Genomic DNA, 223,759 nt, shown 5'->3' on the forward strand with positions numbered 1-223,759 from the left:
CGCGCACGAAATTCTCGTACAGTGTCTTGCCATTTGGCGTGTGGTGCACTTCGGGATGGAACTGCACGGCATAAAAATGTCGGTCCATATCCGCCGTGATCGCGAAGGGGGCATTGGGGGAGGTGCCGTAGACCTCGAACCCCGGGGCAATCTGGCTGACATGATCGCCGTGACTCATCCAGACCTGTTCGCGCCCATCGATGAACCAGCCGTTCAGCAGGTCGATCCGGTCCTCTTGAGGGGTGACATAGGCGCGACCGAATTCGGCCGTTCCATGCCCGCGTTCTACTTTGCCGCCAAGCATCTGCATCATGACCTGCTGGCCATAGCAGATCCCGAGGATCGGAACCCCGAGGTCGAACACCGAGGCCGGCGGGCGCGGGGAGCCGTCGTCGATCACGCTGGCAGGTCCACCCGAAAAGATCACCGCCTTGGGCGCGAACGCCTCAAGAAAGGCATCCGTGACGTTCTGAAACGGGTGGATTTCGCAATAGACGTTCAGTTCCCGCAGGCGGCGCGCGATCAGCTGCGTTACCTGGCTGCCGAAGTCGATGATCAGAAGGCGTTCATGGTCGGGCATTGTCATAGCGCCCGTTTACGTTGCACCCCGGGCGCGCGCAAGAGCCGGGGCCGTCCGATCCGGTTGTTTGCGATCATGTCGTTTTCGCCCGCCAAGCGCCGCTATTCAGTGTCACCGGAACCGTGCGCGCAGTGTAGGTTTTTTCTCAACAGCGGAGGTGTGCGCATGCAGGATCAGGTCCGGACAGAACGGCGTCGCCGCTCAGGGGGCGGGGCCACCCGGCGTGCAACTCGCACAGCGTTCCAACTCAAGGCCTCTCCGGTGTTGCAACGCCACCTGCCCGAGATTCCGTTTCTGTCCGACGAGGCGCTTGAGATCATAGAGACGCAGGCAGAAACGGTGCTCGAAGAGATTGGCGTCACTTTCTCTGACAACCCCGCCGCGCTGGAACGGTGGCGGGATGCCGGGGCCGACGTACAGGGCGACCGGGTGCATATCCCGCGAGGCCTTGCGCGCAAGCTGTGTGCGACAGCGCCCGCCACCTTTACCCAGACCGCCCGCAATCCGGACCGCTCGGTCGAGATCGGCGGCAAGGGCACGGTCTTCGCCCCGGTGTATGGCCCGCCCTTCGTGCGGGATCTGGACGGGGAGCGGCGCTACGCGACAATGGCCGACTTCGAAGCGTTCGTGAAACTCACGTATCTCAGCCCGTGGCTGCACCATTCCGGTGGCACGGTGTGCGAACCCACCGACGTCCCGGTCAACAAGCGCCATCTCGACATGCTGTTTGCGCATATGCGGCTGAGCGACAAACCATTCATGGGGGCAGTCACCGAGCCGTCGCGCGCCCGCGACAGTGTCGAGATGTGCGAAATCCTGTTCGGGGCCGAAACCGTCGCCGCGGGCCCGGTGATGACGTCTCTGATCAACATCAATTCCCCGCTCACGTTCGACGCGGCCATGATGGGCGCACTGGAGGTCTACGCGGCTGCCAATCAGGCCTGCATCGTATCGCCATTCATTGTCGGGGGCGCGATGGCGCCGGTCACAGTGCCGGGTGTGCTGACACAGGTTCTGGCCGAAGTTCTGGCCGGCGTCGCCTATTCGCAATTGGTCCGGCCCGGTGCACCGGTGATCTTCGGGGCGTTCGTCACCTCGATCGACATGAATTCCGGTGCTCCGACCTTCGGCACGCCTGAAACCGCGCAGATTACCTGGGGCGCGGGACAACTCGCGCGGCGTCTCGGTCTGCCGTATCGTTCAGGCGGCGGGTTCTGCGGTGCCAAGCTGCCCGATGCACAGGCCGGGTACGAGGCCGCCAACTCGCTTAACGCCGGTCTGTTGGGCGGGGTCAATTTCATGCTGCATGCCTGCGGCTGGCTGGAGGGTGGGCTGGTCGCCAGCTTGGAGAAGTTCGTGCTGGATGCCGATCAACTCGGGGCGTTGCACAAACTGGCCGCCCCGGTGCCAATGGATGAAAACGCGCTTGGTCTGGATGCGATGCGCGAGGTGGGGCCGGGCGGGCACTATCTTGGGTGCGCGCACACGCAGGCCAACTACGAAACCGCATTCTGGAAGTCGGACGTTCTGGACTACCAGTCCTTCGAAAGCTGGCGTGATTCGGGGGCTCGGGACACCCAGATGCGGGCCGGGGACCGGGTCAGATACCTGTTGGAGCAGTACAAAGCGCCGGATTTGGACCCGGCAATTGCCGAGGAATTGAGAACGTATATAGAACGTAAAAAGGCGTCCCTTCCGGACGCCCTTGAGTAACACACTCAACTGTTCGCTAACTGTTCTTCAGGTCGTCTTGAACTCCGGCAGCAGACGCAACTCTCCCATGATCGCTGCCAGGACTTCTATGTGCCTTGCGACGGAGTATGTCCCGAAGCCTTCGGTCCGGTTTGTTTCAAGCGTTTCTTCAAGTGCGACCAGCGCAGCCAAAGCCCTTTGGGGCGTGGGGACTTTTGGGTGTTTTGTCAGTCGCTTAAGGTCTCGCTCGCGGTTGTATTCCTTCAACCCATGGCGGGCGGCACGCATAAGGGTCTGGGGGCGGCGAATGGTTTGCAGGGTGGAAAGAAGGCGGGTCATGTTGAGGCTCCGTGTGTCTGATATGCACACAAAAACACAACCTAGACGTGTGTTGCGTTGCGCCGGGAATGCGCGAACGGAGGTTAAAGCACTGGTTAGAAGTTCTAATAAATTATCTGTCGTCGGTGACAGTTTTAAGATTCGAGTAACCAACTCAACCCAAGGTTGCGCCCTGTAACTGGCTAGATGAGGACACCATGTCAAACCCCGTGACCCCGTTCTCTTTGTGTGACAACCCGCGTAACTTTCCCGATTGGGTTCCCGATGCGGCCCGACATTATGTCGTGCACACCCGCGATGGCTTGTCCATTCGTGGCGTGGCCAAAGAAGCGGGATGTGCGGCGTCCACGATTTTGCGTCAGATCCGCAAACTCGAGAACCGTCGCGATGATGTCTTGCTCGATGAAGCGCTCGAAGCGTTGACCGTCCCCGTTTCCGAAACCGACACACAGGACGTGATCGACATGAGCGCACACCCTCGGAGCCTCCAGAAGACCCAAACGGACCTGATCGAGCGGGAGGCGCGACGCATCCTGCGCCGATTGTGCGAGAGTGGCGCCATGCTTGCGGTATCGCCGCAGATGGAAAAGGCGGTGGTTCTGCGCAACGTGGACGATGTGCCGCGTCGGATCGCCGTGGTGGATCGCGCCATAGCGCAGGCCTTTGTCCTGAAGGAATGGATCCGTTGCTTCAAGGATGGCAAGATCGCCCAATACGAAATCACGCATACCGGGCGCGCCGCACTGAAACGGCTTCTGGCAGAGGATGCTGGGCGCAAGACGGGCGCGACCTCGGATGAGGTGGCCGGCTTTGCCGAGCAGCACCGGGAGTGGGGCCACCGTGAGGTTGCAGAGGACGGCCCGGGCGAGACCGCGCGGCGCCGTGTTCGCTATAACCTTGCTGAAAGCCCCTTGTCGCAACTTGCGCGACGTCGCGACAAGGACGGGCAACGGTTTCTTTCCGATGAGATGGTTCGCGCCGGAGAACGGCTGCGCGAGGATTTCGAACTTGCCCAGATGGGGCCGAAAGTGACGCAGAACTGGGAGAAGTTTCTGACCGCCGGGGCACATACAGGGTTGCAGAGCGACGGGGTTGGCGGGGGCTCGTCTAGCGCGCGGGACCGAGTTCACGCCGCGCTCGAAGTGCTCGGCGCTGGTCTGGGGGACGTTGCCCTGCGGTGCTGCTGCTTCCTCGAAGGGCTGGAGACCGCCGAAAAACGCATGGGGTGGTCTGCCCGATCCGGCAAAATCGTTTTAAGGATTGCGTTGGAACGTTTGGCACAGCATTACAAGCAGGTGCACGCCTTGGGCGGCGGTCGCATCGGGTGAGTTTACGTTTAAAGTAAGACTACGACAGGCGGGTGTGGTGGCTCGCCTCCGGTTGCGCGGGACTTCTGGTCAGTCGGTATCCCGTGCCTCCAGCTGGGCCGGAGTGAGAAATCGCTCCGGTCTTTGCTTGTCTCCGGGCGCGCGCGCACTTCCGACTGAGACACATCCGCGCGATACATGCCTGCCATGCAGTTTGCACAGTTACATTTTCCGCGGTTTCGGATTAGGTCTGTCCCGTTGAGGAGCAAGACCCATGCGTGATCTGAAAATTCCCGAAGAACGGCATCCCGAAAAGGCGCACCGCGAAGACAAACCCCAGCCGCGCAAGCCGAGCTGGATCCGCGTGAAGGCGCCGACCGGCAAGGGATATTCCGAAACACGCGATATCATGCGGACGCATAATCTCGTGACCGTATGCGAAGAGGCCGGGTGCCCGAATGTCGGCGAATGCTGGAGCCAGGGCCACGCCACGATGATGATCATGGGAGAAATCTGTACCCGTGGCTGTACGTTCTGCAATGTCGCAACAGGGCGTCCCGACGTGCTCGACGTGTTCGAGCCTGGGCGGGTCGCGGACGCGGTGCAGAAGCTGGGCTTGAACCATGTCGTGATCACATCGGTGGACCGCGATGATCTGGACGATGGCGGGGCCGAGCACTTTGCCATGACCATTCGCGCCGTGCGCCAGCGCGCGCCCGGGACCACGATCGAGATCCTGACCCCGGACTTTCTGAAATGCGGCCCCGACGCGCTTGAGACCGTGGTCGCGGCCGGACCGGATGTGTTCAACCACAACCTCGAAACCGTGCCGGGGCTCTATCCCGAAGTGCGCCCCGGGGCGCGGTATTTCCACAGCCTGCGTTTGCTGCAAAGGGTCAAGGAACTTGATCCGCGCATGTTCACCAAGTCCGGCATCATGGTGGGCCTCGGAGAGGACCGCCAGTCCGTCACGCAGGTCATGGATGACATGCGCGCCGCGGATGTCGATTTCCTGACCATCGGCCAATATCTGCAGCCGACGCCCAAGCACCATGCGGTCGACCGGTTCGTGACACCCGAAGAGTTCGCGGCCTACGAAAAGGCGGCCTACGGCAAGGGATTCCTGATGGTATCGGCCACGCCGCTGACGCGGTCCAGCTACCACGCGGGCGATGATTTCGCGCGCTTGAGAGAGGCGCGTCTGGCCCGCTTGGGCACGAACTAGGAACAATCTCAGTCGGATTGTAGGCGCTCGCCTTAGAAATGCCGGAATCGTGCTCCACCGTCGCCTTCCAAGATTGTGGTTGTGTGTCGGAGCGTCTTGATGAAGGCGATACTACTTTTGTTGAAATGGACCCTCTGGGCGGTCTATCGGGTCTTCGGTCTTGGGGCGTTCGTGCTGGCAGTGGCGTATGCCTACGTCATCTTGAAGCTGGAACTGGCCTTCGTGCCACGGTCTGAGCTCTTTCCGTATTTCGCAACCATTCTGGGCATGTTCTGCGGCACGCTGTTCCTGCTGCCTTCCACAACCCCGCACTGGGTACGTGTGGTTGATGATGCAACGTCTGCCACCATCGCAATCGCCGCAATCATCGGACTTGCGGTCGCCCTCGTGTCAGGGGCCGCCGACGTCGTGCCAGTCCTGGGGCTTGCGGATCTTGAACAAGCGGCTGCGCGTGTTTCGGGTGCTGTGGGGACACTGACGACGGTCGGTATTCTGTGCGCTGGCGGGTTGGGCATGTTCTCACCCCGCAAGTTGCGTCGCGTGCCTCTCATGGACCTCAAGGCCGCGCGGGCGATCGACCCACGGTCCCTGCGCAAGTCGCGTATCTAGGGCGCGTCAGAACCCAGTGGGCCGCGGCCTGACCTGGTTTGGGGTCAGCGCCTCCGGCCAGCCGAAGATCAGCTCAATCCCCCAGATCGCGCCGCAGATCGCAATAATCGCCAGAACGAACTTCACCCGTTGAGGCGATGGCGGATGGCGCACCCATTGCGACATGCGCATCAGCCAGTGAAAATTCACAGCACCCGTACCTTGCCGATGAAAGGCAGGTTTCGGTTGCGCTGCGCATAATCGATCCCATACCCCACGACGAACTCGTCCGGAATTTCGAACCCTGTCCAGGTGGCCTTGATGTCGACCTCGCGCCGCGAGGGTTTGTCGAGTAGGCAGATCGTCTCCAACCGTCGAGGTTCGCGTGACATCAGGAGCTTGGTCACATGGCTGAGCGTAAAGCCAGTGTCGACAAGGTCCTCCACCACCAGAACGTCACGCCCTGCAATCTCGGAGCGCAGGTCTTTCAGAATACGGACCTCGCGGGAGCTTTCCATCCCGTCGCCATAGGACGAAGCTTCGAGGAAATCGACTTCCAGTGGCAATGACAGCTCCCGCACAAGGTCGGCGATAAAGACGAAAGACCCGCGCAACAGGCCGACCACCATGAGTTTTTCAGTGCTTGTGAACGCGCTTTCTATCTCGCGGGCAAGGGCCTCGACACGCGCCGCAATGGCCTTGGCGGAGATCATCTTGTCGATGACATATTCGTCGTGCTTCATCGTGCCCCCTTGAATTCTGCGCGCCACTCTACGAAATCCGTTTGCACTGTCACGTTAAAACCGGAACCGATGCCGCAACATTCTGAAACAAAGACGCTGCCTTATACCGCGCAGCAAATGTACGACCTCGTCGCGGATGTGGCGGCGTATCCGAAGTTCCTGCCATGGTGCGCTGCTGCGCGCGTACGCTCAACCACGTCCACGGGACTGGGCCAGGAGATGCTGGCAGACCTTGTGATTTCGTTCAAAGTCTTTCGTGAGAAATTCGGCAGTCGGGTGGAATTGCAAACCGAAGACCGTGTGATCAAGACCGAGTACTTGGACGGTCCGTTCAAACACATGCATTCGGTCTGGCGGTTTACGGATCTCGATAGCGGCGGGTGCCGGGTGGAATTCGATACGGATTTCGAATTCAAGAACCGTGTGCTGCAAAGCGTGATCGGGGTTGTCTTCAACGAGGCGATGCAGCGTATCGTGCGCGCGTTCGAGAACCGGGCAGCGGATCTTTACGGGCACGAGGCCGTACATCTGGCGTGAACTACCCGCGCGCCGTCAAAGGCGTTCGGCCGCTTCGATCATCCGCCGCAAAGCGTGAGCGGTGGCGTTCTCGCGCACAGCGCTGCGCCCGATCGGGCCATACTCCACCGTTTCCACCTGTGTCGGATGCCCGCGGGACGCCAGGGCAAAGCAGACGCGCCCTTCGGGTTTGAATTCCGACCCTCCGGGTCCCGCGATGCCCGAGATCGCAACCGCGATATCCGCGCCTGCGCGCGCAAGGGCGCCATTGGCCATCTCGTAGACGGTCTTTTCCGACACTGCGCCGTAGTTTTGGATCGTATCGGCGCTGACACCCAGAATCTCGACCTTGGCCGCGTTGGAGTAGGTGACATAGCCCCGCTCGAAACTGTTTGATGCGCCGGGTATTTCGGTGATCGCCGCCGCGACCTTGCCGCCCGTGCAGCTTTCGGCCGCTGTGATGCGCAAGTCGCGCGCCGCACATAGGTCGAGCAATCGTTGTGCTGGCGAAGTCACATCAACACCGCATGTGCAAAGGCCGCGAGACCCGCCACGCAGGCCGCGGCCATCGCCCCCGCGATCACATCGTCGAGCATTACGCCCATTGCATCATGGCGTCGGTCGGCCCAGCCGACCGGACCGGGTTTCCAGATGTCGAACAGGCGAAAGAAGACGAACGCCGCAATCCAGCCGGGATAGAGCGCCAGAACATCCGCCCCTGCGACCTGCGCCCCGAAAGACACCGGCATCAGAGCGATCCATTGGCCAGCCACTTCGTCGATGACGATCTCCGATGGATCGTGGTCATCCTTTCCGGCTGTCTCGAGTTTCGTGACCCAGACGCCGAGGGCAAACACCGCGATCGTTGCCACGACCACGAGCCAGATCCCTCCAAGCGAGTGCAGGACCCAAAAGGCAGGCAGGGCGGCCAATGACCCCCACGTGCCGGGCGCGGGCTTGAGCAGGCCAGCTCCAAAGAACGTCGCAATCAGGCGGCTCATGCGCGCACCAGCGTTACTGTGGCGAGGGCGGCGATGCCTTCTTCCCGCCCTGTGAACCCCAGTCGTTCGGATGTGGTAGCCTTGACGCTGACCTGGTCTTCTTTCAAGCCCATCAAGTCTGCCATTTTGCCCTTCATTGCGGCATGGTGCGGCCCGATCTTGGGGCGCTCGCACACCAGGGTGCAGTCCATATGTGTGATGGTGTAGCCGCGACCGGTCGCAAGCTCTACCGCGTGTCGTAAGAATATCTCGGATGCAGCTCCTTTCCACTGCGGGTCGGAGGGCGGAAAATGCTGGCCGATGTCGCCATCCCCCAGTGCGCCATAAATCGCGTCCGTCACCGCGTGCATGCCGACATCTGCATCCGAGTGCCCTTGAAGCGTGCGGTCGTGGGGAATTTCCACTCCACACAGGATGACCGCCTCGCCGGGGCCGAAGCGGTGCACGTCGTAGCCGTTGCCGGTGCGGATATCCATGAATACGTCCTTTATCAGGGTCTCTGCCCGGGCGAAATCGTCCGGGTAGGTGATCTTGAGGTTGCGCGCCTCGCCCGGAACGATGGTCACGGCGTGTCCAGCGGCACGGGCCACTTCCACATCGTCGGCGGCCCCGCCGGGGTGGGCCGCATGGGCCGCAACGATCAGGTCGGGCCGAAACCCCTGCGGTGTCTGCGCGCGGTACAGGCCGGCCCGCTCCCGTGTTCCGGTAACGCGTCCGTCCGCTCCGGTCCAAAGGGCATCCGTGACGGGCAGGGCAGGCGCTGCGGCCCCCGTTTCAATCGTTGCGCGTATGACGGCGGCGATCAAATCAGCACTCACACAGGGTCGCGCCGCATCGTGGATCAGGACGGCAACAGCCGAAGGTGACAGCGCCTTGAGCGCAGACCGCACCGAGGCATCCCGCGTCGCTCCACCCGCCACATGCCGCAGCGGTGTCGTGGATGACAGCGTTTCTGCAAGCGCCATGTCATCGGGGTGCAGTACGACGATGATTTCAGCCACCTCCGGCTGCCGGTCGAATGCCGCAATGGTCCAGTCGAGGACCCGTCGGCCGGCCAGAGGGCTCCATTGCTTGGGCATCTCCCCGCCCGCGCGAAGACCGCGCCCGGCGGCAACGACGATCGCAGCGACGCAAGGGGCGGTGGGCACGGTCATGGAAAGGGCCTCGGGCAAACGGGAAGCTGATCAGGGTCCGTTCCTAAAAGGCGCCTGCAAAAGGTGCAATCGCCAAGCGTCTAAGGGGGCGGAAATGATTAAATTATGGGCAGTTTATGTTTTGCTCAACATACATAGTTTTCACGAGTTGCCGGGCGGCGCGAAACCCGATAGCGCATGAATATGCACAAGGATTAATCGTTTGACTGTAAACTTGGCAAACACCGCGCTGGATATGCGTGTTTTACTGGCGCCGCTGGCCGGTATCACGGATCGACCATTCCGCGATCTGGTGGCTGGGTTTGGCGCAGGGCTTGTTGTGTCCGAAATGGTGGCCAGCCAGGAGGTTGTCGAGGCAAAGCCCGCCACCCGCGCAAAAGCCGAGCTTGGTTTCGGGCGCGCGGCCACGGCCGTGCAACTCGCTGGACGTGACCCCTACTGGATGGCGGAAGCTGCGAAATACGTCGCGGGACAGGGCGCTCGGATCATCGACATCAACATGGGCTGCCCCGCAAAGAAAGTCGTCGGAGGCCTGAGCGGGTCGGCGCTGATGCGCGATCTCGACCATGCCCTGTCGCTTGTCGAGGCTGTGGTCGATGCGGTCGACGTTCCTGTGACGCTGAAGACAAGGCTGGGATGGGACGATGCCGGACGCAATGCGCCCGATCTCGCCCGCCGGGCTGAGGGCGCGGGCATTCAGATGGTGACGATCCACGGACGTACACGGTGCCAGTTCTACAAGGGCAAGGCAGACTGGTCCGCAATCCACGCCGTGACAGACGCCGTGTCCATCCCGGTGATTGCGAATGGCGATATTGTTGATCTTGCCTCCGCACGGGCCGCCCTTCGCGCCTCCGGCGCAGATGGCGTGATGATCGGGCGCGGAGCGCAGGGGCGGCCCTGGAAGCTCGCGCAGGTCGCAGCCGGGCTCTCGGGTCTGTGCGGGCCCGAGGTGCCGCAAGGCCGGGCGCTGTGCGATATGGTCGGGGCCCATTACGAGGCGATGCTGGCTTTCTACGGCACACCGCTTGGGCTGCGGGTCGCGCGAAAGCATCTGGGGTGGTATCTGGACGATCAGCCGGTCGCGGCCGGGTTGCGCCGCCGAATCCTGACAGCAACTGACCCGCGACAGGTCTTGCGCCTGCTCTCGGATGCGATCACCGACGCCCCGCTTGAGGTGGCCGCATGACAAACCGGACCCAAGCGCTCTGGGTGTCCTTGCCGATCCCGGCGATCATCGTGTCGAATGACGACAGCATCGTCGATCTGAACCCCGCGGCAGAGACATTCATGAACGGCTCTCTGCGGAGTCTCTTGAACGCGCCGCTTTGGGACAAGCTGATGGTCGATGCGCCGCTTGAGGATGCGGTGTTGCGGGTCCGCAAGAATTTTTCGCCGCTGTTCATCAATGACGTCGATGTCGGGACCGGGGAACGCCCGCCGTTTCTCTGTAATCTCCAGGTTGCGCCGCTGGTGGATAACCCGGACCTTGTGCTGATCCTGATCGAGCCGCGCGAGATTGCCGGGCGGCTGGGGCGGTCGATGCAATCAAAATCGGCTGCACGATCCGCCATCGGCATGGCGGAGATGCTCGCGCACGAGATCAAGAACCCGCTGGCCGGGATCACCGGGGCCGCGCAGCTTCTGTCGATGAACCTGACCAAGGACGATCTGGAACTGACCGACCTCATCGTCGCCGAAAGCCGCCGGATCGTGAAACTGCTGGAACAGGTGGAGCAGTTCGGCAACCTGCGGCCCCCTGCGCGCAAGGCAGTGAACATTCACGACGTGTTAGAACGTGCGCGCAAATCGGCGGCAGTCGGGTTCGGCGCGCACATGAACATCCGCGAAAGCTACGACCCCTCGCTGCCCAACACCTACGCCGACGCCGACCAGTTGCTTCAGGTGTTTCTGAACCTTCTCAAGAACGCGGCAGAGGCCAGCAACACGGGCGGCGACATCCAGATACGCACCTTCTACGAACTGTCTTTGCGCCTGCGCAAACAGGACGGATCGGGCACCTCCGTCCCCTTGCAGGTCGAGATCATCGACAACGGTCCGGGCTTGCCCGAAGAAATCTCCGGCGAGATTTTCGAGCCTTTCGTCTCCAGCAAGGAGAATGGCACCGGACTTGGTCTCGCCCTCGTATCCAAGATCATTTCCGAGCACGATGGCTGGATTGCCGTCGACAGCGTCCCGGGCCGCACCGTGTTTCGTATTTCCCTGCCCGTCGCCCCCCGCACTGAGGAGACCACCTGATGGACGGAACTGTCCTTGTCGCCGATGATGACCGCACGATCCGCACCGTACTGACCCAGGCCCTGACCCGCGCAGGGTGCAAGGTGCACGCCACCTCCAGCCTCATGACCCTGATGCGGTGGGTAGAGGAGGGCAAAGGCGATCTGGTGATCTCGGACGTGGTGATGCCGGACGGGAATGGCCTTGATACCTTGCCCAAGATCACCGAGGCGCGTCCGGGGCTGCCGGTGATCGTGATCTCGGCGCAAAACACCATCATGACGGCGATTCAGGCGGCAGAGGCCGAAGCCTATGACTACCTGCCCAAGCCCTTTGACCTGCCGGACCTGATGAAGCGCGCCGCCCGCGCGCTGGAGGTCAAGCGCCGCGCGCCCGCCCCGACGGAAGAGGGGGAGCGCGGGTCCGACGATCTGCCGCTGGTGGGGCGCACCCCGCAGATGCAGGCGCTATACCGCCTGGTGGCGCGCGTGATGAACACCGACCTGCCGGTGATGATCACGGGCGAGAGCGGAACCGGCAAAAGCCTGATCGCGCGGGCGATCCATGATTTTTCAGACCGGCGCTCGCTGCCATTCATCGTCGCCGGTGCAAGCGATCTGGCCGGGGCGGACGGCCCATCCAATCTTGTCGCGCGGGCCCGTGGCGGGTCGATCCTGTTCGACGAAGTGGGCGATTTCGACGACGACGCGCAGGGGCGCATCGTGCGGATGCTCGACAGTTTCAACGACAATTCCCCGCGCATCATGTCCTCCAGTCAGCGTGACCTGATGCAAAAGATGGAAGGCGGAGTGTTTCGGCAGGATCTTTTCTATCGCCTGGGTGGCGTGACGATCAACGTCCCGTCGCTGCGCGAAAGGGTGGATGACATTCCGCTTCTGGCCGAGCACTTTCTGGGCCGGTCCGAACGTGATGGGTCACAGCCCAGACGCCTGTCGGGCGAGGCAAGCGACATGATCCGCGCATATTCCTGGCCGGGCAATGTACGCCAGCTTGAGAATGCCATGAAACGGCTGGTCGTCACCGCGCAGGAAGAAGAAATCGGGCGCGGCGACGTGGAAATGGTGCTGGGCAGCCAACCGGCGATCGAGCCGCTGATGGGCGGTGGTCCTGCGGACAAACTGAGTGCCTCGGTGGAAAAGCACTTGCGTCGTTATTTCGACCTGCACGGAGGTGTTTTGCCGCCTCCCGGGCTCTATCAGCGGATTTTGCGCGAAGTTGAAGCGCCGTTGATCGAATTGGCGCTGGACGCAACTGGCGGAAATCAGGCGAAATGTGCCACTCTGCTCGGCATCAACCGCAATACTTTGCGCAAAAAGATAACCGACCTCGATATTCAGGTGACACGCCGGCGCAAATTGATGTAAAAGCGCAACAACAGTGTCAATTGAGGCACGACGCGGAGAAACCCGCGTCGCATGGGGCAAGTGCGAGCGCTGACAGAGACAAATTTTCTAGGGCGGATCGAGCGTTTTCTCGACGCGCGCCGGTTTCAGAATTGGCTGACGCTGAGCCTCGTTGCCCTTGGCCCCGTGCTCGCAATTGCAACCTTCCTCGTGCTCGGACCGCTCGATCAGGGGTCGGATTCCACGCTTCTACGCGCAGTGATCCTGACCGATCTTGTCTACGTGCTGATCGTTGCGGCACTGGTTCTGCAACGGGTCGCGCGCATGATCTCGGCCCGGCGCGCGCGTTCGGCCGGCTCGCGGCTGCACCTGCGTCTGACGGGCGTTTTCGCATTGGTCGCCCTCGTGCCGACGGTGCTCGTGGCCGTGTTTGCCATGATCACCGTGAACTTCGGGTTGGAGGGCTGGTTTTCGGACCGTGTTCAGCGGGTGATCGGCGCGTCCGTCGCCGCAGCGGAAGCTTATGAGGAAGAACAGCAACGCCAGTTGCAGATCGATGCGGTGGCCCTGTCGTCTTTTCTCGACCGCGCACAGCGCGCGCAGGGGTTTGCGATGTCCGAAGGGGACCTGCGGCAGGTTCTGGCACAGGGTCAGGGGCGGATACAGCGGGGTCTCAAGGAGGCCTATATCGTGGACGGTACGGGCCAGATCCGCGTCCGCGGAGAGCGGTCCTACCTGTTCGACTTCGAGGCGCCACCGGCGTCGGCTTTCGGAGGACAGGCAGGGGTGCCCGTGACCATAGAGGATTGGGCAAACAACGAGTTGCGCGCCCTCGTGCCGCTGCGCTCGCGGCTTGATCACTACCTATACATCAGCCGCGAGGTGGATGGCGAGATCCTGACATTGCTGGACGATACCCAGGAAACAGCGCAGCTGTACCGCCAGCTTGAGGATGAACGTGGGCGGCTTTTGTTCGAGTTTGGTCTGCTCTATCTGGGGTTCGCGGTGATCCTGATCACGGCGGCGATCTGGCTCGGGCTGTGGCTGGCGGAGCGGCTGTCGCGGCCTGTGGGGCGGCTGGCCGGGGCGGCGCAGCGCGTCGGGGCAGGGGACCTGGATGTAAAGGTTCCCGAGTTGCCCGGCGATGACGAGATCGCGATGCTGGGTCGGCTCTTCAACCAGATGACACGGCAATTGAAGGCGCAGCGTGATGCGCTCTTGGAAAACACCCGCCAGATCGAACGCCGCCGCAGGCTGTTCGACTCCGTTCTGGGGTCGGTAACCGCAGGGGTGATCGGCCTTGATCCCGAGGGCAAGGTCGATTTCATGAACCGCTCCGCTGCGGGGTTGCTCTCGCTTGAGGGTGCGTCCATTTCGGGCCGGACGTTGGCGCAGATCGCACCGGAGTTTCAGGCCCTGTTCGCCAAACTCCGTGCCAGTCCGCGCGAGGTCGCGCAGGCGGAGGTGGCGATGACGCGCCACGGCCGCGCCGAGAACCTGCTGGTTCGGATCGCGCGCAGAACAACGCAGGACAATCGGCTCGAGGGCTACGTGGTTGCCTTCGATGATGTGACCGACCTCGCCACCGCGCAGCGGATGGCGGCCTGGGGCGATGTGGCGCGCCGGATCGCGCACGAGATCAAGAACCCGCTAACCCCGATCCAATTGTCCGCGGAACGGATGAAGCGCAAGTTTGGCCCGCAACTCGGCGAAGACAGCGGGGCCTTGGTCGAACTGGCGGACGTGATCGTGCGCCAGACCAACGACCTGCGGCGCATCGTGGACGAGTTCTCGAAATTCGCGCGGATGCCGGAACCGGAAACCGCAACCAACGATCTGAACGAACTGGTGCGCGACGCGGTCCTGTTGCAGCGCTCGGGCCAACCGGGAACCGAGATCAAGATGACCCTGCCCGATGCTCCGGTGAACGGAGAGTTCGACCCGACACTGCTGTCACAAGCCCTGACAAACTTGCTGAAGAACGCAGGGGAAGCTATTGAAACAAGATCGGAAAATCAGCCTGAAGATACGCGTCCGGCAGAGATCCGCGTGTCCCTCACGCTGGACGGCGATGAAGCCGAGCTGATAATTGCAGACAATGGCACGGGCCTGCCATCGAACCCGGAAAAGCTGTTCGAGCCCTACGTGACGACGCGCGACAAGGGCACCGGGCTCGGCCTGCCGATCGTGCGCAAGATCATCGAAGAACACGGCGGAACGCTGTCTCTGCGGCCCGCCGACCCGTTCACGCCGGAGGCCGCGCCGGGTGCCGCGGCAGTCATTCGCCTGCCGGTGCATGATGCCGACGCCCGCACCAATGACGACCGTCTCTCCGATCCCTCCCTTCCACATTCAGAAAAGATGGCCTGATCCATGAACGACATTCTGATCATTGACGACGAACGCGACATCCGGGAACTTGTATCCGATATTCTGAAGGATGAGGGCTACGCGACCCGCGCTGTTGGCAACGCGGATGATTGCATGGCCGCAATCGAAGCTGATCCACCCGGCCTGATGATCCTCGATATCTGGCTCAAGGACAGCAATATGGACGGGATCGACATCCTGACCCAAGTGAAGCGTGAGCGGCCCGAGATTCCGATCGTGATCATTTCAGGCCACGGCAATATCGAAATCGCCGTCGCTGCGATCAAGCAGGGCGCCTATGACTTCATCGAAAAACCCTTCAATATCGATCAGTTGCTGGTTGTCGTTAAGCGCGCGATGGAGGCGTCGAGCCTGCGACGTGAAAATGCCGAACTGCGCCGCCAGGGGCCTGTCGCCACGGAAATGCTGGGCGCGTCGCCTGCGATGAAGGCGCTGCGCGGGCAGCTTGACAAAGTGACCAAGTCCAATGGTCGCGTCATGCTCACCGGCCCAGCCGGGAGCGGCAAGGAAATTGCGGCGCGTTACATTCACGCCAATTCCAACCGGGCCAATGCACCGTTCGTTTCCGTGAACTCGGCTGCGATTGAACCTGAGCGCATGGAAGACGTGTTGTTCGGACGTGAAGGGGCGGACCGCGCAATTGAAAAGGGTCTTCTGGAACAGGCCGATGGCGGGGTGATCTTCTTTGATGAGATTGCGGATATGCCGCTTGGCACGCAGTCCAAGATCCTGCGCGTGCTCGTTGATCAGCAATTTCAGCGCGTGGGCGGGTCCAGCAACATCCGGGTGGACCTGAGGGTCATCTCGTCTTCCACCAGCAACCTCGAACACGCCGTGGAGGCGGGCCGCCTGCGGCAGGAGCTTTACCATCGGCTCAACGTGGTGCCGATCGAAGTGCCGTCCCTGTCAGAGCGGCGGGAGGATATTCCCGAACTGGCACGCGCTTTCATCGGCCAGTTCAACGAAACCCAGGGGCTGCCGAACCGCGCACTCAGCGAAGAGGCCGAAGCGTTGCTGCAAACCATGGTGTGGCCGGGTAACGTGCGCCAGCTGCGCAACGTGATCGAACGCGTGCTGATCCTCGGCAACGACAGCGGCGAGATCGCTGCGAGCGAGCTTCCCAGCCTCGATGCCGCGCCCGAAGCCGACAGCGGTGTTCTGGTCAGCGGTGCGTTGGCAACACTGCCGCTGCGGGAGGCGCGGGAACTCTTTGAACGGGAATACCTGATGGCCCAGATCAATCGGTTCGGCGGGAATATCTCGCGCACCGCCGCGTTCGTCGGAATGGAACGCTCCGCTCTACACCGCAAGCTCAAGTCACTCAACGTGGTGACGACCTCCCGCGCGGGGGCTCGGGTGGCGCGCGTCGAGGATGCCTGACCACGCTCAGGGTGACAGGATCACCGGGCCAAGCCCCTGAAGTTGCGCGCCGCAGCTTTGCTGCGTGATCGCGGGTTGGCGATACTCGTTCAACACCACGGTCTGGCGCTGCACGTCCGTCGAACAGCCCGGTATCTGTTTCGGGGTGTAGCCCTTGCGGCTCATGCAGCTTTGCATCAGAGCCAATCGGCGCCCTTCGTTGATGTCAACGCGCCGGGTATCGACGCTCAGGCCAACGCCGGTGCCATTGCTGTACCAGCCGGATGACCAGCCCGTTCCGACGCCAACGGTCGCGCCATAGCTCGTCTGGTTCTGGATAATCACCGGCGCCTGGCTTTCGGCAGTGGCGAGGCATGCGGAATAGTCCGTGGAAAAACGCGTAACGCTGACATCTTGCTTGTCATAGACGATGATCGGGGCGGGGGCACAGGCCGCGAGTGCCAAACCGCATGCCAGAAGTCCGAACCAGCGCATCCGGGCTATCCTGCCACGCTGGCCGGGGCGACGATCACCGGGCCGATCCCGTCAATTTTCACCGCGCAGCTTTGATCGGAAAACGATGGTTGGCGATAGGCGCCATCAATGTCGACCGGCGTGCCGGAACATCGGGGCACTTCGCGCACCCGATAGCCGGCATCGATCATGCATTGCTGTAGCGCAACTGCGCGCCTTCCCTCATTCACATCGACAATGTCACGTTCCCGGTCCCATTCCCAACGTGGCGCGCGACCATACCCGCGACTGCGAAACTTGCGTTCATAGGTATAGATCACCTGCACGTCCTGCGGCGCTTCCGCCAGCGCGCGTGCCGAACAGGTTTGCAGGTCCGACGACAGGCGCGAGACGGACACCCCCGTCTTGTCGAACGCCACCACTGGACCGCAGGCTGCAAGAACAAGGGGGGCCAAAAGCAGTTTTCGTGTCATCTGGGGCTCCGGAACGCACAGTACTGTTTGACCTTAGCCCATCGCGGGCCTTTTCCTCAACGCAAGGCTGCGTTATCCCGGCATGACAGGTTCTCGCGAGGCGGGCATGAAGGTTATCATTTGCGGCGCAGGGCAGGTCGGCTGGCAGATCGCACGCCACCTGTCAGGGGAACGCAACGACGTCACCCTGATCGACAACAATCCCGATCTGATCCGGCGGGCGACAGACACGCTGGATGTGCAGGGAATCACCGGCTTTGCGTCCTATCCCGACATACTGCGTGCCGCGGGTGCGCAGGACGCCGATATGGTGATCGCGGCCACGTTCTCGGACGAGGTGAACATGGTCGTGTGCCAGATCGCGCATTCGATCTTCGAAGTGCCGCGCAAGATCGCCCGCCTGCGGGCGCGCAGCTATCTCAACGCGATCTATTCCGACCTTTACCGGCGCGATCACCTGCCGATCGATGTGGTGATCAGCCCGGAGCGTGAGGTGGCAGAGGCCGCCTTACAACGCCTCGCGGCCCCGGCGGCGTTTGACACTGAATATTTTCTGGGCGGGAAGGCGCAGCTTCTGGGCATCACGCTGGACGCGGATTGCCCGGTCCTCGCAACCCCGCTACGCCAACTGACCGACCTGTTCTCCACCCTGCAATCCATCGTTGTTGGCATCCGGCGCAAGGGAACGCTGTTTGCGCCCGAACCGGGCGACCAGTTGTTTGCCGGCGACCAGATATACCTGTTTACGGACGTGGCAGATATCGTGCGCACGCTGGAGGTGTTCGGCAAGCAAACCCGCAAACAGGAACGGATCATCATCGTCGGGGGCGGCAATGTGGGCCTGTCGGTCGCGCGCACGCTTGAAAAGCGAGAGCACCGGGTTCGCGTGAAGATGATCGAAAGAGACAGGGCGCGTGCAGAGTACGCCGCAGATGCGCTGGAGCGTACGATCGTCCTGAATGGCGACGGGCTTGATTCCGAACTGCTGCAAGAGGCCAATATCGACAAGGCCGATGCGGTGCTGACCGTGACCGATGACGACAAGACCAACCTTCTCGCCTCCGTGCGGGCCAAATCCGAGGGGTGCCCTGTCTCCATCGCGCTCGTCAACGACCCGACGCTGGTACCGCTGCTGAACCCGCTTGATATCGACGCCTACATCAACCCGCGGGCCACGACTGTCAGTTCGATCCTGCGCCACATCCGGCACGGGCGCGTGCGGGCGGTCTATTCCATCGGCGATGCCGAGGCGGAGGTGATCGAGGCGCAGGTCCTGTCCACCTCGCCCCTCGCGGGGCAGCTGGTGCGCGACGTGGGTTTCCCCGAAGGCGTGCTGGTGGCGGGCCTTCTGAAGAAGGGCAAGGTTTTGCGTGTGTCCGGCGGCACGCGGATCGAAGAGGGCGACGTGATCGTCATGTTCGCCCTGTCCGAGGATGTCCCGGAGGTGGAGCGGCTCTTGCAGGTCTCCATCGATTTCTTCTGATGTTGCTTGCCGCGCGATCCGTTCCACTGTTCGTGCAGGTGTGCGCGCTCGGGGCGGCTGCGATGTATGCACCGGCGATTTTCGGAGCCGCGACCCGCGACCTGGATGCGGGGCGGCCGTTCTTCTACGGTGCCACGCTTTTTCTGATCCTGCTGGTGCTGGTCGGACTTGCCACGTCGCGCAGAACACGGCGTATCGACGGGCGGGCCTATCTTGCGACGCTTCTGGCCATTTACACGCTCTTGCCGGTCATGCTCGCCCTGCCGCTGCGCGAGGCCGTACCGGCAAGCAGTTTCCTGAACGCCTATGTCGAGATGGTCTCGGCCCTGACAACCACCGGGGCCAGCGTGTTCGACCCGGACCGTCTGCCCATGACCGTGCACCTGTGGCGTGGGATCGTGGGCTGGTTCGGCGGGCTCCTGATCTGGATCACCGCCTTCGCCGTGCTTGCGCCGCTGACCCTCGGCGGGTTCGAGGTCACTTCCGAAACCGAGGTTGGGAGCGGCAATGCGCGGGTTTCCGGCGCCTATGCCGACCCGCACGACCGGGTCATGCGGTTCGCGGGCCGTCTGACCCCGATCTATGTTACCCTGACTGCGGCACTGTGGCTGTTTCTGGTCATCGCGGGCCAGCAACCTGCTTCGGCCTTGCTGCACGCCATGGCGACGCTGTCGACCTCCGGCATCTCGACGGGTCAAACCGTCGGGGAGGCGGGCGGCGGGTTCGGAGCCGAGCTTGCCGTTTTCGCGTTCTTCTTCTTTGCGGTGACCCGGCGCCTGTTCGAGGGGGGGCTTCATCCCGATTGGCACCTGATCCGCCGTGACCGGGAATTACGCATCGCATTGATCTTCATCTCCGCCGTTCCGGTGTTCCTGTTCTTTCGCCACTGGGTCGGTGCGTTCGAGGTGGATGGAACGCTGAACAGCGAGGCATTGCCGGCGCTCTGGGGTGGCATTTTCATGGTTTTGTCTTTTCTGACGACCACCGGGCTAGAGTCCGCCAGTTGGGACGAGGCGCAGAACTGGTCAGGGTTGCAAACGCCGGGCCTCCTGCTGGCGGGGATCGCGCTGTTCGGCGGCGGGGTTGCCACGACAGCGGGCGGGGTGAAGCTGCTGCGGGTCTATGCGCTTTACAAACACGGGGTCCGCGAGATGGAGCGATTGATCCATCCGTCGTCGATCGGGCGGGCCGGGTATGCCGGGCGGCGTCTGCGCCGCGAAGGGGCGGCGATCGCGTGGATCTTCTTCATGCTGTTTGCACTGTCGATCGCCGGGGTGATGGCGCTCCTGTCGCTGACCGGCATCGCTTTCGAAGAGTCGGCAATTCTGGCGATTGCATCGCTCGCCACCACCGGTCCTGTCGCCGTGATCGCCAGCGAAGCTCCCATTGTTTACAGTGCGCTGCCGGACATGGCCAAAGTCATCCTGTGCGGGGCAATGGTGCTGGGACGGATGGAAACCCTGGCCATCCTTGCGCTTCTCAATCCTGACTTCTGGCGAAACTGAGCCACCTGCCTGCTATGTCATTGTCATTGGGGGTGGAATCGGCCACAAAGTGGCTAGATATTCAAAGGCAAGCGCACGAAATTGCTTCAGGCTCTGCGCAAAACAAAGAAAAAAGGCACACAGAATGGCCAGCGACAAGCAGAATTTGCAGGATGCTTTTCTTAATCATGTTCGCAAGACAAAGGTCCCGGTGACCGTGTTTCTGATCAATGGAGTCAAGCTTCAGGGGGTGATCACGTGGTTCGACAATTTCTGCGTCCTGCTGCGCCGCGATGGTCAGAGCCAGCTGGTCTATAAACACGCGATTTCGACCGTCATGCCGACCCAACCCATCAGCCTTTACGAAGGTGAAGACTGACCGACCTGCAAGAGCATAAGGCTGCGCCGACCCGCGCGCTCGTCCTGCATCCCGAACTGACCTCGGACCGTGATCGCCGCAATGCGCCCGATGCGCTGTCGGAGGCGGTATCGCTTGCGGGTGCACTCCCCGACCTCGACGTTGTCGGCGGTGACATCGTTCGGCTGCCCAAACCTCAGCCCGGTTTGTTGTTTGGATCGGGCAAGCTCGATGAACTGGGCAGCCGGATCGAGACCGAGGAGGTGGGCCTCGTTCTGATTGACGGGCCTGTCACGCCGGTTCAGCAACGCAATTTGGAACGAGCGTGGAAGACCAAGATCCTCGACCGGACGGGCCTGATCCTTGAGATTTTTGCAGATCGCGCGCGCACCCGCGAGGGGGTGTTGCAGGTGGAGCTGGCTGCGCTGAGCTATCAGCGCACCCGGCTGGTACGGTCCTGGACCCACCTGGAGCGTCAGCGCGGTGGGCTCGGCTTCGTCGGGGGGCCGGGGGAGACACAGATCGAGGCGGACCGCCGTGCCATCGACGACGCGATGACCCGCATCCGGCGGCAACTGTCGAAGGTGGTGAAAACCCGCGAGTTGCACAGGGCCGCCCGGCGCAAGGTCCCGTTCCCCATCGTAGCGCTCGTGGGTTATACGAATGCGGGCAAGTCCACGTTGTTCAATCGTTTGACCGGCGCGGACGTGTTGGCGAAGGACATGCTGTTCGCCACACTTGACCCGACCATGCGGTCGCTGGAATTGCCCGACGGAACAGAGATCATCCTGTCGGACACGGTGGGGTTCATCTCTGATCTGCCCACGGAACTGGTCGCGGCCTTCCGTGCCACGCTCGAAGAGGTTCTGGAGGCGCACCTGATCGTCCATGTGCGCGATATCTCGCATCCCGAAACCGAAGCGCAGGCGCGCGATGTTCTGGCGATCATGGACCGTCTGGGCGTGGCCGAGGAAACGCCGGTTCTGGAGGTGTGGAACAAGATCGACCAACTGCCCGCCCCGGAAGAGGAGGCCATGATCACCGCCGCAGACCGGCACGAGAAGGTGTTTGCGATCTCGGCTCTGAATGGCACCGGGTTCGAGGCGCTCACACAAGGGATATCAGCGCATTTGTCAGAGCCGCGCGTGGCCGAGGATCTGCATCTGGCTTTTGCCGAAGGGCGGGCGCGGGCGTGGTTGTTCGAACAGGGTCTGGTGGAGCATGAAAACCTGAGCGAGACCGGTTACAACCTGCACGTTGTCTGGACAGCCCGGCAGAAAGCGGCGTTCGAGAAAGCGTTTCCGGGCTAGTTCGCGGCCGGGATCAGTTGCGTGATCCCGATGGCACCCGCGCGGGCCAGATCAGGATCAAGGGACATCGGAATATACTCGCCGCGCCGCCACAACTCGCCCAAATCATCATAATGCCGGGACAGGGGATGACCCGATTGCCCGGTCGCCGTTATGAATACCGAACTGTCGGGGTCGGCAAAGTCATAGACCCCTCTGTAACTGCTGCCATCTCCGCTTTGCCATGGGTTCGGGCCCGTGCCAGCGCTCAGGCCGCGATTGAGCGTGAAATCCCCGCCGGAGGTCGACTGGCGTATATTCACGATCGCGCCGAGGAACGCGATATCGCCGAGGACCGGATGATCATGCGCGGCTTCGTGCGCGTCGCCCCAGCGCCATGCCGTGATGCCACCGCCATTGCGCTCCCGAAGGGTCAATAGCGCTTCGTCCAGCGCGGCGCGTGCCTGATCCTGACAGGTTTCCTGCGCGACCGACTGGATGACATCACACCAGACCGCAGCGCCCTCCACGTCGCGGAACACACGTTCGAGGAACAGCGGTTCCACATGGGTGAAGGCTCCGGCGAGCGGGCCTAACTCGTCACGGATCAACCGATCCTGAAGCGTTTTCATCCACTGTGCATAGATCAGCGGTTCCGGCAGGTGCTCGGACATCTCGCCATTCCATTCGGCCAGCAGATCAAGCGCGGTCTTGCGGGCGCGTTCCACCGTGCCTTGCGGGGCAGCCTCTGAAGTGAACCACAGATCCCGCGCAACCAGCGGCAGAAGCGTGCGTGCGGCGGGGCTGACGGTGTCGAGTTGTGCCTCCACAAAGCTTTCACGGGTGTGAACCGGACGCGCCGACATCAGCCGCTGCCAGCGCTGGATGCGTTGCGTGTCGCCCCAGTCGAACGAGATGTGTAGCGGGAACGGGCGGTCGATGATCTTGTTGTTCGTGTTGCCCAGCAAGCCGCTTTCGGGATTGCGGGTTTCGGGGTTGGCCGCATAGCCCATGGCGCCTTGCCAGCGGTTCTCCGGGCGCCAGCCCGGTGTGGGCAGCCGGCCGAGGCTTTGGTGGCGCACCGACCGTCGGGGCAGGGCGCCCACCAACTTGTGGGCAATCCCGTCCTCTCCGGCGATCATCAGGTTTTGCGACGGCGCCACGAACCGCTCTGCAATCCTGAGCGCATCGTCAAGTGTTCCCGCGCGCATCAAACCGATGGCCGCATCCATGGAGGTGTCCGCCGGGCTGAGCGCGGTCCAGCTCAGCGCCGCGACATGCCCTGGCGGAGTGATGGTGGCCAGATCGTACTGTTCGCCCGTCAGGATCGGTCCGTTGTCGCTCCAGCGCCGGGTGATCGTCACGGGTGGCGCGTCCTTCACCCGGATGACGGTGCGACGCGTTTCGAACGGCTTGTATCCGTCCGGGGTCTGGTACTCTTCGGGATTGTCGGGGTTCAGGCGTTCCAGCAAGACATCCTGATCGTCCGCATAGGACGACGTCAGCCCCCAACCGAGCCGATCCGAACGCCCCGTCAGAATCGCCGGAATGCCCGGGATGGTGCCTCCGATCACGCCGCCAGAAGAAAGCTCCAGCCGGGCCAGATACCAAAGGGACGGTGCGGTGAATTGCAAGTGCGGGTCATTGGCCAGAAGGGCACCGCCCGCGGTCGATCTGCTGGCATCCGCGGCCCAGACATTCGATGCGCCCGCTGTCACCCTGTTCTGCACCGGCGACATGGGAGGGGGCTGTGTCACCGGACCCATCGCCTGGCGCGCATCGAGCGTCGGGAAAAGCTGCGCGAAGTCTTCCAGAGCGACGATGCCATCTCCGGGCGCATCCGGCATCAGATCGGCCACCCGCTCCGGTCCCACGGTCAGCGAGAGGCGGGCGCGGAGGACCTCTGTCGGCAGGTGCGTGCTCAGTTGCAGCGCCATCAGCTTTATCAGAACGACGGAATCCGCCGGTTGCCATGGCGCGATTTCAGGCGTGAATAGCCAGAACTCCGGCGCACCGCGGCCCAAGGCGCGCGTGTTGACCTCCTCTACCCGGGCGTTCACACCGCGCGCGTATGCCTCAAGCGCGGCTCGGGTATCGGGCTGCAAGGCTGCAACGGAGCTTTGCGCGAGTGTATAGAAATCGAACCGGCGCAGCAGGTCGTCGATTGGCAAGGTGCGTGTCCCGAACACTTCCGACAAGCGGCCTTGCGCGGTTCGGCGCAGCATCAAAAGCTGCCACAGTCGGTCCTGGGCATGGGCATAGCCAAGGCCAAAGAACACGTCATCGTCGGAGTCAGCGAAAATATGGGGCACATTGTGCGTGTCCCGAACTATTTCCACCGGGGCATCAAGGCCGCGCGCGGTGTGGCGTGCGTCGTAGTCCGGGAGTGACCGGCTGGCAAAGTAATAGGCCCCCATGCCCGCGAACCCGAGCAAGGCCAGAGCGGTGATCAAACCGCGAAAAAGCCAGCGAAACAAGCGCGCCATTCAGGTCATGCCCCCTGTCGCGCCCCGGTGTCTGCCGAGGCGGCTGTTCTCACTGGCTGCGCGCTATCAAGGGATAATGCGGTTGTAAACGGTCCCGTCGATCGAGGCCCCGCCGATCAGACCGGCCTGCCCGAAAACCACGCCGATTACCGGGTCGACCGCAGTCAGGGTCTCGGCGCTGATCTGTTGGGCATTGTCCGCCATCGTCAGCTTCAGGTCGCCGCCTGCGGTCAGGCCCAGCCCGTTGCGGAAGTTCTGAAGCGCCTCTTCGGTCATGAAATAGATCGCATGGGCATATTGCTGTGCGCCGATCTGAACACCGAAGCTGGCCTGCGTGGCCTGATAGTAGTCAATCGTCGCGCCGCCAACCCGCAGCGCGCCGCGTCCATAGGCACCGCCGAACCCGAACGACGCTTCGGTCTGCAGCGGCATGACCAGAACACCGGCAGCTTTCTCGCCCAGTTCCCGCGCCCCGGGCACATCGCTGTCGAGAAAGGCCAGTGCGGCGTCAACACGTGTGTCTATTGTTGCCGCGCGCTGCGCGCTGCCGGACACGGAATTACAGCCCGCAAGGGCTAGTGCGGATGCGCCCATGGCGACCATCGCCGCCCGACGCGAAAACAGGGGAGAAGTCATATGCTCGAACTCTCAATTGTGTGGCAGGGCACTCCGGCCCCTTTATACGGTACTGTAAACCACCCGTGGGGGGCTGTCACCCGTTCACGCGGTCACAGAACCCCATCACGCAATTTTTGCGCAACTTCCGGCGCAAAATACGTGAGAATTCCGTCGCAGCCGGCGCGTTTGAACCCCAGCAGCGACTCAGCCATCACCTTGTCGCCATCGATCCAGCCGTTTTGTGCGGCTGCCTTGATCATCGCGTATTCGCCGGAGACCTGATAGGCATAGGTCGGAACACCAAACGCGTCTTTTACCCGGCGGCAGATATCCAGATACGGCATGCCCGGTTTGACCATGACCATATCCGCCCCTTCGAGAAGGTCGCGTTCGATTAGGCGCAGTGCTTCGTTCGTGTTGCCCGGGTCCATCTGGTAAGTCTTCTTGTCGCCCTTCAATGCGCCCGACGCGCCAACCGCATCGCGAAATGGGCCGTAGAAGGCCGACGCGTACTTGGCCGCATAGCTCATGATCGTCACATCCCGGTGGCCGTTGGCCTCCAGCACCGCGCGCATCGCGCCGATGCGCCCGTCCATCATGTCCGACGGGCCGAGAATGTCCGCACCGGCCTCGGCCTGCGCCAGCGCCATCTTGGCCAGTGCCTGCACCGTTTCATCGTTCAGGATCACGCCATCGCGGACAAATCCGTCATGCCCGTTGATGTTGTACGGATCCAGCGCAACGTCCGTCATCACCGCAATCTCAGGCACCGCCGCCTTGATCGCCCGGATTGCCCGGTTGGACAGGTTGTTTTCGTCCCACGCCTCGGCGCAGTCCTCCGTCTTGAGCGCAGAGTCGATATAGGGAAAGATACAGATTGCCGGGATGCCGAGCGCTGCGGCGCGTTCTGCGGCCTTCACCGCGCCATCGACCGTTACGCGGTCCACTCCGGGCATGGAGGCCACCGGACCTGCACCTTCGGCTTCCGAAACGAAGATCGGCCAGATCAGGTCCTCTACCGTGAGGGTGTGTTCGCGCGCCAACCCGCGCAGGGCCGCGTTCTTGCGCATGCGACGAAAGCGGGCATGAGGGAAGGGGGCTTGGGTCGGGCGCATGGTTTTGCCTTGATCGCTATTGTTTTTCACTGGGTGACACGGTTTTAACCCTATCTCAAGGCTGGAACTCTCCGAAGCGCGGTCCTAATGTCTGCGCGGCAAACCAGACCGGACGTGCTCGTGGACCTGACAATCGCTGCAACTGAAATCATCGACATGCGGTCGTTCTCCAGCATGTGGTTCTGGATCACGCTGGCGGTGTTCTGGTCGGCGATGAGCCACTACGCGGTGGGCGTGCCTTACGACATGGTTCAGCGCGCCTTTCGCCGAAATGACGAACAGGCGTGGCGCGATCTGGAGGCGCTGGCGCGGATCAACGCTCGGCGTCTGCTGGTTATCGGGTCAAGCGCGGGTGTGTTCGTGGCCGGGTTTGCGGGGTTTTTGTTAACCACGCTGCTGGTGCTTGGGTTCTTCTACCGGGTGGAGTTCTTTCAGGCCGCGTTCATGATCGCGTTTCCCTTCGCGCTGGTCGGGCTCTTGTCCCAACGTACGGCCCGCCTGATCCTAGAGGTGCAGCCCGAAGGCCCGGACCTTGCGCGAGGACTGCGCAGGCACCGGTTTTACGTGCAACTGATCGGGATGGTCTCGATCCTCGTGACCGCGTTCTGGGGCGTGTTCCATGTGCTCAGCACGGGCGTTCTGGGCAATTAGGCCCGCAGCCGGTTGACACGAGGACTGTTCCGCGTAGGTCACGGCGCATGACTGTTCCGCCCCCCGATCATGTGACCGTTTCCGGCGTTCCCGAAGGCTATGACGCGCAGGTTCTTGCGCGGGAACTTTCCCGCGCCGAAGCCCCGGTGTTGTTTGTTGCGCGCGATGACAAGCGGCTTGCAGCTATGGAGCAGGCCTTGGACGTGACGCGTCCCGACTTGCCACGCCTGATCTTTCCCGCATGGGATTGTCTGCCCTACGATCGCTCGTCGCCAAATCCGGACCTGTCAGCAGCGCGCATGGCGACACTGGCGGCGCTGGCGCAAGGCGCAGTGCCGGGTCCGTTTGTTGTCCTAACCACCCTGAACGCGCTCTTGCAGAAGATTCCCGCCCGCGCGGTGCTGCAGGAGGCCAGCTTTGTCGCTGATGTCGGCGGGCAGATCAACGAGGGCGCGTTGCGGAATTTTCTGGTCCGCATGGGGTTTGTGCAGGCACCCACCGTCACCGAACCGGGCGACTACGCGATCCGGGGTGGCATCATCGATGTCTATTCCCCGGGGGAGGCCGGGCCCGTGCGGCTCGATCTCTTTGGCGACGTGCTGGATGGCGCGCGGCGGTTTGATCCGATCAGCCAGCGCACCACCGAAACGCTGGACCGCGTGGAACTGGCCCCTGTGTCGGAGGTCATTCTGGACGAGGCCGCGATCCGGAGGTTTCGCCAGAATTACCGGATCGAGTTCGGCGCGGCGGGCACGGATGACCCGCTTTACGAGGCGGTCAGCGCCGGGCGCAAGCACGCAGGCATGGAACACTGGTTGCCCTATTTCCACGACACGCTCGAAACCCTGCTGGACTATCTGCCGGATGCGGCGGTGGTGTTTGACGATCAGTCCCAAGCGGCCGAAGACGCGCGCTGGGAAGGCATCAAGGATCAATACGAAACGCGGCGTCACGCGCTGACCCAAAAGGGCCGCATCGACACCGTCTACAAACCGGTGCCGCCCGAGGCATTGTACCTGTCGCCCGATGCGACTGAGGCCACGCTACGAGACCGGCGGGTCCTGCGCCTGTCAGTGCTGCCGCAGGCCACCGGCCCCGGCGTGACGGATGCGGGCGCGCGGATCGGGCGATCCTTCGCGCCTGAGCGCCAAAGCGGGGACATAAACCTGTTCGAAGCCCTGGCCGACCACGTTCGGGCCAAACGCAAGGAGGCGCAGGTTGTCGTCGCCAGCTGGTCGGAGGGCGCGCGCGAGCGTCTGTCGGGGCTGCTGGAGGATCAGGAGATCGCGGACACGAAACCGATCGCCCGGCTTTCAGATGTGCCTGAGGGAACTGGGGGCGTCTTCCTGCTGGTCTGGCCGCTCGATCAGGGGTTCGAGGGGCGCGATGCGCGGGGCACACCGCTGGTCGTGATCTCGGAACAGGATGTTCTCGGCGACCGGCTGATCCGCAAGACCAAGCGCAAGCGCCGGGCGGAGAACTTCCTGCAGGAGGCCACAAGCCTCAGCGCGGGCGATCTGGTCGTGCATGTCGATCACGGTGTGGGTCTGTTCAAGGGCATGGAAACCGTTACCGCGATGGGCGCACCCCATGAATGCCTGTTGCTGGAATATGCGGGCGGTGACCGATTGTTCCTGCCGGTGGAAAACATCGAACTGCTCAGTCGTTTCGGACAGGAAACCGGACTGCTCGACAAGCTGGGTGGCGGCGCATGGCAGGCCAAGAAGGCCAGGCTTAAGGAACGCATCCGCGAGATGGCGGACAAGCTGATCCGCATTGCTGCCGAACGCGCCCTGCGCCGTGCTCCGATGCTGGAGCCGCCCCCCGACATGTGGGAGGCGTTCTCCGCCCGCTTCCCCTATCAGGAGACCGACGATCAGCTGAACGCCATCGAAGACGTGCTGCGCGACCTGGGTGCCGGCACCCCGATGGATCGGCTGATCTGTGGCGATGTTGGCTTCGGCAAGACCGAAGTCGCGATGCGCGCGGCCTTTGTCGCGGCCCTGTCGGGCGTGCAGGTGGCGGTAATTGCGCCAACAACGTTGCTGGCGCGCCAGCATTTCAAGTCTTTCTCCGAACGCTTCCGGGGGTTTCCGCTGGAGGTGCGCGCGTTGTCCCGGTTTGTGTCGGCGAAAGAGGCTGCGGACACACGCAAGGGGATCGCCGCAGGCACGGTCGATATTGTCGTGGGCACCCACGCGTTGCTGGCCAAGCAGGTGCGGTTTCACAACCTCGGCCTGCTTGTCATTGACGAGGAGCAGAAATTCGGCGTCACCCACAAGGAGCGGCTGAAGGAATTGCGCTCTGACGTGCATGTGTTGACGCTTACGGCCACTCCGATCCCGCGCACGTTGCAACTCAGCCTGTCTGGCGTGCGCGACCTGTCAATCATCGGCACACCGCCCGTCGACCGCTTGTCGATCCGAACTTATGTGCAGGAGTTTGACGGGGTCACGATCCGCGAGGCGCTGTTGCGCGAACACTATCGCGGCGGGCAGTCGTTCTTTGTCGTCCCGCGCATCAAGGACATTCCGGAGATCGAGGATTTCCTGCGCGATCAGGTGCCCGAAGTCAGTTTCATGGTGGCCCACGGCCGGATGGCGGCAGGCGAGCTCGATGACCGGATGAACGCGTTCTACGACGGCAAATACGACGTGCTGCTGGCCACGACGATCGTCGAATCCGGCCTCGATATCCCGACCGCGAACACGATGATCATTCACCGGGCCGATATGTTCGGACTGAGCCAGCTCTATCAGATCCGGGGCAGGGTGGGGCGCGCCAAGACCCGCGCCTATGCCTATCTGACCACCAAGCCGCGCAGCCCGCTGACCCCGCAGGCCGAAAAACGCCTGCGCGTGCTCGGCAGCCTCGACAGCCTCGGGGCGGGGTTCACGCTGGCCAGCCAGGACCTGGATATTCGCGGCGCGGGGAACCTGCTGGGCGAGGAGCAGTCCGGCCAGTTCCGCGATGTGGGGTTTGAGCTTTATCAATCCATGCTTGAGGAAGCGATCGGCAAGATCAAGGCCGGTCAGATGGAAGGTCTGACTGACGAGGATGGTCAATGGGCGCCGCAGATCAATCTGGGCGTGCCCGTTCTTATCCCCGAGGTCTATGTCCCGGATCTGGACGTCCGTCTCGGCCTCTATCGCCGTCTTTCGCAGCTGACCACCAAGGTGGAGCTCGAAGGGTTCGCCGCCGAACTGATCGACCGCTTCGGCAAGCTCCCGCGGGAGGTCAACACGCTGCTTCTGATCGTGCGCATCAAGGCGGAGTGCAAGAAGGCCGGGATCGCGAAACTGGATGGCGGCCCGAAGGGCGCGACCGTGCAGTTCCACAATGACAAGTTTGCCAATCCGGCGGGCCTCGTGAGCTTCATCCAGGACCAGCGCGGACAGGCGAAGGTCAAGGACAACAAGATCATCGTGCGCCGCGACTGGGCGAAGGAGAGCGACCGTATAAAGGGGGCGTTTTCGATCGCGCGTGATCTGGCGAAGCAGGCGCGCGTTGCCGAGAAAGCCTAGGCCGGAACCTCGTCCCGGCTGCCCAGTACCCGCATCACCCCGTAGCCGATCACGGCGAGAACACAAATTCCAAGTGCAATGGGCACCGGTGTTCCGTCAAACTGCAACCCAAGCGGAACCGCCAGCAGAACCGACCCCACGGTGGCAATAGCGCCCACGACGGAGGCCGCCGTTCCGGCGATGTGGCCCATCGGTTCGAGGGCAATCGCATTCAGATTGCCGATTGTGAGGCCGACCATGAAAAACACGCTGGTGTTCCAGGCCACATAGGCCGCGAAATATACAGGTTGCGGCAGGGCGAGTTGCGATATGGCGAGGAACGCGAGGACGCTGACGATCTGGAAGACAAGAGCACCGCGCACCATCTTGCGCATGCCCAATCGCACCACGACCCGGGCGTTCACAAGGCTGGACAGCGCGGCGATGATCGCAATCAGCGCGAACCACAGGGGAAACTCATTGCCACGTCCGAATGTCTGGTCGAAGGTCTGCTGTGTGGAGGACAGGATCGAAAACAGGCATCCCATGGCCAGTGTCTGCACGACGATCGTCAGCCGCAGGACGCGGTTTTCGAGAACCTCGCGCACGCTGCTTAGAAGACTGCGCGCCTGAAACGGGCGTCGGGCGGCCGGGGGCAAGGTCTCTGGCTGACGAAGCCAGAGCCAGAAGGCCGACAGAACCGAGAATGTGATGAAGGCTCCGAATATCCCGCGCCAGCCGGTCAGCGCCATGATCCCGGCGCCAATGCTGGGTGCGATGGCGGGGATCAGCGAAAACACCAGGAAAACGAACGACATGATCCGCGCCATCTGCCGCCCGGCATACAGATCCCGGACAATGGCCACTGCAACAACCCGTGGCCCGGCCCCGCCAAGGCCTTGTATCACCCGCCCCGCCAGCGCCAGTTCCAGACTGGGGGCCGCCCAAGCCAGCGCCGCCCCCGCACAGTAAAGTACCGCTCCGCCAAGAATAACCGGTCGCCGCCCCAGTGCATCCGACAGCGGGCCTGCGAAAAGTGTGCCGATCCCCATGCCCAGAACGAAGCTCGTGATGATTAGAGCGGCGCGATTGGGGGCCTCGGGTGTCAGGGCCAATGCGATCTCTGGCATCGCGGGCAGCATCGCATCGATCGAGAACGCGATGGTCGAAAACAACGCCGCGATCAGCGCGATGAATTCCGGCGGGGACAAGCGAGTGCGGGGCATTTGTGGCGCTTACGCCTCGGGATGCGTGTGGTCAATGCGCGCAGTTCGAAAAGCTGGCCTGCTATTTACCGACTAAAATAGTCAGATAATATTCTTAAACAGAAGGAACCTCCGTTATGCCTCGGTTTACTACCCTTTTCACTGCCCTGGTTCTTCCCTGTTCGGCACTGGCCTCCGGTGCGGGCGATGTCGAACACGGCGGCACCAATTACCTGGCCAATGCCGTTTTCACCTACGAGCTTTTCGAGGCAACGGTCGACCACGTCGATCTTGTGAACTGCCCTGTCGAGTTCGACCCTGACGCGGTATTCTGCCGGATGACTTTGGCCAGCGAGATGGCGAACGTTTTTGTATTCTCGTTCGATGACGCGCAGCCACCGCTGGCGGTAAAGAGCTACGATCTTGAAGGGGATTTTATGCCCTTCTAGGGTGCGGGGTCCGCGACTGCCTCGATCTGTTCTGCCAACTCGTCAATAACTTGCAACCAAAGATCGGTTCCCTGCGCGCCTGACAAGGCGTGCTGGTTGGCGATGATAAAACACGGAACGCCCGTGACGCCTTTGTCGCGGGCGTTCTGGTCCCGCGCGCGGATGTCATTCCGATCGCTGGGGGAAGCCAGAAGCCGGTCGACCATCTCCCGGTCCATACCGATCTCGCCTGCCAAGCGCGACAGAACTGCGGCATGGCCAATATCGCGCCCCTCGTTGAAATAGGCTTTGAACAGGCGGGATACCATTGCGGTTTGTCGTCCTTCCAGTCCCGCCCAATGGATCAGGCGGTGCGCATCAAGTGTGTTCGGCGTCCGTTCAATCGCAGCGAAATCGATGCCCAGCTTAAGTTGCTCTGCGCGTTCGACAATCGGCGCGTAGGCCTGCGCAGCGCCGCTTTGCCCGCCGAACTTGCGCTCCAGATAGTCGACACGGTCCATCCCGTCGGCAGGCATGTCCGGGTTGAGTTGAAAAGGGTGCCATTCAATTTCGAAGGCGTGGTTCGGGCGGGCCTCCAGCGCACGGTCAAGATAGGTCTTGCCGATGTAGCACCATGGGCAAATCGGATCGGAGATGATGTCGAGTTTGATCATAGGGGGGCCTCAAATCCTGCGCGCAGCGCTTTTCGGTTAAGTTTGCCGTTCGCATTTCGCGGCAGGTTGGTCTGATATAAGTAGAGCCGGGGCTGTTTGTAGCGCGCCAGGTGCGTTTCGGCGTGAGCCTTCAGGTCCGCCTCGGGGATTGGCGCTGCCGCAGTATAGAAGAGTGCAATGACTTTGGCGTCTGCCTTGATGGCCACCTCCGTCGCGGCACATTCCGACATCGCGGGCAGGCGGGCAAAGGCCGCCTCGACCTCGAGCGGGGCCACCCGGTACCCGCCTGCGTTCATCATGTCGTCATCGCGCCCGAGATACCGCACCGTCCCATCCGCCGCCAGTGTGGCGCGGTCGCCAGTGTCGAACCAGTCGCCTTTCATGCGCGCCCGTGTTGCGGCCTCGTCACCGAGATAGCCGAGCATCAGTCCGGGATCGCGTCGGTGAATGCCAAGCGTGCCCGGTGTTCCGAAGGGTTGTGGTTGTCCATTACTGTCCAGAACCGCCAGGCGTCGCCCGGCCTGAGCAAACCCGGCCACGCCAGGTGGGGCCTGACGCCGGGGGTGCGCGGAAATATACGTCGAACACTCTGACATGCCCAATGCCTCGTAGATTTCCGTGCCGGTGCGGGCATGCCACGCGGCACGCACCGAAGCGGGCAGGGCCTCGCCGGCGCTGAGGGCGTGACGCAAATGCGGAAGATCGATTTTCGCGTCGGACTTGAGAATCTGCCGGTAAACACCCGGAGCGGCGGCAAAAACACTTGCATTTGACCGCGCCAAGACGTCCGGGAGCTCGGCATTTGCAACCCCTTCGGCACGGATCAGGGCAGTGGCGCCAAGCGCCCACGGGTCCATCAGGCCAACCCCAAGGGTGTAGGTCCAGTTGAACGCACCGGCGTGAAACACGCGGTCTATGCCGGTCAATCCGTACCATCCCTGATACATCATGCGCCGCGCCCAGATCGCGCGATGCGCATGGGCCACGGCGCGGGGCGTGCCCGACGAACCGGATGTGTAAATGACGTAGCCCAGTCGGTTCGCATCTCCCAGATGCGGCGCGTCCATTTGGCCGCCAGTGTGCAGGTCTTCGGGGCGCAGGCAGGGGACGCCTCCGGGCAAGGCCAAGGGGGCGTGACCGATGCACAGGCGTGGGGCCAGGCCCCGTGCGATCCAATCCGTCTCTGCCTGCGTGAGCGCCGCAGACGTCGGCACTGGCACGTATCCGGCCCAGAGGGCGGCCAAAAACACCAGCGGAAACTCAACCGTGTTTCCAAGGCGCATCAGAACGATGTCACCGGGGGTCAGCCCGGTGTCCCGCAAGCCCGCTGCAACTTCTTGAACAGACGCAAGAATTTCGGAGAAGCTCCACGTTTTCGGTGTATCAGCTCCGTGCAGTTCGAGCGCCGGAGCCGGGCCGCGTTCGGTTGCGCGCTGCAACACGTAAGCCGCCATGTTGAACGGCTCGGGAACAGGCTCCGGCAGACCGATATCGTAAATGCCGTCCATCGTGTCGTGCTAGGCGGCGGGCGTACCTAATGCAAGTCTCCCCATTGCAAGGCCCTGTGAATTACCCATAAATGCAGGCCATGTCAGAGAGCGACAAAGAACCGAGCCTGATCCGACTTGCCCGTGAAAACGGAGACACGTCGCCAGTGGAACCCCTGAACCTTGGTCAACGCGTCCGGGATCTTCGCAAGGCGCGCAACTGGACGCTGGAGCAGGCTGCGGGGCAGGCGGGCCTTGCGCGATCCACCTTGTCGAAGATCGAGAACGGTCAGATGTCGCCGACCTATGAGGCGCTCAAGAAACTCGCCGAAGGGCTGGAGATTACAATTCCGCAACTGTTTACCGCGCCACGCAAGGCCCAGGTCAACGGTCGGATGGTCGTGACCAAAGCCGACGAAGGCGAACCGCATCCGACCGCGACGTACGAGCATGAGCTTCTGGCTGCAACCCTGACCAAAAAGACGATGCTGCCGTATCGCGCCCGCGTCAGGGCTCGCGGGTTTGACGAGTTCAACGGGTGGGTGCGCCACGACGGAGAGGAATTCCTTTATGTTCTGACTGGCGCCATCAAACTGATCACCGAGTTCTACGAACCGGTTGAGATGCGTCGCGGTGACAGCGCGTATTATGACGCGTCTATGGGGCATAACGTGGTCTCGGTCAGTCAGGAAGACGCGACGATCCTCTGGGTCACGTCGTTGGCCGGGACCTGACAAATCAAGGATGGTGGATGTTCTTGTGCAAAACGGACCGGACTGCTCGCCACCTAGTAATCCTATAATCTGTATTATGTAATTTTTGACTTTTGATGCATTGTGCACAAATCTAGCGTGCCAAAGTGCGGAGCCCCTTGTGATTATTGATGTTTTAAATGGTCCGAACCTCAATCTGCTTGGGACCCGCCAACCTGAGGTCTACGGCACCACCACGCTCTCGGACATTAAGCGGCTCTGTACCGACAAGGCTGAGGCTTTGGGTGTCGATCTGAGGTTCTCTCAAACCAACCACGAAGGTGCGCTGGTCGATCAGATCCATGCCGCAGGCCAAACCGCCAGCGGCATCGTGATCAACGCGGGTGCCTACACGCACACATCCGTCGCCCTGCACGATGCTCTAGCGTCCGTCGCGCTGCCTGTTTTCGAGGTGCATCTCTCCAACATCCACGCGCGCGAACCCTTTCGCCATCGCTCCTACATCAGTCCGGTCGCTACAGGCCTGATCTGTGGGTTCGGCCCGATCGGTTACGTTTACGCGCTGGACGCATTGGTGGAGATGTTGCGGTCAACCTCATGATTTCCGGGCACCTTAGTGCGCTGATCGCCAAGTCTTCCATCGAGGAGGTCTGGGCATTGCATTGTGCCCAGATGGCCCAGTATGGCTTCGACCGGCTGCTTTACGGGTTTACACGGTTTCGGACAGCCAGTTCCTACGGGGACCGCAAGGATGCACTGATTCTCAGCAACCACGATCCGGAGTACCTGGAACAGTTCTTTGCAGAGGACCTGGTGCGCAACGCGCCGATGGTTCAATGGTCAGAGCAGAACTCCGGCGCGTGTTGCTGGTCCTATATAGATGACCTCGAGCGTTCCGGATTGCTGTCAAAAGGTGCCTTGAAGGTTCTGGAATTAAACCGGAAATTCGATGTGACCGCTGGTGTGACCATCAGTTTCAAGGATATCGCGGTCGGCGGATTCGGGGCGATTGGAATGGCCGCTGTCAAGGGCACGACACAGGCGCAGGTGCAGGCGATCTGGGACAAGCATGGCCGCGATTTGCTGCTCAGCAACAATATCGTCCACCTTCGCGCGCTCACCCTGCCCTCGCCAAATCGGAATCGACTGACCGAAAGACAGCGCGAAGTTCTCCAATGGGTTGCAAACGGGAAGACAATCCACGAGGTCAGCGAAGTCATTGGTCGCAAACCGGCAACAGTTGAGAAACATCTGCGCCTTGCGCGTGAGGCGATGAATGCCGAGACGACTGCACAAGCGGTGCTAAAGGCCTCAGTTCAAAATCAAATTTTCCTCGATACGTTGCGATAATGCGGCCTGTCCTGCGCTGGTAAGGAAATCCACACTTTCTTTACGGTGGGGAAGGTGGCAAGGTTTGGCGGTTCCGTGAGTGGTGGCTTTGGCCATGGAACCGGTCGTAGGTGGGGCCTTAGTGTATTTCGTGAGGGACCGCCGAAGACACGCCGGCTGCATGCGGTATTGTTCTCCGTGTGCAGTCGGCACTTCGAACATACGGGTATTCATCCCCAAGGTGCCCGTTCGGTTCGTGAACGGCGGCGCGTCTGTAAAGGTTGTCGCCGTTTAACGCAGGTAGCCAAACGTCAGATTTTGCACATAAAAAAGCCCCCGCGCATGCGAGGGCTTCTGCTTGAAATGCTGACGCGGGTCAGGCGTTCATGGTCTTGGCGACTTCGGCGGCGAAATCCTCTTCGACCTTTTCGATCCCCTCGCCCACTTCCATGCGGACAAAGCCGGTGACTTCGACACCGGCCTCTTTGGCGGCGTCTGCCACGGTCAGATCCGGGTTCACGACAAAGGCCTGACCCAGCAGCGTCACCTCAGAGAGGAACTTCTTCATCCGGCCGATGATCATCTTCTCGATCACCTGCTCGGGCTTGCCGGATTCGCGGGCGATGTCGATCTGAACCTGACGCTCCTTCTCGACCACGGCCGGATCCAGGTCTGCCTCGGACAGCGACGCCGGGTTGGCCGCTGCAATGTGCATCGCGATCTGCTTGCCGATGCCGTTATCGGCGCCGTTCAGCGCGACCAGAACGCCGATCTTGCCCATGTCGGGGGCGGCTGCGTTGTGGATGTAGCTGACCACCGTGTCCCCGGACAGCTTCGTCATCCGCCGCAAGGTCATGTTCTCGCCAATGGTCGCGATCTTGTCGGTCAGCGTGGCTTCGATGGTTTTACCATCGACCTCGGCTCCTTTCAGCGCCTCGACGTCCGATACGCCAAGCGCTGCCGTCGCAAAGGATTTCACCATCGCCTGAAACTCGGCGTTCTTGGCGACGAAGTCGGTTTCGGAATTCACCTCGACAGCAACGGCGTTACCGCCATCCACCGCGACGGACACAAGGCCCTCGGCAGCTGTGCGCCCGGACTTCTTGGCCGCTTTCGACAGGCCCTTGGTGCGCAGCCAGTCAACTGCGGCTTCCATGTCGCCCGCCGTTTCCGTCAGCGCTTTTTTCGCGTCCATCATGCCTGCGCCGGTTTTGTCGCGCAGTTCCTTCACCAATGCAGCGGTAATCGCCATGTTGGTATCTCCTGAAAATGTGTGGTCGGTCGGACCGGGGTGTAGCCCGGTCCGTATGTCAGATTGGTGACGGGCGCGGAATCAGCCCTCGGCGGCAGCCGGTTCGACCGACTCTTCCGCCAGAGCTTCTTCGACGTTGCCTTCTTCGAGCGCGCCAAGGTCTACACCGGCCGCACCGAGTTGCGCAGACATGCCGTCCAGAGCCGCGCGGGCCACTAGGTCGCAGTAGAGCGCGATTGCGCGGGCTGCGTCATCATTGCCCGGGATCACGTAGTCCACGCCATCGGGCGAGCAGTTCGTGTCCACCACGGCGACGACGGGAATACCCAGCTTGTTGGCCTCGGCGATGGCAAGGTCCTCTTTCTTGACGTCGATCACGAAGATCAGGTCCGGCACGCCGCCCATTTCGCGGATCCCACCAAGGGAGGCCTGCAACTTCGCCTGGTCGCGCTCCATGCCCAGACGCTCTTTCTTGGTCAGGCCTTCGGCCCCGTCTGCCATCGCCTCGTCGATCTGCTTGAGACGGTTGATGGAGTTGGACACGGTCTGCCAGTTCGTCAGCGTGCCGCCCAGCCAGCGGTGGTTCATGTAGTACTGCGCGCAGCGCTCTGCGGCGTCGGCGATGGGCTTTTGTGCCTGCCGCTTCGTGCCAACGAACAGAACCCGGCCACCCTTGGCCACGGTATCGCGCACAGCCTGCAGCGCCTGGTCGAGCATCGGAACGGTCTGCGTCAGATCCATGATGTGAATCCCGTTGCGGGAGCCGTAAATGTACGGGCCCATGCGCGGGTTCCAGCGTTGGGTCTGGTGACCGAAGTGCACGCCAGCTTCGAGCAGCTGGCGGATATTGAAATCAGGAAGCGCCATCCAATGGTTCCTTTCCGGTTTGCGCCTGAGAGGGGCCACAGAGCGTGTGCTCAACCGGCGGACGTCTTGAGGATGTCTCCCCCAAGGGCCCAAGCCCCTCCTGTGAAGTGCGCGCGGGATACGCCGGGTCGCGAGGGATTGCAACCCCCTACCCCCTTGCGCGATGGTCAGCGGGTGCGAAACATGCAGAACGGAGCCCGCATATGCCATTGCCCACCTTTTTTGACGCTTTTCCAAGCCTTGATATGCCGATGGGTGATGATGTCGTGACCACGCGCGTGGTGCGCTCGGATACGGCGCTCGCGGTTTTCTTTCATATCCACAAGGACCTTGATCTGCCACCGCACAGCCACAAGGGGCAGTGGGGCACGGTGATCGAAGGGGCCATTCGCCTGACCATGAATGGCGAGACCCGCACATATACCCCGGGCGAAAGTTATGAGATCCCGTCAGGGGTCGAACACGCGGCCTTCGTTCCGGCAGGCACCATCGTCTTCGACGTGTTCGAGGAACCCGATCGCTATCCGCTGCGGGGCTGAGCAGTCTGGACCCGCTTGGCGGGCTATGACACACCGGACGCATGGCACCTGATATCCTCTGCATCGGATCGGTCCTGTGGGACATTATCGGCAAGGCCGACCAGCCGATGAAGGCCGGCTACGACGTGCCGGGCCGCATCACGCGCCTGCCCGGTGGTGTTGCCATGAATGTCGCCATGACCTTGCGCCGGATCGGGCTGAGCCCGGGGCTTCTGACTGCGATCGGCACTGACCCGGATGGGGACGAGTTGCTGGATCGTGCGCGGGCCCTCGGCCTGATCACAGATCACATACACCGGATTGATGGCCCGACGGACCGCTATATGGCGGTCGAAGGCACCAATGGCCTTGTTGCTGCCATCGCCGACGCCCACACGTTGGAAGCCGCTGGGGATGCCATCCTTGCGCCGCTCGCGGATGGGCGGCTTGGCACAGCTGCGGCCCCGTGGACCGGCCCGGTGGCCCTGGATGGAAATCTGACCGACACTCTCCTGTCCGAGATCGCGACAAGCCCCCTTTTCGCACGCGCGTCACTCAGTGTGGTTCCAGCCTCCCCGGGCAAGGCGCGGCGCTTGCTGCCATTCCTGAAGGCCTCTCGCGCGACGCTCTACGTCAATCTGATCGAAGCGAACCTGATCGCGGACAAACCCAGCCAGACGACGCAAGCCGCGGCCCATATGCTGCTGGGGATGGGCGCGACGCGGGTGGTGATCACGGATGGCGCCAACCCGGCCACCGACGCCAGCGCGGATCACGATCACACGCTGTCACCGCCGCCCGTGCATGTCCGGCGCGTAACAGGTGCGGGCGACACGTTCATGGCGGCCCATATCGCAGCAACCACCCGCAACGCCGATCCGCGCGCCGCCCTGGAGGCTGCGGTGCAGGCCGCCGCTGCGCATATTTCAAGCTGAGGGGGCCACGATGAAGATTTGCTACAGTGCCGAAGTGGCCGCCGCGCGCGCCGACGGGCATCCGCTCGTTGCCCTTGAGTCGACGATCATCACCCATGGCATGCCGTGGCCGCACAACTTCGAAACCGCAACCGAGGTTGAGGAAACAGTGCGCGACAATGGTGCGATACCGGCGACGATTGCGGTTCTGGACGGCGCGCTCCACGTCGGGCTGGAGGGGGGCGAACTTGAAGCGCTGGCACAGGCTCAAGACGTCGCCAAGCTGAGCCGCGCGGACCTTGCCTTTGCCATGGCAACGGGCAGGACCGGCGCTACCACGGTCGCGGCCACGATGATCGCTGCCCATGCGGCTGGCATCTCGGTGTTTGCGACCGGTGGGATCGGCGGCGTGCATCGCGATGCGGCGGAAAGTTTTGATATCTCCGCGGACCTGAACGAATTGTCCCGCACACCTGTTGCCGTTGTTGCTGCCGGGGCGAAGGCCATTCTCGACTTGCCAAAAACGCTCGAAGTGCTGGAGACGCACGGTGTGCCCGTGATCGCCTACGGCACAGACGCCTTCCCCGCGTTCTGGATGCGTGACAGCGGCCTTTCAGCCCCGTTGCGTGCGGACAGCGCGGACGAGATCGCGCGCGCCATTCGCGTCCGGCTGGACATGGGCCTGTCCGGGGGGCATCTGATTGCCAACCCTATTCCGCCTGAGGCCGAGATCCCTGGGCCCGACATTGTCCCGGTGATAGAGGCCGCGCTCGTGGAGGCACGTAAGCAAAACGTGAGCGCGAAAGACGTGACCCCGTTTCTGCTCGACCGGATATTTCACCAGACCGGCGGCCGGTCGCTGGAGGCGAATATTGCCCTCGTTTTGAACAACGCACGCCTGGGAGCGGAGCTTGCCGTCGCGTTGACGCGACTTTAGGGCGCGAGACATGCGCTGGCGGCCCATGCATGCTTGTGCAGCCCCGCCCTGCCCCCTAGATACAACACGACGTCGCCCTTGGACTTAGACTTCTTGTGAACCTCGAACCCAAACTTTCGGACACGCCTCGACGCGGACCGCTTGGTACTCTGCGCGCGAATTTTCTGACCGGGCTGGTCGTCATTGCGCCGATCGCGGTGACCCTCTGGCTGATCTGGACGGTCGTCGGCGTGATCGACGGCTGGGTCCTGCCGTTCATTCCGAACGCCTATAATCCCGCGGTACTGCTCAAACAGAAATTCGACGTCGATGTTGATATTCGCGGCGTCGGAGTCGTGTTCTTTCTGATATTCACCGTGATCATCGGCTGGCTGGCAAAGGGCCTGCTTGGACGGTCGTTCATTCGCTGGACCGAAGGCATCGTGACCCAGATGCCGGTGGTCCGATCGGTTTACGGCGGGCTCAAGCAGATCGTGGAAACGGTCGTGTCGTCGTCCGATACGACGTTTGAACGCGCCTGCATGGTCGAATATCCGCGCCGTGGTATCTGGGCGATCGCGTTCATCTCCACCAACGCGAAGGGTGAGATTGCGCAAAAGGGCGATGAAGAAATGCTGTCGGTTTTCCTGCCGACCACGCCGAACCCGACCTCCGGCTTCTTGCTGTTCGTACCCCGCGGCGACGTCCGCGTTCTGGACATGTCGGTGGAGGATGCGGCGAAACTCGTGATCTCGGCTGGCTTGGTCTATCCAAACAGCGAGGGCAAGCCCAAGAAAATCCGCAACGTCAAGCTGATGGACTAGCGCGCCCAACCGCAGGTGCCATCAGTCTTCGGGAAAGTGCACGGGGATGTCCGACCCGTCATCCTGCGCCGTCGGGCTGTCCCGCAGAAATGACGGGATCCGTTCACCACGCGTTGAAAGCCGCATCCCGGCATAGTGCTTGAGGTCCTTGCGCAGCACATCCGCGTCCCCGGTGTCCGGCCCCAGCGCCTGGCACAACTGCATGTACAAGACCCGCAAGCTGGAACTGCGGCGCAACCAGGCTTCGATCTCGGCATGTTTGCGCGGCGGCTCGTGCCCGAACCACAGAAAGGTTGCTTGCGGGCGGGTATAGACATCCTGTGCGCGCCAGTAGGCCAGTTTCGCGCGGCGCAGCGGTCGGGCGCGGTTGCGAAAGGACGCGTCAGACAGGGGCCAGATCACACCGACCCCAACGACGAACAGCACCGCCACCACGACCCAGATCCATTGCTCGGACAGCCAGTCCTGCGCTGCGAAAAACACGACCCGCTCCTACCCTGCCCCGTCCTCGAACCACCAGACGTCCGGATGAAACCCGATGAAATCGCCATAGATCGGCAACGTCTCAGGATATTTCAGACGGGCATCGTGGGCGATCCGGGCAATGGGGGCATGCCAGATCGGGATGACATACCGCCCTGCGGTCAGCACCCGGTCCAGCGCGCGCACTGCGGACACGAACCCGTCGTGGTCCTGCGCTGTCAGCATGGCGTCGATCATCGCCTCCACCGCAGGCTGATTTATGCCCGGCAGGTTGCGCGACCCGGGCTCGGTCACACCTTCCCTGCCCCAGTACAGGTACTGTTCGTTCCCCGGGCTCAGCGACAGACCGCGCGTATACCAGGTCATGTCAAAGTCGTACGCATCCGTGCGCTCTCGGTACTGCGCGCTGTCCACAGTGGCAAAGCTTGCGTTGATCCCGAGCCGCTCCAGAGCCTGAAGGTACATGTTCACAATCGATTGCACCTCTGAAGAGCCCTGCGGCAACAAGATCTCGAACGTGAACGGCGTGCCATCCGGGCGCATCATCTGCCCGTCCACAACCGTGAAGCCCGCCTCTTCCATCAGCTTCAGCGCGGTGCGGATGTTGCGCCGGTTGGATGCCCGGCCGTCCGAGCTAGGCAGGGCGTAGCCCTCCAGCGTACCGGGCAGCAGGTCGTCGGAGAAAGGCGCTAGCAACTCGGCCACCTGTCCGGTGGCTGGCCCGTCCTGCATCGCCAGCGGCGAGTTCGAGAAATACGAGGTGATACGGGGTTGCGAGCCGCCATTCAGCGTCTCGTTGACGAACTCGAAGTTGAACGCATGGATCAATGCATCCCGCACCCGCCAGTCGGCAAAGTCCGCGCGCCGCGTGTTCATCGCAAGCCCGGTGATACCCGACGGACGCTTGTGCGGGATGACAGATTTCACCACCCGTCCGTCCCGCACTGCGGGCCAGTCGTATTGCGTGTCCCATTTGGTGGCATTGGTCTCGCGCATCGATGTCAGAATGCCGCTCTTGAAGGCTTCGAACATCACGCCGCCATCGGCAAAGAATTCCATCCGGATCTCGTCAAGATTGTTCGTGCCCCGGCGAAACGGCAAATCCGCGCCCCAGTAGTCGGGGTTGCGGGTCAGGGTGACGAAACGCCCGGCCTCGAAATCGGAAATCACATAGGGCGCGGTGGATATCGGAATGACATCCAACCCCGATTGCGCGAAGTCACGGCCCTCCCATTGCTTTTTCTGCAAGATGGGCCGCATTCCCATGATCAACGCCAGTTCGCGGTTGGGTTCGGCAAACGTGAACCGTACGCCGCGGTCGCCGATCTGTTCGGCAGAGGTCACTTGCGTCCAGCTGCCGCGATACCGCGGGTGGCCCTGCGTCCCGAGGGTCTCGTACGTCCATAGCACGTCTTCCGCCGTCACAGGACTCCCGTCCGAGAATCGCGCCTCCGGGCGAAGCGTGAACTCCACCCAAAGCGCCTCGGGATCCACCTCCACCGATTCGGCGAGCAACCCGTAGAGCGTGAACGGCTCATCATAGGACCGGCCCATGAGGCTCTCGTAGGCCAGGAACCGAAGCTGCCAAGGAACCCGGCCTTTCAGGATGTGCGGATTGAGGCTGTCGAACCCGCCCACCTCGCCCAGAACCAACCGCCCCCCCTTGGGCGCATCGGGGTTGGCATAGGGCAATGACACAAAATCCGGTGGTAAGGCGGGCGTGCCATACATAGCAATGCCATGGGCAGGCTCGGCGCCCGCCTCAGAACCGGCTAACAACGCCACCGCTGCCAAGCCGATCAGGCCACCCTTCATACCTTGCCATGCCGCCAGGATTGGTTTCATTTCCGCTCTTATCCTCGGCTCTGTTTCTTGTTTGTTTACCAGACTATCGCTCCGCGTGCGGGGCGGCAAACTTTTCCCTTGGAAGGCGGAGAATGATTGCTTATAAAGGACTTACTGCTCGATAGGTTTCTTGCCTGTATGAAACCTGCCTCAATGACTTAACCCCGGCTTCGGCCGGGGTTTTTTTTGGTCACGGTATGTTTCAGCTCAGTGGCGTGGTCTTTGGCGTCGCGGCGGGCTCTCGCCATTGTGAGCGCGCCTGCTCCCCGTCACGCATACTGCCCTGCTTTCCTCTGGCTTTCGCGCGCGCGGCATATATTCTGCGCCACAGCAATAGAGGGAAAGGCGCAGATCATGTCGCTCAAAGGGAAAACCGCCATCATCACCGGATCGAACTCCGGCATTGGACTGGGCGTGGCCTGGGAAATGGCCCGCGCAGGCGCGGACGTGGTGCTCAACAGCTTCACGGACCGGGACGAAGACCATGCCATCGCCGCGGAAATCGCGGCCGAGACAGGCACAGGCGCACGATACATCAAGGCCGACATGTCCAAGGGCGACGAATGCCGCGCGCTGATTGAGACCGCGGGGGCATGTGATATCCTGATCAACAATGCCGGCGTCCAGCACGTCAGCCCGATCGACGAGTTTCCGGCCGAGAAATGGGACGCGATCATCGCGATCAATCTCAGTTCCGCCTATCACACCACCGCCGCCGCCCTGCCGGTGATGCGCAAGGCCGGGTGGGGTCGCGTGGTCAACATCGCCTCTGCCCACGGCCTGACAGCCTCGCCTTACAAATCGGCCTATGTGGCGGCCAAGCACGGCGTTGTCGGCCTGACCAAGACCGTCGCGCTGGAGACTGCGCAGGAGCCTATCACCTGCAACGCTGTCTGCCCCGGCTACGTTCTGACCCCGCTGGTCGAAGCCCAGATCCCGGACACGATGGAAAAATACGGGATGGGCCGTGACGAGGTGATCAAGAAAGTCATGCTCGAACGCCAACCCTCCAAGGAGTTCGCGACGGTCGAACAGATGGGCGGCACCTGCGTGTTCCTGTGCTCGGACGCCGCCGCGCAGATCACCGGCACCACGATCAGCGTGGATGGCGGCTGGACAGCGCTTTGAGCCCCGCACCCGCATTCTCGGATCAAGACCTGTCGGGCGCGGCATTTTCAGACGTGCGCATGACAGGCGCTACGTTCGATGACGTGGCTCTGGCCGGAGCTGGATTCCGCAACGTCGATCTCAGCGGGGCGACCTTGTCGAACGTAAACCTGTCCGGTGTGACGGTCGTGGATGCTAATCTGGACGGGATGATCCTGAATGGGATTTTGGTGACAGACCTGCTCGCCTGCTGGCGCGCGCACCAGGCAAAAGGCTGACCGCAGCAATGGCAAAACGACGGATCAATCTGGCCCTGCAGGGGGGCGGCGCGCACGGCGCATACACCTGGGGCGTCCTGGATCGCCTGCTTGAAGAGCCGGAGATCGAAATCGCTGCGATTTCAGGGACTTCTGCCGGAGCTTTGAATGGCGCCGCGGTGAAATCGGGCCTCTCGCATGGCGGCAGCCCGACGAAGGCGCGGGATCATCTTCAGGCGCTGTGGGAGGATATCGGCGCGCTGACAGATCCGCGTCTGGAGCCATGGCTCAGCCTTTTCCCCCTGCAGGCCATCGCCAAAACCATCGAGGCGTCCCCGGCTTACGTGGTCGGCGAACGTGTCAGCCAGGTGCTAAGCCCCTATGACAGTCCGCTGTCGCAGACCAACCCGCTGGAACGGATCGTCGGCAAGTTCACCTTCGATGATATCTGCTGCGAGAGTGGCCCTGCGTTTCACATCTGTGCCACCAATGTGCGCTCGGGCAAGATACGGGTCTTCACCCGGGATGAGATTTCGGTCGATGCAATCATGGCCTCTGCGTGTCTGCCGACCCTGTTCCGCGCGGTGGAGATCCATGACCCCGCAACAGGCCGGCTGGAGGCGTATTGGGATGGCGGCTACACCGGAAACCCCGCGCTCTTTCCGTTCTTTCAGCCGGACTTGCCAAACGATGTGGTGATCATCAACATCAACCCCCTCCACCGCGAAGATGTGCCGCGCACGGGCCGAGAAATTCAAAATAGAATCAACGAGATAAGCTTTAATACGTCGTTGTTGCGTGAATTGCGCGCGATTGATTTCGTCAAGCGCCTGCTGGAGGATGGCAAGGTCAGCCCCGGTACGATGAAGGAAGTCTACGTGCACATGATCGCAGACGATGCGCTGATGACCCAGCTGTCGGTCGCGACCAAGACCGTGCCGAACCCGGCGGTGCTATCACAGTTGAAAACTGCCGGGCGGGCCGCGGCAGAGCGGTTCCTCGATGCGCATCTCGGCGATATCAACGTGTGCGGAACAGTCGACTTGCGCGCGATGTTTGGCTGATCCACGCCCCGATGTTCTGGATCGGGCTTTCAGGCTCCAAGGTGCCTGGGCCCCCCGCATGACCTGCATGTCTGTCCGGGCCATGTACGCATTCGGCGCGCCGACCGGAACGACACCATTCCGACCGGATGGATAAAGTGCGCTGCATCGAGGAAGGACGCGAGCGCAACCTTTGATAAGCGTTTGACCTAGGCCACCCTACCCCAGCGAGTAGCCTGCTCCGCGCACGGTGCGCACAGGATCTTCGCCGCCATGCTGGCACAGCGCCTTGCGCAAGCGCCCGATATGGACGTCAACGGTGCGGGTATCGACATAGATGTCCCGCCCCCAGACCCGGTCGAGCAACTGTTCGCGTGACCACACGCGGCCCGGTTTTTCCATGAACGTGGCCAGCAGGCGAAACTCGGTCGGACCCAGCTTCAGCGATTGCTCGTCTCGGAATACCCGGTGGCTTTCGGCATCCAGCATGATGTCGTCATAGGTCAGCTGCTGACCCACGGTCGAGGGGCGCACACGGCGCAACTGCGCGCGCACCCGCGCCATCAGTTCGATCACCGAATACGGCTTGACCACGTAGTCATCCGCGCCCGTCTCAAGCCCGCGTACGCGATCCACTTCCTCGGACCGGGCCGAGAGCATGATGATCGGGATCGTGCGCGTCTCGGGCTTGGTTTTCAGCCGGCGGCACACCTCGATCCCCGAGACGGCAGGCAGCATCCAGTCCAGCACGATGATGTCGGGCGTTTCCTCTTCCACCAGCACCAGCGCTTCGTCACCGTTTTCCGCCTGCGCCACCCGAAACCCTTCGGCTTCGAGGTTATATGACAGCACTTCGCGCTGCGCAGGTTCGTCTTCGACCAGAAGCACCGAGGGTTGTTCTGTCCGGGTCATGTCTTCACTCTCCGATGGCGACGCTCGTCCGATCGCCCTTGGGCCGGTCTTCTTCGGGCATCTCGCCCGAGACCATGTAGATGACCTGCTCGGAAATGGAGGTCACATGGTCGCCCATACGCTCTATGTTCTTGGCAATGAAATGCAGGTGCATACACGCCGTGATGTTGCGCGGGTCTTCCATCATGTGGGTCAGGAACTCGCGGAACAAGGCGTTATACATCTGATCGACTTCCTTGTCGCGCAGGATGACCGCCTCCGACATTTCCACGTCGAGGCGCATATAGGCATCAAGGGCGTCTTTCAGCATCGCCTCCACATCGCGCGACATGCGGCGCAGGGACGCGAAGGCGTTGCCAACCTCCTGCAATTGCAGCAGGACCGAGGACCGCTTGGCCATGTTCTTGGCATAGTCGCCGATGCGTTCAAGGTTGGCGCTCATCTTCATCACGGTCAGCACGACGCGCAGGTCCGACGCGGTCGGCGCGCGCAGGGCGATCAGCCGGGCGGCCTCCTCGTTGATCTTCTGCTCCAGATCGTCAATCTGCCGGTCGCGCAGCCGCACGGTTTCCGCCAATTCCTCGTCCCGGTTCTCCAGCGCGCGCGCCGCGTCGGTGATCTGTTCCTCGACCATGCCGCCCATCTTCATGATGAGCGCCTGGATCGCCTCGAGATCCCGGTCGAAAGCCGAGGCGATATGTGCGTTGTCAATAACCATTAGCCGATGCGTCCTGTAATATAGCTTTCGGTCCGCGGGTCTTCGGGGTTGGTGAAAATCTGCCCCGTCTCGCCGTACTCCACGAGATTGCCCAGATGGAAAAATGCGGTGCGCTGGCTGACCCGGGCCGCCTGCTGCATGGAGTGGGTGACGATGACGACGGAAAAGCGCTCGCGCAACTCGTCGATGAGTTCCTCGACCTGCGCCGTGGCAATCGGGTCAAGCGCGGAACACGGCTCATCCATCAACAGCACCTCAGGGCTTGTGGCCACAGCGCGCGCGATGCACAGGCGCTGCTGCTGCCCGCCAGACAGGCCGGTGCCCGGCTGGTCCAGACGATCCTTGGCCTCGTCCCATAGTGCGGCACGGCGCAACGACTTCTCGACGATCTCGTCCAGCTCGGCCTTATTGCGGGCCATGCCGTGAATGCGCGGCCCGTAGGCCACGTTGTCATAAATCGATTTCGGAAACGGGTTCGGCTTCTGGAACACCATCCCGACCTTGGCGCGCAACTGAACCGGATCGACCTTGGGGTCGTAGATGTCCTCGCCATCGATCAGGATGTCACCCTCCACTCGCGCAACATCTATCGTGTCATTCATCCGGTTGATGCAGCGCAAGAAGGTGGACTTGCCACAGCCCGAGGGTCCGATAAACGCCGTCACCGTCTTGTCGAGGATATCGACATCCACATCCTTGATGGCGTGCGTGTCGCCGTAATAAACCTGCACAGCCTTGGCGGCGATCTTTGTTTCTTCTGCCACTGCTCTCTCCGTCAGACGCATATCGTTCATAATCTCACTCCCTACCCCGGTTACCAGCGGCGCTCAAACTTGCGGCGTAGCATGATGGCGATAAAGTTCATGACCAGAAGGAAGGCCAGAAGCACGATGATGGCCCCGGACGCCCGTTCCACGAAGGCCGGGTCGGATCGCTGGGTCCAGTTGTAGATCTGCACTGGCAGGGCCGAGGCCGGATCGAAGAAACCTTCGGGCGGACCCGCCGGATACTCGCGCACGAAGGCAACCATCCCGATCAGCAGCAGCGGCGCCGTTTCGCCAAGCGCCTGCGCCAGCCCGATGATCGTGCCGGTCAGGATGCCGGGGGCGGCCAACGGAAGCACGTGGTGGAAGACAGACTGCATTTTCGATGCGCCAATCCCCAAAGCCGCGTCGCGGATCGATGGGGGCACCGATTTCAGCGAGGCGCGTGTCGAGATGATGATCGTCGGCAGCGTCATCAGGGTCAGCACCAATCCACCCACGATCGGGGCCGACTGGGGCAGACCGGCAAAGTTGATGAAGATCGCCAGACCCAGAATACCAAACACGATGGACGGCACAGCCGCGAGGTTCGAGATGTTGACCTCGATCAGATCCGTCAGCCGGTTCTTTGGCGCGAACTCTTCGAGATAGATCGAGGCTGCTACGCCAATCGGCAGCGCGAGACAAAGCACGACGATCATCATGTAGAGCGACCCAATAATCGCCACGCCCAGTCCGGCGGCCTCGGGGCGCTGGCCGGAAGCGTCGGGATTGGTGAAAAAGCTCCAGTTGAACCGCGTCTCCAGCGTGCCGGCTTCCAACAGCGTGTCGGCGAGGATCAGTTGCTCCGGCGTCACGTTCTTGTCAAGGGCGGCGGTTTCCGCAGTCACGCGACCCTTGTAGTAGCCATCGATCCGACCGTTTGCGAGGAACTCGAAGGTCTGAGTCGTGCCGACAACCTGCGGGTTTGCCAGAACGAAGTCACGCAACTGGGCCGGCGCATCCTTGGAAATGATCGCACCCGCGTCCTTGGCGCTCAGCCCCTCGATCACGATGCCGCGCTCCGCCATCTTGCGTTCCATCGCGTCCGCGATCAGGGGCGAATACCCGAAGGTGGACACTTTACGCATCACCTCCAGGTCACGCGTGCCGGACTTGTCCAGCTTGTCTTCGGGCAACTCGATCTCCAGCACGACAAAGGTCTGCTGGAACGAGCTCAGGCCGTTCGACAGGATCGAGGTCAGAAGCAGAACCAGCGCCAAGATCCCGGTGATGACCGCAGCCATGCCGTACATCTTGAACCGAGCCTCGGCCGCATTGCGCTTCTTCGTGCGCTCGTCCTGCACAAGGAGCGAGTTTTTCTTGGGCTGCGGGGCGATCTCCCCGATGCTTGCGTCGGTCATTCGTACTGCTCCCGGTATTTCCGGACAATGTAGAGGGCCAGAACATTCAGCCCCAGCGTGATGACAAAGAGGGTCAGACCCAGCGCAAAGGCGACAAGCGTTTCCGGGCTGGCGAAATCAGTGTCGCCGGTCAGCTGGCTGACAATCTTGACGGTTACGGTCGTCATGGCCTCAAACGGGTTGAGGTCCAGCTTGGCCGCCGCCCCTGCCCCGAGTACGACGATCATGGTCTCACCGATCGCGCGCGAGGCCGCCAGCAGGATCGCCCCCACGATGCCCGGCAACGCGGCAGGGATGATCACCTGCTTGATCGTCTCGGAATGGGTTGCGCCCAGCCCCAACGACCCGTCGCGCATCGATTGCGGCACCGCGTTGATGATGTCATCCGAAAGGGAGCTGACGAACGGGATCAGCATGATCCCCATCACGATGCCGGCCGTCATGACCGAGGATGCGCTTTCACCGAACCCCATGGGTTGTGCGAAGTAATCCCGAAGCAGCGGTCCGACCGTGATCAGGGCAAACAGACCGTACACGATCGTCGGAATACCGGCGAGGATCTCGATCAGCGGCTTGGCGGTCGCGCGCACTTTTGGTCCGGCATATTCGGACATGTAGATCGCTGCGAACAACCCGATGGGCACCGCGACAAGCAGCGCGATGAAGCTGATATACAGGGTGCCCCACAGAAGCGGCACGATGCCAAGCTGCGATGCCCCGCCACGTCCCGAAAAACTCGGTGACCACGTGATGCCGAAGAAGAAGTCGTGCCACGGATACTGCTGAAAGAAGTTCCGCGTTTCGAACAGCATCGACAGGATGATGCCGAGTGTCGTCAGGATGGCGATGGACGACGCGACGATCAGCAAAGACAGGATCGCGGCCTCGACAACGTTGCGCGCCCGAAACGTCTTGTTGGTGCGCGCCAGCGCAAACCCGCACCCCGCGATGGCCAACCCTCCGACCAGAACGGCCATCCACGTGCTCAGCGACGCGCTCAGCGCGCGGTAACTCTGGGCGGCGCGCAGCACGAAAGGTTCGACGTTCGAGCCGAGTGCGATACCTACTTCGCCCAGACGCTGGCGGACATCGGTGAATTCCACCCGGACGCGTTGCGCGTCCTCCTGGCTCATCACGCCCTGCTCAACGGCCAGGTCGAGCCCCTCTGCGACCCGGCGCACGTCAGACATGACCAGACTGCGGGTTGTATCTTCGGAAATGGCGGTGTCTGGGATCAGATCACTGATGCGGTTCTCGATCACAAGGGGTTGGACCAGCAGCCAGACCAGCATGACAAGAAACGCCGGTACGACGGTCATGATGAAGACGTGGCTGCCGTAGTAGGATGGAAGAGAATGCAGATGACGGGCGTCTCTGTCAGCAGAGATCAGCGCTTTCTGGCGCCCCACGATATAGCCCGCGCTCGCCAGAAGCAGGACTGCGATGACAAGCCAAAGAAGCGGCATAGGACCCCCGTCGAAAAAAGCCGTGTGGGAAAGGGCCGGTCAGCCCTTTCCCGTAAGGTCGTCTGCGATTACATCGCTTCGCCGGAAGACACCTTGGACTGCGTGTCGGCCAGCGCCGGGTCGGACACGAGGCCATAGGCGGCCAGCGGGCCATCGGGGCCAGCGATTTCGTCGGACACGAAGAACTCAGCGTATTCCTGAAGACCCGGGATCACGCCGATATGCGCCTTCTTGATGTAGAAGTAGAGCGGACGCGATACGGGGTATTCCCCGGTGGAGATCGCTTCGGTCGTCGGAACCACACCGTTCATGGTTGCGACCTGCAACTTGTCGGTGTTGTTCTCGTAGAACGCCAGACCGAACACGCCGATGCCGTCAGCGTCGGCGTCGATGCGGGCCAGTGTCTCGGTATAGTCGCCATCGATGTCGACGGAGCGGCCATCGGTGCGCAGCGCCATGCACTTCTCTTCTGCGGTGTCCTCGTCAACGCCGGTGTCCAGCATCGCCTGGAAGAACCCACCGTCTTCACACCCCTGCAGGATCACCTTCTCTTCGAAGACTTCGCGTGTGCCGTGCTTGGTGCCGGGAACGAACGCCTGGATTTCCTGTGCGGGGAAGGCAGGGTTTACCTGGTCCCATGTCTCGAAAGTGTTCGCCACGAGCGCACCGTCGATGAAGTGCTCGGCTGCCAGCGCCTTGTACCAGTCCTCGGGAGTGAACTCGAAGGACGGGCCGTTGATGTCGGATGCGAACACGATGCCATCATAGCCGATGCGCACTTCAACGATGTCGGTCACGCCGGCTTCGGCGCAGGCTGCGATCTCGCGGTCACGGATCTTGCGTGATGCGTTCGCGATGTCGATCGTGTTCTCGCCAACACCTTCGCAGAAACGCTTCAGGCCTGCGGAGGACCCACCGGATTCAACGACGGGTGTCGGGAATTCAAAGTTTTCGCCAAACGCTTCGGCCACGATGGCGGCATAAGGCAGAACGGTCGAAGATCCAGCAACCTGAACCTGGTCACGCGCCGACGCGGCGGTCGCGGACACAACGGCGATAGCGGCCGCGGATGCAGCGAGCTTTGCAAAAGACATAAGAGGTCTCTCCTGAGTGTTCGTTAAACGGCGCTGTTTTCAGCGCTCCACGGCTTCCTAGTTGGACCGTGCGATGCTTTTGCTACGTTTTTGTAACTGTTTTGTGACGCCATCTGCTGACCTTGCGTCAGCTTGAATCGGCCCCGGGAATGCCGGTTCAGAGTTTGCGTAAAATAACTGAAAACCGCGATCCGACGCCCTTTGTGCTTGTGACATCCAGACGACCGCGATGGCGGTGAATGATGTGTTTGACAATGGCCAGACCCAGTCCCGTGCCGCCAAGCTCGCGCGACCGGTGATCATCGACCCGATAAAATCGCTCGGTCAGGCGCGGGATGTGGTGCTGAGCGATTCCCTCGCCCTCGTCTTGCACCGACACCTGATAAAACGGGCAGCGCAGATAGATGTCGCTGTCACCTTCTGACAGACTCACCGTGACTTTGCTGCCGGCGCGCCCGTACTTCAGTGCGTTCTCCAGAAGGTTGTTGAAGACCTGGCGCAGTTGGTCTGCGTCCCCGGTCACGTCCGCCTCGGGAAACGTGGGCGGGTCGAACACGATCCGGTCGCGGTCAGGCTGTTCGGCGATGGAGCTGCGCGCGGCCGCAAGCACCTCCGACAGGCGCACGCGCGCATGGGGCACTTGCCGCTCGGAAAATTCTACCCGGCTCAGCGACAGGAGGTCGCCGACAAGCCGGTTCATGCGTTGTGCCTCGCGCGCCATCATCCCCAAAAATCGCTCGATCGCGACCGAATCATTTCGCGCTGGTCCCCGCAACGTGTCGATGAATCCGAGCAAGGCGGTCAGGGGGGTGCGCAATTCATGGCTGACATTGGCAACGAAGTCGCGCCGCATCATCCCGGCCTCGTGCATGGGCGTCTTGTCCTCAAGGCACACCAGAACCGCCCGCCCAAGTTCCAATCGCGATACGGTCGCCTCGTAAATCCGATCCGTTCCCTGTCCCGAAAGCGTGTATTTCGTCACCACGCGGGTGCCGTCGCGGGCGCAGGTTTCGATGGCCGAGACAAGCGCAGGCTGGCGCAACCGCGTGATATAATTGCGATCTATGAAGTCATCACCGAACAGCGTCCGCGCGGGCGCGTTGGCGAGTTTGATCCGTGCCGACACATCCACCACGAAACTCGGGATGGGCAAGGCCGCAACTATTTCATCAAGTCCTTCAAACAACATTCACAGCGCTTTCAATGCCGACCCCATCTGGGACACGTTTAAATTGAGTATCAATTTCGCTTTTTCGTTCTTAACGGGTGGACAATTTGAAATTGGCATACGAAAACATCAAAGGTGCGACCACTCACACGCTGCCAATGGGCGATAGATCCAACGCGGCAAGGGATAGTATACAGAATGCGTCCTCTCGAAGGCCACGCCGTGGCAGATTTTGCGCAAAGACTCCGCCAAGACAATGCGGACAACAGACACAAGCTTCTTGTCGTCGATGCGTGCGCGAACGCCGCTGATGATGCGATTTGTGTAACGCAAATCGATCCGGATTTTCTCGATACGCGGCGTCCGGAGGTTGTTCTCACGCCCCTCGTTTCGGCGACCTTTGATGCCGTCGAGGTCGCCGAAGCGCTTTGGTGTGCCGGCTTCACCGGCGAATTGATAGTCATGGCGGGCCCCCTGCCGCGCCCCAAGCTGGTCGAAAGCGAGTTGCGGGCCGTTGCCCCTGGCGTGACACTGACGCTCAACGTTCCCAGCAAAGCCGCCGCCGCCCATTGATCTAGACTTGCGCAAGCCCGGCGCGGAACCGGCGCATGTTCGCCTGGTAGCCCGCTGCGGATTTGAGCAATCCCTCTCGGGCGGCGGCATCCAGCGTGCGCACCACCTTGCCCGGTGTGCCAATTACAAGGCTGCCATCGGGGATCTCCTTGCCTTCCGTCACCAGCGCTCCGGCACCGATCAAGCACCCCTTGCCGATCTTCGCTCCGTTCAGGATCGTCGCCCCCATCCCGATCAGGGACCCGTCGCCGATCAAACAGCCATGCAGCATCGCCTTGTGCCCAATCGTGCAATTGGCCCCGATGCGCAGCGGATAGCCCATATCGGTATGCAGAACACAGTTTTCCTGAATGTTGCTGCCCGCACCGACACGTATTTCCTCGTTGTCGCCGCGCAGTGTGCTGCCGAACCAGACAGAGGCCGCGTCTTCCAAAACGATCCGACCGATCAGGTTGGCGTCAGGCGCCACCCAGTAATCGCCGCTTTCGGGAAACTCCGGCGCAATGCCGTCCAGTGCGTAGATCATTCCTGTCCCTCCTCGAATTCCATCTGAAGTTTGCGCACATGCGCCTGAAGGCCCGGTTGTTGCGCGCGGCGCATCCGCTCGGCGCTCACGATGGTCTTCAGTTGCGCTTCGGTCGCATCCAGATCGGTGTTCACAAGCACGTAGTCATACCCGTCCCAATGACTGATCTCGTCCCAGCTTTTCAGCATCCGCTTGCCAATCGTTTCTTCCGTATCCTGGCCGCGCGACACCAGCCGCCGTTTCAATTCGGCAATCGATGGCGGCAGGATGAAGACCGACAGCGTGTGCTTACCCAAATCCGAGTTGCGGATCTGCTGGGCGCCCTGCCAGTCAATGTCGAACAGCACGTCCCGCCCACTTTCGATGGCGTCTTTCACCGGGGCCAACGGGCTGCCGTAGAAATTCCCGAACACGTGGGCGTGCTCCAGCATCCCGTTCTCGCTGACAAGCTGCTTGAAAGCAGGGGCGCTGATGAAGTGATAATGCACGCCGTCCTCCTCACCCGGACGGGGCGCGCGCGTGGTGGCCGATACCGAGAAAGACAGGCTCTCATCCCAGTCCATCAACCGCCGGGCCAGCGTCGATTTTCCCGCCCCCGAGGGTGATGACAGGATGATCAGAAGCCCGCGCCGGGGCGTTGTGGTCTCGGTCACGTGTCGCGTCCTCCTCGCTGCGCGACAGGCTTAGGCGCTGGCGCGCCAAAGGGCAACCGTCAGCCCTTCAGGCAAGGGGGCATTACTCGAGGTTCTGCACCTGCTCGCGCATCTGATCGATCACGACCTTGATCTCCATCCCCGTGGCCGTCAGGTCGGTGTCCTGCGATTTCGAACACAGCGTGTTGGCCTCCCGGTTGAACTCCTGGCACAGGAAATCCAGACGACGCCCGACCGGCCCGCCCTTGGCCAGCAGGTCGCGGGCAGCGGCCACATGGGCGCGCAGGCGGTCGATCTCTTCGGTGACATCGCCCTTGACCGCCAGCACCGCCAGTTCCTGTGCGATGCGCTGCGGGTCGGGCGCGTCCTGCCCGGCGGCCTCCAGCAGTGTCGCGACTTGCGTTTTCAACCGCGCTGCCCCCGTTTCAGCCCGTGCGTCCGCCTGCCTCATCGCCGTGTCCGTCAGGGCCGCGATCCGAGTGATCTGATCGTTCAGGATCGTACCCAGAGCCGCGCCCTCTTCTGCGCGGCTTTCGATGAACGCCTCCAGCGTTAAGGCCAGATCGACCAGGAGCGCCTCGCGCAGCTCCGTGATCTCTGACACGCTCGCCTGATCGCCATCGTTGATGCCCTTCACCGCCATCAGGTCCAGCGCCGACGGAGGCGCCAGGGTCATCCCCTCCGCCAGGGCTGCGTTTGTAACATGGCCTACTGTTCGCAACAGCGCTTCGAGGGCGACTTCGTTAACCACGCCAGCTGCTTCTCCGGCCCGCGCGAGCCGTAACCCGCCGGTCACATTTCCGCGTTCAAGATCTGCGGAAAGTGTCTTTCGCGCCGCCGGTTCCAGCCCCGTCACCCAATCTGGAACACGCAATTTTATGTCGAGACCACGGGCATTTACAGATCGAAGTTCCCATGTCCAGCCCCAGGTTTCGGTCCCCCCTGTTCGGGTTGCATAGCCGGTCATCGAGTGCAGGGAGAGGTTAACCATTGGTAATATTTCCCAATGCAATTTTCACTAAGTCTGGCATGTTAACGTCCAAGTAAGGAATTCACGCCCCAAGCGTTAACATCGTTTGACCGCAGCGTGAACTCGAAGGCTCCCGTTGGTGCGGGGCATGGTGCAAGGGAAGCTGAGTGATGAACGGTATGGATCGCAACGGGGCCAACAGGGACGAGGCAATCGTGTCTCTGGACAAGCGCAAGGCGACGCTGCGCAGCAAGGTCATGGTGGATATGCTCGACTATTGGCAGGGGTTGCGGCCTGACGGCGGCCTGCCGGCGCGCGGCGATATCGACCCGCGCCGGATCGAGGGGGCGCTGCCCTACGCCTTCGTTCTGGAACGTCTTGCACCCGGTGTGGCGCGACTGCGCGTGGCGGGCGGACACCTGACCGACCTCATGGGGATGGAGGTGCGCGGCATGCCGTTGTCGGCGCTGTTCCAGCATCCGGACCGAAACAAGCTGATGGGTCTGATGGACAAGATGTTCACCACCCCCCGCGCGCTCGAACTGGAACTTTCTGCCCGGGCTGACCGGGACCGTCAGGTCGTCCACGCCGAGATGATGATCCTGCCGCTGCTGGACGATCAGGGCATGGTGACCCGGGCGCTCGGGTGTCTCGTGGGCCGGGGCGCGTTCCCGAACCCGCCTTACCGGTTCCATATCGATGCAGCGCGCGAAACCGATATTGAGATCAACCGCGATAATGTCAGCTTTGCGCCCGCGCGCCTGCCCTCGCCCAAGGTGTCCCGGACCGAGGGTCTTTCAGGCACCGGCGCGGCGAAGCCGGTCGGCTTTGCCGATGTCGCCAAGACCTACGCGCAGCCCGTTGGCCAGCCTGCTCTGACAGGGGCGGATACAGAAACGGCGCAAACCCGCCCGTCCGGGAAAGCGCCGTTCCTGCGTATCGTGAAGTAAGCGCCGCCTACGACCCGGTTGCCGTTTTCGCGGCGTCGGTGGCGCGGTAGCTTTCGATCTCTTCGGAGACAAGAAACGCCAGTTCCAGCGCCTGACTTGCGTTCAGGCGCGGATCGCATGCGGTGTGGTAGCGGCTCGACAGGTCTTCATCCGTCACCGCCCGGACACCGCCAGTGCACTCGGTCACGTCCTTGCCTGTCATCTCGAAATGCACGCCACCCGGGTGGCTGCCCTCGGCTGCGTGAACGGCAAAGAACTCCTGCACCTCGCGCAGGACCGACTCGAACGGGCGCGTCTTGTAACCACTCGCCGACTTGATCGTATTGCCGTGCATCGGGTCGCAGGACCACACCACGTTTGCGCCCATCTCCTGGACCACGCGCACCAGCCGCGGAAGGTGGTCACCAACCTTGCCGGCCCCGAACCGCGCGATCAGGGTCAGGCGCCCTGCCTCGTTCTCGGGGTTCAGCTTGTCGATCAACACCTTCAGATCGTCGTCGCTGATCGAGGGGCCGCATTTCAGACCAATCGGGTTCTGTACTCCGGCACAGAAATTCACATGCGCGCCGTCAGGTTGCCGCGTACGGTCGCCGATCCAGATCATGTGACCGGAGCCCGCCAGCCACTTGCCCGACGTGGTGTCGAGACGGCACAGCGCCTCTTCATACTCCAGCAGCAACGCCTCATGGCTGGTGAAGAAGTCCACCGTGCTCAGCTTGCTGTCAATTTCCGAACTCAGACCGGCCGCCCGCATGAAGTCGAGCGCGTCCGAAATCCGCGACGCCATCTCCCGGTACCGCTCCGACCCGTCGCGATCGGCAAAACCGAGCGTCCAGGCGTGAACCTGGTGGATATCCGCATAGCCGCCCTTGGAAAACGCGCGCAGCAGGTTCAGCGTCGCCGCCGACTGGGTGTAGGCCTGCAACATCTTCTGCGGGTTCGGGATGCGACTTTCCGGTGTGAAATCCAGATCGTTGATGATGTCCCCGCGGTAGCTGGGCAATTCCTGCCCGTCCTTGACCTCTGTCGGGGCGCTGCGGGGTTTGGCAAACTGGCCTGCCATGCGGCCCACTTTCACCACCGGCATCTTCGCGCCATAGGTCAGCACAACCGCCATCTGCAGCATCACCTTGAAGGTGTCGCGGATCAGGTCGGCGCTGAACTCGCCAAAGCTCTCGGCACAGTCGCCCCCCTGAAGCAGAAACGCCTCGCCGCGCGAGACATCGGCAAGCTTGGCCTTCAGTGACCGGGCCTCGCCTGCGAAAACCAGCGGCGGATACTGCTGAAGCTGCGCCTCTGCTGCGGCAAGGGCCGCTGCGTCGGTATAGTCAGGCATCTGGATCCGGGGCTTCGTGCGCCAGTCAGATTTGCTCCAAGGCCGCGTCATGGGGGTTCTCCAAGCGTTGTGGTAGCGTAAACATCGGCCTTCTACGCGACCCGGCGCGGCTTGCCAATGCGCTTTACGTCGGAGGTGCGATCTACGATTGCGCAATCGCGCACGATAGGGGAAGCTGCCCGGCACGGGTGACATCCCGCGCTCATACACCGCGCCGAAAGACACAATGGACGACGTACAGATCATCGCGCTCGACCCGATCCCGGGGCACAAACCCCGCAGGTTCGTCTTTGCGCTGATGCACAATTTCACGATGCTGTGCTTCTCGTCCGCGGTCGAGGCGCTGCGCATCGCCAATCGCATGTCTGGACAGGAGCTTTATTCCTGGGCGCTGGCGGGCGAAGGTGGCGAGATCGCCTACTGCTCCGCCGGGGTGGGCTACAAGCTGGACATGGGGTTGACCGAGCTGACCCGCGACGACACGCTGATGCTCTGCGGCGGCCTCAACATCGCCGAGGCGACGACCAAGCCCCTGCTGAACTGGCTCCGGCGGGAGGCGCGGCGCGGGATCGTGACGGCGGGTTTGTGTACCGCAAGCTACACGATGGCGCAGGCCGGGTTGCTCGACGGCAAGCGGGCCACGATCCATTGGGAAAACCAGGACAGTTTCCTTGAGGCGTTCGACGAGGTCGATCTGACCAAATCGGTCTTCGTGATGGACGGCAATCGCTATACCACGGCGGGCGGCACCTCCTCCATCGACCTGATGCTGGCGATCATCGCCAACGACCACGGGGAGGAGCTGGCGAACGCCGTGGCCGACCAGCTGATCTACACCACCATCCGTACCGATCAGGACACGCAGCGTCTGTCAGTACCCACACGCATCGGGGTCCGTCACCCCAAGCTTGCACAGGTCATCCAGACGATGGAAGCGAACCTGGAGGAGCCGATCAGCCCCTCGATCCTGGCCATGGATATCGGGATGAGCACGCGGCAGCTTGAACGCCTCTTCCGCCGCTACCTAAACCGCAGCCCCAAGCGGTACTACATGGAACTGCGCCTGCAAAAGGCGCGCAACCTGCTGATGCAGACGGATATGAGCATCATCAACGTCGCGCTGGCCTGCGGCTTCACCTCGCCGTCGCATTTCTCCAAATGCTACCGCGCGCAATACCAGATCACCCCCTACCGCGAACGCGGCAGCCACGTGACGCGGTTGAGCGTCTAACCTCGCGCCTCGGGCGTCATCCGATACAGCGCGCCGTTACCGACGCTCAGAAACCAGATCGCGCCGTTCGGGCCCTCGCGCACGTCGCGGGTTCTGGCAGTGGCGTCGCCTTCGATCTCTTCCTCGGTAAAGCTGCTGCCATCCAGCCGCGACAGGTAGCCAAACTTCAGGCTGCCGATGAACATGTCGCCCCGCCATTCGGGCCAGAGCGCGCCGGAATAGATCATCATCCCCGACGGCGCCATCGACGGATCCCAATAATGCGCGGGCTGTTCCATCCCCGGCTTTTCCGTGCCCTCGCCGATACGCAGGCCGGAATACTGCCGCCCGTAGGCGATCACCGGCCAGCCGTAGTTCGCGCCCGGTTCCACGCGGTTCACTTCATCCCCGCCGCGCGCGCCATGCTCGACCACCCATAGGTTGCCGTCCAGATCAAGGGCGGCGCCTTGCGCATTGCGGTGCCCATAGGACCAGATTTCGGACTGCGCGCCCGCCTGCCCCACGAACGGATTGTCCGCGGGGACCGTCCCATCGCGGTTCAGCCGCACCACGGTGCCGTTTTCATTGCCCAGATCCTGCGCACTGTCATCGTCGCCCCGGTCACCGATGGTCAGATAGATCTTGCCATCCACGCCTTCGACGATGCGAGAGCCGAAATGCCGCCCGCCCCGACTGCCGGGTTCGGACTGGAACAGGATCCGCGTTCCTTCCAGCGCGGTGCCGTCGGTGCTCAAACGCCCCACGGCCAGCCCGGTGCCCGCACCACGCCCCTGTGGGATCGAAAAACTCAGAAACACCTCGCGGCTCCCGGCGAAGTCGCGCGGGATCATCACGTCCAGCAAGCCACCCTGCCCGCCAGTCTCGACCTCCGGCACGCCGCGCACCGGTGTTGAGGTGCCGTCCGCCACATGCAGCAGCCGCCCGCCCCGCTCGGTAATCAGCAGGCCACCGCCGGGCAAAAAACCAAATCCCCACGGCTCGTTCAGTCCGCTGACGACCTGGTCGACCTCCACCGGGCCGGCAGAGGTTTGCAGGGTTTCCGCCGACGCAGGCGCACTTGTCAGAACAGCGGCTGCAATCAGGCTTAAAACTGTGGGACGGGTCATTGGCTGCCTCCGGATTTGCATGGTGCAGATGTAGGTGTCCCCCCGTCCAAACCCAGCACAGACCACGCGGACGTGAGCAAAGCGGCGCGCAGAGCGCCCGCATGGCGTCCGATAACGCAGGGGCACCCACGCACGCCCCCTTTTCTTTCTGCACACGGCGAACTAGCGTCTGCGCAGGACGTTAGATCCACTTAGGGAGTTAAATGAATGAAAAAGCTGTTACTGGCTTCCGTTGCTGTTCTGGCCGTCGCCTCGGCTGCAGGCGCAAATGAAGTGAAACTGGGCATCGCCCTCGGCTTCTCCGGCCCGCTCGACAGCCTCGCGCCGCCGATGGAAGCGGGCGCGAAATTCGCGATCGAGAAGATCAACGAAAGCGGTTTGTTCCTTGACGGGGCGACCATCACTTCCGTTTCCGGTGACAGCACCTGCGTTGATGCGGGCGCGGCCACTGCGACTGCGGAACGCCTGATCACGGCCGAAGGCATCAATGGCCTGATCGGTGCCATGTGCTCCGGGGCGACCGGCGCAATCGTGTCGAATGTGTCCGTTCCCAACGGCATGGTCCAGATTTCGCCTTCCGCCACCTCGCCCGCGCTCTCGACGATCGAGGATAACGGCCTGTTCTTCCGCATGGCTCCCTCGGACGCGCGCCAGGGCGAAGTCATGACCCAGATCATCATGGAACAGGGCATCAACTCCGTTGCGCTGACCTACACGAACAACGATTACGGCAAGGGCCTGGCCGACAGCTTCGCCGCCGCGTTCGAGGCCGCCGGTGGCGAGATTACCACCAGCATCCCGCATGATGAGGCCAAGGGCGACTACGCCTCCGAGGTCGGCTCTCTCGACGCCGCAGGCGGTGAGGCGCTGGTCGTGGCCGGATACGCAGATGGCGGCGGCGCAGGCATTATTCAGGCCGCGCTGGATGCTGGGTCCTTCGAACAGTTCATTCTGCCGGACGGCATGATCTCCGACACGCTGACAGACGCGTTCGGCTCTGATCTCGATGGCGCGTTCGGTCAGATTCCGGCCCCGGCTGGCGACGGTGCAGGTGTCTTTGCCGACATGGTGGGCGACGCGTTTGACCCGACCTCCGCCTATGCAGGCGAAAGCTTCGACGCGGCAGCCGTGATGCTGCTTGCGATGCAGGCTGCGGGCTCATCGGCGCCTGCCGATTACCTGCCCAAGATCCTCGAAGTGGCCAACGCTCCGGGGGAGCCGATTGGCCCGGGCGATCTGGCCAAGGCGCTTGAAATCCTCAAGAGCGGCGGTGACATCGACTATACCGGAGCCACGGGCGTCGAACTGATCGGCCCCGGCGAATCCGGCGGCACGTATCGTCAGGTTGTGGTCGAAGGCGGAGCGTTCAAGACAGTGCAGATGCGCTGAGCCGAACCTGTGCGACATCAAGCAGCCCCGGCAGCGCCCGGGGCTGTTTTGCGAGGAACGATATGATCAGGGTCGAAAATCTCCACAAGCATTTCGGCGGCTTTCGCGCCGTGGATGGCGCGACGCTAACGATCGAGACCGGCTCGATCACCGGGCTCGTCGGGCCGAATGGCGCGGGAAAAACAACGCTTTTCAATGTGATCGCCGGCAATCTTAAACCGACCTCCGGCAAGGTCTTCATGGATGATGAGGACATCACCGGGCTGGAACCGCATGATCTGTTCGCCAAGGGCTTGCTGCGCACGTTTCAGATCGCGCATGAGTTTTCCACGATGACGGTCCGTGAGAACCTGATGATGGTCCCCGGCGGCCAATCGGGAGAGACGCTCTGGAACACCTGGTTCGGGCGTGGACGCATCGCGCAAGAAGAAGCGGCGCTTCTGAAGAAAGCCGACGAAGTGCTTGAATTCCTGACGATAGATCACCTCAAGGATGAGCTTGCGGGCAACTTGTCGGGCGGGCAGAAGAAGTTGCTTGAGCTTGGCCGTACAATGATGGTTGACGCCAAGGTCGTGTTCCTCGACGAGGTCGGTGCGGGCGTGAACCGCACGCTGCTGATGACGATCGCCGACGCGATCCTCCGGCTGAACAAGGAGCGCGGCTACACGTTCTGCGTCATCGAACATGACATGGATTTCATCGGCAAGCTCTGCGACCCCGTGATCGTCATGGCCGAGGGCAGAAAGCTCGCCGAGGGCACGATGGCCGACATCAAGGCCAACGAACAGGTGATCGAGGCGTATCTGGGCACGGGGCTGAAGAACAAGGAGAAGCTGGAGGGCGCGTCTTGAGGGCGCTTTGCCCGGTCCTGCCGGTGCTGGAACACTCCGCGTTCGGCGCGGCCGCGCACGGCGACATTGTCACCGGGCGGGATCTGATCCCCAAGCAACACCTTGGAACCTGCCTGCCAACATGATCAGAGCCCCAAAAACAAGAAAAAGAGGGACGCGATGAGCGATTATTCCGACCGGGGCAACAAGGACGCCTCGATCACCAATCCCCGCCCCGGCGGCACGTTCGCGGCGGTCGCGTCCGAAGGCGACCACCGCCTGGCCATTCCCGGAGAACCGTTCCTGATCGGCGATGGCATGACCGGCGGCTATGGGGGCGCGGATATCCTGCACGACTGCACGATTTCGGTCGATCGGGGCGAGATTGCCGTGATTGTCGGCCCCAACGGCGCGGGCAAATCCACCGCGATGAAGGCGGTGTTCGGGATGTTGAACATCCATACCGGCACTGTCCGGCTGGGGGGCGAGGATATCACCGCGCTCAGCCCGCAAGCGCGGGTGGCCAAGGGCATGGGCTTCGTGCCGCAGACCAACAATATCTTCACGTCCATGACGGTGCAGGAGAACCTCGAAATGGGGGCCTTTATCCGGCGCGACGACATCTCCGAAACGATGGATCAGGTCTATGAATTGTTCCCGATCCTGCACGACAAACGCCGTCAGGCCGCCGGAGAGCTGTCGGGCGGCCAGCGCCAGCAGGTCGCCGTGGGCCGCGCGCTCATGACCCAGCCGCAGGTCCTGATGCTGGACGAGCCCACAGCCGGGGTCAGCCCCATCGTGATGGACGAGCTTTTCGACCGTATAATCGAGGTCGCCCGCACCGGCATCTCCATCCTCATGGTGGAACAAAACGCCCGCCAAGCCCTTGAGATCGCGGACAAAGGCTATGTCCTTGTGCAAGGCGCCAACCGCTACACCGACACCGGCAAAGCCCTTCTGGCCGACCCCGAAGTCCGCAAATCGTTCTTGGGGGGCTGACTAGTGCGCTACGTGACAGCCGCTCTTTGCATTCTGGTTTTGCCAGCGCAGCTTCAGCGAAGCCCACTCTCGTTTGCAATATCGAACTCGTATGTGGCCATACAGAACCTTGCAGCGACCATGGACGTGAATCCTCCCCTCCAGTTCGTATCTCCGGCGGTGAAAATAACGTCCTCACGGCGGACTTTGGGCACAGGAGCGCCAAGTTTGATCGCTTTGTCGAGCTGGAGAACAACGCCATTTTTGCTCAGTCATTCGACGAGAAAACCGGGAGGCAGGAGATGCTTACCTTGATGCCAACCGGAAACCTTATTCTGACGGTCCATAACAACATGGATATCGGGATTGCCATAACGGCTTTCGGCAAGTGCGAAAGGGCCGACTAATGGACTTCCTCAACGCCCTTATTGCCCTTCTGAACTTCGTCATCATCCCTGCGACCGCCTATGGCAGCCAGCTGGCGCTTGGTGCGCTCGGGGTGACGCTGATCTACGGTATCCTGCGCTTCTCGAACTTCGCCCATGGCGATACGATGGCGCTGGGGACCATGTTCGTGATCCTGATCACCTGGGGGTTTCAGGCCGCCGGGATCGGGTTCGGCCCCCTGCCCACCGCGCTGCTGGCCTTGCCCTTCGGCATCATGCTGACGGCCGTGCTCCTCATCGGCACCGACCGCGCGGTCTACAAATTCTACCGAAAACAGAAGGCCGCCCCGGTGATTTACGTGATCGCCTCTCTGGGGGTGATGTTCGTCTACAACGCGCTGACGCGGTTCATCATCGGCCCGGACAATCAACGGTTCTCTGATGGCGAGCGGTTCATCATCTCCGCCCGCGAGTTTCGCGACATGACCGGCCTGTCAGAGGGGCTGGCGTTCCGCACGTCCCAAGGGATCACCATCGTCACCGCTGTCATTGTCGTTGCGATCCTCTTCTGGTTCCTCAACAAGACCCGCACCGGCAAATCCATGCGCGCGTTCTCTGACAACGAGGATCTGGCGCTGCTGTCGGGCATCAACCCCGAACGCGTGGTGATGGTCACCTGGATCATTGTCGCCGCCCTCGCCGTCACGGCAGGCACGCTTTACGGGCTCGACAAATCCTACCGCCCGTTCACCTACTTCCAGCTTCTGCTGCCGATCTTTGCCGCCGCCATCGTCGGGGGCCTCGGCAGTCCGCTCGGGGCCATTGCAGGCGGGTTCATCATCGCGTTTTCCGAGGTCGCCGTTACCTACGCCTGGAAAAAGGTCGCAACCTACATCCTGCCCGAGGCACTGGCGCCCGAGGGCCTCGTCCAGCTTCTGGGCACGGAATACAAATTCGCCGTCAGTTTCGTCATTCTGATCATCGTTCTGCTGATCCGACCGACAGGCATCTTCAGGGGGAAAGCGGTATGAACAACGCTGTCCGGACACCGCTTCTCTTTGCCTGCATGGCCGGGCTGATCGCCCTGACGGGTGTGCTGCAAAGCTGGGATTCCGCGCTTGGCTTGCTGAATTTCGGCCTGATCGCCGCGATCATGGCGCTGGGTGTAAACATGCAATGGGGCTACGCGGGCCTGTTCAACGTCGGAATCATGGGCTTTGTGGCTCTGGGTGGCGTTGCGGCTGTTCTCGTGTCCATGCCACCGGTGAACGAGGCGTGGGCGCAGGGCGGCTTGCAGATGCTGTTTGCGCTGACCGTCGGGATCGCGACCATCATCGGCGCCATCTTTGCTTGGCGCAGGCTGGCGGGTGCGAAGTATCGCGCCTTGGCGGTTCTGGCCATTCTCATCGTCGGCGCGGTGATCTTCCGCGCCCTGTTCGGCCCCGCACGCGACGCGATCGAGGCTGTAAACCCCGCAGGCGAAGGCTACCTTGGCGGGCTCGGCCTGCCGATCCTGATCGCGTGGCCGGTGGGCGCGCTGTTCGCCGCCGGGGCCGCGTGGATCGTGGGCAAGACGGCACTCGGCCTGCGTTCGGACTACCTCGCCATCGCCACGCTCGGGATCTCCGAAATCATCCTTGCGGTCATCCGCAACGAGGATTGGCTGACGCGCGGCGTAAAGAACGTCAATGGCCTGCCGCGTCCATGGCCCGTTCCCTACGAGATCGAGTTGCAGGAAGACCCCGGTTTTCTGGCGCGCGCCGAAGCCTGGGGTGTTGATCCGGTCGGGCTCAGCACTCTGACAGTGAAGCTGGCCTATGCCGGGCTGTTCCTGACCGTTCTTCTGATCCTGATGTGGCTCGCGCAAAAGGCGCTGAGTTCGCCCTGGGGGCGCATGATGCGCGCGATCCGTGACAATGAAACCGCTGCCGAGGCGATGGGCAAGGACGTCAAGCGCCGCCATCTGCAGATTTTCGTCATCGGCTCCGCGGTCTGTGGCCTCGCCGGCGCGATGATGACCACGATGGACGGACTGCTGAACCCCGGGGCGTACCAGCCCTTGCGCTACACGTTCCTAATCTGGGTGATGGTGATCGTCGGCGGGTCGGGCAACAACTGGGGTGCCGTGCTGGGCGGGATGCTGGTGTGGTTCCTGTATGTGCAGGTGGAACCGATGGGCACATGGCTGATGGGCGTTCTGACGGCCGGGCTGGAGGATGGAAGTTTCCTCAAGGACCACCTGATCGCCAACGCAGTCTACATGCGGTTCCTGGTGATGGGGATCGTGCTGCTGCTGGTGCTGCGGTTCAGCCCGCGGGGGCTTATTCCGGAGCGGTGAGCCAGTGCGACGGTCGTAGCGAGAGGCCAGCGCCTCGCGCTCCCCGGATATCTTCAGACCCGAATGAGGCTCAAGCGCATTTGGCCGATTCGGCCTCCTGCATCGCTGCGGCGGTCGCCTCCAGGGCAAGCAGGATCGAGGCATGGCGGTTCTTGTAGTCCTTGGCCGGGATCAGCACTTCCAGCCCGTCAAACGGCGCGTCGGGAACAGGTCCGTCGGTCTTGAGCATCGCCTTGAGTTGGTCGCGCGCGGTTTCCACCTCCGCGCGGGTGCGCCCGATCACCGCCTGCCCCAGCACGGAAGCCGCCGCCTGCCCCAAGGCGCAGGCTTTGACGTCCTGTCCGAACTCCGCGACCTTGCCGTCGGCAAGCTTCACATCCACCGTCACGGTCGATCCGCACAACGGTGAGCGTTTCTTGGCGGTTGCGTCGGGCGCCTCCAGACGCTCAGTATGCGGAATCTCTGCCGCCAGCGCCAGAATGCGCTGCGAATAGAGTTTGATCAGGTCCGTGTCAGACATGGCGTTTCCTCCGGTCCTGCCTTAGATAGGCCGCGCTGTCGCATGTCCATAGGAGTTCCACATGGCGTTTGATCCTGCAACCCTTCGGTTCAACGACCAAGGTCTGATCCCCGTCATCGCGCAGGAGGCAGAGACGGGCGAGGTGCTGATGATGGCGTGGATGAACGCGCAGGCCGTGGTCAAGACGCTTGAGACCGGGCGCGTCACCTACTGGTCCCGCTCGCGGCAGGCCTTCTGGATCAAGGGGGAAACGTCAGGCCATGTACAGGAGCTCGTCGATCTGCGCGTGGATTGTGACCGCGATTGCCTGCTGGCGCTCGTACGTCAAACCGGGGCGGCCTGCCACACCAACCGCCGTGTGTGCTTCTATACATCCGTGAAGGACGGGGACGAGGTCGAGTTGATGGCGCCGATGACCTAGTCGAGCACGGCGACTAGCGCGTTCAGTGCCGCAACCGGATCATCGCCTGTCCAAATCTCGTCCCCGATGCCGAAAAAATCGGTCTTGTCGGCCAGGGCCGCAACCATATCGGGGGTCAGGCGCCCCTCGGCCACCACGGGCACCTCGATCACTTCGGACCACCACGCAAACGTGTCCAGCGAAACCACCTCGCCGCTGCCGGTCAGCCCCTCGGTTACAGGCCCGAAGGCGATGTAATCGGCGCCCGCCTCCCCGGCGCTCATGCCGTCGTGACGTGACACCCCGCAAAACGCCCCCACGACCGCATCCGCTCCCAGTTCGGCGCGGATCTTGCGGACAGAGCGCGCGCCGTCGCCCAGATGCACCCCGTCAAGCCCGTGGCGTTCCACCATCATCCAATGGCTGTCGATCACCAGGGGCACATCGCGGGCATGGGCCACTTCGCGGCAGGCATCAGCCGCGCGCCCGATCCTGTCCTCATCCCGCGTGGCCAGCGCCAGCCGTACACAGGCAATCGCGCGCGCGTCCAGCACACGTGCCAACTGGCCCGGGAAATCCAGCAGGTCGAACTCCGGCGGCGTGATCAGATAAAGCTGTGGCTGCTCTGGGGCGGTCTCGGACGTGTCGGCCATTTTCGGGGCTCCGTTCTTATCCCGCCTGCTATACCCCCCTGCCGCGGCGATGAAAATGCCCGATCCACGCGGGGGCGCGGCGGCTTGCGGCCCTTGCGCGCGCCGCGTATCAGACGGGGCATGAGCGTCTCGCCCCCAGATCAGCCGGCCTTCGTGCTTGTCCGCCCGCAAATGGGCGAAAACATCGGTGCTGCCGCGCGCGCCATGTTCAATTTCGGCCTGACGCAGATGCGTGTCACCGCCCCCCGTGATGGCTGGCCGAACGAACGCGCCGTGGCCCTTGCGTCGGGCGCAGGCCGGATTCTCGACAATGCGGGGATCTTCAACACCACACGGGCCGCCCTGCGCGAGGCGGACTACATCTATGCCACCACGGCCCGCCCGCGTGAGTTGACAAAACCGGTGCTGACCCCGGAACGCGCGATGGCACAGGCCCGCGCCCTGATCGACAGTGGCCAGCGGGTCGCGGTCCTGTTCGGGCCAGAGCGCGCAGGACTGGAAAACGACGACATTGCCCCCGCAGATGCGATCATATCCGTGCCGGTGAACCCCGACTTTCCGTCGCTCAACCTTGCCCAATGCGTGCTTCTGGTTGCCTATGAATGGCGCCGGCAAGGCGACACCACCCCGCCCGAGATCATCGAGTTCGCCAAAACCCGCTTCGCCAGCGGGCTTGAGACCGAAAAGCTCGGCGACCACTTCGAAGAACGGCTGACACAGGCCGGGTTCTTCCACCCGCCAGACAAGATCCCGCACATGAAAACCAACCTGCGCAACATGCTGGGCCGCCTGCCGCTGACCTTGTCGGATGTGCAGACATTCCACGGCATGCTGCGGCAGTTCGCCCGCTGGCAAAGCAAATCCGCGAGCGCATCTTCTGCGCCAGAGACCGACAACGACTGAGCCGACACATGAGCAAGAAACGCAGCATTTTCGAGGAGGTGGGCAGCGATGCCCCCCAAACCGCAACGCCGTCCCCCGGCGTGATCGACCGGGCCAAGCGCACCGGCGCGCGCGGGGCGGTGCGCGTCTGGCTGATGATCCTCTTTGCGCTGGTGGTGATCATGATTGCGGTGGGCGGACTGACCCGGCTCACGGATTCGGGGCTCTCGATCACGGTCTGGGCGCCGCTCTCGGGGGCAATCCCGCCGCTGACCGAGGCGGACTGGCAAGCCGAGTTCGAGCTTTACCGTCAGATCCCCGAATACCAGTTGCAGAACAAGGGCATGACCCTGTCGGAGTTCAAGTTCATCTACTGGTGGGAATGGGGGCACAGGCAGCTTGGTCGCGTCATCGGTCTTGTGTGGGCGCTTGGGTTCTTTGGCTTTCTCGTGACGCGCAAGATCCCGCCGGGCTGGACCGGGCGGCTGGCATTGCTGGGGGCACTCGGCGGCCTTCAGGGCGCAATCGGCTGGTGGATGGTCTCATCCGGTCTGACCGGAACGATGCTCGATGTCGCCTCGTACCGCCTCGCCGTTCACCTTGGCCTCGCGTTCTTCATCCTGGCGCTGATCGCGTGGTATATCCTGCACCTTGGCCGAACAGAGGCTGATCTTCTGCAAGCCCGCCGGTCCGGCGAGAAAAAACTTTTCGGCATGACCACTGGCCTTCTGCATCTCAGCTTCGTGCAGATCCTGATCGGCGCGCTGGTCGCCGGGATTGATGCGGGCCGCACCTTCACCGACTGGCCGTTGATGGCCGGGGGCTTTCTGCCGCTTGACATGTGGGATCTGGACCCTGTCTGGCGGAACCTCTTTGAAAACCCGGGCACGGTGCAGTTCATCCACCGTATTGTCGGCTATGTGCTGATCCTCCTCGCCATCGGGGTCTGGGTCGTGGCGCGCAAGTCCCCGAATGTGCTGACCAAACGCGCCTATGACTGGGTGGCGGTGATGCTCTTTGGTCAGATCGTTCTGGGAATCGTCACCGTGCTGAATGCGGCCCCGTGGTACTGGGCCATTGCGCACCAGTTCGGGGCGGTCGTGCTGATCGCGCTGATCCTGCGCGCCCGGTTCCTGGCGCGCTATCCCAAGTCCATCTCCATCCGGGGGGCCGCCGCATGAGCGCATTGACCGATCTGCTGGCGTTCCAGCGGGAAACAGAGGCGCTGGGGCAGATCATGGGCCGGCTGGGCTGGGATCAGGAAACCATGATGCCGCGAGGGGCTGCCGATCAACGGGCCGAGGAGATGGCCGCGCTGGAGGCTGTGCTTCATTCCCGCCGTACCGATCCGCGCCTCGGCGATTGGCTTGCCGCAGCCGAAACAGAGACCGAGGCGGAGGAGGCGCAACTGCGTGAAATCGCGCGGTCCTACGCCCGCAACGCGCGCATCCCGGCCCGTCTTGCGACGGACCTGGCGGCGCTGACCTCCCGCGCGCAGGGCATCTGGGCCGAAGCGCGCGCGGCGGATGACTTTGCAGCCTTCGCTCCGACGCTGGATCAGGTGATCGCGCTCAAACGCGAAGAAGCCGCTCTGCTGGCCGAGGATGACGGCACGCTCTACGACGCGCTCTTGCAGGATTATGAACCCGGCGCAACGGCGGCCGGGATGGCGGCCATGTTCGATGCAATGCGGCCCCGCCTTGTTACGCTGCGCGACGCGGCCCTCGCCGCAGATCCTGCCCCGACCCTGTCCGGTACATTCGATGATGCGGGCCAATTGGCCCTGTCGGAAAAGCTCGCCACCGCGTTCGGTTATGACCAGTCCATGGGGCGCATCGATCTGGCCGTGCACCCGTTCAGCTCCGGCTCCGGCGCGGATGTGCGGATCACGACGCGGGTTGCACCGACCGATCCCTTCAACTGTTTCTACTCCACGATTCACGAGGTCGGGCACGCCACGTATGAACAGGCCGTCGATCCCGCGTACCGCCTGACAGCCATCGGGCGCGGGGCCTCGATGGGCGTGCATGAAAGCCAGAGCCGGATCTACGAAAACCAGCTTGGGCGCTCGCGTGCGTTCACCGGCTGGCTCTACGATCAGATGGTCGCGCAGTTCGGGGATTTTGGCCTCGACGGGCCGGACGCGTTCTATCGCGCTGTCAACAGGCTGACCCAAGGCTATATCCGGACAGAGGCGGACGAGGTGCAATACAACCTTCACGTCATGCTGCGCTTCGATTTGGAACGCGCGCTGGTGTCGGGCGACCTGTCAGTGGCCGATCTGCCAGGGGCGTGGAATGACCGGTTCGCGTCGGATTTCGGCGTCGCGGTCGACAAGCCGTCGAACGGCGTCTTGCAGGACGTGCATTGGTCGGTCGGCCTCTTTGGCTATTTCCCGACCTATGCGCTTGGCAACCTGTACGCCGGGTGCCTGTTCGATGCGATGAAATCCGCCGTGCCCGGATGGGAGGATGCGCTGGCGGAGGGCGACGCGACCCCCGCGACCGACTGGCTGCGGCAGGCGTTGCAGCAACATGGCGCCCTGCGCCTGCCATCGGACACGATCGAGGCCGCAACCGGGTCCAAACCCAGCGCCGAGCCGCTGCTCGATTACCTCGAAACCAAGTTCTCCGATCTGTACAATTTGTAAAAACGCCTTTTTCTGGTTGCTACAAAACGTACAAAACAAAAAAATCCGCCGCACCAGCGGGCAGCCGGGCGGCGGACAGGAGGCGGATCGATGGGGAACGAGCGCGGGAGGCTGGGGGGCCTCTGACAGTCGGGCGCCGGGCAAGCGCGGACTGCTCACGCAATATCGATTACCGCAGGCAGAAACTCAAAGGATACCAGGCAGTTGCAGGACCACTGCAAAGGCCAGAACGATCGCCAGAGCGCCCGTTGCATCGAGGGCCAGTGTTCCGGGGGACCGGGTAACGATTGTTTTAATGCGAACCAACATCAGGCGTCTCCTCGGGATCGTTGTTGACCCTTTGTTCTCATTTCAGTCGCCAGAAGTAAAGAACTTTTTAAGAACAAACGTGAACAAAATGTGTTCTGAAGGTTCAACCCACTGAAATTAAACGAATGGCCTCGTCCTGGCTGAGCAACCACAGCAACTTGCGGATCGCCTCGCCGCGCGGGGTCTCAAGTTTGGGATCCTTTTCGAGCGCCGCGCGTGCATCCCGCTGCGCCAGCGCCATCAATCCGGCCTGCCGTTCAGGGTCTGCAATACGGAACCGGGGCAACCCGGATTGTGCTGTTCCGATCAGGTCCCCCGCCCCGCGAATGGCCAGATCGGCCTCGGCGAGCTTGAATCCATCTTCCGTCTCTCGCAGCAAAGTCAGTCGCTTACGTGCGGTTTCACCCAAAGGTGGCCGGTACATCAGCAAACAGGTCGATTGCGCCGCCCCCCGCCCGACGCGCCCGCGCAGCTGGTGCAACTGTGCCAGACCGAAGTTTTCCGCCCCTTCGATCACCATGATCGAGGCATTGGGCACATTCACGCCCACCTCGATCACAGTGGTCGCCACAAGAAGCCGCGCCTCCCCCGCCACAAACCGCGCCATCGCGGCATCTTTTTCCGCCGGTGGCATCTGGCCGTGAACCAATGCGACCTGATCCTCTCCGAATTTTGCGCGCAGGGTCTTGAACCGCTCCGTCGCGGCAGTGGCTTCCAGTGTCTCGCTCTCCTCGACCAATGGGCAAACCCAATACGCCTGCCGCCCCTCATCCAGGGCGCGCTGAAGGTGGTCTGTCACATCTTCAAGCCGGTTCGCGGCGGCCAGCGCTGTTTTAACCGGCGTGCGCCCGGGTGGTTTTTCATCAAGGATCGAAACATCCATATCGCCGTACTGTGCGAGGGCGAGGCTCCTTGGAATGGGCGTCGCGGTCATCACCAGGACGTCCACGCTGGCGCCCTTGGATCCCAACTCCATGCGCTCACGCACTCCAAACCGATGCTGCTCATCAATCACGGCAAGTGCAAGATCCTGAAACTCAACGTCTTTTTGGAAAAGAGCATGGGTGCCAAGCAGGATCTGGATGTTGCCATCCCTGAGGGCTTGCAGTTTTGCCAACCGGTCCTTCCCGGTGTCGCGCCCAGTCAGAACCTCGACCATCGCACCGGCGCTTTCTGCAAGCGGCCTGAGGCTTTCAAGATGCTGACGAGCCAGGATTTCGGTCGGAGCCATCATGGCGGCCTGCGCTCCGGCCTCCACGGCAAGCAACATAGCGACCAGTGCGACCAATGTCTTTCCCGACCCGACATCTCCCTGCAACAGTCGGTTCATACGGTGCGCAGCGGCCATATCCTCGGTGATTTCGGCAATCACACGCTGCTGCGCACCGGTCGGTAAATACGGCAAGGAATCGAGCATGGGCCGTACCATCAAACCGGTCCCACGCAAAGATCTGCCCGGGGCGCGACGACGATTGGCGCGTGCCAGCGCAAGCGTCACCTGATGGGCGAAGAATTCGTCATAGGCCAGTCGCTGTCGCGCTTTCGTCTCCGGAGCAAGATCATTTGCGCTGGTTGGCGCATGCGCTGCGTTCAAGGCTGTCCGGAACGTCGGCCATCCCTCTCGCGCAACCAGCGCAGGGTCTGCCCATTCCGCAAACTCCTCCACATGTGCCAAAGCACCTGCCACAGCTTTCTGCATGGTTTTCTGCGTCACGCCGGCGGTCAGCGGGTAGACCGGTTCAAACGCGGGCAGCTTGTCCGCGTCTTCCGGAGGGACGATGTGATCCGGATGCGCGAGTTGCGCGACCCCATCGTAGACTTCGACCTTGCCGGAGACTGTTCGCAGCTCTCCCACTGGAAGAACTTTTTCAAGAAAGTCCTTGCGTGCATGAAAAAAAACAAGATGAAACACTGTTTCAGCGTCGCGAACTTCGACCCTGTAGGGGCGGCCTTTGCTGCGCGGCGCCAAGTGGCGCAACACTTCGACCTCCACCGTCATGACTGACGGGAAAGGACCGTCGCGGACCGTCGCGACGCGCTGGCGGGCAACCCCGGTATGCGGCAAGGTCAGAGCCAGATCGCGTGGGCGCTCAAGTCCGCTGGCCGCAAGACTCTGTGCGGTCTTGGGTCCGATTCCCGGTAGCGTTTCCAGCCCGGCAAAGAGAGGGAACAAGTCCGCCGGGCGGCCTGTCATGACGGGTCCAGCCCGGCAAGGGCGCGCCACCCCGCTTCATCCACCGTTTCGATGCCGAGGTCTGCCGCTTTCGCCGCCTTGGACCCGGCTCCGGGTCCTGCAATCACGAGATCGGTCTTCTTGGAGACCGACCCCGCGACCTTCGCACCGAGCGCTTCGGCGGTCGCCTTGGCTTCGGCACGCGACATCGTTTCAAGCGTGCCGGTGAACACCAGTGTTTTGCCGGCAACCGCGCTGTCCACAACTTCAGGGGCCTCGGCCGGGGCTGGCGCCACCTCCTCCAGCAAACGCGCGATCGAAGCACGCTCGGCATCCTGCGTCAGCGTCGTGACGAGTGCGCGCGCCATCACCTCCCCCACGCCATTTATGTTGAGCAGATCGTCCCATGCGTCGCCTTCAAACGAGACCGCCGAATCCGCCGCCTCCAGCACGGCCTCGATCGTGCCGAAATGCGTCGCGATGAGGCTCGATGCGCTTTCTCCGACATGGCGAATGCCGAGGCCGAACAGAAATCTCGACAAAGCCACGTTGCGCTTGTCGTCAATCGCCTGAAAGAGGTTCAAAGCGCTTTTCTCGCCCCAGCCCTCCCGATTCCTGAGTTGTTGCAGGCCGCTTCCGTAGCGCGCTTTCAGCTTGAAGATATCCGCAGGTTCGCGGATCCACCCATCATTGTAAAACTGTTCGACCTGCTTTGCGCCTAGTCCCTCGATATCAAAGGCTGCGCGAGAGACGAAATGCTTGAGTTTTTCAACCGCCTGGGCCGGGCAGATCAGTCCACCTGTGCAACGTCTCACGGCGTCGCCCTCTTCGCGCATGGCAACCGATCCGCATTCCGGGCATGTAACGGGGAATTCGTAGGGCACACTGCCACCCGCCCGCTTGTCCAGATCAACATCCTTGATCTTGGGGATCACATCGCCTGCACGATAGACCTGAACCCAATCGCCAACCCGAATGTCACGCCCGTCGCGGATGTCCGCGCCCTTGCTGTCGCGCCCGGCGATATAGTCTTCGTTGTGGAGTGTCGCGTTGGATACGACAACTCCGCCGACCGTTACCGGCGTCAGCCGCGCAACAGGGCTGAGCGCGCCTGTGCGTCCCACCTGGATGTCAATCGCTTCGAGGCGCGTCCAGGCAAGCTCGGCAGGGAACTTGTGCGCAATGGCCCATCGTGGGGTGGTGGAGCGGAAACCAAGACGACGCTGGAGGTCAAGCGCATCGACTTTGTAGACGACCCCGTCGATATCATACCCCAAGGTCGCCCGTTGCGCTTCGATCGCGCGGTACTGAGCGATCAGTTCTGCGGGCCCGTCGCAGCGCTTCGTCAACGGGTTGGTCTGGAACCCCAGGGCGGTCAGGCGTGCGATCGCGTCGGCCTGCGTCTCGGCCAGCGGGGCGGAGGTTTCACCCCACGCATAGGCAAAAAACCGCAGCGGGCGTGATCTGGTGATTTCCGCGTCGAGTTGGCGCAAGGACCCGGCTGCGGCATTGCGCGGGTTGGCAAAGGTTTTCGCGCCCTTCGCTTTCTGGGCGGTGTTCAACGCTTCGAAATCCGCATGGCTCATGTAGACTTCGCCGCGCACTTCGAGGATTTCGGGCGCGTCTTCTAGGGTTTCGGGAATATCGGAGATTGTGCACGCATTTGGGGTCACGTTTTCGCCGGTGGTGCCATCGCCCCGTGTGGCCGCTTGCACCAATGTGCCATGCTCGTACCTGAGGGAAAGCGAAAGCCCGTCAATTTTGGGTTCGGCCGTATAGGCAAGCTCCGCGGTGTCATCCAGTGACAGAAAGCGCCGCAATCCGACATCAAAGTCCACGACCTCGGCCTCTTCGAATGCATTCGCAAGCGACATCATGCGTTGTGCATGCGTGACCTTGGCGAATGTCTCGGACACAGGTGCGCCGATTTGCTCGGTTGGGCTGTCGGCGCGTTTGAGGTGGGGGAACGCGGACTCCAGCGCCGCATTGCGCTGTCTCAGCACATCATATTCGGCGTCCGAAATTACTGGCGCGTCATCGGTATGGTAGGCTGCATTCGCCTCGGCAAGACGCTTCGCCAGAGCCTCAAGCTCCTGCCTCGCTTCTGCTTCGCTGACTTTGCCCGGGTCCAACGCCTGGTCTCGTGCTGCCGCAGTGTCTGTCATGCCCTGCCCCACCCTGTCTTGCACCAAGGTTTAGCAGTCCCGCTCCGGACGTCCACAACCGTTTGGTCTGAAACGCTTCGGGCTCCGATAGACGGAGCCCGGCAGGGGATGGACGATCGGAATGTCGCCGTAGGGGAAAGGTGCGCTACCCGGCTGCGCTCTGGATCGTGGGAAGGCTGGAGGTTTCAGGGTCGCGCAGCACATAGCCGCGTCCCCAGACCGTTTCGATGTAGTTCTCACCACCCGTTGCCTGGCTAAGCTTCTTCCGCAGCTTGCAGATGAACACGTCGATGATCTTGAGTTCCGGTTCGTCCATGCCGCCATAAAGGTGGTTCAGAAACATCTCTTTCGTAAGGGTGGTGCCCTTGCGAAGCGAGAGCAGTTCGAGGATCTGATACTCCTTGCCGGTCAGATGCACCTGCGCCCCCTCCGCCTCGACCGTCTTGGCATCGAGGTTGACCGCAATCTGGCCGGTCTGGATGATCGATTGTGAGTGTCCTTTGGATCGCCGAATGATCGCGTGGATCCGAGCAATCAGTTCCTCTCGGTGGAACGGTTTCGTAAGATAGTCATCCGCCCCGAAGCCAAAGCCCTTGATCTTGCTTTCGGTATTGTCCGCGCCCGACAGGATCAGGATCGGTGTTTCGATCCGTGCAAGCCTGATCTGGCGCAGCACTTCGTGCCCGGTCATGTCCGGCAGGCCGAGATCGAGGAGGATCAGATCGTAGTCGTACAGCTTCGCAAGATCGATCCCCTCCTCCCCCATGGCCGTCACGTAGACGTTCAGGTTCGCATGGGTCAGCATCATTTCAATGCTCTTGGCGGTCGTCGGGTCGTCCTCAATCAAAAGGATGCGCATCAATCTGTCTCCGCTAGGCGATGGTGTTAACCGTTACTGTGAACAACAATGGTTAACTGTCGGTTACCTTGAGACAGGTTAATACTAACAACCTAAGGTTGTCTATACTCCTGTAGCCGCGTCGCTTTGAGCGCTTTAAGCCCATGCTTTTCTACAGCTTTCGCCCATGAGGAGAGTTCCTCATCAGACAGGCCGTACAACTCACACGCGTCCTTGCTGGAAATAAGGCCGCTTGCGACTCCCTTTACAACCGCTGCCTTTCGGCTGGCTACCCACCGGGTTGTGGTCGGTTCCGGCAAATCGGACCGCGTCATCATTGACCCGTCCGGCAGTTTGACGGATACCGGGCCTCGCTCTCGTTTCACATACATAGTCCACCCCTCGCTTCCTTCGCATGGCGCCAGTGTCGTCAATGCCCCTTAATCAACGGTGAAATCGCGGGGTTGAGAACGAAGCGGATTTTCCTATATTTCGAACGACTTTCAGGAGATCCGAAATGGCTGTGCCAGCTTCCACAGAGGCACCCTCAGGGGACGTGCCGCTTAACTCGCTTGGCTTTGCCAAGGCGCCCGCGGACACGCGCGTGGTCGTTGCGATGTCCGGGGGGGTCGACAGCTCCGTCGTGGCCGCCCAACTCGCATCCGAAGGCTATGACGTGGTGGGCGTGACGTTACAGCTTTATGATCACGGCGCGGCGCTGGCCAAAAAAGGCGCGTGTTGTGCAGGACGCGATATTCACGACGCGCGGCGCGTTGCCGAGGAAATGGGGTTTCCGCATTACGTGCTGGACTATGAAAACACGTTCCGTGAGGCCGTGATCGACGAGTTTGCCGACAGCTACCTTGCCGGGGCGACACCTGTCCCCTGCATCCGCTGTAACGAGCGGGTAAAGTTCAAGGACCTGCTTGAGACCGCGCGCGATCTGGACGCCGACTGCATGGCGACGGGTCACTACATCCAGCGCAAAGTTGGTGCCACCAAGGCCGAACTGCATTCCGCCGCGGATGCCACGCGCGACCAATCGTATTTCCTGTTCTCGACCACGCAAGAGCAACTCGACTACCTGCGTTTCCCCTTGGGGCACCTGACGTCCAAGGCAGAGACCCGTGCGCTTGCAGCGAAATACGGGCTGGGCGTGGCCGACAAGCCCGACAGCCAGGACATCTGTTTTGTCCCGAACGGCGACTACGCGGCGGTGATCGAAAAGCTGCGTCCCGGAGCCGCCGATCCGGGAGAGATCGTGGACATGGACGGAACTGTGCTGGCCCGGCATGACGGGGTCATCCACTACACGATCGGACAACGCCGTGGACTGGGCATCGGAGGGCTGTCCACGCCGCTCTATGTTGTCAAGCTCGACCCGGACACCCGGCGTGTGATCGTCGGACCGAAAGAGGCGCTTTCGACGCGCGTCATACCCGTGCGCGAGATCAACTGGCTGGGAGACACACCTCTGACAAGCCAGCCGGAGTGGCATGTCGGGGTCAAGGTTCGCTCAACCCGCCCGCCGCGTGACGCGGTCATCCGGCCCATCTCGGACACAGAGGCCGAGGTCGAACTGATCAGTCCCGAAGAAGGTATTTCGCCCGGGCAGGCCTGCGTCTTCTACGATACCGACAGCAGCCGCATATTTGGGGGTGGCTGGATCTGGCGCGGTTACTGAGCGCCGCTCAGCACGGCGCGCGCCGCACGCAGACCCGGTGCCTCCCCACCCTGCCCCAGCAGGACCATCGTCCGCCGCATCGCGTTCATTTGCGTCTCGCGCGCGGGGGCATCCGTCAGCAGTTTCAGCAGCGCCGGTGCGATGGCGCTTGCGGTGCAGTTCTTGCCAAGAAACTCGGGGATGGCGCGGGTGTCCGACACCAGATTTACCAGCGTCACGGTGTCGACTTTCAACAACGCGCCGATCAGCCATCGTGACAGGATATTCATGTCATAGGCGATGACCATTGGCGTCGCGCTGGCCGCAAGTTCCAGCGACACGGTGCCTGATGCGGCAAGCGCAACATTGGCAGCGGCAAACCCTGCGGCCTTGTCAGCTGAAGCATCTGACGGGATGAGGATCGGCGCACCGGGCCATTCGGATGTCAGGTCTGCAACAAGGTCATGCGTATGCTGAACGGTCGGAACGATCACGCGCATCGCGGGCTTGTCACGCACGACGGCCGCCAGCACCTCGCCGAAGATCGGCGCGAGACGGGAAATCTCGCCCCGGCGCGAGCCAGGTAAGGCGAGGATCAAGGGCGTGTCTGCGGGAATGCTCTGGGCGTTGCGGAATGCCGCCGCCTCTGCATCGCTCGCCGTTCTTTCAGCGACCACGGGATGCCCGACGAAATGTGCCTTCATACCAGCGGCCTCCATGTACGGAGGCTCGAACGGGAACAGACACAGCACTTCGTCGATCATCTTTGCCATCTTGGCCGCGCGTTTGGGGCGCCATGCCCAAACGGTGGGCGCGACGTAGTGCACGGTGCGGATGTCAGCTGCGGCCTTGACCCGCCTTGCGACCCGCAGGCAGAAATCCGGGCTGTCGATGGTGATCAAAACATCCGGTTTCTCGGCCACGATTGTGGTGGCGGTTTCATCAATTCGGCTCATCAGGTGGCGATACTTCGGCAGTACCTCTGCAATGCCCATCACCGACAGTTCAGACATCTCGAAGCGGCTTGTCAGTCCCTCGGAGATCATGTCCGGTCCACCGATGCCTGCAAACTCGACCTCCGGAACCAGTGTTTTCAGACCGCGCATCAAAGCGCCGCCAAGCCGGTCGCCAGACGGCTCTCCGGCAACGACAAAAACGCGCATCAGGGCATGCTCCAGAGCGACAGACCCGCATTCCTTGCGGCCGTGATGACCTCGGACTTGTCCAGTATCAGAACATGCCCCGCCTGCACGGAAATCCCGGACAAGCCCGCCGCTTTTGCCGCGCTGACGGTTTCTGGTCCGATTGCAGGCATATCGATCCGCAAGTCCTGATCCGGCTTTGCGCGTTTGATGAACACGCCTCCGGGCGGCGGCGACACTGCCGCGCGGCTTTGTGCGACGAAGCCGAGCATGGCATCCGTGCCCTGCAGCGTCTCGACCCCGAGGCACTGACCTCCGGCAACAACACAGCCCTGTCCGATATCGAGCGTCCCAAGGGTTGCCAGGATTTCCTTTCCACGTGCCGCATCCGTGAGGTCGGTATCGGTCGGTGACCCGCAAACCACTCCTTCTGCCACGACCAGATCAGGGGCAAGGTCATGTGCGCCGCGCACTTTCAGCCCCGCCTCTTCGAAAATCGCGATGACTTCCCGCAGCAGGCGATCGTCGCCGTGTTGCAAGACCGCCATCAAGCGGGGAACCAACGGAAGGCTCAAAGGGTGCAACTTGGCCACATCGATGGGGGGCCGGTGCATGGCCCCGGCAAAACATACCTCTGTGACGCCCGCCTCTGCGAGATCCGATAGAACCTTGCCCAAGGCTTCAACCCGAAAACTGATGACGTCAGGCAGGTCAGGCTCGTACCCCTCAAGGGACAGCACGCGGAAGGGTGTCCCGGCGGTGGTCAGCGCGTCGGCGAGGGTGACGGGCAGTGCGCCCTTGCCTGCGATCAAGGCCAGCATCAGCGCGGTGTCAGGAAAGAGCGGTCGGTTTCCGCGACGATAAAGGATACGATTTCGCGCACGTATTCGCTTTCGGTTTCGTCACCAAGGCGCTTGGCTCGGTCCACGAAGGCGCCCTCGCCCTGCGCAAGCATCTGAAAGGCAGCGCGCAGCGCTGTTATGTCCGCGCGCGTGACCCCGCGGCGCTTCAGACCAACGAGATTCAGCCCGTGCAACTCGCCACGCGGGGCCTGTACGAGGCCGTAGGGGATCACGTCATTTGTCACCATGGTCACCGCACCAATGATCGCGCCCTTGCCGATGCGGACCCATTGGTGGATGCCCGACTGGCCGCCGACGATCACATCATCGCCCAGCACACAGTGTCCGGCGACAGCGGCGTTGTTCACGAGGATCACACGGTTGCCGATCTGCGCGTCATGGGCGACGTGGCACCCTGCCATGAAGAGCCCGTCATCACCGACGCGCGTTACGCCGCCGCCACCTTCGGTCCCGGTGTTCATGGTCACGTATTCGCGGATCCTATTGCGCGCGCCGATTTCAAGTTTCGATCGCTCGCCCGCGAACTTCAGATCCTGCGGAATCTCCCCGATGGAGGCGAACGGAAAGATCACCGTCTCGTCCCCCACATCCGTCCATCCGGTCACCACCACATGGCTCTTGAGGACAACATCTCGACCAAGCGTCACTTCGGAGCCCACGATGCAGAACGGACCGATGCGGCAACCGGCTCCGATCCTGGCGCCATCCTCCACGACAGCGCTGGCATGCACCGTGGCGGTAGGATCGACCCCGCTCATGCGTCTTCCTTGGGCAAATCCATCATCGCTGTGAACTCTGCCTCGGCAGCCATTTCACCGTCTACGCTGGCAACCCCGCGGAACTTCCAGACCTTACCGCCGGGCTTGCCCCGGGTGGCGTTGACCTGAAGCTCCAGAACATCGCCGGGTCCTACCTTGCGGCGGAATTTGCAGCCGTCGATGGCCATGAAGTAGACGAGCAACTCCTTGTCCGCCATGTCCGCCGACACGCCGACCATCACGGCTGCGGTCTGGGCCAGTGCCTCGATGATCAGCACTCCAGGCATGATCGGTTCACTGGGGAAATGCCCGGTGAAGTGTGGCTCGTTCATGGTCACGTTCTTGATGCCCTTGGCGGCTGAAAACCGTTCGATATCAACCACCTTGTCAACAAGCAGAAAAGGATAGCGATGCGGTATGATCCTTTGGATCAGTCCGATATCGGCAACGACAGGCAGGGCGGTATCAACAGTATCGGACATTGTCTTCCTTAATTCGGCGCGTTTCGTGTAGCCTATCTCTGTGGCTAACAAGCGACTTTCTCGCTGGCAAGTTCTCAAGCTGGTCCTATTGCGGGGTCGGAAGCTGGACGTCCGGCGCAGGTGTCTCGGGATCCGCGTTGAAATCCGGCGGCATCCCGACGGGAGACTGGTCAGTCGGCCGGTTCGGTCGGGGCTGAGGAGAGACGCGCGCACCCAACGCGTCATCGATCCTGCGAATGGCTTCGTCCGTGACATTCACCCGGTCGTCCGACAGAAAAATCTGGCGCTGGTCCAGAATGACGTAAGCCCCGTAATCCGCCATCAAACCACCCAGGATCGGCAGCGCCGCGTCCAGAAACGATCGCCGCTCCGCATCCCGCCGCTCTGCAATGATACGGGCCTTTCGGTCCTGCTCAGTCCGCAATTCGGTGACCCGCGCGTCAAACGCGTTGGCGGCGTCGCGAAACACGTCGGGCGTCATTTCGGGGCGCTGCTCGGTCAAAAGGCGTTCTTCATCGGTGAGCATCTGTTCGATCTGGCGATTTTCTTCCGCAAGCGCTCTGGAGGCCGCTTCCAACTCCTCGCTCAGACGCAGGCCAAACACGGTCTCTGAGAGGAGCCGCTCCTGATCGATGATGACAACGCTGCTGCGCGGACGCTCCTGCGCGTGCAACGCATGGGCCGCCAGGCCAAGTCCGAGGGCGAGCAAGGTGCGGCGGAGCATGCAACGCATCCGTCAGAACTGGGTCGACAGGGTCAGGTCGAATGAGTTCGTGATATCGAAGTCTTCTTTCCGGATCGCCTCGCTGAAATTGAACCGCAGCGGTCCAAGCGCAGTTGTCCAGAACACCGAAATCCCGACCGAGGATCGCAGGATCAGGCTGTCATCCACCGGCACACCGTTGAAGCCATCCGTATCGTTCAAATCCCAGACAGACGCAGTATCCCAGAACACCCCGAAATCGATGCCGTACTCCTCTGGCAGGCCGAGCGGGAAGCGTGTTTCAAGACGCAAGGAGACGTACTTGTTGCCGCCGAGCGCATCTTCGTTCGGCGCCGCCAGATCTCGCGGACCTACGCCGAAGGACGAAAAGCCACGCAAGCGGTTTGATCCCAGGAAGAACCGTGATGGGGTTCTGGGGCCATCCCCGCTGACACTGCTTAGCACACCGCCTTCGAGGATTCCGCGCAAGATAATATCCTCGCTCAGGAAGCTCCGCTCCCCGAGAATACTGGCCTCGGTCCGCACAAACGTGTTGTCGCCCCCGATACCTTCAAGGCTTTGGCCGAACCGCAGGCGCACCCCGGCTGTGGGATCAAGACCGCGTCCGCGGGTGTTGTAGGTGTAGGTATACCCGAGTTCGAAGCCCTCATCCGTCCCCTGCTCGCGCAGCAGGATCGGGGAGGACTGGACCGGGTCGAGGTCCGAAAGTTCCGTGCTCGAATACCCGAATGTCGTGGCCAGGCGTCCGTTCTCGCTGACCGGGAACGACAGACCGAAATCAAGCCCCGCATCGCGGACATCGAAGTCACGGTTGGAACTGTCGGACTCGGTCACACCGAGGCTGGCGCTGAACGCGAGGTCGCGCTCCAGAAACGAGGGCTCGATGAACCGGGCGGTCAGGGTCTGGTCGCCATCCGTGCCGTTCCAGTTCAAGGCCACCGTTTGGCCACGCCCGAGGAAGTTCCGTTCCACTAGGCTGATGAGCAGGCCGATGCCATCATCGACGGAGTAGCTGCCACCGAAATTCAGCGATCCCGTCGAACCTTCTTCGACATCCACATCGACGATCACGGTGTCATCTGTCGGACCCTGCCGGGTATCCACGTCGACGCTCTCGAAAAAACCAAGCGCTCGAATGCGGTCTGCCGACCTTTGAATTTCGCGCGGGTTGAACGGGTCACCTTCGACCGTGTCGAACTGGCGGCGGATGACACGGTCAAGCGTCGTAGCATTGCCTTCGATGTCGATGCGCTCGACGAACACGCGCGGGCTACGTTCAACGACAAATTCGACATCCAGCGTGCCTGCCCGATCATTCCGGGTCACACGCGGGGTAACACGGATGAAGTTCTCGCCATTCTCAAGCGCCACGCGCTCCATCCGCTCGATGTTGCGGTCCACGAGTTCCGGCGAATAGACCTCCCCGGCGTCGATATCGATCGCAGCGGCGTATTCCGCCACATCAATCGCCGCGAGTTCGGATGTGCCCGTGACCTCTCCGAACCGGAACTGCTGACCCTCGCGCACGTTGAACGTCAAGAATACCGCGTCACGTTCCTGGCTGAGTTGTGGCGCGACCGAGAGGACCTGAAAATCAACATACCCGCGCGAGCGGTAGAAATCCGTCAGCAACTGGCGGTCGAACTCCACCCGGTCTTCAATGAACGTATCCGAGCGCACGAATTGCCGCAGAAACCCTGCTTGCTTGGTTGCCAGAACGCGGCGCAGACGTCGGTCTGAATACACTTGGTTGCCAACGAAGCTGATCCGTTCGTTTTCCACGACACGCGCTTCCGTGACCTCGAACACGAGGTCCACGCGATTGTCGCTCTGCCGGATGATCCGCGGCGTGACGGTCGCGGACATGCGCCCGGCCTGGCGGTAGGCGTCCGTGATGCTCTCGGCATCGGCGACGGCCTGTTCCGGGGTATAGACCTCACGCGATCCGCTTTCGACCAATTGCAACAGCAACTCGTCGTCAAGGCTGCGGTTCCCTTCGATGTTTACCCGGTTGATTGTCGGGAACTCGCGCACGTTGATTTGCAACGTATTGCCACGCGGCAGCACCTCAACCTCTTCGAACAGACCGGAGGCCTGGATCCGCTGAAACGCGTCATTGAGCTGGCCGGCCGAAACCGGCTGATCGCGCGGGATCTGCGCAAAACTCAACACTGTCGCGGCATCGATCCGCAGGTTGCCGTTCACTTCCACCTGGGAAAAGCGGAAATCCTGCGCCAGCGCCATATCTGGCTGGCTCGCAAGCATCAAACCGCTAAGTATTGTGACACTGACGATGTGCGCCGCTTTGCGCCAACCGTAATAAGCCCGCCTGCCCATAGAATCTGCCCCGGTATTTTGCCTGTGATTTTCCCTACCGAGAATGGGGTCGGTTGTCAAAAAACTGATGGTCCGCGCGGACAAAAACGGCGGGCTGGAATTGATGCAGGTTTCTTGAATAAGTGCCGGTACGACCGCGCTGCGCTACCCGGCCTGAAGAAGAATGGTTGCCACTGCGACGGCAGCGCTCACGGCACCACTGATTGCGACAGCCACAAGAAAGCTATCGCCAAAGACGCCAAGAAACGTCCGCAAGCCTCTCCAGCTGTTCTGTACCAGTTCCATCGTGACCTCCGTAACTTCTCCGGTGGTCTAGACAGAAATTGAGGCACGAATTGGGCAGCATTGCGGTCGTTTGCGACACAAAGCTCAGATCCGCTGCCCTTTGATCCCGCATCGACTGGTTCAGGGGCAGAAAATGTCGTTGGTCAGCGCAAAAACCATCAGGCTCAGGAGCAGGGTCAGGCCGGCTGTCATCATCACCCGCAAGGCGCGATCACTTGGTGGACGCCCGGCAACGGCTTCGTAGGCGTGAAAGACAAGATGCCCGCCGTCGAGCACCGGGATGGGAAACAGGTTCAACAGCCCTACAGCTGTGGACAGCACCGCAATGAACCAGATGAACTGATCCAGTCCTTGCGACGCGACCGCGCCCGAGGTTTCGGCGATCCCGATCGGGCCAGAGATATTGCAGGTGCTGATCGCGCCGGTGATCATGTGCCACAGGCCCGACAGCGAGGACTGGATGATGAACCCGGTCTGCTCCACGCCCTGGCCGATTGCGGCCAGCGGACCGGGGGTGACAGTTTCGGGCTCAAAGAACATCCCGCCCGTTATCCCGATCAGCCAGCGCGTTTCGAACCCACCCTCGGGCAACGGCAGATCAACCCTGCGCGGGGCAAGCGTGATCGGCAATTCCGCCCCATCCCGCCAGACGGTCAGATCGAGTGATGCGCCCTCCGACGCGGTCACCGCATCGCGCAATTCCTCGAACGCAGCAATCGGCGTGCCGTCTATAGCGGTGATGACATCGCCGATCTCGAAGCCCGCATCCATCGCAGCCGAGCGCGGCTGCACGCCTGCAACCAGCGGCGGCATCAGGAAGGGACCGTCAACAACGGTTTCCTGCCCCGCCCTGTCCACCGTGTAGCTCAGCATCGCCACACGCGGCAGAGTTTCGCGCGCGGCATTGATCGCTTCGTAATCCGGGGTTGGCGTGCCTTCGATAGCGAGGATGACATCACCGGTTTGAAGCTCGTTCACCTCTGCGGGCAGGTCAGCCAGCGCCCCGACCGTCGGGCGTTCGGTCGCGGTGCCCTGCACAAGGATCATCGCGCCGAACACGACGATCGACAGGATAAAGTTGAACACGGGGCCGGCGGCTACAGTTGCGGCTCGTTTCCACAGCTTTGCGCCGTGCATCGTACGTGCGCGATCTGCCTCGGACATCGCAGACATGCCTTCGCCATCCTTGCCGCTCGCGGCATCCGCATCGCCGAGAAACTTGACGAATCCGCCGAACGGCAAGGCCGCGATCTGCCACTGCGTGCCGCGTTTGTCCGTCCGCTTGTACAGGATCGGACCGAAGCCGAGGGAGAAGACCTCAGCGTGGATGCCGCACCAGCGCCCGACGATGTAATGCCCGTATTCATGGATCGCGACGATCACGCTCAATGCGACAACGAAGGCAATAAGCGTCCAGAGAAGACCGCCAAATGTCGGGATCAGGCCGAATAGTTCCAAAGCATACCCTCTCGCCCGCTCGGGCGCGTTACCTCAACCGGCGCGGTCCATCGCGTGCGCGCGCGCCATGTTCCTTGCGAGATGGTCCACATTTGCGACGCAATCAAGGCTTTCAGGCGGAATTGACAAGGACATCTCGCGATCCACGCCCTCAAGTGTCGCCTCAACCACATCGGCCATGTCCAGAAACCCGATCTGGCCGGCAATGAAGGCATCCAACGCAGCCTCCTTGGCGGCATTGAACACCGCGCCTGCCCGCCCCCCGGTGGCCATGACCTCGCGCGCGAGGCGCAGCGCCGGGAAGCGCGCCTCGTCCGGGTGCTCGAAACTCAGTGTGCCAATGGCGGCAAGGTCCAGCCGTGCGACCGGCAGATCCCGCCGTTCGGGCCAATGCAGCGCATAGCCGATGGCGTGGCGCATGTCCGGCGCGCCCAGATGCGCCATCAACGCGCCGTCCTTGAACCCCACCAACGCATGAACGATCGACCCCGGGTGAACCACAGCCTCGATCCGATCCGGCTCAATCCCGAAGAATTCTCGTGTTTCAATCAGTTCCAACGCCTTGTTGAACATGGATGCGCTGTCGATCGAGATACGCTGCCCCATATCCCAGTTCGGATGCGCCACGGCTTCTGCGAGCGTCGCCTTTGCGATCGCCTCCAACGGCCAATCCCGGAACGGCCCGCCCGACGCAGTGATCACGATGCGCTCAACCGCGCTGATGTCTTCACCCGCAAGTGCTTGAAAAACAGCAGAATGTTCGCTGTCGACCGGCAGTATTCGCGCGGCATTGCGTGCCGCTTCGGCCATCAGCAAGGGACCGGCTGTCACCAGGCTTTCCTTGTTGGCGAGCGCGAGGGTGCCGCCGTGGCGCAGCGTGGCAAAGCCGGGATACAGCCCCGCAGCACCGACAATCGCACTCATCACCCAGTCGGCGGGCCGGTCGGCGGCATCACAAAGCGCCTGCGCGCCTGCGGCCGTCTCGGTCCGTGTGCCGGTCAACGCGGCACGTAAGTCTTCCAGCCGGTCCTCATAGGCAGTGATCGCAACGTCGGCGTCCAATGCGCGGGCCTGTTCCGACAGCAGCGCGATGTTCGCACCACCGGTCAGAGCAACAACATCGTACGCCTCCGGATCGCGCGCGATCAGGTCCACCGTATTTTGCCCGATGGACCCTGTTGAGCCGAAAATGGAGATGCGCCGCGTCATGAGAGCCGTTGTGACAGAACCAGTGTCACAGGGGAAGCGGCGGAAAGTCGATGATCTGCTCCACCAGCAGCAAAAGCACTGATGCGCCGAGCATGCCGTCAAATCGGTCCAACAGGCCCCCGTGGCCGGGGATCAGGCTGGAACTGTCCTTGACCCCTGCCCTTCGTTTCACCGCGCTCTCGGACACGTCGCCCATCTGGGACGCCATCGACAACGCGATGGAAATACCGATCAATTCCGATCCGGCAACCGTGTTGGCCATGAAAATCCAGCCCACGATGGCGGCAGCGATCCAGCCCGCAACCGTTCCGGACCATGTCTTCTTGGGGCTGACCTTGGGCCAGAACTTCGGCCCTCCGATCACGCGGCCCGCGAAGTAGCCGAAAACATCTGTCGCCACGACCACAAGCGCGAGCCAGAGCATCCAGACGAAACCGAAATCCTCGCGCAGCACCCAAAGTCCCAGCCCGGCGACCCCTATCAGGGCCGAGTAGACTGCGAAGACGCGTCTTTGCTGATCAAATCGACCCAAACCAATCATGCCCGGCATGAGGAGCAGTGGCAGCGCAAACCCGATGGGAATCACGCAAGACGCTGCGACCGCCCCGCCAGCGATCGCCGCAAGCATCAGGGCCCCTTGCGCGTCCTCGGGTGCGCACATTCGGGCCAGTTCCCACACCATCAGAGCTACAATCACCGCAATCAGGGCAAGGAACGGATAGCCCCCCAACCAAACGCCGCCCAGACCGACCACCAACATCGCCAGCCCCGAACCCAGACGGGTTGCAAGGTCTTCGAAGCTGCCGGATTTGGTCATCGTGGTCCTGTGTCCGGCTTACGACACGGCGCCGTAGCGCCGCTCTCGCACGCCGTAGCGTCCGACGACATCCGCGAAAATCTCGGGTGTGAAGTCCGGCCACAGCGTGTCGATGAACTCGTATTCCGAGTACGCCGATTGCCAGAGAAGGAAGTTGGAAATCCGGGCCTCGCCACTGGTGCGGATGACCAGATCGGGGTCAGGCAGCACGCAGGTGTCAAGAAACCCTGCCAATGTGGTCTCGTCCACCGTTTCGGGGTCGATCCGGCCAGCCGAGACGTCCTGCGCCAAGCGCTTCGTGGCGCGCGCCACCTCGTCGCGACCGCCATAGTTCAGCGCAATGGTCAGGTTCACGCGCGTGTTCTGGTCGGTCATCTTCTCGACATCGTCCATCAACTCGCGCAATTTCTCATCAAGACGCAGCCGGTCACCGATAAACCGCACCCGAACGCCTTCGCGCATGAAATTCTGCATCTCCTTGGAGATGTAGCGCCGGAAGAGCCCCATAAGTCCGGCGACTTCCGTCTGGGTGCGTTTCCAGTTCTCTGTTGAGAACGCAAAGATCGTCAGGTACTCGACACCGAGGGTTGGGCAAGCTTCTACGATCGCACGCACACGGCGTGCGCCTGCCTGGTGGCCAATCAAACGCGGTTTGCCACGCATCTGCGCCCACCTGCCGTTGCCGTCCATTATGATGGCGACATGCCGGGGGCTCCCGCCCGGCACCGAGGTTTTAATGTCTTTTGCCTGATCCATGGCTCTGTCTCGCTTCTCGCCCCCCACAGGTGAAAATTCCTCCAGTGAACGTCTTTGTCAGACCTGCATGATTTCCTCTTGCTTGGTCTCAAGCGCTGCATCGACCTTGGCAATATAAGCGTCGGTCAGTTGCTGTACCTCTTCGGTCCAGAGCTTGTGGTCGTCCTCGCTCATGCCTTCGGCCTTGAGCTTCTTCAGTTGGTCCATGCCATCCCTGCGTACGTTTCGCACAGCGACGCGCGCGCCCTCGGCATAAGTGCCCGCCACTTTCGTCAATTCGCGGCGGCGTTCCTCGTTCAGTTCCGGGATCGGCAGCATGATAATGGTGCCGTTCAGTTGAGGGTTAATCCCCAAGCCACTTTCACGAATGGCCTTTTCGACTTTGCCGACAAGCGATTTATCCCACACGTTGATCGTCACCATCCGTGGTTCCGGCACGTTCACCGTGCCCACCTGATTGATCGGCGTCATCGTGCCGTAAGCGTCCACATTGATCGGTTCCAGCATCGACGCTGATGCCCGACCTGTCCGCAGTGACGCAAATTCCGTCCGTAGAGAGGATAGCGCACCGTCCATGCGGCGCTCAAGGTCATCGGTGTCGATCTCGAACTCGTCAGCCATATCTTGCTCGCTTCGTCTTTATTGTCGTCCCAAGGCTGCGTGCCCCGGTCTTTGGCGCTAGTTACACCCATTACCTGCGCATTGTATAGGTTTCGATAACGGCAGGTTTAAGGCTGTGCACGGACGTTGCTGTCAGGTCTCGGTCACGGTCGTGTAGGTCCCGTCGCCTGCCAGAATGCCCCGGAATCCCCCTGGCTCATCAAGCGAAAAGACGATGATCGGCAGGTTGTTGTCGCGCGCCAGCGCGATGGCAGAGGCATCCATCACCCCAAGATGCTGCGCGAGGCACTCGTCATAGGAAATCGTCTCATACCGCTTGGCGTCGTCGTGCTTGACCGGGTCCTTGTCATAGACGCCATCGACCTTTGTTCCCTTGAAAATAGCCTGACAGGACATCTCAGACGCGCGCAAGGTCGCCGCTGTATCCGTGGTGAAATACGGGTTTCCCGTGCCGGCCGCAAAGATGCAGACGCGGCCCTTTTCAAGGTGCCGAACGGCGCGGCGCCGGATGTAGGGTTCGCATACCTGATCCATCGGGATTGCGCTGACCACACGTGTATGCACACCCAGGCCCTCCAGCGCGGCCTGCATTCCGAGAGCATTCATCACGGTGGCGAGCATGCCCATGTAATCGGCGGTTGTCCGCTCCATCCCCTGCGCGGAGCCTTGCAAGCCCCGAAAAATGTTGCCGCCGCCGATCACCATGCAAATCTGGACCCCCAGATCGTGCACTGATTTTACCTCGCGCGCGATCCGTTCCACCGTGGGAGGATGCAATCCGAAGCCTTGCGGCCCCATCAACGCCTCGCCCGAGATCTTCAAAAGAACGCGGTTGTACTTGACCGGAGCATCATCGCCGGTTGGGGTGCCTGCATCGCTCATCTCGGTGACCTTCCGTCTTGTCCCTGTCTCTTGCCGGGCGCAAAGTGCGCCGAACACGCGCCGGGATCAACGGCCAATGCATTCTCGCCCCCCGAACCAACGGCATGGGCCCGCTCTGAAACGCCACACCCATGTTTGACCCGTTCAAAATTCCACCCAACCAGACGGTTCTGATTGCCGGGCCGACAGCCTCCGGGAAATCTGCGCTCGCGCTGAGGATCGCAGAAGCTTGCGGGGGCGTGATCGTGAACGCGGATGCGCTTCAGGTCTACGCGTGCTGGAACATCCTGAGCGCGCGTCCCGACACTGATGAGCTCAGCCGCGCGCCACACGCGCTCTATGGGCATGCCCCGTGCACGCCGGCGTACTCCGTCGGCGACTGGCTGCGCGACGTCAAGGCACTAACAGAGCTAGGTGACAGGCTGATTATCGTCGGTGGAACAGGGCTTTATCTGTCCAGCCTCACCGAAGGTCTGAGCGATGTTCCCGAGATACCGCGCACGATCCGCGCGCGCGCGGATACGCTGCGAGAACAGGATTTCCCCGGTATGCGGGCCCAACTGAAGAGCCGCGACCCGGTGCTGGCGAACCGGATCGACCTGGAAAATCCGATGAGGGTTCAGCGCGGATGGGAAGTGTTCGAGGCCACGGGGCGTCCCCTCTCGGACTGGCAGGCCACAAAACCTGCACCCCTTGTTGCACTCGGATCTGCGGCGGCGATTGTTCTTGAGGCCCCCAAGGACTGGTTGACCCCACGGATCGATCGCCGTTTCGAAGCCATGATGACCAAGGGCGCTTTGGAAGAAGTGCGCGCCAATGCGGCCCATTGGCAGGACGGAGCACCGTGGACTCGCGCCATTGGAGCCGTGGAACTGCTGTCGCATCTGCGTGGGGAGGTGCCGCTTGAGCAGGCTGTCTTACGGGCCCAGATTGCGACGCGTCAGTTCGCCAAACGTCAGAGGACATGGTTTAAGGCGCGCATGAGCAACTGGACGCGTATCTTTGCGCAGGACCTCTAGGCGCGGGTCCGTGCAGGCGTTAACCTTTCTGCATGGCTATGGGGCACCGATTCCGCGTGAGTTCTCTCGCGGCGATACAATCGACTGGAAACTGGCGACTTGCGTCTCTGCATGCAGAGGACGTACCGGTACTGTTTTCGCTGACGCGCGGACAAGGCCGGGTCATCCTGTCCGGGCGCACCCGGGGTCTTACGCCGCCGAGTTACTTGTTCGTGCCCGCACACCATGCAATGCGGTTCGAGTTTTCCGGACCGGTCTTTGGCACGAAGCTGCGGCTTGACCCCGCGTCCGTGCCGGAACTGCCATCCGAGCCGCGCCTGCTGCGCAGCTTGGCGGCGCAGGATCAACGGACGCTGACGCATCACCTGAACCAGATCGAGGAAGAACGCACCGCCGCTCGTAAGGGCGCTGATCGCGCTGTTGCTGCGCATGCCAACCTTTTGTGCATCGCGCTGGATCGCGCGTACGAGGCGAGCGGGGCGCCTTCGTGGACCGAGACGAAATCCCAACAGCTGTCGGCGAGGTTCATGGCGCTGGTCGAAGAGGATATCGCAAACGGTACGTTGGATGGCCCGTCCGTTGGCGACTATGCGGATCGGCTTGGCATTACCGCGACGCATCTGACGAGGGTTTGCCAGGCAGAAACGGGTCAAGGCGCGTCCAGCTACCTGCAGGATCGCCTGCTTTCAGAGGCGCGACGCCGCCTGAAAGAGACACGCCAACCCGTCAACAGCATAGCGCGGCAACTTGGCTACCGGTCGGCCGCCTACTTCACCCGGGCGTTCGGGGCACGAATGGGCGAAACACCGAGCGCCGCACGGAATGCAACGACCGATCCCGCAGCGCCCAACACCGGCACCAAGGCGCTTCGTCCGCACTGACGCTAGGTCAAGCGCGGCCAAACCGCTTGCAAATCAACCGAACGTCTGTTTGCGACACCCATGTGTCGAAAAATTACCATTATTCGTCGGGTCTGGCTGTTGACGCTTGCCGGAATATCCGTTGAGTTAAAGGCAACACGAAAAAGTTCCTTCAGGCGGCAGCCTCGGGTTGCGTGCATATCTGCGCGCAAACAAAGGGGTTTAGGCCAAATGATCGACATAATTGTCCTAAGGGAGGACCAGATGACATCGACGACCATCAACAGAAAACCGCTGCACCCGCAAATCGCGACCTACGCACGCGATTGCCAAGACGGCAAACTGAGCCGCCGCGAGTTTCTGTCCTATGCAACCGCTTTGGGAGCCACAGCAGCGACCGCGCACCTGATGATCGGGGCAAAACCTGCGGCGGCCGCCGGACACGGCGCGACCCCGGCCATGGGGGGGACATTGCGGATCCAGCATCTGGTCAAGGCGATGAAGGAACCCCGGACATATGATTGGTCGGAACTCGGCAATCACTCGCGCGGATTCCTTGAGTATCTCGTGGAATACAACGCGGACGGGACCTTCCGGGGCATGCTTCTGGAAAGTTGGGAAGTGAACGAGGATGCGACCGTCTATACGCTGAACGTGCGTCCGGGCGTAACGTGGAACAACGGCGAGCCTTTCACGGCCGAGGACGTGGCGCGGAACGTGGCGGGGTGGTGTGACACGTCGCTGGAGGGCAACTCCATGGCAGCGCGTTTCTCGGGCCTGATTGATGCCGACACCGGGCAGGCGCGTGAGGGCGCGATCGAAATTGTCGACGACCTGACCGTGAGGCTCACCTTGTCCGCTCCGGACATCACCGTGGTTGCAAACATGGCGGACTATCCGGCTGCTATCACCGACGCCACCTACACCGGCGGCAATCCGTTCGACCATGGTATCGGGACTGGCCCCTACCGGCCCGTCAGCTTCGAGGCGAACGTGAAGGCCGTTATCGAAAAGAACCCGGACCATACATGGTGGGGCACCGAAGTTTACGGCGGCCCCTACCTTGACCGGATCGAGTTTATCGATTTTGGCGCGGATCCCGCCACGTGGATGGCAGGTGCCGAGGCCGAGGAATTCGATCTGACCTATGAAACCACCGGCGAATTCGTGGATCTTTTCACAGCCATTGGCTGGACCGGAACCGAGGCTGTGACTGGAGCGACAGTTGTTTTGCGCCCCAACCAGCTTGCCGAAGTGGACGGTGTGACACCCTACGCCGACGCGCGCGTGCGTCAGGGCCTTGCAATGGCGGTGGACAACAAGGTTCTGCTGGAGCTTGGTTACAACAATCAGGGCACAACGGCGGCCAACCACCATGTCTGTCCGATCCACCCCGAATACGCCGATATTGGCCCGGCACCCTACGATCCGGCAGCAGGGGTCGCGATGATCGAGGAAGCGGGTCTTGGCGATTACGTGCACGAGATCATCACGCCCGACGAGGAATGGCTGTCCAGCACCGGAGATGCCCTTGCGGCACAGCTGCGTGATGCCGGTCTGTCTGTGGAGCGCAAGATCCTGCCCGGTGCAACGTTCTGGGGCGACTGGACGAAGTATCCGTTCTCGTCCACGTCGTGGAACCACCGCCCTCTTGGCGTGCAGATCCTCGCGCTGGCCTATCGCTCCGGAGAGGCGTGGAACGAAACCGCGTTCTCCAACCCGGATTTTGACGCCGCACTGGCCGAAGCCCTGTCGATCGCGGATGCTGATGCCCGCCGCGCGGTCATGACCCGCGTGCAGCAGATCCTGCGCGACGAAGGTGTCATCATTCAGCCCTACTGGCGCTCGCTCTACAATCACCACCGGGGCGATGTGGTTAACGCTGAAAAACACCCAAGCCACGAGATCCACGTCTACAAGCTCGGCTTCGCCGCTTGATCTCTCGCGCACGCGCAAACCAGAGAGGCCGCCTGGCGGGGTGGCCTCTTTTCGCACGTCCTCATCGCAGGAACTGATCCATGTTGCTCTTCATCCTGCGCCGCAGTGGCGTGATGCTGCTGACGGCGTTGTGCGTCACATTCATCGTCTTCTTTCTGACCAATCTGGGCCCGAACCTCGAAAAGCTCGCCAAATCCGAAGGATCGGTGCGGATGACCGATGCCGAGGTGACAAGCTGGCTGGACCGCAACGGTTTCGCGCGGCCGATGATCCTACGCTATGGCGAGTGGCTGGGCGTTGTACCCGGCTGGACGCGGGAGGCAGAGGATGGTGGCCTGCGCGGGCGCTGCATCGATGGTCTGTTGCCCGCAGGCAGCCCGCCGCCTGCAACTTTCTGCGGCGTGCTCCAGGGGGATTTCGGTGAAAGCACGGTGTTCAAGGCGCCTGTCGGTGATGTGATCTCGGAACGGCTCGCGCTGACGGGCAAACTCATGTTCTGGGTGATGGTGGTCATGGTGCCGTCTGCCCTGCTCGTCGGGGTGCTTGCCGGCATGCGGGAGGGGTCGCGCACGGACCGGACGCTTTCGACCTTTTCCATCGCGACCACGGCGACGCCTGAATACGTCTCTGGCGTGGTTCTTGTCGTGCTTTTTGCCTCGTCCACAGCCGGCTTATCCCCGCTGTTCAAGGAATGGGGCCTGATCGAGGGGCGCACCATCCTGAAAGGATCGGCTGCGTCGGCGGCGGAAAACGCAACCTTCGAGAATTTTGCCCTGCCGGTGTTGACCATGGCCTTGTACGGCATGGGATACATCGCGCGGATGACGCGGGCCTCCATGGCCGAGGTCATGACCGCGCAGTATATTCGAACAGCGCGCCTCAAGGGCGTCAGTTTCAAGAACATCGTCATCAAGCACGCCTTGCGAAACGCGCTGATCGCCCCGTTCACGGTGATCATGCTGCAATTTCCGTGGCTGCTGACCGGCGTGGTGATCGTCGAGACGCTGTTCAACTACAAGGGCTTCGGCTGGACGCTTGTCCAAGCGGCCTCGAACAATGATATCGAGTTGCTGCTGTCATGTTCGGTGGTGGCTGTCGCGGTCGTTCTCGTGACACAGCTGATCTCGGATATCGGCTACGTCTTCCTCAACCCCCGTATCCGGATCGCATGAGGAGAGACCGATGGAACCGATGACCTCCCTTGAAATCTGGACCCAGGTGTTTCTGCAGTTCATGCCGGTCTGGGTGTCGCTGATTGCAACCTTCATGCTGTCGATCGTCTACAAGCGTCGGCTTGGTCTGTATGGCAAGCTGTTTGACAGCCCGATCGGAATGACCGGCTTCGCGCTGGTGATGTTCTGGATCTATACCGCCATCTTTGCCGATATCATCATCACCCATGACCCGATCCAGGTTCTGTCGGGCATGAAGAACAAGGTACCCGGCACGCCGGTGCCGGAGGGGGCCGAGGGGTTCACCCACTATCTGTTCGGCGGAGACAATCTGGCCCGCGACGTGTTCAGCCGCATGGTGATGGGGGCGCGAGAGGTGCTCAAGATCGCCCCTGCCGCCACGTTGTTCGCGTTCATGGTCGGCATCGTACTGGGCCTGCCGGCGGGTTACTTTGGAGGCAAGCTGGACGTGGTGCTGAGCTTTATTGCCAATATGGTCCTCGCCTTTCCGGTGATCCTTCTGTTCTACCTGTTGGTCACACCCGAGATCGTGGCGACCGGCATCCCGGTCTACATGGCCGCGGTGCTCTTCCTGTTCCCGATCCTGTTCCTGATCGTGCTGTGGAACTCGCGGTACTTCACGCAACCGGCCAAGCGCAACCTGTTCGTGGCGATCACGGTTGTTCTGGGCGGCTGGCTCTATCTGGGTCTGGCGTTCAACGCGGACCCGCTCGGCATCATTTCCATGCCGCCGAACGTCCTGATCGTGTTCGTTTCGGTGGTGTTTGTGAACTCGCCGACCGTTTTCCGGATCGTGCGCGGCATCGTTCTGGACATCCAGACAAGGGATTACGTTGCGGCCGCCCAGACCCGTGGCGAGGGCCCCTGGTACATCATGCTGTGGGAAATCCTGCCCAATGCACGGGGCCCGCTGATCGTCGATTTCTGCCTGCGCATCGGCTACACGACGATCCTTCTGGGTACGCTTGGGTTCTTCGGTCTGGGCGTCAGCCCGGAAAGCCCGGATTGGGGGTCGACCATCAACGAAGGTCGGCGGCTCTTGTCCGTCTATATCCATCCCGCCCTGCCGCCTGCACTGGCCTTGATGAGTCTGGTGCTGGGCTTGAACCTGCTGGCTGATGGCTTGCGCGAAGAAAGCATGAAGGATTGACCCTGCGCGCGCGACCGGGGGCCAGCCCCCGGACCCCCGAGGTATTTCCGCACAAAAGAAACGAGAGGATCCCAAATGACCGAGACCTATGACGGCCCGATCCTCGAGATCGAAAACCTCTCGATCTCGTTCTTCACACGACTGCGCGAGATTCCGGCCGTGATGGATTTTTCCTGCACCGTGCAACCTGGAGAGGCCATGGGCCTCGTGGGAGAGTCGGGCTGTGGAAAATCCACCGTGGCGCTGGGTGTCATGCAGGACCTGGGCGTGAACGGGCGGATTGTCGGGGGGTCCATCAAGTTCAAGGGGCGCGATCTGAACACGATGTCCCCCGAGGAGTTGCGCAAGATCCGCGGGCGCGAGATTGCGATGATTTATCAGGAGCCCATGGCGTCCTTGAACCCGGCGATGAAGATCGGCAAGCAGTTGATGGAAGTGCCGATGATCCACGAGGGGCTGTCGGAATCCGACGCTTATCAGCGCGCGCTTGAGGTGGTCACGGATGTGCGCCTGCCGGATCCCGAGCGGATGCTGAAATCCTTTCCGCACCAGCTGTCCGGCGGTCAGCAGCAGCGGATCGTGATCGCAATGGCGTTGATGGCCAACCCCGCTTTGCTGATCCTCGACGAGCCGACCACCGCCTTGGATGTCACTGTCGAGGCCGCTGTGGTCGATTTGGTGAAGGATCTGGGCAAGAAATACGGCACCTCGATGCTGTTTATTTCGCACAACCTGGGACTTGTGCTCGAAACCTGCGACCGGTTGTGCGTGATGTATTCCGGCGAAGCGGTGGAAACAGGGTCCATCAACGATGTGTTCGACAAGATGCGGCATCCATATACACAGGCGCTCTTCCGGTCGATCCCGTTGCCGGGGGCGGACAAGACCGCGCGCCCGCTGGTGGCCATTCCGGGCAACTTTCCCCTGCCCCATGAACGCCCGCCCGGGTGCAATTTCGGGCCGCGTTGCGGCTATTTCGAAGAGGGGCGATGCGATCAGGGTGAGATCGGAATGGCCGAGATTGCAGGCGACGACCGGCATGCCTCACGCTGTCTGAGGTTCCAGGAAATTGACTGGACCGCTCCGCCGAAGGCGGCGGGCGGTCAGATCAATTCCGAGCCCGGCAAAGTCGTTCTGAAGATCGACAACCTGAAGAAATACTACGAGGTCGCAGCCAGTGCGCTGTTCGGCGGCGACAAGAAGGTCGTGAAGGCGAACGAGACCCTGAGCTTCGAGGCGCGGGAAAGTGAAACCCTTGCAATCGTTGGAGAATCCGGCTGCGGGAAGTCGACCCTCGCCAAGGTCCTGATGGGGCTGGAAACCGCCACCGACGGCACAATCCTGATCGACAACAGGGAGGTGCAGAGCACCGAGATCCAGGACCGCGAAACCAGCACGGTTTCGAACGTTCAGATGGTATTCCAGAACCCGTTCGACACATTGAACCCATCGATGACAGTCGGACGGCAAATCATTCGCGCGCTCGAGATTTTTGGCGTTGGGGACTCCGAGGACGAACGGCATGAGCGCATGCTGAAACTTCTGGACCTCGTAAAGTTGCCACGGGCGTTCGCGGACCGGATGCCCCGGCAGTTGTCAGGTGGCCAGAAGCAGCGCGTGGGGATCGCGCGCGCGTTTGCCGGAGAGGCCAAGATCGTGGTCGCGGATGAACCTGTCAGCGCACTCGATGTGTCGGTTCAGGCGGCTGTGACGGACCTGCTGATGGAGATCCAGCGGGAGAACAAGACGACACTTCTCTTTATTTCTCATGACCTTAGCATTGTGCGGTACCTCAGCGACAGGGTCATGGTGATGTATCTGGGCCATGTCGTGGAACTGGGCACAACGGACGAGGTGTTCGCCCCCCCGTACCATCCCTACACCGAAGCCCTGTTGTCGGCCGTGCCGATTGCGGACACCTCTGTCGAGAAGAAAAACATTGTCCTTGAAGGGGATATCCCGTCCGCCATGAGCCCACCGACCGGCTGCCCGTTCCAGACCCGGTGCGGTTGGAAACATCGGGTGCCGGGGGATCTGTGCGAGCGTGAGGTGCCCCCGATCCAGACGTCCGAGACCGGGCACCAGATCAAGTGCCACCTGAGCACAGAGGTCTTCGACGAGATGACGCCGGTGATCAAGGTCACCGCCGAATAACCGCGTTGGGCCGGTTTTGTACGTTTTGTAGCGCTCGAAAATCGCCTGTTTTACATTTTGTAGCAAAACTGCGCGCGCGTTCACCGCGCACGTTCGAGAGCGTTCTGAAGCGGCGAACAGCGTCGTTCCGAATTGCTGTTGTCCGTGGTGATTGCAGGCGGTTCCCTCCGTCGCGACCCGGCATGGAATCAGCACCCATGTCGCAAACAGACAAAATCGTGTCGCACCAGTTATCCGGGCGGACTGGGTGAAAACGGCGTTTTAAAGCCCTTTGACGTCCGTTTTCGCGGCAATTGGGTCGGTTTCAACCTTGACCGAGCAGGTCGAATTCAGGACGCTGGACCCCTGAGCGCCCCTGCCCCGAGACAAATCAATAATGGCGCATCATTTTGCGGAAGGCTTCAGACTTGCCTTCCGAGGGAGAGAGAAAAAATGCCTGTCAAACCACCTGTCACCGACCTTCCTATCAAGGTCGCGGAGAGCGGTTTTTACCGCGGGTTTACGAAGGACGTGGCGATTACCGGGAAGCTGCTTGTGGGCGGCCTGATCCTGTGGGCGATCGCATTTCCCGACCAAGCCGCAAGCGTGCTGGGATCGCTGAACACGATCATCCTGGCCACATTCAATTACTGGTACGTCTATGTGATGGCGTTCTTCGTCATCCTGTGTTTCGCGCTGGCGCTTTGGCCCACGGCGGGCAAACTGCGGCTCGGGCACGATGACGACCGCCCGGAATTCTCGAACTTCTCATGGTTCTCGATGATGTTCGGGGCCGGGATCGGGATCGGGATGCTAACGTTCGCCACCGCCGAGCCGATGTATCACTGGGGGGCAAACCCCGCCACCATCACCGGTGAGCTAGAAGGATCGACCGCAGGAAACGTGCGGGAGGCCTATATCTGGTCGTTCACCCACTGGGGGCTGGCGGCTTGGGCGTCCTATGCAATCGTCGGGCTGGCCCTGGGGTTCTTTGCCTATCGGCGCGGCCTGCCGCTTACCATCCGGTCGGCCCTGACGCCTCTGTTTGGTGAAAAGCTGTCAGGTCCGATCGGGCATGTTGTCGATATCGTTGCGGTTGTGGCGACGGTGCTGGGTGTGTCGCAAACGCTTGGCTTCGGGGTGGAGCAGTTCCTATCCGGCCTGTCGCGCATCGGGTTTGGCGACTGGCTGTTCACGACCACGGCAGACGGATCACAGACGTCGTCCACACTCGGGATCATCTTTGCGCTCGCCGTGATCATGGGGGCCTCGACCCTGTCGGCCCTGTCCGGCGTGGGCAAGGGGATCAAGTGGCTGTCGAACATCAACATGGGGCTCAGCTTCTTCGTGCTGATCTTCTTCCTGATCTTCGGCTCGACCTTCTTCGGATTGCAGGCGCTGTTTGTCGGCATGTGGGATTACCTCGTGTCGATCCCCGGCAATATCTTCACCGTTTGGGTGGGCAGTTCGACCGAAGCGATTGTCGCCAGCCTGCCGGCTACGGTGCAGTCCCTGCCCGCTGAGGATCTGACCGCGATGGTGGAGGCCGCCAAGAGCCCCTGGGGCACGCTGGCCTCCTTCACCGAGGGGCTGCCTGCTTCCGCTGCTGCCCTGCCCGCGGGCGACATTGCCGCGACCTATGCGGCGGCGACCGAGAACCGGTTGTCGGGCTGGCAAGGGGCCTGGACGATCTTCTACTGGGCGTGGTGGATCGCGTTTGCGCCCTTCGTCGGCGTGTTCCTTGCGCGTATCTCCAAGGGGCGGACGATCCGGGAATACGTGCTGGGTGCGCTGATCATTCCCGCGATCATGTGCTTTGTCTGGTTCGCCATGGTGGGCGGTACGGCCATCGATCTGGAACTGAGCGGCGTTGCCGATGGTGCCATTCAGGGCGCGGGCCAGTCGGATCAGTTGTTCGCCATGCTGGCGGTGATCCTGTCCGAAGGTCTGGCCTATGTGATGTCGATCCTGATCGTCATCCTGCTGCTGACCTATCTGGTCACCTCTGCCGACAGTGCGGTTCTGATCATCAACACGATCAATGCCGCGGGTGACGAAGGCCCCAAGGCGCGTCCGCACATCCTGTTCTGGGGGGCGGCGCTGGCCTTCGTGGTGGGCGGTCTGATCATCGCGGGCGGTCTGGGCGCGATCCAGACGGCGATGGTGATCGGGGCACTGCCCTTCAGCCTTGTGATGGTCCTGATGGGGCTGTCGCTGATCAAGGCGATCTGGAAGGACGGTCAGCGGCTGAAGCACGGGTTGGAAACGACCCATGTGGAGCCGACCAGCGCGCCGGACGCCACACCGGCCGAGTAAGCCGCGCGCACAAGTTCGAGATCGGGCGGGGTGTTCCCCGCCCTTTTTCGTTTGCGGGCATTCCGGCGCCCCGGCGCAAACCGACGCTGGCATGTCGGGAACGGGCTTGCCCAAAGGCACCCCCTGCCCCCAGCCTGAGACAAATGGCAGGAGGCGCATCATGAAAACCCACACACGCGTGTGCATCATCGGCGGCGGTGTCGTCGGCTGCTCGGTCGCGTATCACCTGACCAAGCTGGGCTGGTCGGATGTGGTTCTGCTGGAGCGGTCGGAGCTGACCTCGGGGTCAACGTGGCACGCGGCGGGCGGGTTTCACACGCTCAACGGCGATACCAACATGGCGGCGCTTCAGGGGTACACGATCGGGCTTTACAAGGAGTTGGAGGCGCTTACGGGGATGTCCTGCGGCTTGCATCACGTGGGCGGCATCACGCTGGCCGATACACAGGACCGGTTCGACATGCTGAAGGCCGAGCGTGCCAAGCACCGCTACATGGGACTGGAGACCGAAATCTTGTCGCCGGATGAGATCAAGGCACGTGCGGAGCTCGTGAATGTCGAGGGGATCGTTGGCGGGCTCTACGATCCGCTGGACGGGCATCTCGACCCCTCGGGCACAACCCACGCTTACGCAAAGGCCGCGCGCATGGGCGGGGCCGAGATCGAATTGCACACCAAGGTGGAACGCCTGACCCCCCATGCCGAGGGCTGGGAGGTCGTGACCGACAAGGGCGTTCTGATCGCCGAGCATGTGGTCAATGCGGCGGGCCTCTGGGCGCGGGAGGTGGCGGAAATGGTCGGCGTTTACCATCCGCTCCTGCCGATGGCGCACCAGTATATCGTGACCGATGACATCCGGCAGATTTACGAGCGCGAAGGCGAATTCCCGCATGTGATCGACCCGGGCGGGGAAAGCTATCTGCGACAGGAAGGACGCGGGCTGTGCATCGGGTTCTATGAGAAGAAATGCGAGCCCTGGGCCGTGGATGGCACGCCGTGGGATTTCGGGCACGAGTTGCTGAACGATGCGTTCGACAAGATCGAGGACAGCATCGCCTTTGCCTACAACCGGTTCCCGGTTCTGGAAACGGCGGGCGTGAAGTCGGTAATCCACGGGCCTTTCACCTTCGCGCCGGACGGCAACCCGCTGGTGGGTCCTGTGCCGGGGGTCCGCAATTACTGGGCGGCCTGCGCGGTGATGGCGGGCTTCAGCCAGGGTGGCGGCGTGGGCCTGACGCTGGCGCAATGGATGACCACCGGCGAGACGGAGCGCGATCCGCGCGCGCTGGACGTGGCGCGGTTCGGGCACTGGACGACCCCGGGCTATACCGTGCCCAAGGTGGTCGAGAACTACCAGAACCGGTTCTCTGTCTCCTACCCGAACGAGGAACTGCCTGCCGCGCGTCCCTTCCGCACCTCGCCGGTGCATGACCTGCTCGATGGGATGGGCGCGGTCTGGGGGCAGACCTATGGTTTGGAGGTGGCGAATTACTTCGCACGAAACGGCGACGCGCGGTATGAAACCCCGAGTTTCCGCCGGTCCAATGCGTTTGGGCCAACCGGCGCAGAGGTGGCAGCCGTACGCGGCGCGGTGGGGATCAACGAGCTGTCGAACTTCGGCAAGTATCGCGTCACGGGTCCGAACGCGCGCGCCTGGCTGGACCGGATCATGGCCGGGCGCATCCCGCAGCCCGGGCGTCTGTCGCTGACCCCGATGCTTGCGCCCTCGGGTCGGATCTATGGCGATTTCACGGTATCCTGCCTGTCGGAGACGGAGTTTCAGCTGATCGCCTCCTACGGCGCGCAGGCGTTCCACACACGGTGGTTCGACACCCATGCCGAGGACGGTGTCACGGTTGAAAACCTGTCGGACACGCGCCTCGGCTTTCAGATCGCGGGGCCGCGCGCGCGGGACCTGCTGGCCGCCTGCACCCGCGCGGACGTCAATGCCGACGCGCTGCGGTTCTTCGATGTTCGGCACATGACGGTGGGCATGGCCGACTGCATCGTCCAACGGGTCAGCTATACGGGCGATCTGGGGTATGAGATTTATTGCGACGCACCCGCGCAACGCCACCTGTTCCAAACGCTGTGGCAGGCCGGGGAGCCGATGGGGCTGCGTCCGTTTGGCATGCGCGCGATGATGAGCCTGCGGCTGGAAAAATTCTTTGGTGCGTGGAGCCGCGAATATTCCCCCGACTACACCGCTGCGGAAACCGGTCTCGATCGGTTCATCTCGTTCACCAAAAACAGCGATTTCATCGGCCGCGCCGCCGCGGAGGCGGAACGCACCACCCCGCCTGCGCGGCAGCTGCACGCGTTTGAGGTGGCGGCGGATGACGCGGATGTCGTGGCCTATGAGCCGATCTGGCTTGACGGCAAGGTGGCAGGGTTCTGCACCTCGGGCGGGTTCGCACATCATTCCGGCAGGTCGGTCGCGCTTGGGTTCGTGCCGCGTGAAGTCGCTCAGGACGGGCTGGAGGCAGAGATCGAGATCCTTGGTACACGACATGCGGCACGTCTTATCACCACGCCGCTTTTCGATGCCGACGGGGCGCGGATGCGCGGCTGATCTTCGTCAGGTGCGAAGGTATCCCAGCCGGAAACTGAAATTCCGATGGCGTGCCCGCGCCGAACTTGGCACCGTGCGTCCATGACAGATCGCATCGTCATCCTTGCCGCAGGCCAATCAACCCGGATGCGCGGGGCGGACAAGCTGCTTGAAGATGTCGCGGGTCAGCCTGTGTTGCGGCGTCTGGCGATCACGGCGCTCTCCCTTGGCTGGCCGGTGCATGTCGCCCTGCCCGCAGCGGATCACCCGCGTACGAAGGCGCTGGAAGGTTTGGAGGTAGAGGTCCACGCGGTTCCAGAAGCCGCCGAAGGCATGGGCGCGACCTTGCGCGAAATGGCGCGAAATTTGGGAGCGGATACGTCCGGCCTTCTGGTGATGCTCGGGGACATGCCCGATATCGATACGCAGGACCTGGCGCGCCTTGTTGCGGCGCGGGACGCGCAGCCAGACGCGGCGATCTGGAGAGCGGCGACGCGGGATGGCGCGCCGGGTCATCCGATCCTTTTTGCCGGAGAAACGCTGCCCGCGTTTGACCGGCTGTCTGGCGATGATGGCGGGCGCGCGGTGGTCAAGGCGTTTGCGGACCGGGTGCATCTGGTCCCCCTGCCCGGTGTCCGCGCGCGACTTGACCTCGACACGCCCGAAGACTGGGCGCGGTGGCGCGCCAGCCAGCAGCAGCAGTAGGATCACATCAGCGTCGGCGCGATCCGGTCCATGTCGCGCAGAGACAGTTGGCGCGGAACCTCAGAAGCAATTTGTGCTTGCAACATCTTGCGGCGCAGCGTGTCCGTTTCGTGCCAAAGCGCCTGAAGCAGGGTTTGGGTGGCGCGCGACGTCTGGTCCTGAAGCGTGTGCATGATATCCTCCTGTCTCTCTGACAGGAGTAACTTAAGCCATCACGCGTGAAAGCATTTGCGCAGCCCTGCCAAGAATAGTGGTCTGCGCGCCAAAGAGCAATTCGAGGAAGATGAGGCTGGTACCCGAGGTCGGACTCGAACCGACAAGATGTTGCCATCGGGGGATTTTGAATCCCCTGCGTCTACCAATTCCGCCACTCGGGCCTCTGTCGGGGGAATATCGCCCCGCAGCACGAGCGTCCAGATCGAAAACGCAAAGGTTTGCATCCGGCCGCCGGGTTTCTTATATCTAGAGGGTCCCTCGGGACTATGGACATAAACGCGCTCGTAATAAGCGGATCGGACCCGGGGGCGGTACCCGGCGGCTCCACCAACCATCCCTTCGTTTGGGGGCAGATGGGGCCGAAACAGGATCGACGAACGTCTAAAGGTGTTAGCTTTGTCTCGGTGAGGTACCACCGTTATCGGTCCGAAACGTACAGTTGCAAACGACAACCGTGCTCCGGTGGCAGTTGCTGCTTAAGCAGTAACCAAACCGAAATTTAAGCCCTTGCGCCTAGCCGCGTAAGGCGGGGTTCGCAGGCACCTGGCAACAGAAGCCTGCACTTTCCCGCGACCTCAACCCAAAGACGCAATTCGGCCTTGCCATTGGCGCGGCACCGATCAGACTGCGCGGAATGCGCGTGTTCTGTTTGGCCCTCACAGCTTGTCTCGTCCTGTCCAAACCGGCGGCGGCCTGCACGGTCGCGTTGTTGCTGTTGATGGATGTCTCGCAATCCGTGGATGCCGGGGAATACCGGCTTCAGACCGAAGGGCTCGCCCGCGCTCTGGAGGACGGCGAGATTCGCGACACCATGATCCGGGGCGAGATCGCGCTTGCCGTCATGCAATGGTCCGGTCGCGGAGCGCAAAGCCTGTCGATCCCGTGGCGGCAGATGCGGTCTGCCGCCGATCTGGACGCCTTTGCCGCGGATGTGCGCACCATGCAACGCGCGTTCCTGATGTCCAACACGGCGCTGGGCGATGCAATCACCGCCGGGCTGGCCCGGCTGCGGGACGCCCCGCGGTGCGGGCGGCAGGTGATCGACGTGTCCGGCGACGGGCCGGAGAATGCCGGGGGCGCCCCCTTGACCGCACGCCACCGGGCCGAGCGCGCCGGGGTCACGATCAACGGGCTGGCGGTGGAATCGCTCGGGCTGTCGATCACCAATTATTTCCGGTCAACCGTGGTCACGCGGGGGGGCTTCGTCGTCACGGCCCGGGGGTATCGCGACTACGCCCGCGCCATCCGCGAAAAAATCGCGCGCGAGACCGCGCAGATCATGTTCTGAGCGTCCGTGATGTGTGTTGCGCAACTGTCGTGTGCGGCCGCTAGGGAGGGGGCATGACGAGTACCCCGGCCCCTTCGTTGTCCGAGATTGCGCGCGTGTTCGGCAGGATCGGGCTGTTATCCTTCGGCGGCCCGGCTGCACAGATCGCCATGCTGCAAACCGAAACCGTGGATCGCAGGCCTTGGCTGACCGGCGAAAGCTTTGCCACGGGCCTGTCCTTTTGCATGCTGCTGCCCGGACCCGAGGCAATGCAACTGGCCACCTGGTGCGGGTGGCGGTTGCGGGGCCTTCCGGGGGGCGTGATCGCGGGCGGCCTGTTCGTGCTGCCCGGCGCGCTGGTGATTCTGATACTGGCGCTGGTCTACGCGTATCTGGGGGATGTGCCGCTGGTAAGAAGCCTGTTTCTGGGTGTTCAGGCCGCGGTGGTCGCTATCGTCGTGCAGGCGCTGATCCGCCTGTCGGCGCGCGCGCTGACCCGACGCTCCGACTGGGTGATCGCGGCGCTGAGCTTTGCGGCCCTGTTCGTGTTCGACCTGCCGTTTCCGCTGGTACTGGCGGTCGCCGCACTTTACGGCGCGACGCGCGTGACCTCCCACGGGCCGTCTGCTGCGACCCTGCCGCGTCCGAACCTGCCGCTGGTCGCCGGATTTATCGCGCTGTGGTGGGGGCCCATTCTGGCCCTGTGGCTGAGTGGCGCTGCCCTGCTGACGCAAATCGCGCTGTTCTTCTCGAAACTCGCGGTCGTCACCTTTGGCGGGGCCTATGCCGTGCTGGCCTACATGGCGCAGGAGGTGGTGGAGGAGCGCGCATGGCTCGACCCCGCAGAGATGATCGATGCGCTGGGTCTGGCCGAAACCACGCCCGGCCCGCTGATTCTGGTTACGGAGTTTGTGGGGTTTCTGGCCGGGTTCGGCGCAGGCGGGGCGGGGCTGGGCATCGCTGCGGCGGTGGTCACCTTGTGGGTGACATTTGTGCCGTGTTTTCTGTGGATTTTCGCCCTTGGCCCCTACATCGACTGGGTGTCCGGACAGCCCAGGCTCGCCGGGGCGCTGTCGGGAGTCATGGCGGCTGTCGTCGGGGTGATTGCCGCGCTGGCACTGTGGTTCGCGATGCAGGTGCTTTTTTCTGACCAGATCGCGTGGGTGCTGCCCGTGGGGCTTGGCACGCTCGGCCTGCCGGTTCTGTCCAGCGTGAACCTTGTCGCCTGTGCCCTGAGCGGTTTTGCGGCGGTGCTTTTGTGGGCGAACCGCCTTGGCGTGCCCGCAATTCTGGCGATCTGCGCGGGGGGGGCGTTGGCGGCCAGCGGCCTTTAGACGCGAAAGACCTGCGCCGGGGCATCCGCCCCCTTCCCTTCAACCGGCGGAGGTTCTAACCTGTCCTCAGGTCGCGAAAGGTCTCCGCAGATATGCCCAAGGGTCTTGATTACGGAAACATGATGCACGCTGCGATGCGCACCCTGATCCAGGATGTGCTGCATCAGGTGAGCGAGGATGGACTGCCCGGAGAGCACCATTTCTTCATCACCTTCGACACGACACATCCCGATGTGGAGCTGAGTGACTGGTTGCGCGAGCGCTATCCCGAAGAAATGACGATTGTCTTGCAGCACTGGTTCGACGGCTTGGATGTCCAGCCGGACGTATTTTCTGTCACGCTGAACTTCGGGGACCAGCCCGAAAGCCTGACCGTGCCGTTCGACGCGATCCGGACCTTTGTCGATCCGTCGGTAGAGTTCGGCCTGCGGTTCGAGACGCAGGAAACCGACTATGACGAGGATGAGGATCACGACGGCGAGGTGATCCTTGATACGCCTGCGCCCGAGATCACGCCGATTGCCCCGGAGCGGAAACCCGCCGGGCCGAAAGACGCGCCGTCCAAGGATGCCGAAGTCGTCAGCCTTGACAGTTTCCGGAAGTAGAACGACCCGGCCCCAGCGCCCGCATTAAAGTTAATTTCCACGCCTGTGCCGCCGCACGGCCCTGATCCTGCCCGTTTTGAGCCGCAGACCAGCATGATGACCGGGGCTTTTTCATATCTGCGCAAGGTATTGGCGGTGGGTTTGACGGCCGCGTTCTGCACGGATGCGGGGCAGGCAGATCCGATGCGGCCGTTCTCCATCTGGCTGGCACAACCCTATGACGTCGCGGTTCCGCTTACGGCTTCGATCTACATGCCCGAAATCTCGCGCGCCTTGCGGGCCACACCCCCGCCGCCGAGGTCTCGGTTCAACGTGCAGATCACGCACCGCAAGCTGAGCGGATCCGTGCCTCACCAGTTGCTGAACCGCGTGCGCGACCTGCCGGCCTATGGTGGCGAGGCCAGGGGCATCGCGGCCATTCACCTGACCGGCGGGAGCACCGATCTGCGCACGCTGGCAACTCAGCCATCCGTACGACCCTATCTCAGGTGTGCCGAGACCCGCTGCACGCTGACTGCGCCGCTGCTTGTGGCCGAAGGGGCTGCGCTGAGCATCGATGGAGTGCGCCTTGATCTTGTCCAGGACACTGGCGCGCTCTTGGGCAACCACGGGACGCTATATATCCGCAACAGTCATATCGAGGCAGTCCTGCCCCGCCTGACCGAGCTGCGCCCGGAAGAGCGTGATTTCCGCCCATTCATCGCCGGGCTGGAAGGATCGACAACGCAGCTGATCGGATCGACATTCGTCAATCTCGGGTTTTCCGGCTCCTCTGCCTATGGTGTCTCGATTTCTGCCCGCAAGGGCGAACGCGCCCCGACGGGGATGCTGATCGGGAACGTGTTCGAGGGGCTGTATTACGGATTCTATTCTCATCACGCGCATAACATCGCCATTGTCGACAACTTGTACCGCGACAACATCGTCTACGGGATCGATCCGCATGACTATTCGCATCATTTGTGGATTCTCGGGAACCGCGCCTACGGCACCCGGAAGAAGCACGGGATCATCATTTCGCGCGGGGTGACCGACAGTGTGATCGCGATGAACCGCAGCCACGACAATGCGCGGGCCGGGATCATGCTGGACCGGCATTCGTCGAACAATCTGGTCATCTACAACCACACCTGGCGCAATGCGTATGACGGCATCGCCATCTACGAAAGCTCCGGCAACCTGATCGCGCACAACACCGGTGCCGAGAACGGCAAGACCGGGCTGCGCATCCGCAACTCCGCAGACCTGATCGTTGCGCATAACTATTTCACGGGCAACCAGACCGGTATCAAGGCTTATACCGGGCGACCGAACGGGTTCCAGCGCAAGGATGAAGACATCTACACGATGGAGGTCACGGCCCGCATGGTTGGCAACACCGTGACCGGAAACCACCGCGAGGACATGTCGATCAAGGGGTGCATCAGTCGCATCGTGTTCGCCGAGGACTTCGGAAACCAGCCCGGGTTCACCACCCGCACCGTGACATTCGGCGGCGAGCAGCAATGGCGCGCCATGCTGGACCGCGTGGCCGAGATCACGCGTGGGCATTTGGACGTCAATTATACCTGCCCTGCCACCCTTGTGCGCCCGGCCGTTGAACGCGCCGCGCGCGAAGCCCGGCAGGCCGAACGACTGCGCGTGCTGGCGGCGGAACAGGCCACCCTGCGCCAATAAGCCCGCACACCCCCCGTTGCCCAGACCGGCGCACACCGCTACAGCGTATGCGAACGTATACCAGCCGGGAGCAGACCATGACCGACACTCGTACCGAGACCGACAGCTTCGGCCCGCTTGAGGTGCCCTCCGACAAGTATTGGGGCGCGCAGACGCAACGCTCGATCATGAACTTCCCCATCGGATGGGAGAAACAACCGGTTGCCATCGTGCGCGCACTGGGGGTGATCAAGAAGGCCTGCGCGATGGCCAACAAGGATAGCGGCAAGCTGGACCCGAAACTGGCCGATGCAATCATTCAGGCGGCCGGCGAGGTGATCGAGGGCAAGTTCGACGACAACTTCCCGCTGGTTGTCTGGCAGACCGGATCGGGCACGCAGTCCAACATGAACTCCAACGAGGTGATCGCGAACCGCGCGATCGAAATCCTTGGTGGCGTGATCGGATCGAAAGACCCGGTGCATCCGAACGATCATTGCAATATGGGCCAGTCCTCGAACGACACGTTCCCGACCGCGATGCACATCGCCGCCGCCACGACCGTGCGCGACGTGCTGCTGCCGGGGCTGGAGAAGCTTGCCGCGGCACTGGAGGCAAAATCGGACGAGTTCAAGGACATCATCAAGATCGGCCGCACGCACACGCAGGATGCCACACCGCTGACCCTCGGCCAGGAGTTCTCCGGCTACGCCAAGCAGGTCCGCAACGGGATCGAGCGGATCAAGCTTGCCCTGCCCGGCATCTACGAACTGGCACAAGGCGGCACGGCGGTTGGAACGGGGCTCAACACCTCGCCCGGCTGGTCCGAGACCGTGGCTGGACATATGGCGGACATCACCGGTCTGCCCTTTGTCACTGCGCCGAACAAGTTCGAAGCACTCGCCGCCCATGACGCAATGGTCTTCATGTCCGGCGCGATCAAGACAACGGCCATGGCGTGTTACAAGATCGCGAGCGACATGCGGTTCCTGGGTTCCGGCCCGCGGTCGGGTCTGGGGGAGTTGATCCTGCCCGAGAACGAACCCGGCTCGTCGATCATGCCCGGCAAGGTGAACCCGACGCAGGCCGAGGCGATGACGCAGGTCTGCGCGCATATTCTGGGCAATGACGCGGCGATTGCCTTTGCCGGCAGCCAGGGTCATTTCGAGTTGAACGTCTATAACCCGATGATGTCCTACAACCTCTTGCAATCCATGACGCTGCTGGGCGATGTCGCTGACAGTTTCACCGAGCGGATGCTGGTCGGGACCAAGGCCAACGAGGAACGGATCGACAAGCTGATGAAGGAATCGCTGATGCTGGTGACAGCGCTTGCGCCGACCATCGGGTATGACAATGCCACCAAGGTGGCCAAGACCGCCCACAAGAACGGCACCACCCTGAAGGAAGAAGCCATCGCGCTGGGATTTGTCGATGAAGAAACCTTCGACCGTGTCGTGCGGCCCGAGGACATGATCGGTCCGAAGTGATTTGGGACCGAGACTGACGTTCTGGTTCGAGCTCGCCTCGACCTACTCCTACCTCTCGGCCATGCGCATCGATGCGCTGGCCGAGGCGGCGGGCGTCGAGGTGGACTGGCGTCCGGTGCCGCTGGGACCGATCTTTGCACTGCAGGGGTGGAAAACGTCCCCCTTCAATATCTACGCCGCGAAGGGCGCCTATATGTGGCGGGACATGGAGCGGATTTGTGCAGCACGCGAGCTGCCGTTTCAACGCCCCGCGCCGTTTCCGCAAAACTCGATCCGCGCCGCGCGGGTTGCTTTGGCCGCGCTCGAAACCCCGCAGGGCCCCGAGTTCGTGCGCGCCCTTTATTCGGCGCAGTTCGCCTATGGCGCGGATATCGCCCTGCCCGAGGTGATCGTGACCGCGCTGGAAGAGGTCGGCCTGCCCGCCCTGCTGATGGAGGCCGCAGGCAGCCCGATGTACAAGGAGCGACTGAAAGACAACAGCGCGGAGGCGGTGTCGCTCGGCCTGTTCGGCGCACCCAGCTTCACCGTCGGGACGGAAGTGTTCTGGGGAGACGACCGGCTGGAAGACGCGCTGGACTGGGCGAAAGTCAACGTCTGAATTTCGCCTTTGACGTGCAAATGGGCTTGCAACGGCGCTGCGCGCGCAGCAAGCATTGGCCATGAGCAATATCACGAATCTCCGCACCGTTCGAAAGCAGAAAGCGCGTGAAGCACGCCGTGTAACTGCATCTAAAAATGTTGAAAAACATGGGATGAGCAAGGCTGCGCGCGTGCTCGCGGCGGCGCGGGAAGAGACGCGATTGCGCAAGCTGGATGCGCATCAGATCGAAGAAGAATGACCCGGGGGGCACTGCGACCGGTCAAACATTCCCTGACCTTGCAGGGGCACCGCACATCTGTGTCGCTGGAGCCGGAATTCTGGGAGGCGTTTCGCGAAATTGCCGCCGAGCGCGGACAGCCGATCAATGTGCTTGCGGCCGAAATTGATGCCGACCGCGGGACGGACCGGGGGTTGGCCAGCGCGATCCGCGTGTTCGTGCTGACCGAGACGCAGAGGCAGGCGGACTAGCTGCCAGGCTCGATCGACACCTCCCGGTTGATCATCGCAACATACTCGGAAATCGCCTCGGCGCTTTGCGGCTGATACAGCCGAATGACCTGTGTCCAGTCCGGCTGCACGTCGATGTTGTTGGGCTGACCCGGGCAATTGTAGCGGAAGGTGATCGAGCCATCTGCGTTGGCCTCTGCTGCGCGATCGTTGAGGGCAAAGTTCTCCTCCACGATCCAGCTTTCGTCGCTGTAGGTGGTCACCGAATAAAACGCGCCTTCGTCAAACTTCAGCGGCGGGCGTGGCAGGGTCATCTGCGAACACACCCCATCGGCTGCCGCGCCCGTCGGCACGATGGTCGAGATATAGACCGCGTCCGCATAGGGCAGCCCGCCCCACCCTTTCGCCGTGGCGATCAGGAACATGTCCGGGTCGACATCTTCGGGTCGCCCGAAAAACAGCTCGGGCTTGTCCGCCTCCCCTGCGCGCGCCACGAGTTGCGCGCGCACGGCATCAAGGCTTTCCGTGTCGAATCCTTTCGGTGTGTATGGCTCTGCCGAAGTTGCCTCGATCAAAAACCCATCCTGATGGGCGTGCGCCTCGGCAAGTCCTGCCGCATCGGTCGACTTGAGGCCGGTGCGCATGTTGAGAAAAAGGTAACGCCCCGTGGTCAGATCGTCGGGCGTGAGCGTAACGCTCTCGCCAGCGTAGAGCACATCCAATGTATAATGGCTTTCATCGATGATCTGAATCATCGACAGGTAATCCCACGCGGGATTGGTGATCGTCACCCCGCCCATCGTGTCGACCACGGCATGGCTGTAGAGCACATCCTTGTTCTCGGTAATGACGAACTGATTGTCGGGCCCTGACGGATCGCGCGCGTGTCGGATCGTGTTGATCGCATGCTCAGCGGAGTGTTCGGCCATGTAGCGGTCGGTTTCCGCAATGGGAAAGTTTTCAAGCGTTACTTCGGTTCCGCTGGCTCCGGCTTGTGTGGTGCAGATCAAGAGAGCATAGATCGGGCGCGCCAATCGGGTCATGAGGTGTCCCTCGGGTTTGCTGTCTAGGATGAATTCTCGGAAGTCTTGCACTGCAAAATTCACGGCGAAATACGACGTTGGTTGAAGAAGCTCAGAACATCACGCCCACGAGCCACAGCGACAGGCCGGGAAAGGCCACGAGCACAACCACACGGATCAGGTCGGAGGCCACGAACGGTGTCACCCCGCGATACGTCTTGCCGATGGGAATGTCGCGTGCCACCTGGTTTATGATGAAAAGGTTCATGCCCACAGGCGGTGTGATCAACCCCACCTCCACCACGATCAGCGCAAGGATGCCGAACCAGATCGCGGCCTCTTCTGGTGTCAGCCCGAAATCGAGCGCCTGCACGATGGGAAAGAAGATCGGGATGGTCAGCAGGATCATCGACAGGCTGTCCATCACGCAACCGAAGACCAGGTAGCACAGCAGCATCGCAGACAGCACCATGAGCGGCGCGAAGCCTTGCGTTGTGACCCACTCGGCCAGAAGCTGCGGCGCCTGCGTGAAGGCAAGGAACGAGTTGAACAGCTGCGCGCCAAGCACGATGAAGAAGATCATCGCCGTGGCTGACGCCGTGCCAAGGATCGAGTCCAGCAACCCGCGCCAGGTCAGACCGCCGGTCAAAGCCCCATAAAGCCCGGTGGCCACCGCGCCCACGGCAGCCCCTTCGGTCGGGGTGAAGAGCGCCTGTACCCCGTATTGCGCCCAGTTCCAGTCCCCGGCGATGCCGCCCATGACCAGCCCGAAGATCACCACGACCGGCCAGATCCGCACCAGCGTCCGCATGCGCCGCGCGATGGGCATCCGTTCTGCCGTGGTGGCGGCGTCCGGGCGGATGCGGACGTAGATCGCAACGGTCAGGATATACCCTAGCGCGGCGATGATGCCGGGGATCAGAGCGGCAATGAACATCTTGACGATGTTTTGCTGGGTCAGGATCGCGTAGATGACAAGGATCACGGAGGGCGGGATCAGGATGCCGAGCGTGCCGCCCGCTGCCAGCACCCCGGTGCTGAGCGCGTCGGAATAGCCGCGTTTGCGCATCTCGGGCAAGGCGACCTGCCCCATGGTGGAGGCCGTCGCGAGGGACGATCCGCACACTGCCCCGAACCCCGCGCAGGCGCCGACTGCGGCCATGGCCACCCCGCCCTTGCGGTGCCCGAGCCAGTCGCTTGCGGCCTCGAACAGGGCAGCCGACATGCCGGACCGGGTGGCGAACTGCCCCATCAGCAAGAACAGCGGCACAATCGACAGCGAGTAACTTGAGAATGTATCGAAGCTGAGGGTTTTCATCTGGCTCAGCGTTGCATTCGGATGGCCCAGCACGACCCATGTCCCGATGAACCCGGTCGCCCCCATCGCAACGGCAATCGGAACGCGCAGGAAGATTGCGCAGAGCATCAGCGCAAATGCGGCGAGGGCCAGTTCGATACCGGTCAAGGGCGGCCTTCCTGCCCTGCGAGGGTCCAGTTGAGGCTCCGCCAGACCGTGTAGGCGGACACGATCACGAAGATGACGGCTCCGATCAACGCAAGGCCGTACGGAATCCAGATCGGCAGTTCGAGCTCATACGTGGTTTCGGGAAAGAACGGCTTGAAGCCCATCGACAATGCAGCGCGCAGGCTGTCGGAACCGTAGGGAAACTTCTCGCCGAACCCGAGATAGAGCCGCCACGCGATCAGGGTGGCGGCAACCAGCACGCAGATATCGCCAACCAGCCCGAACCCCGCATGGCCGCGCCGCGGCAGGTGATCCACAAGGATGTCCACCGTCACATGCCCGCGCTTGAGCTGGCACCACGGCAGAAACAGGAACACCGCGATGGCGCAACCCAATTCCACAAGTTCGAAATCGCCGCGGATCGGCCCCAAACCGACCGAGATCAGCGCGCGTCCCGTGATCGACAGCACCGTCAGCACCGAGATCGCCACAAGCACCAGCCCGCCTGCATAGGCAAGCCCCCGTGCCAGCGTTTCCAGCGCGCGGCCCAGTCGGGCTTCGGCAACGGGTGCGATCATGCGGGCGCGTCCTCGGGTCTCAGGTGTCGGCGCGTTGGCCAAGGATGGGCGGGCGTGTGTTCAAGGTGGCAACGTCCATGCCCGCCAAGGCTTTATAGCTTGTGGCCTGCGATGCAAGCTCCTCGCGCGTGATCACATCTTCGATCCGCTCGAACCCGTCCGGAGCGCGTTCGGCAACAACGTCGAGGATCTTGTCCGGGCCATCGCCGCGATTGGCCAGTACGAGTGCGTTCACCGTTTCCCGCCGGTCGGCCTCATACCGGGCGAGCGCGGATTTGACATCGCTGCCCTCGATCAGGGCGCGGGCCAGATACCGTCCGTCAAGGATGGCCTGGCTCGCGCCGTTGGACCCGATGGGATACATCGGGTGCGCCGCATCCCCCAGCAGCGTCACCCGGCCGTGCGACCAGCGCGGCAGCGGATCGCGGTCGACCATGGGATATTCGTAGATCGTATCGGCCTTGCGGATGACCTGCGGAACATCGAGCCAGTCGAACACCATATCCTCGAACGCCGGCAGGAAGTCCTGCAGCCGGCCCTCGCGGTTCCAGTCCTGCGGGGCAAACCCGGCCCGCGCGGGGTCGTGAATGTCGGCGATCCAGTTGAGCAGGCTGCGCCCGTCCGGACGGTCCGCAATTGGATAGACCACGAATTTGCGCGCCTTGGACCCGATCATGCAGACCGTGCGGCCATCGCGTAGGCGGGGGGCTTCGGTCGTGCCGCGCCACATCATCGTCCCGCCCCAGCGCGCAGGGCCTTCATTCGGGAAGAGCCTGGCGCGCATCGCGGAATTGATCCCGTCTGCCCCGATCAGGACCGATCCGCGTTCGCGCCCGACCGTGTGGCCGGTTCGGCGATCCATGAAGGTGGCGGTGATGCCGTGGCTGTCCTCTTCCCAGGATTTCAGCGCGTAGCCTGCGAGGACGGAACCGCCCCGCTCCAGAAACGCCCAGTAGAGCGCCATTTGCAGTGCCCCGCGATGAATGGAGTATTGCGGCCAGTTATAGCCAGCCTGCATCCCGCGCGGCTCTTCCCAGACAAGGTTCCCTTGGGCCGTGAAATAGGCAAGCCCTGCGGTCCGGAGGCCAATCTCATCGAGCGCGTTCTCGAGGCCAAGTTCAAAAAGCTCGCGCGCGGCGTGGGGTTGAAGGTTGATGCCGACGCCAAGCGGGCGCACCTCCCGCACGGCCTCATAGACGGTGCAGTCTATCCCGGCCTGATGCAGGGACAACGCAAGGCTCAGCCCACCGATCCCGGCGCCTGCGATCATCACCGTCATGAACCCACCCCGTTTTAAGCACAGATCAGGCCCGCCCCCGGTCAGGGGCAGGTCCGGTCACGTCTTGCGGCTCAGCTGCCGGCGGAATGCTTGGCGACGAGCGCCTTGGCATCCTCGACCATGGCCGCGCCGGGCAGGCCCTTGCCGTCCATCTCGGCGGCCCATTCGGCGGTCAGCTCATCGCCCAGCTTGCGCAGTTCCGCGACGGTCGCATCATCCATCGTGTGGATCGTGTTGCCGCGGGCTGAAACGGCCTGTTCGCCCAGATCATCACCCTGATCCATCGCGCGCCCCGCCCAGGCGGAGGTCTCAAGCCCGGAATTGGCGTCGATCACGGCCTTCAGATCGTCGGGCAGGCGGTCATAGGCCGCCGGGTTCATGCCCCAGATGAAGAACGTGTTGTAGAGCGCGCGATCGCCACCGATCTGCGTGTGGCTGTCGGCCAGTTCATCGACCTTGAGCGGCGGCACGATTTCCCACGGGATGACGCCGCCATCGACAACGCCCTTGGACAGTGCCTCGGGAAAAGCCGGAACGGGCATGCCCACCGGGGTCGCCCCAAGGCGTTCGAGCAGCTTGTTGGCCTGCCGTGACGGGCCACGCAGCTTCAGCCCGTCGAAATCGGCCGTGGACATGACCGGATCACCCTTCTTGTGGATGACGCCGGGCCCATGCACATGGACGGCCAGCACCTTGATGTCGCCAAACCGTTCCATCAGGTACTTCTCGGTAAACTCCCACGCGGCCTTGCTGGACGCCTCCCCGGACATCGAGGTCATGAAGGGCAGCTCGAACGCCTCTGATTCAGGAAAACGCCCTGGCGTGTAGGCCGGCAGCGCCCAGCCACAGTCGATCACGCCGTCGCGGATCTGGTCATAAAGCGCGGGCGGTTTGCCCCCAAGCTGCATCGCCGGATAGATCTCGACCTTGATGCGGCCGTTCGAATCCGCCTCGACCTTTTCGGCCCAGGGTTCGATGAAGAATTTCGGTACGGATCCTTGCGGGCTGAGGAAATGCTGACACCGGAGTGTCACTTCCTGCGCGACAACGGCGCTGGCCGAGATGCCGACGAGAACAGCGCCCGCAAGCGCGGACTTCAAATAATGGTTCATGATTTCCTCCCAGTGAACCTATGCGGTCGTGTGGCCGAACATTCTTGTGGTCCAGTCCACGCTGCCTCCGATGGTAGCGACTCGCGCGCAAATGTCGATAACGCAGCACCTATTGCGCGGTACTGAAGGTATCGCAGGCGGCCACCTCCCCGTTCTGGTAACCGCGCGCAAACCAGCCCTCGCGCTGATCGGCGCTGCCATGGGTAAAGGTGTGCGGCCGCGGCACCCGGCCGGCATTGCGTTGCAGCGTATCATCGCCGATCTGGCGCGCGGCGTTCAGCGCTTCTTCCAGATCGCCGGTCTCCAGCGTGCCGAGCCGGGTTTCGGCAAAATGCGCCCAGACGCCTGACAGGCAATCGGCCTGTAACTCGATCAGGACCGAGAGCGCATTGCTCTGGGCTTCGCTGGCGCGGGCGCGCATGGCGTTCACCTGCCCCAGGATGCCAAGCTCGTTCTGCACGTGATGCGCAACCTCGTGCGCAATGACATACGCGGCGGCAAAATCTCCGCGTGCGCCAAGCTGACGCGACAGCGCATCGAAGAACGCGAGGTCGAGATATGCCTTGCGGTCAGCCGGGCAGTAAAACGGCCCCGTTGCCCCGGACGCCCCGCCACAGGGGCTTTGCGTGACCCCGTTGAACAGGACCAGCGTCGGCGGGTCATAGCGGCGATTGAGCTGGGTTTGAAACACCGACGCCCAGACCACCTCCGTATCGGCGAGGGTCACGGCCGCGAACTCGGCGCGTGCCTGCTGCTCGGGCGTGGGAGCGGATGTCTGCATCTGACCCGAGGGGGCGTTCAATCCCCCCTGCCCGGTCAGCATGGGTGTCAGGTCAAACCCGAGGAACCATGCCACCACGACGATCGCGAGGATGCCAAGGCCGCCCCCCATGCCCCCGCGCCGCCCGATAGACACCCGGCGTCCGCTGCGTTGGCCGCGCCGATCCTCGATCCGGCTACTTTGCTTGCGTCCGCGCCATTTCATGGGCGTTCTCCTGTTACTGAACCGACCCAGTTGCGATGTGCGATGCCTTTGCGTGTTGACCCGCCTCAGGCCCCGTGCTGCATGGGATCAAAGCTGACGGAGTATGCGATGATCCGCAAGTTATACGATTGGGTGCTCCGCCTGGCGGAATACCGTGGCATCCTGTCTGTCCGTGGCGAAGCCTGATCTCGTGTCGAGGGCGGGGTTGGATCAAGAAGCTGGAAACATGACGTCAGCGCCAGAGGAGTTCGCGATTTCGCAACGGCTCCACCAACTGGTGGAAGAGGCAGAGGGTCCATCTGTATCACTTGGCTGGGTCATGTCGCAGCTTCACGAGCGCGCGTTCGGGCTGTTCCTTCTGATCCTTGCTTTGCCGTGCTGTATTCCGTTTCTCTATGGCGTTCCACAGATCGTCGCGCTGCCATTGATGTTCGTGTCCGCCCAGATCCTTTTCGGGCGTCAGACGCCCTGGCTGCCAGACAGCCTGCGCGCACGGGAGGTGCAGACCGAGAGCCTGTCGCAACTTGCCTCCCGCGCGGAAGGCTGGCTGCGCCGGATCGAGGCGCTCAGCCGCCCCCGGCTCGCCGCCCTCACGCGCGCGCCTGTCGATCGCGTTGTTGGACTGGCGCTTGTCCTGTTCAGCGCGTCAATCCTCGTGCCGCTTCCGTCGACCAATACCGTCCCCGGCATTGCGGTGGTCGTCGTGGCCATGGGCCTGCTGCAGCGGGATGGGCTGCTCGTCATTCTAGGCGCCCTGATTGGCACGGCGTGGATTGGCACCCTGATCTTTGCCGGAGCGACCCTGATCAGCTTGCTTCGGTCATGGGTCGGTCTGTGATGGCGATTGGTGCACGCTGCTTCAACGCGCCAAGCCTGCTCAGGAGCGAAGAACCGGCAGTCCGCGACTTTATCCTTAGTCGCCTCGCCCTTATGTTCCGGTTATCCCCGCTCTGATCAGCAGCTTGTCAACGATACGGAATTCCGCATGACGCCCTACCTGACCCCGCGAAATATTGCCCTGCTGGCAGCCGCAGGATCAGCGGCGATGCTGTTGGCCGCGTGGGGTTTTCAGCACCTCGGCGGTCTTGCGCCCTGCGCGATGTGCATCTGGCAACGCTGGCCCCATGCGCTTGCGGTGCTGGCAGGGGGATTGTCTTTGATCTCGCCGCTGGCCGCCTGGCTCGGTCTGGGCGGCGCGCTGGCCACGGCGGGGATCGGCGGATTTCACACTGGGGTGGAGCGCGGCTGGTGGGAGGGTCCATCCACCTGCACCTCCGGCTCGATCGAAGGACTGAGCCCCGAAGAACTGCTCAATCAGATCCTCGCGGCCCCGGTGGTGCGGTGCGACGAGGTCCCGTGGGAAATGTTCGGCCTGAGCATGGCCAGCTGGAACATGCTGGTCAGCCTTGGGCTGGCTGGGGTCTGGGCACTTGCCATCCTGAGCGCACGACGCGGCGTCTAGTTCAGGCGCTTCCTGTGCTTTGCAGATTGTTCGGTGTTGATCCGCTGAACCTCGGACAGGCATTTTTCCACTTCGGCGGCAATTTCCGAGTAATCATGCGCCTGCGCAAAATCCCGCAGGTCCTCCAGCACGGTTGGTATCCAGGTATATCCCTTTACAGTACCTTCGGGAAATGACCGTTGCCCGGCATTTGGGCGAACGGCTACTTTACTATCAATTTTTTTCATACGAGCCTTCGAACGATCCGTGAGTGGTGAAGTTGGCTATCGCGTAGGTAGTTTTACCTACTAACTGCTCTCGAAATAACCCATAAAACTACCCGACCCATGAGGCGGTTTGTAAAAACCCATGAAAAAAATCGATGTATACGAGTTATCTGGTCGCCACCTGAAACTGTTCGTGGAGATTTACGACCTGGGCTCGGTCACGGAGGCCGCAAAGCGCATCGGGATCAGCCAGTCGGCGGCGAGCCACGCGTTGGACCGGATGCGCGTGCATCTGGGGGATCCGCTTTTCGTGCGCGTCGGACGCCAGATCGTGCCGACCGACAGGGCCAATGGCATCTATGCCACGGCGGTCGGGGTTCTGGCGGATATCGAAAGCATGGTGGCGGAGGATGGCCTGTCATTCCAGAGCTTTGGCAAGCCGATCACCATCGCCTCCAACACCACCGAGATGCTGTCCGTTCTCAGCCGCTTGAAAAACCTGATCCGGGCAGATGCCCCGGAGGTTTCGATCCGCTTCATCGATTCCGGCAACAGGTCCAACGTCCGCACCCTGCTGGAAAATGGAACAGCCGACCTTGTGCTGGCTGCTGCGCAGTCAAGCTATCCGCTTGCAATCAAGTGGACCCATCTCTTTTCGGATCGGATCGTCTGCTTTCATGATGCAGATGTCAGCGCACCTGCGCGGACGATGGAGGCATATGCCAACGCAACCCACGGGACGCTCGATTTTGGCGGGGACGACCAGAGCATCGTCAGCACCGCGGTGGAGAAATACGGGCTGCACCGGAAAATCGCGATCGCGGCCTCCAACTCCTACGTTCTTAGCCGCCTGATGCGGGGAACCGCGCATTACGCAACCCTTGGACAAGGCCTGTCGGAGATGGCCTTTGACGGGTTCGCGCAGTTCGACCCGCCTTTCGAACTGCCGCAGCTGAACTTTCATGCCGTCTGGCACCGCCGCAGCACGCATCTGGCACGCCACAGGTGGCTCCTGCGGCTGGTGGAGGAAGCCGCCGGCACCCTCGATCGGCATCCGCAGATCGGTTAAGGTCTAGTGGATCGGGAACTCGCCCACGACGTTGCGCCACTCCCCCGGGGAGATCATCTTGCGATGGGCAAACCGGACCGAGTGCAGGGGGCCTTCGATCTGGTCGTGCCAGAACTCGATAAACTTGAACAGTTGCGGATAGTCAGGCGCAAGGTCGTAGTCCTGCCAGATAAAGGTGTTCAGCACATGCGGATGATCCGGCATGTGGTAGTACATCTCTGCCGTGGTCAGACCGTATCCCTTGAGCATCAATTCCGTCTTGTCGGTATCCATTTCTTCCTCGTCAAATCACCCCGCGAGTCGATCGGGCCATAGATCTACTTATAAATCAATAAAAACAGCATGTTATCACTCGGTCGGGATGGCTGCTCATATCCTGAATGCGAAACTTGTGATCTAGATGCAGGTAGTGGTATACTGCTCGCACCTAAATATTGTGCACTCTGCAAAGGACGGCCGCTTACGTGACCGACACCCCTGAACCTCCTGAAAACATGGACGAAACCGCGCCAGAGCGCCCGGAATTCGGCGGACCGTCAATATCGATCGAGGAGGAAATGAAATCCTCCTATCTCGACTACGCGATGAGCGTGATCGTTTCGCGGGCAATTCCGGATTTGCGTGACGGACTGAAGCCGGTGCACCGCCGGATTCTTTACGCCATGCACGAGACCGGCAACAGCCACGACAAGCCCTATCGCAAGTCCGCGCGCCCCGTGGGCGACGTGATGGGCAAGTACCACCCGCATGGCGACAGCGCGATCTATGACGCGCTGGTACGGATGGCGCAGGACTTCTCCATGAGCCTGCCCTTGCTGGATGGTCAGGGCAATTTCGGGTCGATGGATGGCGATAACCCGGCGGCGATGCGCTATACCGAGGTGCGCATGGACAAGCCCGCAGCGTCGCTGCTGGCAGATATCGAAAAAGACACGGTCGACTTTCAGGACAACTATGACGGCAAGGACCAGGAGCCCACGGTTCTGCCGGCGCGTTTTCCCAATATGCTGGTCAACGGTGCGGGCGGGATTGCCGTCGGCATGGCGACGAACATCCCGCCACACAATCTGGGCGAAGTGGTCGATGCCACGCTCGCGCTGATCGAAGAGCCGGACCTGGGCACCGAAGACCTGATGCAATACGTGCCTGCCCCGGATTTTCCGACCGGCGGGATCATTCTGGGCCGTGGAGGCGCGCGCAAGGCGTATCTGGAGGGGCGCGGATCAGTGATCATCCGCGCCAAGACCCGGATCGAGGAGATCCGCAAGGACCGTTACGCCATCGTGCTGGATGAGATCCCGTATCAGGTCAACAAGGCCTCGATGATCGAGAAGATTGCCGAACTGGTCCGTGACAAGCGGATTGAGGGTATCGCCCATGTTCAGGACGAATCCGACCGGGTCGGCGTGCGCGTGGTGATCGAGTTGAAGCGAGACGCAACAGCCGAGGTGGTGTTGAACCAGCTCTATCGCTTCACACCGATGCAGACCTCTTTCGGGTGCAACATGCTGGCGCTGAACGGCGGGCGGCCAGAACAGCTGACTCTGCGGGATTTCCTAAAACATTTCATAACGTTCCGCGAAGAAGTCGTTGCGCGCCGGACGGCCTATGACTTGCGCAAGGCGCGCGAGCGCAGCCATGTCCTGTGCGGCCTTGCCGTCGCGGTGTCCAACGTGGACGAGGTTGTGGCGACCATCCGGGCCTCTGCCGATGCCGCCGAAGCCCGCGAGAAACTGATGGAACGGCGCTGGCCCGCACAAGAGATCGCGCCGTTTATCCAGTTGATCGACGATCCAACGCATACGATGAACGAAGACGGCACCTACAATCTGTCCGAGACGCAAGCACGCGCGATCCTTGATCTGCGCCTGCAACGCCTGACCCAGCTTGGCGTCAAGGAAGTGACGGACGAACTTCAGGATCTGGCCGCCAAGATCAAGGATTACCTCGATATCCTGCGCTCAAGGTCGCGGATCATGTCGATCATCTCGGACGAGCTGCGGGAGGTGCGTGAACAGTTCGCCGTGCCCCGCCGGACCGAGATTGTCGACTGGTCTGGTGATATGGAGGATGAAGACCTTATCGAGAAGGAAGATATGGTCGTCACCGTCACGTCCGGCGGCTATATCAAGCGCACCCCTTTGGTCGATTTCCGCGCGCAACGGCGGGGCGGCAAGGGACTGGCCGGGATGGCCACCAAGGAAGACGATGTCGTCACGACCCTGTTCGTGGCAAACACGCACACGCCGCTACTGGTCTTCACCACGGATGGGATGGTCTACAAGCTGAAGACGTGGCGGCTGCCCTCTGGCGGGCGCAACGCGCGGGGCAAGGCCCTCGTCAACGTGCTGCCCATCGATCCGGGCACCTCCATCGCGGCGATCATGCCGGTGGACCGGGAAGAAGAAGACTGGGCCGATTTGCAGATCGTCTTTGCAACCTCTGCCGGAGATGTGCGCCGTAACGCCTTGTCGGACTTCACGAATGTGATGCGCAATGGCAAGATCGCCATGAAGCTGCCCGAAGGGGTGAGCCTTGTGAAAGCGCGCATCTGCTCGGAAGACGATGACGTGATGCTGGTCACGGCCATGGGACGGGCGATCCGCTTCCGGTCCACGGATGTACGGGTGTTCAAGGGGCGCGATTCCACCGGCGTGCGGGGCGTTCGGCTCGGTGCGGAGGACAGCGTGGTATCGATGGCGGTGATCCGCCATTTCGAGGCCGATCCTCAGGAGCGCGCCGCTTACCTCAAGCAGCGGCGCCTGATGGCTGGCGTGACCGAAGACCCGGAAACGGATGAAGAGGATGCAACACCCGGCAATCTGAGCCCGGAGCGGTATGCGGAAATGTCGGCCGCCGAAGACCTGATCCTGACCATAACGACAGGCGGCACGGGCAAGATCAGTTCCAGTCACGACTACCCCGTACGCGGGCGTGGCGGCCAGGGGGTTGCCGCGATGGACAAGGGTCTGCGCGGCGGGCCGCTTGTTGCATGTTTCCCCGTGGATATGGATGACCAGATCATGCTTGTCACCTCCACCGGGCAATCGATCCGGTGCCCGATTGACGGGATCAGCTTCCGCTCGCGCAGCGCCGGCGGGGTGAAAGTGTTCGACACGGCAAAGGACGAGCACGTCGTCTCTGTCGCCTATATCGCAGATCAAGGCGATGACGGTGACGAGGATGCGCCGGAGGCCTGAGGTCTTCACCAATGCGAAACACCTGCGCACAAACAGTGCGCAGTTTGTGTCAGGACAGGTGCATTATTTTGGCAGCTTCATGCCTTAACTAACTGAGATAATTGCGCTTTCTTTGTTGGGGTGTATCTGCGAGAACTGCGGTGCTGCGGGGGGGAGACCCTGCAGACCTTTTTTCGCTGTTTCGGGATACACCGATGTTGACTTTTGTCCGCGCCATGAGCGTTGTCCTGGCCATGGCCCCCCAGCTTGTCGCGACCTCTGTACGCGCGCAGCCCGACCTCGGCGTGGCTGGGCTTGTCGTCGACGTCGGTCTTGACGATGACGCCGGCTTTGGCCTGGCGCAACTCGACACGGCCGTCACGCCGGTGCATGGGTTGCAACTTGACCTTGGCCTGATCGATTACAACGCCGGGGCGGTTGGTCAGATCGCGGCCCATGCCTACATGATGCCGACCGAGGGACAGAAATACGGGCTGTTCGCCGTTCTGGGTGATGCAGATGAACGCTCCCGCACGTATGGAACCATTGGGATCGAAGGGCTTTTTTCGATCATGCCGAACACGACGCTTGGCCTCGGTGGCGGGATTGGCCTCGCTGACCCGGGCAGCTGGGATTTCATCTACCTCGATGCCGGACTGAGCCATGCGATCGGGCCCGGCTTTCGCATCGACTACGGCCTGACCCTGACTGAGATCGATGAAGAGGCGATGGACACCATCGGAACAGAAGCCCGGATTGGCATCCGTTATGCCGCTCCCAAAGCGCCGTGGGGTGCCTTCGCGGAGGCCCGGTATGACGAGCTGGACGGCGATGACGACACCACGTTTCGCGCCGGGCTCAGTTTTACCTTCGGACGCGGCGGCGGGTTCGACCCTGAGGATCGGATGTTCCGTACCGCAGATCCGCTTGGGCCCCTGTTCCGGCGCGGGCAGCTCTAAGCCCCCTCTTTTCAACGCCCGGCCCGCGCGTTACATCGCGGGGCATGAAAGAGCGTATCCATATCATCGGCGGCGGCATGGCCGGGTCCGAGGCGGCGTGGCAGATCGCCCACGCAGGCGTGCCCGTGACCATCCATGAAATGCGCCCCAAGGTCGAAACCTTTGCGCACAAGACCGGCTATATGGCCGAGATGGTCTGTTCGAACTCGTTTCGCTCTGATGACGATGAACAGAACGCCGTCGGTCTTTTGCATTGGGAAATGCGGGCGGCCAACGGTCTGATCATGACCACGGCGGACAAGCACGCGCTGCCGGCTGGCGGCGCGCTGGCCGTGGACCGCGACGCGTTCGCAGCCGAAGTCACCGCACACCTGCAAGCGCACCCGCTGATCGAGATCGAGGAAGGTGAGATCACCGCCCTGCCCGATCAGGGTCGCTGGATCGTTGCCACCGGACCGTTGACCGGCAGTGGCCTGGCAGCGTCCATCGCAGACGCGGCGGGTCAGGCCAGTCTGGCGTTTTTCGATGCCATCGCCCCGATCGTCTATGCGGACAGTATCGACATGGACACCGCCTGGCGACAATCGCGCTATGACAAGGGCGACACGCTTGAGCAACAACAGGCCTATATCAACTGCCCGATGACGCGCGACCAGTACGAGGCGTTCATCGATGCGCTGCTGGCCGCCGAGAAGACCGAGTTCAAACCAGGTGAGACCGCGGGATATTTCGACGGATGCCTGCCGATCGAGGTCATGGCCGAGCGCGGGCGAGAGACGCTGCGACACGGGCCGATGAAACCCGTTGGCCTGACCAACCCGCACGATCCCGAAACCAAGGCGCATGCGGTCGTGCAACTGCGCCGGGACAATGCTCTGGGAACGCTCTACAACATCGTCGGATTCCAGACGAAAATGAAGTACGGCGCGCAGACCGAGGTGTTCCGGATGATCCCGGGCCTTCAAGACGCACGTTTTGCGCGGCTCGGCGGAATCCATCGCAACACGTTCATCAATTCGCCCACCTTGCTGGATGCGCAGATGCGCATGCGGTCGCGCCCCAACCTGCGGTTTGCCGGTCAGATCACCGGTGTCGAAGGTTATGTCGAATCCGCCGCCATGGGTCTTCTGGCCGGGCGCATGGCCGCGGCAGAGGCACTTGGGCACGATCTGCTGCCGCCGCCTGGAAGCACTGCGATGGGCGCGCTGATCCATCACATCACCGGCGGGGCCGAGGCCAAGACTTTTCAGCCGATGAACGTCAACTTCGGGCTGTTTCCGCCGATCGAGGCGCGCGGCGGGCGACGGGGTCGCAAGGAACGCTACAAGGCCTATACGGACCGCGCCAAAGCCGATTTCGCGGCATGGTTGTCGGCGCAACAATCGGGCGCTGACGCGGCCTGATCGGGGTGATTACCCGCTTTGCCCCCTCGCCCACCGGGCCGCTGCATCTGGGGCACGCGTTTTCCGCCCTGACGGCTTGGGCCATGGCACAGGCCTCAGGTGGGACGTTCCTGCTGCGGATCGAGGATATTGACCAGAGCCGAGCGCGCCCCGAGTGGGAAGCCCTGATTTACGAGGACTTGCACTGGCTTGGACTTGAATGGCCGGAACCGGTGCTGCGCCAGTCAGAGAGGCTTGCTGCCTATGACACAGCCCTCGACAAGCTCTGGGCGGACGGGATTTTGTACCCGTGCAGTTGCTCAAGACGCGACATCGAGGCGGCTGCGAGCGCCCCGCAGGAAGGCGCGCCACTGCTCGGCCCCGATGGCGTGGTCTATCCCGGCACGTGTCGCAACACGCAGCCGCGCACGGGCATGCGCCCGACAGACGCTGTGCTGCGCCTAGATACTGCTGCGGCCATGGCGCAACTGGAGGCTGTCACGTTCGACGAGACTGGCGCGGGCCCGAAAGGTGAGACAGGCGAAATCACGACCGACCGCGCGGCGATGGTCCAGACGATCGGCGACGTTGTTCTGGCCCGTCGAGAGATGGGCACATCCTACCATTTGTCGGTGGTTGTCGACGATGCCTTTCAGCAGGTCAGCCACGTAACGCGCGGCATGGACCTGTTCGAGGCAACGCCCATCCATGTCGTGCTGCAACGCCTGCTCGATTTGCCGACACCGGCGTATCATCATCACAGGCTGATCCGGGATGCGCAGGGCAAGAGACTGGCCAAACGTGACGATGCGCGGGCGATCAGGCTGTTTCGGCAGGAAGGCTGGACGCCAGATCAAGTGCGGCATGAAATCGGCGTTAAATCAGGTGGTTTCTCGCCATAGTTCATATGCACTGCGAACCGTATCCTCGCACTGTGCCGCAAGGGCCTTGCGATCATGGACATCCCGAAGGGCAATCGGCGGGTGAAATGTGATCTCTACACTGCCGTTGCGGCGCATCGCGAGCACGTGCAACAGGTGCCCGCCAAAATCCATATCGCCCCACCAGCCGTAAAACCGTGGGTCTTCGCCTTCGGGCGCGGTGTAGAGAACCGACATCGGCTGGATATGCAGGATATCCCTCAAATCCGGCGCGAAGAACGCCGCGAAAAGCGTTGGTTTGAAAGGTAAAACACGCTGTCCATCTGAGCTTGTTCCTTCGGGGAAGAACAGCAGCTTGTGCCCGGCGGTCAGGCGAGCCTCGAACAGGTCGGACTGGGCTTTGGCCTCGCGCCGGTCGCGGGTGATAAACACAGTGCCCGTTGCACGCGCGAGCCATCCAATCCCGGGCCACTTGGCGACCTCGGCCTTGGAGACGAAATAGATCCGCTGGAAGGCGTTCAGCGTAAAGATATCGAGCCAGCTTGAATGGTTGGCCACCACAGCCCCGCGCTGATCCATCGGGCGACCTGTGACGGTCACGGAAAACCCCATGAAAAACAAGGCACTCCGGCACACGCCTTGCGTGATCCACGGAGTGACCGGGCGGCGCAGACCGCAGAGGGGCCGCTCGACCAAGCGGATGAGCAACAGCAGGATCAAGCCCCCGTAGGTGATCAGCACAATTGGCAACCCGCGCAGCACAATGCGTATCCATCCCATCGCGGTGATGGACGGCATCCGGGGCACCGTGTCCGAGGTCCATGTGCTCACGCGCTCAGGCCCCGTGTGTAGAATCCGCGATGTTTTTCGGACATGCGGTGGACGTCCACGACCAGACAGACATCCGTGGTGTTGAACGCATGATCGACAAACGCCCCCTCGCCCACATACCCCCCGAGCCGCAGATATCCCTTGATCAGGGCCGGAATCGCCTTGACCGCGGCCACGCGGTCAATCTGGGTCGGCGGAAGGATATCCATCGCGCGGGCATGTTCCGTGCGGGCGGTTACGCGCAGTTCGGGAGGGGCAAGATGGCGGTCATGCAGGTGACTGAGCGGTTGCGCAAGCCGGCCCACATCGGTGCCGTGAAAACTCGCTACACCGAACAGAACCTCGATCTCGCGCTCCAGTACGTAGCGCGCAAGGGCCGACCACATTTCCGCCAGCGCGGTGCCGCCGCGATAGTCGCGGTGCAGGCAGGACCGCCCGAGTTCCAGCAGCGGGCGCCCGCCATCGCGCAAAGGTGTGATGTCGTACTCGCCCTCGGTATAAAACGCACCGATCTCGGCCACCCGTGTTCCGGGCATCAGGCGATACACACCCACAACGGGATGTGCATCGCGGGTCGTGTCCTCAAGCAGGAGGTGATCGTAGACCGGATCGAACGCGTCCGTTTCAAGGCGCTGATCATGATCCACACCGGTGCCGCCTCCGCCAAGCTCGGCCACGAACACCTCGTAACGCAGACGTTGCGCGGCCCGCAAATCCGCATCGGTCTCGGCAAGTCTGGTCTGAAACTGAGGTCTGGCGGGCGGCATGGGGCTCCGGTCTTTTGTGCCCGTCTTAGAAAGCCCCTGAACGGATTGCAACTGATCCCGGCTTGACACAACTTTTAGTTGATGCGCTATTGGTCACGTACACTCAAAGGCGCTCAATCCAGATCAAAAACGCGATCCAGAGCAACGCGCCGTCCATCGAGCACGACTTTCCCCTCGTGCTGAAAATTGACAGTGATGCGAGAGTTTATGTTCGATTGTACCTGCCCGATACCCCAGTCCGGCTGCGCAGGGTGGCGCACCAGCATTCCCGGTTCGAGGATGGAATTCAGCTCTGACATGAGGCTCATCTCCTTTTGGTCAGGGCCCCGCACACCGCGGGGGCGCCCCGATGCCTGATCGCAATTTGACGACGCTGGTCGGATCACGCATCTGCCATGATCTTATTAGCCCGCTCGGGGCGATCGGCAATGGTCTGGAGCTGTTGCAGATGTCAGGTCGCGCGGACAGCCCTGAGGTTGCCCTGATCGCCGACAGCCTGGAAAACGCGACGGCGCGCATCCGGTTCTTTCGTGTCGCTTACGGGGATGCGAAGCCCGACCAGCAAATCTCGGGACACGAGATCGCGAGCGCCCTGCGCAGCGGTCTGGGCAACACCCGGTTGGTGGTCGAATTTGACGCCGTCGACATGGAAAGGCAGACCGCCCGGCTGCTGTTTCTGGCCCTGCAATGCCTGGAAACGGCCATGCCCTACGGCGGCACGATCACGATCGACCTGTCCGGGCAGTCGCTGTCGCTCGTGGGACGCGCGGATCGGTTCGCGCGCGAAGAAGCCCTGTGGGAAAATCTGACAGCGACGGCAGGGAGTTACGAGCTTCGCCCAGCACAGGTCCAGTTCGCCCTTTTACGCAGTCTGTGCGACGATGAAAAGCGCACCCTCACGGTCGCGCAGGACGACACGACCATCTCGATCGCGTTGTAGCGATCACGCCCGGATCGTCCCGTCGCCTTCGACAAGGTATTTGAACGAGGTCAGCTGTTCCGCTCCGACCGGTCCACGCGCGTGCATCTTGCCCGTCGCAATCCCGATCTCGGCGCCCATGCCGAACTCTCCACCATCGGCGAATTGCGTCGACGCATTGCGCATCAGGATCGCGCTGTCGAGGCGGGTAAAGAACCTGTCCGCCGTCGCGTCATTCTCGGTCAGGATGCAATCGGTATGCTGCGAGCCATACTGGCGAATATGCGCAATCGCGCCATCCACGCCGTCGACGATCTTCGCCGCAATGATCATATCGAGGAACTCGCGCCCGAAATCGTCTTCTTGTGCAGGCACGGTGCCGTCGATCTGCAATAGATCGCCCTCGACCCGCACCTCAACGCCTGCCCCGATCAGGTCGGACAGGAATGCAGCGCCCTTGGCGTCGTACCAGGCGCGGTCAACAAGAATGCATTCCGCAGCCCCGCAGATGCCGGTGCGCCGCGTCTTGGCGTTCAGGATGACCCGCTTTGCTTTTTCAGCATCGGCATCCGCATCCACAAAGATGTGACAGATTCCTTCGAGATGCGCGAAGACAGGCACACGCGCGTCGGCCTGCACCCGGCCTACAAGCCCCTTGCCGCCGCGCGGGATGATCACGTCGATCGTATCTATCATGGTCAGCATCTCGCCCACGGCATCCCGGTCACGGGTGGGCACCAGTTGAATGGCATCTTCCGGCAGACCGGCGGCGCGCAGTCCGTCGACAAGACAGCGGTGGATCGCGCCTGAGGAATGAAAGCTTTCCGACCCGCCACGCAGGATCACGGCGTTTCCGGATTTCAGACACAGCGCACCCGCATCCGCCGTCACGTTCGGACGGCTTTCATAGATCACGCCGATCACCCCAAGCGGGGTGCGTACCCGGCGGATATGCAGGCCCGTGGGACGGTCCCATTCGGTCATGACCTCGCCGACGGGATCCTCCTGAGAGGCAATCGCGCGGAGCCCGTCGCAGATGCCCTGAATACGAACCTCGTCCAGCATGAGCCGGTCCATCATCGCAGGCGACAGACCCTTGGTGCGCCCGAACTCCATATCCTGCGTGTTCGCGCTGATAATCTCGGCCCGCGCCGTCCAGACGGCATCGGCGGCCGCCGTCAGCGCATGGGCCTTGGCCTCCGCCGGGGCGAAAGCCAGTTCCGCGCTTGCAGCGCGCGCCTTGGCGCCGATCTCGGACATGAGGGCGGGAATGTCGGCAAAGTCTTTCATAGCACCATATCGTCTCTGTGGATCAGGACTGCCCGGCCGGGATAGCCCAGAATGGCTTCGATGTCACCGCTGCGATGGCCCTTGATGGCCTGCGCCTCGGCGGAGGTATAGCGGGTCAGACCGAGCCCAAGCGCGGCCCCCGATGGGTCGAGGATGGCCACCGGCTCCCCCCGACCAAAGCGACCGGCGACCGCCGTGATGCCCGCAGGCAGCAGCGAATTGCCTTGCCCGAGCGCTCTAGCCGCGCCCGCATCGACAGTGATCTCTCCGCGTGGTTTCATCGCGGCGATCCAGTTCTTGCGCGCCGCCTTCGGGTCGGTCTTGGCAAGGAACCATGTGGCGGGTGCGCCGCTTTCCAATGCCTTGAGCGGTCGGTCGACAAATCCGTCGGTGATGGCCATGGCGCAGCCTGCATCGGTGGCAGTGCGCGCGGCCATCAGCTTGGTCTTCATCCCACCCTTGGACAGGCCGGACCCCGCATCGCCCGCCATCGCCTCGATCTCGGGCGTGATGTCTTCGATCACGTCGTAGCGGCGCGCCGCGGGGTCCGTTGCCGGGTTGGCGGAATAGAACCCGTCCACATCGGACAGCAGCACCAACTGGTCCGCGCCAGCCATTGCGGCGACCTGCGCGGCCAGACGGTCATTGTCGCCATAGCGGATTTCATCCGTGGCGATGGTGTCGTTCTCGTTGACGATGGGCGTCACGCCGAGGCTCAGCAATGTGGCCAGCGTGGCGCGTGTGTTGAGGTAACGACGGCGATCTGCGCTGTCCTCAAGCGTTAGAAGCACCTGCGCGGTCTTGAGGCCGTGGGGCGCCAGCACTTCCTCATACGCGCGGGCAAGCCGGATCTGCCCGACAGCCGCGGCTGCCTGCGCGCGTTCAAGCGGCAGCGTTTCCATTCCCAGATCGAGCACTTGCCGACCAAGCGCAATAGACCCCGATGATACAAGGATGACCTCGGTCCCACGCGCACGCAGATCGGCAATATCGCGGGCCAGTCCCAGCAGCCAGTCCCGGCGCAGGTCGCCGGTGGCGCGGTCCACCAGAAGAGCCGAGCCAATCTTGACGACAAGGCAGCGGGCGTCGCTCAGGGCTGCCATGGCGCGTCGTCCTTGTCTTGCGCGGCCTCCGCCTGGCGGGCGCCTTCGATCCGGCGGCGCAGCATGCGCAGCACGTCCGGCACCCCCTCATGACTGACGCCGGACATTGTGAAAACCGGGCCACGGCTTGCAGCCTCAAGCGCGGCCTTGCGTTCGGCGATTTCCTCTTCGCTCAAGGCATCGATCTTGTTGAGCGCGGTGACGCGGGGCTTGTCAGCAAGCGCGCCGCCGTAAGCTTCGAGCTCGGTGATGATGGTGGTGTAGTCGGACACCACATCCTCGGACGTCCCGTCGATCAGATGCAACAGCACTGCACAGCGTTCGACATGGCCAAGAAAGCGGTCGCCGATGCCCCTGCCCTCATGCGCGCCTTCGATCAGGCCGGGAATGTCGGCCATCACGAACTCCCAATTGTCGATGCCGACCACGCCGAGATTGGGGTGCAGCGTGGTGAACGGGTAGTCGGCGATCTTGGGGCGCGCATTGGACGTGGCCGCCAGGAAGGTCGATTTGCCCGCATTCGGCAGGCCCAGAAGCCCCGCATCCGCGATCAGTTTGAGCCGCAACCAAAGCGTGCGCTCGACCCCGGGCTGGCCCGGATTGGCACGGCGCGGGGCCTGATTGGTGGCGGATTTGAAATGCAGGTTGCCGAAGCCCCCATTGCCGCCCTTGGCAAGGCGCACGCGCTGCCCGACTTCGGTGAGGTCGGCGATGACCGTTTCCTCGTCTTCCTCCAGCACCTCCGTTCCGACAGGAACGCGCAGAATGATGTCATCACCATCCTTGCCGGTGCGCTGCTTGCCCATGCCATGCTGGCCGTTCTTGGCGAAAAAGTGCTGCTGATACCGGAAATCGATCAGTGTGTTCAGCCCCTCGACCGCTTCGGCCCAGACATCGCCGCCGCGTCCGCCATCGCCGCCATCGGGTCCGCCGTATTCGATGTATTTCTCGCGCCGAAAGCTGACCGCGCCGCCACCGCCGCTGCCGGAGCGGATGTATACCTTGGTCAAATCGAGGAATTTCATGGGTTGAGGCCTGATGGTTCGAGTTTGCGTTGCGATAGCGGGTTGTCGGCACAGGCTCAAGCAACTCGCGCCGGAGCCACCCGTGTTGCGGCCGTCGGCCGCCGTGCAGGTTTGCGCCGCTCTGTGCGTGGATCACGGGGGATCGAGCCCTGGTGCCCCCGGGCCATTACTTTGGAAAGGCCCGGTAACTGCATGACTTCAGGCGACTTTCTTCAGGTAGGTCCAGGTTGGAACCTTGGCATTGCGCGCGACTGAAAAGGCTTCGGCATCGCCGAGGTATTCGAACCCCGCGTTGGTCAGCACCCGCGCGGAGCCCGCATTGTCCTGAAACACGGAGGCAAAAATTGTTCGGTTCTCCAGCGGATTGGCCGCCACGAGCGCCATCACGGCCTCGGACGCGAACCCGGCGTTCCAGAACGCAGGCGCAACCCAGTAACCGATTTCGGACTGGTCTTGTGTAACCCTGTCGAGCGAAATCAGGCCCAGAACCTCGGACCCGCCCTGCGCGGTCGCGTCCATGACCCAGACCACCTCATCACTGTCGGCCGACAGGCTACGCGCGATGAAAGCCTCGGACGCGCCGGGCGGCAGGGGATGCGGAATGGATGTGGTTGCCTCTGCCACGCGCCGGTCGGACGCATAGAGCGAAACAAGCCCGGCATCCGATGGCCGCAGGGGCCGCAATGTGAACCGCGTTGCGGGGACGATCACCCCTTGCGTGGTCAGTTCCATATTCATGCCATTCCTCCTCCGAATAGCATCTCTGTCAGATCAGAACGGCAGGACTATGACAGCGCCCTGACATTCCGGTTCTGTGCACATGGGGGCATGGCCCCGGAAATGCACCGCCAGAAACGGATAAGTAACTATCTCAAAACGAAAAAGACCGGCGCGGGCGCCGGTCTTTGGGGAATTCCCTGATGCGACGCGACGCGTTACTCGGCAGCCTCGGCTGCTGGAAGGACGGAGACGAAGGTGCGACCCTTGAAGCCTTTGCGGAAGGACACGTGACCTTCCACGGTGGCGAACAGGGTGTGATCCTTGCCCATGCCGACATTGTCACCCGGCCACCAGCGCGTGCCGCGCTGCCGCAGGATGATGTTGCCTGGAATGACGGCTTCGCCGCCGAATTTCTTCACACCGAGGCGACGACCAGCCGAGTCGCGCCCGTTCCGGGAGGAACCGCCTGCTTTTTTATGTGCCATTGCGTCTCTCCTTAGCCCTGAGCCAGTTCTTTGGCCTGTGCGATCCAGCCTTCACGCTCGATCCGGCCTTTGAACGACAGTTTCTCGTCCATGTCGGCGACATCTTCGTCGGTCCACGCTGCGATTTGCGCGAAGGTGGTCACGCCCGCCTCCAGCAATTTCTTCTCAAGCGCCGGGCCGACACCCGACAGCTTCTTGAGGTCATCCGCACCGGCGGGCGCTGCGGGCGCCTCCGCCTCCGCCTCGGGCGCGGCCTTCTTGGTGGGCGCTTTCTTCGGAGCCGCAGCTTCGACCGCCGCGGCCGAGACGGACCCGGCACCAGTGGCGGCCATCACACCGGAGGCATCCGCGCCAGAGGCGAGGATGTCGGTGATCCGCACCAGCGTCAGTTTCTGGCGGTGACCCTTCGTGCGCTTGGAGCTGTGCTTCCGGCGGCGCTTGACGAAATGGATCAGCTTTTCGCCCTTGATCTGATCAATCACCTCTGCCTGAACGCCCGCGCCTTCGACGAAGGGGGCGCCGACAGTGCCGTCGACCATGAGAATCTCGTTGAACTGGACTTTGTCACCAGCCTGGGCGGCCAATTTCTCCACGCGCAGCACATCGCCGCTGGAGACCTTGTATTGCTTGCCGCCGGTCTTGAGGACCGCAAACATATTGTATTCCTTCGTTTTCTACCGCGTCCTGTGGCCCCGGGTTTTCCGGTGTTTGTGGCCCCCATTTGGTCGGAGACCGCCGCGAACAGCGCGCCTTTTGTCGGCGTATATCGGATGTCCCGTCTGCACCACTGTGCCGGGATGGCGGCTTATTGACGATGAGAGGCGTCAAGTCAAGCGGGCAAAGGGCTATTCCGCACGGGTTTCGCGCTCAAAGTTCCTCACCAGCCATGAACTGCGACGCCGCGATACCCAGATCGCGGGAAATCTCTACAAACATATCATCGAACCCTTCGAACAAGGCCCGTGTCAGTGCCTGCCCCGCCTGCGATCGCGACAGCTCCAGATACTGTTCCATATCCTCGTCCGGCAATGAGGAATACGCCATCAGCAGATAGGCAAACAGCCACTCCGTCGAATTCTGCCGGATTTCGGCCTCCTGCGCCCAGACATCGTTGAGGATCTGGTTCTGTGTCAGGTCGGTCGGAAACCCGCCGCCATCGGACAGGCCGGTCATGAAGGCGAAATTCGCGTTGAGCGCGCCGATGACGTTTTCGTCGATCAGGCTGTTGATCTCGATGAACTCCGCGACCTTGGCGAAGGTTTCCGGGCGGTTTTCCTCGAAACCGGGGATGGCATCGCGCGCGGCGTCCTCGATCCCTTCTTCCAGAAACGCCTCGCGCGTGGCCAGCTCCAGGGCGACCACCTCCTTGCCGATCTCGGAGGCATAGAAATCCTCAACCGGGGCGAAGTATTCCTCGTCAAAGCTGGTGGCGAACCCGTCGATGAAGGTCGCCATCATGCGGTCGACGTCATAAATGTCGCTGACCATCTTCTCCCAGCGGTCACCGCCACGTCCGGGGAACATGTCGTCCGCAAGCCCTGCGCCGTATTCGAGACCCTCGACCCGCATCAGTTCGATCATCTTGTCCGCCCCGATGGCGGTCAACAATCCTTCGGCGCGCGGGGTAGCATCAGCTGTCAGCGCCGTCGAAAGCACGAGGGTGGAGGCAAGGATCCAGTGTCGCACGTTGCGGTCTCCGTATTGCGTAAGTGAATTAGTAGGGGTCCGGGGGCGGATTTCCAATCCGTCTGCGCGCAGATTTCCGTGATGTGACGTGCAAAGCCGTTCCGAATGGCCCTTGCACGGGTCCGGTCGGGCCGCTAAAGACCGCGCGTGACCCTTCGCGGAGAGGTGCCGGAGTGGTCGAACGGGGCGGTCTCGAAAACCGTTGTGGGTGCAAGCCCACCCAGGGTTCGAATCCCTGTCTCTCCGCCACTACCCTGCACAATTGACGGGAAATGCGCACGCAGACAGATGCGTGAGCGCGCGCTTGTTTGACGTTGTTCACGGGTGGTCAGCAGTCGACTTGGTGCGGTAGAAATCTTTGCGGCAATGGAGCGCGCGCATCACCCTGGCACGTGCGATATCGCCCTTGCACGCGACATACCGGTCAACGAAAGCCGGGACCTAGGCGATTGCGTGATCGTCCGAGAAAAGCGTTTTGAGCCCGGAGTTGTCCTTGACCAGACTGGACAGGGTGATCTTGTCGAGGCTGCGGTAGAACGCGGTCAGCGCCTCCCCCAGTGCGCCTTTGAGGCGGCAGACCGAAACCAGTGGACAGGTGCAGTCATCGGCGAAGCATTCGGCAAAGGGCACACCGGCCTCGAACACGCGAAAGACGCCGCCGACGGTGATATCCTCGGGGTCACGCGCAAGACGGATCCCACCCCCACGTCCGCGGACGGTTTCGATGAAGCCTTTCTGACCCAGCATGTTGATCACCTGACCCAGATGGTTCTCGGAGGCGTTGGTGGCTTTGGCGACCTCCGAGGTGCGGATGTTGCGGCCCGTGTTGACGGCGCAGTACATCAAAGTCCGCATCGCGAGGTTCGTTCGGGTTGTAAGACGCATGTTCTTGGGCCTTCTACCGGGGCATGGCGTATTGGCGACTTGATAATATAGGTTCTGTACCGGTCTTTGATCTGGATCAATAAAAACCCGCTTCCGCATCGACATGTCGCGGGGGACGTTGCACGCGCCACATGGTATGGACCGTTCGGGGAGTGTTCAGTTCACGGAATGCCTGTTTTCCGTGCATGCGCATCGAAAAGGAGCGCCTGCCACTTGGATATGCTTGTCCACCGCCCCGAACCCTCTAAGACAGTCATCATGGCCGGGCAGCTCAAAATACTCGTCGTCGAACCGGACGAAGCGCGCGCGCGGATGATTATCGACGGGCTTGCAGAAACCGGAGACCCCGAGATCACCGTTCTGGGCAGTCCCACCGGGCTGGCCCGGCGCATGGCGCAGATCGAACCGGACGTGGTTCTGATCGCCATGGCTGACCCGAGCCGCGACACGCTCGAAGCGCTCAGCATTGCGTCGGGCTTCAACGACCGGCCTGTTGCGATGTTCGTGGACCGCTCCGACGACAGCACGACCCGCGCGGCGATCGAGGCGGGCGTCAGCGCCTATGTGGTCGATGGTTTGGCGAAGGACCGGATACAGCCCGTTCTGGATGCCGCGATCGCGCGCTTCAACATGTTTAAGAAGCTTCGCAACGAACTGGCCGCCGCCAAAAGCGCCCTGGCCGAGCGCAAGACAATCGAACGCGCCAAGGGACTGCTGATGACGGCAAAAGGGATTTCCGAAGACGAAGCCTATGCCATGTTGCGCAAGACGGCGATGGACCAGGGGCGCAAGGTGTCCGAAGTGGCGGAGGCGCTTGTCACGGCGTCCGACCTGCTGCGCTGATGGCGCGCGAGGTGCATATCGGGTTCGTCCCACTGGTCGATTGCGCGACCGTCGTTGTAGCCAAGCATCTGGGGTTCGCCGACGCGGAGGGGGTGGATCTTGTGCTGCACAAGCAACCGTCTTGGTCCGCTTTGCGCGATGGCGTGGCGCTGGGGTCGCTGGATGCCGCGCACATGCTCAGCCCGCTGCCGGTGGCGATGTCGCTGGGATTGGGCGGGCTGCCAAGCCAGATCGACGCGCTGATGGTAATGTCGGTGAATGGCGATGTGATCGGGGTGTCGAATGAAATTGCGCGCAAGATGCGTGCGGCTGGCTGGCCGGCGAGCTTTCGCGATCCGCGCGGCACGGGCGAGCACCTGATCAAGGCAACGGACCGACGTTTGCGCATCGGTGTGCCGTTTCCATTCTCCATGCACGCGGAGTTGGTGTTTCACTGGCTTGGCGCCCTCGGTCTCAAGACCCCGGGCGAGTTGGACGTTCGAACTGTCCCGCCACAGCTCATGGCGGATGCCATAGCCTCGGACGAGATCGATGCGTTCTGCGTTGGCGAGCCTTGGGGGTCCATTGCGGTGGAAAACGGCGTGGGAGAACTGGTGCTGCCCGGCAGCGCAATCTGGGCGTTCTCGCCCGAGAAGGTTCTGGGCGCACGCCATGACTGGGTCGAAGACAACCCAGACACCGTGCGCGCGTTGATGCGGGCGGTGTACGGCGCAGCGAAATGGCTCGGGGAAGAAGACAACCGGTTGGTGGCGTCCGAACTTCTGTCTCGCAAGGATTACGTCAACGTTCCCGCAACGGTCATCGACCGTGCGCTGAGCGGGCGGCTTGTCACCCGCAAGCGCGCACTTGGTCAGACCACCGGACGGTTCTTGATGTTTCACGGGGCCGCATCGACCTTTCCTTGGCGCAGCCAGGCCGCGTGGATTGCAAGCAACATCGCGGCGCGGGTCGGACTGGACCGGGCACAGGCGATCCGCACGGCCAAGGCGTGCTTCCGCAGCGACCTCTACCGCGAGAACCTTGCGGACCTGGGTCTCGATATGCCCGGCGCATCCGAGAAAATCGAAGGTGCCCTCGCCCACCCGACCGCCGTCGCCTCGTCGAAAGGCTCGATCTCTCTCGGGCCTGACGCGTTTTTTGATGGCTCGATTTTTGATCCAAGCGACGCTGGCTGATCAATTATTGTGCAGTTGCAGCGCTGCAGCGCGGCGAAATCTCCGTTTCGACACATTTCGCTGCAGAAAAGGCTTTTCCGACTCGGCGGCACTGGTCCATGTGAGAGCACGCCGCGCAGGACAAGGGGGTCCGCGCCTAGCTTGGCCCACAGTGATGAGGGCTCTCCGGAGCAAAGCCGCTCGACTGTTCGTAACACCCGTTACGGACCGTTCGCGCGGCTTTTTTGCTTTTTGCCCCTCTCCTCCCCGGGGCTCAACACAGGAAACGATACATCATGAAAAAGATCGTTGCTGCCCTTCTCACCACGTCGGCGATGATGTCGCCTGCCATGGCCGAGATGCTGCCCGTCGAGAAAGACGAATTGAAATTCGGCTTTATCAAGCTGACAGACATGGCGCCGCTCGCCGTGGCCTATGAGCGTGGCTATTTCTTTGACGAAGGTCTGTTCGTCACGCTCGAGGCGCAAGCGAACTGGAAAGTTCTCCTCGACGGAGTGATCTCGGGCACGCTCGATGGGGCGCACATGCTGGCGGGTCAGCCGCTTGCCGCCACGATCGGCTACGGGACAGAAGCGCACATCGTCACACCGTTCTCGATGGACCTGAACGGCAACGGGATCACCGTGTCGAACGAGGTGTGGGAACAGATGAAGCCAAACATCCCGAAGATGGACGATGGTCGTCCGCAGCATCCGATCTCCGCCGCCGCGCTGAAGCCTGTTGTCGATGAGTACAACGGCTCCGGTCGCCCGTTCAACATGGGCATGGTGTTTCCCGTTTCCACCCACAACTACGAACTGCGTTACTGGTTGGCGGCAGGTGGCATTCACCCCGGCTTCTATTCGCCCGAAGACGTGTCGGGTCAGATCAACGCCGATGCGTTCCTGTCGGTGACACCTCCGCCGCAGATGCCCGCCACGCTCGAAGCCGGCACGATCTATGGCTACTGCGTGGGCGAGCCGTGGAACCAGCAGGCCGTGTTCAAGGGCATCGGCGTTCCGGTGATCACGGACTACCAGATCTGGAAGAACAACCCTGAGAAAGTCTTTGGCATGACCAAGGAGTTCACGGACGAGTACCCGAACACCACGCTGGCCATCACCAAGGCGCTGATCCGCGCGGCGATCTGGCTGGATGAGAACGACAATGCCAACCGCCCCGAAGCGGTGGAAATCCTGAGCCGTCCGAACTACGTGGGCGCAGACTACGACGTGATCGCCAACTCCATGACCGGCACGTTCGAGTTCGAGAAGGGCGACAAGCGTGAAATCCCCGATTTCAACGTGTTCTTCCGCTACAACGCCACCTACCCGTTCTACTCTGACGCCGTCTGGTATCTGACCCAGATGCGCCGCTGGGGCCAGATCGCCGAAGCCAAGCCGGACAGCTGGTACGACGAAGTCGCCAAGATGGTTTACAAGCCCGAGATCTACCTTGAGGCCGCGCGCCTGCTGGTCGACGAAGGCCTTGCCAACGAAGCCGACTTCCCGTGGGACAGCAACGGCTACAAGGACCCGACCCCGGCTGGCGATATCATCGACGGCATCGCCTATGACGGCACGCAGCCCAACGCCTACCTCGAAAGCCTCGAGATCGGCCTGAAGGGCGAGCAGAAAGTCGTGGGCTCCGAAGTTCAGGGCTAAACCACCCGCGCGCCTCCGAACCGGGGGCGCGCACCTTCCCAAGATCAACATCCGACCCGCTTTCCCCCGCGCGCGCCACGACATGTGCGCCGCCCCTATCCGGAGCAGACCCGATGACAACCGTCGATCCTGATTTTGCTGCAAAAGAAGCCAAAGAGGCCCGCCGCGAACGCCTGTTTACCCGCATCAACAAGGCGGACGCCTGGCTCAAGGTTCTGGGCCTCGGATGGATCACCCCGATGGTGAAGGCCGCGGCAGGCGACAACCCAAAAGCGCAGATGAAAGACATCTGGCAACTGTTTCTCGTCCCGATCCTCGCGATTGTGCTGTTCCTGACCGCCTGGGGCACGCTCGCCCCCAAGGTCGTTACATCGCTTGGCGCCGTGCCCGGGCCCGCGCAGGTCTGGGAACAGGCCGTTGCCCTGCATGAGGACGCGGCGGCCAAGGCCGAGAGCGAACGTGTCTTCAACGAACGGGTCGAGCAGCGCAACCAGCGCCTGATCGACGCGGGACGCGCCGACGAGGTCAAGGATATCGCCTATACGGGCGCGCCGTCCTACTACGACCAGATCTGGACGTCGATCCAGACAGTGTTCTTCGGCTTCCTGATCGCCACCATCATCGCGGTGCCGCTTGGCATCTCCGCCGGCCTGTCGGTGACGGCAAACGCTGCGCTGAACCCGATCATCCAGATTTTCAAGCCGGTCTCGCCGCTGGCATGGCTGCCCATCGTGACCATGGTGGTCTCGGCGGTCTACACGACCAACGATGGCCTGTTCGCCAAGTCGTTCCTCGTGTCCGCCATTACCGTGACGCTCTGCTCGCTCTGGCCGACGCTGATCAACACAGCACTCGGCGTGGCCTCCATCGACAAGGACCTGGTCAACGTTTCCAAGGTTCTGAAGATGAACACCTACACCAAGATCACCAAGCTGGTGCTGCCTTCCGCTCTGCCGCTGATCTTTACCGGCCTGCGTCTGAGCCTCGGTGTGGGCTGGATGGTGCTGATCGCGGCAGAGATGCTGGCGCAGAACCCCGGCCTTGGCAAGTTCGTCTGGGACGAGTTTCAGAACGGATCGTCCGATAGCCTGGCACGGATCATGGTCGCGGTCCTGACCATCGGCATCATCGGGTTCCTGCTGGACCGGCTGATGTTCACGATCCAGTCGCTCTTCACCTTCACCAACAATCGCTGAGGCTGCACAGATGCCCGTCCTTGAGTTCAAGAACGTCTCGAAAAGCTTCGGCGAGGGTGCGCACCGCACCGACGTGCTGAAGGATATCAACCTGAGTGTGGAGGACGGCGAGTTCCTCGTCCTCCTCGGCTTCTCCGGCACCGGCAAGACGACGCTGATCAACCTGATGGCGGGGCTTGAGACGCCCACCAAGGGCGAGGTCACGTTCAAAGGTGCACCAATCACCGAGCCGAGCCCGGAACGCGGCGTGATCTTTCAAAGCTACTCGCTGATGCCCTGGCTGACGGTGAACGGAAATGTGGGTCTTGCGGTCGACACGATGTTCCCGGGTCTGAGCAAGGCAGAAAAGGCGGAAAAAGTAGCGCATTACGTGTCGATGGTCGGGCTGAGCCACGCCGCGACGCGCCGTCCGGCGGAACTGTCTGGCGGTATGCGTCAACGGGTGAACGTGGCGCGCGCGCTGGCCATGGACCCCGAGGTCCTGCTGCTGGACGAGCCGCTCTCGGCGCTGGACGCGCTGACGCGCGGCAACCTGGCCGACGAGATCGAGCGCATCTGGGAGGCCAACAAGAAGACCTGCGTGCTGATCACCAACGACGTGGACGAGGCGATTATTCTGGCCGACCGGATCATTGCGCTGAACCCCGACGGCACACTCGGCGAAGAGTTCAAGGTGTCGATCCCGCGCCCGCGCGACCGGATCGCGATGAACCATGACGAAACCTTCAAGAAACTGCGCGCCAGCGTCACCACCTATCTGATGGATGTCGGGATCGAGGCGAAGGTCGAAGGCTCCAAACTGCTGCCAGACGTCACGCCGATCCATGGGGTTCCGACCGCAGTGGCCAAGGCGCAGGAAGGGATGATCGAGCAGCGCTTTCTGGATTTCAGCCAGTTGCACAAGGTTTATCCGACGCCCAAGGGCCCTCTGACCGTGGTCGAGGATTTCAACCTCAAGCTCAACAAGGGCGAGTTCATCTCGCTGATCGGACATTCCGGGTGCGGCAAGTCGACGGTCCTGACCATGGCGGCGGGTCTGAACGAAATATCGAAAGGGGCCATCAAGCTGGATGGGCGCCACGTCGAAGGGGCGGACCCGGAACGCGCGGTTGTGTTCCAGTCTCCCTCCCTCTTTCCATGGCTGACCGCGAAGGAGAATGTCAGTGTCGGAGTCGATCGCGTCTACCCGCGCGCCAGCCAGGCAGAACGGACAGATGTCGTTGAGTATTATCTCGAAAGGGTCGGGCTTGCTGACAGTATGGATAAGCCCGCGGCGGACCTCTCGAACGGGATGAAGCAGCGTGTGGGGATTGCGCGTGCCTTTGCGCTCAGCCCCAAGCTGCTGCTGCTGGACGAGCCGTTCGGGATGCTTGACAGCCTGACCCGCTGGGAATTGCAGGAGGTTCTGATGGAGGTGTGGTCGCGCACCAAGGTGACCGCGATCTGCGTGACCCATGACGTGGACGAGGCGATCCTGCTGGCCGACCGCGTGGTCATGATGACCAACGGCCCGCATGCCACCATCGGCAAGATTGTCGATGTGGACCTGCCGCGCCCGCGCACCCGCAAGGCGCTTCTGGAGCACCCCGATTACTATCGGTACCGCCAGCAGGTTCTGGATTTCCTCGAGGAATACGAGCACGGCGCGAAACCCAAGCCCAAGGTTGAAGCCCCCGTCAAGGTGGCCGCCGAGTAAGGACACGCCCTGCGACCCGGGGGCTGGTGCGCCGGCCCCTGCCCCGGAACTCCAGAAGGTCTGAGACGATGGACGGCAACGTCACCAAGGAAGAGAAAGACACGTTCGTACAGGTCGCCGAGGTCTGGCTGCCGGAGGGAGACAGTTTGGTCTTCGCAGGTGGTGACTACGGCTCGCTGGATGCGTTCGAGGAGGCCTCCCGCGCCACCTCGTTTGCCAAGGGCGAAGGCTTGCCCGGCAAAGCCTGGGCCGAAGCGCGCCCGGTCGTGCTGAAAGAGTTTGACGGGTCGTACTTCAAGCGCACCGAGGCCGCCAAGGCGGCCGGCCTGACCGCCGCGATGGCAATCCCGATCTTTGCCAAGTCGACCCTCAAGGCAGTGCTGGTCGTGCTGTGTGGCGACGACGCCTTGCGCATTGGCGCGATCGAGGTCTGGACCGAGGATCAGGACGGTCTGCTGATGCTGCATGATGGATATTATGGTGCGGCCAAGGAGTTCGAGTTCGTCTCCCGCCACACGCATTTCCCCAAGGGTCAGGGCCTGCCGGGGGCCGTCTGGTCCGCGCTGACGCCGATCCTGATGCGCGATCTGGGCTCGGGCTACCGGTTCGTCCGTGCCTCGGCTGCGGGGGCTGCAGGGCTGACGACGGGTCTTGGCCTGCCGGTGCCGGTACCCGGCGATCAGCAGTTCGTCATGACGCTTTTGTCGGCGATCGGCACCCCGCTCGCCCGCCGGTTCGAGATCTGGTCGGTCACGCCCGAACGGATGGGCAACCCGGCCCGGGCCGCGCTCATGGACGGGGTGTGCGAGCGCGAAGGCACGCTTTGGCAGGATGACGGCAGTGGCGAAGGACGCCCGACTGCTGCAGCCTGGAAAGGCCATATCGGCCAGGTCCTTGGCAAGGGCGTGCCCGTGATCGTCCGTGGCTCCGCAGGGCTGCCTGCGGGCTATTCGTCCTTCGTCGGGCTCCCTCTCTACCGCAGCGGCGACTTCAGCCACATCGTCGCCTGGTACAACTAAAAGGAAGCGAAACCATGCCCAAGCAAAGACTGGTCGTTATCGGGGCTGGAATGGCCTCCGGCCGCGCCCTTGAATGCCTGTTTGATGCAGCGCCCGATGACTGGGATGTCACGCTGTTCAACGCAGAGCCGCGCGGCAATTACAACCGCATCATGTTGTCCCCGGTTCTGTCTGGCGAGAAGACATTTGCCGAAATCGTCACCCATGACGATGCCTGGTACGCCGCGCACGGCGTCACCTGCCGCTTTGGAGAAAAGGTGCTCGAGATCGACCGCGACGCCAAGACCGTGACCGGTGAGAACGGCACGGTGGCGTACGACAAGCTGATGTTCGGCACCGGGTCGAACCCGTTCATCATTCCGCTGCCCGGTCACGATCTGGACGGCGTGATCGCCTACCGCGATCTGGACGATACGAACCGGATGATCGACACCTCTGCCAAGCCCGGCGCAAAAGCTGTCGTGATCGGGGGTGGCTTGCTGGGTCTGGAGGCTGCGGCCGGTCTGCGGATGCGCGGGATGGACGTTACCGTGATCCACATCATGGGGCACCTGATGGAACGGCAGCTGGACGAGGCGGCGGGCTATCTGCTGCGCAAGGCGCTGACCGACAAGGGCATCACCGTGATGTGCTCTGCCAACTCCAAGGAGATCGTGGGCGAGAACGGCAAGGTCAGAGCCCTGATGCTGGATGACGGCACCGAACTACCCTGCGATCTGCTGGTGATGGCCGTGGGCATCCGGCCCAACGTGCAACTTGCGCAGGAGGCCGGACTGGCTGTTGGCAAGGGCATCCACGTGGATGACCAGATGGTCACGTCCGACCCGGATATTCTGGCCGTGGGCGAATGTGTTGAACACAACGGGGCGATCTTCGGACTGGTCGCGCCGCTCTATGATCAGGCCAAGGTGCTTGCCAAAACCCTCTGCGGCGAAACAGCGGCATTCGAGCAGAAATCGCTGTCCACCAAGCTGAAAGTGACGGGCTGCGATCTGTTCTCTGCCGGCGATTTCGCCGATGGCGAGGGGCGTGAGGACATCGTGTTCCGCGACCCGGCACGCGGGGTCTACAAGCGCCTCGTTCTGGAAGATGACAAGCTGATCGGCGCGGTGTTCTACGGCGACACGTCTGACAGCAACTGGTTCTTCGGGCTCATTCAGTCCGGCGAGCCCGTCACTGAAATACGCGATACGCTCATCTTCGGACCCGCTTACCAAGGGGGGGCCGCCGTGGACCCTATGGCGGCCGTTGCAGCCTTACCGGATGACGCAGAAATCTGCGGCTGCAACGGCGTATCCAAAGGGGAAATTGTGGCTGCGATCAACGCAGGCGCGGGTGATCTGGCGGCTGTGCGGGCCGTCACCAAGGCGAGCGGGTCCTGTGGCACCTGCACCGGCCTTGTGGAACAGGTTCTGGGCGTCACGCTTGGCGACGATTTCGTCATCCCGGCGGCTGCGGCCATGTGCGGCTGCACCGATCTGGCGCATGAAGATGTGCGCCGCATGATCAAGAGCCAGGAGCTGAAATCCATGGCCGCGGTCTGGCAGGAGCTGGGCTGGAAAACCTCCTGCGGGTGCCATGTGTGCCGCCCGGCATTGAACTTCTATCTGCTTGCTGATTGGCCGGTGGAGTATCAGGACGACCCGCAAAGCCGGTTCATCAACGAACGCAAGCACGCCAACATCCAGAAGGACGGCACCTATTCGGTTGTCCCAAGGATGTGGGGCGGGATGACCACGCCGGACGAGTTGCGCGCGATTGCGGACGCGGCCGAGAAATACAACGTCCCCACCGTCCATGTGACCGGGGGCCAGCGGATCGACCTGCTGGGCGTGAAGGGCGAAGACCTGCCCGCGATATGGCGCGATCTCAACGCGGCCGGGATGGTCTCGGGCCATGCCTATGCCAAGGGCCTGCGCACGGTGAAGACCTGCGTGGGCAAGGATCACTGCCGCTTCGGCACGCAGGACAGCACCGGCCTCGGCATCAAGCTTGAGAAGAAGCTCTGGGGCTCGTGGACGCCGCACAAGGTCAAGCTGGCCGTGTCGGGCTGCCCACGCAACTGCGCGGAGGCCACCTGCAAGGATATTGGCGTGGTCTGTGTCGACAGCGGGTACCAGATCGGCGTGGCCGGGGCTGCGGGCATGGACGTGAAGGAAACCGAGCGCCTTGCGGATGTAGAGACCGAAGAGGACGCGATCGCGTATGTAACGGCATTCATGCAACTCTTTCGCGAGAACGCCAAGTACCTTGACCGCCCTTACAAATGGGTGGCGAAAGTCGGCCTCGACTGGGTCAAGGAGCGCGTGTTCGATCCCGAAGAGCGGGCTGCGCTGATCGCGCGGTTCGAGCTGTCGCAAAGCATCTACCAGAAAGACCCGTGGGCCGAAGAAGCCGCGAAGAACGCGGACATCTATCAGCCGATTGCAGATTTCAAACTGGAGGCTGCGGAATGAGCGACTGGATCGACATAGGCGCGCTGGAGGACATTCCCCAACGCGGCGCGCGCGTGGTCAAGACCGCGATGGGGTGCGTGGCCGTGTTCCGCACCGGCGCGGACGAGGTGTACGCACTGGAAAACAAGTGCCCCCACAAGGGCGGCCCGTTGTCCGAAGGCATCGTGCACGGCACCTCCGTAACCTGTCCGCTGCACAACTGGGTGTTCAGCCTTGAGACAGGTCAGGCACAAGGGGCCGACAAGGGACAGGTGCCCACATATGCGGCCCGTCTGGACGGCGACCGTATCCTGCTGGAAACCAGCTTTCTCCAGTCCCGGATGGCCGCTGAATGACCGACACACCTGCCAGCCCCGTTTGCACCACCTGCCCCTATTGTGGCGTCGGCTGCGGCGTACTGGCGGGGGCGGACGGGTCCATCAAGGGCGACCCCGATCATCCGGCGAACTACGGGCGGCTCTGTTCCAAGGGCTCGGCGCTCGGCGAGACCCTCGGGCTCGAGGGTCGTCTTCTCGCGCCGCAGATCGACGGACGTGAGGCAAGCTGGGACGCGGCGCTCGATCTGGTTGCGGAGAAGTTCCGCGCGGCGGTCGCCGAACACGGGCCAGACAGCGTGGCTTTCTACGTCTCGGGCCAGTTGCTGACCGAGGATTACTACGTCGCCAACAAGCTGATGAAGGGCTATATCGGCTCGGCCAATATCGACACGAATTCGCGGCTTTGCATGGCGTCCTCGGTGGCAGGGCACCGACGGGCGTTCGGCACGGACACGGTTCCCGGTCTTTATGAGGATTTTGAAGAGGCCGATCTGGTCGTTCTGGTCGGCTCCAACCTGGCGTGGTGCCACCCGGTCTTGTTCCAGCGTCTGCAAGCAGCAAAGGTCGAGCGTCCGAACCTGAAGGTGGTCGTGATCGACCCGCGACGGACGGCCACGTCGAACCTCGCCGATCTGCAACTCTCGATCCGTCCGGATGGCGACTCCGCGCTGTTCAACGGTCTGCTTGCGGAAATTGCCGCGCGCGGGCTGGACGACCGGGCCTATGTCGGCGCCCATGTCACTGGCTATGACGCTGCTTTGGAAGCCGCGAGCAAGTCCGACCCCAGCGAGAGCGGCCTGAGCCAGGCGGAACTCGACGCATTCTACGACCTGTGGTGTTCCACCGAGAAGGTTGTGACGCTTTACAGCCAAGGCGTAAACCAATCCTTCTGCGGCACCGACAAGGTCAATGCGATCATCAACTGTCACCTCGCCACAGGCCGGATCGGGCGCGCTGGGATGGGGCCGTTTTCGATGACGGGGCAGCCCAACGCGATGGGGGGGCGGGAGGTTGGCGGATTGGCCAACATGCTGGCCTGCCATCTGGACCTTGAGGTGACCGAGCACCGCGATGCGGTGCAGGCGTTCTGGGAGGCCCCTGAGATGCCAGCGGCACCGGGGCTGAAGGCCGTCGACCTGTTCAAGGCCTGCGCGGAGGGCAAGATCAAGGCGCTCTGGGTGATGTCGACCAACCCTGCTGTCAGCCTGCCCGACGCGGATGGTGTGTCCGACGCGATCCGCACTGTGCCCTTTGTCGCTGTCTCCGACATTCTGGAGGACACCGACACCGGGCGTCTGGCAAATGTGCTGCTGCCCGCCACGGGCTGGGGCGAGAAATCCGGAACGGTCACGAATTCTGAGCGTCGCATATCGCGCCAACGCCCGTTCCTGCCCGCCCCCGGCGCGGCCCGCGCGGACTGGGACATCATCGCAGATGTCGGGCGAAGGATGGGATGGCGCGATGCGTTCGATTTCCGCTCCGCGGCAGAAGTGTTCCGCGAGTATGCCGCAATGTCCGGAATGGCTGCGCGGTTTGGGCGTGATTTCGATATCAGCGGGCTTGCAGACCTGACCGATGCGGCCTTCGACGCGCTGAAACCCACGCTCTGGCCAGTCATCGCGCGTGCACCTGCGCGGCGGCGGTTCTTTGCCGATGGCGGGTTCTTCCACGCCGATGGCAAGGCCCGGATGCTGCCGATCACACCGCCCGCGCCGCTTGCCATCACGCCGGACGCCTACCCGCTCCGCCTGAACACCGGCCGCGTGCGCGACCATTGGCACACGATGACGCGCACTGGGCGCGCGCCGCGCCTTGGGGCGCATATGGCAGAACCCTACCTTGAAATACATCCTCTGGATGCCGAAGAGATCGGGCTGATGGATGCGGAGATCGCGCGGCTGATCGCGCCGGAGGGCGAAGCGCGCCTGCGTGTCATGATCACCGACCGCGCGCAAAAGGGTGTTGTGTTTGCGCCCATGCACTGGACCGACATCGTGTCGTCCAAGGGTCGGGTGAATACGCTGGTTGCCGCACGGGTCGATCCGGTGTCGGGACAACCCGCGCTCAAGGGCGCACACGTCCGGGTGGAACGGTTTGATGCTGGCTGGTACGGGTTTGCGGCCTCCACCGCGCAGATGGTGCCGACCCGCCCATACGCAGCCATCGCGCGGGCGAAAACCGGGTGGCGTGCGGAAATCGCAGGGGTGAAGCGCCCCCGCGATTGGGAAGCCGAAGCGCGGACCGTCCTGAACCTGACCACTGGAACCGCCAGCGTGTTTGAAGATCCCGCGCGTGGGATTGCCCGGGTCGCAATCGTCGAAGGCACCCGGATCGTCGGACTGTTCTTCGCGGCACCCGAGCCGGTCGCCCTGTCGCGCAGCCACGCTGTGGCCTTGCTTGGCACGGAATGCGCTGCCCTGCTTGCCCTTGCAGGCGTACCCGGCGAAGACAGGCCCGATGCGGGCGCAACCGTCTGCGCTTGTTTCGACGTCGGCGTGAACGATCTGCGCCGCGCGATCGAGGCTGGCCATACCACGGTCGCGGCTTTGGGTTCATGCCTGAATGCCGGCACGAATTGCGGCTCCTGCAAACCGGAACTCCAGGCGCTGATCGATGCTGTTTCGCCAGTCAAATTGGCCGCCGAGTGAGCATCGCGGCCCATATCCGCACCGTGGCGCGCGGCCCGGGACGCGCCCGAGCGCTGACTTGCGCAGAGGCACAGGAGGCGATGACCGCGATCCTTGCAGGGCATGCAGCGCCCGAAGCGATCGGGGCCTTGCTCATGGTGTTGCGGTTGCGCGGAGAGACCGAGGAGGAGATCACCGGGTTCGCGGCAGCTGTCCGCGCGCATCTGCGGGACTGGTCCGGGACCGGCGCCGCGCTCGATTGGCCCTCCTATGCAGCCGGGCGCACACGCGGTCTGCCCTGGTACCTGCTGAGCGCGAAACTTGTGGCTGCTGCCGGGTTTCCGGTGTTCTTGCACGGCAAGAACGGGAGCGCGGCCGCGCTGCGCGCGCATCTGACCCCGCTTGGAATTTCGCAGGTCGCAACACCAGAGGCGGCGCGCGCCGCCCTTGAACGCGACGGGATCGTTTATGTCCCGCTTGAAGACCTGAGCGTCCGGCTTGAGGATCTGCTCGGCTTGCGCACGCATCTTGGCCTGCGCTCCTGCGTGAACACGCTTTGCCGTGTGGCAAACCCCGCAGGCGCGCCCGTGACCGTGCAGGGCGTGTTTCATCCGCCCTACCGCGATTTGCAGGTGGCGGCCTGCGCCGCGCTTGGCGACCGCGCCATGATGGTGATCAAGGGCGGCGGCGGCGAATTCGAACGCTTCGTCGGAAAGGAAACCGCGTGCCACGGCTTCGCAACTGACGGCGGGCCCTTCGCCCCGGCGCCGGCGCTGATGAACGGCGTGCGCCGCCTGTCGGACTTGCCCGATGACCCTTCGGACCTGGTGGACATCTGGCATGGACGCCAAACCAATGCGGCGGTTGAGAAGACGATCGCAGGCACAGCCGCGCTCGCCCTGCTTGCGTTGGATGCTGCCGAAACACTCGACGCGGCAGAAAGCCTTGCACAGCACCTTTGGCGCACCCGCCGCCCTGATTTGGCCGCCTGAGACAGAACGGAGACTGAGATGCAAACCTTCCCGATGTTTCTGCGCATGAAAGACCGCGAGGTCGTGATCCTTGGCGGCGGAGAACAGGCCGCCCAGAAATGCCGCCTGATGCTGAAGACAGAGGCGCGGATCACGCTCTGCTGGCCAGAGCTTGACGACGAGCTCGCAGGCCTCGCGTCCGAGAACCGGATCAGTTGGCTGCGCGAGGTGCCCACGCAAGACCGCCTTGCGGCAGCAGCGCTGGTGTTCGTGGCGACGGATTGCCCCGGGTCCGCGCACGCTTTGCATGCACTGCTGCAGGATGCAGGCGCCTTGGCCAATGTCGTGGATCAGCCCGAATTGTGCGACGCCTTGACCCCGTCGATCGTGGACCGCGATCCGGTCGTGGTGGCGATCGGGACCGAGGGAACCGCGCCGGTGCTGGCCCGGCAGATCAAGTCGAAGCTGGAGGAGGTGCTGGAACCGAAACTGGGCGATCTGGCGGCGCTGGCCGGTCGGTTGCGCCCCGCCGCAGCGCGGCTTCAGCCCAAGGACCGCCGCAACCTGTGGCGGTGGGTTTTCTCGGGCAGCCCCCGCGCGCGCCACAAGGCCGGAGCGGAACGCGAGGCTGCGCAACTGATCAAGGACGCCATCATCTCTGGCGGCGCGCCGCGCGAAGATCGTGCCGCGGTTTCCATCGTCGGCGCAGGCCCGGGCGGCGCAGACCTGATGACCTTGCGCGGCGTGCAGCGTTTGCAGGAGGCGGACGTGATATTCTATGACCGGCTGGTCGATCCGGCGGTTCTTGAACTGGCCCGCCGGGACGCAGAGCGGGTCCTTGTAGGCAAGACGCCCGGTGCCGCCAGCTGGCCGCAGGATCGCATCAACGCCGTCCTTGTGCAGGCCGCGCGCGAGGGCAAGAAAGTCGTCCGCCTGAAATGTGGGGACCCCGCGATTTTTGCCCGGCTGGAGGAAGAGATCGGCGCGCTCGAAGCCGCCGACCTGAGCGTTGAGGTGGTGCCCGGCATCACCGCGGCTTCCGCCGCAGCGGCCACGTTGAAAGAGGGCCTGACAACGCGCGGAGAGATCGAAAGCGTGACCCTGACCACCGGGCATCTGAAACCCGGAGACGGACGCCCCGACTGGGGCAGCCAGTGCGTGCCGGGCGTTGCATTGGCGATCTACATGGGTGTTGCCAGCGCCGGGCAGATCCGGGACAGCCTTATGGCTGATGGTCATGCACCGGAGCGCCCCGTGACAGTCGTGGCCTCCGCGGGTCACCCGGACGAGCGTAAATTGAGAACGTCCCTCGGGCGGTTGGTGGAGGACATGGCGGAAGCCCGGATCACGAACCCAGCGATCCTGTTGATCCGCAACCCGAAATCGGAGGCGGCCGAGATGATTCCGCGTCTGAGCATTGCGGGTTAAGCACCTGATAAGTAATCTTTTTGCACAAGAAGGCAGGTGGTTTGGATCAATCGGCGTGGGGTGATCCACGAAACCCGGTTGCCACGACAAACTTCTCCGAGCTGTCGGACCGGCTCGCCTCGGGCTTGAAATTCACGACCTTGTCGAACGACTTCTTCAGAAGCGTTTGCAGCTCCCCTTCGGCGCCACCGGCAAGAACCTTGGCGACGAACGTGCCCCCTGGTTCGAGAATGTCGAAGGCCAGGTACGCCGCGGCCTCGCACAGGGCCACGATCCTCAGATGGTCGGTTTGCTTGTGCCCCGAACTCGCGGCGGCCATGTCCGACATCACCACATCCGCGCCGCCGCCGAGCCAGGCCTTGACCTGATCGTCCGCGCCGTCGGCCATGAAATCCAGAACATGGGTTTCGGCGCCGGGAACCGGGTCGATCTCTTTCAGATCGACGCCCAGAACCGACCCTTGTGCCTTGCCGGATTTCTCCCCCAGCGCGTTGACGCGTTTGACGGCGACCTGGCACCAGCCACCCGGCGCACAGCCCAGATCGACCACGCGCGCTCCAGGGACAAGGAACCGGAACTTGTCGTCGATCTCGGAGATTTTATACGCCGCGCGGCCCCGGTACCCTTCGCGCTTTGCACGCTGGACGTAAGGGTCGTTGAGTTGGCGTTCCAGCCATAGGGTGGAGCTCAGCCGCCGACCGCGCGCGGTCTTGACCTTCACGCGCAGATCGCGCTGCCCGCGCCCTGAATTTCCGGCTTTTTTAGGCATCAGAAGGGGCCTTCCTCCAGCACGCCATCTGCGCTCATCTGCGCGTAGAGCAACCCTTCGCGCAATCCCCGATCCGCAACCGACAAGCGATCGGTGGGCCAGACCCGCAGCAGCGCCTGAAGGATCGCAGCCCCGGACATGATCAGGGCCTGCCGGTCACGCCCGATCCGGGCGTCCTTACGACGCCCTTCGGGCCCCAGCGCAAGATAGCCCTGAATGACAGTGTCGATCTGGTCAGAGGTCATGCGCAGCCCGTCGACCTTGTTGCGGTCGTAACGGCGCAGGTTCAGATGGCTCGCCGCGACGGTCGTGACCGTGCCCGAGGTCCCGATGATCTGGAACCCCTCCCGCACCTGATCCGGCTCGTTATAGGGTGAGAATTCGGCAAGGTTTTCCTCGAAAAACCAACTCATCAACGCAAAGCGCGCCGCATCGTCCGCGACGTCTGAGAACTGGTCCTTGAGTGTCGCCACCCCCAGCGGGACGGAAATCCAGTCGACAACCCGCGCGGCCGCCTGCCCGGTATCGGGCCCCTCGAACCCCGCGTGCAGGCGCATGATGGCCGCAGGGCGTTCTACCTTGGGCACCCCGGAGAGATCGATCCACACAAGCTCTGTCGAGCCGCCGCCGATATCGACCACCAGCAACTGTTCCGTCCGGACTGAAACAAGCGGCGCGCAGGACACGACGGCCAGACGGGCCTCCTCCTCCGGTTCGATGATCTCCAGCGCGAGGCTCGTGTCACGTTGCACCAGCGAGATGAAGTCGCGCGCGTTCGTGGCCCGGCGGCACGCCTCGGTCGCCACAAGACGCATCCGTTTGACCCGGTGTTCCGCCAGTTTCCGCTGGCAGATCTTCAAAGCGCCGACCGTGCGCGCCATAGACGCGCGGCTCAACTTGCCGGACGCCTCCAAACCGTGGCCCAGTTGCACGGATTTCGAAAAACTGTCGACCACGTGAAACTGGCTGCCCTTGGGCTGGGCGATCAGCATCCGGCAGGAGTTCGTGCCCAGATCGAGCGCCGCGTAGAGATCCGCAGGATCGGGCCGTTCACTGGCATGCGCGGCAGTCTTCGCAAAACCGGCGTGTGGCTCCGCCCCCTGCTGCGCCAGAAGCGCGCCGGTATCGGGTACGGACTTGAGCTTTGGTTTTCCCCTGCGCCGGGGCCGTTTGGGCATGAGTGAAACTCCTTAACCATGACCATAGGCGCTTGCGTAAAAACCGGCAAGTCGGTGTAGGTTAACGCACACCTGCGCCCGCAGATCCGCTCATAAAGATACTGAGGATTTTTCCGACGCGCCGATCTGGCCGCAAAGGCATCGAGCGCATAGAAGGTCGGTGGCGTCTGCACATGTGTCGAAAACGGACCGGTCAGGTGTCACGAGGTGTGGCTAGACCAAAGAACTGGACACGAAAGGGAGGATCATGCCCGAGGTAACCATCGTCTACTGGCGCGATATTCCGGCCCAGGTCATTGTCGGCAAGGGCCGCCGTGCGGCCAAGCGGCAATTGTCCGAGCGGTTCGAACAAGCCATCGATCGCTGCGCCATGAAAGTCGGCGCGCGCGACACGGATGCGTATCTGGCCGAATGGCGCAAGGCCGACCCCGTGACCATGGACGGCGACGCGTCCGAGATCGCCGAGGCGGAGCATGCCCGGCTCGAAACCACCTATGACGCAGAGAAACTCAAGGCGCTGATTGAGCGCGACGGTTGGGCCTGAGCCCGCCCCACCCCTTATTTGCGAGAGACCCCCATGAACCGCACTGTTCTTGAATCCAAGTCCCAGACTGTCACCATCGGCTTTGATCAGCCGTTCTGCGTGATCGGCGAGCGGATCAACCCGACGGGCCGCAAGAAACTGGCGGCCGAGCTTGAGGCGGGAGATTTCTCCACCGTGGAGAAGGATGCGCTGGAACAGGTCGCCTGCGGTGCCATGGTCCTCGATGTGAACGCGGGGGTTGTCTACAACTCCAACCCGAACCCGAACGAGACCGAACCGCCGCTGATGCGCAAGATGATCGATCTCGTGCAGAGCCTCGTGGAGGTGCCGCTCGTGATCGACAGTTCCGTGCCCGGTGCGCTTGAGGCCGGACTGGAGGTGGCCCATGGTCGCCCGCTGGTGAATTCCGTGACCGGCGAGGAAGACCGGCTGGAGGCCATCCTGCCCTTGGTCAAGAAGTACAACGTGCCGGTTGTCGCGATCTCCAACGACGATACGGGCATCTCCGAGGACCCGGACGTCCGCTTTGCCGTGGCCAAGAAGATCGTGGAGCATGCCGCCGATTACGGCATTCCCGCCAGTGACATCGTCGTCGATCCCCTTGTCATGCCGATCGGTGCCATGGCCACCGCCGGGCAACAGGTGTTCACCCTCGTGCGCCGATTGCGCGACGAGCTTGGGGTGAACACGACCTGTGGGGCGTCCAATGTCAGCTTCGGCCTGCCGAACCGGCATGGGCTGGGCGCGGCCTTTTTGCCGATGGCGATCACGGCTGGCATGACAAGCGCCATCATGAACCCGATCCGCCCGCAGGAGATGGAGGCCATCCGCGCCGCCAACCTGTTGATGAACAACGACGCCAACGGCACTGAATGGATCAAGTTCGCCCGCGTGATGGAGGCGCACAAGGCCGGAACCCCGTTTGGCGAGGCGTCGCAGGCGGTGGCCAGTGCGGGCGGCGGGCGCGGCGGACGGCGGCGTCGACGCGGGTGATCAGCCCTGGCCCGCCAGCGCCTCACGCGCGGCGATCTGTTTCTTGCGATAGGCGCTGGGGCTCAGCCCCGTTTCCCGGCGGAATGCTGTCGCGAAGGCGCTTTGGTTCGCGTAGCCCAGCCGATACGCGGTCTGGCTGACGGGCATGTCGCTTTCGGTCAACTCCCGCATTGCCAGCCGCAGCCGCACATGGCTCAGGATCTCCTTGAAACTTGTTTGAGCTTCCTGCAAACGGCGCGATAGGCTGCGCGTCGACAACCCCATTTCCTGCGCGATTTCGCCAAGGCTGGGCAACCGGTCAGGAAAACACCCCTCCACCAGAAGCTCTACCGTTTCCTCAATGGTCCGGGCCGGCATCTGCATGGCGTCCAGCGCGCGATCCCCTTCGGCCATCAGAAAGGCGCGCAGCAGATCATCCCGCGAAATCATCGGCGCATCGAGCGTCGCATGGCCGATCAGCATCTCGATCCGGGTGGCCGAAAACTCGATATCGCAGCCTATACGCGCCCGCACTTTCGGGTTGGGTGCGGTGCGCGCGTGGGTGAAAGACAACCCGTCGGGATAGAACGCGCGCCCGGTAAAATTCCGGATCTGCGTGGTCACTGCGCCGTAGATCATCTCGAAATACCGGGAAAAGGCACGCAGTTTGGGGTCGGTTATGTCAAGCGTCAGTGCGGCGATGTTGCCGGTTTCACGCAGGGAAAACTCAAGCCCCGGCCGCACGGTGCTGGTGTAGCGCCGGGCGGCGAGGATACCTTCGCGAAGCGTCGGGGAGTGGCGCGCGATATATCCGGGCAGGTTGCTTGGGTGATTGTGGGACAGACCCGCATCAAAGCCGAAGTCGATGTCGCCCGTCGCCTCGCAGGCGCGCTGCACGAAGGCCGCTTCATCATGCACCGAAATGCGTGTTTCCGGCGCGGCGCTGGCAAGGTCCGGCAGGTCAAGCCCGTCCGAAAGAGCGTCGATGGAAACCTGCGGAAAAGAGTGGCGCAAGCGCTGCGCCAAATCACTGACAAGTAAAACAGTTGGACCGATACTGGACATGGCGCCGACCGTAGAAGCGCCCCGGTGGCGGAACAAGTGTGGAAATGCATCGGGCTGTCACGTTCGAGGACCTTGGGCAGGTCGGCAGAACCGTGCTTGCCGAGCACGCAGGCCCTTTCCAAATGCAAAACAATTGTGAAAACTGTTGCTGATTGAAGCAGTTCGCGCAAGAAAGCGTACCTAAGCTTGGTTGATCCGGGCCGAACATGGTCCTTGGCACGCGTTACCGATATGTTTACCGAGTGCTGTTTATGAGTGGTTGGCCAGAATACAGGAGCCATCAATGAGTGTAAGATCCGTGATTGCGGCCGCAATCCTGACGCTGCTGGTCGGCTGTGCGTCCTGGCAGACCGCATATGATGCCCCGGTTTCGTCGGATGTATCCAAGAACTGGAGACTGAACTCCGTCTCCGTTGATGTTCCGCTGACACTCTCCGTTGGCGAAGCGAACGTCTATGCCCCCTCAACCGATATTGTCTGGCAGGAAGAGTTGCTTCCAACGGGCACAACCCGCCATGCGCAAGTCGATGCGATCATGACCGACGCGGTCCGGCGCGGGGCCTCGGCACTTCCGGGCTCGCGACCGGTCGATATTCAGGTGGTTGTGTCCCGCTTCCATGCGCTGTCCGACTACGCCCGTGTGCGCCTGTCACAAGAAGGCGTGCACAACATCAACTTCACGCTCCAGGTGACAGACGCCGGAACCGGCGCTGTGCTTGTCCCGGCAACGCCGATCCAGTCGGATCTGGTGGCCTTCACCGGGCAGGACTCTATCGATGCTCTTGCCGCCGGACAGACGCAAAAGGTCCGCATCACGCAGCATGTTGCCGAAACTGTCGCGGGTTTTCTGGGCGTGGGGCCGGACAATCGCGCGGAATTCACGCGCCTGGGGCGCTGAGCAGCGCCCGACGACGGCTGAGCCAAATTCATAATCTACGTGACGAAAAAGGCGACCGGTCGGTCGCCTTTTTGCTGTGGTCCGCTGCCGGCGGCATTATCTATGGCAGGCAGAGTGACTGGAAAGCTGATCCTGATGACGCGCGAAACCGACCCCCTTGTTATTTTCACCCCCTCGGGAAAACGGGGGCGGTTTGCCCTCGGAACGCCTGTCCTTACCGCAGCGCGCCAGTTGGGGGTTGACCTGGATTCGGTCTGCGGCGGCCGCGGCATCTGCTCTCGCTGTCAGATCACCCCCTCCTTCGGCGCGTTCCCGAAACATGGTGTTGATGTCTTGGAGACCGCCCTTTCGGACTGGAATGCGGTCGAGGAACGGTACAAGTCCAAACGCGGGTTGATCGACGGGCGGCGCCTCGGGTGCCAGGCCACGGTTCAGGGCGATGTCGTGATCGACGTTCCGCCCGAAAGCCAGGTGCACAAGCAGGTCGTGCGCAAACGCGCCGAAGCACGCGAGATCGTCGTCGATCCCGCGACGAGATTGTACCTTGTGCGCGTCGAAGAACCGGACATGCATCACCCATTGGGCGACAAGGAACGGCTCTTTCAAGCTCTTGAAGATCAGTGGGGCCTGGCCGACATCACATTGGCGCGCGCGTTGCTGCCGCAGCTGCAAAGCGTCCTGAGACGGGGCAAGTGGGAGGTGACGCTGGCCGTCCACCACCGCGACACCGCAGCGCCCGGACAAATCATCGGGGTCTGGCCGGGGTTTTTCGAGGGGCCTATCTACGGCCTCGCGGTGGATTTGGGCTCCACCACCATTGCCGGGCACCTTTGCGATCTCGCCACGGGCAATGTGATTGCAGCCACCGGCGTGATGAACCCGCAGATCCGCTTCGGAGAGGACCTGATGTCCCGCGTGTCCTACGCAATGATGAATGAGGGCGGTGCGGACGAAATGACCACCGAGGTTCGAGCCGCACTCAACCGGCTGGTCGAGGAGGCCGCGCAGGAGGCCGAGATCGACCCGGCCCACATCCTGGAGGCGACGTTTGTCTGCAATCCGGTGATGCACCACCTGCTGCTGGGGCTCGATCCGACGGAGTTGGGTCAGGCTCCCTTTGCCCTCGCCGCGTCGGACGCGATGGACATGCCTGCGGCAGAGCTTGACCTCACGGTGCTGCCCGCCACGGCGCAGGCCTATATCCTGCCCTGCATCGCCGGGCATGTGGGCGCAGACGCCGCTGCGGTTGCCTTGTCAGAGGCACCTGAGCAGTCAGAGGAACTGACCCTGATCGTTGATGTCGGCACCAACGCGGAAATCCTTCTGGGCAACCGCGACCGTGTGCTCGCATGTTCCTCCCCCACCGGCCCGGCGTTCGAGGGCGCGCAGATCAGCGCCGGCCAACGCGCCGCGCCCGGCGCGATCGAGCGTGTGCGGATCGATCCCGTCACCAAGGAACCCCGGTTCCGGATTATCGGGTCCGAGCTGTGGTCAGACGACCCCGGTTTTTATCTGGCGGCAGCTGACCTTGGCATCACCGGCATCTGTGGATCAGGCATTATCGAGGCGGTCGCAGAGATGCGCATGGCCGGGCTGGTTGATCCGTCGGGCCTGATCGGGGGACCGGAGCAGACCGGCACCGCCCGCAGCATTCCCGAAGGCCGCACATATGCATATGTGCTCCATGACGGTCGTGCGGAAAACGGCCCCTTGATCGCGGTGACACAGGGCGATATCCGCGCGATCCAGCTTGCGAAGTCTGCCCTCTACGCGGGGGCACGCCTGCTGATGGACGAGTTGGGCGTGGATCGGGTGGACCGCGTTACGCTGGCCGGGGCCTTCGGCGCTCATATCTCGCCGCTGCACGCGATGGTTCTGGGCATGATCCCCGACGCGCCACTCGACAAGGTTGTGTCGGCCGGCAATGCCGCGGGAACGGGGGCGCGCATGGCCCTGTGCTCCGTCGCGGCCCGCCGCAGCGTCGAGGCAACGGTGCGGCAGATCACAAAGGTTGAAACCGCAATCGAACCAAGGTTCCAGGAGCATTTTGTCGCCGCAAATGCCATTCCGCATGCCTCCGCCGTGGCGCCGAATTTGGCCGCCGCAGTCACGTTGCCGGCGGTTTCATTCAACACCGGGCAATCGGGCAGCGAGGCAGGCAGTCGGCGCAGACGGCGGCGTGCCTGAAAATGAAGAAGGGCAATTGACCTTGAACGGTAGCTTGGATACATCCGCCCGACGGTGCGGGTATGGTGAAAAGGTATCACGCGAGCTTCCCAAGCTTAAGTTACGGGTTCGATTCCCGTTACCCGCTCCAGTTTCATGACCGATCCAACAGACATACCGCCGCTTGCCCCCCTCAGCCCGGATGAGTTGCGCGCCCTGGGCGTGCCGGAGCCGTGGAATTTCGGGATGCGCGACCGGGTTCGGTTTCATGAGATTGACGCCCTGAACCACGTCAACAACGCCGTCTGCTTCAGCTGGTTCGAAAACCTGCGCGTGCATTATCTGCGCGAATACGACCTGTATCAGTACGCGCCTGGGGAGCCGATGCTGGTCATGCGGGCGGTCGGCGCCAGCTATCACGCACCGCTCTTTCTCGGACAGGATTACGTACTGACCGCCCGGACACGCGAGTTCGGGCGCACCTCGTTCACGATGGACTATGCGGTCTTTGCGGATGGGCGCTGCGCGATCGAGGGGCACGCGGTTATCGTCCTGCTCGAACAGGATGGCAAAACAGGGTTTGCGCTGACCGAGCCAATGCGCGAGATCATGCGCAGCCGGGATGGCGCAATGCCGCGACAGACCTGACCGACACGCAGCGCGCGCCTAGTCTGTTCGCGCCTGCTGTACGTAGTGCACGAGTTGCCTCGTTGAGGGATCCTTGGCGTCGGCCGCAACCTCTCCGGCCAGAACCGGACCGAGGGCTGTTGCAAGTTCCTTGCCCAATTCCACACCCCACTGATCGAAGCTGTTGATGCCCAGTATGACACCTTCGACGAAAACCCGGTGTTCATAGAGTGCGATAATCCTGCCGAGCATCTCGGGTGTGAGCATCGGATACGCCAGTGTTGTCGACGGGCGGTTACCTTCGAAGACCCGATGCCGGGCCTGCCGTTCAAGCTCCGCACCCGTGAGCCCGGCCTCCGCCATCATTGCCCGCGCGACCTCCAGCGACCGGCCCTGCAAGAGCGCTTCGGACTGCGCAAGGCAGTTGGCGACCAGCAAGGCGTGCTGGTGGGCAAGCTGCGGCTCGTGCCCTTTCGCGGCCACGAGGAACTCGCACGGGACAACCTGCCGCCCCTGATGGATCAACTGATAGAACGCATGTTGTCCATTCGTACCCGGCTCGCCCCAGACGACGGGTCCCGCGGATTGCGGAAGATGCGTGCCGTCCATCGCGACGGATTTCCCGTTACTCTCCATCTCGAGTTGCTGGAGATAGGCTGGCAACCGCGCCAGCCGCTGGTCATAGGGCAGCACGGCACGGGTGGCATAGCCACAAACCTGATGGTGCCAAATGCCGACAAGCGCGAGAAGAACCGGCATATTCTGATCGAGCGGCGCAGTCTTAAAATGAAGGTCCATCGCAGCGCCACCGGCCAGAAACGCACGGAAATCCGACGGACCGATGGCAAGCATCAGGCTCAGTCCGATCGGCCCCCACATGGAATACCGGCCACCAACCCAATCGGCGAAACCAAACACCCGGTCTGCCGGAATCCCGAACGCAGCGGTACGCTCTGCCGAAGTCGACACAGCCGCGAACTGGGACGCGATGCTCCCCCCGCCCGCCTCCATCCAGGTCTTGGCGGTCTGGGCATTCGTCATCGTCTCGATCGTGGTAAAGGTCTTTGACGCAACGATCACCAGCGTGCGGGTGGGGTCGCAGGCAGACAGCGCCTGCGCGATCTGTGCGCCATCGATATTGGACACGAAATGCACGCGCGGACCATCGGCAAAGGGGTGGAGTGCAAGCGTCGCCATGGCCGGGCCAAGGTCGGATCCGCCGATGCCGATATTGATCACGTCCGTGATCGACCCGCCTGCCCCGCGCGCCTGGCCGCTGCGCACCGCATCGGCAAACGTGCTCATCCGCGCAAGGGTTCCGCGCACCTCGGACATCACGTCGACGCCGTCCACTGTCACGCTGCTGTCGAGGTTGCGCAAGGCGGTATGCAGCACCGCCCGGTCCTCGGTTTCATTGATGCGCACCCCGGCAAACATCGCATCGCGCCGGGCTTCGACCCCGGCGTCGCTGGCCAGATCGATCAACAGGTCGCGCGCCACCGTATCGATGGAGGTCTTGGAATAGTCGAACAGGATCCCGTCCCACCGCAGCGAAAACCCGGTCGCCCGGTTCGGGTCGCTCATCAGGTCCCTGATGCCCCGCGCCTGTGTTTGGGTGTGATGGCAGCGAAGCCTGTCCCAGTAACTCATCGCGTCTTGTCTCTTTCTGATCGAAATTGGCGGCTCAGGGCGCCCAATGCACAACGGCGTCGCCGAGAACCGCGGCAACCGGCGCCTCTGTCGGGGAAATCCTGCGCGCTTTTTCCAACGCGTCTCGCTTGGTGTCCCCCACGATCAGCAAATGCGCCTTGAGTGCGGCGCGCAAGACCCGCGCGGTCAGGGTGACCCGCGGTTCCGGCGCGCCCGGCGCGCGCATGGCAAGCAGCACCGGCGCTGAGGGGCTGAGCGCTTCAGCCAGTTGATCCGCACCGGGAAAGAGCGACGCCGTGTGCATGTCGGTGCCCATGCCCAAAAGCAAAACAGACAAGGGCAAGGCTGCCTCCACCCCAGTAGACAGGTCATCCAAAGCGTCTTCGGGGGTCGGCGCATCCGCATAAAGCGGCACGAGATGAGCCGCACGCGCGCGGCCTGTCAGCAATCTGCGCCGCAGAAGTGCGGTGTTCGAGCGTTCCGAGGTTTCCGGCACCCAGCGTTCATCGTTCAAAAGCACATCGATCCGATCCCAACTCAGGTCCACATCGCTCAGAATATCGAAGACCGGGCCCGGCGTGGTTCCCCCGGGCACGCACAGGCTCGCCCGGTCATGGGTGAGCAAGGTCTCTTTCAACTCCCCCGCAATCCTGTCGGCCAACTGAATGAACAACATCTCTCGGTCGGGGTATTCGCGCAGGTCCATGGATCAAGCCTCCAGATCACGCCAGCGGCGGCCATCCCGGTGCAGCAACATCAAGCTGTCTTCGGGCCCGTTCGTCCCCGGGTGGTACAGTTGCGGCACCTCGCGCCGTTTGTCCCATCCCGCGATCATCGGATCAGTCCACGCCCAGGCGGCCTCGACCTCGTCCCCCCGCATGAACAGTGTCTGGTTGCCCCGGATGACGTCCATGATCAGGCGTTCATACGCGTCCGGCATTTCCGTCCCCGTTTCCCCCAATGCCTCTGCAAACGACATGTCCAGAGGCACGTCGATCAAGCGCATACCGCCCGGACCCGGTTCCTTGATCGTCACCTGCAGCGTCATGCCCTCATCCGGTTGCAGACGGATTGTCAGAATGTTTGCGGACCGCCCCGCATCGGCCCCGAAAATCGAATGCGGCGGCTCCTTGAACACTACAACGATCTCGGACATGCGCGCCCTGAGCCTCTTGCCCGTGCGCAGGTAGAACGGGGTTCCGTTCCAGCGCCAGTTGGCAATGTGAGCCTTGAGCGCAATGAAACTCTCGGTCGAGGATTTGGCGTCGTTCACTTCCTCGGCATAGGACGGTCCGTCTTTGCCGGCCCGGTACTGGCCGCGCACAATATCCTCCGGCGCAACCGGTTCCAAGGCACGGATCACCTTGAGTTTTTCGTCACGCACCGCATCGGGGTCAAACTTGCTGGGGGGTTCCATCGCGATCAGGCACAAGAGCTGCATCAGGTGGTTCTGGACCATGTCCCGCATGGCACCGGACTTGTCGTAATACTCGCCTCGACCTCCGACCCCAACGGTTTCGGCAACCGTGATCTGAATGTGGTCGACGAACTGCGCATTCCACAGGGGCTCGAACAACAGGTTTCCGAAGCGCACGGCCATCAGGTTTTGCACAGTCTCCTTTCCCAGATAGTGATCGATCCGATAGATCTGATCCTCTGCGAAATACTGCGCGAGCCCCTTGTTCAGCACCCGCGCGCTTTCGAGGTCACGGCCAAAAGGTTTCTCGACCACCACCCGGCACTTGGGTGTCACGATCCCATGCGCGTGCAGACGCTCTGCAAGATCACCGAACAGACCGGGACCAACGGAAAAGTAGAAAGCGCGGACGCAATCGCCCTGCAAAGTCTTTTTCAGTTCCGCCCAACCACTCTTGCCCCGAGCATCGATAGAGACATAGCTCAGGTGCTTCAGGAACTCGGCAAGTTGCGCCTCGTGAGAAGCCGCAAGCGGCGAAAACTCGACAATCGCGTCCTTCGCAAAGGTCTGAAACCCCGCACTGTCCATATCGGTTCGCGCCGCCCCGACGATCTTTGCCGTATCTGGCACCTGACCGGCGAGAAACCTGCGAAACAGGCTGGGCAGGATCTTGCGGCGTGCAAGGTCGCCCGTGGCTCCGAAGACCACCAGTTCGAAAGGATCAACCGGGATGACGCGCGCTACCATGGGCCTGTCCGTTTTCAACTTTTGCGCCGACCCCGATAGGGATCGTTAGCGCTAACGTAGTTCGTCTATGCTGCAAAAATCATCCTGTAAAGTGCACTGTCACTTTAACCTGCATTCACAAGCCCGTCACCGGCAGAAGCGTGTCTTTTCAACCTCGCATCCGCAAGATAGGTCAGGAGGACGAACAGGAGAACACGATGAAAGACGTTGTCGCGCCCGGCAAATTCAAAGACCCGTACATTACCGCAAAAGGCGAGACCCGCGCATCGGTCGACCTGACAAAGCCTGAAACGCTCTGGTTCAATACCGGCACCTTGTGCAATATCACCTGCGCGAACTGCTATATCGAAAGTTCGCCGGAAAACGACCGGCTTGTCTATATCACGACAGACGAAGTCACCTCGTATCTCGACCAACTCGAACAGCGAAAATGGGGCGTGCGTGAAATCGGCTTCACGGGCGGCGAGCCGTTCATGAACCCCGACATGATCGATATGGCAGAGGCGTGCCTGGCGCGCGGGTACGAGGTGTTGATCCTGACAAACGCCATGCGCCCGATGATGCGCAAGCGCGTGCTTTCCGGTCTGCAGCGGCTTCAGGCGCGGTACGGCGACCGGTTGACCTTGCGCATTTCAGTCGACCACTGGTCGGCGGCGCATCACGACGCCGAGCGCGGCAAGGGCAGCTTTGCCCGTACGCTCGAAGGGATGGACTGGCTACGCGACGCGGGGGTGCGCATGGCCGTGGCGGGACGTACCGTCTGGGGCGAAACCGAGGCCGAAAGCCGTGCCGGATATGCCGCGCTTTACCACGATCGCGGCTATGCAATCGATGCGGAGAACCCGGGTGAGACCGTGCTCTTTCCCGAGATGGATGAAACCGCCGAAGTTCCCGAGATAACAAAAGAGTGCTGGGGCATTCTTCAGAAATCACCTGAAGATGTCATGTGCGCCTCGTCACGGATGGTTGTAAAACGCAAGGGGGCCGACAGACCCGCTGTTCTTGCGTGCACACTTCTGCCTTATGACCCGCAGTTCGAGTTGGGCGAAACGCTTGAAGAGGCAGAGCGTCCGGTGCAATTGAACCACCCCCATTGTGCCAAATTCTGTGTTCTTGGCGGCGCAAGCTGCTCCGCGTGAGCCGTCTTCAGGTCATCGCGCTCAGCAGTTCGAACATCAGCGACGCTCCAAGATAGGCCGTGCCGCCAGACGGGTCGAAGGGCGGCGACACCTCGACAAGGTCCGCGCCGACAATGGTTGCGCCGCGCAGGGCTCGCACGGCTTGCTGAGCCTGAAACGATGTCGGCCCGCCGATTTCGGGCGTTCCTGTTCCCGGTGCGTACGTCGGATCGACGAAATCAATGTCGAACGACACGTATGTGGGCGCGGTTCCGACAATCTCGCGCGCTTCGGCCATGACGGAAGGGATACCGCGATCAAACACCTCCTCAATACGGATGATCCGAATGCCCTGTTCCTTTGCAAATTCAATATCATCCGTGCCGTAGTTTGTGCCACGAATACCGATTTGCACCATCCGATTGGGGTCAAGCAAACCCTCCTCCACCGCGCGGCGAAACGGTGTGCCATGCGTGTAGAGTTGATCGCCGAAGTAGCTGTCGAACAGATCGGTATGGCTGTCGAAGACAACCAGCCCCAAGGGCCCAGAGCGCGCAAGCGACCGAACAACCGGCAGTGTCGACAGATGGTCGCCCCCGGCTGTCAGAGGGCGGATCTCCGACGCGACAACCGCATCATAAAAAGCCGTCACACGGGCGAGGGTGTCCTCGATCGAGGTGGGATTGGGACCGACATCGCCCAGATCGGCGCAGTTCACCGTGGCAAACGGGCTATGCCCTGTCACCGGATGTTGCGCCCGGATCATGGACGAGGCGTCCCGTATTTGTCGTGGCCCGTGCCGCGCACCGGGCCTGTTGGTTGTCCCGGCGTCCCACGGCAGCCCGATCAGGCCAATGTCGACCTGTGCAAACCGGTCGTGCCCGGGCGGGACATACGGCAGGCGCATGAAGGTTGGAACGCCTGCAAACCTGGGAAGTTCGAAGCCTGAGACGGGTTGGAAGAACGGGTCTTCAGGCCTCAAGCTCGGCATCCCAGTATAGGAAATCCATCCACGATTCGTGCAGGAAGTTTGGTGGGAACTTGCGCCCCATATTCTGCAAATACGGAGCGCTCGGGGCACCGGGACGCTTGCGCAGGGTCATACCCGACTGCGCGAGCATCTTGGACCCCTTCTTGAGGTTGCAGCGCGAACATGCGGCCACGACATTGTCCCAGCTTGTGATACCGCCGCGCGCCCGAGGGATGACGTGGTCAAAGGTCAAATCACCCTTGGCTCCGCAGTATTGGCAGCAAAACTCGTCCCGCAAAAATAAATTAAAGCGCGTGAAGGCCACGCGCTTTTGGGGTTTTACGAATTCTTTGAGCACGACGACCGAGGGGATCTTGATCTCGGTCGTGGGACTTCGGACAACCTCGTTATACTCGGCAACTATTGTCACGCGCTCAAGGAATGCCGCCTTGACCGCATCCTGCCATGGCCAGAGAGACAGCGGATAATAGCTCAAGGGGCGATAATCCGCGTTGAGAACAAGTGCCGGATGATGCCGCAGGTTCTGCGGTTCCCGCACGAAATTGGTCCTGAATTCGGCCGTCTTACTGTCGAGCATGGTGACTCCGTCTCCGCCTCGTCTGCCGGTCTGTGGCACCAAGGCGGGACGCCCCGCCCCGATTTGTTAACACTAACTATATATGGCGTAACCGCCCTGACAACCCCCACGACATGCGGTGGTTGTGGCAACACGTAGCGGTGCAGTGTGACGGCGCTGTGACGGTTTGCTCGTGCCTAGATTTTCAGCTTGTCGCGCATGAAGGACAGCGCCACCGACAGACCGTCCGGAGCGATCCCGTGCGCTGTTCCTTCGGACACATGCGCATAGGTTTCAAACCCCGCCAGCGTCAGTGCATTCGCCGCCTCCGGTAGCGAGCTGGGCGGCACGACGTCGTCGGCATCGCCGTGGATCAGCATGACCGGGGGTTTAACCCTTGCCTCGTCCTCAAGGAGTTCCGGCCCCAGCAATCGCCCGGAAAAACCGACGATCCCCGCCACGGCCTCGGACCGCCGTGGCGCGACGTGCAGGCTGATCATCGTGCCTTGCGAAAAACCCAGAAGGATCAGGTTCTCAGGCGAGACGCCCTCGGTCTCAAGGACGTGGTCGATATAGGCGTTCAAATCCTCCGCAGCCGCGAGCATGCCCTTGGTCGCGTCTTCCTCGCTCGATCCGTCGAGCCAGGGGATCGGGAACCACTGATACCCCATCGGATTGTTGACGCAGCGCTCGGGCGCGTTGGGCGCCAGAAACGCCGTCCGTGGCATATGGGGCATCAAAGGGTCCGCCAGCCCGATCAGGTCGTTCCCGTCCGCGCCATATCCGTGCAGCACGATGACAACGTGCTTGGCCTTGCCCATTTCGGGGCCTTTGCGAACTGCGTCGAGCGTGCGTGTCATCGAATTCCTTCCCGGTTCTTGGCTACGTGGTAGTAAGCCCAAAGCGTGCGCGCGGCAACCGACCGCCAGGGGCTCCACGCACCGGACATGTCGCGCATGGCGCGTTCTGACGGGCGGGCCTCCAGATCGAAAAGCAGCCGCGCTGATTCCTGAAGCGCAAGGTCAGCGGGGGCAAACACATCCGCATGCCCAAGCGAGAACATCGCGTAAATCTCTGCCGTCCAGCGCCCGATCCCCGGCACTTCGGTGAGTTCCGCGATCACTTCCTCCGTCGGAGCGTTGCGCAGGGAGGCAAAGGGAAGCCGGGCTTCCGCCAGTGCACGGGCGTAGCGGATTTTCTGGCGCGACAACCCGGCCGCACGCAGGTCGTCATCGCTGGCCCACATGATCTTGCGCGGACCGGTCAGTTTCGCGCCCTTCAACTTTTTCCAGATCGCGTTAGCGGCAGCGACCGAAACCTGCTGGCTTACAATCGCCCCCAGCAGCGCCTCGAACCCATCCTTGCGCAGCCGCAAGGGCAACGGCCCGGTCTGCGCAAGCGCATATGCAAAGCGCGGCTCTGTGCGGGACAGAAACGCCGCGCCCTCGGCGACGCAAGCATCAGAGCGGATGATCCGCATTGTTCAGCCCTCCGACCCAGGTCATCATTTCCTCGACGCTGGAAACCTGTTCTATGCCCGTGTAGTCCGGCCTGCGGATCATCAGTACCGGTATCCCCAGCGTGCGCGCTGCATCCAGTTTTGTACGCGACGCCGCGCCGCCCGCGTGTTTGACGATCAGAACGGTAATCCCGAGACGACGAAAAAGCGCAACCTCGTCGTCAACCGAGAACGGCGGGCGCCCAACAAGAAACTCGCCTTTGCGATATGGGTAAGGGCCGTCTGGCGGGTCGATCTGGCGGCACCAGGTATAGGCCGCCCGCATGCCCGAAAACGCAGCAAGCGTCTGTCGCCCGGTGGCCAGAAACACGTGATCATCCGGATGAACGCGCGCGGCTGCTTCCGCCTCGTTTGCAACCTCGTGCCAGACATCCCAGCTTTGCGGGGTCCAGGGCGGTCGGAGCAGCAATCGGTACGGAATACCCGCCTGCGCGGCCATCCGCGCGGTGCGGCGCGTGATCCGGTCGGCAAACGGATGGGTTGCATCGACAATAACGTCTGGTCGTGCATCCCGCAGGTATCTGGCGAACCCTTCATCCCCCCCGAAACCGCCAATCCGGGTCGTGCCCGGCCCCAGCAGCGGATCGCGCGTTGCCCCGGCCAACGATACGGTCAGGTCGAGTCCCGCACTTCGGTCCAACCGGGCAGCCAGATCGCGCGCTTCGGCCGTCCCCCCGAGCATCAAGAGCTTCATGGGCCCGCCTGCGCAATGATATGTCCTTGCCGGTCGGTGACGATGACGTCCACCTCTATCCCCGGCCCGAGAACACTGCGCACTTGTGCATGCGCACTTCTTGCGACGTGATCGGCCATGGGGGTTCCAATCTTTTCATAGGCTTCCAATGCGGTGTTCATGTCTGCCAGGTCGGGCACCTTGAGATCAGCGGCGAGTGCGCGCAGATCAACCTGACTGCGCCTGGAATGCAAGTCCAGCGCGCCCTGTGACAGCTTGGTCATCTTGGCGATGCCGCCTCCGATGGTCAGGCGTGGCACAGGGTGCTTGCGCAGGTATTTCATCAGCCCGCCCGCAAAATCGCCCATGTCCAGCATCGCATGATCCGGCAGCGCAAAATGCCGCTGGACCGCTGCCTCCGATTGGGCTCCGGTACACCCTGCGACATGAGACAAGCCGTCGGCCCGCGCGACGTCGATGCCGCGATGGATCGACGCGATCCAGGCCGCGCAGGAGAACGGTCGCACGATCCCGGTGGTCCCGAGGACAGAGAGCCCCCCTTCGATACCCAGCCGCGGGTTCCAGGTTTTGGCCGCAAGTTCCTGACCGCCGGGGATAGACACCGTGATCTCTATATCGCCTTTTTGACCATGTGCCGCCGCCATGTCCGCCACGACCTGTTGCATCATCTGGCGCGGCACCGGGTTGATCGCCGGATCCCCCACCGGGATCGGAAGGCCGGGTTTGGTGACGTGGCCCACCCCCTCACCCGCACGAAACACGACGCCGCTGTCGGACCTTGCAACCCGCGCGATGATCAGGGCACCGTGCGTGACATCCGGATCATCACCCGCGTCCTTGGTGATCCCTGCCTCGGCCCATCCCGCACCGCTGTCACGGTGGGCCAGCGCGAAGACCGGGGTTTCCCCCCTTGGCAAGGTGATCGACACCTCGTCCACGAATGCCCCACCCCAGAAACGCATGAGCGCCGCCTTGGTCGCAGCGGTCGCACACGCACCGGTCGTCCAGCCGCGCCGCAGCTCTGTGTCGGGTTTCCTGCTCATCGGCTGCGACTATAGGCTGCGGAAATTCTGCCGCCAATTCCAAGATTTGCGTCGCTGGCGGGCTTTCTTTCGTCACGTGGCTTGCGTCATAAGGACTCCATGAACGACTCGACCCTGTCTGACCTTCCCAGCATGGACCCCGGCTGGGTCTGGCTGTGCGGCGCCGGCCCCGGCGACCCGGGGCTGCTAACCCTGCATGCGCTCAACGCGCTGCGGCAGGCGGACGTGATCATCTACGACGCGCTGGTTGACGAGCGCATCCTCGACTGGGCCCGCCCGGAGGCAGAACGCATCTATGCCGGCAAACGCGGGGGCAAGCCGTCGGCGGTACAGCGCGATATCTCTCTGCGCCTGGTGGAACTGGCCCGCGCAGGCAAGCGTGTGCTGCGCCTGAAGGGCGGCGACCCGTTCGTCTTCGGGCGCGGCGGGGAAGAGGCGCAAACCCTCGTGCAGCATGACGTGCCTATCCGGATCATCCCTGGCATCACCGCGGGAATCGGTGGGCTGGCCTATGCCGGCGTGCCCGTGACCCACCGCGACGTGAACCAATCCGTGACCTTCGTGACCGGCCATGACCAGTCCGGTCAGACGCCCAGTGCGCTGGACTGGGCAGCCATAGCCAAGGGCTCGCAAGTGATCGTTGTCTACATGGGCATGAAACACATCGCCCGGATCGCGGCGCAGCTGATTGCCGGTGGACGGACGCCAGATGACCCGGTCGCGGTCGTGACCACCGCAACGATGCAAACGCAGTCGGTGCTTGAAACGACACTTGCGCGCGCGGCTGACGATATCGCGGCGGCGCACCTGTCGCCGCCTGCAGTGATCTGCATCGGGCGCGCGGTTCTGATGCGCCAGGCGCTCGACTGGCAGTCGATGCTGCATGGGGCCCCGCCGCGCAATACCGACCCGCTGGACCGTGGCCGCCCGGCGGAGAGCGCGTGAGCACACCGCGCGGGCTGATCCTTGCCGCGCCAAGCTCGGGAAGCGGCAAGACAACGCTGACGCTCGGGCTGCTTCGCGCGCTCAGGCGTGCCGGTGTCAGGGTGCGCGGCGCGAAATCGGGTCCCGACTACATCGACCCTGCATTTCATGAGGCGGCGAGCGGCGCGCCGTCGCTCAACCTTGATGCGTGGGCGATGTCGGAAACGCGGTTGCGAACGCTCGGCGCAGGAGATGGGCTCCTGCTGATCGAAGGGGCGATGGGCTTGTTCGATGGCGCCCCCCCGGAAGGGCGCGGGGCCACGGCGGACCTCGCGCGGATTCTTGGGCTGCCAGTAGTGCTGGTGGTCGATGCCGCCCGGATGAGCCAGTCGATCGCGCCCCTTGTCGCCGGGTTCGTGCGCCATGATCCGGATGTGCGTATCGCCGGGATCATTCTGAACAAGGTCGGCAGCCCCCGGCACGAGCGAATCCTGCGCACGGCCCTCGCTCCGCTCGGCATTCCGGTGCTCGGTGCGGTGTTGCGAAACGCAACGTTGGCGCTGCCGAGCCGTCACCTCGGTTTGGTGCAGGCCCGCGAGCATGCCGATCTGGAGGCATTTCTTGACGCGGCCGCCGATCAGGTCAGCGCGCAGGTCAATCTGACGGCGCTGCAAGAGATGGCGCAGCCGTACTCCGCCACCGCAGCCCCAACCGGCCAGCGCGCGGTGTTTCCGCGCAAGGTGGCGGTCGCGCGCGATGCGGCGTTCACCTTTGTCTATCCCCACCAGCTGGCGCAATGGCGTCACACGGGGACGAAGGTCGCGTTCTTCTCGCCCCTTGCGGACGATCCGGTTCCCGAGGCGGACATGGTCTTTCTGCCTGGCGGCTACCCCGAACTGCACGCAGAGCCGTTGACCAATGCCCGCACGTTTCACGACAGCCTTCGGGCTGCCGCGCGCAACACACTGATCTATGGTGAGTGCGGTGGCTACATGGTGCTGGGAGAGGCGCTGACGGACGCGAGCGGCACTGCGTTCAAGATGGCCGGGCTGCTGGGGCTGCACACGAGCTTTGCGACCCGCAAGCTGCATCTGGGCTATCGTCGCCTGGAAAGCCGGTCCGCGCAGTTGCAAGGCAGCTATGCTGCGCATGAGTTTCACTATGCCACGACACTCGCGGCGGAGGGCACCCCGCTGTTCGATGCGTGGGACGCGGAGGGGACCGCCCTGCCCCCAATGGGTTTGCAGAACGGCCGCGTGATGGGGTCGTTCGCCCATATCATCGATGTGATCTAGCGCGGCATTTGTGTCATCTGGACTTGACCGCATGATCGGCGTAGCGCTGGGGCCATGACCGATGTAACCGCTCCGACCCCGGATACGACCGATACGCGCGCAAAGCGCAATGTCGCCGTTCTGGTGGCGGCCCAGGCCATTCTGGGCAGCCAGATCACGATGATATTCGTTATTGGCGGGCTGGCCGGTCAGATGCTTGCGCCGAACCCGTGTCTTGCAACTCTGCCGATTTCGATGATCGTCTTCGGGTCCATGACGACTGCGCCATGGCTCAGCGCATTGATGCAGCGCTACGGACGGCGCACCGGGTTTCTGGTCGGTGCGGCGGGCGGCGCAATCGGGTCGCTGATCGGTATGTTCGGGTTGATGACCGGGAACTTCTGGGTATTCCTCTTTGGCTCCTGGATGACGGGAACCTACCTGTCCTCGCAGGGTTTTTTCCGGTTCGCGGCGGCGGATACGGCATCAGACGCCTTCCGCCCCAAGGCCATATCCTATGTGATGGCTGGTGGGTTGGCGTCCGCCCTGATCGGGCCGCAACTGGTCAAGGTTACAACCGACCTTTTCGTCGTGCCATTCATGGGAACGTATCTGGTGGCGTTCGCAATCAACATCCTGGGCATGGCGCTCTTCTACTTTCTCGACATTCCGAAACCCAAGCGCACGGCGGCGACACAAACCTCGGCCGGGCGCTCACGGCGCGAGTTGCTGCGGGACCCGGTGATCCTGACAGCGGTGATTTGTGCGATGGTCGCCTACGCGTTGATGAACCTGGTGATGACCTCCACGCCGCTGGCGGTTGTGGGGTGCGGGTTCACCACCGGGAACGCGGCTGATGTGGTCAGCGCGCATGTGATCGCGATGTTCGCCCCGAGCTTCGTCACCGGCCACCTGATCGCCCGCTACGGCGCGGAAAAGATCGTTGCCATCGGGTTGCTTATTCTCGCCGCAGCCGGCGGCGTTGCCCTGTCAGGCGTGACGCTGGGGAACTTCTTCGTCGCGCTGATGCTGCTTGGGGTTGGCTGGAATTTCGGCTTCATCGGTGCAACCTCCATGCTGACCTCTGCACATTCAGAGGCCGAACGCGGCCGGGTTCAGGGCATGAATGATGCCATCGTATTCGGATGCGTCACGATCGCATCGCTGGCCTCGGGCGGATTGATGAATTGCTCGGGCGGCGATGTGGTCGCGGGATGGTCGGCCGTGAACCTGGCGATGGCGCCGTTCCTGATGCTTGCAGGCGGAACCCTGATCTGGATGCTTCTGCGCCCGCGCACCGCCTGAACGCTACCAGCGCCCCGTTGCGGATAGAGCCATAAGGCGCGCGCGACGCGCAAATTCCGACACTCCCAACGCGCCTTCCGCCACGCGGCCCGGCTCCGCACGCACCTGTTTCAGGATGGGCCCGGCAAGCCATCCCGCGCGCAGCGCTGCACGGGCACGCGCCGGAATGGGCCCGGCGGCATCGCGCGCGTCGCTCAGACGCGCAAGCCCGGTTTCGGCAAGCGCGACAAGCGCTGTCGGACGACCATCCAGGAGCGGAATGCGCCCGCGTTCCTCTAGCGCCGGAACAGCGCGCAGGTAATTCGCAAGCCCGACAGCCCAGCCAAAACCACGCACCGCGGCCTCGCTCGCCTCCGCGGCCCCAAGCGCCTGCGCCGACACCCACATCAGCGTGCCCGCCGTATCCTGCAAGTAGCGCTCGAAATGTGCGTCATCCTCGAACGGATCGCGATAAATGTCCCAGCGGCGGGCGGCAACGAAACGGTCCAGCGCGCCCCAGTCGGTGCCCTCACCCAGTGCTTGTGCCAAGGGGCCGACCACTTCATGCGCGCGGGGCCGCTTGCCTTGTGCCAGCTCCTCCAGCGCGTCGCGCCACCACTGGAGGCGCATTTCCGCAATCATCGCCTCCTGCGTGACCCAGGGCGCGCGGCTGACCTCGACATTCAGGGCATATATCGGAAACAGTGTTTCGCGCGCAGCTACGGGGGCGGCCATCGCGGCAAGGAACCGGTCGGGGTCAGCGCGCGCGACAAGCCCGGCGCAGGCCGCAAGACTCATTCCGGAGTTACCACGAACAATGCATAGGCGATGTCGTCAGCGGCAGCCGCCCACAGGTCGATTTCCCGTTGTGCCTCGGCGATGGCGCGCTGCACCGTATCCCAAGCTTGGCCTTCGCGTAAAATGTCCAGCCGAGCCTGCAAGGGCTCGTAATAAGCGCGCCACGGCGCACCGATCAGGAGCTTGTGGCCAAGCGTCCTGTACCCGGCTTCTGCAATCTGCGCCTCGACCCCGGTCACATCGGTGATCTGCGGATAGTCCTGCCAAAACGCGCGTACAGCCTCCGATGGCGAACCCGACGTCAGCACAGGTTCGGAAAACGCCACGCATCCGCGCTCCGCCAGTGCGTGCCGCCATCCAAGCAGGCCCTCCTTCACGCCCAGAAAGTAGATCGCCCCAGCGCACCAGATCAGGTCGAGCGGGCCTTCAGGCGCAGACATGTCACCGACTTCGAATGACGCTTCGGGAACACGGCGGCGCGCGGCCTCGATGAACTGGGGAACCATATCGACGCCTGCGATCTGCGCTTCAGGTCGCATCTGGGCCAGCACAGCCGTATCTGCCCCCGGTCCACAGCCAAGGTCGGCAATGCGTGCATTCTGCGGTGTCTTGGCCAGGTCCAGCGCCCACAGAACCGATTGCGCGTCTCCCGGACCCTCCCGCGGAAGATCCTTGTGCACTTCCAGAAAGGCGTCCCAGTTCGGGTCTGAGGCCGTCATTGGGCGGCCACTGCCTGCGCGGTCGCGCCGTCGCGGGCCAGTTTCCAGTTGATCGCGTCCACCAGCGCCTCAAAGCTGGCATCAACTATGTTTGCCGACACTCCAACGGTCGACCAGCGACGCCCCTGCGCGTCCTCGCTGTCGATCAGAACGCGGGTCACGGCCTCGGTCCCGCCATTGGTGATCCGCACCTTGAAGTCGACCAGACGCATGTCTTCAAGCAACGCGGTATACGGCCCCAGATCCTTGGCCAGTGCCCTCGACAACGCATTGACCGGCCCCCGGTCCGACCCGGTTTCATCCATCGACTCGCTGACCGACAGCTTTTTTTCCGTACCGATTTTGACGACAACCACCGCTTCGGACAGGCTGATCATCCTGTTGTACTTGTTCTTTCGCCGCTCCACTGTGACACGATACCGTTTCACTTCGAAAAACCGCGGCAAAGCGCCAAAATGATCCCGCGCAAGCAAGTCGAACGAGGCTTGCGCGCTATCGTAGGAATACCCGATATCCTCGCGCCGTTTGACCTCGTCCAGCAGGCTGGGCAGGCGCGGATCATCCCGCGCAATGTCCAGTCCCGCATCCGCCAAGCGTTTGCGCAGGTTGGACTGCCCGGCCTGGTTGGACATCGGGATCACGCGCGCATTTCCCACGGCCTCGGGGGCAATATGCTCATAGGTGCCGGGGTCTTTCAGGATGGCCGATGCGTGCAGGCCCGCCTTGTGTGCAAAGGCCGACGCGCCGACATAGGGCGCGCTCTTGACCGGCACGCGGTTCAGGATGTCGTCCAGCAGGCGCGACACGCGCACCAGGTCCTTCAACGCGTCACGACTGACCCGCGTCTCATGGCGCGACGCGTAGGGCTCTTTCAAAAGCAGCGTCGGGATCAGCGTACAGAGGTTGGCGTTTCCGCACCGCTCACCCAGCCCGTTCAACGTGCCCTGCACATGCCGGGCCCCCGCATCAATCGCAGCCAGCGCATTGGCGACCGCGTTGCCGGTGTCATTATGAGTGTGAATACCCACGTGGTCGGCAGGAACCCCGGCTTCGATCACGGCGCGCGTCATTGCGCCAACCTCCGCCGGCAAACGCCCGCCATTGGTGTCGCACAGCACGACCCACCGCGCGCCGGCCTCATAAGCTGCGAGTGCGGCTGCCACGGCATAATCCGGATTGGCCGCATACCCGTCAAAGAAATGCTCGGCATCGAACAAGGCCTCGCGCCCCTGGGCGATCACATGCGCAACCGAGGCGCGGATATTGTCGAGGTTCTCCTCCAGCGAGACGCCGAGCGCGTGCGTAACGTGGTAGTCATGCGTCTTGCCCACCAGACAGACCGAGGGCGTGCCCGCATTCAGCACGGCGGCCAGAACATCATCATTCTGCGCCGAGCGGCCTGCGCGCTTGGTCATCCCGAACGCCGTGAAGGTCGCGGTGTCGAATTTCGGGGCGACGGCGAAGAACTCCGAGTCGGTCGGGTTCGCTCCCGGCCAACCGCCTTCGATGTAGTCCACACCCAGCGCATCCAGCGCCGCCGCGATCTGTTGTTTCTCCGAGGTTGCGAATTGCACGCCCTGCGTCTGCTGCCCGTCGCGCAGGGTTGTGTCGTAGAGGTACAGCCGTTCGGTCATACCACGCCCTCCAGTTTTGCGGCGTCGAACCCGGAGCCCGGAACAAGCTCAACCCCGGCCTTGGACATCCGCACCTCGACCCCGGCAGCGATCAAAGCGCTTTTCATGCGGTCCACTTCCGAGAAATCCTTGGTTTGCATGGCGGCTGCACGTGCGTCCGACAGCGCCTCGGCAAACCCGTCCAGGTCGACATCCGCGACAACGTCCCACCCGGCAAGGTCTTCGCCCAGCACGCCCAACACCCGCGCCGAGGTCAGAAGTGTGGCCCACTCTTCGTCCCGCGCCAAAGCGTGCAGCGCCGCGATGGCGCCGGGTGTGTTGAGATCATCACACAGCGCCTCCATCACGTCCGGCGCCGCGGCCGCCGCGGGCTCGATGCCCGCGGTGGCCGCCCGCCACTTGCGCAAGACCGCCTCGGCCTCCGCCGCCTTCTTCGCTGTCCAGTCCATCGGCTTGCCGTAATGCGTGCTCAGAAAAACGAACCGGATCACCTCTCCCGGCACGCCATCGTCCAGCAAATCGCGTACGGTAAAGAAGTTGCCAAGGGATTTGGACATCTTCTTGCCCTCGACCTGCAACATCTCGTTGTGCATCCAGACCTGCGCAAATCCGCCCTCGGGATGCGCGCAGCAGCTTTGCGCGAGTTCGTTCTCGTGGTGCGGAAACATCAGGTCGTTGCCGCCCCCGTGAATGTCGAAGCTCTCGCCCAGCAACTCGTGGCTCATGGCTGAGCATTCGATGTGCCAGCCCGGGCGCCCCCGCCCCCAGGGGCTGTCCCAGCCCGGCAGGTCTGGCCCGGACGGCTTCCACAGTACGAAATCCATCGGGTCACGCTTGTAGGGCGCAACTTCCACCCGCGCGCCTGCGATCATGTCATCCACCGATCTGCCCGAAAGCTTTCCGTACTCCGGGTAGGACCGCACATCGAACAGAACATGTCCCTCCGCCGCATAGGCATGGCCCCCTGCGATCAGGTCCGCGATCATCGCGATCATCTGCGGGATGTATTGCGTCGCACGCGGGGCCGCGCTCGGCTCCAGCGCACCAAGGGCGGCCATATCCTCCAGAAACCAGCCGATCGTCTCATCAGTGATCGTCCCGATGTCGCGCCCGGTCTCTGCCGCGCGCGCGTTGATCTTGTCATCCACGTCGGTGAAATTGCGCACATAGGTCACGTGATCCGCGCCGTAGACGTGCCGCAACAGGCGGTACAGCACATCGAACACCACGACCGGCCGCGCATTTCCCAGATGGGCGCGGTCATACACCGTGGGGCCACAGACATACATCCGCACGTTGTTCGGATCGAGCGGTGCAAAGCGCTCCTTGCGGCGAGTCTTGGTGTTGGTCAGACGGATCTCGGTCATCGCTTGTCCTTATGCGGGACGCTCCCGTTCTGGGCGTAAGCTCCTTGAACCTTGAGAAGACACAAAAGACCAGCCCGCGAACGATCGCTCAGGCGCAAATAATGCAAATGGTCTGCGGTTTTGTCATGCGCGTTGTATATCGCCGACGCCCGGTCTGGACAATCCCCTGCGGGGATCGCACGAATTGCGTCGCAGACAGAGGGAGGCGGATGCATGAAACTCGACGAGACAGCGGCAATTGTCACAGGCGGCGCGTCCGGGCTGGGAGCGGCCTGCGTCCGGCATCTGACCGCGCAAGGCGCCAAAGTTGCCATCCTGGACAGGGACACCGGAAAAGGCACCGAGTTGGCCGAGGAGACCGGCGCGTGGGCCTTTGGATGCGATGTGACGGATGAAGACGGTTGCAAGACCGCAATCATGCAGGCGCGCAACGCGATGGGCGGGCTGAACGCGGCGATCACGTGCGCAGGCATCGCGACAAGCGTCAAGACACTTGGTCGGGATGGCCCGCATCCGCTCGACGCATTTCGCCGGACCATTGATATCAACCTTGTCGGCACCTTCAACGTTGCCCGCCTTGCCGCTGCCGCGATGGCGGAGAACACGCCGGATGCGGACGGTGCGCGGGGCGTGATCGTGACCACGGCCTCCATAGCGGCCTTTGACGGGCAGAAAGGCCAAGCCGCCTATGCCGCGTCCAAGGCAGGGGTCGCCGGTCTGTCCCTGCCAATGGCGCGCGACCTAGCCCGCGAAGGGATCCGGACCGTCGCCATCGCTCCGGGCATCTTCAGAACCCCCATGCTGGAGGGGCTGGGAGAAGAGATCATGCAAACCCTTGCCGCCGATGTGGCGTTTCCCAAGCGTCTTGGCGAGCCACGGGAGTTCGCCCAGCTAGCCGCGTTCATTTTGACATGCGGCTACCTCAACGGCACGACGATCCGCCTTGACGGGGCGCTCCGCATGCCATGAGCGGCTACTCTTCGGGTTCGAATTCCAGCGCCACGCCGTTGATGCAATACCGCAATCCCGTCGGCTGCGGACCGTCGGGAAAAACGTGGCCCAGGTGCCCGTCACACCGGTTGCAATGCACTTCGGTGCGGGTCATGAACCAGCTCTTGTCGACGCTTTCGCCCACCATCTCGCTGTCGAGCGGGGCGTAAAACGACGGCCACCCGGTTCCGCTTTCGAACTTGGTTGCCGCATCGAACAGCGGCGCACCGCAACCCTTGCACAAAAAGGTGCCCGGTTCCTTGGGAAAATCCTCGTGTGTGCCGGCGCGCTCGGTGCCATGCTGTCGCAACACCTTGTAGGCCATCGGATCGAGGCTTGCGCGCCACTCTTCATCACTCTTGACGACTTTTTCCATATCGGGGTCTCTGTTGTTATGTTCCGGTCACATGCGGGCCCTACCGCAACGTCATGCAGCGCAAGGCCCCTCTTGCGCACCTACATATGGTCGAACACGCCGCCGCCAAGCCCCAGGAGGTTGACGATGCTGAGATTGAGAAAGGGCCGCTACAGCGCCCGGTTTGCCGAAACGGCGGCGGATTTGTCCGCGTGTCAGCGCCTGCGTTACCTCGCGTTTATCGACGGAAGCGGCGCAGACCCCCGCGAGGACGGTCTTGAGGCAGACGCGTTTGACGCGCGGTGTCGCCATGTCATGGTCGAAGAGACACGCACCGGGACGCTTGTGTGTTGCTTTCGGCTTTTGACCTTGTCCGATGGTGGCGAGATCACCTCGTGCTACGCCGCCCAGTATTACGAGCTTTCGGCGTTACAGGCCTATGAAGGCCGCATGGTGGAAATGGGCAGGTTCTGCATTCACCCGGCCCACAAGGACCCCGATATCCTGCGGGTCGCATGGGGGGCGATGACCCGTTTCGTGGATGACGAGGGCGTCGAGATGCTTTTCGGCTGTTCCTCGTTCAAAGGCACTGAAGCCGACACCTACATGGATGCGTTCGCCTTGCTGAACGAGCGCCATCTGGCTCCGAAGCGCTGGCTGCCGCGCGTGAAGGCCCCGGCGATCTTTCCGTTCGCGCAGCGTCTCAAACGGCGCAAACCCGACCTGAAACGCGCCCAGCAGGGGATGCCGCCATTGCTGCGCACCTATCTGCTCATGGGCGGTTGGGTCAGCGATCATGCCGTTGTCGACCGCGACATGAACACCCTGCATGTCTTCACCGGGCTCGAAATCGGCGCGATCCCTCCGGCGCGCGCGCGGCTGCTGAGGCTTGCCGCGAATTGAAAAAGCCCTGCAACAGCAGGGCTTTGCCAGTCGTTTTTGATGTGAATAGCGCTCAGGCGTTCGCTTCGCGGATCTTGTCCGCGGCATCCTTGTTGAAGGTGACGGCGTTTTCCTCGAACAGTGTGTCCAGTTCCCCCGACAAGGTCATCTCCGTGATGATGTCGCATCCGCCGACAAACTCTCCCTTCACATAAAGCTGCGGGATCGTCGGCCAGTCCGAGAATTCCTTGATGCCCTGGCGGATTTCCTCATCCTCAAGGACATTCACATCCGAAAATTCGACCCCCATGAAGTTCAGCACACCAGCGACGCGGCTGGAAAAACCGCACTGCGGCATGCTCTTGGTGCCTTTCATGAACAGCACCACATCGTTGGTTGCCACGGTGTCTTTGATGCGATCTGCAACATCAGTCATTGTCTGATCCTTTATCTGGCTGTCGTGCCGAGAGCGGTATGAAGAACCGCGCTTGATCCTGTGGGTCGCGAGACATGCGAATTTCAGCGGAGTGCCCGCCACCCGCGCCACCCGAATGGTAGCTAACGTCGATCACGGTCTCTCCGGGTCCGGGGGCTGCGCCACGTTCGGGCGGATTGCGCAGTTCTGACCGCACCACCCACACCGCGCGCGCAAGCAAAAGAGCGATAATTGCCCCTGAAATCAGCGCGATGGAGGTGAAGAAACTCATCAAGGGGCTTTCGTCGTGAGCGCAAGAGCGTGCAGTTCGCCCGCCGGGCCATCCATCTTGCCCTTCAGAGCCGCATAGACGGCACGCTGTTGTTGTACGCGGTTCTTTCCGCGAAAGCTCTCATCGATCACCATCGCGGACATATGGACCCCGTCATCCCCCTCGACGACGATCTGTGCGTCGGGAAAGGTTTCGCGCAACAGCGCTTCGATCTTGTCAGCATGCATTGGCATGGGCTTAATCCTGAGTCTTTTTTTCGTCTATAATGTATGCTTCGGCCCCAAAGGCTGCAAGCCCAGCGGCGTCCGTCACGCCGGAAGTCCGATCGCGGAGGCAAAGCTGCCGCGATAGAGCACGGACAACACGCTCAACGGCGCGGAACTGCCTGAAAAACTGACAGTTTCGCCACCAAATCGCCCGACATGCGCAATCGGAACCCCGGCTTGCGATGCGGCGGCCATCAGGGCTTCGGCCTGATCGAAGGAGCAGGCGATCAGATACCGCGCCTGATCTTCCCCGAACAGGGTCTCCATATCGCCGACATCCAACGAGACGCCCATCTCTGCAGCGTCGGCCATTTCGAAGGCGGCCAATGCCAGACCACCATCGGAGATGTCGCTGCACGCACAGATCAAGGCGCGATTGTCGAGGATGAACGTGCCATTGCGACGCTCCGCATCCAGATCGACATGGGGGGCGTCGCCGTCTTCACGGTTGAATACCTCCGCCAAAAGGGCGGATTGGCCCAGATGCCCAGAGGTCTCTCCGATCACCAGCGCCTGGTCGCCGGCCACCGGCAGGCCCGCGGTAACCTGGTCCACATGTTCGATCAGCCCGACTGCGCCGATGGTGGGGGTCGGCAGGATGCCCTGACCATCGGTTTCATTGTAAAGGCTGACATTGCCGGACACGATCGGCATGTCGAGCGCGCGGCAGGCGGCCCCGATCCCTTCGAGTGCGCCGACGAACTGGCCCATGATTTCGGGCTTTTCCGGGTTTCCGAAATTCAGGTTGTCGGTCGTTGCCAGGGGCCGCGCGCCAACCGACACCAGATTGCGAAACGCCTCTGCGACCGCCTGTTTGCCCCCTTCGACGGGGTTGGCTTTCACGTAGCGCGGTGTGACATCCGATGTGAACGCGAGCGCCTTGTCGGTGCCGTGAACGCGCACCACACCGGCCCCGAGCCCCGGCGTACGCAGCGTGTCGGCCATCACCTGGGTGTCGTACTGCTCCCAGACCCATGCCTTGCGCGCATAGTTGGGGGACGCCAGCAATGCCTTGAGCCCATCAATGGGGTCGACTGCCGGAACCGGTTCCAGCGCGTCCGCCTGTGGCGTGGGCACCCAGGGGCGATCATATTCCGGCGCGCTGGAGCTGAGTTTCGACAGGGGCAGATCCGCGACCGTGTCATTGCCATGAAGGATCAGGAACCGGTCTTCTGCAATGGTCTCGCCGACAATGGCGAAGTCCAGATCCCATTTCTCGAACACTGCGCGCGCCTCGGCCTCCCGTGCCGGGTCGAGGACCATCAGCATCCGTTCCTGGCTTTCGGACAGCATCATCTCATAGGCGGTCATTCCGGTTTCGCGCTGCGGTACGTCATCGAGTTGCAGCTTGATCCCAAGACCACCCTTGTCGCCCATCTCCACAGCCGAACAGGTCAGCCCGGCCGCCCCCATGTCCTGTATGGAAATCACGGCGCCGGTTTGCATCAACTCGAGGCACGCTTCCATCAGGCGTTTTTCAGTGAACGGGTCGCCCACCTGCACGGTGGGGCGCTTTTCTTCGATCGTGTCGTCAAACTCGGCCGACGCCATCGTGGCGCCCCCCACCCCGTCGCGCCCGGTCTTGGCTCCAAGATACACGACCGGGCGTCCAACGCCGGAGGCAGCAGAGTAGAAAATCTTGTCGGTATCGGCCAAACCCGCGGCAAACGCGTTCACAAGGCAGTTGCCATTGTAGGCCGGGTGAAACCGCACCTCGCCACCGACTGTCGGCACGCCGAAACAGTTCCCGTATCCCCCGATGCCCTCGACGACGCCAGACACCAGTTGCCGCGTTTTCGGGTGCGCCGGTTCCCCGAAGCTGAGCGCGTTCATCGCTGCAATGGGCCGTGCGCCCATGGTGAACACATCGCGCAGGATGCCGCCCACCCCGGTTGCTGCCCCCTGATAGGGCTCGATGTAGCTGGGGTGGTTGTGGCTTTCCATCTTGAAGACCACCGCCTGCCCGTCGCCGATATCCACGATGCCGGCGTTCTCGCCAGGACCACAGATCACTTGGGGCCCCTCTGTGGGCAGTTTGCGCAGATGAAGCTTGGAGGATTTGTAGGAACAATGCTCGTTCCACATGGCCGAGAAAATTCCAAGCTCCGTAAAGGTCGGCGTGCGCCCGATAATCTCAAGAATGCGCTGGTATTCGTCCGGCTTCAGCCCATGGGCGTCGATCAGCTCGGGCGTGATGGCAGGCTCGGTCGGGGTCATGGTGCGCGCGGTCCCTGTGGCAAAAACTTGCGCGTCTCATAAGCCAAGCCTTGGCCGGGGAAAAGGGGGCGCTGGCACGGCATGCACACTGCATCCGTTCAAGTCTGAAGATATCCTCGCCGGAGGCATCCGAACGGGACACGCACATCCGCCCATTGACCGCGCGCGGCCTTCACAATAGCTCAGACCGAATGGCACGCCCTCCTCTCCTTCAGCTTTCCGGCATTCGGCTCGGATTTGGTGGCACTCCACTCTTTGATGACCTCGACCTCGTGGTGCAGCCCGGTGACCGCACAGCACTGGTCGGCCGCAACGGATCTGGCAAATCCACCCTGATGAAGGTCATGGCCGGATTGGTCGAGGCCGACACGGGTACGCGCACCACCGCACCCGCCACATCGGTAGGTTACATGCAGCAAGAGCCCGATCTTTCGGGGTTTGCGACCCTTGGGGATTTCGCCGCCTCCGGGTTGCTGCCCGAGGACGCATGGCGGGTGGAGGTCGCCGCCGAGGGGCTGAAATTGCTGCCGGAGACACCCGTGGACAAAGCGTCGGGCGGGGAACGCCGACGCGCGGCGCTTGTCAAACTCCTGGCCGAGGCACCGGACCTCATGCTGCTCGACGAGCCGACCAACCACCTCGATATCGAGGCCATCGGCTGGCTGGAGGCGCATCTGGCGGACACCCAGACTGCCTTTGTCCTGATTTCGCACGACCGGGCATTTCTGAGCCGACTGACCCGTGCGATACTCTGGATTGACCGTGGCGTGGTGCGCCGTCAGGAACGCGGCTTTGCAGATTTCGAGGCTTGGCGCGACAAGGCGTGGGAAGAAGAAGACATCGCGCGCCACAAGCTGGACCGCAAGATCAAGGCGGAAGCCAGATGGGCAGTTGAAGGCATCTCTGCCCGGCGCAAGCGCAACATGGGCCGCGTGCGGGCTCTGGGCGAGTTGCGCAAGACCCGCGCCGACATGGTGCGTCGTCAGGCCACCGCTGCCATGGCACTGGACGCGGGCACGACATCCGGCAAACGGGTGATCGAGGCGAAGGGCATCTCCAAGACCTTCGGCGACCGCGTGATTCTGCGCCCGTTTGATTTGCGTATCCAACGCGGCGACCGCATCGCGTTCGTCGGTCCCAACGGGGTCGGCAAGACAACGGTCCTGAAAATGCTGACGAAGGATCTGGAACCGGACACCGGGTCCGTGACCCATGGCACAAACCTCGAAGTGTCCGTCTTCGATCAAAACCGCGCACAGCTGGACCCGGACATGACCCTTTGGGACAACCTGACCGGCGATCCGTCCATGCGTGTGTCAGGGCGCGCCGACCAGGTGATGGTGCGGGGCACGCCGCGGCACGTGATGGGCTACCTCAAGGATTTCCTGTTTTCCGAGGCGCAGGCCCGAAGCCCGGTGCGGTCTTTGTCAGGCGGCGAGCGCGCGCGGCTCCTGCTGGCCCGGATCATGGCACGGGATTCGAACCTTCTGGTCCTGGATGAGCCAACCAACGATCTGGACATCGAAACACTCGACCTGTTGCAGGAGCTGCTGTCGGAGTTCCCCGGAACGGTTCTGCTGGTCAGTCACGATCGCGATTTCATTGACAGGGTCGCAACCTCCACCATCGCAATGGAGGGGGACGGCCGTGCCGCCGTTTATCCAGGCGGCTGGTCCGACTATCAGGCGCAGCGCGGCGCAACACCTGCGGCGGACGCGGAAGAAAAACCCAAATCCGCGAAGCCGAAACCAGCCAAACCCTCAAAATCTGCCGGGCCAACGGCATCCGGCCTGAGCTTCACGGAAACACACCGGTTGGAGGCGCTGCCCGCGCAGATCGAACGCTTGGAGGCCGAAATCTCAAAGCTCGAGGAATTCTTGTCCGACCCCGATCTGTTCACCAAGGAACCGGTGAAGTTCAAGAAGGCCACAGAAGCGCTCGTGGAGCGCCAGACTGCCCTAGCCGCGGCCGAAGAAGAATGGCTGATGCTGGAAGAAAAAGCCGCCGAGGCATCCTGAGCCTTGCCCCCGCCCGCCTGATCCGTACGCTGCGCCAATGACCGGACGCAAACCCGAAATTGTCTGTATTGGCGCGCAGAAAGCGGCGACCAGTTGGTTTTACCGGGTGTGTCAGGACCGCACGGATATTTGGGTCCCTCCGTTCAAGGAGGTGCATTTCTTCGACCACAAGTTCTGCCCCGAAAATCGCACCTGGATCCAGCCTGCGCTGGTCCGCAGCGTGGAACGGGCCGCAGCGCGCCACAGCGCGAATGCCACAAGGGTGCGCGGGCGGCCCGTCGACAAGGCATACCTCGCCTATCTTGACAGCCTGCTGGACACGCCTGCCTTCAACGGCACGTGGTACAAACGCGTATTCTCCCGAGCACCGACCTCGGCAAAATGCCTGGATGTAACCCCTGAGTACTGCACCCTGCCCCCCGAAGGTGTCGCGTTCGTCGCGAAATTCCTGCGCGACAGCCGCTTCATTTACATCCTGCGCGATCCGGCAGCGCGCGCGGCTTCGCAACTGCGCATGAACCTGAGCCGCCGCAAGATCACGCCGACCACTCACGCGGACTGGATGCGCCATGCCCGCGACCCCGTGATCGCCAATCGCGGGGACTACCAGACCTACATTCCGCGTTGGCGCGCCCACATCAATCCCGACAAACTGCTGTTTCTCGCCTACGGCGATATCCGGGACCGCCCCGCGGAAGTGATGCGCCGTGTCGAAGCATTCGCGGGGCTGGGCCGGGAAGATCCCGAAAGTCTTGGCCAGGTGTTTCACAAAGGCGCTGAGATGGACATTCCCGAGGAGGTGCACGCCTATTTCACAGACGCGTTCTCGGATCAGCGCCGGTTCCTCGAAGACACGTTCGGACCGGATTTCGCCACACGGCTATGACGCCTGACGCCGGACGCCTGCGCCGAGCGGTTCACGCCCCGAGAGGTGGATCAGTTCAGGAACTGATCGGCATTCAGCTGACCGAAATTGCTCAGGATCTGGTTGAGGAACGACACACCCTCGACAGTGCTGTCGGTGATCCGACGGTTCAGCGCGATCACTTCGCCGTCCTCAAGCGAGAAACGTTCGATGTTGCGGATGGTACCGCTGTCATTGAACGATATCGCCACGACCTGCCGTTCGATCTCGGTTGGCTCGCGATACGCATAGTATTCCCAGCGCGATCCGATGAAATACCACGCTTCCTCGGCGACAACGCCCTGTGTGGCGGGGCGACCTACTGCTGCTTCGACGGCAGAACGGTCGTCAACCCCGACAACCAGCTCCGCCAACTCGTCTTCGCTTGGAACATATCCGGAATTGCGATAAGTCGACGCGCATGCGGCCAGCACCGCAATCACAAGCCCCCCAACCAAGAGACGCAGGATACGCACACCACTCTGATACATTGCGACCGCGCCCTCCTTGCTGTTGCGATCGAAGCCGTCTCAGCCCAAGTATCGGAACACACCAGACGGATCAAGCGCTGCCCTTCGACCTCTTGGTTCTGGGCGCGCGCTGACGATGTGACACCTACAGGAGCCTCTTTATGTCATCGCCCACGCAACCCGCCCCAAGCCCCAGTCTCGTGTTGCGTCTCGCCGATCTGCCCAAGCGCAAGCCGACCCGATTTCATCTCAGGCCGGCGGAAGAGTCCAATCGCACCCTCGCCCAGGAACTTAAGCTTACGGATCTGCGCAAGCTTACCCTTGTCGGCGAGATCACCCCGACCGGCAAGGCCGACTGGCGTTTGTCGGCACGGTTGGGCGCGACCGTAGTGCAGCCCTGCGTCGTGACGTTGGAGCCCGTGACCACGCGTATCGAAGAGCCGGTCGAACGTGTCTTTCTGGCATCCTGGGAGCCCCCGGTAGGGGCTGAGGTGGAGATGCCCGAAGACACCTCGAGCGAGCCGCTGCCCGCGACGCTTGATCTGAACGCGATCATGGCCGAGGAACTGGCCCTTGCGCTGCCGCAGTATCCCCGGACGGAGAATGCAGGGGTCGGCGATACACAGGTGACCGAACCCGGCAAAAAGGCGATGACAGATGATGACGCCAAACCGTTCGCGGCGCTGGCCAAACTGAAGCTGGTGGACGGCCCCAAGGACACGTGATCTTGCGACGTGGGTCTGCAAGCGACATCCTGCAATTGATTTTCCATAAACACTTGCGGGGCTTAGGAGAGCGGGATAAATGCAGCGCAGAAAAACACTTGCGCCCTAGTAGAATCGCAGTATGTTCCCGGCCTCGTTTCCACGCAGGTCCGAATGTGCTGCGTGTCCCGCTTTCGGCGCAGCCGTAACACGAAAAATCCGGGGGAAACCCCGCCTGACCCGAGGTTGAGACATGGCAGTCCCTCAGAACAAGATCACGAAGTCGCGCCGCAACATGCGCCGGTCCCACGATGCACTGGTGGCGGGCAACCCCAACGAGTGCCCGAACTGCGGCGAGTTGAAGCGCCCCCATCACGTCTGCGGTGCGTGCGGCCACTATGCCGATCGCGAAGTGATTGCACAGGCCGACGAGATCGATCTGGAAGACGACGCGGCCTGAGCGGCGCGCACAAGACTTTTCGCACGAACTAGGTAGGTTTGCATGGCCGACGCGGCTTCTTCGATGGCTTTGCCAGACGAGTCCGCCCCGGCGCAGCCTGGCCCCGAGGCCCCGTCCGACCATCCCAAGCTGGATGGAGTCGTCATTTCCGTCGATGCGATGGGTGGCGATCTGGGGCCGGCGGCGATTGTTGCCGGGCTGGCCAAATCCGCAGCGAAGAATCCTGAAATCGCTTTCATAGTTCATGGCGACAAGCCCGAGATCGAGCGGCTGGTCGCCAGGCGCAAGATTTTGGCTGGCCGTGTTCAGGTCCGGCACGCCGAAGACGTTGTCAAGATGAGCGACAAGCCCAGTCAGGTGATGCGTTCGGGCAAGAACACGTCGATGTGGTCGGCCATCAACGCGGTGCGCAATGGCGAGGCGTCGGTATGCGTCTCGTGCGGCAACACGGGCGCACTGATGGCGGTGAGCATGGTACGGCTGCGCAAGGCCCCGGGTGTGAACCGACCCGCGATTGCGTGCCTCTGGCCTTCGCGAAACCCCGGCGGGTTCAACGTGATGCTGGATGTCGGGGCGGATATTCGCGCAGATGAACAGGATTTGCTGCAATACGCGCTCATGGGCGCGTCCTATGCCCGCAATGGCCTTGGCTTGAAAAACCCAAGGGTCGGATTGCTGAATGTCGGAACCGAAGAACACAAGGGCCGCGCGGAACTCAAGGCCGCGCACGACCTGATGTCGGAAAACGCGTCCCACGCGAATTACGATTTCGTCGGGTTCGTTGAAGGCGGCGATATTCCGTCCGACCGCGTCGATGTCATCGTGACGGATGGCTATACCGGCAACATCGCGCTCAAGACTGCCGAAGGCACGGCGGCGCTGATCAAGGACTTTCTGACCGAAGCGTTCAAGAAAACACCGCTGTCACGCATCGCGGCCCTTCTGGCGCTGACGTCCCTGCGTCGACTGGGCAAGCGGATCGACCCTCGCCGTGTCAATGGCGGTGTCTTTCTGGGGCTCAACGGCACGGTCGTGAAATCGCACGGCTCCGCGGATGCCACGGGCGTTTCTGCGGCCATCAAACTGGCCTTCGAACTAGCCAAAACCGGATTCACCGAACGATTGGCGGCACGGGTTGCCTCTTCGGTGCAGGCGCGCGAAACTGCCGCAAAAGCATCCCAAGAGGAGCCGAGCGGGCAGAATGGTTAGACGGGCGGTGGTATGTGGTGTGGGGCATTACCTGCCCGCACGGGTGGTTCCCAACGCCGAATTCGAAAAGTCCCTTGAGACATCGGATGAATGGATCCGAACGCGATCCGGGATTGAAAGCCGCCATTTCGCCGCCGAAGACGAGAAAACCTCTGACCTTGCAACACATGCAGCTTTGGCCGCCCTCTCGCAGGGGGGGATCGCGGCTGACAGCATCGACGGTATCGTCGTGGCGACCTCCACCCCGGATCTGACCTTTCCGTCAGTTGCAACGATGGTGCAGGCGCGCCTCGGGATGACCAAAGGGTTTGCGTTCGATGTGCAGGCTGTGTGCGCGGGCTTCGTCTTTGCGTTGGCGAACGCAACGGCCCTTATCGTTTCGGGTCAGGCCAACAGGGTTCTGGTGATCGGAGCCGAAACATTCAGCAGGATCATGGATTGGACGGACAGGTCGACTTGCGTCTTGTTTGGCGATGGCGCAGGCGCGCTGGTCCTCGAAGCCGCCGAGGGTGACGGCACCCCGGCGGACCGCGGCGTGTTGGCAAGTGACTTGAACTCGGACGGACGGCACCGCGATATCCTGTATGTCGATGGCGGCGTATCGGCGACCCAGACAACCGGCGTTCTGAAGATGGAAGGCAAAGAGGTCTTCCGTCACGCTGTCGAAAAGCTCGCACAGACGGCCCATACCTCGCTCGAGAAGGCCGGGCTGACCGCCGAGGACGTTGATTGGGTCGTTCCGCACCAGGCAAACCTGCGGATCATTACCCGCACCGCGCAGAAAATGGGCGTGGGGATGGACCGGGTCGTGGTGACAGTCCAGAACCACGGCAACACTTCGGCGGCATCGATTCCCCTCGCCCTCTCAACAGCCGTGTCGGAGGGTCTGATCATACCCGGCAACGTGATCGTAACCGAGGCGATCGGCGGCGGATTGTCGTGGGGATCGGTGGTCATGCGCTGGTGAGCGCCTTTTTGCGTGTTTTCGCACGTGATGAGCGTCCATTGGCAAGCCCTTGATATTGACTCGGATTTCGACCCTCGCATAACCTCGCCAACTACGAGGTGGAGGTATCATGGCCAACAAGACACTAACCCGCATGGATCTGAGCGATGCCGTGTTCCGCGAAGTAGGTCTTTCCCGCAATGAAAGCGCCCAGATCGTCGAAAGCATCTTGCAGCACATGTCCGATGCCCTTGTGCGCGGCGAAAGCGTAAAGATTTCGTCCTTCGGTACGTTCAGCGTCCGGGACAAGTCCGCACGGATCGGACGGAACCCCAAGACGGGTGAAGAAGTGCCAATCCACCCGCGCCGCGTGCTGACCTTCAGACCGTCCCACCTGATGAAAGATCGCGTTGCCAACGGCAATCGCGGCTAAAAACGCCGGCCGACCCGTAACCGGGTCAGACAAGCCGGGCTGAGCAGAGGCTAAAAGGACCGGGCATGGCGAAATCCGCAGACGCTTTTCGCACGATCAGCGAAGTTGCCGACTGGCTTGGCGTGCCCACGCATGTGCTGCGGTTCTGGGAAAGCAAGTTTCCACAGGTCAAACCGGTCAAGCGCGCGGGCGGTCGCCGATACTACCGCCCGTCTGACATGCTTTTGCTGGCAGGGATCAGAGTGCTGTTGCACGACGATGGCGTGACGATCCGAGGCGTGCAGAAGGTGCTGCGCGAAAAGGGCGTCAAACACGTCACAGGGCTGGCTGATCGCGACGTGGCAGAAACCGATGATGCGCCTCCACCGACCTCGCCTGCTGCCCCACCCGAGCCGCCGGACGCCAATATCGTGGACCTGCCACGCACGGCACCGTCTCCGCAGGTTGTCGCGAAGGTCCCTGAGGGTGTTGCGGCCGCAAGCAATCAGACCGACACAGTTCTGGAAGTCGAAGACGACCAGATGGGGCTGTTCACCGCAGCGGCCGCGCCAGCATCTGTTCCGCCAGGATCGGACCCGGACCAACCGGATGCACGGCCTGCCGCGTCCCTGCCCGGCCCGAGCCCCGTTGGCACCGCGGCCCTGACCCGTTTGCGCGCAATGACGGCGCTGCCTGGCGATGGTACGGCTGCGGACCTAAGGCAGGCATTGGTCCAGCATCGCGCCAACCTGCAGGCCTTGCGGGACCAGCTGGCATCCGCCCCCCCGACCACGGGGTCGGACCCCGAGGGTTGATGCGAAAATCGTCTTGCTCCTGCCGCAGAAACCAGTATGTACGCGTCAGTGTCGGGCTATGGCGCAGCCTGGTAGCGCGTCCGTCTGGGGGACGGAAGGTCGCAGGTTCGAGTCCTGCTAGCCCGACCAATTTACAACATATCGACACAGTGATCCGCGCAGGCGACCGACCCCGCCACCGCACCCGGCGGTCGCTAACAGGGGCCCGCCATGCCGTTTGATCACACCACGCTCACGCCCGGCGTTCTTCCAGACAGCTTGCTGCGCGACATGATCGGCACGGGGGCGTTGTCAGCGGACCCCGCTATCACGCAAGCGCAGGTTCAACCCGCGAGCCTCGATCTGCGTCTGGGCACCACCGCCTACCGCGTGCGCGCCTCGTTTCTAGCCGGACAGGGGCGCACGGTCGCAGATCGTCTCGATGCGTTCGAAATGCACCGCGTTGACCTGTCGGGCGGCGCAGTTCTGGAGAAAGGCTGTGTCTACGTCGTCCCGCTGATGGAACGGCTTGACCTGCCCGCCGGAATACAGGCCGTGGCCAATGCCAAAAGCTCCACTGGGCGGCTTGACCTGTTGACCCGCACCATCACCGATGGCGGCGCGGAATTCGACCGGATTGCACCGGGATACTCCGGCCCGCTCTATGCCGAGATTTGCCCGAGATCGTTCTCCGTTCTGGTGCGCCCGGGGATGCGGCTGAACCAGATCAGGTTTCGCACAGGCGAAGCGCGGCTGGACGATGCGATGCTGCGCAACCTGCATGAAACCGACGGTCTTGTGTCCGGCCCTGCGCACATAGACGATGGGCTGGGCTTCTCGGTCGACCTCAAACCCGAGCGTGGCACGCTCGTCGGGTATCGTGCCAAGCCCCATACCGGCGTGATCGACCTGGATAAAATCGGCCATTACGACCCTGCAGCCTACTGGGAGGAGGTCCACTCAGACGATGGGCAGATCATCCTGGACCCGGGCGCGTTCTACATCCTCGTCAGTCGCGAGGCTGTGCATATTCCGCCCGATTACGCTGCCGAAATGGCCCCCTACCTGGCAATGGTCGGAGAATTCCGCGTGCACTATGCAGGCTTCTTCGATCCGGGCTTCGGCCATGCCCATGCGGGCGGCACGGGGTCACGCGGGGTGCTGGAGGTACGCTGCCACGAGGCTCCCTTCGTTCTGGAGCATGGCCAGATCGTCGGCCGCTTGGTCTACGAACGCATGAGCAAGCGCCCCAATGTCCTCTATGGATCTGAAATCGCGTCGAATTACCAAGGCCAAGGCCTGAAGCTGTCCAAGCATTTCCGCAGCTGAGCCCGCATGACCCGGCCGATCCTGCTTCTGCTCTTGTCCGTGGGCATTGTCGGGGTGACAGCGCTCATGCTGTCGCCAATTGCGTCTGCGGTGGCGTTGGGCCTGCCCGGTGCGACCGCACGAGAGGTTCTGTTTGGCGCGGCCCTATACGGGGCCGCCACCGCTCTTTCTGCACTGGTGCTTGCGCCGCAGGCGGACCGCGTCGGCGCGGACAGATCGCTGCGCGCGGCACTTGGGCTTCTGGCCGTCGGGTTCGCCTGCGCCGGCCTCGCGCCCGACCTGGTCGTGTTTCTGGGCGCGCAGATGGTGTTGGGCGTGGCAACGGGCGTGGCGCTCCCTTCGGCGTACGCGCTTGCGGCCCATGCGGCGCCGGCTGGCAAAGAAGCACAGACAATGGGCCTCGTGCTGAGCGGCTGGACCCTGAGCCTCGTGGCCGGTGTCAGCGTGGCGGCCTTTGGCGCGGACCTGCTGGGCTGGCGGACGATGTTCCTTGCGCTGGCCGCGCTGGCCGCGCTGGTCATGCTCGGCTTGCTGCGCACCCGGTTCACTGCGCCGCGCGGGCGCGCCACGTCTCCGTTGAGCGGCTTGCGCGTACCGGGCATAGGGCGCGGTCTGGCGATGATAGGCGCGCTGATGCTCGGGTTCTATCTGACCTACACATATATCGGCACGCATGTGACCCAGACGCTGGGACGGTCCACGGCAGCGGCGGGCCTCGTGCCGCTGATCTATGGACTGGGCTTTGGATTTACCACGTTTCTGGACCGGTATATTGACAGGCTCGGGGCCGCGCGCACGGCGCGCCCGCTCTTTGCGTTCAACGTGCTGCTCTATCTTGGCATGAGCTATGCTGCACCCAGCTTTGCGGCGCTTTTGGCGCTCGCGTTCCTATGGGGGTTCACGCAGCACCTGGGACTGAACCTGGCCGTCGGGCGGCTTACAGCGCTTGACCCGAACCAGCGCGGCGCAATCCTGGGGCTGAACAGCTGCATCACCTACATCATGGTGTTTCTGGGCGCAGCTCTCGGAGGGGTGGTCTTTGCCGCGCTCGGGTTTGCCCCTTTGCCGGTCCTGTCGGCGTTTCTGCTGATCTACCTTGCCGTGGAGGCCGGTTGGCCCGGCGCGTGGCGCACGCCTTACTCGTCGAACATCTCCGACTGATCTTCGTCTGCATCTCCCTCTTCGCCAGCGTTGGGGTCCGGCTCCCCGGGTGGAGGGCGGCTTTCCAGAAGGCCGGCGGCGCGCAGATCCGACAATCCGGGAAGGTCGCGCGCGGACTCGAGACCGAAATGGTCCAGAAAGCTTTGCGTGGCCACGAACGTGACGGGCCGACCAGGTGTCATGCGGCGGCGCCCGAACTTCACCCATTCCAGTTCGATCAGCAGGTCAAGTGTCCCCCGGCTGACGGAAACGCCACGAATCTCCTCGATCTCGGCCCGCGTGACCGGCTGATGGTAGGCGATGATCGCCAGCGTCTCGATCGCGGCTCGGCTCAGCTTGCGGACTTCGACCGTTTCCTTCTGCATCAAGAACCCAAGGTCTGGCGCGGTTCGGATCGCCCAGGCATCTCCGACCTTCACCACGGCCACCCCGCGCCCTTCGTAGCGTCTGCGCAGATGCGCCAGCGCTTCGGTCGCGTCACATCCGTGGGGCAACCGCGTGTGCAGTTCGCGCACGGTGACGGGCTCCGAGGTGGCAAACAGGATCGCCTCGACCATGCGCTCCTGTTCGCCCATGGGCGGCGCCTCGAAGAGGCTGTCATTCTCGGGCATCTCACCCTTTGTCGGCTCAGGCGTGTCGGTCATGTGGCGTCGGGTTTTCTCTTTATCTGAATCGGGGCGAAAGTGTCCCCCTGGCGGATTTCGATGCGGCCTGCCTTGGCCAACTCCAGCGAAGCGGCAAAGGTCGCAGCGGTCGCGGAGCGGCGGCGCTTGGGATCCAGCGTCCAGCCATCCGGCAGGTAGGAGGCAAGCTCCGTCCAGTCGCCGGCAAATCGGATCAGGCCCGACATCCGCTCCAGCGCCTGCTCCAGTGTCAGAACACTGTCGCGGTCCATGACGAACGGGCGGAACTCGTCTTTGGTCCGCGTGCGGGCATAGGCCTGCATCAGGTCGATCAGCGTGGCCGTGTAGGTCACCTTGCGCGACCGCGTGACCTCCTCTCGCTGCCCCCTGCCAAAGAAATCGCGACCCAATTGGTCTCGCGCCATAAGTTGGGCCGCGGCATTGCGCATTGCCTCAAGCCGTTCAAGCTGAAAGGCAAGATGGGCGGCAAGCTCTTCGCCCGAGGGGCCGTCATCGGACGGATCGGGGGGAAGCAGAAGACGTGATTTCAGGAAGGCCAGCCAGGCCGCCATCACAAGGTAATCCGCGGCAAGCTCGATGCGCAGCTTCTTGGCCTGCTCCACAAAGGCAAGATACTGCTCGGCGAGCGCCAGAATAGAGACCTTGCGCAAGTCCACCTTCTGGGTACGCGACAGTTGCAGCAGAAGATCCAGCGGGCCTTCGAACCCGTCGACGTCGACGATCAGGGCCTCGGCGGCGAGACGTTCTTCCACGCTGACGCGTGCAGGCTGATCCCAGGGTTCTTCTGTCATCGCGGGGGGCGTCGGGTCCTTCGGGTGAAATCTGTCGCGCGCGGAGGCCAGATCTTAGACCGTGCGTTCAAGGGCCTCAAGTTCCGCCGCGCAGGCTGCGATGTCAACGGGGGTTGGTGTTTGGTCCGGCGGAATGCGGGCCGCAAGGGCCGCTTGCGCGCGGGCGCGCGACGGCTCGGGACTTGGCCCGAGCGCGCCCGCAATCGCCTGCATCTCCGCCAGATCGCCGTTACAGTGCAAAACCATGTCGCACCCGGCCGCCAGGGCGGCCTGCGCCCGCTCCACGACACTGCCCGACAGCGCCTGCATGGAGATATCATCCGTCATCAAGAGGCCCGAAAACCCAAGCTCCTCCCGGATCATCGAAATCATGATCGGGGATTGCGTTGCCGGGCGGGCCGGGTCGAAGGCTTCAAAGACAACATGCGCGCTCATCGCCATCGCCAGGTCGCTCAAGGCGGAAAAGGGCTGGAAATCAACATCTCGCAAGGTGGATGCCGCCGCTGTCACGCGCGGCAGATCGAGATGGCTGTCCACGGTCGACAATCCGTGGCCCGGCATGTGCTTCATCACCGGCAGAACGCCGCCAGCCATATGCGCTTCAGCCAGTGTGCGCCCCAGTTGCGCAACCGTTGCAGGGTCCGCGCCATAGCACCGGTTTTTCAGGATCGGATGCGTGTCCGGCCGGACGATATCGAGCATCGGCACGCAGTTGACGTCGATGCCGACCCCGCGCAGATCCTCGGCCAGCAATCGCCCGCGCAGCCAGAACGCGCGCACCGGGTCGGCGCACCGCGCAAGATCAAGCGGCGGCAGGTGCTCACGCCAATGGGGGCCCCGCATTCGCGCCACGCGCCCGCCCTCCTGGTCGATCAGGATCGGCGCGTGCCAGCCCACACTGTCCCGCAGAGTGGCACAGAGCGTGCGCAGTTGCTGCGGTGTGTCGACATTGCGGGCAAAGAGGATGAAGCCCCAAGGCTGGGCCTCACGAAAAAATGCCTTCTCTGCGTCTGAGACCTCCAGCCCGGCACATCCAAGGATGTAAGGCCTCACGCCGGGCGCGGCCATCTCAAAACTGGACGGGAACGCAGTCCCGGTCAGCCGCAAGGAAAACTGAGCAGAACCTCTGTGCCTCCGCCATGTCCTCGAACCCGGTCATGCGGAGCCGGTAGAACGTCGTCGTCCCATCGCTGGAGGGCAGGATGACGGGCGATTTGCCGTCCATGAAATCGCCGAACTGCGCGTCGATGGCCTGCCAGGCCTGCTCGGCCTCAGCCGCGCTCTGGTAGGCGCGGAACTGGACCATGCGCGTTCCCGGCGTCAGCGTGGCCGGATCGACAAACCCGCGTGTCGCCTCTGCGGCTGCGGGGGCTGCTGACAGGCTGGCCATATGGACGCCTTCAGGGCGCGCAGGCGGGCGCGGTGATAGCGCGACCCCCGGAACCGAGGTGGGAACTATGTCCGCAACCGCGTCTTCGCCCGCCACAATCTCGCTCAGCAGCGCTTCGACAGCCAGGCCCGTATCGGCAGGCTCGGGTGTTTGCGGGGCGTAGACCGCCTGCATCACCTGAGCTTCGGATTGCGCACCAGCAGGAAGTTCCGCCAGTTGGTTCGATGGCGGCGTGGCATCGCTCAGGTCCAGCGGGCGCGGCGCAAGCATGATCTGCGCAGGCGCTTCTGCGGCGATGCCGTCCGCTTGCACCTGATTGACGGCCAGACCCTGGTAATCGGCCTGCGATCCGCCGGGGTTTTCTGGCTGCACGCGCATCGGGCCGTCCAGCGCACGGATGACGGGAACACCGGCCACATCACGCAACACCAGATCGTAGGACCACAGGGCAAGCCCGCCCATCAAGGCCAGCGAGGCAAGCCCGCCAAGCCATGTGGTCACGCCGCCCTTCGGCGCTTCGTCGATCTCGGTGAACGTCATTTCTGCGCCCGGATAAGCGCCATAAGCCCCATCGGGGTGAGAATCGTAAACGGTCATTGTCCTGCCTCTATGCGCGCTCCCGAGGTGGACTGCGGGAACGTCATTGACTGCTCAAACTCTCAATGGCGGCGCGCATTCTGGTCAGGCTCTTCGGCCTAGCGCATCTCTTCCACCGGAGTGACGCCAAGGATACCAAGACCGTTTGAAATAACAACCGCCGTGGCCCGCGCGAGTGCGATTTTCGCCTGTGTTGCTTGCGAGTCACCCTCCTGCACGAACCGCAAGGCCGGCGTGTCGTTACCCTTGTTCCAAAGGGCGTGCAGATCGGAGGCAATGTCATAAAGTGCGAAGGCGATGCGGTGAGGCTCGTGCCCTTTTGCGGCGATTTCCACCAGGCGCGGCCAATCTGCCAGCGTGCGCGCAAGTTTCAACTCCGCCGGATCAGACATGCCGGACAGATCCGCGGCCTGCAACGTCGCATCCTCCACGTCCATGCCGAGCTCACGCGCCTTGCGCAGCACCGAACACACGCGGGCATGCGCATACTGCACGTAGTAAACCGGATTGTCCTTGGACTGCTCCAGCACCTTGTCGAAATCAAAGTCGAGTGGCGCGTCATTCTTCCGTGTCAGCATAACGAACCGCGTCACGTCCGGTCCCACCTGGTCCACCACATCGCGCATGGTCACAAAGGTCCCTGCCCGCTTGGACATCTTGAACGGCGCGCCATTCTTGTAGAGCCGCACAAGCTGCGTCAGCTTGACATCAAGCGGAACGCGATCGTCCGACAAAGCGCGCACCGCCGCCTTCATCCGCTTGACATACCCGCCGTGATCGGCCCCGAACACGTCGATCAGCGCATCAAACCCCCGCTCGATCTTGTCGAAATGATAGGCGATGTCAGGCGCGAAGTAGGTCCAGCTGCCATCGGATTTCTTGATCGGTCGGTCCACGTCATCACCATGGGCGGTGGACTTGAACAGGGTCTGCTCGCGCGGCTCCCAATCCTCGGGCACCTTGCCTTTCGGGGGTTCCAGCGTGCCGGTATAGATCAGGCCCTTTGCCTCCAGATCGGCGATGGCGGACTCGATGCGACCCGTCCCGTAGAGCGCCTTTTCGCTGAAGAACGTGTCCATTCTGATCCCCAGCGTCGCAAGATCGGCCCGGATCAGGTCCATCATCGCATCGGTTGCAAAACCGCGCACGTCCGCCAGCCACGCCTCTTCGGGCTGGTCGACATAGGTTGCGCCGACCTTCTCCTTCAGGGCCTCGCCCACCGCGATCAGGTAATCGCCGGGATAGGTGCCATCTTCGAACGCGACCTCCTGCCCGTGGGCTTCGAGGTAGCGCAGGTAGACAGACCGCGCGAGCACATCGACCTGCGCGCCGCCATCGTTGATGTAGTACTCGCGTGTGACCTCGTGCCCCGCAAACTCCAGAAGACTGGCCAGAGCATCGCCGAACACTGCGCCCCGGGTATGCCCCACATGCAGCGGCCCTGTCGGATTGGCCGACACGTATTCGACATTGACCTTCTGTCCGGCCCCGAGGTCCGAGCGTCCGTACCCGGCACCCTGCGCGAGGATCCCGCGCACAAGCCCTTGCCAGACCCCCGTTTCGAGCCGCAGGTTCAGAAAACCCGGTCCCGCCACTTCGGCCACTTCGACCCGCGCGTCCGCGCGCAGCTTCGCCGCGAGCGTATCCGCGATGTCGCGTGGTTTTGCCTTTGCAGGCTTGGCCAGAACCATGGCGGCATTCGTCGCCATATCCCCGTGCGCAGCATCGCGCGGCGGCTCCACTGCAACGTTGCGGAAATCGAGCCCGTCGGGCAGCGTCCCGTCGGCCTGCATGGCGGTCAGCGCGTCGATCACGACCGCGCGCATATCTGCAAAGAGGTTCATATCGTGTCCTGGTCAGCGAGCGACCGAAGGGCCGCACAGCGGGGTGTCGCAAAAGCGTTCCGTGCAGTCAAATCGAAACACCGGCCACGACCACACCCGGTCTAGAGCGGCGCATGGGTTCTGTGCGGCGACCCGAACAGGCGCGCATACTCCTGCAACGCAAACCGGTCCGTCATTCCCGCCACGTAATCGGCCACGATCCGCGCCAGCGCAGTCTTGCCTTGGGCCAGACCTATTTCGGGCTGCCAGCGCACCGGCAAAAGCGACGGCTCGTCCATGTACCGGGGGAACAGAGCCTCCACGACACGGGTCACTTCGGCGCGCTTCTCCATCACCTCTGGGGCGCGGTACATGTGCTCGAACAGGAACGCACGGATTTCCTTGAGTTGGGCAAACAACGCATCCGAAAACGCCACAACGGGATGGCCGAGGTGCCGAACGGCCTCGGGGCTGTCGGGCGCCGCCTCTGCCAGATGGGCTTGCGAGGTCGCGATGACATCGCTCACCATCACACCGAACACGCGGCGCAGCGCCTCATGCCGGCGACGGATTGCCTCCAGTCCGGGGTAGCGCGCATCGACCTCGTCAAACGCCTGCCCGACAATCGGCAGGCTTGCGAGCTGACCTTCGGAAAACAGCCCGGCGCGCAACCCATCCAGCAAGTCGTGATTGTTATAGGCGATGTCGTCCGACAGGGCTGCCACCTGTGCCTCGGCGCTTGCATAAGTGCCCAGTTCCAGATCGAAAGCCGCATTGGCCTCGACCAGGCCATAGGGCAGATCGCCAGTCACCGGCCCGTTGTGCTTGGCAATCCCTTCGAGCGTCTCCCAACTCAGGTTGAGCCCGTTGAACTCGGCATAATGCCGTTCCAACCGCGTCACGATCCTGAGGGCCTGCGCATTGTGATCAAATCCGCCAAAGGGGATCATCAGCGCATCGAGCGCATCCTCGCCCGTGTGACCAAACGGGGTGTGCCCGAGATCATGCGCAAGCGCGACAGCTTCGGTAAGTTCAGCGTTCAGACCAAGCGTCCCGGCGATTGTCCGCGCAACCTGCGCCACCTCGATCGAGTGGGTTAGACGGGTGCGGAAGTAATCCCCCTCGTGTTCGACAAACACCTGCGTTTTGTGCTTGAGCCTTCGAAACGCGCTGGAATGGATGATCCTGTCGCGATCCCGCTGGAAACAGGACCGAAAATCACTTTCGCTTTCAGGGTACAGCCGCCCGCGCGAGGCCGTCGGATCGCATGCGTAGACCGCTCTCATCTTGGTGCCCGTTCTTGTCGCCTGTTTTTTCAGGTCTTATATTGCAAGTGTGACATGAATAACAGCGATGGTGCGACAATGACCTTGACCCTGCCTCCCACAGTGACCGAGCGCGCGTTCGCGCGGTTAGCGGAGATCAACGCGGATGCGGGCGAGGCCAAAGCCCTGCGCGTTGCCGTCGAAGGCGGCGGTTGCTCCGGCTTTCAGTACGACATCAAACTGGATGATCCGGCAGACGAAGACCTTGTTCTTGAAGGCGCGGGCCAGAAAGTGGTGGTCGACGCTGTGTCATTACCGTTTCTGGAAAACGCCGTGATCGATTTTTCCGAAGAACTGATCGGCGCCCGGTTCACGATTGAGAATCCGAATGCAAGCTCCAGCTGTGGTTGCGGAACAAGCTTTTCGATGTAAAACACTGCAATAGCAGAGCCTTACACGATCAACTTCATCCAAGCGCTTTACTCTGCCGGGGTATCCGCCGGCTCGCCCGCCGGGGAGTCGCCCGCACCGTCTTCTGGCTTCTTGCGGCGGCTGCGGCGGGGTTTGCGGGCTGGTTTGGTTTCAGGCGTCTCCACCAAACCGGAGTCGCCATCCCCTTCCGAGAGGTCGATCACATCCGCTGATGTCTGGGGTTGGTCCACCGGTTCGGATGCGACCGGCTCGGACGGCCGCTGCTCGGCGCGGGGTTGTTCCGACCGCTGTTCGGCCTGTGGCTGGTCGCCTTCGCCGGGCTGTTCTGATCGATTGTTGCTGCTTTGCTGACGGTCGCGCCCGCGGTTCTGATGCTGTTCCTGCTGCTCTCGACGCGCTTCCTGTTCTTTGAGCGCTTCGGCCAACATGCGCGTGTAATGCTCGGCATGCTGCTGAAAATTCTCAACCGCGACGCGATCGTTGGCCAGTTGGGCGTCACGCGCAAGCGTTTGGTATTTCTCGATAATCTGCTGCGGCGTACCGCGCACCTTGCCCTCGGGGCCCGAGCTGTCAAAAACGCGGTTGACGACGTTGCCGACTGAACGCCGGTTGTTCTTGTTCCGCGACCGTTTATTGGATGATCTCATATTTGCGTGTTTCCGCCTTGAGGCAGTGGGGGCCGGCGCCAGCATCGTGCGGCCTTGGCCTTTGACCTTGTCGAGGCCGACGTGTCGGGCGACGCTCGCAGGAATTTTCGGTTTAAACGACTGACGCGTCTCTCGTTCGGAGGATCACGTCCCGTGGGCTTGAATATGCACGCCACTCTTCAGGAAACAAGCAAAAAAACCGTGAAAGGTGGATCTGCGAGCCAAATCGCCCGTTTTCTTGAGCATTCATGCGCGTTTGCGGGCGTCGACGACGCGGTCCTTTCCCCCAAGGTCCTGCCGAACGCATATGTTCGAGAAGCCCGCTGCGCTGAAAATCGCCACGACCTCCGGCGCCTGATCATACCCGATCTCGACGAGCAAGCGCCCGCCCTGCGTGAGCACCCGTGCTGCGTCGCGGGCGATGATCCGGTACGGGGCTGTCCCGACCGGTCCGGGTGTCAGAGCGACTTTCGGCTCAAACAGACGCACCTCGCGTGACAGGTGCGCGTAGACCGCCGCATCGACATAGGGTGGGTTGGCAACGATCAGGTTAAACACACCTTCGACCGACGCGAACCAGTCGGACACCCGCAACTCCGCCCGTGCCTCAAGCCCCAGTGCCGCGCGATTGCGGACGGCCACCGATAGGGCAGCCTCCGAAATATCCACGCCCACCCCGGATGCGGCGGGGCGTTCGGCAAGAAGGGTCAAAAGGATACACCCCGATCCTGTTCCAAGGTCGAGGACGCGTTCGAAAGGCTCTTCGAGAGCGGCCTCGACCAAGGTCTCCGTTTCGGGCCGCGGGTCAAGAACATCCGAAGACACAAGGAAATCATGGGTCCAGAAGGCCCGCGTGCCGCGTATGTGCGAGATCGGTTCGCCCTTGGCGCGCCGCTCCAGAAACTCCTGATAGCGCGACATGAGATCATCGGTGAACACGTCCGCAGGCAGATGCGGCAGCCGGTCGACGGACACGCCGGCGGCCAGCGCCAGAAGCAGCTTCGCCTCGCGTATCGGATCGTCGGTTCCAAGCTGGCCGCGCCCATGGGAAAGCGCGAGAGATAGCGCCTGCGCCGCAGTTGCCGCCTCCAGAACGCTTTTCACCCCTCGACCTCGGCCAGAAGCCGCGCCTGATCATCCGCGATCAGCGCATCAATGACCTCGGTCAGGTCGCCTTGCATGATCTGATCCAGTCTGTAGAGCGTCAGGTTGATCCGGTGGTCGGTCATGCGCCCCTGCGGGAAGTTGTAGGTGCGGATCCGTTCGGAACGATCCCCCGACCCCACCTGCCCCTTGCGGTCCGCAGCCCGTTCGTCGGCGACACGCCGCCGCTCCAGATCGAACAGCCGTGCGCGCAGAACCTGCATGGCAATCTCGCGGTTGCGATGCTGCGATTTCTCGGAACTCGTCACCACGACCCCGGTGGGGATGTGGGTGATGCGTACGGCGCTGTCCGTGGTGTTTACATGCTGTCCCCCCGCGCCGGAGGCCCGCATCGTGTCAATCCGGATATCCGTTGCGGGGATTTCGATATCGACCTCCTCTGCCTCGGGCAGCACTGCCACCGTCGCAGCAGAGGTATGAATACGCCCCCCGCTTTCCGTGGTGGGAACGCGCTGGACCCTGTGGACACCACTTTCGAACTTAAGCCGCGCGAACACACCATCGCCTTCGATCCGGGCGGTCACTTCCTTGATCCCGCCAATCTCTGTTTCCGCAAGCTCGATGATTTCGAACCGCCACCCCTGCGCCTCGGCGTAGCGCTGGTACATGCGCAACAAATCCGCCGCAAACAAAGCGGCTTCCTCCCCGCCTGTACCGGGCCGGATCTCGATCACCGCGGGGCGCGCATCTGCCGCGTCCTTGGGAAGAAGCTCAAGTTTCAGCGCGTGTTCCAATTCCGGAAGTCGCGCTTTGAGGGTGGGGATCTCCTCCTCGGCGAGCGCGCGCATTTCCGGGTCTAACAGCATCGCCTCGGCCTCCGCGAGGTCGGCTACCGCCGTTTCCCACGCCGCGATCTGTTCCACCACCGGCTTGAGGTCCGAATACTCCTTGGCAAGTTGCGCAATCTCATTTGCTGCCGCGCCCGCATTCATCTGCGCTTCGACAAAGCCGAACCGGTCCTTGATCTGGGCGAGTTTGTCCTGAGGAAGCATGGGGAGCGGTGTTCCCTATCCCCCCGCAGAGGTCAAGAGCCCGCCGCAACGGCGTCGACCCAGGATTGCAGCCGTTTGGCATTCACCCCCAGGTCCGAACTTCCGAACCGAAGCCGCGCATAGGCAACCAGCTTGGCGCCGTCACCCGATGGGATCGCCGTAACGCTGGTGTAGTCCGGAAACCCCCAGATCAGCGACCGGGTCATATAGGTGATCCGGCCCTCTTCAACCGACCCGGCGATGACACGGGTGCGCGGAGATGCGTCTGCGACTGCATCAAAAGCCGCCAGCAACTCCTGCGGTGCCATATCAAATTCCGGCGACGCGAGGTCTCCGTCCGCGCGCATCAGGGCGCGTCCATCTCCGGGTTTCAGCGCCAGATCGGTGGGATCGACATGCCATTCCGCAGGATTTGACGGCGAGAGCCGCACGACAGCCATCAGGCCGACAAAAACGAACATCAGCACGATGATTATCGTTCCCGTCCAGTTCATGGCAGACCTTTCTCAAATTCAGGACCTTGAGGGTGCGTCAGACCGATTGCGGTTCTTCGAGTTCCGCTGCAAGGCTCTCCGCCTGCGCAGCAAGTTCGGCCAGCGTCTCGGTCACGCTTGGCGGCACCATGGGAACCTCTATCCGCTCGGGCTCCGGCGCGGGGGCCGCGCGCAATGCCTCGACCGCGGCGGAAGCCTCCGCAAGGCGGGTTTCCGCCTCGCGCAGCTTGTCTTCCAGCCCGGCGGTCTTGTCGGCCAGCATCAACCCGGCCATCAGCAGCAGCCGCGCCTCGGTCATTCGTCCCGCCTGCCCGGCCAAAACCTGCGCTTCGGCGTCAAGCATGGATGCGGCGGATTTCAGAAACGGCTCTTCGCCAGCCTGACAGGCCACAAGAAAATCACGTCCGCCGATGGATATGGTCACTTCAGGCATGCGATGCACCCTCCTCGACCGGGCCGATCTGCGCAAGGATCGCTTCGATATCGCGCAAGTCGGCCGCGCGAGCCGCCTGCAATGCGGCAAGATCGGCGGCCAGCGCCTTGTTGATCACATCGGGGTCCTGAACGCCCTCGCTTGCGGCAACGCGCAGCTCCGCGTTCACGGTTTGCAGGTTCTGCACCGTTTCGCGCAACTGGGTCATCTCGGCGTCGAGCTCAGCCAATCGCGCCTCGGCGCCCGCCTGTGCCTCGGCCGCGGTCTCCGCTGCAAGCCGCGCGGCATCACGCTCTGCCTCAAGCACATCCAATTGCGCCTGATCGGGCGCAGATGCGGCGGCATCACCATCTTTCGCGTGCACGGCGGCGCGGATACGCGCCATCGCGGTGACGAGACGTTCCTCGAGTTCGGATACTTCGCTCATTCCACCTCTTTCCTGTCGACCGCCCGTTCGGGGGCTGTTCTTCGGTGCGCAGATCGGATTTCGAATCGTAACCCCACGCGTCTTGCGCCATCTTACCAAGGGGAAATTGCGATTGCGCGTCGAAATTCTTCCTGCGTTCCCGAGGGCATGACCCTGCGCGCCCGCGAGGTTGTTGCCTTTGGGCGTGGTGCTGGTAAACAGCGCGCACACTTGGCCCCCCTGACCACCGAGGACGCAAACTTGACCATCGCTGAACTGCGCGCCGCGCACCCTGATCACTGGATGAAGGCCACCGCGATCCGCGCGCTGGCGCTCGACGCTGTTGCCAACGCAAATTCCGGACATTCGGGCATGCCCATCGGGATGGCGGACGTGGCGACGGTGCTGTTCGAAAAGCATATGACATTTGATGCAAGCGCCCCTGATTGGCCCGACCGCGACCGGTTCATCCTGTCGGCCGGGCACGGGTCGATGCTGCTCTATGCGCTGCTGCACCTGACCGGCTATGCGGACATGACGCTGGAGCAGATCAAGAATTTCCGCCAGTTGGGTGCGATCACGGCGGGCCATCCGGAATATGGCCATGCCAAGGGGATCGAAACCACGACAGGCCCGCTGGGGCAAGGCATCGCGAACGCTGTCGGGTTCGCGATGGCCGAAGAAGCGCTGCGTGCCCGCTGGGGCGCCAAGGTGGTGGATCACTATACCTATTGCATCGCAGGCGACGGCTGCCTGATGGAAGGCGTCAGCCAGGAAGCTATCGGCCTTGCCGGACGTCATGAGCTGCGCAAGCTGATCGTGATGTGGGACGACAACGGCATCACCATCGACGGCAAGGTTTCCCTGTCGGATCGCACCGACCAGAAGGCGCGCTTTGCCGCCTCGGGCTGGGATGTGTTCGAGTGCGACGGCCACGATCCCGAAGCCATTGACGCGGCGCTGACAGCGGCAAAAGCCTCTGCCGGGCCGGCAATGATTGCGTGCAAGACGCATATCGCTTTGGGGCACGCGGCACAGGACACGTCAAAGGGCCATGGCGCGCTGACCAATTCAGAGCAGAACTCTGAGGCAAAATCCGGCTGGGGATGGGTCTACGGCCCGTTCGAGATCCCGACCGAACTGAAGTCCAGCTGGGAGGTGATTGGCGCGCGCGGTGCATCCGAACGCGCCGCGTGGGAGGATCGTTTCGCCAAGCTGTCAGGCACCAAACAGGCAGAGTTCAACCGCGCGCTTGCGGGCGATGTCCCCAAAAAGCTGAGTGCGACCATCAAGGCACTGAAAAAGCAAATCTCGGAAACGAGTCCCAAGGTTGCGACCCGAAAGGCATCCGAAATGGCGCTTGAGGTCATCAACCCGATCATGGGCGAGACCATTGGCGGCTCTGCCGACCTGACCGGGTCCAACAACACCAAGACCGGCGATATGGGCGTGTTCGATCCCGAAACCCGTGAGGGGCGTTACGTCTACTATGGTATTCGGGAACATGGCATGGCGGCCGCGATGAACGGCATGAGCCTGCATGGCGGTGTGCGTCCCTATGGCGGGACCTTCATGTGTTTTACCGACTACGCGCGTGGGTCCATGCGTTTGTCAGCCCTGATGAAACAGCCGGTTGTCTACGTGATGACCCATGACAGTATCGGTCTTGGCGAAGATGGGCCAACGCACCAACCGGTGGAGCATCTGGCGATGCTGCGGGCGACGCCGAACATGCTGGTCATCCGTCCTGCGGACGCGGTCGAGACCGCCGAAGCCTGGGAGATCGCGCTGGAGCAGAAAGAGACACCGTCCGTGCTGGCGCTTTCGCGTCAGGGTCTGCCGACAGTCCGCACGGAACACAAGACCAAGAACCTGACTGCGCAGGGCGGTTATGTTCTGGCGGATGCAGATGGCAAGCGTCAGGCGATCCTGATGGCGACCGGATCGGAAGTTTCCATCGCGATGGCCGCGCGCGATTTGCTGCAGGCCGAAGGGATTGGTACACGCGTTGTGTCGATACCCTGCTGGGAAATCTTCGAGGAACAGCCCGACGCCTACCGCCGCAAGGTGCTGCCCGCAGGCCCGGTGCGTGTTGCGATCGAAGCAGGCATCCGCTTTGGCTGGGACCGTTGGCTCTATGGTGAGCGGGGGAAGCGCGAAAAGGGCGGGTTTGTCGGCATGCACGATTTCGGCGCCTCCGCACCGGCAGAGGACCTCTACGCCCATTTCGAGATCACACAGGAGGCAACGGTCGCCAAGGTGAAAGAGATGCTTGGCCTGTAAGAAGATCACGGGGGCTCTGGCGCTGCACGCGCCTTCAGACTTGGATGCAAGAAGGCCCGCCCATCCGGTGGGCCTTTTTCGCGTCACGGCAGCTCTGTCAGCTGCCCTTGACCATCTGGACGACCGGCCCGATGACCCGCAGGACAATCGGGACCGTTGCCAGACCAACGGCCAGGCCGAGAATGCCGTCCAGTGCCGCTGTCACGAGCCATTCGATGAATCCGTTCCCCTGACCGATGGCGTGTGCTGCGTCATGCACCAGATGCGCGGGCGCACCCCAACCCATCTGTTCCAGCGCATGCAGGATGATCGAGCCGCCGACCCAGATCATCGCCGCCGTCCCGACGATCAGCAGAAGCTTCAGAAAGGTCGGCATGCCCGCAACGATCCCGCGGCCAATCGCGCGCCCGACACGCGTGATCCCCTCGCGGGCTAGGTGCAGACCGACGTCGTCGGCTTTGACGATCAGCGCCACGGATCCATACACAAGGATCGTGATTCCAACCGCGACGATGAACAGCGCCGATAGTTCGAAGAAGAAACTCGACTCCGGCAGGGCCGACAGGGCGATTGTCATGATCTCTGCCGAGAGGATGAAATCCGTCTTGATCGCGCCTGCGACCTTCGCTTCCTCAAGCTGCGCGGCGGTGACTTTTGGCGCGTCGGTGTCCTCCTCATGGTGGTCGTGCCCTCCGCCGAAGACGTGTAGGACTTTTTCCGCGCCTTCGAAGCATAGGTAAATCCCGCCAAGCATCAAAAGAGGCGGGATCATCCAAGGGGCGAAATTCGACAGGATCATCGCGACGGGCAGCAGGATCACCACCTTGTTGAAGATCGACCCCTTGGCGATTTTCCAGACGATGGGCAGTTCGCGGTCCGGCTGAAACCCCTGCACGTATTTCGGAGTTACCGCGGCATCATCAATCAGAGCGCCCGCGGCCTTTGCCCCGGCCTTGGTGGCCTGGCCGACCACATCATCGACTGATGCTGCGGCGACCTTGGCGATCCCCGCCACGTCGTCCAAAAGTGCTAGCAGTCCCGACATGTGATTTTCCCACGATGAGCAACAATTCCCGACTTTAACGTAACTGTGCCCGAAATAGGTGCAAGCCGTTAGCGGTATCATCGCATGTTTTCGCTAACATGTTGGAACCGCGACATTTTCTGCCTTTAAAATGTTACTCATCAGAGGTACGAGAGCGGCAACGGAATACAACGGGATACCGTGATCAAGGTCTTCCAGGGGTTCAGGAGTGTGCAAGATGACGATTACAGTCGGGATTAACGGGTTTGGACGGATCGGGCGTTGCACCCTTGCGCATATCGCCGAAAGCGCACGCAACGACGTTCAGGTCGTCAAGATCAACGCGACCGGCCCGGTCGAGACAAACGCGCACTTGCTCAAGTATGACAGTGTCCACGGGCGTTTCGGTGGCGAGATCAAGGTCGAAGGCGACACAATGGATATCGGGCGTGGCCCAATGCAGGTGTTCTCGACCTATGACCCGACCGAACTGGACTGGTCCGGTGTTGATGTGGTCATGGAATGCTCCGGCAAGTTCAATGCACGCGACAAGGCCGCCGTGCATCTTGAGCATGGTGCCAAGCGCGTCCTGGTATCCGCACCCGCAAAGAATGCCGACAAGACAATCGTTTACGGCGTAAATCACCGCGCCCTGACCACGGACGACCACGTCGTGTCCAACGCGTCCTGTACGACAAATGCCCTGGCGCCGTTGGCAAAGGTTCTGCACGAGGCGATCGGCATCGAACGCGGGATCATGACCACGATCCATTCCTACACCGGCGACCAACCCACGCTGGACCGGCGCCACTCGGACCTGTACCGCGCGCGCGCAGCCGCGATGGCGATGATCCCGACCTCCACCGGGGCGGCCAAGGCCATCGGCGAGGTCATCCCGGAACTCTCCGGCAAACTGGACGGAACCGCCCTGCGCGTGCCGACGCCGAATGTCTCTGCCGTAGACCTGACCTTCGAGGCGGGCAAGGACGTCACGGTCGAGGATGTGAACGAGATCGTCCGCGAAGCGTCCGCCGGGCATATGGGCGCCGTATTGGCCTATGATCCGGAGCCGAAGGTATCCATCGACTTCAACCATACGACGCATTCGTCGATTTTCGCGCCGGACCAGACGAAGGTCATCGGACGCACGGTGCGGGTGCTGGCCTGGTACGACAACGAGTGGGGCTTTTCCTGCCGAATGGCAGATACTGCCGCGGCGATCGGGCGCTTGATCTGAACGCTTGATCTCTGTGCCCGGCGGTCCTAGGCCCGCCCCATGACCAATCAAATCGCCATTTGGCTCGGGCTGTTTCTGATCGCAGCCGCTCTGTTGGACGCCATTCTAAAAGGCGGCTCAGGTCTGTTGGGACTTGCCCGCATCTTTCACGATTTGATCCTCACGCTGCGCTTCTGGCGGTAAAGATTGCTTGACGGCTCTGGGGGGAAACCGGTATCGCGGAACCGTTAGCGCTATCATTCCGTTGAGAGTTCTGGAAGCATGCGCAATCACACAGCGGGGGCACCGGAGATGACACTCAAGGTAGCGATCAACGGCTTTGGCCGCATTGGGCGCAATGTATTGCGGGCCATGGTCGAGAACGGACGCACCGACCTGGAAGTCGTTGCGATCAACGACCTCGGGCCGGTCGATACCAATGCGCACCTGTTGCAGTACGATTCGGTACATGGGCGGTTTCCGGCCGACGTGAAGGTAGCAGGTGACACGCTGGATGTGGGTCGCGGCCCCATCGACGTGACCGCGATCCGTGATCCCAAGGACCTGCCATGGTCGCATGTCGATATCGTGCTGGAATGTACGGGAATTTTCACTTCTCGGGATAAGGCCGCGCTGCATCTGGAGAACGGCGCAAAGCGGGTGCTTGTCTCGGCTCCGTCTGCGGGGGCGGACAATACGATCGTATACGGCGTCAACCACGGCACGCTTTCCGGGTCTGATATCGTGGTGTCCAATGCATCCTGCACGACAAACTGCCTGAGCCCGGTCGCCAAGGTACTTCAGGATGAGATCGGGATCGTCAAAGGGTTCATGACGACGATCCACAGCTACACGGGTGATCAGCCGACATTGGACACGATGCACAAGGATCTCTACCGCGCCCGGGCAGCGGCGATGAACATGATCCCGACGTCAACTGGCGCGGCGAAGGCCGTGGGGCTGGTGCTCCCGGAACTGGCCGGTAAACTTGATGGCGTTGCCATCCGCGTGCCGACCCCGAACGTGTCAGTGGTTGACCTGACCTTTGAGGCCGCACGCGACACCAGTGCCGACGAGATCAACGCCGCGGTCCATGCCGCTGCCGAAGGACCACTAAAGGGCGTCCTTGGCGTGACAGACCACAAGCTCGTATCGATGGATTTCAACCACGACTCCCGGTCGTCGATCTTTGCGACCGACCAAACAAAGGTACTGGAGGGGCGGATGTGCCGCGTGCTGAGCTGGTACGACAATGAATGGGGCTTCTCCAGCCGCATGGCAGACACGGCAGTCGAAATGGGAAAGTACCTCTAGCCTTCGAAAATCGGGATGTGCGGGGCCGCATCGCGCGGCAGAACGCCGGTGAGCCGGGGGTCATCCGCGACCTCGATCTGCTGCCGCAGTGGCGTGAAGCCCGAGCGGATATAGAACGCCACCGCGTCCGGGTGATCAAGCGTGCAGGTATGCACCCAGACCCGGCGCACCCCGTCCCGCTGCCATGCCCGCGTGAGGGCGATGTTCATCATGTACCGCCCGGCGCCCTGCCCGACCGCCTCCGGAACCAGTCCGAAGAAGGCAATCTCGCAGGCTCCCGGATCGCGGAAGTCCAGTTCAAGCAACCCGATTTCACGGCCTGCGTCACGCAGAACAAACACCTCGACCGCGGGATCGTGCAGCAGAGCCACAAGCGCTTCGGTGGTTTTTGTCATCTGCGAGAACCACAGCCACGGCTTGCCCCCCACTGCCATGTAGAGGGTGCGATACCAATCCGGATCGGGCGTGCGGACATGGTCAAGGACAAGCGCGGGCAAGTCGGGGGAGGCGCGCAAGTCCGGCGGCTCCAGCATGTGCAGATGTGTGACCACCGTTGCGACCTTGCCGTACGGTACATCTGTAAATCCATCCGGTTGTAGCATGTGACACCTTTTTTGCTGCGCAATCCTGCTGTGGATAAGCTCTGCAAGAAACGCAAGACGGCTTTCGCAAAGCATCAATTGTGCTGCGCCGCAGCGCAACCATATCAATGAGGTATCAGGAATGTTAGCGCCACCAAAACTGGCGCCTCATCACAGGAGAGAAGCCATGTGCGGGTTTGTCAAATCTCTGAAAACAGCAATCCACAAGCGCGTTGCGTTTGAAAGAACCGCATTCGAAATCGCGCATCTTCCGCTGCAAACTGCACTTGATCTTGATCTTTACGCAGGCGATGCGCGCAAGATTGCCCACCGTGCGGTTTACGGCTACTGAGCGGCCTTCGACCGGAGCGGCGGACCAAACTCCGCCTCAAGCGCCTCGCGTACCGGCGGCGTGACAAACGGCGCGACATCGCCACCGAGCCGGGCGATTTCCTTGACCAGTTTCGACGCAATCGCCTGGTGTTCGGCCTCGGCCATCAGAAAAACCGTCTCGACGCTGTCGTCTAGGCGTCGGTTCATGCCAACCATCTGGAACTCGTACTCGAAATCCGCCACCGCGCGGAGGCCACGAATGATGACGGACGCGCCGACATCACGGGCACAGTCAATCAGCAGGTTCTCGAACGGGTGTGCGACGATTTCAATGCCCGTGGCGTCTTCGATGTCGGCACATTCATTGCGCAACATCTCCACCCGCTCATCCAATGAGAAAAGCGGGCCCTTGTCGCGATTGATGGCGACGCCAATCACAAGCCGGTCCACAAGCCGGGCCGCGCGGCGAATGATGTCCAGATGACCCAGAGTGACCGGGTCAAACGTGCCGGGGTAAAGACCAATGCGCATGGGCGTCTCCTGTCGTCACCGCGACCAAGCCCGATCCCTTTTCAGGTTTCAAGACAGTTCGCGCAATCCGTGACGGTCTATCGCGGGGCTAAGTCGGACGGATCAGGGCTCAAAAGCCCATGATCATGCCTTCCAGGGCCTCTTTCTCCATACTGACTTCCTGCAAGCGGGCCTTGACCGCGTCACCAAGAGTGACGATCCCGACCATTTCGCCATTCTCCACAACCGGCATGTGACGGAACCGACCGTCGGTCATCTTTCTCAGGACGCTGTCTGCGCTGTCTTCGAGTGAGCACGTCACGGGATCGGCGGTCATCATCGAGCCCACGGTCTCGCTCAGGCATACCGGGCCGCGCTTGCCAACCTCGCGCACGATATCGCGTTCCGAAAGGACGCCTTCGGCGGTTTTTCCGTCGGACGACACGACCACGGTCCCGATCCGCTTCTCCGACAACATTTTCGCGGCATCCGTCACCGACGCATCCGGCGTGATCGTGACAACGCCTTCTGTCGACTTTGCTTTCAGAATCTGATGTACGAGCATGTGTCCTCCGCTTGGCTAGTTCGCAAAGCGTCGCGCCCGGACCCCCGGTCTGTCAAGCGATCCGCTCTGTTTCGGTCAGTGTGGCCCGAAAAAGGGCGCTGAACTCCCCTGAAAATTGCCGAAGGCCTACGACTTTTTGGTCATCTGCGTGCCTGACAAGATAGAAACTGCGCTGAAGTGCGATCTCGCCGGGCAAGACACGTTGCAGGTCGGGGGCCGCGGGCAAGGCAAAGTCATGCACCACCCCAAGCCCGCCCCCCGCGCGTAGCAGTTGCACTTGAACGGCGGCGGAATTGGATGAAAGCCGCGCACGGTTCAAACCGATCTCCGAAAGGTAATCCAGTTCACGGTCGAAGATCATGTCCGGAATGTACCCGACGATCCGGTGGGCCTTCAGATCGGCCAGGCAGGTCACGGGCGCGCGCGCGAGCAGATCGCGATGCCCTGCCAGATGCAGCGCGTAGGTGCTGAGCTTCTGCACTGTCAGTCGCCCGGTCTCGGGCGGGGATACGGTGATTGCCATATCCGCCTCGCGCTTGGTCAGGTTCACCACGCGCGGCAAGGCAACGATCTGGAGATCGAGATCGGGATGACGCTCTGCCAAAACGGCACATACCTGCGGCAGAAGATAATTCGCACAGCCATCCGGGGCACCGATGCGGACCGTTCCCCGCAGCCCCTGGGCGCCCGCAAGCGCCCCTGCCCCGGCGCGTACGGCATTTTCCAGCGCCTCGGCATGGGGCAACAACCGTACGCCAGCTTCGGTCAGCCGGTAGCCCAACGGGGATTTGACGAATAAAGGCTGGCCGCATCCGGCCTCCAGCCGCGCGATGCGCCGCCCCACCGTGGCCGGATCCATGCGCAATCCACGTGCGGCCGGCGTTAGGCCTTCGGCACGGGCCACGGCAAGGAAAACACGCAAATCGTCCCAGTTACTATCCATTGCACTCTTGCATTTTTGCAAAGCCTTTTTGGAATATTGCTTCTTTTCCCGATAAATTTGCAAGCCTACAGTACGCGCAGCAATCAGGTGGGAGGATCCAATGCAAGAACTCAGCCATTACATCGGCGGCACACAGGTCGCCGGCACGTCCGGACGTTTTGCCGATGTCATGAATCCGGCAACGGGGGAGGTTCAGGCGAAGGTACCGCTTGCCTCCACTGCGGAGCTTGACGCCGCTGTTGCCGCTGCGGCCGCCGCGCAACCGGCATGGGCCGCGACCAACCCTCAGCGGCGGGCGCGGGTGCTGATGGAGTTCGTGCGCCTTCTGCACCGCGACATGGACAAGCTGGCCGAGGCCCTGAGCCGTGAGCACGGCAAGACGCTGCCTGACGCCAAGGGCGATGTCATACGCGGGCTCGAAGTTGTGGAGTTCTGTATCGGCGCGCCCCACTTGTTGAAGGGGGAATACACCGACAGCGCCGGTCCGGGGATCGACATGTATTCCATGCGTCAGGCGCTCGGCGTGGTGGCGGGCATTACCCCGTTCAACTTTCCGGCCATGATCCCGATGTGGAAGTTCGCGCCAGCATTGGCCTGCGGCAATGCCTTCATCCTCAAGCCTTCGGAACGTGACCCATCGGTGCCGCTCATGCTGGCGGAACTGATGTCCGAAGCCGGGTTGCCCGACCATCTCTTGCAGGTGGTCAACGGTGACAAGGAGGTGGTCGACGCGATCCTCGACAATCCCACTGTGCAGGCGGTGGGGTTTGTCGGCTCAACACCCATTGCCGAATACATCTATTCGCGCGGTTGCGCGAACGGCAAGCGTGTGCAGTGTTTTGGCGGTGCCAAGAACCACATGATCATCATGCCCGATGCCGATATGGATCAAGCGGCGGACGCGCTGGTCGGCGCAGGGTACGGCGCGGCGGGTGAGCGGTGCATGGCGATCTCCGTCGCCGTGCCAGTGGGGGACGAGACAGCCGACCGGCTAATTGAAAAACTCGTGCCGCGGATCGAAGCCCTGAAGGTCGGCCCCTATACCGCGGGCGATGATGTCGACTACGGCCCCGTGGTGACGGCCGCAGCCAAGGCCAATATCGAGCGGCTGGTCGACTCTGGTGTTGCAGACGGGGCGAAGCTGGTCGTGGATGGCCGTAACTTCAACCTTCAAGGGTATGAGGACGGCTTCTTCATCGGGCCGCACCTGTTTGACCACGTGACCCGCGAGATGGACATCTACCGCAAGGAGATCTTCGGCCCGGTCCTGTCCACAGTGCGGGCGCAGTCTTATGAAGAGGCGCTTGGCCTCGCGATGGACCATGAATATGGCAACGGCACCGCGATCTTCACGAGGGATGGCGATGCCGCACGCGACTTCGCCAACCGTATCAATATCGGGATGGTCGGCATCAACGTGCCCATTCCCGTGCCGCTCGCCTACCACACGTTCGGCGGCTGGAAGAAATCCGGGTTTGGCGATCTGAACCAGCACGGCCCGGATGCGTTCAAGTTCTACACACGCACGAAGACCGTCACCGCCCGCTGGCCGTCGGGGATCAAGGAAGGTGGCGAGTTCACGATCCCGGTGATGCAATAATACCGACGATCGCCGAGACGAACACTGCGAGGGGCGGCCCAAAGCCGCCCTTTTTCGTGTGAAACTTGCGTGACGTTCGCAGGTTGGGGATACCTGTAGCGACAACGGAGAACCACATGGGCACACCGAGTTTCACAATGGGCATCGAGGAGGAATACCTCCTCGTCGATCTTGACAGCCTGCAACTTGCGGAGGCGCCGCAGGCCCTGATGGATGCATGCCGTGCGGAACTGGCCGGTCAGGTCAGCCCCGAGTTCCTGCAATGCCAGATCGAGATTGGCACGGGGGTGTGCAGCACCATCGCCGAGGCGCGCGAGGACCTGCGCCGGCTGCGCGCCACCGTGGCGGCGGAGGCAAAGCGGTTCAACCTCGCGCCGATTGCCGCCTCGTGCCACCCGTCCGCGGACTGGGCAAAGCAGCACCATACCGACCGGGACCGCTACAATGCGTTGGAAAAGGATCTCGCCGGGGTGGCGCGGCGGATGCTGATCTGCGGCATGCACACCCATGTGGGGCTGGACAGCGACGCGCTGCGGATCGACCTGATGCCGCAGTTTTCCTATTTCCTGCCGCATCTGCTGGCACTGTCGGCCTCCTCCCCGTTCTGGAAGGGCGAGGATACCGGGTTGGCGTCATACCGGCTGACGGTGTTTGACAATCTGCCCCGCACGGGCCTGCCGCCCTCCTTCGCGTCCTGGCCGGAATACCAACGCGCCACGCATATCCTGATCGACCTCGGCCTGATCGAGGATACGACGAAAATCTGGTGGGATCTGCGGCCATCCCACCGGTTCCCGACGTTGGAAAGTCGCATCTGCGATGTCTGCCCCCGGTTGGAGGATGCGCTGTCCATGGCAGCATTGACACAAGCCGTCATGCGCATGCTGTGGCGCATGCGGTCCGGCAACACCCGCTGGCGCATCTACGAGCGGTTCCTGATCGCCGAAAATCGCTGGCGCGCGCAACGGTATGGGGCCACCGGCAGTCTGATAGATTTCGGCGCGGGCGAAGTGAAACCGCTGCATGTGTTGACCGACGAGTTGCAGGACCTCGTTTCCGAGGATGCCGAGGCTCTGGGCAGCACAGCGGAAATCGCACACCTGCGCACAATCGCGGAGAACGGGTCAAGCGCCGACCGGCAACGGGCGACATTTGCCGCGGCGATCGACACCGGAGCGAACAAATCTGCGGCCATGCAGGCCGTCGTCGGCCACCTGATCGACGAATTTCACGCCGATCTTTAGGATAATTTTTAGGACCGGGGGAGCATGAAAAAACCGGCTCTTACGAGCCGGTTCCTAGGTCTTGTCTGTCGTTGAGCGATCAGGCGGCTTTGCGGCGCCGCGCGATCCCGAAACCAACGAGGCCGGTCAGGAGGAGCACCCCACCAGCAGGCAGCGGAACCACGGTCGTGGGCGGTGTGCCGGTGCCGTAAAGCGTAAAGTGTGAAAGCCCGGGGCCGAACTTTGTTGGCTTGCCGGGTTTCACCTGACCATTGATCAGGCTCGCAGTGCTCCAAGTTCCGGAGGTTGCTGCAGTATCGGACGCACCCAGCAGGTACGCAGAGAAGGAATCGCTTCCCTTCAAAACCGCCATGATAGTCCCGAATGCGCTGTAACCACCCGCCGAGACGGTCCACGTGCCGGTTTCCGCGCCACTGGCCGCTGTGGTTGTCAAGACACCACTCGTGCCTGAGGAGGCATCGACCTTTGCTATCTCAGACCAGTTGTCCAGACCAAAGATTCCGTTGAGGCTTTGATTCGAATCATTGCCGTCATAAGCACCCTCGCAGGCCGTTGACCCCGAAAGGTCCGAGATGCTGCACGTTGTCGATCCAGTTTTGAGTGTAAGCGCCGAAGCCATTGACGCAGAAAGAATAATCGCGGCGCACGTTGCTGCCGCAGCTTTAATTGCAAGTCTCATAACCCTACCCAAGTCTACTACACCGCCACCAATTGCGGCGAAACTATGAATAAAATATGACGGAATTCGCAATTTGCAAAATGGTTAATGCAGGAACTCGGGCTTCCCTTACGTCACCTTTGGCGCGAGAGTGGCAGTCATCTTGCATCGCGCCCCGCACTGGCGTTAAGTGAACGCGCGTTCAATTCATGGCGGGAGTGCCCTATGGAATTCGCGCTCAGCGAAGAACAGACTGCGATCGAGGACATGGCATTTGCCTTCGGGCAGGACCATATCGCACACCACGCGCTGGCGTGGGAGAAATCCGGAACAATTCCCAAGGACCTGTGGCCCAAGCTTGCGGAACTTGGCTTCGGCGGACTTTACGTTTCCGAAGAGTCTGGTGGCGCGGGGCTGTCCAGGCTCGACGCTACGCTCGTGTTCGAAGCCCTGTCGAGGTCTTGTCCGTCCGTGGCGGCATTCCTGTCGATCCACAACATGTGCGCCGCCATGATCGACAAGTTCGGCTCCGCGGCCCTGAAGGACCAGTACCTTGAGCGCGCCATTTCGATGACGTGCTTTTTCAGCTACTGCCTGACGGAACCGGGGTCCGGCTCTGATGCAGCAGCGCTCAAGACGCGGGCCGCGCGGACGAATGCCGGCTACACTCTGGACGGGACAAAAGCGTTCATCTCAGGCGGCGGCTATTCGGACGCCTATATCGTCATGGCCCGCACGGGCGAGGACGGACCGCGCGGTGTCAGTTCTTTTGTCGTCGACGACGGGATTGACGGTCTGAGCTTCGGCGGACTTGAGGACAAGATGGGCTGGCGCGCGCAACCGACGCGCCAGGTTCAGTTCGACGCCTGCAACATCCCCGCCGCCGCCCTGCTGGGCGAAGAAGGACACGGGTTTCGCTATGCCATGACCGGGCTAGACGGTGGGCGGCTGAACATCGCTGCGTGTTCGCTCGGCGGAGCACAGGCCGCGCTGGACGCAACGCTGACCTACATGGGCGAGCGCAAGGCGTTCGGGACGTCGATCGATCAGTTTCAGGCTTTGCAGTTCCGCCTTGCGGACATGGAGATCGAATTACAGGCGGCGCGCGTTTTCCTGCGCCAGGCCGCGTGGAAGCTCGACACCGGCGCTGCGGACGCCACAAAGGCTTGCGCGATGGCAAAGAAATTCGTGACCGAAGCCGGCAGCCGGATCGTCGATCAGTGCCTACAGCTTCATGGTGGCTATGGGTATCTGGCCGATTACGGGATCGAGAAACTGGTGCGCGACCTGCGGGTACACCAGATCCTCGAAGGGACGAACGAGATCATGCGTGTGATTGTCAGTCGTCAGATGCTGGCCGAGCGGGGCTGACCATGGCTGACATCGACATCCGGCGCGAGGGACGCGCCGGGCGTATCACGCTGACCAGACCGGATGCGCTGAACGCGCTCACCTACGATATGTGCCTGAGGATAGCAGAGGCGCTTTCGGCGTGGCGCGATGACCCGCAAGTGGCGCTGGTCCTGATTGATGGCGACGGCCCTCGTGCGTTCTGTTCGGGCGGCGATATCGTCGAGATGTACGAAACCGGGCGCGCAGGCAATTTCGGATACGGGCACCGGTTCTGGGCGGACGAGTACCGGATGAATGCGGCAATTGCCGATTTTCCAAAACCGGTCGTCAGTTTTTTGCATGGGTACACCATGGGCGGCGGTGTCGGCGTAGGCTGTCATGCAAGCCACCGCGTGGTGTGCGAGACGAGCCAGATCGCCATGCCTGAATGCGGCATCGGTCTTGTGCCCGATGTTGGCGGCTCCGCGCTGCTGGCCCGCGCGCCGGGACGGTTGGGCGCGTATTTCGGCACCACGGGTGCACGGATGGGTCCCGGAGAGGCAATCCTCGTGGGCTTTGCCGACCTTTACTTGCCTCAGGCCGCTTGGCCGGATGTCAAGGCGGCCTTGGTCGCCACTGGCAAGGTTGAGGCGTTGCAGGCCTGCGAGCCGCCGCCAGAGGCATCGGTTCTGGAAGACCAGGCAAGAATCGACGCGCTTTTTGCGGATGCAGACGCCGCCGCGACCCTGACCCGGCTTGAAACCTCCGAAGATACGATTGCGCAATCGGCGCTCAAGGCGTTCCGCCGCGCCTCCCCGTTGAGTGTGGCATGTACCTTGCGGATGCTTTCGACACTTGGGAAAACACCGACGCTCAAGGAAGCCCTGCAACAGGAATACCGGTTCACGTGGCGCGCGGCCGAGAAGGCCGATTTCCTTGAAGGCATCCGTGCCCAGATCATCGACAAGGACCGGACGCCCCAATGGAGGCATGCATCCGTCAGGGATGTGACCGTGCTGGATGTGGCCGCGATGCTGGCACCGCTGGGGCGGGACGAGTTGATTTTCGAGGGAGGAAAGACATGAAGATCGGATTCATCGGGCTGGGCAATATGGGTGCCCCCATGGCGGTAAACCTTGTGGCTGCGGGGCACGACGTTACGGGCTTTGACCCGAGTGCACCCTGCCCGGACGGCGTGGCTCAGGCCGCAAGCGGGGCGGAGGCGGCCACGAAGGCAGACGTGGTCATCAGCATGCTGCCCAATGGAACGATACTGCGCAGTGTCGCGACAGAGGTGATCCCGGCCATGTCGCCCGGTGCCGTGCTTCTCGACTGCTCAACCGTGGATGTTGACAGTGCACGCGCCGTCGCGGCAGAGGCCGAGGCAGCGGGCCTTGGGTTTCTGGACGCGCCCGTGTCCGGCGGCACAGGCGGGGCAACCGCAGGCACGCTGACCTTCATGGTCGGCGGCTCCGCCGAGGCGTTTGAAACTGCCAGACCACTTTTCGACATCATGGGCCAGAAGGCCGTGCATTGCGGGGCAGCGGGCAACGGACAGGCCGCCAAGATCTGCAACAACATGATCCTTGGCGTCACGATGATTGCAACCTGCGAGGCGTTTGCGCTGGCCGACAAGCTTGGCCTTTCGCGCGAGGCCATGTTCGACGTCGTTTCCACCTCGTCCGGATATAGCTGGTCGATGAACGCCTATTGCCCGGCACCGGGGATAGGTCCGCAAACCCCAGCGGACAACAATTACAAGCCCGGTTTCGCCGCATCCCTCATGCTCAAGGACCTGCGGCTCAGCCAACAGGCAGCAGAAACCGTCAGCGCGGACACCCCGATGGGCGCTCGTGCCGCGGAACTCTATACCGAGTTCGTCGAAGCCGAAGGCTGCGGCGAAAAGGACTTTTCAGCCATGCTGCCACGGTTCGAGACCCGCACTCGCGAGAGCTGACCCGGTCAGCGCCCTTCAAACCTTGCAGGGCGCTTTTCGAGAAACGCCAGAACACCTTCTTTGAAGTCGCGGGTTTGCCCACAGCGGCCCTGGAGTTTCGCTTCAAGGGCCAGTTGCTCTTCGAGCGTGTTGTTGAAACTCTGCCGCAATGCCTGTTTGACCCCCGCGTAGGCCGCTGTCGGCCCCTGTGCGAGGTGGGCAACGCGCGCCTGCCACGTAGCGGTGAAGGCTTCTTCTGGAACAGATTCCCAGATCATCCCCCACGCATCGGCTTGCTGGGCGGTGATCTTCTCGGCGAAAAGTGCGGTGCCCATGGCCTTGGCGAACCCGATCTGACGCGGCAGCCAGTAGGTTCCGCCAGCGTCCGGCATCAGACCGATCCGCGTGAACGCTTGCAAGAAAACTGCTGACTCCGTTGCAATTACCACATCAGCTGCAAGTGCAAGGTTTGCCCCCGCCCCAGCGGCGGCCCCGTTCACCGCCGATACTGTCGGGATGGGGCAATCAAAGATCGCGCGCAGCATTGGCTCATACTCATCGCGCAAGGTCCGCTCCAGATCCAGATTGGCTGCGTTGGCGCGGTCTCCCAGATCCTGACCCGAGCAAAACGACTTGCCCGCCCCGGTCAGCACAAAGACGCGGGCTTCCCGACCGGCCCGCAGTACCGCGTCAAGGATCTCGGCCCGCATCTGAGTATTCAAGGCGTTCATCACCTCGGGGCGATTCAGCGTCAGCACCGCCGCCCCGTCGTTCAACTCATACGTGATGGTTTGATAGTCCAACCTGCGCTCCCCTCGTCCCGATAGCTTTGACGCAAGCTAGCAGGTCCGGGCGGAGTGTTAAGAGGAACGCAAGGTCATTTGCGCGCGAAGAGGAAAATCGGCTCAGTAAAACGTGGTTTTGGTCAGCCACAGAAAATGGCAGCGGTGACGAACTATCGCAAAACTGCGTTCTTCAATTTGTTCCCTCGTCGCGTGCAACTTCCAAGGTCCAAAGTCAAAAACACCGCTCGGACGCACCTTGGACCGTTCCAGAAACACCAGATCAATCAGGCTGGATGCCCCCGGCTCACCTATCCGCCATTCGATCCCCTCGAACGAGCAGTCCCGCAGACGCTCCGAGTTGCTCCAGATCAGGCTCCAGCGACTTTCTGCAGGCTCGATACGGGTCAGGTTCGCGGGCGTTACCACGGGCTTCAAATACCCTTCTACAACGCCACCAAAATGCTGCACGAACACCAAAAGCATCGCAATGAACGCAACACTCAGCAATCTAGACATTTCCAAAACCCCCTTTCAGAGCATAGGCAACAAGCGCCAGAACGAAGGCTCCGAGGATCAAACGCACCAGCCATTTCAGAGAATCTTCAATCGAATTCAGTCTGTTTTCGACGTTCACGCGGTGCACCTCTTCGACAGCGTTACGCGTCTCGACAATGGTCAGGCGGGCTTCAATCGCCCGCTTCCAGTCTTCGGTCATTTCTGCTGTCTCCAATCGGCAAGGGCAGAGTTCGGCTCCCCCTCGCCCGCA

The 223,759-nt window shown here is 62.4% G+C and carries 224 protein-coding genes, 4 tRNA genes and 1 other RNA gene (2 of these 229 only partly in view); 113 read left to right on the forward strand and 116 right to left on the reverse strand.

Features of this window, described 5'->3' with window-relative positions:
- A protein-coding gene (guaA, locus tag ACP15N_RS00565; protein ID WP_425091581.1) for a glutamine-hydrolyzing GMP synthase crosses the window boundary here: on the reverse strand, positions 1–580 show its start. It extends 977 nt beyond the left edge of the window; only the first 580 of its 1,557 coding nucleotides appear in the window; it begins with the start codon at positions 578–580; its stop codon lies beyond the left edge, outside the window.
- Between the two features lie 165 nt (positions 581–745).
- Between guaA and ACP15N_RS00570 the strand changes: the two genes are divergently transcribed.
- Entirely contained in the window at positions 746–2,293 is a 1,548-nt protein-coding gene (locus tag ACP15N_RS00570) for a trimethylamine methyltransferase family protein (RefSeq protein WP_425090269.1), read from the forward strand.
- Between the two features lie 27 nt (positions 2,294–2,320).
- On the opposite strand, the gene ACP15N_RS00575 is transcribed toward ACP15N_RS00570, so the two are convergent.
- Complete coding sequence (locus tag ACP15N_RS00575) at positions 2,321–2,611, reverse strand: DUF6477 family protein (protein WP_425090270.1); 291 nt, start codon at positions 2,609–2,611, stop codon at positions 2,321–2,323.
- A gap of 197 nt (positions 2,612–2,808) precedes the next feature.
- Between ACP15N_RS00575 and ACP15N_RS00580 the strand changes: the two genes are divergently transcribed.
- From ACP15N_RS00580 to ACP15N_RS00590, 3 genes are all read left to right on the forward strand, one after another.
- Positions 2,809–3,939 carry a DUF6456 domain-containing protein gene (locus ACP15N_RS00580; RefSeq protein WP_425090271.1) on the forward strand — a complete coding sequence of 377 codons (1,131 nt, stop codon included), beginning with the start codon at positions 2,809–2,811 and terminating at the stop codon, positions 3,937–3,939.
- 253 nt (positions 3,940–4,192) lie between these two features.
- Entirely contained in the window at positions 4,193–5,143 is a 951-nt protein-coding gene (lipA, locus tag ACP15N_RS00585) for a lipoyl synthase (protein ID WP_425090272.1), read from the forward strand.
- Between the two features lie 99 nt (positions 5,144–5,242).
- On the forward strand, positions 5,243–5,752 hold the full coding sequence (locus tag ACP15N_RS00590; protein WP_425090273.1) for a hypothetical protein: 510 nt from the start codon (positions 5,243–5,245) through the stop codon (positions 5,750–5,752).
- 6 nt (positions 5,753–5,758) lie between these two features.
- Here the strand turns inward: ACP15N_RS00590 and ACP15N_RS00595 are convergent, their stop codons facing one another.
- Both ACP15N_RS00595 and hpt read right to left on the reverse strand, forming a co-directional pair.
- A complete protein-coding gene (locus ACP15N_RS00595; protein ID WP_425090274.1) occupies positions 5,759–5,941 on the reverse strand; it encodes a hypothetical protein in 183 nt (60 codons plus the stop codon).
- On the reverse strand, positions 5,938–6,474 hold the full coding sequence (gene hpt, locus ACP15N_RS00600) for a hypoxanthine phosphoribosyltransferase (protein WP_425090275.1): 537 nt from the start codon (positions 6,472–6,474) through the stop codon (positions 5,938–5,940). The genes ACP15N_RS00595 and hpt overlap by 4 nt, the downstream gene beginning before the upstream one ends.
- A gap of 69 nt (positions 6,475–6,543) precedes the next feature.
- Here hpt and ACP15N_RS00605 point away from each other — a divergent pair, with 69 nt between their 5' ends.
- Positions 6,544–7,011: a type II toxin-antitoxin system RatA family toxin gene (locus ACP15N_RS00605; protein ID WP_425090276.1), complete on the forward strand. Its 468-nt coding sequence runs from the start codon at positions 6,544–6,546 to the stop codon at positions 7,009–7,011.
- A 15-nt stretch (positions 7,012–7,026) separates the two neighbouring features.
- Here ACP15N_RS00605 and ACP15N_RS00610 read toward each other — a convergent pair whose 3' ends face one another.
- From ACP15N_RS00610 to ACP15N_RS00620, 3 genes are read right to left on the reverse strand one after another with little or no spacing between them, the layout of a single operon-like run.
- The gene (locus ACP15N_RS00610) at positions 7,027–7,485 is read right to left on the reverse strand and encodes a CinA family protein (RefSeq protein WP_425090277.1); all 459 of its coding nucleotides are present in this window, start codon (positions 7,483–7,485) and stop codon (positions 7,027–7,029) included.
- Between the two features lie 17 nt (positions 7,486–7,502).
- Positions 7,503–7,991 carry a phosphatidylglycerophosphatase A family protein gene (locus tag ACP15N_RS00615; protein ID WP_425090278.1) on the reverse strand — a complete coding sequence of 163 codons (489 nt, stop codon included), beginning with the start codon at positions 7,989–7,991 and terminating at the stop codon, positions 7,503–7,505.
- Complete coding sequence (locus ACP15N_RS00620; RefSeq protein WP_425090279.1) at positions 7,988–9,145, reverse strand: bifunctional 2-C-methyl-D-erythritol 4-phosphate cytidylyltransferase/2-C-methyl-D-erythritol 2,4-cyclodiphosphate synthase; 1,158 nt, start codon at positions 9,143–9,145, stop codon at positions 7,988–7,990. Before ACP15N_RS00620 ends, ACP15N_RS00615 begins: the two co-directional genes overlap by 4 nt.
- Before the next feature lie 202 nt (positions 9,146–9,347).
- Between ACP15N_RS00620 and dusB the strand changes: the two genes are divergently transcribed.
- From dusB to ACP15N_RS00645, 5 genes are read left to right on the forward strand one after another with little or no spacing between them, the layout of a single operon-like run.
- On the forward strand, positions 9,348–10,334 hold the full coding sequence (gene dusB / locus ACP15N_RS00625; RefSeq protein ID WP_425090280.1) for a tRNA dihydrouridine synthase DusB: 987 nt from the start codon (positions 9,348–9,350) through the stop codon (positions 10,332–10,334).
- Positions 10,331–11,404: a two-component system sensor histidine kinase NtrB gene (locus ACP15N_RS00630; protein WP_425090281.1), complete on the forward strand. Its 1,074-nt coding sequence runs from the start codon at positions 10,331–10,333 to the stop codon at positions 11,402–11,404. Before dusB ends, ACP15N_RS00630 begins: the two co-directional genes overlap by 4 nt.
- Positions 11,404–12,768, forward strand: a complete 1,365-nt coding sequence (locus ACP15N_RS00635; RefSeq protein WP_425090282.1) for a response regulator — start codon at positions 11,404–11,406, stop codon at positions 12,766–12,768. The genes ACP15N_RS00630 and ACP15N_RS00635 overlap by 1 nt, the downstream gene beginning before the upstream one ends.
- 51 nt (positions 12,769–12,819) lie before the next feature.
- Entirely contained in the window at positions 12,820–15,117 is a 2,298-nt protein-coding gene (locus tag ACP15N_RS00640; RefSeq protein ID WP_425090283.1) for an ATP-binding protein, read from the forward strand.
- A gap of 3 nt (positions 15,118–15,120) precedes the next feature.
- Positions 15,121–16,518, forward strand: coding sequence for a sigma-54-dependent transcriptional regulator (locus ACP15N_RS00645; RefSeq protein ID WP_425090284.1), 1,398 nt, complete (start codon positions 15,121–15,123; stop codon positions 16,516–16,518).
- Positions 16,519–16,524: 6 nt separating this feature from the next.
- On the opposite strand, the gene ACP15N_RS00650 is transcribed toward ACP15N_RS00645, so the two are convergent.
- Positions 16,525–16,992, reverse strand: coding sequence for a hypothetical protein (locus ACP15N_RS00650; protein WP_425090285.1), 468 nt, complete (start codon positions 16,990–16,992; stop codon positions 16,525–16,527).
- Between the two features lie 5 nt (positions 16,993–16,997).
- Positions 16,998–17,444: a hypothetical protein gene (locus ACP15N_RS00655; RefSeq protein WP_425090286.1), complete on the reverse strand. Its 447-nt coding sequence runs from the start codon at positions 17,442–17,444 to the stop codon at positions 16,998–17,000.
- 106 nt (positions 17,445–17,550) lie between these two features.
- Between ACP15N_RS00655 and trkA the strand changes: the two genes are divergently transcribed.
- From trkA to hflX, 4 genes are all read left to right on the forward strand, one after another.
- Positions 17,551–18,927 carry a Trk system potassium transporter TrkA gene (trkA, locus tag ACP15N_RS00660; protein WP_425090287.1) on the forward strand — a complete coding sequence of 459 codons (1,377 nt, stop codon included), beginning with the start codon at positions 17,551–17,553 and terminating at the stop codon, positions 18,925–18,927.
- Positions 18,927–20,432 (forward strand): TrkH family potassium uptake protein, encoded by a 1,506-nt coding sequence (locus tag ACP15N_RS00665; protein ID WP_425090288.1) that lies wholly within the window; start codon positions 18,927–18,929, stop codon positions 20,430–20,432. The genes trkA and ACP15N_RS00665 overlap by 1 nt, the downstream gene beginning before the upstream one ends.
- A gap of 124 nt (positions 20,433–20,556) precedes the next feature.
- Positions 20,557–20,790, forward strand: coding sequence for an RNA chaperone Hfq (gene hfq, locus ACP15N_RS00670; RefSeq protein WP_425090289.1), 234 nt, complete (start codon positions 20,557–20,559; stop codon positions 20,788–20,790).
- Positions 20,791–20,795: 5 nt separating this feature from the next.
- Entirely contained in the window at positions 20,796–22,079 is a 1,284-nt protein-coding gene (hflX, locus tag ACP15N_RS00675; RefSeq protein WP_425091582.1) for a GTPase HflX, read from the forward strand.
- On the opposite strand, the gene ACP15N_RS00680 is transcribed toward hflX, so the two are convergent.
- The 3 genes from ACP15N_RS00680 to hemB form a co-directional block, all read right to left on the reverse strand.
- Positions 22,076–24,544, reverse strand: a complete 2,469-nt coding sequence (locus ACP15N_RS00680; RefSeq protein WP_425090290.1) for a penicillin acylase family protein — start codon at positions 24,542–24,544, stop codon at positions 22,076–22,078. The two genes, hflX and ACP15N_RS00680, sit on opposite strands and share 4 nt — an antisense overlap.
- Positions 24,545–24,610: 66 nt before the next feature.
- Positions 24,611–25,180 (reverse strand): YSC84-related protein, encoded by a 570-nt coding sequence (locus ACP15N_RS00685; RefSeq protein WP_425090291.1) that lies wholly within the window; start codon positions 25,178–25,180, stop codon positions 24,611–24,613.
- Between the two features lie 92 nt (positions 25,181–25,272).
- Positions 25,273–26,277: a porphobilinogen synthase gene (hemB, locus tag ACP15N_RS00690; RefSeq protein WP_425090292.1), complete on the reverse strand. Its 1,005-nt coding sequence runs from the start codon at positions 26,275–26,277 to the stop codon at positions 25,273–25,275.
- 87 nt (positions 26,278–26,364) lie between these two features.
- On the opposite strand from hemB, the gene ACP15N_RS00695 reads away from it, so the two are divergent.
- Positions 26,365–26,928: a component of SufBCD complex gene (locus tag ACP15N_RS00695; RefSeq protein WP_425090293.1), complete on the forward strand. Its 564-nt coding sequence runs from the start codon at positions 26,365–26,367 to the stop codon at positions 26,926–26,928.
- 47 nt (positions 26,929–26,975) lie between these two features.
- Positions 26,976–30,452, forward strand: coding sequence for a transcription-repair coupling factor (mfd, locus tag ACP15N_RS00700; protein WP_425090294.1), 3,477 nt, complete (start codon positions 26,976–26,978; stop codon positions 30,450–30,452).
- Here mfd and ACP15N_RS00705 read toward each other — a convergent pair.
- Positions 30,449–31,657 (reverse strand): multidrug effflux MFS transporter, encoded by a 1,209-nt coding sequence (locus ACP15N_RS00705; protein ID WP_425090295.1) that lies wholly within the window; start codon positions 31,655–31,657, stop codon positions 30,449–30,451. The genes mfd and ACP15N_RS00705 overlap by 4 nt on opposite strands.
- A gap of 116 nt (positions 31,658–31,773) precedes the next feature.
- On the opposite strand from ACP15N_RS00705, the gene ACP15N_RS00710 reads away from it, so the two are divergent.
- Positions 31,774–32,085: a hypothetical protein gene (locus tag ACP15N_RS00710; RefSeq protein WP_425090296.1), complete on the forward strand. Its 312-nt coding sequence runs from the start codon at positions 31,774–31,776 to the stop codon at positions 32,083–32,085.
- Here the strand turns inward: ACP15N_RS00710 and ACP15N_RS00715 are convergent.
- Together ACP15N_RS00715 and ACP15N_RS00720 are read right to left on the reverse strand one after the other, a co-directional pair.
- Positions 32,082–32,738 (reverse strand): DsbA family oxidoreductase, encoded by a 657-nt coding sequence (locus tag ACP15N_RS00715; protein ID WP_425090297.1) that lies wholly within the window; start codon positions 32,736–32,738, stop codon positions 32,082–32,084. The two genes, ACP15N_RS00710 and ACP15N_RS00715, sit on opposite strands and share 4 nt — an antisense overlap.
- Positions 32,735–34,246, reverse strand: coding sequence for a class I adenylate-forming enzyme family protein (locus tag ACP15N_RS00720; protein WP_425090298.1), 1,512 nt, complete (start codon positions 34,244–34,246; stop codon positions 32,735–32,737). Before ACP15N_RS00720 ends, ACP15N_RS00715 begins: the two co-directional genes overlap by 4 nt.
- Positions 34,247–34,326: 80 nt before the next feature.
- Between ACP15N_RS00720 and ACP15N_RS00725 the strand changes: the two genes are divergently transcribed.
- From ACP15N_RS00725 to ACP15N_RS00735, 3 genes are all read left to right on the forward strand, one after another.
- A complete protein-coding gene (locus ACP15N_RS00725; RefSeq protein WP_425090299.1) occupies positions 34,327–34,959 on the forward strand; it encodes a helix-turn-helix domain-containing protein in 633 nt (210 codons plus the stop codon).
- Between the two features lie 139 nt (positions 34,960–35,098).
- Positions 35,099–35,539: a type II 3-dehydroquinate dehydratase gene (gene aroQ / locus ACP15N_RS00730; RefSeq protein WP_425090300.1), complete on the forward strand. Its 441-nt coding sequence runs from the start codon at positions 35,099–35,101 to the stop codon at positions 35,537–35,539.
- A complete protein-coding gene (locus ACP15N_RS00735) occupies positions 35,536–36,288 on the forward strand; it encodes an autoinducer binding domain-containing protein (protein WP_425090301.1) in 753 nt (250 codons plus the stop codon). Before aroQ ends, ACP15N_RS00735 begins: the two co-directional genes overlap by 4 nt.
- Positions 36,289–36,643: 355 nt before the next feature.
- On the opposite strand, the gene tsf is transcribed toward ACP15N_RS00735, so the two are convergent.
- Both tsf and rpsB read right to left on the reverse strand, forming a co-directional pair.
- Positions 36,644–37,519 (reverse strand): translation elongation factor Ts, encoded by an 876-nt coding sequence (gene tsf / locus ACP15N_RS00740; protein WP_425090302.1) that lies wholly within the window; start codon positions 37,517–37,519, stop codon positions 36,644–36,646.
- Between the two features lie 81 nt (positions 37,520–37,600).
- Positions 37,601–38,386, reverse strand: a complete 786-nt coding sequence (gene rpsB, locus ACP15N_RS00745) for a 30S ribosomal protein S2 (RefSeq protein ID WP_425090303.1) — start codon at positions 38,384–38,386, stop codon at positions 37,601–37,603.
- 203 nt (positions 38,387–38,589) lie between these two features.
- Here rpsB and ACP15N_RS00750 point away from each other — a divergent pair, with 203 nt between their 5' ends.
- The 4 genes from ACP15N_RS00750 to ACP15N_RS00765 all read left to right on the forward strand — a co-directional run bounded on the left by ACP15N_RS00750 (position 38,590) and on the right by ACP15N_RS00765 (position 41,558).
- Positions 38,590–38,925, forward strand: a complete 336-nt coding sequence (locus tag ACP15N_RS00750) for a cupin domain-containing protein (protein WP_425090304.1) — start codon at positions 38,590–38,592, stop codon at positions 38,923–38,925.
- Between the two features lie 41 nt (positions 38,926–38,966).
- Positions 38,967–39,839 (forward strand): PfkB family carbohydrate kinase, encoded by an 873-nt coding sequence (locus ACP15N_RS00755; RefSeq protein WP_425090305.1) that lies wholly within the window; start codon positions 38,967–38,969, stop codon positions 39,837–39,839.
- A gap of 10 nt (positions 39,840–39,849) precedes the next feature.
- Positions 39,850–40,755 carry a pseudouridine-5'-phosphate glycosidase gene (locus tag ACP15N_RS00760; protein ID WP_425090306.1) on the forward strand — a complete coding sequence of 302 codons (906 nt, stop codon included), beginning with the start codon at positions 39,850–39,852 and terminating at the stop codon, positions 40,753–40,755.
- Between the two features lie 95 nt (positions 40,756–40,850).
- Positions 40,851–41,558: a DUF502 domain-containing protein gene (locus ACP15N_RS00765; protein ID WP_425090307.1), complete on the forward strand. Its 708-nt coding sequence runs from the start codon at positions 40,851–40,853 to the stop codon at positions 41,556–41,558.
- A gap of 21 nt (positions 41,559–41,579) precedes the next feature.
- On the opposite strand, the gene ACP15N_RS00770 is transcribed toward ACP15N_RS00765, so the two are convergent.
- Positions 41,580–42,041, reverse strand: coding sequence for a hypothetical protein (locus ACP15N_RS00770; RefSeq protein ID WP_425090308.1), 462 nt, complete (start codon positions 42,039–42,041; stop codon positions 41,580–41,582).
- Between the two features lie 9 nt (positions 42,042–42,050).
- On the reverse strand, positions 42,051–43,886 hold the full coding sequence (locus ACP15N_RS00775) for an ABC transporter substrate-binding protein (RefSeq protein WP_425090309.1): 1,836 nt from the start codon (positions 43,884–43,886) through the stop codon (positions 42,051–42,053).
- A 354-nt stretch (positions 43,887–44,240) separates the two neighbouring features.
- On the opposite strand from ACP15N_RS00775, the gene ACP15N_RS00780 reads away from it, so the two are divergent.
- Genes ACP15N_RS00780 through ACP15N_RS00790 form a run of 3 tightly spaced genes read left to right on the forward strand, consistent with a single transcriptional unit; the run spans position 44,241 to position 46,314 of the window.
- Positions 44,241–45,014 carry a 3-hydroxybutyrate dehydrogenase gene (locus tag ACP15N_RS00780; RefSeq protein ID WP_425090310.1) on the forward strand — a complete coding sequence of 258 codons (774 nt, stop codon included), beginning with the start codon at positions 44,241–44,243 and terminating at the stop codon, positions 45,012–45,014.
- Positions 45,011–45,271, forward strand: coding sequence for a pentapeptide repeat-containing protein (locus ACP15N_RS00785; RefSeq protein ID WP_425090311.1), 261 nt, complete (start codon positions 45,011–45,013; stop codon positions 45,269–45,271). The genes ACP15N_RS00780 and ACP15N_RS00785 overlap by 4 nt, the downstream gene beginning before the upstream one ends.
- Positions 45,272–45,279: 8 nt before the next feature.
- On the forward strand, positions 45,280–46,314 hold the full coding sequence (locus tag ACP15N_RS00790; RefSeq protein ID WP_425090312.1) for a patatin-like phospholipase family protein: 1,035 nt from the start codon (positions 45,280–45,282) through the stop codon (positions 46,312–46,314).
- A 198-nt stretch (positions 46,315–46,512) separates the two neighbouring features.
- Here the strand turns inward: ACP15N_RS00790 and phoB are convergent, their stop codons facing one another.
- From phoB to ACP15N_RS00825, 7 genes are all read right to left on the reverse strand, one after another.
- Positions 46,513–47,205, reverse strand: coding sequence for a phosphate regulon transcriptional regulator PhoB (gene phoB, locus ACP15N_RS00795; protein WP_425090313.1), 693 nt, complete (start codon positions 47,203–47,205; stop codon positions 46,513–46,515).
- A gap of 4 nt (positions 47,206–47,209) precedes the next feature.
- A complete protein-coding gene (gene phoU / locus ACP15N_RS00800; RefSeq protein ID WP_425090314.1) occupies positions 47,210–47,923 on the reverse strand; it encodes a phosphate signaling complex protein PhoU in 714 nt (237 codons plus the stop codon).
- Entirely contained in the window at positions 47,923–48,717 is a 795-nt protein-coding gene (gene pstB / locus ACP15N_RS00805; protein ID WP_425090315.1) for a phosphate ABC transporter ATP-binding protein PstB, read from the reverse strand. The genes phoU and pstB overlap by 1 nt, the downstream gene beginning before the upstream one ends.
- A 20-nt stretch (positions 48,718–48,737) precedes the next feature.
- Complete coding sequence (gene pstA, locus ACP15N_RS00810; RefSeq protein ID WP_425090316.1) at positions 48,738–50,090, reverse strand: phosphate ABC transporter permease PstA; 1,353 nt, start codon at positions 50,088–50,090, stop codon at positions 48,738–48,740.
- The gene (pstC, locus tag ACP15N_RS00815; RefSeq protein ID WP_425090317.1) at positions 50,087–51,556 is read right to left on the reverse strand and encodes a phosphate ABC transporter permease subunit PstC; all 1,470 of its coding nucleotides are present in this window, start codon (positions 51,554–51,556) and stop codon (positions 50,087–50,089) included. Before pstC ends, pstA begins: the two co-directional genes overlap by 4 nt.
- 68 nt (positions 51,557–51,624) lie before the next feature.
- A complete protein-coding gene (locus ACP15N_RS00820) occupies positions 51,625–52,650 on the reverse strand; it encodes a substrate-binding domain-containing protein (RefSeq protein WP_425090318.1) in 1,026 nt (341 codons plus the stop codon).
- A 157-nt stretch (positions 52,651–52,807) separates the two neighbouring features.
- Positions 52,808–53,839, reverse strand: a complete 1,032-nt coding sequence (locus ACP15N_RS00825; protein ID WP_425090319.1) for an ATP-binding protein — start codon at positions 53,837–53,839, stop codon at positions 52,808–52,810.
- A 177-nt stretch (positions 53,840–54,016) separates the two neighbouring features.
- Between ACP15N_RS00825 and ACP15N_RS00830 the strand changes: the two genes are divergently transcribed.
- Positions 54,017–54,391, forward strand: a complete 375-nt coding sequence (locus ACP15N_RS00830) for a hypothetical protein (RefSeq protein WP_425090320.1) — start codon at positions 54,017–54,019, stop codon at positions 54,389–54,391.
- Between the two features lies 1 nt (position 54,392).
- On the opposite strand, the gene ACP15N_RS00835 is transcribed toward ACP15N_RS00830, so the two are convergent.
- The 3 genes from ACP15N_RS00835 to ACP15N_RS00845 all read right to left on the reverse strand — a co-directional run bounded on the left by ACP15N_RS00835 (position 54,393) and on the right by ACP15N_RS00845 (position 56,561).
- Complete coding sequence (locus ACP15N_RS00835; RefSeq protein WP_425090321.1) at positions 54,393–54,917, reverse strand: gamma carbonic anhydrase family protein; 525 nt, start codon at positions 54,915–54,917, stop codon at positions 54,393–54,395.
- A complete protein-coding gene (gene gmk / locus ACP15N_RS00840) occupies positions 54,914–55,570 on the reverse strand; it encodes a guanylate kinase (protein WP_425090322.1) in 657 nt (218 codons plus the stop codon). Before gmk ends, ACP15N_RS00835 begins: the two co-directional genes overlap by 4 nt.
- An 82-nt stretch (positions 55,571–55,652) precedes the next feature.
- On the reverse strand, positions 55,653–56,561 hold the full coding sequence (locus ACP15N_RS00845) for a YicC/YloC family endoribonuclease (protein ID WP_425090323.1): 909 nt from the start codon (positions 56,559–56,561) through the stop codon (positions 55,653–55,655).
- Positions 56,562–56,710: 149 nt separating this feature from the next.
- Here ACP15N_RS00845 and ACP15N_RS00850 point away from each other — a divergent pair, with 149 nt between their 5' ends.
- Complete coding sequence (locus ACP15N_RS00850) at positions 56,711–57,490, forward strand: PAS domain-containing protein (protein ID WP_425090324.1); 780 nt, start codon at positions 56,711–56,713, stop codon at positions 57,488–57,490.
- Between the two features lie 7 nt (positions 57,491–57,497).
- Here the strand turns inward: ACP15N_RS00850 and ACP15N_RS00855 are convergent, their stop codons facing one another.
- Positions 57,498–58,877 (reverse strand): class II 3-deoxy-7-phosphoheptulonate synthase, encoded by a 1,380-nt coding sequence (locus ACP15N_RS00855; protein ID WP_425090325.1) that lies wholly within the window; start codon positions 58,875–58,877, stop codon positions 57,498–57,500.
- A gap of 175 nt (positions 58,878–59,052) precedes the next feature.
- Between ACP15N_RS00855 and ACP15N_RS00860 the strand changes: the two genes are divergently transcribed.
- Positions 59,053–60,057, forward strand: a complete 1,005-nt coding sequence (locus ACP15N_RS00860; protein ID WP_425090326.1) for a GlxA family transcriptional regulator — start codon at positions 59,053–59,055, stop codon at positions 60,055–60,057.
- Here the strand turns inward: ACP15N_RS00860 and ACP15N_RS00865 are convergent.
- Positions 60,054–61,163 carry a PQQ-dependent sugar dehydrogenase gene (locus ACP15N_RS00865; protein WP_425090327.1) on the reverse strand — a complete coding sequence of 370 codons (1,110 nt, stop codon included), beginning with the start codon at positions 61,161–61,163 and terminating at the stop codon, positions 60,054–60,056. The genes ACP15N_RS00860 and ACP15N_RS00865 overlap by 4 nt on opposite strands.
- 207 nt (positions 61,164–61,370) lie before the next feature.
- Here ACP15N_RS00865 and ACP15N_RS00870 point away from each other — a divergent pair, with 207 nt between their 5' ends.
- The 6 genes from ACP15N_RS00870 to ACP15N_RS00895 all read left to right on the forward strand — a co-directional run bounded on the left by ACP15N_RS00870 (position 61,371) and on the right by ACP15N_RS00895 (position 67,084).
- Positions 61,371–62,552: an ABC transporter substrate-binding protein gene (locus ACP15N_RS00870; RefSeq protein WP_425090328.1), complete on the forward strand. Its 1,182-nt coding sequence runs from the start codon at positions 61,371–61,373 to the stop codon at positions 62,550–62,552.
- 62 nt (positions 62,553–62,614) lie between these two features.
- The gene (locus tag ACP15N_RS00875) at positions 62,615–63,403 is read left to right on the forward strand and encodes an ABC transporter ATP-binding protein (protein WP_425090329.1); all 789 of its coding nucleotides are present in this window, start codon (positions 62,615–62,617) and stop codon (positions 63,401–63,403) included.
- Entirely contained in the window at positions 63,400–63,528 is a 129-nt protein-coding gene (locus tag ACP15N_RS00880; RefSeq protein ID WP_425090330.1) for a hypothetical protein, read from the forward strand. Before ACP15N_RS00875 ends, ACP15N_RS00880 begins: the two co-directional genes overlap by 4 nt.
- A 34-nt stretch (positions 63,529–63,562) precedes the next feature.
- Entirely contained in the window at positions 63,563–64,381 is an 819-nt protein-coding gene (locus tag ACP15N_RS00885; protein WP_425090331.1) for an ABC transporter ATP-binding protein, read from the forward strand.
- A 385-nt stretch (positions 64,382–64,766) separates the two neighbouring features.
- Complete coding sequence (locus tag ACP15N_RS00890; RefSeq protein ID WP_425090332.1) at positions 64,767–65,777, forward strand: branched-chain amino acid ABC transporter permease; 1,011 nt, start codon at positions 64,767–64,769, stop codon at positions 65,775–65,777.
- Entirely contained in the window at positions 65,774–67,084 is a 1,311-nt protein-coding gene (locus ACP15N_RS00895; RefSeq protein WP_425090333.1) for a branched-chain amino acid ABC transporter permease, read from the forward strand. The genes ACP15N_RS00890 and ACP15N_RS00895 overlap by 4 nt, the downstream gene beginning before the upstream one ends.
- Before the next feature lie 70 nt (positions 67,085–67,154).
- On the opposite strand, the gene ACP15N_RS00900 is transcribed toward ACP15N_RS00895, so the two are convergent.
- Positions 67,155–67,604, reverse strand: coding sequence for an iron-sulfur cluster assembly scaffold protein (locus ACP15N_RS00900; protein WP_425090334.1), 450 nt, complete (start codon positions 67,602–67,604; stop codon positions 67,155–67,157).
- Positions 67,605–67,665: 61 nt separating this feature from the next.
- Between ACP15N_RS00900 and hisI the strand changes: the two genes are divergently transcribed.
- The gene (gene hisI / locus ACP15N_RS00905) at positions 67,666–68,025 is read left to right on the forward strand and encodes a phosphoribosyl-AMP cyclohydrolase (protein ID WP_425090335.1); all 360 of its coding nucleotides are present in this window, start codon (positions 67,666–67,668) and stop codon (positions 68,023–68,025) included.
- On the opposite strand, the gene ACP15N_RS00910 is transcribed toward hisI, so the two are convergent.
- A complete protein-coding gene (locus ACP15N_RS00910) occupies positions 68,022–68,657 on the reverse strand; it encodes a thiamine phosphate synthase (protein ID WP_425090336.1) in 636 nt (211 codons plus the stop codon). The genes hisI and ACP15N_RS00910 overlap by 4 nt on opposite strands.
- A gap of 120 nt (positions 68,658–68,777) precedes the next feature.
- Between ACP15N_RS00910 and ACP15N_RS00915 the strand changes: the two genes are divergently transcribed.
- The 3 genes from ACP15N_RS00915 to ACP15N_RS00925 are packed head-to-tail and all read left to right on the forward strand — an operon-like array spanning position 68,778 to position 72,189.
- The gene (locus tag ACP15N_RS00915; RefSeq protein ID WP_425090337.1) at positions 68,778–69,560 is read left to right on the forward strand and encodes an RNA methyltransferase; all 783 of its coding nucleotides are present in this window, start codon (positions 68,778–68,780) and stop codon (positions 69,558–69,560) included.
- A gap of 8 nt (positions 69,561–69,568) precedes the next feature.
- Positions 69,569–70,720: a heme A synthase gene (gene ctaA / locus ACP15N_RS00920; protein ID WP_425090338.1), complete on the forward strand. Its 1,152-nt coding sequence runs from the start codon at positions 69,569–69,571 to the stop codon at positions 70,718–70,720.
- A complete protein-coding gene (locus ACP15N_RS00925) occupies positions 70,717–72,189 on the forward strand; it encodes a carboxypeptidase M32 (protein WP_425090339.1) in 1,473 nt (490 codons plus the stop codon). Before ctaA ends, ACP15N_RS00925 begins: the two co-directional genes overlap by 4 nt.
- 186 nt (positions 72,190–72,375) lie before the next feature.
- Here ACP15N_RS00925 and ACP15N_RS00930 read toward each other — a convergent pair whose 3' ends face one another.
- The 5 genes from ACP15N_RS00930 to ACP15N_RS00950 all read right to left on the reverse strand — a co-directional run bounded on the left by ACP15N_RS00930 (position 72,376) and on the right by ACP15N_RS00950 (position 78,066).
- Complete coding sequence (locus ACP15N_RS00930; RefSeq protein WP_425090340.1) at positions 72,376–72,498, reverse strand: hypothetical protein; 123 nt, start codon at positions 72,496–72,498, stop codon at positions 72,376–72,378.
- Positions 72,499–72,601: 103 nt separating this feature from the next.
- On the reverse strand, positions 72,602–74,692 hold the full coding sequence (recG, locus tag ACP15N_RS00935) for an ATP-dependent DNA helicase RecG (protein ID WP_425090341.1): 2,091 nt from the start codon (positions 74,690–74,692) through the stop codon (positions 72,602–72,604).
- Entirely contained in the window at positions 74,689–76,836 is a 2,148-nt protein-coding gene (gene ligA / locus ACP15N_RS00940) for an NAD-dependent DNA ligase LigA (RefSeq protein WP_425090342.1), read from the reverse strand. The genes recG and ligA overlap by 4 nt, the downstream gene beginning before the upstream one ends.
- Positions 76,837–76,981: 145 nt before the next feature.
- Positions 76,982–77,695 (reverse strand): response regulator transcription factor CtrA, encoded by a 714-nt coding sequence (gene ctrA, locus ACP15N_RS00945; RefSeq protein WP_425090343.1) that lies wholly within the window; start codon positions 77,693–77,695, stop codon positions 76,982–76,984.
- A 92-nt stretch (positions 77,696–77,787) separates the two neighbouring features.
- Positions 77,788–78,066 carry a DUF1153 domain-containing protein gene (locus ACP15N_RS00950; RefSeq protein ID WP_425090344.1) on the reverse strand — a complete coding sequence of 93 codons (279 nt, stop codon included), beginning with the start codon at positions 78,064–78,066 and terminating at the stop codon, positions 77,788–77,790.
- Positions 78,067–78,191: 125 nt separating this feature from the next.
- On the opposite strand from ACP15N_RS00950, the gene mnmA reads away from it, so the two are divergent.
- Entirely contained in the window at positions 78,192–79,358 is a 1,167-nt protein-coding gene (gene mnmA, locus ACP15N_RS00955) for a tRNA 2-thiouridine(34) synthase MnmA (protein ID WP_425090345.1), read from the forward strand.
- Here the strand turns inward: mnmA and lpxB are convergent.
- From lpxB to pyrH, 13 genes are all read right to left on the reverse strand, one after another.
- A complete protein-coding gene (gene lpxB / locus ACP15N_RS00960) occupies positions 79,352–80,500 on the reverse strand; it encodes a lipid-A-disaccharide synthase (protein WP_425090346.1) in 1,149 nt (382 codons plus the stop codon). The genes mnmA and lpxB overlap by 7 nt on opposite strands.
- Complete coding sequence (locus ACP15N_RS00965) at positions 80,500–81,300, reverse strand: LpxI family protein (RefSeq protein WP_425090347.1); 801 nt, start codon at positions 81,298–81,300, stop codon at positions 80,500–80,502. The genes lpxB and ACP15N_RS00965 overlap by 1 nt, the downstream gene beginning before the upstream one ends.
- Positions 81,300–82,100, reverse strand: a complete 801-nt coding sequence (gene lpxA / locus ACP15N_RS00970; protein ID WP_425090348.1) for an acyl-ACP--UDP-N-acetylglucosamine O-acyltransferase — start codon at positions 82,098–82,100, stop codon at positions 81,300–81,302. Before lpxA ends, ACP15N_RS00965 begins: the two co-directional genes overlap by 1 nt.
- On the reverse strand, positions 82,097–82,582 hold the full coding sequence (gene fabZ / locus ACP15N_RS00975) for a 3-hydroxyacyl-ACP dehydratase FabZ (protein ID WP_425090349.1): 486 nt from the start codon (positions 82,580–82,582) through the stop codon (positions 82,097–82,099). Before fabZ ends, lpxA begins: the two co-directional genes overlap by 4 nt.
- 85 nt (positions 82,583–82,667) lie before the next feature.
- On the reverse strand, positions 82,668–83,306 hold the full coding sequence (locus tag ACP15N_RS00980) for an OmpH family outer membrane protein (protein ID WP_425090350.1): 639 nt from the start codon (positions 83,304–83,306) through the stop codon (positions 82,668–82,670).
- 12 nt (positions 83,307–83,318) lie between these two features.
- Positions 83,319–85,550 (reverse strand): outer membrane protein assembly factor BamA, encoded by a 2,232-nt coding sequence (gene bamA / locus ACP15N_RS00985; protein WP_425090351.1) that lies wholly within the window; start codon positions 85,548–85,550, stop codon positions 83,319–83,321.
- 237 nt (positions 85,551–85,787) lie between these two features.
- Positions 85,788–85,928 (reverse strand): hypothetical protein, encoded by a 141-nt coding sequence (locus ACP15N_RS00990; protein WP_425090352.1) that lies wholly within the window; start codon positions 85,926–85,928, stop codon positions 85,788–85,790.
- A 120-nt stretch (positions 85,929–86,048) separates the two neighbouring features.
- A complete protein-coding gene (gene rseP, locus ACP15N_RS00995; protein WP_425090353.1) occupies positions 86,049–87,386 on the reverse strand; it encodes an RIP metalloprotease RseP in 1,338 nt (445 codons plus the stop codon).
- A gap of 33 nt (positions 87,387–87,419) precedes the next feature.
- The gene (dxr, locus tag ACP15N_RS01000) at positions 87,420–88,595 is read right to left on the reverse strand and encodes a 1-deoxy-D-xylulose-5-phosphate reductoisomerase (protein WP_425090354.1); all 1,176 of its coding nucleotides are present in this window, start codon (positions 88,593–88,595) and stop codon (positions 87,420–87,422) included.
- 25 nt (positions 88,596–88,620) lie between these two features.
- Entirely contained in the window at positions 88,621–89,412 is a 792-nt protein-coding gene (locus ACP15N_RS01005; RefSeq protein WP_425090355.1) for a phosphatidate cytidylyltransferase, read from the reverse strand.
- An 18-nt stretch (positions 89,413–89,430) separates the two neighbouring features.
- Positions 89,431–90,168, reverse strand: coding sequence for a polyprenyl diphosphate synthase (gene uppS, locus ACP15N_RS01010; RefSeq protein ID WP_425090356.1), 738 nt, complete (start codon positions 90,166–90,168; stop codon positions 89,431–89,433).
- 57 nt (positions 90,169–90,225) lie between these two features.
- On the reverse strand, positions 90,226–90,789 hold the full coding sequence (gene frr / locus ACP15N_RS01015) for a ribosome recycling factor (RefSeq protein ID WP_425090357.1): 564 nt from the start codon (positions 90,787–90,789) through the stop codon (positions 90,226–90,228).
- Between the two features lie 132 nt (positions 90,790–90,921).
- Positions 90,922–91,671, reverse strand: coding sequence for a UMP kinase (gene pyrH, locus ACP15N_RS01020; protein ID WP_425090358.1), 750 nt, complete (start codon positions 91,669–91,671; stop codon positions 90,922–90,924).
- Positions 91,672–91,802: 131 nt separating this feature from the next.
- Here pyrH and miaA point away from each other — a divergent pair, with 131 nt between their 5' ends.
- The 9 genes from miaA (at position 91,803) to ACP15N_RS01065 (ending at position 105,536) form a co-directional block, all read left to right on the forward strand.
- Positions 91,803–92,690, forward strand: a complete 888-nt coding sequence (gene miaA / locus ACP15N_RS01025) for a tRNA (adenosine(37)-N6)-dimethylallyltransferase MiaA (RefSeq protein WP_425090359.1) — start codon at positions 91,803–91,805, stop codon at positions 92,688–92,690.
- A gap of 56 nt (positions 92,691–92,746) precedes the next feature.
- On the forward strand, positions 92,747–93,571 hold the full coding sequence (locus ACP15N_RS01030) for an AraC family transcriptional regulator (protein ID WP_425090360.1): 825 nt from the start codon (positions 92,747–92,749) through the stop codon (positions 93,569–93,571).
- A gap of 243 nt (positions 93,572–93,814) precedes the next feature.
- A complete protein-coding gene (locus tag ACP15N_RS01035; RefSeq protein WP_425090361.1) occupies positions 93,815–95,488 on the forward strand; it encodes an ABC transporter substrate-binding protein in 1,674 nt (557 codons plus the stop codon).
- 80 nt (positions 95,489–95,568) lie between these two features.
- Positions 95,569–96,660, forward strand: coding sequence for an ABC transporter permease (locus ACP15N_RS01040; RefSeq protein ID WP_425090362.1), 1,092 nt, complete (start codon positions 95,569–95,571; stop codon positions 96,658–96,660).
- A 10-nt stretch (positions 96,661–96,670) separates the two neighbouring features.
- Complete coding sequence (locus tag ACP15N_RS01045) at positions 96,671–97,831, forward strand: ABC transporter permease (protein ID WP_425090363.1); 1,161 nt, start codon at positions 96,671–96,673, stop codon at positions 97,829–97,831.
- Between the two features lie 75 nt (positions 97,832–97,906).
- The gene (locus tag ACP15N_RS01050) at positions 97,907–99,985 is read left to right on the forward strand and encodes a dipeptide ABC transporter ATP-binding protein (protein WP_425090364.1); all 2,079 of its coding nucleotides are present in this window, start codon (positions 97,907–97,909) and stop codon (positions 99,983–99,985) included.
- A gap of 432 nt (positions 99,986–100,417) precedes the next feature.
- Positions 100,418–102,280, forward strand: coding sequence for a BCCT family transporter (locus ACP15N_RS01055; protein ID WP_425090365.1), 1,863 nt, complete (start codon positions 100,418–100,420; stop codon positions 102,278–102,280).
- A 160-nt stretch (positions 102,281–102,440) separates the two neighbouring features.
- On the forward strand, positions 102,441–104,852 hold the full coding sequence (locus ACP15N_RS01060; RefSeq protein WP_425090366.1) for a GcvT family protein: 2,412 nt from the start codon (positions 102,441–102,443) through the stop codon (positions 104,850–104,852).
- A gap of 81 nt (positions 104,853–104,933) precedes the next feature.
- Positions 104,934–105,536 carry a nucleotidyltransferase family protein gene (locus ACP15N_RS01065; RefSeq protein ID WP_425090367.1) on the forward strand — a complete coding sequence of 201 codons (603 nt, stop codon included), beginning with the start codon at positions 104,934–104,936 and terminating at the stop codon, positions 105,534–105,536.
- A 2-nt stretch (positions 105,537–105,538) separates the two neighbouring features.
- Here the strand turns inward: ACP15N_RS01065 and ACP15N_RS01070 are convergent, their stop codons facing one another.
- Positions 105,539–105,709, reverse strand: a complete 171-nt coding sequence (locus tag ACP15N_RS01070; RefSeq protein ID WP_425090368.1) for a hypothetical protein — start codon at positions 105,707–105,709, stop codon at positions 105,539–105,541.
- Between the two features lie 117 nt (positions 105,710–105,826).
- Positions 105,827–105,913: transfer RNA gene (locus tag ACP15N_RS01075), tRNA-Leu, on the reverse strand.
- A gap of 53 nt (positions 105,914–105,966) precedes the next feature.
- Here ACP15N_RS01075 and ssrA point away from each other — a divergent pair.
- The 9 genes from ssrA to ACP15N_RS01120 all read left to right on the forward strand — a co-directional run bounded on the left by ssrA (position 105,967) and on the right by ACP15N_RS01120 (position 113,173).
- Positions 105,967–106,316: a transfer-messenger RNA gene (ssrA, locus tag ACP15N_RS01080) on the forward strand.
- A gap of 70 nt (positions 106,317–106,386) precedes the next feature.
- Positions 106,387–107,040: a DUF1194 domain-containing protein gene (locus ACP15N_RS01085; protein ID WP_425090369.1), complete on the forward strand. Its 654-nt coding sequence runs from the start codon at positions 106,387–106,389 to the stop codon at positions 107,038–107,040.
- Positions 107,041–107,093: 53 nt separating this feature from the next.
- Positions 107,094–108,353, forward strand: coding sequence for a chromate efflux transporter (gene chrA / locus ACP15N_RS01090; RefSeq protein ID WP_425090370.1), 1,260 nt, complete (start codon positions 107,094–107,096; stop codon positions 108,351–108,353).
- A gap of 92 nt (positions 108,354–108,445) precedes the next feature.
- Entirely contained in the window at positions 108,446–108,958 is a 513-nt protein-coding gene (locus ACP15N_RS01095) for an SspB family protein (RefSeq protein WP_425090371.1), read from the forward strand.
- A 96-nt stretch (positions 108,959–109,054) separates the two neighbouring features.
- Complete coding sequence (locus tag ACP15N_RS01100) at positions 109,055–110,635, forward strand: right-handed parallel beta-helix repeat-containing protein (protein WP_425090372.1); 1,581 nt, start codon at positions 109,055–109,057, stop codon at positions 110,633–110,635.
- 77 nt (positions 110,636–110,712) lie between these two features.
- Positions 110,713–112,104, forward strand: coding sequence for a class II fumarate hydratase (gene fumC, locus ACP15N_RS01105; protein ID WP_425090373.1), 1,392 nt, complete (start codon positions 110,713–110,715; stop codon positions 112,102–112,104).
- 1 nt (position 112,105) lies between these two features.
- Positions 112,106–112,702 carry a 2-hydroxychromene-2-carboxylate isomerase gene (locus ACP15N_RS01110; protein ID WP_425090374.1) on the forward strand — a complete coding sequence of 199 codons (597 nt, stop codon included), beginning with the start codon at positions 112,106–112,108 and terminating at the stop codon, positions 112,700–112,702.
- A gap of 61 nt (positions 112,703–112,763) precedes the next feature.
- Positions 112,764–112,943: a DUF4169 family protein gene (locus ACP15N_RS01115; protein ID WP_425090375.1), complete on the forward strand. Its 180-nt coding sequence runs from the start codon at positions 112,764–112,766 to the stop codon at positions 112,941–112,943.
- A complete protein-coding gene (locus ACP15N_RS01120; protein WP_425090376.1) occupies positions 112,940–113,173 on the forward strand; it encodes a ribbon-helix-helix domain-containing protein in 234 nt (77 codons plus the stop codon). Before ACP15N_RS01115 ends, ACP15N_RS01120 begins: the two co-directional genes overlap by 4 nt.
- Here ACP15N_RS01120 and ACP15N_RS01125 read toward each other — a convergent pair.
- From ACP15N_RS01125 to ypfJ, 6 genes are all read right to left on the reverse strand, one after another.
- Positions 113,170–114,195, reverse strand: coding sequence for a DUF1254 domain-containing protein (locus ACP15N_RS01125; protein ID WP_425090377.1), 1,026 nt, complete (start codon positions 114,193–114,195; stop codon positions 113,170–113,172). The genes ACP15N_RS01120 and ACP15N_RS01125 overlap by 4 nt on opposite strands.
- Before the next feature lie 91 nt (positions 114,196–114,286).
- On the reverse strand, positions 114,287–115,639 hold the full coding sequence (locus ACP15N_RS01130) for a TRAP transporter large permease (RefSeq protein ID WP_425090378.1): 1,353 nt from the start codon (positions 115,637–115,639) through the stop codon (positions 114,287–114,289).
- Positions 115,636–116,217, reverse strand: coding sequence for a TRAP transporter small permease (locus ACP15N_RS01135; RefSeq protein WP_425090379.1), 582 nt, complete (start codon positions 116,215–116,217; stop codon positions 115,636–115,638). Before ACP15N_RS01135 ends, ACP15N_RS01130 begins: the two co-directional genes overlap by 4 nt.
- A 19-nt stretch (positions 116,218–116,236) precedes the next feature.
- Positions 116,237–117,496 carry a flavin-dependent oxidoreductase gene (locus tag ACP15N_RS01140; RefSeq protein WP_425090380.1) on the reverse strand — a complete coding sequence of 420 codons (1,260 nt, stop codon included), beginning with the start codon at positions 117,494–117,496 and terminating at the stop codon, positions 116,237–116,239.
- A gap of 71 nt (positions 117,497–117,567) precedes the next feature.
- Positions 117,568–118,608: a TRAP transporter substrate-binding protein gene (locus ACP15N_RS01145; protein WP_425090381.1), complete on the reverse strand. Its 1,041-nt coding sequence runs from the start codon at positions 118,606–118,608 to the stop codon at positions 117,568–117,570.
- Positions 118,609–118,717: 109 nt separating this feature from the next.
- Positions 118,718–119,593, reverse strand: coding sequence for a KPN_02809 family neutral zinc metallopeptidase (ypfJ, locus tag ACP15N_RS01150; RefSeq protein WP_425090382.1), 876 nt, complete (start codon positions 119,591–119,593; stop codon positions 118,718–118,720).
- A gap of 226 nt (positions 119,594–119,819) precedes the next feature.
- Between ypfJ and ACP15N_RS01155 the strand changes: the two genes are divergently transcribed.
- Together ACP15N_RS01155 and ACP15N_RS01160 are read left to right on the forward strand one after the other, a co-directional pair.
- Positions 119,820–120,431 carry an exopolysaccharide biosynthesis protein gene (locus ACP15N_RS01155; protein WP_425090383.1) on the forward strand — a complete coding sequence of 204 codons (612 nt, stop codon included), beginning with the start codon at positions 119,820–119,822 and terminating at the stop codon, positions 120,429–120,431.
- Between the two features lie 147 nt (positions 120,432–120,578).
- The gene (locus tag ACP15N_RS01160; RefSeq protein ID WP_425090384.1) at positions 120,579–121,055 is read left to right on the forward strand and encodes a disulfide bond formation protein B; all 477 of its coding nucleotides are present in this window, start codon (positions 120,579–120,581) and stop codon (positions 121,053–121,055) included.
- Here the strand turns inward: ACP15N_RS01160 and ACP15N_RS01165 are convergent.
- Positions 121,052–121,282, reverse strand: a complete 231-nt coding sequence (locus tag ACP15N_RS01165; RefSeq protein WP_425090385.1) for a hypothetical protein — start codon at positions 121,280–121,282, stop codon at positions 121,052–121,054. The genes ACP15N_RS01160 and ACP15N_RS01165 overlap by 4 nt on opposite strands.
- 121 nt (positions 121,283–121,403) lie before the next feature.
- On the opposite strand from ACP15N_RS01165, the gene ACP15N_RS01170 reads away from it, so the two are divergent.
- Entirely contained in the window at positions 121,404–122,330 is a 927-nt protein-coding gene (locus ACP15N_RS01170) for a LysR family transcriptional regulator (protein ID WP_425090386.1), read from the forward strand.
- Between the two features lie 3 nt (positions 122,331–122,333).
- On the opposite strand, the gene ACP15N_RS01175 is transcribed toward ACP15N_RS01170, so the two are convergent.
- Entirely contained in the window at positions 122,334–122,603 is a 270-nt protein-coding gene (locus ACP15N_RS01175) for an usg protein (RefSeq protein ID WP_425090387.1), read from the reverse strand.
- A gap of 191 nt (positions 122,604–122,794) precedes the next feature.
- Here ACP15N_RS01175 and gyrA point away from each other — a divergent pair, with 191 nt between their 5' ends.
- The 4 genes from gyrA to gluQRS all read left to right on the forward strand — a co-directional run bounded on the left by gyrA (position 122,795) and on the right by gluQRS (position 128,752).
- Complete coding sequence (gyrA, locus tag ACP15N_RS01180; RefSeq protein WP_425090388.1) at positions 122,795–125,530, forward strand: DNA gyrase subunit A; 2,736 nt, start codon at positions 122,795–122,797, stop codon at positions 125,528–125,530.
- A 194-nt stretch (positions 125,531–125,724) separates the two neighbouring features.
- Complete coding sequence (locus ACP15N_RS01185) at positions 125,725–126,468, forward strand: hypothetical protein (RefSeq protein ID WP_425090389.1); 744 nt, start codon at positions 125,725–125,727, stop codon at positions 126,466–126,468.
- Positions 126,469–126,512: 44 nt separating this feature from the next.
- Entirely contained in the window at positions 126,513–127,871 is a 1,359-nt protein-coding gene (gene trmFO, locus ACP15N_RS01190; protein ID WP_425090390.1) for a methylenetetrahydrofolate--tRNA-(uracil(54)-C(5))-methyltransferase (FADH(2)-oxidizing) TrmFO, read from the forward strand.
- A gap of 5 nt (positions 127,872–127,876) precedes the next feature.
- Positions 127,877–128,752 carry a tRNA glutamyl-Q(34) synthetase GluQRS gene (gene gluQRS, locus ACP15N_RS01195; protein WP_425090391.1) on the forward strand — a complete coding sequence of 292 codons (876 nt, stop codon included), beginning with the start codon at positions 127,877–127,879 and terminating at the stop codon, positions 128,750–128,752.
- Here the strand turns inward: gluQRS and ACP15N_RS01200 are convergent.
- The 3 genes from ACP15N_RS01200 to ACP15N_RS01210 all read right to left on the reverse strand — a co-directional run bounded on the left by ACP15N_RS01200 (position 128,732) and on the right by ACP15N_RS01210 (position 130,628).
- Positions 128,732–129,562 carry a lysophospholipid acyltransferase family protein gene (locus ACP15N_RS01200; RefSeq protein ID WP_425090392.1) on the reverse strand — a complete coding sequence of 277 codons (831 nt, stop codon included), beginning with the start codon at positions 129,560–129,562 and terminating at the stop codon, positions 128,732–128,734. The two genes, gluQRS and ACP15N_RS01200, sit on opposite strands and share 21 nt — an antisense overlap.
- Positions 129,559–130,329 (reverse strand): GNAT family N-acetyltransferase, encoded by a 771-nt coding sequence (locus ACP15N_RS01205; protein ID WP_425090393.1) that lies wholly within the window; start codon positions 130,327–130,329, stop codon positions 129,559–129,561. The genes ACP15N_RS01200 and ACP15N_RS01205 overlap by 4 nt, the downstream gene beginning before the upstream one ends.
- A 113-nt stretch (positions 130,330–130,442) precedes the next feature.
- On the reverse strand, positions 130,443–130,628 hold the full coding sequence (locus tag ACP15N_RS01210) for a DUF3553 domain-containing protein (RefSeq protein WP_425090394.1): 186 nt from the start codon (positions 130,626–130,628) through the stop codon (positions 130,443–130,445).
- A 50-nt stretch (positions 130,629–130,678) separates the two neighbouring features.
- Between ACP15N_RS01210 and ACP15N_RS01215 the strand changes: the two genes are divergently transcribed.
- Positions 130,679–131,269, forward strand: a complete 591-nt coding sequence (locus ACP15N_RS01215) for a histidine phosphotransferase family protein (RefSeq protein WP_425090395.1) — start codon at positions 130,679–130,681, stop codon at positions 131,267–131,269.
- Positions 131,270–131,272: 3 nt separating this feature from the next.
- On the opposite strand, the gene ACP15N_RS01220 is transcribed toward ACP15N_RS01215, so the two are convergent.
- From ACP15N_RS01220 to ACP15N_RS01250, 7 genes are all read right to left on the reverse strand, one after another.
- On the reverse strand, positions 131,273–132,538 hold the full coding sequence (locus ACP15N_RS01220) for a glutamate-5-semialdehyde dehydrogenase (RefSeq protein ID WP_425090396.1): 1,266 nt from the start codon (positions 132,536–132,538) through the stop codon (positions 131,273–131,275).
- Positions 132,535–133,641, reverse strand: coding sequence for a glutamate 5-kinase (gene proB, locus ACP15N_RS01225; RefSeq protein WP_425090397.1), 1,107 nt, complete (start codon positions 133,639–133,641; stop codon positions 132,535–132,537). The genes ACP15N_RS01220 and proB overlap by 4 nt, the downstream gene beginning before the upstream one ends.
- Positions 133,629–134,666, reverse strand: coding sequence for a GTPase ObgE (gene obgE / locus ACP15N_RS01230; protein WP_425090398.1), 1,038 nt, complete (start codon positions 134,664–134,666; stop codon positions 133,629–133,631). Before obgE ends, proB begins: the two co-directional genes overlap by 13 nt.
- A 198-nt stretch (positions 134,667–134,864) precedes the next feature.
- Positions 134,865–135,404: a GNAT family N-acetyltransferase gene (locus ACP15N_RS01235; RefSeq protein ID WP_425090399.1), complete on the reverse strand. Its 540-nt coding sequence runs from the start codon at positions 135,402–135,404 to the stop codon at positions 134,865–134,867.
- Positions 135,405–135,601: 197 nt separating this feature from the next.
- Complete coding sequence (rpmA, locus tag ACP15N_RS01240; RefSeq protein WP_425090400.1) at positions 135,602–135,871, reverse strand: 50S ribosomal protein L27; 270 nt, start codon at positions 135,869–135,871, stop codon at positions 135,602–135,604.
- An 11-nt stretch (positions 135,872–135,882) separates the two neighbouring features.
- Complete coding sequence (locus tag ACP15N_RS01245) at positions 135,883–136,527, reverse strand: 50S ribosomal protein L21 (RefSeq protein WP_425090401.1); 645 nt, start codon at positions 136,525–136,527, stop codon at positions 135,883–135,885.
- A gap of 211 nt (positions 136,528–136,738) precedes the next feature.
- Positions 136,739–137,557: a DUF2059 domain-containing protein gene (locus ACP15N_RS01250; RefSeq protein ID WP_425090402.1), complete on the reverse strand. Its 819-nt coding sequence runs from the start codon at positions 137,555–137,557 to the stop codon at positions 136,739–136,741.
- A gap of 159 nt (positions 137,558–137,716) precedes the next feature.
- Between ACP15N_RS01250 and ACP15N_RS01255 the strand changes: the two genes are divergently transcribed.
- A tRNA-Ser gene (locus ACP15N_RS01255) sits at positions 137,717–137,806 on the forward strand.
- A 192-nt stretch (positions 137,807–137,998) separates the two neighbouring features.
- On the opposite strand, the gene ACP15N_RS01260 is transcribed toward ACP15N_RS01255, so the two are convergent.
- Positions 137,999–138,442 carry an RrF2 family transcriptional regulator gene (locus ACP15N_RS01260; protein ID WP_425090403.1) on the reverse strand — a complete coding sequence of 148 codons (444 nt, stop codon included), beginning with the start codon at positions 138,440–138,442 and terminating at the stop codon, positions 137,999–138,001.
- Positions 138,443–138,700: 258 nt separating this feature from the next.
- On the opposite strand from ACP15N_RS01260, the gene ACP15N_RS01265 reads away from it, so the two are divergent.
- From ACP15N_RS01265 to cysG, 11 genes are all read left to right on the forward strand, one after another.
- Positions 138,701–139,285 (forward strand): ANTAR domain-containing response regulator, encoded by a 585-nt coding sequence (locus tag ACP15N_RS01265; protein ID WP_425091583.1) that lies wholly within the window; start codon positions 138,701–138,703, stop codon positions 139,283–139,285.
- Positions 139,285–140,460 (forward strand): ABC transporter substrate-binding protein, encoded by a 1,176-nt coding sequence (locus ACP15N_RS01270; protein WP_425090404.1) that lies wholly within the window; start codon positions 139,285–139,287, stop codon positions 140,458–140,460. Before ACP15N_RS01265 ends, ACP15N_RS01270 begins: the two co-directional genes overlap by 1 nt.
- 275 nt (positions 140,461–140,735) lie before the next feature.
- Positions 140,736–142,103, forward strand: coding sequence for a CmpA/NrtA family ABC transporter substrate-binding protein (locus tag ACP15N_RS01275; RefSeq protein ID WP_425090405.1), 1,368 nt, complete (start codon positions 140,736–140,738; stop codon positions 142,101–142,103).
- A gap of 113 nt (positions 142,104–142,216) precedes the next feature.
- On the forward strand, positions 142,217–143,299 hold the full coding sequence (locus tag ACP15N_RS01280; RefSeq protein WP_425090406.1) for an ABC transporter permease: 1,083 nt from the start codon (positions 142,217–142,219) through the stop codon (positions 143,297–143,299).
- A gap of 10 nt (positions 143,300–143,309) precedes the next feature.
- On the forward strand, positions 143,310–144,995 hold the full coding sequence (locus ACP15N_RS01285; protein ID WP_425090407.1) for an ABC transporter ATP-binding protein: 1,686 nt from the start codon (positions 143,310–143,312) through the stop codon (positions 144,993–144,995).
- A 68-nt stretch (positions 144,996–145,063) separates the two neighbouring features.
- Entirely contained in the window at positions 145,064–146,014 is a 951-nt protein-coding gene (locus ACP15N_RS01290) for a GAF domain-containing protein (protein ID WP_425090408.1), read from the forward strand.
- Positions 146,015–146,028: 14 nt separating this feature from the next.
- The gene (nirB, locus tag ACP15N_RS01295; RefSeq protein WP_425090409.1) at positions 146,029–148,470 is read left to right on the forward strand and encodes a nitrite reductase large subunit NirB; all 2,442 of its coding nucleotides are present in this window, start codon (positions 146,029–146,031) and stop codon (positions 148,468–148,470) included.
- Positions 148,467–148,805 carry a nitrite reductase small subunit NirD gene (gene nirD, locus ACP15N_RS01300; protein ID WP_425090410.1) on the forward strand — a complete coding sequence of 113 codons (339 nt, stop codon included), beginning with the start codon at positions 148,467–148,469 and terminating at the stop codon, positions 148,803–148,805. Before nirB ends, nirD begins: the two co-directional genes overlap by 4 nt.
- A complete protein-coding gene (locus ACP15N_RS01305; protein WP_425090411.1) occupies positions 148,802–151,435 on the forward strand; it encodes a molybdopterin-dependent oxidoreductase in 2,634 nt (877 codons plus the stop codon). The genes nirD and ACP15N_RS01305 overlap by 4 nt, the downstream gene beginning before the upstream one ends.
- Positions 151,432–152,406, forward strand: a complete 975-nt coding sequence (locus tag ACP15N_RS01310) for a glycosyl transferase family protein (protein WP_425090412.1) — start codon at positions 151,432–151,434, stop codon at positions 152,404–152,406. Before ACP15N_RS01305 ends, ACP15N_RS01310 begins: the two co-directional genes overlap by 4 nt.
- Positions 152,407–152,424: 18 nt before the next feature.
- Positions 152,425–153,813, forward strand: coding sequence for a siroheme synthase CysG (cysG, locus tag ACP15N_RS01315; RefSeq protein ID WP_425090413.1), 1,389 nt, complete (start codon positions 152,425–152,427; stop codon positions 153,811–153,813).
- A gap of 46 nt (positions 153,814–153,859) precedes the next feature.
- Here cysG and ACP15N_RS01320 read toward each other — a convergent pair whose 3' ends face one another.
- Positions 153,860–154,582, reverse strand: coding sequence for an RlmE family RNA methyltransferase (locus tag ACP15N_RS01320; protein ID WP_425090414.1), 723 nt, complete (start codon positions 154,580–154,582; stop codon positions 153,860–153,862).
- Positions 154,582–155,760 (reverse strand): Ppx/GppA phosphatase family protein, encoded by a 1,179-nt coding sequence (locus ACP15N_RS01325; protein WP_425090415.1) that lies wholly within the window; start codon positions 155,758–155,760, stop codon positions 154,582–154,584. Before ACP15N_RS01325 ends, ACP15N_RS01320 begins: the two co-directional genes overlap by 1 nt.
- A 247-nt stretch (positions 155,761–156,007) precedes the next feature.
- Between ACP15N_RS01325 and ACP15N_RS01330 the strand changes: the two genes are divergently transcribed.
- Positions 156,008–156,304: a virulence factor gene (locus ACP15N_RS01330; RefSeq protein ID WP_425090416.1), complete on the forward strand. Its 297-nt coding sequence runs from the start codon at positions 156,008–156,010 to the stop codon at positions 156,302–156,304.
- Positions 156,305–156,337: 33 nt separating this feature from the next.
- On the forward strand, positions 156,338–157,297 hold the full coding sequence (locus tag ACP15N_RS01335; RefSeq protein ID WP_425090417.1) for a methyltetrahydrofolate cobalamin methyltransferase: 960 nt from the start codon (positions 156,338–156,340) through the stop codon (positions 157,295–157,297).
- Here the strand turns inward: ACP15N_RS01335 and ACP15N_RS01340 are convergent, their stop codons facing one another.
- Positions 157,298–158,341, reverse strand: a complete 1,044-nt coding sequence (locus tag ACP15N_RS01340; protein ID WP_425090418.1) for an AraC family transcriptional regulator ligand-binding domain-containing protein — start codon at positions 158,339–158,341, stop codon at positions 157,298–157,300.
- 283 nt (positions 158,342–158,624) lie between these two features.
- Here ACP15N_RS01340 and ACP15N_RS01345 point away from each other — a divergent pair, with 283 nt between their 5' ends.
- The 4 genes from ACP15N_RS01345 to ACP15N_RS01360 all read left to right on the forward strand — a co-directional run bounded on the left by ACP15N_RS01345 (position 158,625) and on the right by ACP15N_RS01360 (position 162,053).
- Complete coding sequence (locus tag ACP15N_RS01345; protein ID WP_425090419.1) at positions 158,625–159,239, forward strand: DUF6778 family protein; 615 nt, start codon at positions 158,625–158,627, stop codon at positions 159,237–159,239.
- A 135-nt stretch (positions 159,240–159,374) separates the two neighbouring features.
- Entirely contained in the window at positions 159,375–161,426 is a 2,052-nt protein-coding gene (locus tag ACP15N_RS01350; RefSeq protein ID WP_425090420.1) for an ASKHA domain-containing protein, read from the forward strand.
- Positions 161,427–161,482: 56 nt separating this feature from the next.
- Positions 161,483–161,556 (forward strand) — tRNA-Gly (locus ACP15N_RS01355).
- Positions 161,557–161,561: 5 nt separating this feature from the next.
- Positions 161,562–162,053, forward strand: coding sequence for an acyl-CoA thioesterase (locus ACP15N_RS01360; RefSeq protein WP_425090421.1), 492 nt, complete (start codon positions 161,562–161,564; stop codon positions 162,051–162,053).
- 18 nt (positions 162,054–162,071) lie between these two features.
- Here ACP15N_RS01360 and pgi read toward each other — a convergent pair whose 3' ends face one another.
- Genes pgi through zwf form a run of 3 tightly spaced genes read right to left on the reverse strand, consistent with a single transcriptional unit; the run spans position 162,072 to position 165,846 of the window.
- Positions 162,072–163,682 carry a glucose-6-phosphate isomerase gene (gene pgi / locus ACP15N_RS01365; RefSeq protein ID WP_425090422.1) on the reverse strand — a complete coding sequence of 537 codons (1,611 nt, stop codon included), beginning with the start codon at positions 163,680–163,682 and terminating at the stop codon, positions 162,072–162,074.
- Positions 163,683–163,716: 34 nt separating this feature from the next.
- Positions 163,717–164,388, reverse strand: coding sequence for a 6-phosphogluconolactonase (pgl, locus tag ACP15N_RS01370; RefSeq protein WP_425090423.1), 672 nt, complete (start codon positions 164,386–164,388; stop codon positions 163,717–163,719).
- Between the two features lie 3 nt (positions 164,389–164,391).
- A complete protein-coding gene (gene zwf, locus ACP15N_RS01375; RefSeq protein ID WP_425090424.1) occupies positions 164,392–165,846 on the reverse strand; it encodes a glucose-6-phosphate dehydrogenase in 1,455 nt (484 codons plus the stop codon).
- A 197-nt stretch (positions 165,847–166,043) separates the two neighbouring features.
- On the opposite strand from zwf, the gene ACP15N_RS01380 reads away from it, so the two are divergent.
- Positions 166,044–166,985, forward strand: coding sequence for a radical SAM protein (locus ACP15N_RS01380; RefSeq protein ID WP_425090425.1), 942 nt, complete (start codon positions 166,044–166,046; stop codon positions 166,983–166,985).
- Positions 166,986–166,992: 7 nt separating this feature from the next.
- Here the strand turns inward: ACP15N_RS01380 and speB are convergent, their stop codons facing one another.
- From speB to ACP15N_RS01410, 6 genes are all read right to left on the reverse strand, one after another.
- On the reverse strand, positions 166,993–167,955 hold the full coding sequence (speB, locus tag ACP15N_RS01385; RefSeq protein WP_425090426.1) for an agmatinase: 963 nt from the start codon (positions 167,953–167,955) through the stop codon (positions 166,993–166,995).
- Entirely contained in the window at positions 167,936–168,532 is a 597-nt protein-coding gene (locus tag ACP15N_RS01390) for an HNH endonuclease (protein ID WP_425090427.1), read from the reverse strand. Before ACP15N_RS01390 ends, speB begins: the two co-directional genes overlap by 20 nt.
- A 176-nt stretch (positions 168,533–168,708) precedes the next feature.
- Positions 168,709–169,371 (reverse strand): alpha/beta hydrolase, encoded by a 663-nt coding sequence (locus tag ACP15N_RS01395; RefSeq protein WP_425090428.1) that lies wholly within the window; start codon positions 169,369–169,371, stop codon positions 168,709–168,711.
- Complete coding sequence (locus tag ACP15N_RS01400; RefSeq protein WP_425090429.1) at positions 169,368–169,991, reverse strand: DNA-3-methyladenine glycosylase family protein; 624 nt, start codon at positions 169,989–169,991, stop codon at positions 169,368–169,370. The genes ACP15N_RS01395 and ACP15N_RS01400 overlap by 4 nt, the downstream gene beginning before the upstream one ends.
- Positions 169,972–170,724 carry a cobalt-precorrin-6A reductase gene (locus tag ACP15N_RS01405; protein WP_425090430.1) on the reverse strand — a complete coding sequence of 251 codons (753 nt, stop codon included), beginning with the start codon at positions 170,722–170,724 and terminating at the stop codon, positions 169,972–169,974. The genes ACP15N_RS01400 and ACP15N_RS01405 overlap by 20 nt, the downstream gene beginning before the upstream one ends.
- Positions 170,721–171,767: a cobalt-precorrin-5B (C(1))-methyltransferase gene (locus tag ACP15N_RS01410; protein ID WP_425090431.1), complete on the reverse strand. Its 1,047-nt coding sequence runs from the start codon at positions 171,765–171,767 to the stop codon at positions 170,721–170,723. The genes ACP15N_RS01405 and ACP15N_RS01410 overlap by 4 nt, the downstream gene beginning before the upstream one ends.
- Positions 171,768–171,866: 99 nt before the next feature.
- Here ACP15N_RS01410 and cobA point away from each other — a divergent pair, with 99 nt between their 5' ends.
- From cobA to ACP15N_RS01425, 3 genes are read left to right on the forward strand one after another with little or no spacing between them, the layout of a single operon-like run.
- On the forward strand, positions 171,867–172,712 hold the full coding sequence (gene cobA / locus ACP15N_RS01415; protein WP_425090432.1) for a uroporphyrinogen-III C-methyltransferase: 846 nt from the start codon (positions 171,867–171,869) through the stop codon (positions 172,710–172,712).
- The gene (locus tag ACP15N_RS01420; RefSeq protein ID WP_425090433.1) at positions 172,709–173,986 is read left to right on the forward strand and encodes a cobyrinate a,c-diamide synthase; all 1,278 of its coding nucleotides are present in this window, start codon (positions 172,709–172,711) and stop codon (positions 173,984–173,986) included. The genes cobA and ACP15N_RS01420 overlap by 4 nt, the downstream gene beginning before the upstream one ends.
- Positions 173,987–174,040: 54 nt before the next feature.
- A complete protein-coding gene (locus ACP15N_RS01425; RefSeq protein WP_425090434.1) occupies positions 174,041–175,270 on the forward strand; it encodes an MFS transporter in 1,230 nt (409 codons plus the stop codon).
- Between the two features lie 3 nt (positions 175,271–175,273).
- Here ACP15N_RS01425 and ACP15N_RS01430 read toward each other — a convergent pair whose 3' ends face one another.
- The 4 genes from ACP15N_RS01430 to cysS are packed head-to-tail and all read right to left on the reverse strand — an operon-like array spanning position 175,274 to position 179,767.
- Entirely contained in the window at positions 175,274–176,047 is a 774-nt protein-coding gene (locus tag ACP15N_RS01430) for a squalene/phytoene synthase family protein (RefSeq protein WP_425090435.1), read from the reverse strand.
- Positions 176,044–176,766 carry a class I SAM-dependent methyltransferase gene (locus ACP15N_RS01435; RefSeq protein ID WP_425090436.1) on the reverse strand — a complete coding sequence of 241 codons (723 nt, stop codon included), beginning with the start codon at positions 176,764–176,766 and terminating at the stop codon, positions 176,044–176,046. The genes ACP15N_RS01430 and ACP15N_RS01435 overlap by 4 nt, the downstream gene beginning before the upstream one ends.
- Complete coding sequence (gene cimA, locus ACP15N_RS01440) at positions 176,763–178,400, reverse strand: citramalate synthase (RefSeq protein WP_425090437.1); 1,638 nt, start codon at positions 178,398–178,400, stop codon at positions 176,763–176,765. Before cimA ends, ACP15N_RS01435 begins: the two co-directional genes overlap by 4 nt.
- Positions 178,397–179,767, reverse strand: a complete 1,371-nt coding sequence (gene cysS / locus ACP15N_RS01445; protein ID WP_425090438.1) for a cysteine--tRNA ligase — start codon at positions 179,765–179,767, stop codon at positions 178,397–178,399. The genes cimA and cysS overlap by 4 nt, the downstream gene beginning before the upstream one ends.
- Positions 179,768–179,980: 213 nt before the next feature.
- Between cysS and ACP15N_RS01450 the strand changes: the two genes are divergently transcribed.
- Positions 179,981–180,736, forward strand: coding sequence for an SDR family NAD(P)-dependent oxidoreductase (locus ACP15N_RS01450; protein ID WP_425090439.1), 756 nt, complete (start codon positions 179,981–179,983; stop codon positions 180,734–180,736).
- A 4-nt stretch (positions 180,737–180,740) separates the two neighbouring features.
- Here the strand turns inward: ACP15N_RS01450 and msrB are convergent, their stop codons facing one another.
- Positions 180,741–181,133: a peptide-methionine (R)-S-oxide reductase MsrB gene (gene msrB / locus ACP15N_RS01455; protein WP_425090440.1), complete on the reverse strand. Its 393-nt coding sequence runs from the start codon at positions 181,131–181,133 to the stop codon at positions 180,741–180,743.
- Between the two features lie 126 nt (positions 181,134–181,259).
- On the opposite strand from msrB, the gene ACP15N_RS01460 reads away from it, so the two are divergent.
- Positions 181,260–182,015 (forward strand): GNAT family N-acetyltransferase, encoded by a 756-nt coding sequence (locus ACP15N_RS01460; RefSeq protein ID WP_425090441.1) that lies wholly within the window; start codon positions 181,260–181,262, stop codon positions 182,013–182,015.
- Between the two features lie 52 nt (positions 182,016–182,067).
- On the opposite strand, the gene grxD is transcribed toward ACP15N_RS01460, so the two are convergent.
- The 4 genes from grxD to purL form a co-directional block, all read right to left on the reverse strand.
- Positions 182,068–182,430: a Grx4 family monothiol glutaredoxin gene (grxD, locus tag ACP15N_RS01465; protein WP_425090442.1), complete on the reverse strand. Its 363-nt coding sequence runs from the start codon at positions 182,428–182,430 to the stop codon at positions 182,068–182,070.
- A complete protein-coding gene (locus tag ACP15N_RS01470) occupies positions 182,423–182,701 on the reverse strand; it encodes a hypothetical protein (protein WP_425090443.1) in 279 nt (92 codons plus the stop codon). The genes grxD and ACP15N_RS01470 overlap by 8 nt, the downstream gene beginning before the upstream one ends.
- On the reverse strand, positions 182,701–182,934 hold the full coding sequence (locus ACP15N_RS01475; protein WP_425090444.1) for a BolA/IbaG family iron-sulfur metabolism protein: 234 nt from the start codon (positions 182,932–182,934) through the stop codon (positions 182,701–182,703). Before ACP15N_RS01475 ends, ACP15N_RS01470 begins: the two co-directional genes overlap by 1 nt.
- Positions 182,935–183,009: 75 nt before the next feature.
- The gene (gene purL, locus ACP15N_RS01480) at positions 183,010–185,184 is read right to left on the reverse strand and encodes a phosphoribosylformylglycinamidine synthase subunit PurL (RefSeq protein ID WP_425090445.1); all 2,175 of its coding nucleotides are present in this window, start codon (positions 185,182–185,184) and stop codon (positions 183,010–183,012) included.
- Positions 185,185–185,375: 191 nt separating this feature from the next.
- Between purL and ACP15N_RS01485 the strand changes: the two genes are divergently transcribed.
- Together ACP15N_RS01485 and ACP15N_RS01490 are read left to right on the forward strand one after the other, a co-directional pair.
- A complete protein-coding gene (locus ACP15N_RS01485; RefSeq protein ID WP_425090446.1) occupies positions 185,376–187,202 on the forward strand; it encodes an ABC-F family ATP-binding cassette domain-containing protein in 1,827 nt (608 codons plus the stop codon).
- 37 nt (positions 187,203–187,239) lie between these two features.
- On the forward strand, positions 187,240–188,088 hold the full coding sequence (locus ACP15N_RS01490) for a sulfotransferase (RefSeq protein WP_425090447.1): 849 nt from the start codon (positions 187,240–187,242) through the stop codon (positions 188,086–188,088).
- A gap of 50 nt (positions 188,089–188,138) precedes the next feature.
- Here ACP15N_RS01490 and ACP15N_RS01495 read toward each other — a convergent pair whose 3' ends face one another.
- Complete coding sequence (locus tag ACP15N_RS01495; protein WP_425090448.1) at positions 188,139–188,597, reverse strand: outer membrane protein assembly factor BamE; 459 nt, start codon at positions 188,595–188,597, stop codon at positions 188,139–188,141.
- Positions 188,598–188,737: 140 nt separating this feature from the next.
- Here ACP15N_RS01495 and ACP15N_RS01500 point away from each other — a divergent pair, with 140 nt between their 5' ends.
- From ACP15N_RS01500 to ACP15N_RS01540, 9 genes are all read left to right on the forward strand, one after another.
- Positions 188,738–189,301, forward strand: a complete 564-nt coding sequence (locus ACP15N_RS01500; RefSeq protein ID WP_425090449.1) for a YceD family protein — start codon at positions 188,738–188,740, stop codon at positions 189,299–189,301.
- A 232-nt stretch (positions 189,302–189,533) separates the two neighbouring features.
- Positions 189,534–189,740: a 50S ribosomal protein L32 gene (gene rpmF / locus ACP15N_RS01505; protein ID WP_425090450.1), complete on the forward strand. Its 207-nt coding sequence runs from the start codon at positions 189,534–189,536 to the stop codon at positions 189,738–189,740.
- Positions 189,741–189,803: 63 nt separating this feature from the next.
- Positions 189,804–190,949: a phosphate acyltransferase PlsX gene (gene plsX, locus ACP15N_RS01510; protein ID WP_425091584.1), complete on the forward strand. Its 1,146-nt coding sequence runs from the start codon at positions 189,804–189,806 to the stop codon at positions 190,947–190,949.
- Positions 190,942–191,916 (forward strand): beta-ketoacyl-ACP synthase III, encoded by a 975-nt coding sequence (locus tag ACP15N_RS01515; RefSeq protein WP_425090451.1) that lies wholly within the window; start codon positions 190,942–190,944, stop codon positions 191,914–191,916. The genes plsX and ACP15N_RS01515 overlap by 8 nt, the downstream gene beginning before the upstream one ends.
- A 109-nt stretch (positions 191,917–192,025) precedes the next feature.
- Entirely contained in the window at positions 192,026–192,328 is a 303-nt protein-coding gene (ihfA, locus tag ACP15N_RS01520; protein ID WP_425090452.1) for an integration host factor subunit alpha, read from the forward strand.
- A gap of 65 nt (positions 192,329–192,393) precedes the next feature.
- Positions 192,394–193,122: a MerR family transcriptional regulator gene (locus tag ACP15N_RS01525; RefSeq protein WP_425090453.1), complete on the forward strand. Its 729-nt coding sequence runs from the start codon at positions 192,394–192,396 to the stop codon at positions 193,120–193,122.
- 52 nt (positions 193,123–193,174) lie between these two features.
- Positions 193,175–193,251: transfer RNA gene (locus ACP15N_RS01530), tRNA-Pro, on the forward strand.
- A gap of 81 nt (positions 193,252–193,332) precedes the next feature.
- Positions 193,333–194,430 (forward strand): 2'-deoxycytidine 5'-triphosphate deaminase, encoded by a 1,098-nt coding sequence (locus tag ACP15N_RS01535; RefSeq protein WP_425090454.1) that lies wholly within the window; start codon positions 193,333–193,335, stop codon positions 194,428–194,430.
- A 6-nt stretch (positions 194,431–194,436) separates the two neighbouring features.
- Positions 194,437–195,591 carry an MFS transporter gene (locus ACP15N_RS01540; RefSeq protein ID WP_425090455.1) on the forward strand — a complete coding sequence of 385 codons (1,155 nt, stop codon included), beginning with the start codon at positions 194,437–194,439 and terminating at the stop codon, positions 195,589–195,591.
- On the opposite strand, the gene scpB is transcribed toward ACP15N_RS01540, so the two are convergent.
- The 6 genes from scpB to ACP15N_RS01570 form a co-directional block, all read right to left on the reverse strand.
- The gene (gene scpB / locus ACP15N_RS01545) at positions 195,567–196,235 is read right to left on the reverse strand and encodes an SMC-Scp complex subunit ScpB (RefSeq protein WP_425090456.1); all 669 of its coding nucleotides are present in this window, start codon (positions 196,233–196,235) and stop codon (positions 195,567–195,569) included. The genes ACP15N_RS01540 and scpB overlap by 25 nt on opposite strands.
- The gene (locus tag ACP15N_RS01550) at positions 196,232–197,026 is read right to left on the reverse strand and encodes a segregation and condensation protein A (protein ID WP_425090457.1); all 795 of its coding nucleotides are present in this window, start codon (positions 197,024–197,026) and stop codon (positions 196,232–196,234) included. Before ACP15N_RS01550 ends, scpB begins: the two co-directional genes overlap by 4 nt.
- A gap of 54 nt (positions 197,027–197,080) precedes the next feature.
- The gene (locus ACP15N_RS01555) at positions 197,081–198,079 is read right to left on the reverse strand and encodes a glycoside hydrolase family 3 N-terminal domain-containing protein (RefSeq protein ID WP_425090458.1); all 999 of its coding nucleotides are present in this window, start codon (positions 198,077–198,079) and stop codon (positions 197,081–197,083) included.
- A gap of 16 nt (positions 198,080–198,095) precedes the next feature.
- Positions 198,096–199,013 carry an SPOR domain-containing protein gene (locus ACP15N_RS01560; protein WP_425090459.1) on the reverse strand — a complete coding sequence of 306 codons (918 nt, stop codon included), beginning with the start codon at positions 199,011–199,013 and terminating at the stop codon, positions 198,096–198,098.
- A 98-nt stretch (positions 199,014–199,111) separates the two neighbouring features.
- Positions 199,112–200,857, reverse strand: coding sequence for an arginine--tRNA ligase (gene argS, locus ACP15N_RS01565; RefSeq protein ID WP_425090460.1), 1,746 nt, complete (start codon positions 200,855–200,857; stop codon positions 199,112–199,114).
- Between the two features lie 101 nt (positions 200,858–200,958).
- The gene (locus tag ACP15N_RS01570) at positions 200,959–202,155 is read right to left on the reverse strand and encodes a deoxyguanosinetriphosphate triphosphohydrolase (protein ID WP_425091586.1); all 1,197 of its coding nucleotides are present in this window, start codon (positions 202,153–202,155) and stop codon (positions 200,959–200,961) included.
- A 51-nt stretch (positions 202,156–202,206) separates the two neighbouring features.
- Between ACP15N_RS01570 and ACP15N_RS01575 the strand changes: the two genes are divergently transcribed.
- On the forward strand, positions 202,207–202,533 hold the full coding sequence (locus ACP15N_RS01575) for a HesB/IscA family protein (RefSeq protein WP_425091587.1): 327 nt from the start codon (positions 202,207–202,209) through the stop codon (positions 202,531–202,533).
- Between the two features lie 47 nt (positions 202,534–202,580).
- Here the strand turns inward: ACP15N_RS01575 and ACP15N_RS01580 are convergent, their stop codons facing one another.
- The 6 genes from ACP15N_RS01580 to ACP15N_RS01605 form a co-directional block, all read right to left on the reverse strand.
- The gene (locus ACP15N_RS01580; protein WP_425090461.1) at positions 202,581–203,180 is read right to left on the reverse strand and encodes a DUF4167 domain-containing protein; all 600 of its coding nucleotides are present in this window, start codon (positions 203,178–203,180) and stop codon (positions 202,581–202,583) included.
- Between the two features lie 246 nt (positions 203,181–203,426).
- On the reverse strand, positions 203,427–204,284 hold the full coding sequence (gene prmC, locus ACP15N_RS01585) for a peptide chain release factor N(5)-glutamine methyltransferase (RefSeq protein ID WP_425090462.1): 858 nt from the start codon (positions 204,282–204,284) through the stop codon (positions 203,427–203,429).
- On the reverse strand, positions 204,281–205,336 hold the full coding sequence (prfA, locus tag ACP15N_RS01590; protein WP_425090463.1) for a peptide chain release factor 1: 1,056 nt from the start codon (positions 205,334–205,336) through the stop codon (positions 204,281–204,283). Before prfA ends, prmC begins: the two co-directional genes overlap by 4 nt.
- A gap of 32 nt (positions 205,337–205,368) precedes the next feature.
- Entirely contained in the window at positions 205,369–205,830 is a 462-nt protein-coding gene (locus tag ACP15N_RS01595; RefSeq protein ID WP_425090464.1) for a DUF1499 domain-containing protein, read from the reverse strand.
- A gap of 37 nt (positions 205,831–205,867) precedes the next feature.
- Positions 205,868–206,263, reverse strand: a complete 396-nt coding sequence (locus ACP15N_RS01600) for a cell division protein ZapA (protein ID WP_425090465.1) — start codon at positions 206,261–206,263, stop codon at positions 205,868–205,870.
- Positions 206,256–206,690: a hypothetical protein gene (locus tag ACP15N_RS01605; protein WP_425090466.1), complete on the reverse strand. Its 435-nt coding sequence runs from the start codon at positions 206,688–206,690 to the stop codon at positions 206,256–206,258. The genes ACP15N_RS01600 and ACP15N_RS01605 overlap by 8 nt, the downstream gene beginning before the upstream one ends.
- A 240-nt stretch (positions 206,691–206,930) precedes the next feature.
- Here ACP15N_RS01605 and tkt point away from each other — a divergent pair, with 240 nt between their 5' ends.
- The gene (gene tkt / locus ACP15N_RS01610) at positions 206,931–208,952 is read left to right on the forward strand and encodes a transketolase (RefSeq protein WP_425090467.1); all 2,022 of its coding nucleotides are present in this window, start codon (positions 206,931–206,933) and stop codon (positions 208,950–208,952) included.
- 97 nt (positions 208,953–209,049) lie between these two features.
- Here the strand turns inward: tkt and ACP15N_RS01615 are convergent, their stop codons facing one another.
- Positions 209,050–209,997 (reverse strand): DUF808 domain-containing protein, encoded by a 948-nt coding sequence (locus tag ACP15N_RS01615; protein WP_425090468.1) that lies wholly within the window; start codon positions 209,995–209,997, stop codon positions 209,050–209,052.
- 217 nt (positions 209,998–210,214) lie between these two features.
- On the opposite strand from ACP15N_RS01615, the gene gap (ACP15N_RS01620) reads away from it, so the two are divergent.
- The 3 genes from gap (ACP15N_RS01620) (at position 210,215) to gap (ACP15N_RS01630) (ending at position 212,506) form a co-directional block, all read left to right on the forward strand.
- Complete coding sequence (gene gap / locus ACP15N_RS01620; protein WP_425090469.1) at positions 210,215–211,213, forward strand: type I glyceraldehyde-3-phosphate dehydrogenase; 999 nt, start codon at positions 210,215–210,217, stop codon at positions 211,211–211,213.
- 39 nt (positions 211,214–211,252) lie between these two features.
- Positions 211,253–211,396, forward strand: coding sequence for a hypothetical protein (locus ACP15N_RS01625; protein ID WP_425090470.1), 144 nt, complete (start codon positions 211,253–211,255; stop codon positions 211,394–211,396).
- Between the two features lie 108 nt (positions 211,397–211,504).
- A complete protein-coding gene (gene gap, locus ACP15N_RS01630; protein ID WP_425090471.1) occupies positions 211,505–212,506 on the forward strand; it encodes a type I glyceraldehyde-3-phosphate dehydrogenase in 1,002 nt (333 codons plus the stop codon).
- On the opposite strand, the gene ACP15N_RS01635 is transcribed toward gap (ACP15N_RS01630), so the two are convergent.
- Positions 212,503–213,108: a GNAT family N-acetyltransferase gene (locus tag ACP15N_RS01635; protein WP_425090472.1), complete on the reverse strand. Its 606-nt coding sequence runs from the start codon at positions 213,106–213,108 to the stop codon at positions 212,503–212,505. The two genes, gap (ACP15N_RS01630) and ACP15N_RS01635, sit on opposite strands and share 4 nt — an antisense overlap.
- A 166-nt stretch (positions 213,109–213,274) precedes the next feature.
- Between ACP15N_RS01635 and ACP15N_RS01640 the strand changes: the two genes are divergently transcribed.
- Complete coding sequence (locus ACP15N_RS01640) at positions 213,275–213,439, forward strand: hypothetical protein (RefSeq protein WP_425090473.1); 165 nt, start codon at positions 213,275–213,277, stop codon at positions 213,437–213,439.
- Here the strand turns inward: ACP15N_RS01640 and coaD are convergent.
- From coaD to ACP15N_RS01655, 3 genes are all read right to left on the reverse strand, one after another.
- Positions 213,433–213,951, reverse strand: coding sequence for a pantetheine-phosphate adenylyltransferase (gene coaD / locus ACP15N_RS01645; RefSeq protein WP_425090474.1), 519 nt, complete (start codon positions 213,949–213,951; stop codon positions 213,433–213,435). The two genes, ACP15N_RS01640 and coaD, sit on opposite strands and share 7 nt — an antisense overlap.
- A 109-nt stretch (positions 213,952–214,060) precedes the next feature.
- The gene (locus tag ACP15N_RS01650; protein ID WP_425090475.1) at positions 214,061–214,495 is read right to left on the reverse strand and encodes a CBS domain-containing protein; all 435 of its coding nucleotides are present in this window, start codon (positions 214,493–214,495) and stop codon (positions 214,061–214,063) included.
- A 52-nt stretch (positions 214,496–214,547) separates the two neighbouring features.
- Complete coding sequence (locus tag ACP15N_RS01655; RefSeq protein WP_425090476.1) at positions 214,548–215,438, reverse strand: LysR family transcriptional regulator; 891 nt, start codon at positions 215,436–215,438, stop codon at positions 214,548–214,550.
- A gap of 100 nt (positions 215,439–215,538) precedes the next feature.
- On the opposite strand from ACP15N_RS01655, the gene ACP15N_RS01660 reads away from it, so the two are divergent.
- Positions 215,539–217,038 carry a CoA-acylating methylmalonate-semialdehyde dehydrogenase gene (locus ACP15N_RS01660; protein ID WP_425090477.1) on the forward strand — a complete coding sequence of 500 codons (1,500 nt, stop codon included), beginning with the start codon at positions 215,539–215,541 and terminating at the stop codon, positions 217,036–217,038.
- Between the two features lie 116 nt (positions 217,039–217,154).
- A complete protein-coding gene (locus tag ACP15N_RS01665) occupies positions 217,155–218,282 on the forward strand; it encodes a carboxylate-amine ligase (protein ID WP_425090478.1) in 1,128 nt (375 codons plus the stop codon).
- A 79-nt stretch (positions 218,283–218,361) separates the two neighbouring features.
- Here the strand turns inward: ACP15N_RS01665 and ACP15N_RS01670 are convergent, their stop codons facing one another.
- Entirely contained in the window at positions 218,362–218,961 is a 600-nt protein-coding gene (locus tag ACP15N_RS01670; RefSeq protein ID WP_425090479.1) for a VPLPA-CTERM sorting domain-containing protein, read from the reverse strand.
- 204 nt (positions 218,962–219,165) lie between these two features.
- On the opposite strand from ACP15N_RS01670, the gene ACP15N_RS01675 reads away from it, so the two are divergent.
- From ACP15N_RS01675 to mmsB, 3 genes are read left to right on the forward strand one after another with little or no spacing between them, the layout of a single operon-like run.
- Entirely contained in the window at positions 219,166–220,311 is a 1,146-nt protein-coding gene (locus tag ACP15N_RS01675; RefSeq protein WP_425090480.1) for an acyl-CoA dehydrogenase family protein, read from the forward strand.
- A gap of 2 nt (positions 220,312–220,313) precedes the next feature.
- A complete protein-coding gene (locus ACP15N_RS01680; RefSeq protein WP_425090481.1) occupies positions 220,314–221,357 on the forward strand; it encodes an enoyl-CoA hydratase/isomerase family protein in 1,044 nt (347 codons plus the stop codon).
- A complete protein-coding gene (gene mmsB, locus ACP15N_RS01685; RefSeq protein ID WP_425090482.1) occupies positions 221,354–222,229 on the forward strand; it encodes a 3-hydroxyisobutyrate dehydrogenase in 876 nt (291 codons plus the stop codon). Before ACP15N_RS01680 ends, mmsB begins: the two co-directional genes overlap by 4 nt.
- 5 nt (positions 222,230–222,234) lie before the next feature.
- On the opposite strand, the gene ACP15N_RS01690 is transcribed toward mmsB, so the two are convergent.
- The 4 genes from ACP15N_RS01690 to ACP15N_RS01705 all read right to left on the reverse strand — a co-directional run.
- Complete coding sequence (locus tag ACP15N_RS01690; RefSeq protein ID WP_425090483.1) at positions 222,235–223,011, reverse strand: enoyl-CoA hydratase-related protein; 777 nt, start codon at positions 223,009–223,011, stop codon at positions 222,235–222,237.
- Between the two features lie 102 nt (positions 223,012–223,113).
- The gene (locus ACP15N_RS01695; RefSeq protein ID WP_425090484.1) at positions 223,114–223,509 is read right to left on the reverse strand and encodes a hypothetical protein; all 396 of its coding nucleotides are present in this window, start codon (positions 223,507–223,509) and stop codon (positions 223,114–223,116) included.
- Positions 223,502–223,708 carry a hemolysin XhlA family protein gene (locus tag ACP15N_RS01700; protein ID WP_425090485.1) on the reverse strand — a complete coding sequence of 69 codons (207 nt, stop codon included), beginning with the start codon at positions 223,706–223,708 and terminating at the stop codon, positions 223,502–223,504. Before ACP15N_RS01700 ends, ACP15N_RS01695 begins: the two co-directional genes overlap by 8 nt.
- Positions 223,705–223,759: the final stretch of a holin family protein gene (locus ACP15N_RS01705; protein ID WP_425090486.1), read on the reverse strand. Its footprint extends 476 nt past the window's final position; only the last 55 of its 531 coding nucleotides appear in the window; the start codon falls outside the window, past its right edge; it ends in the stop codon at positions 223,705–223,707. The genes ACP15N_RS01700 and ACP15N_RS01705 overlap by 4 nt, the downstream gene beginning before the upstream one ends.

The organism is Tropicimonas sp. S265A (assembly GCF_049800835.1).
Taxonomy (GTDB): domain Bacteria; phylum Pseudomonadota; class Alphaproteobacteria; order Rhodobacterales; family Rhodobacteraceae; genus Dinoroseobacter.

Excerpts from the sequence above, each read along its gene's own strand:
- ACP15N_RS00750 (WP_425090304.1), top strand. The coding sequence starts at position 38,590 with ATGCCATTGCCCACCTTTTTTGACGCTTTTCCAAGCCTTGATATGCCG.
- pstB (WP_425090315.1), bottom strand. The coding sequence starts at position 48,717 with ATGAACGATATGCGTCTGACGGAGAGAGCAGTGGCAGAAGAAACAAAG.
- nirB (WP_425090409.1), top strand. The coding sequence starts at position 146,029 with ATGCCCAAGCAAAGACTGGTCGTTATCGGGGCTGGAATGGCCTCCGGC.
- ACP15N_RS00925 (WP_425090339.1), top strand. The coding sequence starts at position 70,717 with ATGAGCGCATTGACCGATCTGCTGGCGTTCCAGCGGGAAACAGAGGCG.
- ACP15N_RS00875 (WP_425090329.1), top strand. The coding sequence starts at position 62,615 with ATGATCAGGGTCGAAAATCTCCACAAGCATTTCGGCGGCTTTCGCGCC.
- hisI (WP_425090335.1), top strand. The coding sequence starts at position 67,666 with ATGGCGTTTGATCCTGCAACCCTTCGGTTCAACGACCAAGGTCTGATC.
- ACP15N_RS01450 (WP_425090439.1), top strand. The coding sequence starts at position 179,981 with ATGAAACTCGACGAGACAGCGGCAATTGTCACAGGCGGCGCGTCCGGG.
- ACP15N_RS01640 (WP_425090473.1), top strand. The coding sequence starts at position 213,275 with ATGTGCGGGTTTGTCAAATCTCTGAAAACAGCAATCCACAAGCGCGTT.
- ACP15N_RS01060 (WP_425090366.1), top strand. The coding sequence starts at position 102,441 with ATGAAAACCCACACACGCGTGTGCATCATCGGCGGCGGTGTCGTCGGC.
- ACP15N_RS01635 (WP_425090472.1), bottom strand. The coding sequence starts at position 213,108 with ATGCTACAACCGGATGGATTTACAGATGTACCGTACGGCAAGGTCGCA.
- ACP15N_RS00720 (WP_425090298.1), bottom strand. The coding sequence starts at position 34,246 with ATGGACGGCATTTACGATATCGGTCTGCCGGAGCCTGTTCCCGAGCCG.
- ACP15N_RS01400 (WP_425090429.1), bottom strand. The coding sequence starts at position 169,991 with ATGCGGATCATCCGCTCTGATGCTTGCGTCGCCGAGGGCGCGGCGTTT.
- ACP15N_RS00685 (WP_425090291.1), bottom strand. The coding sequence starts at position 25,180 with ATGACTTCTCCCCTGTTTTCGCGTCGGGCGGCGATGGTCGCCATGGGC.
- ACP15N_RS01335 (WP_425090417.1), top strand. The coding sequence starts at position 156,338 with ATGAACCGCACTGTTCTTGAATCCAAGTCCCAGACTGTCACCATCGGC.
- speB (WP_425090426.1), bottom strand. The coding sequence starts at position 167,955 with ATGCCGAGCTTGAGGCCTGAAGACCCGTTCTTCCAACCCGTCTCAGGC.
- ACP15N_RS00735 (WP_425090301.1), top strand. The coding sequence starts at position 35,536 with ATGATTTCCGGGCACCTTAGTGCGCTGATCGCCAAGTCTTCCATCGAG.
- ACP15N_RS01005 (WP_425090355.1), bottom strand. The coding sequence starts at position 89,412 with ATGACCAAATCCGGCAGCTTCGAAGACCTTGCAACCCGTCTGGGTTCG.
- ACP15N_RS00915 (WP_425090337.1), top strand. The coding sequence starts at position 68,778 with ATGAGCGTCTCGCCCCCAGATCAGCCGGCCTTCGTGCTTGTCCGCCCG.
- ACP15N_RS01040 (WP_425090362.1), top strand. The coding sequence starts at position 95,569 with ATGTTGCTCTTCATCCTGCGCCGCAGTGGCGTGATGCTGCTGACGGCG.
- ACP15N_RS00655 (WP_425090286.1), bottom strand. The coding sequence starts at position 17,444 with ATGACACGAAAACTGCTTTTGGCCCCCCTTGTTCTTGCAGCCTGCGGT.
- ACP15N_RS00865 (WP_425090327.1), bottom strand. The coding sequence starts at position 61,163 with ATGACCCGTCCCACAGTTTTAAGCCTGATTGCAGCCGCTGTTCTGACA.
- ACP15N_RS00895 (WP_425090333.1), top strand. The coding sequence starts at position 65,774 with ATGAACAACGCTGTCCGGACACCGCTTCTCTTTGCCTGCATGGCCGGG.
- ACP15N_RS00930 (WP_425090340.1), bottom strand. The coding sequence starts at position 72,498 with ATGTTGGTTCGCATTAAAACAATCGTTACCCGGTCCCCCGGAACACTG.
- ctrA (WP_425090343.1), bottom strand. The coding sequence starts at position 77,695 with ATGCGCATCCTTTTGATTGAGGACGACCCGACGACCGCCAAGAGCATT.
- ACP15N_RS00615 (WP_425090278.1), bottom strand. The coding sequence starts at position 7,991 with ATGAGCCGCCTGATTGCGACGTTCTTTGGAGCTGGCCTGCTCAAGCCC.
- ACP15N_RS01485 (WP_425090446.1), top strand. The coding sequence starts at position 185,376 with ATGGCACGCCCTCCTCTCCTTCAGCTTTCCGGCATTCGGCTCGGATTT.
- trmFO (WP_425090390.1), top strand. The coding sequence starts at position 126,513 with ATGAAAGAGCGTATCCATATCATCGGCGGCGGCATGGCCGGGTCCGAG.
- frr (WP_425090357.1), bottom strand. The coding sequence starts at position 90,789 with ATGGCTGACGAGTTCGAGATCGACACCGATGACCTTGAGCGCCGCATG.
- ACP15N_RS01280 (WP_425090406.1), top strand. The coding sequence starts at position 142,217 with ATGACAACCGTCGATCCTGATTTTGCTGCAAAAGAAGCCAAAGAGGCC.
- ACP15N_RS01695 (WP_425090484.1), bottom strand. The coding sequence starts at position 223,509 with ATGTCTAGATTGCTGAGTGTTGCGTTCATTGCGATGCTTTTGGTGTTC.
- ACP15N_RS01235 (WP_425090399.1), bottom strand. The coding sequence starts at position 135,404 with ATGAATATGGAACTGACCACGCAAGGGGTGATCGTCCCCGCAACGCGG.
- ACP15N_RS01540 (WP_425090455.1), top strand. The coding sequence starts at position 194,437 with ATGACCCGGCCGATCCTGCTTCTGCTCTTGTCCGTGGGCATTGTCGGG.
- ACP15N_RS00825 (WP_425090319.1), bottom strand. The coding sequence starts at position 53,839 with ATGTTGTTTGAAGGACTTGATGAAATAGTTGCGGCCTTGCCCATCCCG.
- uppS (WP_425090356.1), bottom strand. The coding sequence starts at position 90,168 with ATGGATCAGGCAAAAGACATTAAAACCTCGGTGCCGGGCGGGAGCCCC.
- ACP15N_RS00980 (WP_425090350.1), bottom strand. The coding sequence starts at position 83,306 with ATGCTCCGCCGCACCTTGCTCGCCCTCGGACTTGGCCTGGCGGCCCAT.
- ACP15N_RS00635 (WP_425090282.1), top strand. The coding sequence starts at position 11,404 with ATGGACGGAACTGTCCTTGTCGCCGATGATGACCGCACGATCCGCACC.
- ACP15N_RS01515 (WP_425090451.1), top strand. The coding sequence starts at position 190,942 with ATGGTTAGACGGGCGGTGGTATGTGGTGTGGGGCATTACCTGCCCGCA.
- ACP15N_RS00950 (WP_425090344.1), bottom strand. The coding sequence starts at position 78,066 with ATGTATGTGAAACGAGAGCGAGGCCCGGTATCCGTCAAACTGCCGGAC.
- ACP15N_RS00990 (WP_425090352.1), bottom strand. The coding sequence starts at position 85,928 with ATGGAACTGGTACAGAACAGCTGGAGAGGCTTGCGGACGTTTCTTGGC.
- pstA (WP_425090316.1), bottom strand. The coding sequence starts at position 50,090 with ATGACCGACGCAAGCATCGGGGAGATCGCCCCGCAGCCCAAGAAAAAC.
- ACP15N_RS00725 (WP_425090299.1), top strand. The coding sequence starts at position 34,327 with ATGTCAGAGAGCGACAAAGAACCGAGCCTGATCCGACTTGCCCGTGAA.
- ACP15N_RS00710 (WP_425090296.1), top strand. The coding sequence starts at position 31,774 with ATGCCTCGGTTTACTACCCTTTTCACTGCCCTGGTTCTTCCCTGTTCG.
- ACP15N_RS01205 (WP_425090393.1), bottom strand. The coding sequence starts at position 130,329 with ATGCCGCCCGCCAGACCTCAGTTTCAGACCAGACTTGCCGAGACCGAT.
- ACP15N_RS00620 (WP_425090279.1), bottom strand. The coding sequence starts at position 9,145 with ATGACCGTGCCCACCGCCCCTTGCGTCGCTGCGATCGTCGTTGCCGCC.
- lpxB (WP_425090346.1), bottom strand. The coding sequence starts at position 80,500 with ATGCGCGTTTTTGTCGTTGCCGGAGAGCCGTCTGGCGACCGGCTTGGC.
- ACP15N_RS01700 (WP_425090485.1), bottom strand. The coding sequence starts at position 223,708 with ATGACCGAAGACTGGAAGCGGGCGATTGAAGCCCGCCTGACCATTGTC.
- ACP15N_RS01460 (WP_425090441.1), top strand. The coding sequence starts at position 181,260 with ATGCTGAGATTGAGAAAGGGCCGCTACAGCGCCCGGTTTGCCGAAACG.
- ACP15N_RS00630 (WP_425090281.1), top strand. The coding sequence starts at position 10,331 with ATGACAAACCGGACCCAAGCGCTCTGGGTGTCCTTGCCGATCCCGGCG.
- ACP15N_RS01220 (WP_425090396.1), bottom strand. The coding sequence starts at position 132,538 with ATGAAAGACTTTGCCGACATTCCCGCCCTCATGTCCGAGATCGGCGCC.
- ACP15N_RS01290 (WP_425090408.1), top strand. The coding sequence starts at position 145,064 with ATGGACGGCAACGTCACCAAGGAAGAGAAAGACACGTTCGTACAGGTC.
- ACP15N_RS01665 (WP_425090478.1), top strand. The coding sequence starts at position 217,155 with ATGGGCACACCGAGTTTCACAATGGGCATCGAGGAGGAATACCTCCTC.
- ACP15N_RS01395 (WP_425090428.1), bottom strand. The coding sequence starts at position 169,371 with ATGACACGCACGCTCGACGCAGTTCGCAAAGGCCCCGAAATGGGCAAG.
- ACP15N_RS00850 (WP_425090324.1), top strand. The coding sequence starts at position 56,711 with ATGAACGGTATGGATCGCAACGGGGCCAACAGGGACGAGGCAATCGTG.
- ACP15N_RS01260 (WP_425090403.1), bottom strand. The coding sequence starts at position 138,442 with ATGCGTCTTACAACCCGAACGAACCTCGCGATGCGGACTTTGATGTAC.
- ACP15N_RS01680 (WP_425090481.1), top strand. The coding sequence starts at position 220,314 with ATGGCTGACATCGACATCCGGCGCGAGGGACGCGCCGGGCGTATCACG.
- ACP15N_RS00755 (WP_425090305.1), top strand. The coding sequence starts at position 38,967 with ATGGCACCTGATATCCTCTGCATCGGATCGGTCCTGTGGGACATTATC.
- ACP15N_RS01070 (WP_425090368.1), bottom strand. The coding sequence starts at position 105,709 with ATGCACACGCTTCAGGACCAGACGTCGCGCGCCACCCAAACCCTGCTT.
- ACP15N_RS01065 (WP_425090367.1), top strand. The coding sequence starts at position 104,934 with ATGACAGATCGCATCGTCATCCTTGCCGCAGGCCAATCAACCCGGATG.
- gap (WP_425090471.1), top strand. The coding sequence starts at position 211,505 with ATGACACTCAAGGTAGCGATCAACGGCTTTGGCCGCATTGGGCGCAAT.
- nirD (WP_425090410.1), top strand. The coding sequence starts at position 148,467 with ATGAGCGACTGGATCGACATAGGCGCGCTGGAGGACATTCCCCAACGC.
- ACP15N_RS01305 (WP_425090411.1), top strand. The coding sequence starts at position 148,802 with ATGACCGACACACCTGCCAGCCCCGTTTGCACCACCTGCCCCTATTGT.
- ACP15N_RS01475 (WP_425090444.1), bottom strand. The coding sequence starts at position 182,934 with ATGCCAATGCATGCTGACAAGATCGAAGCGCTGTTGCGCGAAACCTTT.
- ACP15N_RS01495 (WP_425090448.1), bottom strand. The coding sequence starts at position 188,597 with ATGTATCAGAGTGGTGTGCGTATCCTGCGTCTCTTGGTTGGGGGGCTT.
- ACP15N_RS01435 (WP_425090436.1), bottom strand. The coding sequence starts at position 176,766 with ATGACGGCCTCAGACCCGAACTGGGACGCCTTTCTGGAAGTGCACAAG.
- ACP15N_RS00575 (WP_425090270.1), bottom strand. The coding sequence starts at position 2,611 with ATGACCCGCCTTCTTTCCACCCTGCAAACCATTCGCCGCCCCCAGACC.
- ACP15N_RS01655 (WP_425090476.1), bottom strand. The coding sequence starts at position 215,438 with ATGGATAGTAACTGGGACGATTTGCGTGTTTTCCTTGCCGTGGCCCGT.
- ACP15N_RS01675 (WP_425090480.1), top strand. The coding sequence starts at position 219,166 with ATGGAATTCGCGCTCAGCGAAGAACAGACTGCGATCGAGGACATGGCA.
- ACP15N_RS00665 (WP_425090288.1), top strand. The coding sequence starts at position 18,927 with ATGTTGCTTGCCGCGCGATCCGTTCCACTGTTCGTGCAGGTGTGCGCG.
- ACP15N_RS01175 (WP_425090387.1), bottom strand. The coding sequence starts at position 122,603 with ATGGATACCGACAAGACGGAATTGATGCTCAAGGGATACGGTCTGACC.
- obgE (WP_425090398.1), bottom strand. The coding sequence starts at position 134,666 with ATGAAATTCCTCGATTTGACCAAGGTATACATCCGCTCCGGCAGCGGC.
- ypfJ (WP_425090382.1), bottom strand. The coding sequence starts at position 119,593 with ATGAAATGGCGCGGACGCAAGCAAAGTAGCCGGATCGAGGATCGGCGC.
- ACP15N_RS01285 (WP_425090407.1), top strand. The coding sequence starts at position 143,310 with ATGCCCGTCCTTGAGTTCAAGAACGTCTCGAAAAGCTTCGGCGAGGGT.
- ACP15N_RS00910 (WP_425090336.1), bottom strand. The coding sequence starts at position 68,657 with ATGGCCGACACGTCCGAGACCGCCCCAGAGCAGCCACAGCTTTATCTG.
- ACP15N_RS01270 (WP_425090404.1), top strand. The coding sequence starts at position 139,285 with ATGGCGCGCGAGGTGCATATCGGGTTCGTCCCACTGGTCGATTGCGCG.
- chrA (WP_425090370.1), top strand. The coding sequence starts at position 107,094 with ATGACGAGTACCCCGGCCCCTTCGTTGTCCGAGATTGCGCGCGTGTTC.
- scpB (WP_425090456.1), bottom strand. The coding sequence starts at position 196,235 with ATGACCGACACGCCTGAGCCGACAAAGGGTGAGATGCCCGAGAATGAC.
- ACP15N_RS01345 (WP_425090419.1), top strand. The coding sequence starts at position 158,625 with ATGAGTGTAAGATCCGTGATTGCGGCCGCAATCCTGACGCTGCTGGTC.
- ACP15N_RS00605 (WP_425090276.1), top strand. The coding sequence starts at position 6,544 with ATGCCGCAACATTCTGAAACAAAGACGCTGCCTTATACCGCGCAGCAA.
- cimA (WP_425090437.1), bottom strand. The coding sequence starts at position 178,400 with ATGACCGAACGGCTGTACCTCTACGACACAACCCTGCGCGACGGGCAG.
- pgi (WP_425090422.1), bottom strand. The coding sequence starts at position 163,682 with ATGAGTTACTGGGACAGGCTTCGCTGCCATCACACCCAAACACAGGCG.
- ACP15N_RS01650 (WP_425090475.1), bottom strand. The coding sequence starts at position 214,495 with ATGCTCGTACATCAGATTCTGAAAGCAAAGTCGACAGAAGGCGTTGTC.
- ACP15N_RS01055 (WP_425090365.1), top strand. The coding sequence starts at position 100,418 with ATGCCTGTCAAACCACCTGTCACCGACCTTCCTATCAAGGTCGCGGAG.
- ACP15N_RS01095 (WP_425090371.1), top strand. The coding sequence starts at position 108,446 with ATGCCCAAGGGTCTTGATTACGGAAACATGATGCACGCTGCGATGCGC.
- bamA (WP_425090351.1), bottom strand. The coding sequence starts at position 85,550 with ATGGCGCTGGCGCAGGATTTCCGCTTTTCCCAGGTGGAAGTGAACGGC.
- ACP15N_RS00860 (WP_425090326.1), top strand. The coding sequence starts at position 59,053 with ATGGACGACGTACAGATCATCGCGCTCGACCCGATCCCGGGGCACAAA.
- ACP15N_RS01600 (WP_425090465.1), bottom strand. The coding sequence starts at position 206,263 with ATGCCTGAAGTGACCATATCCATCGGCGGACGTGATTTTCTTGTGGCC.
- ACP15N_RS00780 (WP_425090310.1), top strand. The coding sequence starts at position 44,241 with ATGTCGCTCAAAGGGAAAACCGCCATCATCACCGGATCGAACTCCGGC.
- ACP15N_RS01615 (WP_425090468.1), bottom strand. The coding sequence starts at position 209,997 with ATGTCGGGACTGCTAGCACTTTTGGACGACGTGGCGGGGATCGCCAAG.
- cysS (WP_425090438.1), bottom strand. The coding sequence starts at position 179,767 with ATGACCGAGATCCGTCTGACCAACACCAAGACTCGCCGCAAGGAGCGC.
- ACP15N_RS00890 (WP_425090332.1), top strand. The coding sequence starts at position 64,767 with ATGGACTTCCTCAACGCCCTTATTGCCCTTCTGAACTTCGTCATCATC.
- ACP15N_RS01265 (WP_425091583.1), top strand. The coding sequence starts at position 138,701 with ATGGCCGGGCAGCTCAAAATACTCGTCGTCGAACCGGACGAAGCGCGC.
- ACP15N_RS01320 (WP_425090414.1), bottom strand. The coding sequence starts at position 154,582 with ATGCCTAAAAAAGCCGGAAATTCAGGGCGCGGGCAGCGCGATCTGCGC.
- ACP15N_RS00715 (WP_425090297.1), bottom strand. The coding sequence starts at position 32,738 with ATGATCAAACTCGACATCATCTCCGATCCGATTTGCCCATGGTGCTAC.
- prfA (WP_425090463.1), bottom strand. The coding sequence starts at position 205,336 with ATGCTTCCTCAGGACAAACTCGCCCAGATCAAGGACCGGTTCGGCTTT.
- ACP15N_RS01390 (WP_425090427.1), bottom strand. The coding sequence starts at position 168,532 with ATGCTCGACAGTAAGACGGCCGAATTCAGGACCAATTTCGTGCGGGAA.
- ACP15N_RS01425 (WP_425090434.1), top strand. The coding sequence starts at position 174,041 with ATGACCGATGTAACCGCTCCGACCCCGGATACGACCGATACGCGCGCA.
- ACP15N_RS01275 (WP_425090405.1), top strand. The coding sequence starts at position 140,736 with ATGAAAAAGATCGTTGCTGCCCTTCTCACCACGTCGGCGATGATGTCG.
- ACP15N_RS01045 (WP_425090363.1), top strand. The coding sequence starts at position 96,671 with ATGGAACCGATGACCTCCCTTGAAATCTGGACCCAGGTGTTTCTGCAG.
- cobA (WP_425090432.1), top strand. The coding sequence starts at position 171,867 with ATGAACGACTCGACCCTGTCTGACCTTCCCAGCATGGACCCCGGCTGG.
- ACP15N_RS01100 (WP_425090372.1), top strand. The coding sequence starts at position 109,055 with ATGACCGGGGCTTTTTCATATCTGCGCAAGGTATTGGCGGTGGGTTTG.
- phoB (WP_425090313.1), bottom strand. The coding sequence starts at position 47,205 with ATGACCCGGACAGAACAACCCTCGGTGCTTCTGGTCGAAGACGAACCT.
- ACP15N_RS01120 (WP_425090376.1), top strand. The coding sequence starts at position 112,940 with ATGACCCGGGGGGCACTGCGACCGGTCAAACATTCCCTGACCTTGCAG.
- ACP15N_RS00695 (WP_425090293.1), top strand. The coding sequence starts at position 26,365 with ATGTCTGCGCGGCAAACCAGACCGGACGTGCTCGTGGACCTGACAATC.
- ACP15N_RS00760 (WP_425090306.1), top strand. The coding sequence starts at position 39,850 with ATGAAGATTTGCTACAGTGCCGAAGTGGCCGCCGCGCGCGCCGACGGG.
- grxD (WP_425090442.1), bottom strand. The coding sequence starts at position 182,430 with ATGACTGATGTTGCAGATCGCATCAAAGACACCGTGGCAACCAACGAT.
- mfd (WP_425090294.1), top strand. The coding sequence starts at position 26,976 with ATGACTGTTCCGCCCCCCGATCATGTGACCGTTTCCGGCGTTCCCGAA.
- ACP15N_RS00835 (WP_425090321.1), bottom strand. The coding sequence starts at position 54,917 with ATGATCTACGCACTGGACGGCATTGCGCCGGAGTTTCCCGAAAGCGGC.
- phoU (WP_425090314.1), bottom strand. The coding sequence starts at position 47,923 with ATGGTTATTGACAACGCACATATCGCCTCGGCTTTCGACCGGGATCTC.
- ACP15N_RS01155 (WP_425090383.1), top strand. The coding sequence starts at position 119,820 with ATGACGTCAGCGCCAGAGGAGTTCGCGATTTCGCAACGGCTCCACCAA.
- ACP15N_RS01580 (WP_425090461.1), bottom strand. The coding sequence starts at position 203,180 with ATGAGATCATCCAATAAACGGTCGCGGAACAAGAACAACCGGCGTTCA.
- ACP15N_RS00640 (WP_425090283.1), top strand. The coding sequence starts at position 12,820 with ATGGGGCAAGTGCGAGCGCTGACAGAGACAAATTTTCTAGGGCGGATC.
- ACP15N_RS01325 (WP_425090415.1), bottom strand. The coding sequence starts at position 155,760 with ATGCCCAAACGGCCCCGGCGCAGGGGAAAACCAAAGCTCAAGTCCGTA.
- ACP15N_RS00885 (WP_425090331.1), top strand. The coding sequence starts at position 63,563 with ATGAGCGATTATTCCGACCGGGGCAACAAGGACGCCTCGATCACCAAT.
- ACP15N_RS01140 (WP_425090380.1), bottom strand. The coding sequence starts at position 117,496 with ATGACGGTGATGATCGCAGGCGCCGGGATCGGTGGGCTGAGCCTTGCG.
- ACP15N_RS00775 (WP_425090309.1), bottom strand. The coding sequence starts at position 43,886 with ATGAAACCAATCCTGGCGGCATGGCAAGGTATGAAGGGTGGCCTGATC.
- ACP15N_RS00645 (WP_425090284.1), top strand. The coding sequence starts at position 15,121 with ATGAACGACATTCTGATCATTGACGACGAACGCGACATCCGGGAACTT.
- rpsB (WP_425090303.1), bottom strand. The coding sequence starts at position 38,386 with ATGGCGCTTCCTGATTTCAATATCCGCCAGCTGCTCGAAGCTGGCGTG.
- recG (WP_425090341.1), bottom strand. The coding sequence starts at position 74,692 with ATGACAGGCCGCCCGGCGGACTTGTTCCCTCTCTTTGCCGGGCTGGAA.
- ACP15N_RS01350 (WP_425090420.1), top strand. The coding sequence starts at position 159,375 with ATGACGCGCGAAACCGACCCCCTTGTTATTTTCACCCCCTCGGGAAAA.
- ACP15N_RS00855 (WP_425090325.1), bottom strand. The coding sequence starts at position 58,877 with ATGACGCGGCCTTGGAGCAAATCTGACTGGCGCACGAAGCCCCGGATC.
- msrB (WP_425090440.1), bottom strand. The coding sequence starts at position 181,133 with ATGGAAAAAGTCGTCAAGAGTGATGAAGAGTGGCGCGCAAGCCTCGAT.
- ACP15N_RS01125 (WP_425090377.1), bottom strand. The coding sequence starts at position 114,195 with ATGACCCGATTGGCGCGCCCGATCTATGCTCTCTTGATCTGCACCACA.
- fabZ (WP_425090349.1), bottom strand. The coding sequence starts at position 82,582 with ATGTCCGATACTGTTGATACCGCCCTGCCTGTCGTTGCCGATATCGGA.
- rpmA (WP_425090400.1), bottom strand. The coding sequence starts at position 135,871 with ATGGCACATAAAAAAGCAGGCGGTTCCTCCCGGAACGGGCGCGACTCG.
- ligA (WP_425090342.1), bottom strand. The coding sequence starts at position 76,836 with ATGACAGACACTGCGGCAGCACGAGACCAGGCGTTGGACCCGGGCAAA.
- ACP15N_RS00845 (WP_425090323.1), bottom strand. The coding sequence starts at position 56,561 with ATGGTTAACCTCTCCCTGCACTCGATGACCGGCTATGCAACCCGAACA.
- ACP15N_RS01085 (WP_425090369.1), top strand. The coding sequence starts at position 106,387 with ATGCGCGTGTTCTGTTTGGCCCTCACAGCTTGTCTCGTCCTGTCCAAA.
- trkA (WP_425090287.1), top strand. The coding sequence starts at position 17,551 with ATGAAGGTTATCATTTGCGGCGCAGGGCAGGTCGGCTGGCAGATCGCA.
- ACP15N_RS01360 (WP_425090421.1), top strand. The coding sequence starts at position 161,562 with ATGACCGATCCAACAGACATACCGCCGCTTGCCCCCCTCAGCCCGGAT.
- ACP15N_RS00965 (WP_425090347.1), bottom strand. The coding sequence starts at position 81,300 with ATGCTGGCCTTGATCGCAGGCAAGGGCGCACTGCCCGTCACCCTCGCC.
- ACP15N_RS00790 (WP_425090312.1), top strand. The coding sequence starts at position 45,280 with ATGGCAAAACGACGGATCAATCTGGCCCTGCAGGGGGGCGGCGCGCAC.
- proB (WP_425090397.1), bottom strand. The coding sequence starts at position 133,641 with ATGGCAGCCCTGAGCGACGCCCGCTGCCTTGTCGTCAAGATTGGCTCG.
- ACP15N_RS01380 (WP_425090425.1), top strand. The coding sequence starts at position 166,044 with ATGAAAGACGTTGTCGCGCCCGGCAAATTCAAAGACCCGTACATTACC.
- plsX (WP_425091584.1), top strand. The coding sequence starts at position 189,804 with ATGGCTTTGCCAGACGAGTCCGCCCCGGCGCAGCCTGGCCCCGAGGCC.
- ACP15N_RS01340 (WP_425090418.1), bottom strand. The coding sequence starts at position 158,341 with ATGTCCAGTATCGGTCCAACTGTTTTACTTGTCAGTGATTTGGCGCAG.
- pgl (WP_425090423.1), bottom strand. The coding sequence starts at position 164,388 with ATGGACCTGCGCGAATACCCCGACCGAGAGATGTTGTTCATTCAGTTG.
- ACP15N_RS01160 (WP_425090384.1), top strand. The coding sequence starts at position 120,579 with ATGACGCCCTACCTGACCCCGCGAAATATTGCCCTGCTGGCAGCCGCA.
- hpt (WP_425090275.1), bottom strand. The coding sequence starts at position 6,474 with ATGAAGCACGACGAATATGTCATCGACAAGATGATCTCCGCCAAGGCC.
- ACP15N_RS00570 (WP_425090269.1), top strand. The coding sequence starts at position 746 with ATGCAGGATCAGGTCCGGACAGAACGGCGTCGCCGCTCAGGGGGCGGG.
- ACP15N_RS01670 (WP_425090479.1), bottom strand. The coding sequence starts at position 218,961 with ATGAGACTTGCAATTAAAGCTGCGGCAGCAACGTGCGCCGCGATTATT.
- cysG (WP_425090413.1), top strand. The coding sequence starts at position 152,425 with ATGCAAACCTTCCCGATGTTTCTGCGCATGAAAGACCGCGAGGTCGTG.
- ACP15N_RS00870 (WP_425090328.1), top strand. The coding sequence starts at position 61,371 with ATGAAAAAGCTGTTACTGGCTTCCGTTGCTGTTCTGGCCGTCGCCTCG.
- pyrH (WP_425090358.1), bottom strand. The coding sequence starts at position 91,671 with ATGAGCGATGCAGGCACCCCAACCGGCGATGATGCTCCGGTCAAGTAC.
- ACP15N_RS01050 (WP_425090364.1), top strand. The coding sequence starts at position 97,907 with ATGACCGAGACCTATGACGGCCCGATCCTCGAGATCGAAAACCTCTCG.
- ACP15N_RS00650 (WP_425090285.1), bottom strand. The coding sequence starts at position 16,992 with ATGCGCTGGTTCGGACTTCTGGCATGCGGTTTGGCACTCGCGGCCTGT.
- purL (WP_425090445.1), bottom strand. The coding sequence starts at position 185,184 with ATGACCCCGACCGAGCCTGCCATCACGCCCGAGCTGATCGACGCCCAT.
- hfq (WP_425090289.1), top strand. The coding sequence starts at position 20,557 with ATGGCCAGCGACAAGCAGAATTTGCAGGATGCTTTTCTTAATCATGTT.
- lpxA (WP_425090348.1), bottom strand. The coding sequence starts at position 82,100 with ATGAGCGGGGTCGATCCTACCGCCACGGTGCATGCCAGCGCTGTCGTG.
- ctaA (WP_425090338.1), top strand. The coding sequence starts at position 69,569 with ATGAGCAAGAAACGCAGCATTTTCGAGGAGGTGGGCAGCGATGCCCCC.
- gap (WP_425090469.1), top strand. The coding sequence starts at position 210,215 with ATGACGATTACAGTCGGGATTAACGGGTTTGGACGGATCGGGCGTTGC.
- rpmF (WP_425090450.1), top strand. The coding sequence starts at position 189,534 with ATGGCAGTCCCTCAGAACAAGATCACGAAGTCGCGCCGCAACATGCGC.
- ACP15N_RS01560 (WP_425090459.1), bottom strand. The coding sequence starts at position 199,013 with ATGACCGTTTACGATTCTCACCCCGATGGGGCTTATGGCGCTTATCCG.
- ACP15N_RS01535 (WP_425090454.1), top strand. The coding sequence starts at position 193,333 with ATGCCGTTTGATCACACCACGCTCACGCCCGGCGTTCTTCCAGACAGC.
- ACP15N_RS01660 (WP_425090477.1), top strand. The coding sequence starts at position 215,539 with ATGCAAGAACTCAGCCATTACATCGGCGGCACACAGGTCGCCGGCACG.
- ACP15N_RS00830 (WP_425090320.1), top strand. The coding sequence starts at position 54,017 with ATGCGTCCTCTCGAAGGCCACGCCGTGGCAGATTTTGCGCAAAGACTC.
- pstC (WP_425090317.1), bottom strand. The coding sequence starts at position 51,556 with ATGCCGCTTCTTTGGCTTGTCATCGCAGTCCTGCTTCTGGCGAGCGCG.
- mnmA (WP_425090345.1), top strand. The coding sequence starts at position 78,192 with ATGGCTGTGCCAGCTTCCACAGAGGCACCCTCAGGGGACGTGCCGCTT.
- ACP15N_RS01550 (WP_425090457.1), bottom strand. The coding sequence starts at position 197,026 with ATGACAGAAGAACCCTGGGATCAGCCTGCACGCGTCAGCGTGGAAGAA.
- fumC (WP_425090373.1), top strand. The coding sequence starts at position 110,713 with ATGACCGACACTCGTACCGAGACCGACAGCTTCGGCCCGCTTGAGGTG.
- ACP15N_RS01145 (WP_425090381.1), bottom strand. The coding sequence starts at position 118,608 with ATGAACCATTATTTGAAGTCCGCGCTTGCGGGCGCTGTTCTCGTCGGC.
- ACP15N_RS00680 (WP_425090290.1), bottom strand. The coding sequence starts at position 24,544 with ATGGCGCGCTTGTTTCGCTGGCTTTTTCGCGGTTTGATCACCGCTCTG.
- ihfA (WP_425090452.1), top strand. The coding sequence starts at position 192,026 with ATGGCCAACAAGACACTAACCCGCATGGATCTGAGCGATGCCGTGTTC.
- mmsB (WP_425090482.1), top strand. The coding sequence starts at position 221,354 with ATGAAGATCGGATTCATCGGGCTGGGCAATATGGGTGCCCCCATGGCG.
- ACP15N_RS01605 (WP_425090466.1), bottom strand. The coding sequence starts at position 206,690 with ATGAGCGAAGTATCCGAACTCGAGGAACGTCTCGTCACCGCGATGGCG.
- ACP15N_RS01170 (WP_425090386.1), top strand. The coding sequence starts at position 121,404 with ATGAAAAAAATCGATGTATACGAGTTATCTGGTCGCCACCTGAAACTG.
- ACP15N_RS01595 (WP_425090464.1), bottom strand. The coding sequence starts at position 205,830 with ATGAACTGGACGGGAACGATAATCATCGTGCTGATGTTCGTTTTTGTC.
- ACP15N_RS01035 (WP_425090361.1), top strand. The coding sequence starts at position 93,815 with ATGACATCGACGACCATCAACAGAAAACCGCTGCACCCGCAAATCGCG.
- ACP15N_RS01165 (WP_425090385.1), bottom strand. The coding sequence starts at position 121,282 with ATGAAAAAAATTGATAGTAAAGTAGCCGTTCGCCCAAATGCCGGGCAA.
- lipA (WP_425090272.1), top strand. The coding sequence starts at position 4,193 with ATGCGTGATCTGAAAATTCCCGAAGAACGGCATCCCGAAAAGGCGCAC.
- miaA (WP_425090359.1), top strand. The coding sequence starts at position 91,803 with ATGTTTGACCCGTTCAAAATTCCACCCAACCAGACGGTTCTGATTGCC.
- ACP15N_RS01185 (WP_425090389.1), top strand. The coding sequence starts at position 125,725 with ATGTTGACTTTTGTCCGCGCCATGAGCGTTGTCCTGGCCATGGCCCCC.
- dxr (WP_425090354.1), bottom strand. The coding sequence starts at position 88,595 with ATGACGCGGCGCATCTCCATTTTCGGCTCAACAGGGTCCATCGGGCAA.
- ACP15N_RS01625 (WP_425090470.1), top strand. The coding sequence starts at position 211,253 with ATGACCAATCAAATCGCCATTTGGCTCGGGCTGTTTCTGATCGCAGCC.
- coaD (WP_425090474.1), bottom strand. The coding sequence starts at position 213,951 with ATGCGCATTGGTCTTTACCCCGGCACGTTTGACCCGGTCACTCTGGGT.
- ACP15N_RS00900 (WP_425090334.1), bottom strand. The coding sequence starts at position 67,604 with ATGTCTGACACGGACCTGATCAAACTCTATTCGCAGCGCATTCTGGCG.
- ACP15N_RS01430 (WP_425090435.1), bottom strand. The coding sequence starts at position 176,047 with ATGAGTCTTGCGGCCTGCGCCGGGCTTGTCGCGCGCGCTGACCCCGAC.
- ACP15N_RS01135 (WP_425090379.1), bottom strand. The coding sequence starts at position 116,217 with ATGATCGCACCCGTTGCCGAAGCCCGACTGGGCCGCGCGCTGGAAACG.
- ACP15N_RS01115 (WP_425090375.1), top strand. The coding sequence starts at position 112,764 with ATGAGCAATATCACGAATCTCCGCACCGTTCGAAAGCAGAAAGCGCGT.
- ACP15N_RS01215 (WP_425090395.1), top strand. The coding sequence starts at position 130,679 with ATGCCTGATCGCAATTTGACGACGCTGGTCGGATCACGCATCTGCCAT.
- ACP15N_RS01500 (WP_425090449.1), top strand. The coding sequence starts at position 188,738 with ATGTCATCGCCCACGCAACCCGCCCCAAGCCCCAGTCTCGTGTTGCGT.
- ACP15N_RS01525 (WP_425090453.1), top strand. The coding sequence starts at position 192,394 with ATGGCGAAATCCGCAGACGCTTTTCGCACGATCAGCGAAGTTGCCGAC.
- zwf (WP_425090424.1), bottom strand. The coding sequence starts at position 165,846 with ATGGTAGCGCGCGTCATCCCGGTTGATCCTTTCGAACTGGTGGTCTTC.
- ACP15N_RS00580 (WP_425090271.1), top strand. The coding sequence starts at position 2,809 with ATGTCAAACCCCGTGACCCCGTTCTCTTTGTGTGACAACCCGCGTAAC.
- tsf (WP_425090302.1), bottom strand. The coding sequence starts at position 37,519 with ATGGCGATTACCGCTGCATTGGTGAAGGAACTGCGCGACAAAACCGGC.
- ACP15N_RS01405 (WP_425090430.1), bottom strand. The coding sequence starts at position 170,724 with ATGAAGCTCTTGATGCTCGGGGGGACGGCCGAAGCGCGCGATCTGGCT.
- ACP15N_RS00820 (WP_425090318.1), bottom strand. The coding sequence starts at position 52,650 with ATGTCTTTTGCAAAGCTCGCTGCATCCGCGGCCGCTATCGCCGTTGTG.
- ACP15N_RS01490 (WP_425090447.1), top strand. The coding sequence starts at position 187,240 with ATGACCGGACGCAAACCCGAAATTGTCTGTATTGGCGCGCAGAAAGCG.
- ACP15N_RS01470 (WP_425090443.1), bottom strand. The coding sequence starts at position 182,701 with ATGAGTTTCTTCACCTCCATCGCGCTGATTTCAGGGGCAATTATCGCT.
- ACP15N_RS01245 (WP_425090401.1), bottom strand. The coding sequence starts at position 136,527 with ATGTTTGCGGTCCTCAAGACCGGCGGCAAGCAATACAAGGTCTCCAGC.
- ACP15N_RS01330 (WP_425090416.1), top strand. The coding sequence starts at position 156,008 with ATGCCCGAGGTAACCATCGTCTACTGGCGCGATATTCCGGCCCAGGTC.
- ACP15N_RS01210 (WP_425090394.1), bottom strand. The coding sequence starts at position 130,628 with ATGTCAGAGCTGAATTCCATCCTCGAACCGGGAATGCTGGTGCGCCAC.
- ACP15N_RS00705 (WP_425090295.1), bottom strand. The coding sequence starts at position 31,657 with ATGCCCCGCACTCGCTTGTCCCCGCCGGAATTCATCGCGCTGATCGCG.
- hemB (WP_425090292.1), bottom strand. The coding sequence starts at position 26,277 with ATGCGCCCGACCCAAGCCCCCTTCCCTCATGCCCGCTTTCGTCGCATG.
- ACP15N_RS01410 (WP_425090431.1), bottom strand. The coding sequence starts at position 171,767 with ATGAGCAGGAAACCCGACACAGAGCTGCGGCGCGGCTGGACGACCGGT.
- argS (WP_425090460.1), bottom strand. The coding sequence starts at position 200,857 with ATGAACCTCTTTGCAGATATGCGCGCGGTCGTGATCGACGCGCTGACC.
- ACP15N_RS00590 (WP_425090273.1), top strand. The coding sequence starts at position 5,243 with ATGAAGGCGATACTACTTTTGTTGAAATGGACCCTCTGGGCGGTCTAT.